Annotated in this window: 180 protein-coding genes, 4 pseudogenes and 5 riboswitches; of the genes and pseudogenes, 137 read left to right on the forward strand and 47 right to left on the reverse strand. The window is 48.2% G+C overall.

Going from position 1 to position 196,534, the window contains the following annotated elements; genetic code table 11:
* Positions 1 to 471 precede the first annotated feature (471 nt).
* Positions 472 to 2,202: a biosynthetic-type acetolactate synthase large subunit gene (gene ilvB, locus HI950_RS24460; RefSeq protein ID WP_169086751.1), complete on the forward strand. Its 1,731-nt coding sequence runs from the start codon at positions 472 to 474 to the stop codon at positions 2,200 to 2,202.
* A complete protein-coding gene (gene ilvN, locus HI950_RS24465) occupies positions 2,199 to 2,690 on the forward strand; it encodes an acetolactate synthase small subunit (RefSeq protein ID WP_169086753.1) in 492 nt (163 codons plus the stop codon). The genes ilvB and ilvN overlap by 4 nt, the downstream gene beginning before the upstream one ends.
* A gap of 375 nt (positions 2,691 to 3,065) precedes the next feature.
* Here ilvN and HI950_RS24470 read toward each other — a convergent pair whose 3' ends face one another.
* Entirely contained in the window at positions 3,066 to 3,692 is a 627-nt protein-coding gene (locus HI950_RS24470; RefSeq protein WP_169086755.1) for a complement C1q domain-containing protein, read from the reverse strand.
* Positions 3,693 to 4,220: 528 nt separating this feature from the next.
* Between HI950_RS24470 and HI950_RS24475 the strand changes: the two genes are divergently transcribed.
* From HI950_RS24475 to HI950_RS24495, 5 genes are all read left to right on the forward strand, one after another.
* Positions 4,221 to 4,679 (forward strand): RidA family protein, encoded by a 459-nt coding sequence (locus HI950_RS24475; RefSeq protein ID WP_169086757.1) that lies wholly within the window; start codon positions 4,221 to 4,223, stop codon positions 4,677 to 4,679.
* 256 nt (positions 4,680 to 4,935) lie between these two features.
* Positions 4,936 to 5,268: a winged helix-turn-helix transcriptional regulator gene (locus HI950_RS24480; protein ID WP_169086759.1), complete on the forward strand. Its 333-nt coding sequence runs from the start codon at positions 4,936 to 4,938 to the stop codon at positions 5,266 to 5,268.
* 269 nt (positions 5,269 to 5,537) lie between these two features.
* Positions 5,538 to 6,266 carry an NAD(P)-dependent oxidoreductase gene (locus tag HI950_RS24485; protein WP_169086762.1) on the forward strand — a complete coding sequence of 243 codons (729 nt, stop codon included), beginning with the start codon at positions 5,538 to 5,540 and terminating at the stop codon, positions 6,264 to 6,266.
* 15 nt (positions 6,267 to 6,281) lie between these two features.
* On the forward strand, positions 6,282 to 6,743 hold the full coding sequence (locus HI950_RS24490) for a DUF2269 family protein (protein ID WP_169086764.1): 462 nt from the start codon (positions 6,282 to 6,284) through the stop codon (positions 6,741 to 6,743).
* Between the two features lie 260 nt (positions 6,744 to 7,003).
* Positions 7,004 to 7,471, forward strand: coding sequence for a nuclear transport factor 2 family protein (locus HI950_RS24495; protein WP_169086766.1), 468 nt, complete (start codon positions 7,004 to 7,006; stop codon positions 7,469 to 7,471).
* Between the two features lie 190 nt (positions 7,472 to 7,661).
* Here HI950_RS24495 and HI950_RS36055 read toward each other — a convergent pair.
* Positions 7,662 to 7,832, reverse strand: a pseudogene (locus HI950_RS36055) (IS110 family transposase); the annotation flags it as partial.
* Here HI950_RS36055 and HI950_RS24500 point away from each other — a divergent pair.
* Positions 7,796 to 8,224 carry an ester cyclase gene (locus HI950_RS24500; protein ID WP_169086768.1) on the forward strand — a complete coding sequence of 143 codons (429 nt, stop codon included), beginning with the start codon at positions 7,796 to 7,798 and terminating at the stop codon, positions 8,222 to 8,224. The pseudogene HI950_RS36055 and the gene HI950_RS24500 overlap by 37 nt on opposite strands.
* 707 nt (positions 8,225 to 8,931) lie before the next feature.
* On the opposite strand, the gene HI950_RS24505 is transcribed toward HI950_RS24500, so the two are convergent.
* Positions 8,932 to 9,483, reverse strand: a complete 552-nt coding sequence (locus tag HI950_RS24505; protein ID WP_169086770.1) for a TetR/AcrR family transcriptional regulator — start codon at positions 9,481 to 9,483, stop codon at positions 8,932 to 8,934.
* A 105-nt stretch (positions 9,484 to 9,588) separates the two neighbouring features.
* On the opposite strand from HI950_RS24505, the gene HI950_RS24510 reads away from it, so the two are divergent.
* The 10 genes from HI950_RS24510 to HI950_RS24555 all read left to right on the forward strand — a co-directional run bounded on the left by HI950_RS24510 (position 9,589) and on the right by HI950_RS24555 (position 20,783).
* Positions 9,589 to 10,578: an SDR family NAD(P)-dependent oxidoreductase gene (locus tag HI950_RS24510; RefSeq protein ID WP_169086772.1), complete on the forward strand. Its 990-nt coding sequence runs from the start codon at positions 9,589 to 9,591 to the stop codon at positions 10,576 to 10,578.
* 718 nt (positions 10,579 to 11,296) lie between these two features.
* Complete coding sequence (locus tag HI950_RS24515) at positions 11,297 to 11,764, forward strand: hypothetical protein (RefSeq protein WP_223285486.1); 468 nt, start codon at positions 11,297 to 11,299, stop codon at positions 11,762 to 11,764.
* A 298-nt stretch (positions 11,765 to 12,062) separates the two neighbouring features.
* The gene (locus HI950_RS24520) at positions 12,063 to 12,776 is read left to right on the forward strand and encodes a DUF5694 domain-containing protein (protein WP_169086774.1); all 714 of its coding nucleotides are present in this window, start codon (positions 12,063 to 12,065) and stop codon (positions 12,774 to 12,776) included.
* A gap of 58 nt (positions 12,777 to 12,834) precedes the next feature.
* Complete coding sequence (locus HI950_RS24525) at positions 12,835 to 13,680, forward strand: phosphotransferase family protein (protein WP_169086777.1); 846 nt, start codon at positions 12,835 to 12,837, stop codon at positions 13,678 to 13,680.
* A gap of 294 nt (positions 13,681 to 13,974) precedes the next feature.
* Positions 13,975 to 14,583, forward strand: a complete 609-nt coding sequence (locus tag HI950_RS24530; protein WP_169086779.1) for a TVP38/TMEM64 family protein — start codon at positions 13,975 to 13,977, stop codon at positions 14,581 to 14,583.
* Positions 14,584 to 14,802: 219 nt separating this feature from the next.
* Positions 14,803 to 15,633 carry a 5-dehydro-4-deoxy-D-glucuronate isomerase gene (gene kduI / locus HI950_RS24535; RefSeq protein ID WP_169086781.1) on the forward strand — a complete coding sequence of 277 codons (831 nt, stop codon included), beginning with the start codon at positions 14,803 to 14,805 and terminating at the stop codon, positions 15,631 to 15,633.
* Positions 15,634 to 15,658: 25 nt separating this feature from the next.
* Positions 15,659 to 16,453, forward strand: a complete 795-nt coding sequence (locus HI950_RS24540) for a DeoR/GlpR family DNA-binding transcription regulator (RefSeq protein ID WP_169086783.1) — start codon at positions 15,659 to 15,661, stop codon at positions 16,451 to 16,453.
* A 4-nt stretch (positions 16,454 to 16,457) separates the two neighbouring features.
* Positions 16,458 to 17,213 (forward strand): 2-dehydro-3-deoxy-D-gluconate 5-dehydrogenase KduD, encoded by a 756-nt coding sequence (gene kduD, locus HI950_RS24545; RefSeq protein ID WP_169086785.1) that lies wholly within the window; start codon positions 16,458 to 16,460, stop codon positions 17,211 to 17,213.
* A 227-nt stretch (positions 17,214 to 17,440) separates the two neighbouring features.
* Positions 17,441 to 17,635: riboswitch (cobalamin riboswitch) on the forward strand.
* A 149-nt stretch (positions 17,636 to 17,784) separates the two neighbouring features.
* Complete coding sequence (metE, locus tag HI950_RS24550; RefSeq protein ID WP_169086787.1) at positions 17,785 to 20,091, forward strand: 5-methyltetrahydropteroyltriglutamate--homocysteine S-methyltransferase; 2,307 nt, start codon at positions 17,785 to 17,787, stop codon at positions 20,089 to 20,091.
* A gap of 125 nt (positions 20,092 to 20,216) precedes the next feature.
* Positions 20,217 to 20,783 carry a uridine kinase family protein gene (locus HI950_RS24555; RefSeq protein WP_169086789.1) on the forward strand — a complete coding sequence of 189 codons (567 nt, stop codon included), beginning with the start codon at positions 20,217 to 20,219 and terminating at the stop codon, positions 20,781 to 20,783.
* A gap of 70 nt (positions 20,784 to 20,853) precedes the next feature.
* On the opposite strand, the gene HI950_RS24560 is transcribed toward HI950_RS24555, so the two are convergent.
* Together HI950_RS24560 and HI950_RS24565 are read right to left on the reverse strand one after the other, a co-directional pair.
* Entirely contained in the window at positions 20,854 to 21,279 is a 426-nt protein-coding gene (locus HI950_RS24560; protein WP_169086791.1) for a hypothetical protein, read from the reverse strand.
* Positions 21,280 to 21,284: 5 nt separating this feature from the next.
* A riboswitch (cyclic di-AMP (ydaO/yuaA leader) is annotated at positions 21,285 to 21,445 on the reverse strand.
* 45 nt (positions 21,446 to 21,490) lie between these two features.
* A complete protein-coding gene (locus tag HI950_RS24565) occupies positions 21,491 to 21,919 on the reverse strand; it encodes a hypothetical protein (protein ID WP_169086793.1) in 429 nt (142 codons plus the stop codon).
* 434 nt (positions 21,920 to 22,353) lie between these two features.
* A riboswitch (cyclic di-AMP (ydaO/yuaA leader) is annotated at positions 22,354 to 22,552 on the forward strand.
* A gap of 93 nt (positions 22,553 to 22,645) precedes the next feature.
* A riboswitch (cyclic di-AMP (ydaO/yuaA leader) is annotated at positions 22,646 to 22,817 on the forward strand.
* A gap of 120 nt (positions 22,818 to 22,937) precedes the next feature.
* Between HI950_RS24565 and HI950_RS24570 the strand changes: the two genes are divergently transcribed.
* The 6 genes from HI950_RS24570 to HI950_RS24595 all read left to right on the forward strand — a co-directional run bounded on the left by HI950_RS24570 (position 22,938) and on the right by HI950_RS24595 (position 30,269).
* Positions 22,938 to 23,336, forward strand: coding sequence for a hypothetical protein (locus tag HI950_RS24570; protein ID WP_169086797.1), 399 nt, complete (start codon positions 22,938 to 22,940; stop codon positions 23,334 to 23,336).
* 137 nt (positions 23,337 to 23,473) lie between these two features.
* Positions 23,474 to 23,539 (forward strand): K(+)-transporting ATPase subunit F, encoded by a 66-nt coding sequence (kdpF, locus tag HI950_RS37095; protein WP_411268141.1) that lies wholly within the window; start codon positions 23,474 to 23,476, stop codon positions 23,537 to 23,539.
* Positions 23,540 to 23,558: 19 nt separating this feature from the next.
* Positions 23,559 to 25,238, forward strand: coding sequence for a potassium-transporting ATPase subunit KdpA (gene kdpA, locus HI950_RS24580; protein WP_169086801.1), 1,680 nt, complete (start codon positions 23,559 to 23,561; stop codon positions 25,236 to 25,238).
* 18 nt (positions 25,239 to 25,256) lie between these two features.
* Entirely contained in the window at positions 25,257 to 27,290 is a 2,034-nt protein-coding gene (kdpB, locus tag HI950_RS24585) for a potassium-transporting ATPase subunit KdpB (RefSeq protein WP_169086803.1), read from the forward strand.
* A gap of 29 nt (positions 27,291 to 27,319) precedes the next feature.
* Positions 27,320 to 27,928 carry a potassium-transporting ATPase subunit KdpC gene (gene kdpC, locus HI950_RS24590; RefSeq protein WP_169086805.1) on the forward strand — a complete coding sequence of 203 codons (609 nt, stop codon included), beginning with the start codon at positions 27,320 to 27,322 and terminating at the stop codon, positions 27,926 to 27,928.
* A 4-nt stretch (positions 27,929 to 27,932) separates the two neighbouring features.
* Positions 27,933 to 30,269 carry a histidine kinase gene (locus HI950_RS24595; RefSeq protein ID WP_169086807.1) on the forward strand — a complete coding sequence of 779 codons (2,337 nt, stop codon included), beginning with the start codon at positions 27,933 to 27,935 and terminating at the stop codon, positions 30,267 to 30,269.
* A 68-nt stretch (positions 30,270 to 30,337) separates the two neighbouring features.
* Here HI950_RS24595 and HI950_RS24600 read toward each other — a convergent pair whose 3' ends face one another.
* On the reverse strand, positions 30,338 to 30,661 hold the full coding sequence (locus HI950_RS24600; protein WP_169086809.1) for a winged helix-turn-helix transcriptional regulator: 324 nt from the start codon (positions 30,659 to 30,661) through the stop codon (positions 30,338 to 30,340).
* Between the two features lie 154 nt (positions 30,662 to 30,815).
* Between HI950_RS24600 and HI950_RS24605 the strand changes: the two genes are divergently transcribed.
* From HI950_RS24605 to HI950_RS24620, 4 genes are all read left to right on the forward strand, one after another.
* On the forward strand, positions 30,816 to 31,580 hold the full coding sequence (locus HI950_RS24605) for a DODA-type extradiol aromatic ring-opening family dioxygenase (RefSeq protein WP_169086811.1): 765 nt from the start codon (positions 30,816 to 30,818) through the stop codon (positions 31,578 to 31,580).
* Positions 31,581 to 31,611: 31 nt separating this feature from the next.
* Positions 31,612 to 32,358: a GTP cyclohydrolase II gene (locus HI950_RS24610; protein ID WP_169086813.1), complete on the forward strand. Its 747-nt coding sequence runs from the start codon at positions 31,612 to 31,614 to the stop codon at positions 32,356 to 32,358.
* Between the two features lie 141 nt (positions 32,359 to 32,499).
* Positions 32,500 to 33,513, forward strand: coding sequence for a hypothetical protein (locus HI950_RS24615; protein ID WP_169086815.1), 1,014 nt, complete (start codon positions 32,500 to 32,502; stop codon positions 33,511 to 33,513).
* 87 nt (positions 33,514 to 33,600) lie between these two features.
* Positions 33,601 to 34,563, forward strand: coding sequence for an aldolase catalytic domain-containing protein (locus HI950_RS24620; protein WP_169086817.1), 963 nt, complete (start codon positions 33,601 to 33,603; stop codon positions 34,561 to 34,563).
* Between the two features lie 68 nt (positions 34,564 to 34,631).
* Here HI950_RS24620 and HI950_RS24625 read toward each other — a convergent pair whose 3' ends face one another.
* Positions 34,632 to 34,934 (reverse strand): hypothetical protein, encoded by a 303-nt coding sequence (locus HI950_RS24625; protein WP_169086819.1) that lies wholly within the window; start codon positions 34,932 to 34,934, stop codon positions 34,632 to 34,634.
* Between the two features lie 151 nt (positions 34,935 to 35,085).
* On the opposite strand from HI950_RS24625, the gene HI950_RS24630 reads away from it, so the two are divergent.
* Positions 35,086 to 36,402, forward strand: coding sequence for a VWA domain-containing protein (locus tag HI950_RS24630; protein ID WP_169086821.1), 1,317 nt, complete (start codon positions 35,086 to 35,088; stop codon positions 36,400 to 36,402).
* Between the two features lie 78 nt (positions 36,403 to 36,480).
* Here the strand turns inward: HI950_RS24630 and HI950_RS24635 are convergent, their stop codons facing one another.
* Positions 36,481 to 37,860 (reverse strand): Glu/Leu/Phe/Val family dehydrogenase, encoded by a 1,380-nt coding sequence (locus HI950_RS24635; protein ID WP_169086823.1) that lies wholly within the window; start codon positions 37,858 to 37,860, stop codon positions 36,481 to 36,483.
* A 349-nt stretch (positions 37,861 to 38,209) separates the two neighbouring features.
* Between HI950_RS24635 and HI950_RS36065 the strand changes: the two are divergent.
* Positions 38,210 to 38,452 (forward strand): annotated as a pseudogene (locus HI950_RS36065) (transposase); the annotation flags it as partial.
* A 135-nt stretch (positions 38,453 to 38,587) separates the two neighbouring features.
* On the opposite strand, the gene HI950_RS24640 reads toward HI950_RS36065, so the two are convergent.
* Positions 38,588 to 39,703, reverse strand: a complete 1,116-nt coding sequence (locus HI950_RS24640; RefSeq protein WP_169086825.1) for a glycoside hydrolase family 88 protein — start codon at positions 39,701 to 39,703, stop codon at positions 38,588 to 38,590.
* Between the two features lie 141 nt (positions 39,704 to 39,844).
* Between HI950_RS24640 and HI950_RS24645 the strand changes: the two genes are divergently transcribed.
* On the forward strand, positions 39,845 to 40,708 hold the full coding sequence (locus HI950_RS24645; protein WP_169086827.1) for a helix-turn-helix domain-containing protein: 864 nt from the start codon (positions 39,845 to 39,847) through the stop codon (positions 40,706 to 40,708).
* A gap of 38 nt (positions 40,709 to 40,746) precedes the next feature.
* Here HI950_RS24645 and HI950_RS24650 read toward each other — a convergent pair whose 3' ends face one another.
* On the reverse strand, positions 40,747 to 41,589 hold the full coding sequence (locus HI950_RS24650; RefSeq protein ID WP_169086829.1) for a helix-turn-helix domain-containing protein: 843 nt from the start codon (positions 41,587 to 41,589) through the stop codon (positions 40,747 to 40,749).
* A 140-nt stretch (positions 41,590 to 41,729) separates the two neighbouring features.
* Between HI950_RS24650 and HI950_RS24655 the strand changes: the two genes are divergently transcribed.
* On the forward strand, positions 41,730 to 42,515 hold the full coding sequence (locus HI950_RS24655) for a sugar phosphate isomerase/epimerase family protein (protein ID WP_223285487.1): 786 nt from the start codon (positions 41,730 to 41,732) through the stop codon (positions 42,513 to 42,515).
* Between the two features lie 120 nt (positions 42,516 to 42,635).
* On the opposite strand, the gene HI950_RS24660 is transcribed toward HI950_RS24655, so the two are convergent.
* Positions 42,636 to 43,664, reverse strand: a complete 1,029-nt coding sequence (locus tag HI950_RS24660) for a LacI family DNA-binding transcriptional regulator (protein WP_169086831.1) — start codon at positions 43,662 to 43,664, stop codon at positions 42,636 to 42,638.
* Between the two features lie 155 nt (positions 43,665 to 43,819).
* Between HI950_RS24660 and HI950_RS24665 the strand changes: the two are divergent.
* Positions 43,820 to 45,154, forward strand: a pseudogene (locus HI950_RS24665) (FAD-dependent oxidoreductase); the annotation flags it as partial.
* Here the strand turns inward: HI950_RS24665 and HI950_RS37100 are convergent.
* Positions 45,091 to 45,246, reverse strand: a pseudogene (locus tag HI950_RS37100) (hypothetical protein); the annotation flags it as partial. The pseudogenes HI950_RS24665 and HI950_RS37100 sit on opposite strands and share 64 nt — an antisense overlap.
* Positions 45,247 to 45,348: 102 nt before the next feature.
* Here HI950_RS37100 and HI950_RS24670 point away from each other — a divergent pair.
* The 6 genes from HI950_RS24670 (at position 45,349) to HI950_RS24695 (ending at position 54,986) form a co-directional block, all read left to right on the forward strand.
* On the forward strand, positions 45,349 to 47,127 hold the full coding sequence (locus tag HI950_RS24670) for a cache domain-containing sensor histidine kinase (RefSeq protein WP_169086836.1): 1,779 nt from the start codon (positions 45,349 to 45,351) through the stop codon (positions 47,125 to 47,127).
* Positions 47,115 to 47,846: a response regulator transcription factor gene (locus HI950_RS24675; protein WP_169086838.1), complete on the forward strand. Its 732-nt coding sequence runs from the start codon at positions 47,115 to 47,117 to the stop codon at positions 47,844 to 47,846. Before HI950_RS24670 ends, HI950_RS24675 begins: the two co-directional genes overlap by 13 nt.
* Before the next feature lie 287 nt (positions 47,847 to 48,133).
* The gene (locus tag HI950_RS24680; protein ID WP_169086840.1) at positions 48,134 to 51,634 is read left to right on the forward strand and encodes a discoidin domain-containing protein; all 3,501 of its coding nucleotides are present in this window, start codon (positions 48,134 to 48,136) and stop codon (positions 51,632 to 51,634) included.
* Between the two features lie 180 nt (positions 51,635 to 51,814).
* Positions 51,815 to 53,149 (forward strand): ABC transporter substrate-binding protein, encoded by a 1,335-nt coding sequence (locus tag HI950_RS24685; protein ID WP_169086842.1) that lies wholly within the window; start codon positions 51,815 to 51,817, stop codon positions 53,147 to 53,149.
* 105 nt (positions 53,150 to 53,254) lie between these two features.
* Positions 53,255 to 54,163, forward strand: a complete 909-nt coding sequence (locus HI950_RS24690; RefSeq protein ID WP_223285488.1) for a carbohydrate ABC transporter permease — start codon at positions 53,255 to 53,257, stop codon at positions 54,161 to 54,163.
* Complete coding sequence (locus HI950_RS24695) at positions 54,153 to 54,986, forward strand: carbohydrate ABC transporter permease (protein ID WP_169086844.1); 834 nt, start codon at positions 54,153 to 54,155, stop codon at positions 54,984 to 54,986. Before HI950_RS24690 ends, HI950_RS24695 begins: the two co-directional genes overlap by 11 nt.
* 318 nt (positions 54,987 to 55,304) lie before the next feature.
* Here HI950_RS24695 and HI950_RS24700 read toward each other — a convergent pair whose 3' ends face one another.
* The 3 genes from HI950_RS24700 to HI950_RS24710 all read right to left on the reverse strand — a co-directional run bounded on the left by HI950_RS24700 (position 55,305) and on the right by HI950_RS24710 (position 58,290).
* Complete coding sequence (locus tag HI950_RS24700) at positions 55,305 to 55,577, reverse strand: carboxymuconolactone decarboxylase family protein (protein WP_169087066.1); 273 nt, start codon at positions 55,575 to 55,577, stop codon at positions 55,305 to 55,307.
* A gap of 417 nt (positions 55,578 to 55,994) precedes the next feature.
* Positions 55,995 to 57,296 (reverse strand): glycoside hydrolase family 27 protein, encoded by a 1,302-nt coding sequence (locus HI950_RS24705; RefSeq protein WP_169086846.1) that lies wholly within the window; start codon positions 57,294 to 57,296, stop codon positions 55,995 to 55,997.
* 109 nt (positions 57,297 to 57,405) lie between these two features.
* Positions 57,406 to 58,290, reverse strand: coding sequence for an AraC family transcriptional regulator (locus tag HI950_RS24710; protein ID WP_169086848.1), 885 nt, complete (start codon positions 58,288 to 58,290; stop codon positions 57,406 to 57,408).
* Positions 58,291 to 58,350: 60 nt separating this feature from the next.
* Here HI950_RS24710 and HI950_RS24715 point away from each other — a divergent pair, with 60 nt between their 5' ends.
* A complete protein-coding gene (locus HI950_RS24715; RefSeq protein WP_169086850.1) occupies positions 58,351 to 58,761 on the forward strand; it encodes a gamma-glutamylcyclotransferase family protein in 411 nt (136 codons plus the stop codon).
* Positions 58,762 to 58,831: 70 nt separating this feature from the next.
* Here HI950_RS24715 and HI950_RS24720 read toward each other — a convergent pair whose 3' ends face one another.
* Positions 58,832 to 58,984: a hypothetical protein gene (locus tag HI950_RS24720; RefSeq protein ID WP_169086852.1), complete on the reverse strand. Its 153-nt coding sequence runs from the start codon at positions 58,982 to 58,984 to the stop codon at positions 58,832 to 58,834.
* Positions 58,985 to 59,154: 170 nt separating this feature from the next.
* On the opposite strand from HI950_RS24720, the gene HI950_RS24725 reads away from it, so the two are divergent.
* The 8 genes from HI950_RS24725 (at position 59,155) to zapA (ending at position 73,662) form a co-directional block, all read left to right on the forward strand.
* Positions 59,155 to 60,570, forward strand: a complete 1,416-nt coding sequence (locus tag HI950_RS24725) for a copper resistance D family protein (protein WP_169086854.1) — start codon at positions 59,155 to 59,157, stop codon at positions 60,568 to 60,570.
* A gap of 22 nt (positions 60,571 to 60,592) precedes the next feature.
* Entirely contained in the window at positions 60,593 to 61,450 is an 858-nt protein-coding gene (locus tag HI950_RS24730; protein ID WP_169086856.1) for a sensor histidine kinase, read from the forward strand.
* Entirely contained in the window at positions 61,447 to 62,151 is a 705-nt protein-coding gene (locus HI950_RS24735) for a response regulator (protein ID WP_169086858.1), read from the forward strand. Before HI950_RS24730 ends, HI950_RS24735 begins: the two co-directional genes overlap by 4 nt.
* A gap of 296 nt (positions 62,152 to 62,447) precedes the next feature.
* Positions 62,448 to 64,106: an alpha/beta fold hydrolase gene (locus HI950_RS24740; RefSeq protein WP_169086860.1), complete on the forward strand. Its 1,659-nt coding sequence runs from the start codon at positions 62,448 to 62,450 to the stop codon at positions 64,104 to 64,106.
* A 413-nt stretch (positions 64,107 to 64,519) separates the two neighbouring features.
* The gene (locus tag HI950_RS24745; protein WP_169086862.1) at positions 64,520 to 66,013 is read left to right on the forward strand and encodes a hypothetical protein; all 1,494 of its coding nucleotides are present in this window, start codon (positions 64,520 to 64,522) and stop codon (positions 66,011 to 66,013) included.
* 706 nt (positions 66,014 to 66,719) lie between these two features.
* Positions 66,720 to 67,754 carry a phenylalanine--tRNA ligase subunit alpha gene (pheS, locus tag HI950_RS24750; RefSeq protein ID WP_169086864.1) on the forward strand — a complete coding sequence of 345 codons (1,035 nt, stop codon included), beginning with the start codon at positions 66,720 to 66,722 and terminating at the stop codon, positions 67,752 to 67,754.
* 24 nt (positions 67,755 to 67,778) lie between these two features.
* Complete coding sequence (gene pheT, locus HI950_RS24755) at positions 67,779 to 70,220, forward strand: phenylalanine--tRNA ligase subunit beta (protein WP_169086866.1); 2,442 nt, start codon at positions 67,779 to 67,781, stop codon at positions 70,218 to 70,220.
* A gap of 196 nt (positions 70,221 to 70,416) precedes the next feature.
* On the forward strand, positions 70,417 to 73,662 hold the full coding sequence (zapA, locus tag HI950_RS24760; protein ID WP_169086868.1) for a cell division protein ZapA: 3,246 nt from the start codon (positions 70,417 to 70,419) through the stop codon (positions 73,660 to 73,662).
* A gap of 83 nt (positions 73,663 to 73,745) precedes the next feature.
* Here zapA and HI950_RS24765 read toward each other — a convergent pair whose 3' ends face one another.
* The 3 genes from HI950_RS24765 to HI950_RS24775 all read right to left on the reverse strand — a co-directional run bounded on the left by HI950_RS24765 (position 73,746) and on the right by HI950_RS24775 (position 75,613).
* Entirely contained in the window at positions 73,746 to 74,426 is a 681-nt protein-coding gene (locus tag HI950_RS24765) for an SDR family NAD(P)-dependent oxidoreductase (RefSeq protein WP_169086870.1), read from the reverse strand.
* A gap of 216 nt (positions 74,427 to 74,642) precedes the next feature.
* Complete coding sequence (locus HI950_RS24770) at positions 74,643 to 75,029, reverse strand: cupredoxin domain-containing protein (protein WP_169086872.1); 387 nt, start codon at positions 75,027 to 75,029, stop codon at positions 74,643 to 74,645.
* Positions 75,030 to 75,253: 224 nt separating this feature from the next.
* Entirely contained in the window at positions 75,254 to 75,613 is a 360-nt protein-coding gene (locus HI950_RS24775; RefSeq protein WP_169086874.1) for a phage holin family protein, read from the reverse strand.
* 256 nt (positions 75,614 to 75,869) lie between these two features.
* Between HI950_RS24775 and HI950_RS24780 the strand changes: the two genes are divergently transcribed.
* The 5 genes from HI950_RS24780 (at position 75,870) to cysK (ending at position 81,712) form a co-directional block, all read left to right on the forward strand.
* The gene (locus tag HI950_RS24780; protein ID WP_169086876.1) at positions 75,870 to 78,236 is read left to right on the forward strand and encodes an endonuclease MutS2; all 2,367 of its coding nucleotides are present in this window, start codon (positions 75,870 to 75,872) and stop codon (positions 78,234 to 78,236) included.
* Between the two features lie 36 nt (positions 78,237 to 78,272).
* On the forward strand, positions 78,273 to 78,695 hold the full coding sequence (locus HI950_RS24785; protein WP_169086878.1) for a DUF350 domain-containing protein: 423 nt from the start codon (positions 78,273 to 78,275) through the stop codon (positions 78,693 to 78,695).
* Positions 78,696 to 78,805: 110 nt separating this feature from the next.
* Positions 78,806 to 79,426 carry a hypothetical protein gene (locus HI950_RS24790; protein ID WP_169086880.1) on the forward strand — a complete coding sequence of 207 codons (621 nt, stop codon included), beginning with the start codon at positions 78,806 to 78,808 and terminating at the stop codon, positions 79,424 to 79,426.
* Between the two features lie 127 nt (positions 79,427 to 79,553).
* The gene (locus tag HI950_RS24795) at positions 79,554 to 80,768 is read left to right on the forward strand and encodes an MFS transporter (RefSeq protein ID WP_223285489.1); all 1,215 of its coding nucleotides are present in this window, start codon (positions 79,554 to 79,556) and stop codon (positions 80,766 to 80,768) included.
* A gap of 26 nt (positions 80,769 to 80,794) precedes the next feature.
* On the forward strand, positions 80,795 to 81,712 hold the full coding sequence (gene cysK, locus HI950_RS24800) for a cysteine synthase A (RefSeq protein ID WP_169086882.1): 918 nt from the start codon (positions 80,795 to 80,797) through the stop codon (positions 81,710 to 81,712).
* 23 nt (positions 81,713 to 81,735) lie between these two features.
* Here the strand turns inward: cysK and HI950_RS24805 are convergent, their stop codons facing one another.
* Complete coding sequence (locus HI950_RS24805) at positions 81,736 to 82,806, reverse strand: CotH kinase family protein (protein ID WP_169086884.1); 1,071 nt, start codon at positions 82,804 to 82,806, stop codon at positions 81,736 to 81,738.
* A gap of 102 nt (positions 82,807 to 82,908) precedes the next feature.
* Positions 82,909 to 83,256: a hypothetical protein gene (locus HI950_RS24810; RefSeq protein WP_169086886.1), complete on the reverse strand. Its 348-nt coding sequence runs from the start codon at positions 83,254 to 83,256 to the stop codon at positions 82,909 to 82,911.
* A 283-nt stretch (positions 83,257 to 83,539) separates the two neighbouring features.
* Between HI950_RS24810 and HI950_RS24815 the strand changes: the two genes are divergently transcribed.
* The 28 genes from HI950_RS24815 (at position 83,540) to HI950_RS24950 (ending at position 109,488) form a co-directional block, all read left to right on the forward strand.
* Positions 83,540 to 84,277 (forward strand): DUF2642 domain-containing protein, encoded by a 738-nt coding sequence (locus tag HI950_RS24815; RefSeq protein ID WP_169086888.1) that lies wholly within the window; start codon positions 83,540 to 83,542, stop codon positions 84,275 to 84,277.
* Positions 84,278 to 84,356: 79 nt separating this feature from the next.
* A complete protein-coding gene (locus tag HI950_RS24820; protein WP_169086890.1) occupies positions 84,357 to 85,025 on the forward strand; it encodes a DUF2642 domain-containing protein in 669 nt (222 codons plus the stop codon).
* A 137-nt stretch (positions 85,026 to 85,162) separates the two neighbouring features.
* The gene (locus HI950_RS24825; RefSeq protein ID WP_169086892.1) at positions 85,163 to 86,290 is read left to right on the forward strand and encodes a GerAB/ArcD/ProY family transporter; all 1,128 of its coding nucleotides are present in this window, start codon (positions 85,163 to 85,165) and stop codon (positions 86,288 to 86,290) included.
* Positions 86,287 to 87,741, forward strand: coding sequence for a spore germination protein (locus HI950_RS24830; protein WP_169086894.1), 1,455 nt, complete (start codon positions 86,287 to 86,289; stop codon positions 87,739 to 87,741). Before HI950_RS24825 ends, HI950_RS24830 begins: the two co-directional genes overlap by 4 nt.
* Positions 87,738 to 88,916: a Ger(x)C family spore germination protein gene (locus tag HI950_RS24835; protein WP_169086896.1), complete on the forward strand. Its 1,179-nt coding sequence runs from the start codon at positions 87,738 to 87,740 to the stop codon at positions 88,914 to 88,916. Before HI950_RS24830 ends, HI950_RS24835 begins: the two co-directional genes overlap by 4 nt.
* 83 nt (positions 88,917 to 88,999) lie before the next feature.
* Positions 89,000 to 89,224: a hypothetical protein gene (locus HI950_RS24840; protein WP_187768163.1), complete on the forward strand. Its 225-nt coding sequence runs from the start codon at positions 89,000 to 89,002 to the stop codon at positions 89,222 to 89,224.
* Between the two features lie 41 nt (positions 89,225 to 89,265).
* A complete protein-coding gene (locus HI950_RS24845) occupies positions 89,266 to 89,667 on the forward strand; it encodes a spore coat protein (RefSeq protein WP_169086898.1) in 402 nt (133 codons plus the stop codon).
* A 125-nt stretch (positions 89,668 to 89,792) separates the two neighbouring features.
* Positions 89,793 to 90,284, forward strand: a complete 492-nt coding sequence (locus tag HI950_RS24850; protein WP_169086901.1) for an Lrp/AsnC family transcriptional regulator — start codon at positions 89,793 to 89,795, stop codon at positions 90,282 to 90,284.
* A gap of 16 nt (positions 90,285 to 90,300) precedes the next feature.
* On the forward strand, positions 90,301 to 91,518 hold the full coding sequence (locus tag HI950_RS24855; protein ID WP_169086903.1) for an aminotransferase class I/II-fold pyridoxal phosphate-dependent enzyme: 1,218 nt from the start codon (positions 90,301 to 90,303) through the stop codon (positions 91,516 to 91,518).
* A 93-nt stretch (positions 91,519 to 91,611) separates the two neighbouring features.
* Entirely contained in the window at positions 91,612 to 92,184 is a 573-nt protein-coding gene (locus tag HI950_RS24860; protein WP_169086905.1) for a cob(I)yrinic acid a,c-diamide adenosyltransferase, read from the forward strand.
* The gene (locus HI950_RS24865; protein WP_223285490.1) at positions 92,181 to 93,155 is read left to right on the forward strand and encodes an RluA family pseudouridine synthase; all 975 of its coding nucleotides are present in this window, start codon (positions 92,181 to 92,183) and stop codon (positions 93,153 to 93,155) included. The genes HI950_RS24860 and HI950_RS24865 overlap by 4 nt, the downstream gene beginning before the upstream one ends.
* A 22-nt stretch (positions 93,156 to 93,177) precedes the next feature.
* The gene (locus HI950_RS24870; protein ID WP_169086907.1) at positions 93,178 to 93,549 is read left to right on the forward strand and encodes an arsenate reductase family protein; all 372 of its coding nucleotides are present in this window, start codon (positions 93,178 to 93,180) and stop codon (positions 93,547 to 93,549) included.
* 18 nt (positions 93,550 to 93,567) lie between these two features.
* Complete coding sequence (locus HI950_RS24875) at positions 93,568 to 94,773, forward strand: aminotransferase class I/II-fold pyridoxal phosphate-dependent enzyme (RefSeq protein ID WP_169086909.1); 1,206 nt, start codon at positions 93,568 to 93,570, stop codon at positions 94,771 to 94,773.
* Between the two features lie 39 nt (positions 94,774 to 94,812).
* The gene (locus HI950_RS24880; protein WP_169086911.1) at positions 94,813 to 95,679 is read left to right on the forward strand and encodes a 5'-3' exonuclease; all 867 of its coding nucleotides are present in this window, start codon (positions 94,813 to 94,815) and stop codon (positions 95,677 to 95,679) included.
* A 139-nt stretch (positions 95,680 to 95,818) separates the two neighbouring features.
* The gene (locus HI950_RS24885) at positions 95,819 to 96,169 is read left to right on the forward strand and encodes an ArsR/SmtB family transcription factor (protein ID WP_169086913.1); all 351 of its coding nucleotides are present in this window, start codon (positions 95,819 to 95,821) and stop codon (positions 96,167 to 96,169) included.
* 268 nt (positions 96,170 to 96,437) lie between these two features.
* Complete coding sequence (locus HI950_RS24890; protein WP_169086915.1) at positions 96,438 to 96,848, forward strand: helix-turn-helix domain-containing protein; 411 nt, start codon at positions 96,438 to 96,440, stop codon at positions 96,846 to 96,848.
* A gap of 102 nt (positions 96,849 to 96,950) precedes the next feature.
* A complete protein-coding gene (locus HI950_RS24895) occupies positions 96,951 to 97,700 on the forward strand; it encodes a YveK family protein (RefSeq protein ID WP_169086917.1) in 750 nt (249 codons plus the stop codon).
* Positions 97,690 to 98,355 (forward strand): CpsD/CapB family tyrosine-protein kinase, encoded by a 666-nt coding sequence (locus HI950_RS24900; protein ID WP_169086919.1) that lies wholly within the window; start codon positions 97,690 to 97,692, stop codon positions 98,353 to 98,355. Before HI950_RS24895 ends, HI950_RS24900 begins: the two co-directional genes overlap by 11 nt.
* A gap of 356 nt (positions 98,356 to 98,711) precedes the next feature.
* A complete protein-coding gene (locus tag HI950_RS24905) occupies positions 98,712 to 100,538 on the forward strand; it encodes a polysaccharide biosynthesis protein (protein WP_169086921.1) in 1,827 nt (608 codons plus the stop codon).
* Between the two features lie 25 nt (positions 100,539 to 100,563).
* Positions 100,564 to 101,445: a UTP--glucose-1-phosphate uridylyltransferase GalU gene (galU, locus tag HI950_RS24910; protein ID WP_169086923.1), complete on the forward strand. Its 882-nt coding sequence runs from the start codon at positions 100,564 to 100,566 to the stop codon at positions 101,443 to 101,445.
* A 23-nt stretch (positions 101,446 to 101,468) separates the two neighbouring features.
* Positions 101,469 to 102,635: a glycosyltransferase family 4 protein gene (locus HI950_RS24915; protein WP_169086926.1), complete on the forward strand. Its 1,167-nt coding sequence runs from the start codon at positions 101,469 to 101,471 to the stop codon at positions 102,633 to 102,635.
* Complete coding sequence (locus HI950_RS24920; RefSeq protein WP_169086928.1) at positions 102,598 to 103,785, forward strand: glycosyltransferase; 1,188 nt, start codon at positions 102,598 to 102,600, stop codon at positions 103,783 to 103,785. The genes HI950_RS24915 and HI950_RS24920 overlap by 38 nt, the downstream gene beginning before the upstream one ends.
* The gene (locus HI950_RS24925) at positions 103,676 to 104,797 is read left to right on the forward strand and encodes a glycosyltransferase family 1 protein (protein ID WP_169086930.1); all 1,122 of its coding nucleotides are present in this window, start codon (positions 103,676 to 103,678) and stop codon (positions 104,795 to 104,797) included. The genes HI950_RS24920 and HI950_RS24925 overlap by 110 nt, the downstream gene beginning before the upstream one ends.
* 14 nt (positions 104,798 to 104,811) lie before the next feature.
* Positions 104,812 to 105,717, forward strand: a complete 906-nt coding sequence (locus tag HI950_RS24930; protein ID WP_169086932.1) for a glycosyltransferase family 2 protein — start codon at positions 104,812 to 104,814, stop codon at positions 105,715 to 105,717.
* Between the two features lie 42 nt (positions 105,718 to 105,759).
* Positions 105,760 to 106,833, forward strand: a complete 1,074-nt coding sequence (locus HI950_RS24935; protein ID WP_169086934.1) for an EpsG family protein — start codon at positions 105,760 to 105,762, stop codon at positions 106,831 to 106,833.
* A gap of 11 nt (positions 106,834 to 106,844) precedes the next feature.
* Positions 106,845 to 107,588, forward strand: coding sequence for a glycosyltransferase (locus tag HI950_RS24940; RefSeq protein ID WP_169086935.1), 744 nt, complete (start codon positions 106,845 to 106,847; stop codon positions 107,586 to 107,588).
* 35 nt (positions 107,589 to 107,623) lie between these two features.
* Positions 107,624 to 108,229 carry a sugar transferase gene (locus tag HI950_RS24945; protein WP_317618443.1) on the forward strand — a complete coding sequence of 202 codons (606 nt, stop codon included), beginning with the start codon at positions 107,624 to 107,626 and terminating at the stop codon, positions 108,227 to 108,229.
* Between the two features lie 77 nt (positions 108,230 to 108,306).
* Positions 108,307 to 109,488, forward strand: coding sequence for an aminotransferase class I/II-fold pyridoxal phosphate-dependent enzyme (locus HI950_RS24950; protein ID WP_411268139.1), 1,182 nt, complete (start codon positions 108,307 to 108,309; stop codon positions 109,486 to 109,488).
* Between the two features lie 10 nt (positions 109,489 to 109,498).
* Here HI950_RS24950 and HI950_RS24955 read toward each other — a convergent pair whose 3' ends face one another.
* Positions 109,499 to 110,155, reverse strand: a complete 657-nt coding sequence (locus tag HI950_RS24955) for an acetyltransferase (protein WP_169086937.1) — start codon at positions 110,153 to 110,155, stop codon at positions 109,499 to 109,501.
* Positions 110,156 to 110,361: 206 nt separating this feature from the next.
* Here HI950_RS24955 and HI950_RS24960 point away from each other — a divergent pair, with 206 nt between their 5' ends.
* The 11 genes from HI950_RS24960 (at position 110,362) to HI950_RS25010 (ending at position 124,234) form a co-directional block, all read left to right on the forward strand.
* A complete protein-coding gene (locus tag HI950_RS24960) occupies positions 110,362 to 111,558 on the forward strand; it encodes a nucleotidyltransferase domain-containing protein (RefSeq protein WP_169086938.1) in 1,197 nt (398 codons plus the stop codon).
* A gap of 22 nt (positions 111,559 to 111,580) precedes the next feature.
* A complete protein-coding gene (locus HI950_RS24965; RefSeq protein WP_169086939.1) occupies positions 111,581 to 112,801 on the forward strand; it encodes a glycosyltransferase in 1,221 nt (406 codons plus the stop codon).
* Between the two features lie 2 nt (positions 112,802 to 112,803).
* Positions 112,804 to 113,850: a glycosyltransferase gene (locus HI950_RS24970; RefSeq protein WP_191297047.1), complete on the forward strand. Its 1,047-nt coding sequence runs from the start codon at positions 112,804 to 112,806 to the stop codon at positions 113,848 to 113,850.
* A complete protein-coding gene (locus HI950_RS24975) occupies positions 113,847 to 115,004 on the forward strand; it encodes a polysaccharide pyruvyl transferase family protein (protein WP_169086941.1) in 1,158 nt (385 codons plus the stop codon). Before HI950_RS24970 ends, HI950_RS24975 begins: the two co-directional genes overlap by 4 nt.
* A 7-nt stretch (positions 115,005 to 115,011) precedes the next feature.
* On the forward strand, positions 115,012 to 116,205 hold the full coding sequence (locus tag HI950_RS24980) for a glycosyltransferase (RefSeq protein WP_169086942.1): 1,194 nt from the start codon (positions 115,012 to 115,014) through the stop codon (positions 116,203 to 116,205).
* Between the two features lie 11 nt (positions 116,206 to 116,216).
* The gene (locus tag HI950_RS24985) at positions 116,217 to 117,398 is read left to right on the forward strand and encodes a glycosyltransferase (RefSeq protein ID WP_169086943.1); all 1,182 of its coding nucleotides are present in this window, start codon (positions 116,217 to 116,219) and stop codon (positions 117,396 to 117,398) included.
* Between the two features lie 23 nt (positions 117,399 to 117,421).
* Positions 117,422 to 118,603, forward strand: a complete 1,182-nt coding sequence (locus tag HI950_RS24990; RefSeq protein WP_223285491.1) for a glycoside hydrolase family 88 protein — start codon at positions 117,422 to 117,424, stop codon at positions 118,601 to 118,603.
* A gap of 55 nt (positions 118,604 to 118,658) precedes the next feature.
* Complete coding sequence (locus tag HI950_RS24995) at positions 118,659 to 120,239, forward strand: oligosaccharide flippase family protein (RefSeq protein WP_169086944.1); 1,581 nt, start codon at positions 118,659 to 118,661, stop codon at positions 120,237 to 120,239.
* A 49-nt stretch (positions 120,240 to 120,288) separates the two neighbouring features.
* The gene (locus HI950_RS25000) at positions 120,289 to 122,595 is read left to right on the forward strand and encodes a right-handed parallel beta-helix repeat-containing protein (RefSeq protein ID WP_169086945.1); all 2,307 of its coding nucleotides are present in this window, start codon (positions 120,289 to 120,291) and stop codon (positions 122,593 to 122,595) included.
* Positions 122,596 to 122,723: 128 nt separating this feature from the next.
* Positions 122,724 to 123,791: a UDP-glucose 4-epimerase GalE gene (gene galE / locus HI950_RS25005; RefSeq protein ID WP_169086946.1), complete on the forward strand. Its 1,068-nt coding sequence runs from the start codon at positions 122,724 to 122,726 to the stop codon at positions 123,789 to 123,791.
* A 183-nt stretch (positions 123,792 to 123,974) separates the two neighbouring features.
* Positions 123,975 to 124,056, forward strand: a riboswitch (cyclic di-GMP riboswitch).
* Between the two features lie 55 nt (positions 124,057 to 124,111).
* A complete protein-coding gene (locus tag HI950_RS25010; RefSeq protein ID WP_223285499.1) occupies positions 124,112 to 124,234 on the forward strand; it encodes an anti-repressor SinI family protein in 123 nt (40 codons plus the stop codon).
* A 14-nt stretch (positions 124,235 to 124,248) separates the two neighbouring features.
* Here the strand turns inward: HI950_RS25010 and HI950_RS25015 are convergent, their stop codons facing one another.
* Positions 124,249 to 124,581 (reverse strand): helix-turn-helix domain-containing protein, encoded by a 333-nt coding sequence (locus tag HI950_RS25015; RefSeq protein ID WP_169086948.1) that lies wholly within the window; start codon positions 124,579 to 124,581, stop codon positions 124,249 to 124,251.
* 411 nt (positions 124,582 to 124,992) lie between these two features.
* Between HI950_RS25015 and HI950_RS25020 the strand changes: the two genes are divergently transcribed.
* From HI950_RS25020 to HI950_RS25050, 7 genes are all read left to right on the forward strand, one after another.
* The gene (locus HI950_RS25020) at positions 124,993 to 126,933 is read left to right on the forward strand and encodes an asparagine synthase-related protein (protein WP_169086949.1); all 1,941 of its coding nucleotides are present in this window, start codon (positions 124,993 to 124,995) and stop codon (positions 126,931 to 126,933) included.
* 16 nt (positions 126,934 to 126,949) lie between these two features.
* Positions 126,950 to 127,093, forward strand: coding sequence for a paeninodin family lasso peptide (locus HI950_RS25025; RefSeq protein WP_169086950.1), 144 nt, complete (start codon positions 126,950 to 126,952; stop codon positions 127,091 to 127,093).
* Positions 127,094 to 127,177: 84 nt separating this feature from the next.
* Positions 127,178 to 128,116 (forward strand): phosphoenolpyruvate carboxykinase (ATP), encoded by a 939-nt coding sequence (locus tag HI950_RS25030; RefSeq protein ID WP_411268140.1) that lies wholly within the window; start codon positions 127,178 to 127,180, stop codon positions 128,114 to 128,116.
* A 3-nt stretch (positions 128,117 to 128,119) separates the two neighbouring features.
* Positions 128,120 to 128,428 (forward strand): lasso peptide biosynthesis PqqD family chaperone, encoded by a 309-nt coding sequence (locus HI950_RS25035; protein WP_169086951.1) that lies wholly within the window; start codon positions 128,120 to 128,122, stop codon positions 128,426 to 128,428.
* A gap of 15 nt (positions 128,429 to 128,443) precedes the next feature.
* Positions 128,444 to 128,902, forward strand: coding sequence for a lasso peptide biosynthesis B2 protein (locus HI950_RS25040; RefSeq protein WP_169086953.1), 459 nt, complete (start codon positions 128,444 to 128,446; stop codon positions 128,900 to 128,902).
* Positions 128,903 to 128,922: 20 nt separating this feature from the next.
* A complete protein-coding gene (locus HI950_RS25045) occupies positions 128,923 to 130,728 on the forward strand; it encodes an ABC transporter ATP-binding protein (protein ID WP_169086955.1) in 1,806 nt (601 codons plus the stop codon).
* Positions 130,729 to 130,802: 74 nt separating this feature from the next.
* Positions 130,803 to 131,567, forward strand: a complete 765-nt coding sequence (locus HI950_RS25050) for a metallophosphoesterase (RefSeq protein ID WP_223285492.1) — start codon at positions 130,803 to 130,805, stop codon at positions 131,565 to 131,567.
* A gap of 14 nt (positions 131,568 to 131,581) precedes the next feature.
* On the opposite strand, the gene HI950_RS25055 is transcribed toward HI950_RS25050, so the two are convergent.
* Positions 131,582 to 132,469 carry an AraC family transcriptional regulator gene (locus HI950_RS25055; protein ID WP_169086957.1) on the reverse strand — a complete coding sequence of 296 codons (888 nt, stop codon included), beginning with the start codon at positions 132,467 to 132,469 and terminating at the stop codon, positions 131,582 to 131,584.
* A gap of 125 nt (positions 132,470 to 132,594) precedes the next feature.
* Here HI950_RS25055 and HI950_RS25060 point away from each other — a divergent pair, with 125 nt between their 5' ends.
* Both HI950_RS25060 and HI950_RS25065 read left to right on the forward strand, forming a co-directional pair.
* Positions 132,595 to 133,374: a phytanoyl-CoA dioxygenase family protein gene (locus HI950_RS25060; protein WP_169086959.1), complete on the forward strand. Its 780-nt coding sequence runs from the start codon at positions 132,595 to 132,597 to the stop codon at positions 133,372 to 133,374.
* Between the two features lie 370 nt (positions 133,375 to 133,744).
* A complete protein-coding gene (locus tag HI950_RS25065) occupies positions 133,745 to 135,100 on the forward strand; it encodes a dicarboxylate/amino acid:cation symporter (protein WP_169086961.1) in 1,356 nt (451 codons plus the stop codon).
* 130 nt (positions 135,101 to 135,230) lie between these two features.
* On the opposite strand, the gene HI950_RS25070 is transcribed toward HI950_RS25065, so the two are convergent.
* Both HI950_RS25070 and HI950_RS25075 read right to left on the reverse strand, forming a co-directional pair.
* A complete protein-coding gene (locus HI950_RS25070; RefSeq protein WP_169086963.1) occupies positions 135,231 to 135,509 on the reverse strand; it encodes a hypothetical protein in 279 nt (92 codons plus the stop codon).
* Between the two features lie 51 nt (positions 135,510 to 135,560).
* Complete coding sequence (locus HI950_RS25075) at positions 135,561 to 135,857, reverse strand: DUF3055 domain-containing protein (RefSeq protein WP_187768164.1); 297 nt, start codon at positions 135,855 to 135,857, stop codon at positions 135,561 to 135,563.
* A gap of 221 nt (positions 135,858 to 136,078) precedes the next feature.
* On the opposite strand from HI950_RS25075, the gene HI950_RS25080 reads away from it, so the two are divergent.
* The gene (locus HI950_RS25080; RefSeq protein WP_169086966.1) at positions 136,079 to 137,077 is read left to right on the forward strand and encodes an HRDC domain-containing protein; all 999 of its coding nucleotides are present in this window, start codon (positions 136,079 to 136,081) and stop codon (positions 137,075 to 137,077) included.
* Between the two features lie 46 nt (positions 137,078 to 137,123).
* Here HI950_RS25080 and HI950_RS25085 read toward each other — a convergent pair whose 3' ends face one another.
* A complete protein-coding gene (locus HI950_RS25085; protein ID WP_169086968.1) occupies positions 137,124 to 138,134 on the reverse strand; it encodes a zinc dependent phospholipase C family protein in 1,011 nt (336 codons plus the stop codon).
* Between the two features lie 168 nt (positions 138,135 to 138,302).
* On the opposite strand from HI950_RS25085, the gene HI950_RS25090 reads away from it, so the two are divergent.
* From HI950_RS25090 to HI950_RS25115, 6 genes are all read left to right on the forward strand, one after another.
* Positions 138,303 to 138,764, forward strand: coding sequence for a chemotaxis protein CheX (locus tag HI950_RS25090; protein ID WP_169086970.1), 462 nt, complete (start codon positions 138,303 to 138,305; stop codon positions 138,762 to 138,764).
* Between the two features lie 77 nt (positions 138,765 to 138,841).
* On the forward strand, positions 138,842 to 139,615 hold the full coding sequence (locus HI950_RS25095) for an SDR family NAD(P)-dependent oxidoreductase (protein WP_169086972.1): 774 nt from the start codon (positions 138,842 to 138,844) through the stop codon (positions 139,613 to 139,615).
* 26 nt (positions 139,616 to 139,641) lie between these two features.
* A complete protein-coding gene (locus HI950_RS25100; RefSeq protein ID WP_169086974.1) occupies positions 139,642 to 141,060 on the forward strand; it encodes a DEAD/DEAH box helicase in 1,419 nt (472 codons plus the stop codon).
* 110 nt (positions 141,061 to 141,170) lie between these two features.
* On the forward strand, positions 141,171 to 142,415 hold the full coding sequence (locus HI950_RS25105) for an S-layer homology domain-containing protein (protein ID WP_169087084.1): 1,245 nt from the start codon (positions 141,171 to 141,173) through the stop codon (positions 142,413 to 142,415).
* 116 nt (positions 142,416 to 142,531) lie between these two features.
* On the forward strand, positions 142,532 to 143,281 hold the full coding sequence (locus tag HI950_RS25110; protein WP_169086976.1) for an ABC transporter ATP-binding protein: 750 nt from the start codon (positions 142,532 to 142,534) through the stop codon (positions 143,279 to 143,281).
* Entirely contained in the window at positions 143,281 to 144,528 is a 1,248-nt protein-coding gene (locus HI950_RS25115; RefSeq protein WP_169086978.1) for an ABC transporter permease, read from the forward strand. The genes HI950_RS25110 and HI950_RS25115 overlap by 1 nt, the downstream gene beginning before the upstream one ends.
* Before the next feature lie 108 nt (positions 144,529 to 144,636).
* On the opposite strand, the gene HI950_RS25120 is transcribed toward HI950_RS25115, so the two are convergent.
* Positions 144,637 to 145,941, reverse strand: a complete 1,305-nt coding sequence (locus HI950_RS25120) for an aminotransferase class I/II-fold pyridoxal phosphate-dependent enzyme (protein WP_169086980.1) — start codon at positions 145,939 to 145,941, stop codon at positions 144,637 to 144,639.
* Between the two features lie 207 nt (positions 145,942 to 146,148).
* Between HI950_RS25120 and HI950_RS25125 the strand changes: the two genes are divergently transcribed.
* Positions 146,149 to 146,934 carry a helix-turn-helix domain-containing protein gene (locus HI950_RS25125; protein ID WP_169086982.1) on the forward strand — a complete coding sequence of 262 codons (786 nt, stop codon included), beginning with the start codon at positions 146,149 to 146,151 and terminating at the stop codon, positions 146,932 to 146,934.
* Positions 146,935 to 147,671: 737 nt separating this feature from the next.
* Here HI950_RS25125 and asd read toward each other — a convergent pair.
* The 3 genes from asd to HI950_RS25140 all read right to left on the reverse strand — a co-directional run bounded on the left by asd (position 147,672) and on the right by HI950_RS25140 (position 149,315).
* On the reverse strand, positions 147,672 to 148,460 hold the full coding sequence (gene asd, locus HI950_RS25130; protein ID WP_169086984.1) for an archaetidylserine decarboxylase: 789 nt from the start codon (positions 148,458 to 148,460) through the stop codon (positions 147,672 to 147,674).
* 82 nt (positions 148,461 to 148,542) lie between these two features.
* Positions 148,543 to 148,836: a hypothetical protein gene (locus HI950_RS25135; protein WP_169086986.1), complete on the reverse strand. Its 294-nt coding sequence runs from the start codon at positions 148,834 to 148,836 to the stop codon at positions 148,543 to 148,545.
* Positions 148,833 to 149,315: a tryptophan-rich sensory protein gene (locus HI950_RS25140; protein WP_169086988.1), complete on the reverse strand. Its 483-nt coding sequence runs from the start codon at positions 149,313 to 149,315 to the stop codon at positions 148,833 to 148,835. Before HI950_RS25140 ends, HI950_RS25135 begins: the two co-directional genes overlap by 4 nt.
* A 156-nt stretch (positions 149,316 to 149,471) precedes the next feature.
* Between HI950_RS25140 and HI950_RS25145 the strand changes: the two genes are divergently transcribed.
* The gene (locus HI950_RS25145) at positions 149,472 to 149,768 is read left to right on the forward strand and encodes a hypothetical protein (protein ID WP_169086990.1); all 297 of its coding nucleotides are present in this window, start codon (positions 149,472 to 149,474) and stop codon (positions 149,766 to 149,768) included.
* Between the two features lie 53 nt (positions 149,769 to 149,821).
* Here HI950_RS25145 and HI950_RS25150 read toward each other — a convergent pair whose 3' ends face one another.
* A complete protein-coding gene (locus tag HI950_RS25150; protein WP_169086992.1) occupies positions 149,822 to 151,090 on the reverse strand; it encodes a saccharopine dehydrogenase NADP-binding domain-containing protein in 1,269 nt (422 codons plus the stop codon).
* Positions 151,091 to 151,318: 228 nt separating this feature from the next.
* On the opposite strand from HI950_RS25150, the gene HI950_RS25155 reads away from it, so the two are divergent.
* From HI950_RS25155 to HI950_RS36080, 3 genes are all read left to right on the forward strand, one after another.
* Positions 151,319 to 151,999, forward strand: coding sequence for an HAD family hydrolase (locus HI950_RS25155; RefSeq protein ID WP_169086994.1), 681 nt, complete (start codon positions 151,319 to 151,321; stop codon positions 151,997 to 151,999).
* 90 nt (positions 152,000 to 152,089) lie between these two features.
* Positions 152,090 to 152,389 (forward strand): PNPOx family protein, encoded by a 300-nt coding sequence (locus HI950_RS36075; RefSeq protein WP_223285493.1) that lies wholly within the window; start codon positions 152,090 to 152,092, stop codon positions 152,387 to 152,389.
* A 15-nt stretch (positions 152,390 to 152,404) separates the two neighbouring features.
* Positions 152,405 to 152,683, forward strand: a complete 279-nt coding sequence (locus HI950_RS36080) for a PNPOx family protein (RefSeq protein ID WP_223285494.1) — start codon at positions 152,405 to 152,407, stop codon at positions 152,681 to 152,683.
* A gap of 111 nt (positions 152,684 to 152,794) precedes the next feature.
* Here HI950_RS36080 and HI950_RS25165 read toward each other — a convergent pair whose 3' ends face one another.
* Genes HI950_RS25165 through HI950_RS25185 form a run of 5 tightly spaced genes read right to left on the reverse strand, consistent with a single transcriptional unit; the run spans position 152,795 to position 158,462 of the window.
* Positions 152,795 to 153,325 (reverse strand): GNAT family N-acetyltransferase, encoded by a 531-nt coding sequence (locus HI950_RS25165; RefSeq protein ID WP_169086996.1) that lies wholly within the window; start codon positions 153,323 to 153,325, stop codon positions 152,795 to 152,797.
* A 1-nt stretch (position 153,326) separates the two neighbouring features.
* Entirely contained in the window at positions 153,327 to 154,481 is a 1,155-nt protein-coding gene (locus tag HI950_RS25170) for a YheC/YheD family endospore coat-associated protein (protein ID WP_169086998.1), read from the reverse strand.
* Positions 154,481 to 155,860: a YheC/YheD family endospore coat-associated protein gene (locus HI950_RS25175; protein WP_169087000.1), complete on the reverse strand. Its 1,380-nt coding sequence runs from the start codon at positions 155,858 to 155,860 to the stop codon at positions 154,481 to 154,483. Before HI950_RS25175 ends, HI950_RS25170 begins: the two co-directional genes overlap by 1 nt.
* On the reverse strand, positions 155,857 to 157,080 hold the full coding sequence (locus tag HI950_RS25180) for a YheC/YheD family endospore coat-associated protein (RefSeq protein WP_169087002.1): 1,224 nt from the start codon (positions 157,078 to 157,080) through the stop codon (positions 155,857 to 155,859). The genes HI950_RS25175 and HI950_RS25180 overlap by 4 nt, the downstream gene beginning before the upstream one ends.
* Before the next feature lie 11 nt (positions 157,081 to 157,091).
* Positions 157,092 to 158,462 (reverse strand): YheC/YheD family endospore coat-associated protein, encoded by a 1,371-nt coding sequence (locus HI950_RS25185; protein WP_169087086.1) that lies wholly within the window; start codon positions 158,460 to 158,462, stop codon positions 157,092 to 157,094.
* A gap of 229 nt (positions 158,463 to 158,691) precedes the next feature.
* Between HI950_RS25185 and HI950_RS25190 the strand changes: the two genes are divergently transcribed.
* Together HI950_RS25190 and HI950_RS25195 are read left to right on the forward strand one after the other, a co-directional pair.
* Positions 158,692 to 159,027, forward strand: coding sequence for a YlbF family regulator (locus HI950_RS25190; RefSeq protein WP_169087004.1), 336 nt, complete (start codon positions 158,692 to 158,694; stop codon positions 159,025 to 159,027).
* A 90-nt stretch (positions 159,028 to 159,117) separates the two neighbouring features.
* Positions 159,118 to 159,396, forward strand: a complete 279-nt coding sequence (locus HI950_RS25195; RefSeq protein ID WP_169087006.1) for a hypothetical protein — start codon at positions 159,118 to 159,120, stop codon at positions 159,394 to 159,396.
* A gap of 94 nt (positions 159,397 to 159,490) precedes the next feature.
* Here the strand turns inward: HI950_RS25195 and HI950_RS25200 are convergent, their stop codons facing one another.
* Positions 159,491 to 159,841, reverse strand: coding sequence for a helix-turn-helix domain-containing protein (locus HI950_RS25200; protein WP_169087008.1), 351 nt, complete (start codon positions 159,839 to 159,841; stop codon positions 159,491 to 159,493).
* 229 nt (positions 159,842 to 160,070) lie between these two features.
* On the opposite strand from HI950_RS25200, the gene HI950_RS25205 reads away from it, so the two are divergent.
* A complete protein-coding gene (locus tag HI950_RS25205) occupies positions 160,071 to 160,544 on the forward strand; it encodes a hypothetical protein (protein WP_169087010.1) in 474 nt (157 codons plus the stop codon).
* 89 nt (positions 160,545 to 160,633) lie between these two features.
* Positions 160,634 to 161,995 (forward strand): DRTGG domain-containing protein, encoded by a 1,362-nt coding sequence (locus HI950_RS25210; protein ID WP_317618442.1) that lies wholly within the window; start codon positions 160,634 to 160,636, stop codon positions 161,993 to 161,995.
* Between the two features lie 8 nt (positions 161,996 to 162,003).
* Here the strand turns inward: HI950_RS25210 and HI950_RS25215 are convergent, their stop codons facing one another.
* The 3 genes from HI950_RS25215 to HI950_RS25225 form a co-directional block, all read right to left on the reverse strand.
* Positions 162,004 to 162,300, reverse strand: coding sequence for a YtpI family protein (locus HI950_RS25215; RefSeq protein ID WP_169087014.1), 297 nt, complete (start codon positions 162,298 to 162,300; stop codon positions 162,004 to 162,006).
* 88 nt (positions 162,301 to 162,388) lie between these two features.
* Entirely contained in the window at positions 162,389 to 162,904 is a 516-nt protein-coding gene (locus tag HI950_RS25220) for a sporulation membrane protein YtrI (protein WP_169087016.1), read from the reverse strand.
* Between the two features lie 3 nt (positions 162,905 to 162,907).
* Complete coding sequence (locus tag HI950_RS25225) at positions 162,908 to 163,234, reverse strand: YtrH family sporulation protein (RefSeq protein WP_169087018.1); 327 nt, start codon at positions 163,232 to 163,234, stop codon at positions 162,908 to 162,910.
* Between the two features lie 181 nt (positions 163,235 to 163,415).
* On the opposite strand from HI950_RS25225, the gene HI950_RS25230 reads away from it, so the two are divergent.
* From HI950_RS25230 to ppk1, 9 genes are all read left to right on the forward strand, one after another.
* Complete coding sequence (locus HI950_RS25230) at positions 163,416 to 167,105, forward strand: DNA polymerase III subunit alpha (RefSeq protein ID WP_169087019.1); 3,690 nt, start codon at positions 163,416 to 163,418, stop codon at positions 167,103 to 167,105.
* 376 nt (positions 167,106 to 167,481) lie between these two features.
* Positions 167,482 to 167,973 carry a phosphatidylglycerophosphatase A family protein gene (locus HI950_RS25235; protein WP_169087020.1) on the forward strand — a complete coding sequence of 164 codons (492 nt, stop codon included), beginning with the start codon at positions 167,482 to 167,484 and terminating at the stop codon, positions 167,971 to 167,973.
* Between the two features lie 95 nt (positions 167,974 to 168,068).
* Complete coding sequence (locus HI950_RS25240; RefSeq protein WP_053374720.1) at positions 168,069 to 168,260, forward strand: hypothetical protein; 192 nt, start codon at positions 168,069 to 168,071, stop codon at positions 168,258 to 168,260.
* 40 nt (positions 168,261 to 168,300) lie between these two features.
* A complete protein-coding gene (gene accD, locus HI950_RS25245) occupies positions 168,301 to 169,170 on the forward strand; it encodes an acetyl-CoA carboxylase, carboxyltransferase subunit beta (protein WP_169087021.1) in 870 nt (289 codons plus the stop codon).
* Positions 169,160 to 170,227 (forward strand): acetyl-CoA carboxylase carboxyltransferase subunit alpha, encoded by a 1,068-nt coding sequence (locus tag HI950_RS25250; protein WP_169087022.1) that lies wholly within the window; start codon positions 169,160 to 169,162, stop codon positions 170,225 to 170,227. Before accD ends, HI950_RS25250 begins: the two co-directional genes overlap by 11 nt.
* A 93-nt stretch (positions 170,228 to 170,320) precedes the next feature.
* Complete coding sequence (gene pyk, locus HI950_RS25255) at positions 170,321 to 172,075, forward strand: pyruvate kinase (protein ID WP_169087023.1); 1,755 nt, start codon at positions 170,321 to 170,323, stop codon at positions 172,073 to 172,075.
* A 128-nt stretch (positions 172,076 to 172,203) separates the two neighbouring features.
* The gene (locus HI950_RS25260) at positions 172,204 to 172,671 is read left to right on the forward strand and encodes an acyl-CoA thioesterase (RefSeq protein WP_169087024.1); all 468 of its coding nucleotides are present in this window, start codon (positions 172,204 to 172,206) and stop codon (positions 172,669 to 172,671) included.
* 34 nt (positions 172,672 to 172,705) lie between these two features.
* Positions 172,706 to 173,098, forward strand: a complete 393-nt coding sequence (locus tag HI950_RS25265; RefSeq protein WP_169087025.1) for an FxsA family protein — start codon at positions 172,706 to 172,708, stop codon at positions 173,096 to 173,098.
* Between the two features lie 201 nt (positions 173,099 to 173,299).
* Positions 173,300 to 175,366: a polyphosphate kinase 1 gene (ppk1, locus tag HI950_RS25270; protein ID WP_169087027.1), complete on the forward strand. Its 2,067-nt coding sequence runs from the start codon at positions 173,300 to 173,302 to the stop codon at positions 175,364 to 175,366.
* Here ppk1 and HI950_RS25275 read toward each other — a convergent pair.
* Positions 175,338 to 176,885, reverse strand: coding sequence for a Ppx/GppA phosphatase family protein (locus tag HI950_RS25275; protein WP_169087029.1), 1,548 nt, complete (start codon positions 176,883 to 176,885; stop codon positions 175,338 to 175,340). The genes ppk1 and HI950_RS25275 overlap by 29 nt on opposite strands.
* A 311-nt stretch (positions 176,886 to 177,196) precedes the next feature.
* Here HI950_RS25275 and citZ point away from each other — a divergent pair, with 311 nt between their 5' ends.
* The 7 genes from citZ to HI950_RS25310 all read left to right on the forward strand — a co-directional run bounded on the left by citZ (position 177,197) and on the right by HI950_RS25310 (position 185,738).
* Positions 177,197 to 178,309, forward strand: coding sequence for a citrate synthase (gene citZ / locus HI950_RS25280; protein WP_169087031.1), 1,113 nt, complete (start codon positions 177,197 to 177,199; stop codon positions 178,307 to 178,309).
* A gap of 130 nt (positions 178,310 to 178,439) precedes the next feature.
* Complete coding sequence (gene icd, locus HI950_RS25285) at positions 178,440 to 179,735, forward strand: NADP-dependent isocitrate dehydrogenase (RefSeq protein ID WP_169087033.1); 1,296 nt, start codon at positions 178,440 to 178,442, stop codon at positions 179,733 to 179,735.
* Between the two features lie 363 nt (positions 179,736 to 180,098).
* Positions 180,099 to 181,040, forward strand: a complete 942-nt coding sequence (gene mdh, locus HI950_RS25290) for a malate dehydrogenase (RefSeq protein WP_169087034.1) — start codon at positions 180,099 to 180,101, stop codon at positions 181,038 to 181,040.
* A 103-nt stretch (positions 181,041 to 181,143) separates the two neighbouring features.
* Entirely contained in the window at positions 181,144 to 183,309 is a 2,166-nt protein-coding gene (gene recQ / locus HI950_RS25295) for a DNA helicase RecQ (RefSeq protein WP_169087035.1), read from the forward strand.
* Positions 183,310 to 183,523: 214 nt separating this feature from the next.
* On the forward strand, positions 183,524 to 183,955 hold the full coding sequence (locus HI950_RS25300; RefSeq protein ID WP_169087036.1) for a hypothetical protein: 432 nt from the start codon (positions 183,524 to 183,526) through the stop codon (positions 183,953 to 183,955).
* Positions 183,956 to 183,996: 41 nt separating this feature from the next.
* Positions 183,997 to 184,953, forward strand: coding sequence for a sugar kinase (locus HI950_RS25305; RefSeq protein ID WP_169087037.1), 957 nt, complete (start codon positions 183,997 to 183,999; stop codon positions 184,951 to 184,953).
* Between the two features lie 2 nt (positions 184,954 to 184,955).
* On the forward strand, positions 184,956 to 185,738 hold the full coding sequence (locus HI950_RS25310) for a DeoR/GlpR family DNA-binding transcription regulator (RefSeq protein WP_169087038.1): 783 nt from the start codon (positions 184,956 to 184,958) through the stop codon (positions 185,736 to 185,738).
* 158 nt (positions 185,739 to 185,896) lie between these two features.
* Here HI950_RS25310 and nagA read toward each other — a convergent pair whose 3' ends face one another.
* A complete protein-coding gene (gene nagA / locus HI950_RS25315) occupies positions 185,897 to 187,087 on the reverse strand; it encodes an N-acetylglucosamine-6-phosphate deacetylase (protein WP_169087039.1) in 1,191 nt (396 codons plus the stop codon).
* Position 187,088: 1 nt separating this feature from the next.
* Entirely contained in the window at positions 187,089 to 187,814 is a 726-nt protein-coding gene (nagB, locus tag HI950_RS25320) for a glucosamine-6-phosphate deaminase (protein ID WP_169087040.1), read from the reverse strand.
* A 558-nt stretch (positions 187,815 to 188,372) separates the two neighbouring features.
* Between nagB and fni the strand changes: the two genes are divergently transcribed.
* On the forward strand, positions 188,373 to 189,428 hold the full coding sequence (fni, locus tag HI950_RS25325; protein ID WP_169087042.1) for a type 2 isopentenyl-diphosphate Delta-isomerase: 1,056 nt from the start codon (positions 188,373 to 188,375) through the stop codon (positions 189,426 to 189,428).
* Between the two features lie 79 nt (positions 189,429 to 189,507).
* Here fni and HI950_RS25330 read toward each other — a convergent pair whose 3' ends face one another.
* From HI950_RS25330 to HI950_RS25340, 3 genes are read right to left on the reverse strand one after another with little or no spacing between them, the layout of a single operon-like run.
* Positions 189,508 to 190,602: a Ger(x)C family spore germination protein gene (locus HI950_RS25330; protein WP_169087044.1), complete on the reverse strand. Its 1,095-nt coding sequence runs from the start codon at positions 190,600 to 190,602 to the stop codon at positions 189,508 to 189,510.
* Complete coding sequence (locus HI950_RS25335) at positions 190,599 to 191,699, reverse strand: GerAB/ArcD/ProY family transporter (RefSeq protein WP_169087046.1); 1,101 nt, start codon at positions 191,697 to 191,699, stop codon at positions 190,599 to 190,601. Before HI950_RS25335 ends, HI950_RS25330 begins: the two co-directional genes overlap by 4 nt.
* Positions 191,696 to 193,027: a spore germination protein gene (locus tag HI950_RS25340; RefSeq protein ID WP_169087048.1), complete on the reverse strand. Its 1,332-nt coding sequence runs from the start codon at positions 193,025 to 193,027 to the stop codon at positions 191,696 to 191,698. The genes HI950_RS25335 and HI950_RS25340 overlap by 4 nt, the downstream gene beginning before the upstream one ends.
* Positions 193,028 to 193,213: 186 nt before the next feature.
* Between HI950_RS25340 and HI950_RS25345 the strand changes: the two genes are divergently transcribed.
* From HI950_RS25345 to glpX, 3 genes are all read left to right on the forward strand, one after another.
* On the forward strand, positions 193,214 to 193,960 hold the full coding sequence (locus HI950_RS25345; protein ID WP_169087050.1) for a class I SAM-dependent methyltransferase: 747 nt from the start codon (positions 193,214 to 193,216) through the stop codon (positions 193,958 to 193,960).
* Positions 193,961 to 193,962: 2 nt separating this feature from the next.
* Entirely contained in the window at positions 193,963 to 194,994 is a 1,032-nt protein-coding gene (locus HI950_RS25350; RefSeq protein ID WP_169087088.1) for an MBL fold metallo-hydrolase, read from the forward strand.
* Between the two features lie 309 nt (positions 194,995 to 195,303).
* A complete protein-coding gene (gene glpX / locus HI950_RS25355) occupies positions 195,304 to 196,275 on the forward strand; it encodes a class II fructose-bisphosphatase (RefSeq protein ID WP_169087052.1) in 972 nt (323 codons plus the stop codon).
* Positions 196,276 to 196,534: the final 259 nt, after the last annotated feature.

The raw sequence follows: 196,534 nt of genomic DNA on the forward strand, positions 1-196,534 counted from the left end.
CCTCATGAGGCTGGAATCGTAAGGTTCTTGGCAAATCAGGGTGGTACCACGAAAATCTTCCCCTTTCGTCCCTTCAGTTACGACAGCTGTTTTCTGTCGACTGAGGATGAGAGGGGTTATTTATTTTAAAAATATAAAAGCGATGAAGAGAATAAAATACGGAGGCTCTTATGTCCAGAGAGCAAAGGAAACGCTGAAACCTTTGCCATAATCCCTTTGTATGATGTCGTCTCGGAGCTTTTGATCGAAAGTTGAATCGAGATTTGGTTCGATGAGTAGGCTCAAACGGAATGGCACACGTTATCGTGCTGTAGGTAAGGGAAACCTTACCTCATGAGGCTGGAATCGTAAGGTTCTTGGCAAATCAGGGTGGTACCACGAAAATCTTCCCCTTTCGTCCCTTCAGGCACGACAGCTGTTTTCTGTCGACTGAGGATGAGAGGGGTTATTTATATTTAAGGAGGAAATCAAATGGAAGAAGTATCTACGTTCACGAACAAGACAGATCAAACTTCTCAGGATTTGTTAACGGGATCGGAGGTCCTTTTACGCTGCTTGCTAATGGAAGGTACAGAATGTGTATTTGGGTACCCAGGAGGAAATGTCCTTTACATCTATGATGCAATGGTAAGTAATCCGGATTTCAAACACATTTTGACTCGTCACGAACAAGGTGCTATCCACGCGGCGGACGGATACGCTCGATCAACAGGAAAGACAGGAGTATGCATCGCCACATCCGGACCAGGAGCGACCAACTTAGTTACTGGAATTGCGACTGCCTATATGGATTCTGTACCGCTTGTGGTTATTACTGGTAACGTTCCAACAACAGTCATTGGTACGGATGCATTTCAGGAAGCTGATATTATTAGTATTACAATGCCAATAACCAAACACAGCTACTCAGTACGTGACGTTCATGACCTGCCGCGCATTATCCATGAAGCATTTTATATTGCAAGTACTGGAAGGAAAGGTCCGGTATTGATCGACATTCCTAAAGACGTGTCAAATCATAAAATGTATTATCATCCATCAAACAAACTAAATTTACGGGGTTACAGTGCAACTCCAAGTCTTGATCCAACGGAGATAGATAAGTTGATTCGGGCTATTTCAGAGTCAGAAAAGCCGGTCATTATAGCTGGTGGTGGGGTGGTTTATTCTAATGCATCAAATGAGCTGCTGAAATTCGTGAATAAAACAAAAATTCCGGTGACAACAACATTGCTCGGTTTGGGCGGTTTTCCAAGTGCCCACGATTTGTGGTTAGGAATGTTAGGTCATCATGGTACGTATACGGCGAATATGGCAATCCAAAACGCTGATCTTATCATTTCAATTGGTTCACGATTTGATGACCGGGTCACAATGAAAGTTGATGGCTTTGCTCCAAATGCCAAATGGATTGCCCACATCGATATTGATCCGGCTGAAATTGGCAAGATCATCAAAACAGATATTGCATGTGTCGGAGATATAAAAGCTGTACTAGGATATGCAAATACAAAAGCTAAGCCCTCTAAATCAAGTAGTTGGATCAGTTATATTCAAGAAAACAAGTCCCAGTATCCATTACGGTATAAAGATTCCGAAACGGAGCTTAAACCGCAATTTGTTCTTGAAATGATCAATTCGACAACACGAGGGAATGCGATTATAACCACTGACGTAGGTCAGCACCAAATGTGGGTTGCACAATTTTATAAATTTAATCATTCACGTTCATTGGTAACTTCCGGGGGTTCTGGAACAATGGGATTCGGTTTCCCCTCTGCTATAGGTGCTCAGGTAGGAAATCCAAACCGTCTCGTTATTTCTATAAACGGTGACGGGGGTATACAGATGTGCGCACAAGAGATGGCGATTTGTTCCATTAATAATATTCCTGTCAAAATTGTCGTAATTAACAATCAAGTGTTAGGCATGGTCAGACAACAGCAGGAAATCATTTACGAAAGTCGTTATAGTCAAATTGATCTTGCTGGTAGTCCCGATTTCGTAAAACTAGCTGAAGCTTACGGAGTTAAGGGATTAAGAGCAAGCACTAAAGCAGAGGCATACCATATTTGGCAAGAGGCTCTGGAGACACCTGGACCTGTGCTTGTTGAGTTTATTGTGCCAAGAGAAGAAAATGTATATCCAATGGTTCTCGGTGGGACGACATTAGATCAGTTGATAATGGGGGATTTCGAATGATTAAGAAACATACAATTTCTGTCCTGGTTAATGATCAGCCTGGTGTTCTACAGCGAGTATCAAGTTTGTTCGGTCGCCGTGGTTTTAATATCGATAGTATCACGGTTGGGGGCAGTCAAGTGAATGGATTATCACGGATGATTATTGTGACTTCTTGTAACGAACGAACGATTGAACAAGTAGAAAAACAACTTAACAAACTAATCGATGTTACTCTGGTGTCCCATTTAAGTTCTAATCCGTTAGTAGTGAGAGAACTCGCCTTTATCAAAGTGAAGGCGGAGCCATCCATACGTCCAGAAATCTTTGGAGTTGTTGACACTTTCCGTGCTTCGGTGATTGATATAGGACCAAATAACCTAATCATTCAAATCGTTGGGGAAATAAGGAAAATTGAAGCTATGGTTGAACTCTTAGAACCATACGGAATATTGGAATTATCTCGAACGGGTACAACTGCAATGATACGCGGAGATAACTATCAATAAACACGAATCAAATCAAAAAGACTTAGCTCGTTACGCTAACTTGCAGGATAGTAGCAAATATGGATCTTCATAATAATGAAAAAGGAAGGGATTCCTGGAACTTCTGGAATAGTATCATATGGACATCAGATCAAACCTTGCAAAATCGGGTTACAGCGAAAGTCCAAGCTGGAGAGATGATTGTTCTAAGATGATACTATAAAATTAATATTTTCTTATATAAGGGGTAAGGGAGGAACTGTGATCCACAAGAAGGACACTTTAAAAAAGTGACCCTCTTGTGGGTCATTTGTGTTTTTATCAGAGAGAAGAGAACATGAACGACATTGTGAACGACTGTAGCGGCAAGCGTTAAACATTGAATGACGTAAGAAGTTAACCGACCCTTGCTCCTTCAAAACGGGTTTCTATTCCGGCAGCAAGACTGCCTGTGATAAGGGAAGAAAAGAAAACTTGAACATCATCGCCCGCATTTAAACGAACGATGCCGGATGCATCAATAGATCCACTGCCAACAATAGGTGAAGTCTCGGTATCAGTAATTCTATTTCTGCCATTTACACGAATAAATAAACCCAAAAAGTTAGACACGTTCTCATTAGCAACGAACGTTGCACTCGCGAATAAAGTATAAATGCCGCTTTTCTTTGGGCGGAATATCGACGTTGCCGGATTATATTCCCTGTTCGAGTCGAATTCTTCCAAGCTATATTGAACCTGAGTTACAATTGCAGTAATTGGCTGATCTGTACCGGCGGCCGCCCCAAACGCAGATCTACAACCGCATTTGTTGGTTTTGCAAGAGCAAAACTTTTTCACAGAGCGTCTAAAGCATCTCTTTTTCCGCTTTTTGGACCCGCAAATGAGTGCGTTTTTTATTTTAGTCGAACTCTTGATAACTGCTCGTTTCTTAGGCGCACTTTTGAGTACCCGTTTGTTGGAAATAGAAGCCTTTACTCTTTTTTTTAGGTCAAACTTCTTCGGGCGTTTCTTTAACCCCATTTTGCCACCATCCTCTATTAATCTAGCATTCCTTGTGATAGATTATTCTTCTGGCGTTCAGAGTGATTGGACAAGAGACGAATCATTTGAAATTAATCAGAGGCATCTTGGACGTTTATTCGTTTCATCAGCATTTTAATGCTTTATTAGCCTCTTGCTGCGAGAGCTATTATAACGAGGTAGTACCAGCTTCGCTGGTATTACCTCGTTAAGGACTAATTTGGCTGAGCGGCTGGGCTTTTTTTCTGCTCTAAGAAAATGAAAAAAAGGACCGATCGCAAACGATGCGAACACGGTCCTTTTTTTACGATTGTTCCACGGAAGGGAAATCAGCGCTCACGGCCTAATTTGGGGAAATATCAAGCTTGAAAAAATGCTAAATAGCCGCTCTACTACTAGATCGTTAAGCTAACGGGCAGGTTTGCATGGTATTTGAAAGATTTGGCAATATATTTGAAATATTCTTATTGATTAAATCAAAAGTTAACAGTACGATATAGGGAATTTAACCATATTGGGGGAGCGACCATGTCTGAACAACCGTTAGTGGATAGGTTGGAATCGTTAGGGATTATTTTACCAAATGCTAGTGAGCCAGCGGCGAAATACGCAAACTACGTTAAGGTAAATGGACTTTTGTTTGTTTCAGGGAAGGGCCCTGCTGGAAACCCGAAAGGTAAACTTGGAAAGGATTTTACAACCGAAGAAGGGTATCAGTTCGCTAGACAGGTTGGGATTGAGATCTTGGCAGTACTAAAATCGGCTTTAGGTTCTTTGAATAATGTTAAAAGAGTAGTTAAGATTCAAGGTTTCGTTAATGCAGACTCTAATTTCGAAGAACACCACAAGGTGTTAAATGGGTGTTCCGATCTAATGCTAGATGTTTTCGGCGAAAAGGGTGTTCATGCTCGTTCAGTCTTTGGAGCCGTTTCAGTAAGAGATAATCTTCCGATTATTGTTGATTCCATTTTTGAAGTCGAGGATTAAACTAAACAGGTAACGACAGCTGAACAAATATGGAGCAGTTTGCTGCGGCAGCTGCTCCTTTCTTCGTTAAGCTAACGGGCAGTTATAGAGGAGAATACCCCATTTCATTAGCCTCGTTTAATCTTCGCAACCGATTTTGGGTCCGAAAACGAATTAATTTTATTTGGTTGACCGGATTGCAAACATCCTGTAAAATTTTGTTAAGTGCATATTTTAGGGTAATGAGCTTACTTAAAGGTAAGGGGATGATTTATCAATGATTCATCAGCTTGAATGTCCAGTGGAGACAATCATTCATGTTCTAGGCGGCAAATGGAAACCAATGATTTTATGGCATTTGATACAATCCAATAGGCGATTCAACGATCTGGAAAAGCTTATACCTGATGTTTCTCAAAAAATGCTTTCACAACATCTACGGGACTTGGAACGAGAGGGCATAATCGATAGAACGGTCTACCCCACCGTCCCTCCAAAAGTAGAATATTCCCTTAGTGAATATGGTAAAACATTGATTCCTGTAGCAGAAGTCATGTGTGCTTGGGGAGAAAACCATAATAAGCGGAAATATGAAGAATCTGCTTCTTAAAGCTGGTTCAATTCATTTGCACACTAATTCAAGGACTCATAACAAAAGCTGCCACGGGATTTTCCCTGGCAGCTTTTGCTATTTACAGTCAATCTTCCTTTAAGATTTTCGCCGTGGACCAACATGGATAACCCGTTCTGCTTATTGCTTACTTTTAAGTAAGGACCCTACATTAAAGTGGGTTCTTATCAAGATTTTTAAACGATGCTAAGCTTGAGTCAATCCAGAGATGAAATATCGGGAGTCAATTATAAAAGGAGGAAAAAACGATGAAAATTATTGTTTTCGGAGCAACGGGAAATACGGGGAGAAGAGCGCTGGAGCAAGGGTGTAAAATGGGACATGAAATGACCGCATTCGTGCGAAACTCCGAGAAGTTTTATGGACAGCAAGGAGAGCGTTCCGCCGAACATGTGAAGGTGATCGTGGACGATATCATAAACCCAGTAAGCGTCGGCGAGGCGCTCTCGCATCAAGACGCCGCTATTATTGCTGCCGGCCATGCAGGCCAAGGAGATGAGTTCGTTCGTCTCGTTGATAACATTATAAGCCAATGTGAAATCCACCCTAGTTTTTCCGGGAGGGTATGGGTAATGGGAGGTGCCGGCCTGCTGGATATTCCATATACTGATCTCATTGGCAACAATCTGCCCGGATTCCCGCCTGCGTATAAAAATCACAACCGGAATTTTGAACGACTGCTGCAGTCTGAGCTTGATTGGTCAATTATGTGTCCGGGAACTATGATTGATTCGATAGAACCTCCGGCGCCGGTTCATCTGCATGTAACAACGGAAACCTTGCCCATATCAATTCCGAAGACGATCAAGGAATTATCCGAGACCGATATAGCCGGTTACTTGTTCAGTCGGCTTCAAGAGCTGGATGTTGCTTATGATGATGTCGTGAAATGCATGCTGGACCATATCGAGCTCGGAGGGTCTTTTAAGAGGAAAAGGGTCGGTCTCGCCTATCAAAGAGAGATTCCGGTGTGCTAAGGAGCAAAAAGGGAGATGGTGAGTTTGTTTGGATGGATTCTCGTTTTGCACATATTGGCTTCTATCGCGGTAATCGGTCCCGCTTTAGTGGTACCCGTCATTCGAAGGTCCGCTAGAACCGTCGGCCAGTTGCGCTTTGCTTTTGATGTAACGAACAAGCTTGCCATCCTGCCTAAAATTGGCGGAGCCGTACTTATTATTACCGGGGTTTGGCTTATGATCATAACGAAGATGGGGTTGTCCCAAATGTGGCTAAATATATCGATCCTTTTATCGCTGCTCATGGTCGCCACGATCGAGGGATTGATCGGGCCGCGCATGAAAAAGATCATGGAGATTGTATCTATAAGTCAAAGCAAAGGGGATGAAGTACCCTCCGAGCTCGGTCGATTGATGAAAAAGATCGTACCAATCGAGACGGCGTCACAGCTGCTTATGATTGCCATAACCGTACTTATGATCCTTAAACCATTCTAAAGAAGCCGTCAACCCTTTAACAATCGTCCCTGGGTAGCCTTAGGAAGGGAAGAAACAATATCGAAAAGGTGGCCGTGCGCAGCCCTTTGTTCCACTAATGAGGAATGATGTTCAATAACGAAAGGGCTGCCGCGTGGCAGCCTTTTGTTCCGTATATAAACTTCCGCATCAATGCCGTAGCGAATGTATTAGCAACAAATCGAAGTTCCCATGTTCTATTATTAAAACGTAGCGGTCAAAATGAAGGGTGGTTTTTATGAATGAATGATTCATTAAGCGACAACAGCACTAAGGCAACGGAAATATTAAATCGAATGTTTGAAGCTGAAATGGAATTTATGCGTTCGGATGGAAGTGACTTTAGCGGTATTAAATCTGCCTTCCACCCCGGCATCGTGGTTCATGAACCTGCATCGCTTCCTTATCCTGGCGATTGGTGCGGTTATGAAGAGCTCGGAAGACTCTTTAAAACTATGCATAACACATGGAGTTCCATGAATATTGAGAACATGCTTGCTACTCTTGATGGGGACACCCTTTTTATGGGGTGTACTCTAGTGGCTACGGCAAGACTATCTGAAAAGGAAGTCCGATTACCTTTCGCCCAAATCTTAAAAATGAAGGACAATTTAGTTATAGAAGCATTTCCATATTATTTCGATACTGCATTGATTAAAGCGGTACTTGGTTATTCAGAACATGGTAAAAAAGACATAGCTTTGAGCTAACGGGGAACGATAGCTCAATAAAAGACAAAAAGGCAGCCGGCATTGCGATCGGCTGCTTTATTACGCTATTCTAGCTAATAGCTTGTCAATATTTAAATCTTAATGCATAAAGCTCATGATGTTATACTGAAAAAAGAGCATGTCAAATAACCATCCATAGGTGGATGCCTAAGCAGGATGGTTTTTCCTGCTAGGTCGGACGAAATGTTTCTTTATGGGTAAGAATCGCGAAAATCCAATGAATGAGCTTATTTACACAGGCAATAACAGCCGCTTTAAACGGCTTGCCCTCGGCACGCTTTTAGGCTCGGAGTTTTTGGTTGCGTGAGCTGCGCAGACCGCATCGCACGGCCAGATATAAGGTTGGAGTTCTGGGCCAAAGTCTACAACCTTCCGCAGGACCTCGACGCGATCGACCGTCTATGCACCGATGACTTCATCCTCTCGAACCCAGATGGTGACGTCGTGGGTCGCGCTGCCTTCAAGGAGTGGGCAAGCACCTTCACCTCGAAGATCCGCGACATGAGGCTGAAGAGCCTCGACATGTTCAGCGGCGCCGACGGCACGCGCGTCGTGTCGCGCTGGGTAGTCACGGGGTACAACCAAGGTGTACTCGGTTCCCCGCCCGACGATCGCCCGATTCAGCTCTCCGGCATCGCGGTATGGGAGGTCCGTGATGGTAAGCTCGCCCACAACTGGGTAGAGCGAAGCGCATATGAGCTCTCGCAGCAGCTCGCTAAGCCCGTGAAGTAGCAAGGCTGCGGACGCGGCCATATTGTAGGTTGTCCTACTCACATTTGATAAATTAGCCGATGATATTGCGGAGGAATGGGTACAACGGTTCCGCAGCGAGCGGCATAAAAGCTCGTTGAGTAATAATTGTAGTACCATTCGTGGTTGGTATTCTTTTTGTTCCCGTGCTCAACTAACTGGGCACGATAGTGGAGGAGCTTGCTTCGGGCAGCTCTTCTTTCGTTTTCGTTTCCCCATAGAGAAAGGATTCTTATTTCGGGAAGACCTCGACTTACTTCATCTGGTTGGATGCTCCTCATGTCAAAAGAAAAACACCATTTATCATTGTTTCTCCCTTTGAACTAGACGGCATTGAATTTCCCCAATTATTTAATCAGTATTAGACTGGTGATCGGTCATTGAAATAAATTTCGTATTGCCATTCTGCCAACAACTTTTCGAGCTGCCCACCCATTCTCACCTAATTGATAAATGGTGACCTTTTGTAAGGATTCGGAAAGTGACGCCGGTCGCAGCATGGCCAGTTGTTCACGGTGCGGAAGCTGTGGCTAAAACCCGACATGATTGCCGATAAAGCGCGCGTTCGCCAGCTCGACTTAGCAGAAATGAAGGATTGTTGGGTCAGCTTCAAAGAGCAGTTATAATTCGGTTTTCAAACGCATCTCGGCACGCCATCGGCTGTACAGCGTGGCGCTCATGTTGGATCCTTATTGACCGGCAGAGACGATTCGGAGCAAGTCCTGAATCAGATGGCGAAGCTCGTCCGAGCTCTTGGCAACAGTTTTAAAGCCACGCAATGCACCTGTTACCAGTTGTGCCAATCTCATTGGAGGGATGCCTTCTGCCGCGATAGGGTATATTTCCAGTAAGGATGCCAGCAAGGTTTCCAATTTTCCGTAGCTCGTGTCGAGCGCCACCCGCGCAAACTGGTATGAGCTGTCCGTTATTTCTTTATATTCCGGCGAGTGTAGCGAATCGTCGAAATTACGTATCGCCCATACTTCGAGGGCATAAAAAATTTTATCTTCCGTTGTTTTATGGTACAGCAGCCCTTTTTTAATCTCCTCTATGAGGATGTCGCCGTAGTGAATAATCGCGGCGTTAAAAATTTCCTCCTTACTCTTAAAGTACAAATAGAGACCTGCGCGCGAAATCCCTGCAGCCTCTGCAATTTCGTTCATCGATACCCTCTTGTAACCGTACTTGAAAAACACCTCTAACGCCGTCGCAACAATATCCAGTTTCTTTTTATTGTCCATATCTCCATTTTATACACTTTACAAACTTTGTCCACTTGTATAGAGTGGTCATATAGACACTTTATGTTTTTTTGTCTAACTTCATTTCAAAGGAGCCAACATCATATGACGACTGAACAAAAACCGCTGCAGTCGGGATTCGGACCCGAAACGACCGCTAAAGAGGTGCTAGCTGGACAAGATCTCAGTGGAAAGGTGGCAATCGTCACAGGCGGACATGGAGGCATCGGGCTGGAAACAACGCGGGCGCTTGCCGGAGCAGGCGCAACCGTAATTGTCGGCGCACGTGATGTCAATAAAGCGCAAGAAGTACTCGCTCCGCTGAAAAATATTGAGGTGATTCGGCTCGATCTTGCGGATTCCTCCTCGATCGACGAGTTCGCCGCCGTCTTCCTGAGTTCCAATCGTGCGCTCGACTTTTTGATTTTGAACGCTGGTGTTAGCTTCCCTCCGACGATTAAAGACGAGCGGGGATTCGATACCCATTTCGCGACGAATTACCTTGGGCATTTTCAACTGACAGTAGGCTTATGGAAAGCGCTGAAGCGATCGGGGAACGCTCGGGTCGTCGCTCTTTCGTCGATCGGCCATATGACGGGACCGATCGATTTTGATGATCTGCATTTCAGCAGGAGGCCGTACGATAAGGTTGTCTCCTATGGCGAGTCGAAGACCGCGTGCTCGTTGTTTGCCGTTGAGCTCGATAAACGAGGACGAGAGAACGGAGTGCGCGCTTTTGCAGTTCATCCCGGCGCCATTCTCTCGGGTTTGGCCCGACACTTGAGCGATGAGGAACTGGCTGGTTGGGGCGTAAGACGGAACGAAGACGGCACCTATACGTCTTCCGGAGGCTTCAAAACCGCTGAGCAAGGCGCCGCGACATCCGTATGGTGCGCAGTCAGTCCGATGCTGAACGGCAAAGGAGGCGTCTATTGCGAAGACGGCGACATCGCGGAGGCCGTACCGGCTGACAGCCCGCTGCAGCGTGGAGTCCGTTCGTGGGCCATCGATCCGGTGTTGGCCGAAAAGCTTTGGACGATCAGTGAAGATCTTCTGCACATTCCTCATGGAACAATCAATTCCTTGGAGTCGTGATTGACTCCCGTTGTTGCAAAATGATCTATTAATTTTAAGAAATGTATGGAGACTAAAAATGAAAACAGTAGAATTGGGAACACTAAAGTGAGTATAGAAGGTTTGGGCTGCATGGGCATGAGTACAACCTATGGCCCGAGTAACGACGAGGAGAGCTTGGCTACGCTTCGTCGAGCCATGGAGCTCGGTATCACTTCGACACAGCAGATGTCTCGGACAGACCGATGTGGCCAATCTACCGTCCCTGACCAGTTTGCTCATCGCCGTAATTGTGTGCTTGGTGTCGGCAGTCTGATCAGCCAACCGGCAGGATAGCTGAAGGAACGGTGTTTTGTGAATATTCTTTATAGTATATTTAACGAATTGATCACAGCAGTTAGGGGGATCTAAATGTATAAAAGGATTCATTGGCATGCGTTTCGATATTTCTCATGCCGTTTTCTCAACCCTAGTAATTGCTCACAAATTACCTGTAACTTTTGTTTTAGTGGTTAGATCGAATGGGTTCAATTTAGGATAGAAACCGAACCATTATTAAAATAACGGGAAACGATAGTTGAACAAAAAAGGAGCCAGTTTGCCGGCGGCAGCTGCTCCTTTTTGTCATATTGAATTTGTATTAAAAGTTATTTTTTATTGAGGCTGTAGACCGAGCTATGATCAGGCTCGGGATGGTTTTGGAATACACCCTTCCCAAGTAAACTGGAGTTATAATCAGATGGAAGGGAATGTTACTATGATTAAGAAGAGGATTCCGCAGGAAGTAAAAAAGTCTTATTGGTTTTGGCTTGTTGCAGTTGCAGCGGGAGTGTTTGAAATGATTATCGCTGTTACTCAAATGCTATCTAAAGACTCTGAAGCCGGAAGCAGTATTCTTATCGCGGTTGGGCTCAGAACCATCATATTTGCCGCCCTTGTCTTCGTGATTATAAGAATGTACCGCGGAAAAAACTGGGCCCGTTTAGCTCTAACAATACTTCTCGGTGGGATTGGAACTTTTTCCTTGCTAATTGATCCAATCAATTGGTTGTTAGAAGGAAATTCGCTTGATAAAGCGTTTACCGGTATGACATTATACTCCAGTTTGTTTGGGTTAAGTCGAATTGTTCATTTGTCTTCAGTAATTACTGCATTAATTCTAATGTATCGGCCCGCTGCAAATACATACTTTCGAGCAGTTGCATAAGAGATAGATCGCTAAGCTAACGTTGTTGTGATATTACTCATCTAACTCTCATGGAATGGGATATTTCGGAATTTTTGATATTCTCATTATGATAACGGAGGTCGATTTATTATATGAAAATAGCTGCGCTTTACGATATCCATGGAAATTTGCCTGCGCTCAATGCGGTGAGGCCTTTTCCACGCTACTCGGGTAGGTTAACGCAGCGAATCATACTTCTTCGCTGAAAGGGAATTAATTGTTAAATGCGAATTTAATCACTTGTTAGCGGTATTCGAAACCAGGGGGGATGGTGGATATGAGCAACAAACCGGCTGTGTTGGTGCTTGGTGTTTTTCATTTTCGTTATGTAGAAGACATCCTTGAGCCATATCGTCAAAAAGAAATTCAAGATTTGGTTAAGCGGATCAAGGAGTTTCGCCCTACGAAGGTGTGCGTGGAGGAAGTTGCAGATCGGAACGATGAGCTAAATGCAGAATATCAAAAATTTCTTTCGGGGGCGTTAGAGCTATCGGCAAACGAATGTCAACAACTGGGATTTCGTATTGCCTGTGCTATAGGACACGAGAAAATTTATGCGACTGATTGGATGCATCTGGACCAAACAGATATAGACTTGTTGGAACTTGGCTTTGAAGAAGCAGAAAAAAAACAACCTGAGCTAGTCAAAGAGTCAAAAGAATGGTCGGAACGACTACATAAGATGTTCAAACCCGGAACTGTGCTAGAAATGATTCGAACGAATAACAATGAAGAGCTAAATGCCTTAGAGCATCAATACTATATTCGATACAGAGCACGCTTGGGTGAGTATCCGGATTATATCGGACCTTTCTGGTTGCGTTGGTGGTACCGGAGAAACTTAATCATTTATTCTAACATTGCTAGATTGGCTGCGGGAGATGATCGGATTCTAGTCATTTATGGAAGCGGTCATAATTATTTACTTAAGCAATTCATCCGTGAGAGTGGGTTGTTTGAGTTGGAACACATTGATACATATCTGAAATGAATTTTAAAAATCGCAAAGTCTGAGAATGAGCGAGAGTTTCAAGGAGGCCTTTCAGTTGATGATGCTTGGCAAATGTATAGGTATGGGCTCAAGTTGCGAGGTATACGAATGGGGTGGCGACGACAAAGTCGTCAAACTGTTTCATTCAAACACACCGCCGGAAGCCGTTCAGCTCGAATATCGGAACTGCTCCGCTGCTTGGGAAAGCGGACTTCCATCCGCCCGCCCGTTTGAACAAGTGATATGGGAAGGACGCCACGGAATTATTTACGGGAAGATAGTCGGGGAAACGTTCTTGAAACGAATATTTGAACAATTGTACTCTTTTCGAGAGATAGACTTTAGCGAAGCAGACAGCGATCTACGAAAATTCGCGAGAGTGCTGAATGACATTCATAAGGGAAAAGTCTTAGGCATTATTACCGAGCAAATAGAGCATTTAAAAGCGATTATCGGTCGACCTGCAGAGTTTACCGATGACGAAATATCCTCCATCCATGCGTATATGGACCATTTGCCTGTTAAACGACAGCTGTGCCACGGCGATACCAATCCAGGCAATCTGTTATTGAGAAACGGTACACCGGTCATGGTAGACTGGATGCATGCTTCTCTTGGAAACCCAGCTGCGGACGTCGCGGAAGTTTGTGTGATGATTGAATATGCCGTCTTGTCGCCTCAAACTCCATCTGACGTAATAGAGTTTTTTGAAGCTTGGCGAAAAGTTGCCTACAACATTTTTGTCGACGAGTACTGTAAGCTATCTGGGGTAACTGAGGAAGAGATACGGGCTTGGTACATTCCGGCCGCTGCACGTTCAATCGCATCGGGCGCATTATCGGGCGAACAAATTGCAAAACTAGTTTCTATGATTCGAGATCATCTATGCAATGCCCAAAACTAAAGATTACTGAGAAGCATCATCGTCTCACTAAGCTCCTTCGGAAATTCTGTTTTGATGGAGCCATCCAATATGCCTTGTTCAATGATAGGCTGGATATAAGATGGGCACAGCATCCTCAATGATATTTTGCATTCAGTTATCATGCCCGTCGTAACTTCAATAATCAAGAGCAGTAAGCGTTCAGAATATACTTCATTTTCCTAGAGCAGCTATCTTCAATTCGACACAACTATTTTGACGATTATACGCTCAAAAATGGTACGCTAAAGCCATCTATTACTCGGGAGTGCAACTATGGTCAAAAAATTGGTTTTAGCTATGTTGTATGTTGGTATTGCGCTTCTTATTTATCGATATGGGGATGCTATTTTGAAATGGTTCCAGCAATCCGCTAATGTTCCGCTTGTCGTCGTTATGGCAACGCTAATGGCATTATTTCCGATCATTCCTTACCCCGTTATAGGTGGCTTGATTGGCGCTGCCCTCGGTCCTGTGTTAGGCGCAGCTGTAACATGGACAGGCTCAGCGTCGGCTTCGATTCTTATGTTTCTGCTTATCCGGTATGGCTATCAGGAGTGGGGCATGAAGGTTCTGCACCGCTATCAAAGTATCGGGAAGCTAACTCTGCTGTTTGAGAGGAATGCTTTTCTAACGATTATGTTCGCTAGACTTGTTCCGTTTATTCCCTCGATTGTTGTCAATCTGTATTCGGCTTTGAGCCGTGTGTCCTTTGCCACGTACGCGGTCGCCTCGTCTATTGGTAAAATTCCGGCGATGCTGCTGTTCGCAACGATTGGCGATTCGCTAATGACGGAACCTAAGAACCTAATGGTCACGGTCGGTGTATATGGCATATTTATGATTATGTCGCTTTATGCCTATCGAAGCTGGAAGCGCAATTAGATAGTCAATCCTATGAGGCCTCTTCGCAACTGATGCGAGCAGAGGTCTTTTTTTGTGCTTGTATCTAGTGGAATGGTGGGACAGAGCGTAGGTGGTTTGTTTAAAATGTTCTTTTTATGTTCGTAAATGTGTGATATTATAAAAACGAACAATAACAAACCAAAGTGCTGGCTTGCGAAGCAAGCCTTGCGCAATAAACCTTTAGGAGGCTTTTATCCAATGGAAATACGCCATACTACTAATCCTACTGATGTGAAGCAATATGATACAGAACGTCTGCGCAGCGAGTTTTTGATCGAGAGCCTGTTCGAGCAGGATCAGCTTAAAATGACCTATACGCATTATGACCGGATGATTGTAGGCGGGGCGCTGCCGGTGAACGAAGCGCTTGAGCTGGAGGATGCGGCTACGCTGAAAACCGAATATTTCTTGGAGCGCCGCGAGATTGGCTTCTTAAATATTGGAGGGCCGGCTTCAATCTCCGTCGATGGAGAAGTATACGAGCTGAACAAGCTTGATGTTCTTTATGTAGGCAAGGGGAAACGCCAAGTGCTGCTCTCAAGCGTCGACAAAACGAACCCAGCGAAGCTTTACTTCTGTTCTGCGCTCGCGCATGCAGAAATTGCGACCCGCAAGATGACGATGGAGGAAGCGAATCCGACTCATCTTGGCTCGCAAGAGACTTCTAATGAACGGATTCTCTACAAATACATCCATGCAGACGGCATTCAAAGCTGCCAGCTTATGCTTGGCGTAACTAGCCTCAAAACAGGAAGCGTCTGGAACACAATGCCTTCGCATGTTCATGACCGCCGCATGGAAGCCTACTTGTATTTTGATATGAACGCCGATGCTCGCGTGTTTCATATGATGGGCGAGCCTTCGCAGACGAGACATCTTGTCGTTGCAAGCGAGCAAGCGATTATCTCGCCGCCTTGGTCGATCCACTCCGGCGTTGGCACGAGCAACTATACGTTCTGCTGGTCGATGGCTGGCGAGAACTATACATTTACAGACATGGACGCCGTACCTGCAAGCGAGCTAAAATAGAAACATTCGCTACAGGGGGTGCACTATGCTGGCAGCTGAACGGCATCGTAAAATTATAGAAAAATTAGAGCAGCTTGGCGCGGTTAAGGTTTCCGAGCTAAGCGAGCAGTTCGGCGTTACAGAAAAGACGGTTCGCGAGGACCTGGAGAAGCTGGAGGAGAAGGGGCTTCTCAAGCGAACGCACGGCGGAGCTGTGCTGGAGCAGGAGGGCGAAGATAGCCTTTATCCCTTGCAGTTCCCGAACAGCAAGCATCAACAGGAGAAGTCAGCCATTGCCGCGCTTGCGCTCTCCTGCATTGAGCCTAACGATATTATTGCGCTTGATGCGGGCAGCACGACGCTAGAGATGGCGAAGCGGCTCCCGAATATGCCTGTAACCGTCCTTACAAATGATCTGCTTATTATTCGAGAGCTGACGCTGAAGGATCAGGTAAGGCTCGTCATTCCGGGCGGGTACCGCCACAACAATTTGCTCATTGGCGCGGAATCGCAGGAGTGGATTAAGCGGCTGAATGTCCATAAGCTGTTTCTATCTACGACGGGCATTCATATGGATTACGGGCTTACGATCTTTACAGAGGAATTGTCGAAGCTGAAGAGGCTCTATATAGAAAATGCCAAGACCGTCTATTGTCTGGCTGACCACAATAAGTTCGACAAAGGCGCCTTAATTACTTTTGCTGAGCTGAGCGAGATTGACTATATCATTACCGATGATGGCATTCCGCCCGATGTTGCTGCGAAGTACGAGGCGCTTCACATACAAATGATGAAGGCAGAGCTTCCAGAGAGCGGGAAGCGTACGAGAGGGAGGACGTAAACCGATGGGTTTGTTTGATTTAACGGGAAAGACAGCGATCGTAACAGGTGCAGGCCGTGGACTTGGGGCAGCGATAGCACTAGGATTAGCTGAAGCGGGCGCTGATGTGGCGCTTGTCACGAACAGCACGCCTGCTGAAAAAGCAGCGGATGCTGTACGTTCGCTGGGTCGCAAGGCGATTACGATTCAAGCCGATATCTCGGATCGCACCAAGCTTGCGGGCATTATCGAACGTACGGTTTCTGAGCTTGGACGCATCGATATCTTGGTCAATAACGCTGGCATTATTCGCCGGACTCCTGCTGCGGAGCATAGCTATGAGGATTGGCAGGATGTGCTCGACGTTAACTTGAATTCGGTATTTGTCCTCTCCCAGCTTGCGGGCAAGCATATGATCGAGCAAGGCTCCGGCAAAATTATTAATATCGCGTCGATGCTCTCCTTCCAAGGAGGCATTAACGTTCCCGGCTATACTTCCAGCAAGCATGCGGTTGCCGGTCTTACGAAAGCGCTGGCTAGCGAGTGGGCCGGCAAAGGCCTGCAGGTGAATGCCATTGCACCTGGATATATGAGCACGGACAACACGGAAGCGCTTCGCGAAGATCCCATTCGCAGCGCCCAAATCCTGCAGCGCATCCCAGCGGGACGGTGGGGAACATCTGAGGATTTGATCGGACCGGCGGTGTTTTTGGCATCCGCTGCCTCTGATTATATGAATGGTCATATATTGGCCGTCGATGGCGGTTGGTTAGTTAGATAGAGCGAGCGATATCAATAGGACTTTCCCGACGCAGTGCAGTCTGCTAGTGGGAAGGTCCTTTTTTATTGCTTCTATTTAAAACCTTGGGGTAGATTTGCAGGCAGTTGCTATGTATAATACAGTTTAAACATGCGTATAGTGCGAATTATCGAAAAATGTGAATTCCATTATATGATTATTAGTTCGAGTGTATAGTTATTCGTATTGTAGCTGATAGCAATCAATAACTGAAATAAGTGGAAATAGGTGCTCATGCGTAAGAGGCTTGAGCTTAAAAGGGAAGTCCGGTGCAATGCCGGCGCGGTCCCGCCACTGTAACAGAGGAGTCTAAGCGTTTATGCCACTGATCCTAACCGGTTGGGAAGGCAAGCTGAAGATGATGATCCTGGAGCCAGGAGACCTGCCTATTTGAACGACACTGCTTTTACCTACGGGAGATAGGGAGGTGTTAACACAGGACCGCTGTTTAATTAAACGACGGGCGTCTTTACCTTTGTTTCTTTTAAGGTAACGACGCCCTTTTTGCGTTCTTATTTTAATTTTATTACATTTATTAGGAGGGAATATGAGCATGAGTCAACTAAAAAGCAGTGTGCTTGGATATCCGCGTATTGGAGAAAATCGGGAATGGAAAAAAGCGCTCGAAGCGTTCTGGAAGGGCGATTTGGAGGAAGGCGAATTTCTTAAGACGCTTGAAGGCATTCGCTTGAACAATCTGAAGCTGCAGAAGGAGAGAGGCATTTCGATTATTCCGGTCAATGACTTCACGTTATATGATCAAATGCTCGATACTTCGGCGATGTTCGGCCTTGTACCAGAGCGGTTCGGCTATGAAGGCGGGCCGGTTCCCGTTAAAACATATTATGCAATGGCAAGAGGCACGCAGCAGGCGCAGGCATGCGAAATGACCAAATGGTTCAACACCAACTACCACTATATCGTCCCTGAGCTTGCCGGCGCTAACCCGGTATTAACAGAAAACCGTCCATTGCTGGCATACCGCGAAGCGAAGCAAAAGCTGGGTATTGAGGGCAAGCCGGCTATTATTGGCCCTTACACATTCCTGAAGCTCTCCAAAGGTTATGAAGCAAATCGGCTTCCCCAATTGGTTGAGCAGTTTGTACCGCTTTATGCGCAATTGCTTAAGGAGCTTGAGCGTGAAGGCGTACAATGGGTTCAAATCGACGAGCCGATCCTTGTCACTTCGGTATCGGTGGAAGAAATTAATCTCGTTCAATCCATTTATGCGCAGCTGAATGCGGCGGCGCCGGCGCTTAACCTTTTGCTGCAGACGTATTTCGAAGCAGTTGAGCATTATGAAGAGGTGGTTGCACTTCCAGTGCAAGCGATCGGCTTGGATTTTGTCCATGGCCTAGAGAAAAACCTGCAATCGCTTGAGAAGTTCGGCTTCCCGCAGGACAAGCTGGCAGGGGTCGGCGTTGTGGACGGACGCAACATTTGGCGCTCGGATTACAAGCAAAAGCTTGCGCTGCTTGAGAAAATTTCGGCCGTTATTCCAGCAGAACGCATGATCATTCAATCGTCGAGCAGCCTGCTGCATGTGCCTGTAACGGCAAAGAACGAAACGAAGCTGCCATCCGAATTGCGCGAGGCGCTCGCTTTTGCAGAAGAGAAGCTCGACGAAATCGTTTGGCTAAGCGAAGCTGCGTTTGCTGTTGATGTTGAAACCGCAGGCCTTCGTGCCGAAGAGATCAAGCGCAACGGAGAGCGGATTCACAACCTTACTGTATCGCCTGCACGCAATCGTCAAGCAGCAGATGCGGCAGCCGTTGCCGCACATCCGTCCGCTAGACAAAAGCCATTTGCGGAGAGACAGAAGCTGCAGCAGCAAAAATGGAATTTGCCGCTCCTGCCGACGACAACAATCGGAAGCTTCCCGCAAACGCTGGATGTGCGTCAAGCTAGGCAGAAATGGAGAAAGAACGAGCTTAGCTCGCAAGACTACGCTTCCTTCATTAATGAAAAAATTAAAAATTGGATCGAAATCCAAGAAGAGCTTAACCTTGATGTGCTCGTTCACGGTGAATTCGAGCGTACGGACATGGTTGAATTTTTCGGTGAGAAATTGGAGGGGTTCGCCTTTACGCAGAGCGGCTGGGTCCAATCGTATGGCTCCCGCTGCGTGAAGCCGCCGGTTATTTATGGAGATGTCGTATTTACCGAGCCAATGACCGTAACGGAAAGCGTATATGCGCAATCGCTGACGAATCGTCCGGTGAAGGGGATGCTGACTGGCCCAATCACGATTCTGAACTGGTCCTTTGCCCGCAACGATATTACGCGTGAGCAAGTGGCTTATCAAATTGCGCTTGCTTTGTCTGAGGAAGTAAAAGCGCTGGAGACAGCTGGCATCGAAATGATCCAAGTAGACGAGCCGGCACTGCGCGAAGGCTTGCCGCTTAAGCGCAGCGACTGGGATGCTTATTTGAAATGGGGCGTGCATGCATTCCGGCTCTCCACATCAGATGTTCGCGATACGACGCAAATTCATACCCATATGTGCTATTGCGAGTTCCACGACATTATCGATTCGATCCTTGCGCTTGATGCTGACGTTATATCGATCGAAACGTCACGCAGCCACGGCGAGCTGATTCATAGCTTCGAGGAGAATACGTACGATCAAGGCATCGGCCTTGGCGTATACGACATCCATAGTCCGCGTGTACCGTCCGTTGAGGAAATGGTCAGCATGATCGAGCGTGCGATTAAAGTGCTTGATCCTACTCTCTTCTGGATCAACCCTGACTGCGGCTTGAAGACGCGCGGCATGGAAGAGACCGTAGCTTCGCTGCGCAACATGATGCTGGCGACTTACCAGGTTAGAGAGCAGCGCGCTGCATTAGCGTCGGTCTAAGCTTATGTCGGTTGCAAGAAGCCCGCGCCTCCTCCAGGAGTGAGCGGGCTTCTTGCAGGTAAGAGGACAATCGATCCAGCTTGTATTAAAATAGAAGTAAATTCGATAAGTTGGAGAGGGTTGTCATGCGCTCTACGATTGCAATCGGCATTGCTGGCGGGTCTGGCAGCGGGAAGACTACTTTAAGCAAATTTCTTGCCCACGGCCTTAGCCATTATAAAGTAAAAGTCATACATATGGACAAATATTATAAGAAGGAAAGACCGATAACGGTTGCTGCTTTTTCTGGCAAAGCGTACGAAGATTTTAACGATCCGGCTGCTGTTGATCTGGATAAGGTAGTAGAGGATTTCAATCAATCTTTATCCGATAAGGATGATGTAATCATTATCGAAGGTTTTTTGCTGTTCCATTTTTCGCAGCTAAGAGAATGTCTTGATTATAAGGTGTTTGTGGACTGCCAATCTGATGAAAGGCTCGCAAGGCGGTTAGGGAAATTTTCGAATGAGCGCTACTCAATGGAAGAAGCGATAAGCGAATATTTGGATTTGGTGAGACATACCCATGATCGTTATGTAGAGCCGACGCGTTGGCATGCGGATTTTATCGTAAATGGTTCGCTTAGATCGGAGAAGGGAAGTCAGATGCTGCTTGATTGGATATTGCAGAGGCTAAAGGAATCCCGGGAATAGTGGGCAAAAAATAGACAGTCCAGAACCTAATTGCGTGTTCTGGACTGTCTATTTTCGTTCAAGAAATCATTTAATCCAAAGAAATATAGGAGACAGAACGTTGACGCAAAACAGATTCTTCAAGATCGCTGTTGTACGGAGACGAATCGGCGGATTGTGCCAGAACATGATTGACAGCAGAGGCGAATAGGTCGAGAATACGTCCGTCCTCATCCGTTTTGTCGTATTGAAAATGATGAAGAGGCGGAAGAGGGACGCTGCCTATAAAGCTTTGAAGCAGGTCGCTCCATCGTTCCAAGTCAATCGAATCTTCGGTATCGCTCGCAAATAGCTCGCTCCAGCCGAATCCTTGATTGCTTGTTAAACGGAGACAAATGCGGTGGCCTGCAGAATCGACTGCGAGAGCAGGAATGACGAATAGCTCGATTCGTGTGACGGATAAAGAAGGGGTCTGTTCCGTGAAAAGGTGCAGATGGTTTGCACAATTAGTCAACATAAATAAATCTCTCCTTTGCTCGCTTACGAGGTTAGCTGTCGGATTCGGGCTAGAGAGAATGCCCTACCAGGGTTACAAATCCCTGGATTCACCCCTTGCAAACGTTAGAAAACGTCCGCGATGGTTCCCCCGTTTTTTCATTCGAAAAATTCAGCGTTAATATTGTACTCTTTATTATAATCCCTAATTGCTTACCTGTAAATCTTTTGAATTAAAACAATGATATGTACGAGGTTGCTTGTTTGAATAAAACTGCCTCATTCCAGTCATATTTGCTGGTTAGACAAGATGAACGAGTATCCGTCAAGCTCAAGGTGGCGGCTGCAAATAAATAAAAAACGCGCACGTCTTTAATCATCGAAACGGGCTTGAATAGTACGGGAGTTCCCACATAGAAGGTGCCGATGAAACGAAGCAGCACACTGCTCCACATAATCCAGTCTCTCGGTTTCTCGGATTTGTCTATAAATAGCTCGCTCCAGCCGATTCCTTGATCGGTTGTCAGCCTTAGACAAAGCCTGTAGTCGGAAGGCTCGTGCAATGCGGATGGAAGAACAAACAATTCGATTCTATTGACTGTAATAAAGTCTGCTGGCTGCTCTACTGGATCCACTAAAATGGCTTCTGATTGCATGGTCATTCGTAATCTCTCCCCATGTTCACTTACGAGGTTAGCTGCCGGAATTCAGGCTTGCCGTCTATAGTAAACCCGAATGCGAGTATTGTAAAACAGTGGTATTTCGAGATATGGCATCCTTTAGCCATTTTACAAGAAATACGATCATTATCTCAACAAAAAAAGCTTAATTCGCCGGAAAACTCGTTCATGCTCTTCTATTCTCCTCTTTAGAGAAATCTGATTATTTGCGCGGAACAATGGGGAATGGGTGAACATCATTATTTTCGTAAAGGGTAGTAAAACAGAGAAATAGTGAGATATATCGAGTTTGGAATCTATGTAAGCGCTGCGAAACGTTCTGTGGGGCTGAAATTAGCTAAATTCGCCAGCGGCCTCTCTTTACAGTGCAGATAGCGAGGAGTAAGATTCGATACAGGATTTACGAATAAGTATCGATTTGCTGATCGCTGAGTTTCCGCGAATGCGGAAAACGGGGGAACCAATAAATAAGCTTTGCGCATGCTCGATGTGAGAGTCGAACGGCCGCAAGGCAGGGGTGAATCTTTGAACGGTGCCATGGATACCGGTCAAGGTAGGGCGACTCTCACCGCCCGAATCCGACAGCTAACCTCGTAAGCGTGGATAGGAGAGGAATGATGAAGCTTGTGATCGATTAATGTCGACCACAGAGTGTCATAGGCCTCTGTGGTTTTTTGCTGCCCAAAAACGGAGCGGCTGCTAGAAAATGGAATTAACTTGCTGAATCCTGCACAAGCAGGAACGGGGGAACCAACGAAGCGAAAAGGCGTGCAAGCACGCCAAGCTTCATGGGGTGAATCACTTGGCAGCAGCCAGGCGTAGGGCAACTCTCAAGGCCCGAATCCGACAGCTAACCTCGTAAGTGTACTCGAGAGAGGCAACAGCCAACGCGCTTCCCGCGGCTTTTTTTAGCTGCGGGCATAAGAAGCCGCGGGATTGGTTCCTCTTATCCCAAGGCTTCTTTTTTGTTGCCGTTTTTACCAAATGGAGGATAAGTGTATTGATAGACGAGCATATTATCGTTGCGGGATTTAATGAATTTGGCAAATCATTTATTAAGAGCGTAGTGTTTCATCAAATGAAGTTTATCGTACTGACAAATAGCAAGCAGGAGGAGAAGCAGCTCCGCAAGCAGGGGATCATAAATGTTCATTATATCCATACCAATGATCGCCAAAGCTGGCACCCTCCGCTTTATCCGATTCGCAAGGTATTCATATTCGAAAGCAGCTTCGCGCTTAGCTGCCGCTACGTCCATTGCTGCAGGACTTGGACGACCAAGCCGATCTACGTGATCACGCAGCAGTGGAATCCGCGAGCCGTTTACAAAGGTCTCGGCGCAGACCATATCGTATACTCGCAAACCGGCGAAGTCGGATTTCTTTTAAGCCATAAATAATGCAGGAGGGAATTCCACATGATGGATGTTTATATGATCGTCGCTTTGCTGGCCTGCTTCAGTTTATTTTACGGATTTTTGAATTGGTGCGGCAGCGTTATCGACCAAACGGGAGGCGAGCGCGAATGATTATCGTGATGGTAATGGCCTTATTTATTTTCGTTTACCTTATTTATGCCTTAATTCATCCGGAAAAGTTTTAGTGGAGGAGGTTTGCCTACGATGGATATTTTACAATTGCTGATCGTCATTGCGATATTGTTGCTGCTGGTTAAGCCTTTAGGCACTTATGTCTATCATGTCTTTTCAAATGAACATAATCGGTTAGACAAGGTGTTCGGGGGCTCTGAGCGGCTTATTTATAAAATGATTGGTTTGAAGCGGAGAGAGGGCATGAGCTGGAAAATATACGCCCTTAGCTTTATCGCAACCAATATCATATTGGTAGCTTTCAGTTATTTGATTCTGCGTTTGCAAAACGCGCTTCCGTTTAATCCGAATGGGATGGGCAGCATGGAGCCGACGCTTACGTTTAATACGGTCATCAGCTTTATGACGAATACGAACCTGCAGCATTACAGCGGGGAAAGCGCCTTATCCTATTTCTCGCAAATGGCGGTCATTATGATGATGATGTTTACGTCAGCGGCAACGGGTTTCTCGGTTGCGATCGCATTCGTCCGCGGCATTACGAGCAAAGGGCAAACGATCGGCAATTTCTTCGAGGATTTCGTCAAAGCGCATACGCGGATCTTTCTTCCGATTGCCTTCATTATTACGCTTGTGCTCGTTGCGCTTCAAGTGCCTCAGACACTTGATCCTACGCTGACAGTCAAAACGCTAGAGGGAGCGGTGCAGCAAATTGCGATCGGTCCTGTCGCTTCATTGGAGTCGATTAAGCATTTGGGGACGAACGGCGGCGGATTTTTTGGCGTCAACTCGGCGCATCCCTTTGAGAATCCGAATCCGCTGACGAACGTCATTCAAATTTTATCGATGTGGGCGCTGTCGGCTGCACTGCCTTACACATTCGGATTATTCGCCAAAAACAAAAAGCAAGGCTGGGTTGTTTTCACAGCAATGATGTGTCTGTTCCTCGTGTTCCTGAGCCTCGCGTACACGTCGGAGAAAACAGGCAATCCAGCGATGAGCGCGCTTGGCATCGATGCTTCGCAAGGCAGCATGGAAGGCAAGGAAGTGCGGTTCGGCATCGCGCAGTCCGCATTGTTCACAACGGTGACAGCGGCAGCGACGACGGGTACCGTTAACAATATGCATGATACGCTTACGCCGCTGGGTGGCTTGGTGCCGCTTGGCGAAATGATGCTGAATGTCGTCTTTGGCGGCAAAGGCGTCGGTCTCATCAACATGCTGATGTATGCAATACTTGCCGTGTTCATTTGCGGGCTGATGGTCGGACGAACGCCGGAATTTTTGGGACGCAAAATAGAGCCGCGAGAAATGAAGCTTATTGCGGTCGCTATTCTCACGCATCCTTTCATAATATTAGTGCCAACAGCAATCGCCTTTATGACGGATTTGGGCAAAGGAGCCATCACAAATCCGGGCTTTCATGGCATAAGCCAAGTGCTGTATGAATTTACATCCTCAGCAGCGAACAATGGCTCCGGGTTTGAGGGACTAGGCGACAACACGCCATTTTGGAACATTAGTACAGGGCTTGTCATGCTGATGGGCCGCTATATTTCGATGATCGCGATGCTCGCAGTTGCGGGTTCGCTCGTACGCAAGCAGCCTGTGCCGGAGACGATTGGTACGTTCCGCACGGATAATGGACTATTTACCGGATTATTAATCGGCACTGTGCTTTTAATCGGTGCGCTAACCTTTTTGCCGGTCATCGTGCTTGGGCCGGTCGCAGAATATTTGACACTCCGCTAACGGATGAGGTGAATGATAATGAATAGTAATCAGAAGAAGAAGCTGCTGTCCGCAGATGCGGTAAAACGCGCTGTGCTTGATAGCTTTATCAAATTAAATCCAGCACTTATGATGAAAAACCCGGTTATGTTTGTCGTTGAGGCCGGTACGTTTATCGTGCTGCTTATGGCGTTGTTCCCCGCTTACTTTGATTCGCAGGAGCGAATCGGCTTTAATGTAACAGTATTTTTCATTTTGCTGTTCACGCTGCTGTTCGCCAATTTCGCTGAAGCAATTGCGGAGGGCAGGGGCAAGGCTCAAGCGAATTCACTTAAAAAATCCAAGCAGGAGATGAGCGCGAACAAGGTGATCGGCGACTCAGTAAAGGTCATATCCTCAACGGAGCTGCGCAAGGGTGATATCGTCATCGTCTCCCAAGGCGAGATGATTCCCGGCGACGGTGAAGTCATTGAAGGCTTGGCTTCGGTAGATGAATCCGCCATTACGGGGGAATCGGCTCCTGTTATTAAAGAAGCGGGTGGCGATTTCAGCTCTGTAACGGGTGGAACACGGGTAGTCAGCGACCGGATTAAGGTACGGATGACGAGCGATCCCGGCGAGTCATTTATCGATCGGATGATCGCGCTAGTTGAAGGCGCTAAGCGGCAAAAGACGCCTAACGAAATCGCGCTAAATACGCTGCTGACTAGCTTGACGATCATCTTTTTAATCGTCGTCGTGACCTTGCAGCCAATCGCTAAATATTTGGATATTCAATTAGAAATACCCGTATTAATCGCGCTGCTTGTATGTCTCATTCCGACGACGATTGGCGGTCTGTTATCGGCGATTGGGATTGCGGGTATGGACCGGGTTACCCAGTTCAACGTGCTGGCGATGTCAGGAAAAGCCGTTGAAGCCGCTGGCGATATTAATACGATGATTTTGGATAAGACAGGTACGATTACATTCGGGAACCGGATGGCAAGCGAGCTTGTTCCCGTCGCAGGCAGCAATATTCAGACGCTTTCGGAATGGGCAGCGATCAGCTCGCTTAAGGATGAAACGCCTGAAGGCAGATCCGTCCTCGAATGGATGAAGAAACAGGGCATGAGCTATGACGCATCCCTTGGAGAAGGCGGTGAATTTGTAGAGTTTAAGGCGGAAACACGGATGAGCGGCATCGATTTGACGGATGGCAGGCATGTCCGAAAAGGGTCAGTTGACGCCGTTCGCAAGTGGGTGTTGGCACAAGGGGGCAGCATTCCGTCCGATCTGGAGCAAATTTCGAATACGATCGCAACTTTAGGCGGAACGCCGCTCGCTGTAGCGGTTGACAGTCAAATATTTGGCGTTATTTATTTGAAGGACACCGTGAAGCCGGGGATGAAGGAAAGATTCGAGCAGCTCCGCGAGATGGGCATCAAAACGATTATGTGTACGGGCGACAATCCGCTAACGGCAGCTACAATTGCCCGAGAAGCGGGAGTTGATGATTTTATTGCCGAGAGCAAGCCGGAGGACAAAATTGCCGTCATTAAGCGCGAGCAAGCGGACGGCAAGATGGTTGCGATGACGGGCGACGGCACGAACGATGCGCCTGCGCTGGCGCAAGCGGACGTTGGCCTAGCGATGAACAGCGGAACGATTGCCGCGAAGGAAGCAGCCAATATGGTGGATCTGGATTCCGACCCATCCAAAATCATCGAGGTTGTTGCCATCGGCAAGCAATTGCTAATGACGAGAGGCGCTCTTACAACCTTTAGTATCGCGAATGACGTTGCCAAATATTTTGCAATCATTCCTGCGATGTTTATGCTGGCGATTCCGGAGATGGGCGTGCTTAATATTATGAAGCTGGGCTCTCCGCTCTCTGCGATCCTATCGGCGCTTATTTTTAACGCCATTATTATTCCGCTGCTTATCCCTCTTGCTATTAGAGGTGTAGCCTATAAACCGATGAGCGGTGCTAGACTGCTTAGCCGCAACGTATTCATTTATGGACTAGGCGGCGTCATCGTTCCCTTCATAGGGATTAAGCTTATCGATTTTGCTGTACATTTATGGATTTAATAAGTCGAGATGAAAGAAGGCATGAGACGATGAACGAAAAAACAAAAAGTTATCCGCGCTTTCAGCTGTCCGCTCTTTTGATACCCTTACGAATTAGTGTATTGTTTATGATCCTTTGCGGTATTATTTATCCGCTAGTCAGCACGGGGGCAGCTCAGCTGCTGTTCCCGAAGCAAGCAAACGGCAGCCTTATTGAGGACGGCTCCGGGCAAGTGGTAGGCTCTGAGCTGATCGGTCAAAATTTCACTGATCCAAAGTGGTTCCAAGGACGGGTATCGAGCATTGACCATAATGCGGCGAGCTCCGGCTCGAACAACTTTGGTCCATCCAATCCAGCTTTGCTGGAGAGAACGAAAGCCTCAATCGAGGCTTGGAAGGCGCAAAATCCCGATGTGCCGGTTAGTCAGCTGCCGATTGCGCTCGTTACAAACTCAGGCTCCGGGCTTGATCCGCACATCACGCCGCAATCCGCTGCTGTACAGATCGCCAGAATCAGCAAGCTAACAGGTGTGTCCATTTCCGAGCTTGAGCAGCTGGTCAAAGCGAATACGGATGGACGCGACTTAGGCGTGTTCGGTGATGAAAGGGTAAATGTGCTGAAGCTGAATTTAGCATTGTCTGCATTGCTGGGAGGATAGCCGTATGGCTCCGCTAAAGAGGAAGACGCCTGAGGAGCTGCTGCTCTCCATAGCGAAGCTGCATCAGGGAAGATTGAAAATATTAATAGGCGCAGTGAGCGGCTCAGGAAAAACGTACCATATGCTGCGTGAAGGATACCAGCTGAAGCAGGACGGGATCGACGTGGTTCTCTGCGCAGTGACTACTCTCCTGCACGCGGAAACGCTAGAGCAGGCAGAGTCGTTCGAGCGGGTGCCCAGCATCCGCTGGTCCAAGGATGGAGCCGAGCAGGAGGATTTGGATCTGGATGCGCTTCTAATGCGCAATGCCGAGGTCGTGCTTGTTGACGGGCTCGCTCACCGCAACCGCGAAGGCGCGCCGTTCAAGACGAGGCTGGAGGATGTGCTGCATCTTCTTAGCAAAGGAATAAGCGTCATTACGACGATCAACGTGTACGAGCTGGAGGGTGTCGATGAGATTGCGCTCAAATGGACCGGCATTCGCACGCCATGTACCGTGCCTGCCCACACGCTTGAGCTGGCTGACGAGGTCAGGCTGATCGACGTCTCGCCCGAAACGATGCTTAGACGTTTTGAGGAGGGGGAGCTGGGCTTACAGCCTGATCCGGCCATTGCCCTGCGTGGAAATTTGGCTGTGCTGCGGGAGCTGGCGCTTCGCCTTGTGGCAGAGGGAGTAAACGAATCGCTGGAGAAGCATCGCGAGGAGCTGGGACTTACGGGTCCCTCAGGCGCATCTGAGCGCATTCTGGTTACGGCGCAGTATCATTGGAACGGCTCTTTATATGTACGCAGAGGACAGCAAATTGCAAGAAGGCTCAACGGGGATATCCTTGTAGTCTCCTTTATCCATCCGCATAAGAAGTGGTCCAAGGAGGAGCGGGCTTTTAGAGCATCTATAAAGAAGCTGACAGCTCAGGTAGGCGGCAGCTTCGAGGAGCAGCCGCTGCATAGCAGGCGGCGCCTGCCGCTTGCTCTTGTCAGGTATGCGGAGAAGCATCAGGTTACGCGCATCGTAATGGGACATTCCAAGCAGAGCAGATGGCAGCAGCTCTGGCAGGGCTCGATTGTGGACAGCATGCTGCGCAGGCTTAAGCAGATCGATTTGTTTCTAATGGCTGACCGCGCAGAGCATGAAGGCGAGCGGATATTGCCGGTCAAGCAAAGGAGCGATTCGCGGAAAGCATTATTCCATAGGTTCAGTCCGCAAGAGCGCGAGGAACAAATGGAATCGCTGCGCAGGGGACATTTTACCCTTTACATCGGGGCTGCGCCAGGCGTTGGGAAAACCTATCGCATGCTGGCTGAGGCGAACATTTTGCTGCGCAAAGGAGTGGATGTCGTCGTCGGCATCGTGGAGACGCATGGACGCGAGGAGACAGCCGTGCAGATTGCCGAGCTGCCGGTTATCGAGCGCCAAACGATTCATTACCGCGAGACAACGCTAGAGGAGATGGACGTAGAGGCGATCATTCGCAGAAATCCGGATGTCGTCTTAGTTGATGAGCTAGCCCATACGAATGTGCCGGGCAGCTTGCGAAAGAAGCGTTATGAGGATGTTATTCATTTGCTTGAGAAGGGCATATCCGTCGTATCGACGATGAATGTGCAGCATATTGAAAGCTTGAACGATGCGATTGAGCAGGTGACGGGCGTCAGGGTTAGAGAGACGGTGCCGGACGCAATTATTCGGCTGGCTGATCAGGTCGAGCTGATTGACGTAACGCCGCAGATGCTGCAGCAGCGCATGAGAGAGGGCAAAATCTATGCGAAGGAAAAAGTCGAGCAAGCGCTTGGCGCCTTTTTTACGACGGGCAATTTGATCGCGCTGCGTGAGCTTGCGCTGCGCGAGCTTGCTGATGATGTCGACGAGCGGCTTGAGGCTTGGGACCGCTATCAGACGCTGCGCGGCACATTGCGCAGAAGAGAGGTTATATTCGTTGGCGTCGATATTCATGCTGATGCGGAGCGGCTTATCCGCCGCGGATTTCGCATCGCATATCGCTTGAAAGCGCAGTGGCATGTTCATTATGTGGAAGACGGAGCTCCTTGGACGAGCGAGGCCATAAACAAACGCGATGCCTTAATGAAGCTGACAGAGCGGCTGGGCGGCGTGTTCGAAATGTCCAAGGCAGTGAGCAGGAAGCATATTGCTGGCACGCTGCTCACTGCTGCGAGCCGTGCGAAGGCGACGCAGCTTATCGTCGGTCAGTCAGGGCGCAGGGCATGGTATTCGATGCTTAGTGGGAATATCGTCCGAGAGCTGCTGCAAGCAGGACGCCATATGGATGTGCTTATCGTAGCGAATCGGATGGCGGATAAGGGGCATAAGAAGCACAGATAAACAAAGGGAATATTCCGTAAGCAGCATTGGCAGCTTGCGGGATATTCCCTTTGTTCGAGCGGAACCGATCAGGCTTCTGTAATAGGTTCTATCCAGTCCTGTGACCACACTTGTATCTCGCGGATAATGGGCTCGAGTGCACGGCCCTTCTCCGTTAATGAATATTCTATGCGAACAGGAATTTCAGGATAGACTTGCCTGTCGACAATTCCTTCATTCTCTAAATCCTTGAATCGTTCCGAAAGCAGCCTTCCGCTGATCGGCAGAGCGGACTGTACGCCGCAGAAACGCTGCGGGCCTGACAAAAGCTGAAATATGATTAGGCCGGTCCAACGTTTGCTAATGATGTCCATTCCCTTCTGGAAACGGGGACAAAGGCTAGATTGCTCCATGCGTATCACCTCTTTTTACTTCCATTAAGTATAACCTCAATATCTTATTTATACAAGCACACCTGAATAATGTTAATTACTTGACTATCTTTAGTTATAAAATTATAATTAGTTACAAATAGTAAGTGCACATCTCAAGGAGGCACAACAAAACATGAATCCGTTATTTCTCGCACATGGATCACCGATGCTCGCTGTCGAGCAAAATGAATATAGTCAGTTTCTAAAACAAACCGGAGCAGGCCTTGCGCCGGATGCCATCGTTATTTTCACGGCTCATTGGGAGACCGAGGCGGTTACGATATCATCGAAGGATGACGAATACGAGACGATTTACGACTTTTACGGCTTTCCGGATGAGCTGTACCAGGTTAAATATCCAGCTAAAGGCTCTACTAAGGTAGCTGCCCTTGTTGGCCAATTGCTTAGCGAAAGCGGCATTCCCGTTGCATATGATACAGAGCGCGGACTAGATCATGGCTCGTGGACGATGCTGAAGCATATGTTTCCGAAGGCGGACATTCCAATCGTTCAAGTTTCCGTCAATCCCTATCGCTCCGCGGAGGAGCAATACCGAATTGGCGAAGCGCTGCGCAGCTTAAATGTCCAAAATATTTTGCTGATTGGCAGCGGTGTAACCGTTCATAATTTGAGGGCGGTAAAATGGGGACAGAAGGAGCCCGAGAGCTGGGCTGTTGAATTTGACGAGTGGCTTATAGAAAAAATGAATAAGCATGATATAAATTCCCTATTCCAGTATGAACAGCTTGCCCCGCATGCTAAAATGGCAGTACCGCGCGCAGAGCATTTTGTTCCATTATATATAGCGCTTGGAAGCGGCAATGCGGAGGAAGCGCCAAAAGTCATTTATCGAAGCTATGAGTTCGGCACACTGAGCTACTTATCGATGCAGTTTTAATCGTATATACTTTATGAGAAGGTGAACAAATATGATCAAACCCAATATTGCAGCCATTATTAAAGATAAATTAAAACGAACACAAAGCGGAAACGACGACATTTATGTTATTGGACCGGTTAAGCTGCCGCTTGAGCTGGATGGAGAAACGAAGATGTTCCATTGGTATAGCTGGCTGAGCAAGGAAGCTGGCGAGGAAAAGTCTCCCGAGCAGCTTGTCGAGGATTTGAATCGCTTCTCCTATGCGGATCTTCAGCAGTCGAGCGTTCTCGTATACGGCGATTTTGAAAATAACGAGGATGCGCTCATTCGGATGCACAGCATCTGCCATACGGGCGATATTTTCGGAAGCGCAAGATGTGATTGCGGCTTCCAACTGAAGCAATCGATGCGCATGATAACCGAGCATGGGACGGGAGCTTTATTTTACTTAGCGAATCATGAGGGCCGTGGGATCGGCTTGTTCAGCAAAGCGATCGCTTATTTGCTGCAGGAGGATGGTCTCGATACGGTTGACGCCAATTTAGAGCTGGGCTTTGCCGACGATTCACGTGATTACACCGATGCGATCGCCGTGCTGAAGCTGCTGCGGTTATTGCCGGTGTCGATCATTACGAATAATCCGCGCAAAGTGGATGCGCTGCGCAAAGCAGGCATGAACGTGGCGGGCAGAGTGCCGCTATGGGGCAATTCCTCCGTCTATAACGAGAAATATATTCAAACGAAGAAGAGTCGATCGGGTCATTTTGAACAAGAAGCACGAACGCTTGCTAAATAATCAATGACGATCATAGATAAAGAGAAGCCGTTTCTTGCGCTAGTGCGTTTGAGCGGCTTTTTTTGTTGGGGAACATTTGAAGCTTACGTTTCGTCTAATACATAACCGATCATAATTCATAAGTGTGGAAGGGACGGATGAGTGATGCAAATGAATGGCCATACTAAACGAAACGGTTGGAAAATAAAGCTGGCATTACTGGCGGCTGCAGCACTATTAGGAGCGACAGGCTGCAGTGTCTCAAAGGATTCAGATACAGTTAAGCCTGATATTCAAGTGGTGGACGACGGCTCTCGTAATGAAGAGAAGGTCGACCAGAAAGAGCTCCTTCAGGAATTCCAGTCCATTGTGACGAGTGCTGAGGACGCGACCGGTATCGTTTCTTTTTTAGATGCGAATATAGAGAAAGCGGATCAGGCAACGGCTGATTCGATGCTGCGGAGTCTGCATGACTACTATGATGTCCATTTGGAAGCGGCTCAGAACGCTTTTTTTACATCGAATGTGCAAGAGGTCCTGCTGAAGGAAGCTTGGCCTTTAACGGAGGAAACTGCTTTAGCGATTAAAGATGAGACGGTGCGTACGCTCGTGCAGAACGCATACAAAGGCGGTTATAAGCTTGAAGCGGTAGAGGGGTCTATTTATCCCGTCGTTGATTACAGCGTACAGTCTCATTATGGGAAATACGTGTCGGAGCAGATGAATGCGTACATCGGGTTGATGGCAGCGGAATCGGATAAAGCTGCGGCCAAGGATGGCGGACTGGTAATCTCATGGGATGAGCTGGCCGCAAGGGCGCTGCTCGCTGAAGCATTCGTAGCGAAGTACAAGGACTCGCCAGAGCGGGAAGCCGTCGAAAATGAATATGTGAACAAATATATGTCCATGTATATAAACGGTCTGGTCAATACGCCGATTTATGATACTGACAGCTTTAAACTGCTTGATGAAGTGAAGGCGAGCTATAAAAAAACGATAGCGGAAGCTCCGGATTCCGTGACGGGCCGCCTAGTTGCGCAGTTCTTGGATGTGCTCGCTGAATCAGGCGATCAAGTCATCGAGGTGAAGGACGGAGAACAGGCGGAATTACAGCCAATAAAACAGTTCCGCGAGGGCCTGCGGGCAGAAGCGGAAAAGCTTTTAAAACAGCCATAAAACGACAAAATTATTTTGCGTTCCGGTTCCTTTTCAAGTATGATGAGAAAAAATGAACTCATGTTCACATTAAAGGAGTATCAAAGCATGCAATCTAAAACGAGCCACTGTAAAATTGTTGACTGCACGATCCGCGATGGCGGACTCGTAAATAATTGGGATTTTAGTGTCGAGTTCGTTCAGCATTTGTACGAAAGCCTGAATGAAGCCGGCGTCGATTATATGGAAATCGGCTACAAAAACTCGCCAAAGCTGCTTAAAGGCGCAGAGAGCGCAGGCCCTTGGCGCTTCCTGAACGATGATTTCTTGAAAAAAGTGATTCCGAACAAAGGAAATACGAAGCTTTCTGCACTTGTTGATATCGGCCGCGTTGATGAAAACGACATTTTGCCGCGCAGCGAGAGCATGCTCGATCTGATTCGCGTAGCTTGCTACATCCAGGATGTAGACAAAGCGCTGGAACTTGTTCAAGTATTCCATGATCGCGGCTACGAAACGACGCTGAACATTATGGCTCTCTCGAACGTGATGGAAAACCAGCTCGTTGAAGCATTTGAGCTAATCAACGCAAGCGTTGTTGATGTCGTATACGTGGTTGACTCCTACGGCAGCTTAAAGCCGAACGATATGAGCTACCTCGTCGACAAGTTCCGTCAGTATCTGCCTAACAAGCGTCTTGGCGTTCATGCGCATAACAACCTGCAGCTTGCATTCGCAAATACATTGCTTGCAGCAGAAAGAGGCGTTGAGCTTCTTGATGCTTCCGTTTACGGCATGGGCCGCGCAGCAGGCAACTGCAACACAGAGCTGCTTGTAGCAGAGCTTCAAAATACGAAATACAACATCCGTCCTGTACTCGACATGATCGAGAAATATATGGTTCCGCTTCGCGAGAAAGAAGAATGGGGCTACATCATCCCTTACATGATCACAGGCATCCTAGATGAGCACCCACGCTCCGCGATGGCGCTTCGTGATTCCGAAGACAAAGACAAAGGCGTTGAGTTCTACGACCGCCTTACAACGCCTGAGATCGCTCACGGCAAATAATTACAAAAACAAGAAGCACCGTTAAGTCTCGATTGAGACCTAACGGTGCTTTTTTTGCTTGCCGCAAGCTATCGCTCAAGCAGCTCGCCATCGCCGCGGACGGCTGCCGCTTGATGCGGCTCGTTTGGGTGGAAATAGCCTTTACCTTGAAAGGTTTGGCCACTGCTTGCGACAGCCGTAAGCTCGATGCCAATATCCTCGCTTCTGCCAAACCTCGCGAGCAGCTCCCGGTCGCCTACGCCGTTAATATCTACGTACCACAGACGATCGCCATATTCGGTAACCCGGACAAGCTCGGCGGAAGTGAAGGATAACTGTATCGTCTCCTGCTGATAGGTGAATTCAAATGCGATCAGTTCAAATGTTTCCAAAGTTGATGACCTCCTGTATGAAGCTTAATGCAGTCGATTCTCGTGCTCGAAGCATGTCTGTTAACGATTGTAATGTTACTGGCCTATTTGTGCAACATTCCAAAACCAAAATTCGTCAGATTAGGAAATACAAACATAAGGGGCTGAACGAATGAAAGTGGGTCATTTTATCAAAAAGCCAAATAGACATAGAAGGAGCTTTAACTGGATCGTCGCGGTCATGCTTGCGATGCTGCTCATGCTCAGCGCTTGCTCATCCTCTTCGAACGATGCAACGAACAGCGGCAACAGAGATACATCGGACCGTGGAGAATCCTCCAGCGACGAGTCGCCGAAATCAGAAGCGAGCTCCAACACTGAAAATCGATCAATAAGCGAGGAGCCGGTAAAAGAGAAGGAAGGAGGCAAGCGGATTTATCAAAATCCGGACAAAGACGTGCAGGCGGGGCAATTGACAGCTGGCGAATGGGATGATCTTGCGGCGTGGGAGCGGTTCGGCAATTTGCTTAATGCTGAGGAAGGGGACAGCAGCAAGCGAGCGTGGCAGTTCTGGAATTTTGATCGGCTGGAGGTTGTCGTAACGGCAAATGGCAAGGCGGTATCGGATGCGAGCGTGGAGCTGCTTGCCGGCAAAAAGACGATATGGAAGGCGCGCACGAATACGGAGGGCAGAGCCTTCGTCTATGCGGGGCTTTTTGAGCGGGACACAGCTAATTTAGGCAGTTATACAGTAAAAGTGCAATCTGGCCAGGAAAGCAAAACGACGCAGCAGCTGGAAATTCCAGAACAGGGCAGCATTAAAGTCGATTTGGGCAAGGCTGATCAGCTATCGGATCAGGTAGACATCATGTTCGTGGTTGACACGACCGGTTCCATGGAGGATGAGCTGAACTATTTGGAGGCAGAGCTTAAGGATGTTGTGAGACGCGTAGCCGACGAGCATGCGAATCAGCTCGGCATTCGCATCAGTGCGAACTTTTATAAAGATAAGCATGATGATTATATCGTAAAGCCGTATCCTTTTACGACGGACATTGATAAAGTGACCGATCAGTTCAGCAAGCAAAAGGCAGAGGGTGGCGGTGACTTCCCCGAGGCAGTTGATCAGGCTCTGCGGGATGCCATTCATGAGCATGAGTGGAGCGAAGAGGCGCGGGCGCGCTTGCTGTTCCTCGTACTGGATGCGCCGCCGCATGATGATGGGCAAATTATTGACGAGATACAGAAGCTAACGGAGGATGCGGCGGAGCAAGGGGTGCGGATTATTCCGGTCGCTTCGAGCGGCGTAAACGTGGAAACCGAATATTTGATGCGCTTCATGGCTTCAGCGACAGGCGGCACCTATTTATTTTTGACTGATGACAGCGGCATCGGAGGGGATCATCTAGAGCCGGCTGCCGGCGAATTTGAAGTAAAGCTGCTCAATGATTTGCTCGTTGAGGTCATTAATCGTTACGTGCAGGAGTAGGGTGGATATAGGAAAGAGCAAGGGCAATCCTTCAAGCAGCTTCGCGGCTGCCCGGGGGATTGCCCTTTTTTGACCGTATTAATAGAGCTTGCCTTGGCGATACAGCATGGTGGATAGCTTCATAACGGCGTGATTGTAGCAATTTTGTCGAAGCGGGAGCGGGTCGCCAAAATAGGCTGGCAGAATGCTGTTTAACGTTTTTTGCATTTTATCATAGAGCATCTTATAGACTTGATCCTCGCTGAAAAACTGCGTTTCCCGGCCCTGCAGCCATTCAAAATAGGAGACGATCACACCGCCGGCGTTAGCCAATATATCGGGGATAATTATCGTTCCTTTAGCAGTGAGCACCACGTCCGCTTCACCGGTAACCGGTGCATTCGCGCCTTCGACAATGATAGGCGCCTTAACCCGCTCGACATTGTCTTTATGAATTTGCTCCTCCAGCGCAGCAAGAATGAGCACATCAACGTCCAGATAGAGCACTTCCTCGCGGCCAAGAATTTGGGCCTTTATGTCAAGCGCGACTAATGCAGCCTCAGTTGCTGGCAAATCTCCCTGATGCAGTGCGGCATACTCAAGCAAGGCTGGAACCGATAGTCCATCCGGGTTGTATAGCGTTACGTTCCGATCGCTTACAGCGACTACTTTATTATGCAAATACGTGCATTTGTAGGCTTCCAGCGCAGCGACTGAGCCTACGTTGCCGAAGCCCTGCACCGCGATCGAGAGCGGCCTGTCCGCATGGGCAAGCGCGGTTTGCACGAACGGGTTCGTGCTTCCGGCAAGCCAGCTTCTTTGCTCCTTCAGGAAATCATGCAGCATATAGCGGAAGGCGAAATAGACGCCCTTGCCGGTCGCTTCTCTTCGGCCAAGGGAGCCGCCGTTGATGACGCTTTTGCCGGTAAAGCTGCCGAGGTAAGGCTGACCGGGATGAATACTCTTGTATTCAGCCATCATCCAGTCCATCTCGCGCTCGCCGGTGCCCATGTCAGGAGCTGGTATATCCTTGTCAGGACCAAGCACGTCGCTGAAATATTGTACATATTTTTTGCAAATGAGATAGAGCTCTTTCGCAGAATAGGTACGGGGGTTAATGACGACGCCACCCTTGCCGCCGCCGAATGGAACCTCATGCAGGGCGTTTTTGAGCGTCATTAGCGCTGCCAGATTCGTTACTTCGTCTTCACTTACCGATTCGTGAAATCGGATACCGCCCTTATAGGGGCCAAGTGTATCGTTATGCTGAATGCGATAGGCCGGGATACGTACGACGTTGCCGTTATCGATCGTTATACGCAAAAAGGCTTTATGTACTTTGTTAGGTGTAGATAGAATGGCGGCAAGTGAAAGAAAGGCTTGCTCGCGTGCCTGCTCCTGCAAATTCGGTAAAAAAGTGCTGTCTCCCATTAAAGCATTTAAGGATTGCTGTACGATGGCTCCTGTTTGGCTTGCCATAACTAAACGACCTCCTCTGTGTTCTGGAATGAGATGCTCTCCAAGCGGGACGACCTTCTGCCGTTAAACATTAGACGGACGCTTGCGCTTGAACACTAACTGTAACATATTGGAACGTGTAAACCAAAACATGGTGGGGGATGAGCGGTTGTGGGGGTTACGTGTAAACGCGAAAACTGCTGAAGTAGCTATTTCTCCTCCATCGTTGGGAAGAATCAGTTCAAAAGTTGCTACATAAAAGAGATTGTCTTTACCTAACAAACGTGCTATCCCTAATATAAAAAAAGCCATGAAGTAAATACTCATCTAGAAGTGTTGTCCAGACCATTCCAGAGGAGAGTATTTATACATGGCTCAATATCAGGTTACACTAGATCGCTTATTAAACCAGTCGTTTATCGGAGAATCTCGTGACGCAGGTGCAGCTGCCTTGCTCGAGACGGTCTTGAATCAAGTGTTGAAGGCGCAAGCGACTGAACAATTACCAGCTTCGGAGTATGAGCGTACGCCTGACAGACAAGGACAACGAAATGGAAGCTACTCCCGAAACCTAACGACGCGTGTGGGCAGGATTACTTTGCAAATCCCACGTGTACTAGTGATACAACCGACGCCATGCTTGTTGAAAAAAGCACCCCAGCCTGCCTTTGATCCTGTATCGCCTACCGCATGCGTTCGGTGCTTCAAAGATGGAGCGAACCATACCTTTGATACTTGCTTGAAGGGATTAAAAGATCCGATGGCTCCAGCCGTTAAGCTTGGCGAATGCCTCCACGAAGTAGTAGTCTCCGTATATAAGAGATACGTTGATGTTGGCGTTCTCAGGCTTATGTCCGGTGCCTTGGAGAAGAATCGCTTCATGGTCCGGATTGTCCCAGGTCGCATAATTCTCGCTAAGTGAATACAGGATTCTCTCGGCAGCCGCGTTATACATCCGGCGTTCCGCGGATGGAACCAGCTCAGCAAGTTCGAGCAGACCGGATGCTGCGATGGCGGCAGCAGAAGTATCGCGCGGCTCGTTTTCTATGTTTTCTACGCGGAAATCCCAATACGGCACATAGTCTTCCGGCAGGGCGGCGACAAAGTAATGCGCTACCTGCTTCGCCGCGTGCAAATAACGCTCAAGTCCGGTGCATCGGTAAGCAATCGCGAGGCCATGAAGCGCCCAGGCATTGCCTCGGCTCCACGCCGAGGAGCCGGAAAAGCCTTGACCGCCCAGCGGTTCTATAAACGCGCCCGTCTCCGGATCAAAAGATAAAATATGACATACCGAGCCGTCCTCGCGAATGGCGTAACGGAGGAAGGTGTCCGCGTGACGTATCGCGATATGCTTGTAACGCGGGTCGCCGGTCGTGCGGCTTGCCCAGAACAACAGGGGGATATTCATCATGCAATCAACAATGGCCCAGCCGAGCGCCCCATGCCCGTTCCATGCACGAATAAACTCGCCATTCACGTTGAAGCGGCCCGCGAGAAAGTTTGCCGCCTCCAAGCCGATTCGCAGACCTTCCTGATCGCCCGTTAATTCGTATTTGATGACAGCAGTCGGCAGAAACTGAAAGCCGACATCGTGATGCAATTGTACGGGATGCTCGCAGAAGCAGCGCTCCAGCTTGGCGTCCCATTCCCAGGCGGCTGCCCGGAAGGACTCTTCCCCTGTTGCATCATGCATAACCCAGAGCAGGCCTGGCCAGAAGCCGGACGTCCACCAGTTATCGTCTGTGCTGTCATAGATGCCGTTGGCTTTTGCCACATGGGGCGTTTTATCTCCAATTTGGTTTATCATGCGCTCTACCTTTTCGGTTAATTGCGCCAATATTTTTTCTTTGTATGCCTGATTCATTTTGTAGTAAGCCTCCTCGTTGACCCATGATTGTGGTTAAGCTGCTTGCTATCATTATAGTCTCTGACAAATGGGCAAAGTTACGCTACAATGGTTAAAAATGTTGTTCTGTTGACTTGTTGAAATGAAGGGGTGCAGTCAGTGAAGGGGACGCTGTTTCAGGAAATGGACTACGGGGGACTGTCTTTTCTTTGGTCATACCGCAATTGGTCGCAGCAAGATTTCGAGGGGTATTACCATTGGCATCGGGGCTTCGAGGTGCTGGCTGTGCATCAGGGACACGGCTCGGTTACCGTCAATCAGAAGACGTATGAGCTTAAGCCAGGCATGCTGTTTTATTTCCAACCCTATCAGCTGCATAATGTTTATGCGGAAGTGGATGAAAGCCGGCCGTATGAACGCAGCGTCTTTCATTTCGACCCTGTATTTATGAAGGGCTACTTAAGGACGTTTCCGGCTCTTTATGACGTCTATAAACGAATGCTTCAAGGGCTTATCGCTTTGCAGGGCATAGATATGATCGACTGCAACGAAGAATTGAATGCCGCTTGCTCCGCATTCCAGAATAGCCTGCTCGCTTCCTCCGCCAGCAGCAAGGACGAGCAGAGCGCGCTTTATTTGTTAAAGGTGTTGTCGTTAATTAAGCGAAAGGTTATTCCGGGGCCCGAGCAGGAGGAGCATACGAAGCCGATTCGCCAATCGGAACGTGTTATGGCATGGATTGAAAATCATTACGGGGAGCCCTTTCAGCTGGAGCTGCTTGCGGACGAGCTCCATATGTCAAAATCTTATTTGTCCCGGCTGTTCCGGCAAGAGACGGGTAGCAGCATTACGGGCTATTTGACAGCCCGCAGAATGCAGCAGGCTTGCAGTCTGCTTCAAACGACGAACAAATCCGTAGAAGTGATCGGCGAGCAGGTAGGGTTTACGAGTACCTCTTATTTTATTAGCCTGTTCAAACGGATTATGGGCGTGTCTCCGCATCAATACCGCCTGAGGCTGTAGCGGGGAGCAGCGGTAATATAATAGATGCTTCGTTCTAATTAAGGATTCTCTACCTTGCGAAGCTGGTTCCGAACGCGGTATTTGCTGGGACTGGCGTGAAAATGAGCCCGGAAGGCGCGGCTGAAATAAGGATAGCTGCGGAACCCGGAGGCTTCGGCGATATCTTCCAGTTTCATGTCACTGTACAGAATTCTCTCCGAGGCAATGGACAGCCTGATCTCGATGACATAACGCATTGGAGATTGCCCGAACGCTTGCTTGAACAAGTGGGAGGCTGTCGATACGCTGATGCCATAACGTTCGGCGATATGGGTCAGCGTCAGCGGCTCGGTAGCATGCTTCTCCAAATACTGCTTCATTTTGTAAGGAATGTTGAGCTCCGGCCTGGAGGCCGCCGCCGTCTGCTTCCGTACATACCTCTCGATAGTTAGACATAAAACTTTGATCAAAGCGTCCATCATTTCCGCATTATCCCCATGAATATTCCGCTTCTCATAGATCAGTTTTCTCCATAATGCCAAGAAGTCTTCCGCCGTATCCAGATGAACCTTGCTTGGAAAATCGTTCCGGCTGCACCATTGCTGCGCCCATGCTCCGCTGCAGGATAAGTAGTAATCGGCGCTCTCAATTGGCTGAGAGGCGTCAGCGTCTTTATCGGCATCAACCACTAACCGGTAGTATTCCCCTGGCTTGCGGATGATCAGATCACCGGGCTGTACAACATGTGTCTCATCGTTAATCTCGACACGGCATGTCCCTTTTACCTGGAAGCGCAGGAGCAAGCGATTGTCGGCTGTGCCCTTTTGCAAGGAGCCGGTGAATGGAGAAGTATGATGAGAATAACCGATCAATAGGCAATCGATCCACGATGTATCCAACATTTGCTGCCACCTCCAAGTGAGTAAACTATTTCTACTATCATAATTGTTGCAAAATAAGTCAACAAGCAGAGAATCGGATATTCACTTCTAAATCAGTTGTCACTATACTGGGGATTAATGAAGTGAAGGGAGATGGTAGTTTGTTGAAGGATAAGATTGCGGTTCAATTGTATACGCTTCGCGAGGAATGCCATGCAGATTTCCCGGGAGTTCTTCGTCAAATAAGTCAAATTGGCTATGGCGGCGTACAGTTTGCGGGCTTTCAAGGCTATGACCCGCAGGAACTCAAAGCGGTTTTGGACGAAGTTGGATTGAAGACCGCGGGGATGCATGTTGGTTTCCATGACATTGTCGAAAACACAGGTAAAGTGGTCGCGGACGCCAGGCTGTTCGGCACACGGGATATTATTTGCCCGAGTATTCCCGCTGAGCTGCGAAATGAAGGCGGATACAAACAACTGAAGAAAGAGTTGAACGGTATTGCGAAGCATCTGAAGGGTGAAGGCTTCCGAATCAGCTATCACAATCATGCTTTTGAATTTGAAACGGTGATAGAGGGGCAGGATGCGCTTTCGTACTTGCTTGAGCCTGCTGTAGACAATGAAATCCTCGCAGAGCTGGATGTATACTGGCTTCAGAAGGGCGGTTTTGAGCCCGCATCATTCTTCAAGACCTATGCGGGCAGGATGCCGATTGTCCATATGAAGGATATGACCGCAGACGGTGAGCAGGCATTTGCGGAAATCGGTACAGGATCGATTGAATTCGAACCGATTATTCGCTGGGGAGAGGAGAACGGAGTCGAGTGGTACGTAGTAGAACAGGATGTTTGCAGAACAGCACCGATGGGCTGCGTGCAAACTAGCTTTACCAATCTATATCATTTAATGTCAAATCTGCAACCGAATCTGTTCGGTGAAGCCTGAGAACGCGATTGCCGAAAAGGCGGACCTCAGTGAGCTGCGAATCGAACAACCGGAATAGCTTTGCTGGCTTTTTTGTAGAGAGAGGACAACTCGTCCGAACATCAAACCATCCGGCGCTTCTTAGCTGAAGCGCCGGATGGTTTGCCCGTTATGGAAAGGGCCTGCAATACGGATATGTTCGCATGGCTCGCCCTGGTTGGCGAGGCGCCACAGCATTTTGTCAGCCGCTTTATATCCGGTCTCCCTGATCAGAAGCTGGGGGCGGCTTAAATGCGGCAGCGCCGCCACCGGTCCGTTGGCCAAGCCGATTAGGGAGATGTCCTCCGGGATGCGATACCCGAGGGAGGTAAGGCTGTCGTACAGCCTTACGATATCTTCATCGATGCCGGCAATGATTGCTGTTGGTTGGCTGCTGCGCAGCTTGTCGATCAGCGTGCACTCGTCCCAAACGTCCGTTATTTGCAGTTCTGCGTCATGATCCAACTGAAGCTCACCCATCATTTCCTCAAACGCCTGCCATCTTCTTGTATATCCCCGCTGGCTGTGAATATCTCCTACGTACATAATACGGGTATGGCCAAGCTGCGCGAGCCGGTCCACGGCCATGCAGACGGCTTCGAACACATCCCAGATTACGCTATCGATTCGGGATAGCGGTCTCGGATAATTAATCAGCACCTTGGGTAAAGGCAGCTCGAACAGCTTGCGCTCCGTGGAGTCCGAGAGCAGCCGGGGCGCGATGAACAGACCGTCCGCCGTCGGCAAATTGCGCTGCTCCATCCAGTCCGAAAATGCGTGATCCGGCACATCTTCATCCAGCACATAGCTTTCCAGTCGATGCTCTAATTGATCGAGCCTCTCTCTTAACCCCTCTGTCAACAATACGTTGTAATTCATAGATTGCCGGGATTGTATCAATACAAATCGAAATTGGAAGGTAGGATAGGGCGCGATGCCGCGGCTGACCATCTCACGTGCCTGAGATACGGTCAAATAGCCGCGTACGAAGGCTGTTCGGATAATGCGGCTCCGCGTTTCCTCGGACATGCCGGCTCGTCCGCTCAGCGCCTTGGATATGGTCTGAATCGAAAGACCAAGTTCTTTGGAAAGATCGTGCAAAGTAATCGATTTACGAGTTCCCAATTTCAATACCGCCTTCCTCTTTTTTCCGTGTGGTTAGGGGATGCGAACATAAAGCTATCGTCCACGCTAACGCTTGACAGCTCTATTTTAAACTAAAGTTAAACTACTTTAGAAGTCCCCCGGCTCCTATAATGAAAGTACTTTCAGAGGAGGGGTTAAGCATGAGAAAAATAGAGACGGATATTGTGGTATGCGGCGGAGGGCCGGCGGGGATCAATGCGGCGCTGGCAGCTGGAAGGAGCGGGGCGCGAACGCTGCTGATTGAACGATACGGTTTTCTTGGCGGCATGTCGACTGCAGCTCTGGTCTATCCATGGATGACCTTTCACACGATGGATGGGAAGCAGGTCATTGCCGGAACGGCCCAGGAAATTGTAGACCGCTTGATGGCCGAGGGAGCTTCGCCCGGTCACGTTCGCGATACGGTAGGCTTTGTAAAGACGATCACCCCTTATGATCCTGAAGTGTATAAGGTGTTAATTATCGATATGCTGCGCGAGGCGGGCGTGAAGGTGCTTCTGCACAGCTTCATGGACGAAGTGCAGACCAGGGACGGCCTCATTGAAACGGTACGATTGGCTACCAAGTCCGGGAAGTACGAAATTTCGGCGAAGCAGTTCATCGATGCGACAGGGGACGCCGATCTGGCCTATCTGTCAGGCGCGCCGTGCTTGCAGGGACGCGACAGCGACAATTTGACGCAGCCGATGACGATGAAGTTCCGAATGAGAGGCGTTGATCTGGCGAAGGTGAAACGGTATATGATCGAGCATCCGGACGAGTTTTACAAGAAGACGCCTTTCGATGAGCTCGAGGAGCTGCCCTTGTCCGGCGTATTGGGTTTCTTCAAGCATTGGAAGGAGGCTGACTTGCCCATTAACAGAGACCAGGTCCTGTTCTTCACAGGTCCGGGACCGGACGAGGTGCTTGTCAATACGACTCGTGTTCAAGGGCTGGACGGAACTGAACTGGAGGATTTGACGGAAGGAGAGGTGCAGGGCAGGAAGCAGGTGCGCATGGTCGCGGATTTCATGACCCGCTGCTTGCCAGGCTTCGAGAACGCTTCCATCTCTTCGGTCGGAGCGCAAATCGGCATACGCGAGAGCCGCAGAATAGACGGCTGCTATTCACTCCAGGTACAGGATGTTGTGGATGGACGCGCGTTCGACGATTGCATTGCACGAAGCGGCTATCCCATCGACATTCACGATCCATCCGGCAAGGGCGTGCAGGCCGCATGGGTCCAGGGAGACGGGGCATACGATATTCCTTACCGCTGTTTGCTGCCGAAGCGGATTGACAATCTGCTCGTGGCAGGCCGCTGCATCTCGACGACGCATGAGGCGCTGGCAACGACGCGTCTGACACCTAGCTGCATGGCGACGGGACAGGCTGCGGGTACGGCGGCAGCAATGGCATGGGAGCAGGGTATATCACCGGGAAAAATCGACATTGGACAGCTGCAGGAGCGGCTAATTGATAACGGCGCGCTGCTGCGCAGCGGGCAGACTGTATAGCGCGTATCCGCCAGCGAGATATCGGTCAAATTCAATTGAAGAAATAATTGGAACATGGTAGACTTTTTCATAAGGTCGCCTCGTATCGGAAGTTTGTTGGAAAACAAACATTCTACCGGATGAGCGGCCTTTTTAATGTCTGCGTTTACAATCTGTCAGGAGGAATCGGTGAAATGAAGCGGTATATTTCGATACGAGCCAAATTTATAACCATGTTCGTTCTGCTTATCACCATTCCATTCCTGATAAGCGGAATCAGCACTTACAATAAATTTGCGGAGGAAACCGAAAAAAACTCCAGGGCGTACTCCATGCAAATTGTGAATCAAGTGAAAATTAATTTGGAAAATACGATAAAAGACGCGGACAGAATAACTGTGGCTCCCTTGTATAACGAGGACGTGCTGCGGATTTTGGAGAAGCACAGTTATGAAGAACCAGGCGAAGAGAAGCTTATTCCGTCGGCGGAAATTACCAAAATGGCAAGAGTAGCGGCTTCGCTCACATTGGATCAGCCCGGAATTGAACGAATGATCTTTTTCACCCGCGACGGCATTATGTACAGCGTCCAAGAAAAACTGACGCAGCGTTATTGGAACGTGAAAGGGAATAGCTGGATGCAGGAGGTGCTGGATGCGGAAGGAAGGCTTGTCATTATCGAACCTCACGAGACGACTTATTACAAACGATCGGAACGGGTTATTTCCGCTGCCAGAGCATTGATTCACCCTGCAACGGGCCAAAGCATCGGGGTCGTCAAAATTGATTTTAACATGAAAGAGCTCGAAGCGTTATTGTCAGAAGTATGGCTCAGCGACAACAGCCAGTTTTACTTGACAAAGGATAACGGCGAGCTTTTATTTCCCGATGAACCGGTTAATTTCCCGGATACCGGTCCGGGAGACGGAACGATAGATTGGAACGGCCAGACTTATCTGTACACAACCATGCACTCCAAATCAACGAAAGTGAATATTCACGGACTTATCCCGATGGCCGATTTGCAACGGGGCGGCAAGGAAATCGTCGGATTTACGATCCTCATTTCAGTCATATCGCTTATCATTGCCTATTTGCTTGCGATCTTTACGTCAGAGCGGCTGGTTAGGCCGATCCGTTATCTTCAGTCGCGCATGCGGCGGATAATGGACGGGGCTTTCAGCGAACGGGCAGATTTGAGCTTGATGAATCGCGATGAAATCGGGCAATTGGCCCAAAGTTTCAATCTGATGGTGACGGAAGTGGAGCGGCTGGTCAAGGAGGTATATGAAACGAAACTGCGCGAACGCGAAGCCGAGCTGTCGGCTCTACAAAGCCAGATTAATCCGCATTTTCTGTACAACACGTTGGAATTGGTAAGCATGCAGGCGCTGAAGGTGAGAAATCTCGAAATCAGCGACATTGTTGCCAGCTTGGGAAAAATGCTGAGATACACGGTTGACAAGCAGGAACGACCGGTGCAATTGAAGGAGGAGATACGGTTCGTTAACGCTTATTTGCAAATTCAGTTATCCAGGCATGGCGAGAAGCTGAGTTCGGAAATGTATGTGGATCCGTCCCTCGAATCTTGTCTTGTACCAAAGCTGCTGCTTCAGCCGCTGGTTGAGAATGCATTGGAGCACGGAATGGGGAATAGCGGATTAACAATAACGATCAGGGCATCCGTGCTGGATCAGGATTTGCTCCTGACTGTACAGGATAATGGGGTGGGGATGCCGCTGCAACGTCTATTGGTGGTTCGAGAGCAGATGTTGTGCAAGCCGGAGCGGGACGGCAGCCGTCCAAAGTTTGGAGATACGCTTAAAGGCTACGCCATCAAAAATATTCACCATCGCATTCAACTGCTTTATGGCGTGGAATACGGCTTAAGCGTGGAGAGCGATGAGGCTTCCGGAACACTATGGAGAATCCGGCTGCCATTACGATGGGGGGAATTGGAATGTACAACGTGATGCTGGTAGAAGACGAGAAGAAAATTCAGGAAGGGTTAAAGATCATGATCGAGGAAGTGATCGGCAGTTACAGGGTAACCGCGGAAGCGGAGCACGGTGTCGCTGCGCTGGAGCTTCTCAGAATGCAATCAGTAGATTTGCTGATTACGGATATCCGTATGCCCCAGATGAACGGAATCGAGTTATTGCGGCATGTCCGGGGGCTGTATCCCGACCTTCCCGTATTAATCATCAGCGGGCATGAAGATTTCACTTATGCCAAGGCGGCGATGCGTCACAATGCGTCGGATTACATCCTGAAGCCGGTGGACCGGATTGAGCTTTCCCATTTTCTATTGAATTTGAAAGCGCGGCTGGACCGCGAGCGGGCGGTAGAGACGCCTAACGCCGAAGCGGCCCATGAAGATCTGACGATTCGAAGAGTGAAGGAACTGGTCGTCTCTTGTCTGGATCAGGATGTTTCACTTCCATTCATCGCGGAGCAGGTGCATTTGAACCATCAATATTTATCCACGTTGTTTAAAGTGAAGACCGGACAAAATTATTCTGATTATGTGACGGGATGCCGGATGAGTAAAGCCAGGGAGCTGTTGACCCATACACATCTGAAAATATACGAGATCGCCAACCTTTGCGGCTATGCCAGCGCCAATCACTTTATGGCCGTGTTCCGGCAGCATTGCGGAGTGAAGCCTACCGAATATAGAAATAGGCGCTGAGTTAAGGCCGGTCAGATCATTGAGCACAAAACAAAACAGATGCTATGAATATCGTAGTTTTTCTCGAAAATGCATTGTTTTTCACTGACAGGCCGACTTGTATACTTATTGTTAAGCGCTTTCAATTTATGCAGCGACTTCATGTATTGCGACAGAATGATTACATTCGGATGTTCGGGAGGTGTAAGTGAAAGCTTGGGTTAGGTTAGGTTGTGTTGGTAGCGCTTACAAATAAACGGCAAGTGAAGAGCAAATGAAATGACATGAAAGAAAGGATGTGATGGATAATGACTAGACTCACACAAAGATCTACAGCGTTATTATTAATCCTGAGTATGCTGTTCACGGGTTTGATGGGCTCGAGCCGCGTGCAGGCCGAAGCCGATGCGGAGTTTGCCAATCGAATCGTATTCGGGGATTTCGAGAACGGCGCTCCGGACGATTACAGTGTTGCGCCGGAACCGCCATTCGTTGTTCAGGTCATGGAGACGACGAGCACAACTGTCAAGCTGCAGTGGAATCCGTTGCCAAGCTCGGATGTGAGCCAATATGTGATCTATAACGGCGACAGCCCTGCGGTTTCCGTAAGTTCTTCCACTTATGATGCGAATGGCGGTCTATATAGCTCGCTTGTGTTCAATCTGGAGCCAAGCACCGAATATGACTTTACCATAAGAGCGCATACGACGACTGAGCTTGCCTCTGTGCTGAGCAATGAGGTGACCGTATCCACACCGGCACTTAGCGGAGATTCAGCAACCCCGCTGACGATCGCGGGTTATCGGGCCAGCGGCAGCGATTCCAATATTCCGGCATATGTCATTGACGGTGATATTCAGACAAGGTGGTCGGCGTATGATGACGGGCAATGGGTCGAACTGGATCTGGGCTCGGAATTGCTGGTTTCTTATCTGGGAGTCGCTTTCTACCGGGGAGACAATCGCAGCAAGACCATTGATATCGAGGTTTCGAACGACCAGACCAACTGGACCCGCGTATTCAGCGGCGATAGCAGCGGCACTACGATCCAGGTTGAAGCCTTTGGTTTTGAAGCCGTCACCGCCCGTTATGTACGGGTTGTCGGGCGCGGAGCAAGCGAATGGACAAGCATTTCAGAAATTCAGGTTTACCCTCCCCATGTGGACGGGTTTATATTAAGGGATGTGGAGATTCCGCCAACGGGACCGGATCCGGATTCCCCAATTCCGACAAAAGCTGGTCTCTATTATGCGGATGGCACACCGCATGTGCCGCATGAGGCTCAGACAGTGACCGGCTCTACGTATAATGTCCTGGACTTCGGCGCCGATCCTGCCGACAACGGAATAGATGACGCTCAAGCTATCCGGGCTGCACTGGCTGCAGCGGCGCTTGGGGACGAAGTGTATCTTCCGAACGGACACTATCAATTAACGAGCACAGATATGGACGGAGTTACCCATTTCATTATGAAATCCGGCGTGCAGATGCGCGGCGAGAGCCAGGATGGCGTTCTGCTGGTCTCCGACCATGCTAATGAACAGGAAGAATATGCCACGGTTGAAGGCATCGTATTCCGCATGGCCGGACAAAACAATATTAAGATCAGCAACATGACAATTACGTCCAGCTGGGACTTGAGTTATTCAACGAATACGTCGGTTGCGAATCCGGATCGGGGCGGACCTAAGCAGGTGATCATGATTACCGCCGCTTCCGGCAAACCGTCCTATAACATTACGCTGGACGGACTGACGATCGAGAAGTTTCAACGGATCGGCGTTGTCATTACGAACAGTCATGATGTTATTGTGGAAAATTCGCTTTTTCGCAACGCGACGAACTTAGCCGAGGGCGGAAACGGATATGGCGTTTCCATCGAAGGCAAGTCCAAGGAAAGCCGGCTCGGCAGAGAGGACGACTCTCGTTTCAATGTCGTTCGCAACAACGAGTTTATCGGTCCCTATCTGCGCCACGGAACGATGGCGCATTCTTACACGCATAACAATCTCATTGAAAACAACTACTACTTGAACTCGGCATTAGACGCTATCGATTTCCACGGAGAAGACGAGTATATGAATGAAGTAAGCTACAATCATATCGTTGGCGGCGGCGAAGCTGCTGTCGGCGTCGGCAATCCGGGCGCTACGCATGATGCCGCTGGACCAGGCAATTACATTCATAACAATTTAATCGAGAATGTGAAACGGTATGGGGTACAGGTGTATTTGGGATCTCCCGATACGATTATCGAGAATAATACCATTACCGGATTTACGAACGCGGGGAGCCAGGGAATACGTCTGAAAAATGCGCCCGGAACGATTGTGAAGGGCAATCAGATCGTGAACAATACGGCTTCCGACTTTTGGGGTATAATTGCCATGAAAGACGACGGAGATCCGACCAACGCCGGGAACGGCGCAGGCATACCCGAGAATATTATCATTCAGGACAATCATGTTACGGGGAATACGAATGGCGTTATGATCTCACACGGCACGAATATTCGTCTCTTCGGCAATGAGATCAGTGGAAATACCGGGACGGATTATGAGAATCAAGTGGCGGTTTCCGAACTGATACCGGCAACCAGGGCGGCAAGCGTACAGCAAAATGCTCAGAACGCCCCGGTTGCGAATCTCTTACAGATTAAAGGCGGAAAAGATGGCGAATCGGTGAGAAGCTATCAGCAATTCGATCTGAATTCCATTGAGGGCAAGCTGGCTACCGCATGGCTCTACGTGTATGGACAAGCGCTGGAGAGTCCTGCTGGAGAGACGGGAGCTGCAACTTCTCTCTATGCAGTGGATAGCAATGACTGGGACAGCGATTCAATGCAATGGAATACGTACCAGTCTCCGCCAGAGCTTGGTCAGAAGCTCTCGACTGTGCAGCTGAATAATAACGGCGAGTACGCCTGGTATGTATTCGATGCGACTGTGCTCGTGCAAGAACGTCTGGATGGCGATCGGACGATATCGCTTGCTTATGCCCAGAATGCCAATCAAACCGGTTACTTGACGCATTTATACAATGGATCCGACTCCAGCTATAGGCCTTACCTGCGGGTTGAAACTTACCCACCCGTCGAACTTGCGGCCGTAGCGGTAACGGCGGATCGTTCGCAGCTGGTGCCGGGCATGACTACCCAACTGCATGTGACCGGCACATACAATACAGGATCGGACGTTTCGTTGGAAAATGCGGACATATCTTTCATAAGTCTGACGCCGGATCTAGTGACTGTTGATCATACGGGCGTGGTTACCGCGCTTCAAGCTGGAGAAGCAACATTGCAGGCAACTGTCGTCTTGGATGGCGTTGCTCGCACTGGAGAGTTCGTTCTTAATGTAACCAATAATCTGGCGATTACTGCGCAGTTGTCGGTCGACTCCACGCTGGGTACAAATACAAAAGATAGAGTACTTGACGGAAGCTTGGAAACCCGGTGGATATCAAACGGCTCCCAAACGCCTTATCTGATGCTGGGCTGGACAACGGAGCAAACGATCAACCAAGTGAAGCTGTGGAGCGGACATGTGCCGGTTATAGGCTCGGCCAACTGGCATGTCAGAGATTTTGATCTGCAGATCTTGGAAGACGGAGAGTGGAAGACGATAGCCGAAGTCCGAGATAATGATCAGGACGCTTTTTTGGGTCAGTATACGACGTTGAATTTGGATAGCCCCGTCGTGACGACTGCATTGCGCTTCCATTTTGTCCGTCCGTCATGGGGCAACGGCAATTTGAACGATATGATGGCCAGAATCAATGAGGTGTTTGTCGGCTTCGTCAACGATTAGGAACCATCTCGGCCTAAGTCCTTGTTACGTGGGCTTAGGCCGAAGTTCTGTTATTCCGCTGGTTCTATTAAAGTACTCGAATTTACATAGTTTTTCTCGATTTCGTGTTATTTTTTCTGGAAGCCATCAGATTTATACTAGTGATAGAAAGCGATTACAAACGTAGAGAGGGGCATAAAAATGAAGAAATACGGGTTTGTCTTGCTGTCTGTTGTATTGCTGCTCGGATTGCTGAGCGCATGCGGAGGAAAAGGAAATAACAATAATGGTGCCGCAATGGCAAACAAGGAAAAAGCGAACAATGCGCCGAGTGCGGAAGTGGCTGCTGAGTCAAAAGATCCTATAGAGCTTGAGATGTCCGTTTGGGGCAGCGATGCCCAGGTGGCGTTGTATGACGAGCTTGCTGAGGAATACAAGAAGCTCCATCCGAATGTGACAGTCAAAACTTCCGTGATTCCGTGGGCGGACTACCAGCAGAAACTGGCGATCATGGCAGCGACCAAAACCTCGCCTGATATCGTATGGATCTCAGAGCGTATGATTCCGCAATTTATGAATGGGGGCCAGCTGCTGGATATTTCGTCCGTGAAAGAGGACGCGGCTTATGCGTTCGATGATATTATACCATCCACGCTCACTGCATTTGAAAAGGACGGCAAACTCTACGGCATTCCATTCTCTACGCCGCCTCAGGTTGTTTTCTACAATAAAAAACTGTTTGAAGCGAATGGATTGAAGTCGCCAATGCAGCTTTATGAAGAGGGCAACTGGACTTACGATGAGATGGTCAAAGCGTCCGAAGCGATCTCCAAACCGCAAGAAGGGGTATACGGCGTGAAGTTCATACAAAGTTCCTCCAACTGGTCCGACAACCTGATTCCATTGATTTGGGCGATGGGCGGCGAAATCTTCAACGAAGACACAACGCAATTCGCTATGAACACGCCGGAGACGGCCAAAGCGATCAATCTCTTTAAAGGGCTGCTCGATAAGAAAGCGCATCCAAGCATCGGCGAGCAGTTAACTTTCGATACAGGTAAGCTTGGTATGGCGTTTGAGAACGTTACCCGTACAAGCGCTTACCGTGACAAAGTCGATTTCGAATGGGATATTGCTCCGCTTCCGAAAGGCGACCATGGCGTCACGGTGCCTATCGGCTTTGGAGGCTATTCGATTTTCAAAGACGCAGAGTATCCGGAAGAAGCATTGGAATATTTAAAATTTATTAGTAATAAGGAAAATGCAGCTAAAGTAGCCCAGTTTTTTGTACCGCAGAGAGAGTCTGTCCTGTACTCCGATGAGTATCTGAATAAGTTCCCGTTCCCGACTGTTGAAACGATGAAAGTGGCTGCGTACGATCGGTTGGCCGAAGGTGTAATCCGGCCTTCCCATCCGAACTGGGTCAAGATTGACGAGCAGGTGACATTAAACATGGACGCAATTTTGCTCGGTTCCACGACAACCGAGCAAGCGTTGAAAATTATGGAAGAAAGCATTAATCCTCTATTGAAATAACCCTCCAGAACGATGGAGCATTGCGAGATCGCCATATGAACTATAGGGCGATCTCGTAAATTATAGGGAGGGTTGCGTCATATTGACAACAGGAGGTAGGCGCGAATGGCCGGAGGTAAGTCAGCAGGTTTAGCAACTATGAAATCAAAAGAAATGTGGATGGGATATTTGTTTATACTGCCTATTGTGGCGGGATATATAATCTTTCTGTTTGGCCCGATCGTTTACGCTTTCGTGATGAGCTTTACGAATTGGTCGTTATTTGGAAATACAGCGTATATTGGTTTGGATAACTATATTTACGCCATGCGCGATGATCCCGTCTTCTGGGATACGGTCGTGAATACCGTGTATTTTTCTGCGGGCTTGGTCCCGCTGAACATTGTTTTATCGCTTTTGCTGGCCATGCTGTTGAAACGGAAAATATGGGGCATCGGCTTGTTTCGGACCGCGATCTTTACGCCGGTAGTCGTTTCCCTCGTGGTTTGGGGGATCGTATGGAAGTTTATTTTCTCTACGGACGGCGGATTAGTCAATCTGCTGATCCGAACGTTTGGCGGAACGGAGATTGCCTGGCTTTTCTCGGAAACTTGGACGATGCCTACCGTTATAGTGGTCAGTGCGCTAAAAGGCGTGGGCATGAACATGGTCATCTTCCTGGCCGCTCTGCACGATGTGCCGAAGGATTATTACGAGGCTTCCAAAATTGACGGCGCTTCGCGCTGGGAAACCTTTAAATCCATTACACTGCCAATGATTACGCCAGCCGTATTCATGATAACGATAATAACCGTTATCGGTTCTCTTAAAGTGTTCGGACAAATCTATGTGATGACAGGCGGAGGGCCGGGAACAAGCACGTACGTGATGGTCTTCTACATTTTCAAACAAGCGTTCCGCTCCTACGAATTCGGTTATGCATCGGCACTGGCATTTATTTTGTTCAGCATTATCCTGGTTCTGACTTTGATACAGTGGAAACTGAGAAAGAGATGGGTACATCATGAACAATAAAAAGATAACATCGAGCCTTGCATCCTACCTGGTTCTAACAATCGTTTCCTTCATCGTGTTGTTCCCTTTTTTTTGGATGGTCAGCACATCATTGAAGACGGAATCCGAGGTGTTTCTATTTCCGCCCCAGTGGATACCCGAAGCTTGGGAATGGATCAATTATATTCGCGTGTTTACGGATATGCCATTCCATCTCTACTTTTTTAATAGTATGTATATCGCGGTGCTCGTCACGGCAGGCACTTGTTTCTTGTCCGCATTGGCAGGCTATGCGTTTGCCAGATTGCACTTTCCATTCAAAAACGCGATCTTTCTGTTCCTGCTCAGCGGGATGATGATTCCTACGGAAGTTACGGCCATTCCTTTATTCAGCTGGATGTCAAAGCTCGGATTCATCGATACGCATATTCCTCTGATTTTTCCGCCAATGCTTGGAGCGGGAGGGATGTTCGGCGTATTTCTCGTACGTCAGTTTCTAATTACAGTTCCTATTGAACTGGATGAAGCAGCCAAAGTGGACGGGTGTTCACCGTGGCGCACGTTCAGGTCGATTATGCTCCCGATCGCCACGCCCGCATTGGCAACCGTAAGCATCTTTACATTCATGAATAGCTGGAACGAGTTTTTTGAACCGCTTATTTATTTAAATACGAAGGAATTGTTCACGCTGCCGATCGGCTTATCGCTGCTGACTACGGATGCCGGCGTGGACTGGCCGCTGCTGCTTGCCGCTTCGACCATAGCAACAGTCCCGATTCTGGTCGTTTTCTTCCTGGCTCAAAACAAGTTTATTGAAGGCATTGCCAATACGGGCTTGAAATAATGCGTTTTCTCCAAAAAGGACTGCCAAGGGTCAGGACAAGATCAATGGATCTTTAGGGAAAGCGAGGAATAACGCTTAAAAAGTTTGGATCAATAGGAAATTGGCTCGCTGTAAGAAAAAGAAATGATAACTAATATAAATGCAGTAATTTTCACATGCAAACGTCAGCCCAATAATGGACTGACGTTTGTATTTTGCAGCTACTTCGAAACGAAAAAAAGGCATATGTTAACAGTCTGTAGGTTAAAGAGGCTTTTGCTCCGTTAAGATTGAAATTAGATTTAAAAAAATTCCAGTTAAATCAATCTTTGAATAATCTCACTTATTCAGTTTACTTAACACTTCTTTAGCGACTTGAATCGCAGATGCATCGCGTGGCCAACCTACATAAAAAGCAAGATGGGTTATAACCTCGACCAGTTCATCTTCGGTCAGGCCTTTCTCCCTTGCAAGGTTTAGATGATACTGGAGCTTTTTGGTATGTTCACCCGCAATAAGAGCGGAAACCGTAATTAGACTCCTCTCCCGTAGCAATAACTCTTCTCTTCTCCATACATCGCCGAAAAGAACATCTTCTGATGTACAGGATATAACCGGCGAAGTTTGTTCTTAATAGGCTATAGTTGCTGAGCTGCTGTTAGTTTGTCGTATTGACTGGAAAACCTCCAGCTCATTTCGCCGATTTAAGCCCATCCGTCTATATAGCTGGAAAATCTCCTGTTAATTTTTCGTTTTACGCCCAAATCGAGATTAAGACGAGGAATTAGCAGGAGGAATTCCATATAAATGCTGAAAATGCCTATTCACAGAGCTATTTAGCGGGAGGAATTCCCGTTAAATGTTACGTCTCAAGCGTCCACGCAGCCCCTCTCCCCTACACGTATGTGCTGCTCCGCGAGAGCAAGCAACATAAAACAACCAGCTCCAGCACGATGGTCAAATCGTACTAGAGCTGGTTGTTTTCTTCTTATGATTAAACATTAACTCGGCAGTTAATGCTCGCTCAGCCTATAGGGTTAGTTTAAGCAGCATAGAGCTATGGGGAGGCAGCGAGAAGGACAGCTCATTCATAGCTCCCAAATTCTCGCGTGCCCAAAGGCTGCGAACTTGCGGAGCCTCGGTTAAGTCCAGCTGTGAAAGTGTGACGGTAATGGTATCGTCTTGCTCCCCGGCATTAAACAAGGCTACATACAGCGCGCCTTCTTCGTCCCGGGACGTCCATGCAATACGCTCCTGTTCTCGAAAAAGCTGGCTGGCGCCGCGTCCGTTGCGATGCAGAGCGAGCACTTCTTCGTTAGTCAGCAGCGACAATGTCCACTCGTCGTTATCCCGCATTTCGCCGCCAAACATAAGCGGTGAGCGGAAAATCGCCCACAGCGACATCATCGTCACCTGCTCATCCCGCGTAAATCTTGTCCAGCGATCGCTTCCTCCGCCATCGACGGAGCGAATGCCAAGATGACCGAGCGGAAGCATATCGCAATCCGGCCATGCGCCTTCTGCAACATGCGGAGCCCACTTCTCGCAGCGCTCGAACATCTCGTGCAGCAAATGCCAAAGATCCCAGTAATCGTCGGTCATCCGCCACATATTCGCATGTGCCGCGAGCGCCTCGGCATGCTCAAGAGGAGCCGGTCCGGGCGAGAGGCTGAGCACCATCGGCCTGCCGCAATGCTCGATGGCGTTATGGATCAATTTGATCTCATCCAAATGTATGCCGTAAATTCTTGAAGCGGCGATATCATCCACTTTGACAAAATCAACGCCCCAAGAAGCGTACAGCTCGAACAAGGAATTGTAATATTGCTGTGCGCCATCCTTGGATGCATCAACCCCGTACATGTCCGTATTCCAAGGGCAGATCGAGTTCGGATGCGCAATTGAGCGGGCTGTCGCCTTCGTTCCGAGTACCTTGGTGTCAGCATGTACCGCTTGGCGCGGTATGCCCCGCATAATATGGATGCCGAATTTTAGCCCCAGCGAATGCACATAATCCGCAAGCGGCTTAAAGCCATGTCCGCCGGCAGCGGATGGGAAACGATTGGCCGCGGGCTGCAAGCGAGAATACTCATCCATTTCGAGCGGTACAAAGGGGCGGTATTGCGATGAGTTTGCGCCAGGCTCATACCACTGGATGTCTACCACGACATAATCCCAGCCAAAAGCTTTCAAATGCTCGGCCATATATGCCGCGTTGCCGCGCACCTCGTCCTCTCTAACGCTTGCGCCGTAGCAATCCCAGCTATTCCAGCCCATTGGCGGGGTTACGGCATATGGATGGTGTTTGTAAGCTTTGTAAGCATTAGTCATATTATTTCGTCCTCTCATATCGTAATATTGCTTTATACGATAATCGTAAAACGAAACGCTAGTCAGTGAATAGCACAATTTATTGCGTATATATGTAAAATATTGCTCTCTAATCAAATTGCAAGCGATCGATCGATGGAAGCTCCTTCGCTAAGCGGAAATCAGCTGGCGGAAACCCGACGCGGCTGCGAAACACCTTGCTAAAGTAGCTGCCGCTGGCATAGCCAACAGCAAATGCGATCTCTTCCACGGAGAGCGAGCTGCTTCTAAGCAGCTCTACAGCCTTTTCAATTCTAAGCTTGGTTACATAATCCATTGGCGAGATGCCGGTCGTTTGAGTGAACATTCTCGTAAAATAGTACTTGGATAGCTCTGCTGCCCGAGCGACATCATCCAAGCTCTGCAGCCGATGAAACTCGGCTTCCATAAAAGCGGCAGCCTGCTTGATTGGCTGCGGCCAATTGGCCTTCTCCTGCTGCTGCGCCGTGCTCGATTGGAGAAGCTCCATCATGAAGCGATAAATTAGCGACGAAGCTTGATAGCTGCTTTTTATCCGATTGCTGCGAGCCTCCGCATACAAGCTCTGAAGCGTGTGAACGACTGCGCTAGATGGCTCAAATGACGGAGTGGCGCCAACGGTTTGCAGGAGCTCTTTCCAAAGGTTCTGCAAATGCTGCTGGCGAAACAATACAAAATAAAAGGACCAATGGTCGCTTAAGCGAGGCAAGCAATAATGGTGATCACCCGGAATTTCAGCAAGAAAGGCGGTTCCGGCATGAATTTCATGCGTTTGATCGCCGAGTCTGAAGTGCCCGAAGCCGGAAACGGTATACTGGAACAAATAGAGCGGACCGTCAATCCGTTTCATTCCATCCCAATAGTAATCAGGCTCAGTCACTTCCTGATAGCCGGTAGCAAACAGCTGATAAATCGGAAGATGGGGCGGGTCTTGAAAACGGTAGCCGTACACGCCGTAAGGCTTCTGCAATGCCATGCGAAATAAGCACCTCCATGAGAGCGGATATATAGTGGGAAATCAAGAAAGGGTGAGAGTATGACAGAGCTGATATCTGTGTTTATATATGGCTCTTTACTTCCCGGCCATAGCAATCACCATGTCGTTTCAGCCTTTATACAATCGTATAGAGCCGGTCAAATTGCCGGAAGGATGGTTGATTGCGGCGCCTATCCAGCAGCCGTTCGGGATTCAATTGCAAAGCAGCGCAATAGTATTATACGCGGTCAGTGGATTACCGTCGATAGAAAGGGAATGGCATCGATGGATGAGCTTGAGGACTTTTTCGGAATCGAGGAGCAAAATGATTATGAACGAATTTGGGTAACGGATGTCAAAAATCGTGATGTTTCGGGCTGGGCTTACGTATGGGATACGAGCAGGGGCTGCCCATCGATAGAAGAAGAGTATTGGCCGGACTTTTTCGCTCGCAAAATTTCAAAAGCATAATCATTAAAGGCATGCTCCCTTCTCCTTTTTAATCTACACACCGAGAGCATGCCTTTTCCTTCAAATCATTCTATTCTTTGTCTTCTTCATTGTCTGCGGCATAAGCGATAAGCGCGACATCTGAGCCGTATGATTCAGTCAATTGCTGCTCCAGCTTGCGAATAGCATCGAGCGCATCATTTTGACTATTCAGCTCGGCGATCCGATAATCTTTGTCCTTCATTTGTATTCACATCCTTCTTGCAACGTTTTAATAGTAGAATGGGCTTTCGTGCTTTTTGTTATACGCATCAGCTCAATTGACCATGCTGTATTTGCTCGCTTTAAGGTAATTGTTCTTTTCGCAGCGGTCGAGTACACTAGAGCAGAATGACTTAGAGGGATGTGACATCATTGAGTAATATTGTGCTTCAAACTAACGCCAATCTATCTTCGTCGCTCAAGCGGACGAGCCATATAGCAGTCAGCATACTGGTTCTAATCCTCACTGCATTCGTTTCCATATTGTTTCCTCCGGAGCTTGCATTTGCACAGCCGGCTGCCAATCTGGAAGCGGCATCCTTTGACCCGCATGAGCAGGTTGGTCACAATCATTCGGAAGCATCAAGCGCTGAAGAAGGCATCACGGTTCAGCAGGTGTTATTTTTTGCGGTAAGAGCCATTTATTATTTCGCGTTTATGCTGGCGGCCGGCTTTATGCTTTGGTCCGTCTCCTTTGCGGAGGATGCAAGCGACATCTCGCGCAAGCTGGTGAATAAATGGGGAATTTACATATTAAGGGGGCTGCTGCTTGCTGTCCTTGTATTTGTATTCGTCCATGTCAGCTATTTGCTGAAGGGGTATGAAGGAAGCAGTTCAAGCGAGTGGGTTCGATTGCTTACGGAAACGTCGACGGGTCGATCATGGCTTGCGATAATCGCACTTTCTCTTCTGGGATTTGTCGTTTTAAAATTATCTGATCCATTCAAAATCATATGGGCGCTGCTTCTCGCTGCCGCAGAAAGCTATAACGGACATGTTAATGCGCTCACGAACAATACGCTCGCAATCGTGCTCGACTTTGTACATACGGCAAGCTCCGCCCTTTGGGCGGGGGGCTTGATGCTGCTCCTGCTATTTTGGCGGGCAGACCGCAAGGAAGCGGGAAGGTTCGCGGAGCGCTTTACGAAGGCAGCGTGGCTGAGTGTATTGCTGCTGGCGGTGAGCGGAGCGCTGATGACTGTTCTTCTGCTGCCATCTTGGCGTTATTTGTATTATACGAGCTGGGGCCTCATGCTGCTTGCCAAAACAGCCTTGGTTCTGTTCATCGCTTGCACTGGTTTCCTGCTTCATAGGCGCGCCAAGCAGGGGAAGCTGCCAAACGGCAAGCTGCTGAAACTTGATGGGCTATTAATGAGCATAGTGCTTATAATTGCAAGTATTTTCACCTATATTAGTCCCGTACCCGACACGGAACCGCTGACCTATCATCGAATGGGCGAGAACCTGCATTACACCATTAATATTACGCCAAATGGTCCCGGACCGAACCGCGTAGAGGTGAAAATTTGGCTGCCTGAGCAGCTTGGCGCACCAACATCCGTACGAATGCTGCTTTGGGCCGTGGATCATCCGCAGCGCCCAGCCATCGAGGTGCCTCTATTAGGCGACAGCGGCGAGGATTTTTTATCCTTCCCAGGCTTTATTGAAACGGACTACGAATCGGACAAAATCGTGCTGCCTACGCGCGGCGCATGGACGGCGGAGCTATTTATTACGGATCAGACCGGTACGGAAACGAAGCAGATCATCCCATTTCACAACGATTAGAGCAGCGGAAGGAGAAGCGGACATGTCCTATAAATGGTTAAAATGGCTCATCCTTTGGATTCCAACCGTAGCCATTGGTCTATGGGAGTATTTGCGCCATACGCTTCTGCTTCCGTTCATTTCGATGGAGCTCGGCAATGTTCTTGCGCCGATATTCGTGTTCCTTATCACACTGACGCTGCTTCGGTCTCTGTTCACGAGACTGGAGCTCATGCAGGAGACGCTGCAGCGGGAGCGAATCGTAAAAGCTGCCTTCGAGGAGCGGGAGCAGCTTGCTCGCGAGCTTCATGACGGCATCTCGCAATCGTTGTTTATGCTCTCGGTTAAGCTGGATAAGCTGGAGCGGGTGCAAACCGATACGGACGCGAAGCAAACGACGGATCAGATTAGAAGAACCGTTCGCCATGTCTATGACGATGTGAGGCAGTCTATTGCCAGTTTGCAGCATTCCCCCTTGCCGATGGATATGTCCTGGATGCAGAGCATTCATCATTTAACGGAAGAAATGGAGCAAACCGGAGGCATTCAGACGGCCGTAAAATGGCAAGTGCAGGAAGGACTGCTGACCCATAAGCAAAAGGTCGAGCTGCTTGCTATCATGCGCGAAGCGCTAATGAATGTACAGAAGCATGCGAATGCGAGGCATATCGTGATACGAGGCGAAGGCAAGATCAGTACGGATGGAAAGAGAAGCGACTTTCGCTGCTCGATTCATGATGACGGCATAGGAGCAGCGGAGGAGAAGCTTTATGGGAAAGGGAAATACGGCGTCAGAATGATGCTGGATCGAGCGGAGGCCATGGGCTGGAGCGTGACGGTGCAGCAGACGAAGCCGCAAGGCACGCTAGTAGAAATCATCGGAGGGAGCGAATCGAAATGACGGAGCAAACAGCGCAGGTACGCGTTTTTTTGGTAGACGATCATCCCCACGGACGGGAAGGCATGCGCGATATCGTCATGAGCGACTGCTCCTTTGGCGTTGTTGGGGAGGCGGATAGCGGCGAGTCGGCGATAGCCGCCATTCAGCAATTGAAGCCGGATTTGGTGCTGATGGATATCAATATGCCGGGCATGGGCGGTCTTGAAGCGACTCAGCGGCTCAAGCTTCTGATGCCGTCCTTGAAAATTGTCATGGTAACGGTATCCGATGACATTACGAATTTGTTTGAGGCGATCAAGCGAGGGGCGCAGGGCTATCTGCTCAAAAATCTAGCTCCATCCTCATGGATAGAATATCTGCGCGCGATTTCGCTGGATGAGGCGCCGATGTCGAAGGAGCTTGCCTTCCGCTTGCTACAAGAGTTCTCGGCAAGCAAGCCGCAGGCGGCTAAGCGGACGCCAAGTAGATTGCAATCGCTTGACAAGGATGCTGATGTGATAACGACTCCGCTGACGGAACGGGAGAAAGAGGTGCTCGAGCGGGTTGCAACGGGGGCTTCCAACCGCGAGATTGCAGGCGAGCTAGGCTTGTCTGAGCATACGGTCAAAAATCACCTCAAAAACATTTTGCAAAAGCTTCATCTCGACAATCGGGTGCAGCTGACGCGATACGCCTTTGAGCAAGGCATAGTCGAAACGTAGCGGAAGCTGTAGATGCCGCATTTGAATGTATTCGACAGGAGGAGAAGATCCGTAAAAATTCATGTCGATTATAAGCTGTTCAGAAGATCGAAAAAAAACGATGATCTTGCTGGGCAGCTATTTTTTATTCCAAAATGGATTTGAAATAGAGCAGGGCTATATCGTCTTATTGACTTTCGATTTATCGAATACTGACTGTGGGCAGCCATTTATTAGCGTGGCTATTTAGACTTTAAAGGGCTGCCAGACGCGATGAATCGATATGGGGTTCGAATAATAACTGGGAGGGCACTAGTATGAAGCCGTTGTACGGGAAGGATTCAGCTATTCCGAGTAACAAAAAAATCGTTTTTCTCGGGGACAGCATAACGGATGAGGGGACATTCATTGCCTTTATGGATGCCTATTTCCTACAGCATTTGCAGGGACATCACTTAACGCTCGTTAATCTAGGCGTAAGCAGTGAGACGGCATCCGGACTAAGCGAGCCGGAGCATCCCTTTCCGCGCCCCTGCGTGCATGAGAGAATCGACAGGGCTCTATCGGAGTGCAAACCGGATTGGGTCGTTCTTTGCTACGGGATGAATGACGGCATCTATTATCCTTTCTCCGAAGATAGATTTGAAGCGTATCAGAAGGGAATTTTAAGCGCCATCGCTAAGATTAAGCAAGCGGGAGCCAAGGCGATTCTCATGACGCCGCCTCCATTTGATGCGAAATCGTTCGAAGCAGGAAGCTTGATGCCTATTGGACAATCGTCGTACAGCTACGCATCTCCCTTCGCCCAGTATGAGGATGTATTGAAGCGGTATGCGGACTGGGTGCTGACATTGGAAGGGTCTGCAGATGCGATTGTCCCCATTCATGATCAGATGCTCCGCCTTTGGGAGAAGAAGCGCGAGACGGACCCTCACTATGCTACGGGGGATGGCATTCACCCAAATGCTGAGGGACACTGGCTTATCGCATCCTCCCTGCTTCGCGTACTGTTCAATATTACGCTTGAGCAAATCCCCGAATACGTGCTTCAGCCAAGCAGCTCAGCTCTATTTAGAGCGGTTCAGCAGCGCCATCGCTTGCTTAGCTCCGCTTGGAAGGAGCATGTGGGCCATACGAATCCTAGTAAAGCTGAAGCGCTGCCGATTGAGCTGGCTTTGCAAAAAGGCGCCATCATGGCAAGTGAGATACGGGAACGAGCAGCAGTGCCTGGGAACAAGAATAAAATCAAAACCTCGGTTTGGAAGGGGTATGAGCGAGTCGATTTTATGCTGGATGGAAGAGAAGGGCTTCTCATTTTTCCTAAGCAGTTTGCGAGCGGCAAGCCATGGGTTTGGCGCGCTGAGTTTTTTGATGCCTTCGCATATGCGGATATGGCATTGCTGGAGCAAGGGTGGGTGATAGCCTATTATAGACTAAGCAATATGTATGGCTGCCCTGGTGCGGTGGATCGAATGCATTCGTTTCAAAGCTATGTGACAAATGCCTTTGGGCTCGCGCCAAAAACCGTTCTCTTCGGCTTTAGCCGCGGCGGGCTATATGCCTTTAACTATGCCGCTAAATACCCGGAGCATGTAAAGCTGCTGTATTTGGATGCCCCTGTTTTGAATATGCTAAGCTGGCCAGGCGGAAAAGGGGAAGGCACGGGAGCGGCGATAGAGTGGGAGGAATGCCTATCCGTTTACGGAATGACAGAGGAGTCGTTCAACCTAGCGGGCTGTTCCCCTCTTGATCGAGTAGACGAGCTTGCGGCTGCGAGCATCCCCGTGCTGATCGTTGCAGGAGATGCGGACGTTCCAGTGCCAATAGCTGAAAATGCCATTCCGTTCGAGCAGCGCTATCGTCAGTTGGGCGGGACCATTAAGCTGATCGTGAAGCCGGGAGTCGGCCATCATCCGCATAGCTTGGAGCAGCCCGAGCCGATATTAGCTTTTATACATGCGCATGCTCAGCACTAAGTTGCGATTTTTATGTAATAGTAAAAAAATGCAGCTTAAGGAGATGTTAAGCCAGTATCCGCGCGAACTAATTGGGATTGTCATCGGAGTAGATTAACTGGAGTTTGGAACAAGCTCGAGTTTTCCAATTCATCTTTGATGGATTAGACCATTTATTGATTTTTGTCTTATCGTCAGGATACAGTCCTGCTTCGTCGTTGGTATCGGTATAAGTTATGTTGTATGACATTGTTTGTTGCTGAAAATATAGTTGTTTAAGGGCAAGTGAAGATTGAGACTTCTGCAGGTTGCTCAAATTACCTAACACTGAGGGATATCATTTAAAGCAGAGAAATATAAAGTAAAAGTAATTATCTTTAAATATAAAGAGAAAGCTGGTATAATTCCAGAAGAAAACGCAACTAGGAGAATTTATGAAAAACAAGACTTTAGTCAGTTTCTTACTTATTTTTTTCACAGCATCGCTATCAATATTTTACTATTTTACTTCGTGGAATGTGCCAATAAACTCTGATAGCGCAACTGCTGTTCTTCAAGCCTATTCGATGATAAAGTCTAATGCGCTTCTTGAAGGCTGGTTCATGTCCACTGGAACGTACTACACGACTGATCTTATTTTTTACGCAATTGCAGCATTAGTAATTGGACTTTCATCAAAAATTATCTACGTCATAACAGCAATACAATTCGCAGTGCTGGTTGTAATCGCTTCTATAATCGCTAGTAAGAACAAAGAGCAAGGATATTCTAAATTTAAATTCGTGCTTACTTTTTTTATACTAGTTATTCCCTCATACATGATGGCAATGATGGTGTTTAGCGGACCCATGCATATTGGTGGTATGATATACGCATTAATTGCACTTTATGGGCTCGTCTATATAAGAAACAATAATTACAAATGGGCTGTTTATACATCATTACTTACCATAGCCTTAATAGGTGACCAGTTTATTTTATGGATATTTGTTTTGCCGGTTGTTATGGTAAGTATTGTACGTATTCTCATTAATAAAAACCGGAAAAAGGAATCACTGATAATTGGCTTTTCAGTTTTTTCTTATATAATTCAATTTCTTATTCAGAAAATTTTTAGATTTAATGAAGTAAATGCTGGAAACATGTTGTTTACAACATATGAGCAATTGCAGAAAAATGTAAGGCTAACTATTGAAGGGCTCTTGGAAATTTATGGCGCTAATTTTTTTGGTAAACCATTTACAACATTAGATAGTCTGGTGATTCTCATTCACCTAGCAATCCTGTTTGTCATAATCTACGTAATCTATATAAACATTAAGACAGATCTTATAAAAAAAGATCGAATGGCACAGATACTAGTGGCTGGAATAGTCTTGAACATCTTAGAATATTTGTTTAGTAATATGGCAATTGATATCAACACAACACGATATTTAATCCCGATGTTTGTTTACTCAGCGATTTTGTTTGCGAAAACTGTTGGAGAAATTAATTGGCCTTATCGCAATAAAATTATTGCTGTTTCAGCTCTAGCTGTTATATTACTCCTTTCTATTCCGACGCTGAAATTCGATAGAGTCGAAACAAATCATGATCGTTTGATCATGTTTCTAGAAAGTAAAGAGTTAACACACGGATACGGTTCATATTGGAATGCATCTATCGTTACGCTTAAATCCAAAGAGGAAATTAGTATTAGACCAGTTGTTTCTAATGGGGTTAGCATTTCAAGGTTTGATTGGCTGAGCCACGTTGATTGGTATAATGAGTACACGAATTTTCTAGTTTTTGATAACTCAAATTGGGGCAACATTAATCTTGAAAATGCGAAAGTTGCTTTCGGTGAGCCTATTGCGAATTATATATTTGAAGATCTTCAGATATTAGTATGGGATAAAGATTTGTCGAAAATAATAGTGAAATAATTTCCTTTTTTAAGAGATAAAAGAGCATCCTTAGGGTGTTCTTTTTTATATTTCGAAGAAGGTAAAATTATGATAGGTCAATATGATTTGGCTGCTCTCCACATATCATTACATTCTAGTTTTTTGTATGGTTCTGTCGCTAAATAACACCGTCGTTTTGATTAATGTCAATTTATGTGCCAATATTTTCTCTTATTGGTAGTAAGTCATCGCTAGTATATCTGTGTTGCATTAACACTCGTTGAAACAACATTTTAAAGTTGAAGCAAGCATCGATTCATAACAAAAAGCAGGTTTTGCAGTTGCATCGCTTCTTCTGATTGCATATAATAAAGATTAATGTTTCATATCCGAAGTAAAGCAATGATGGAGAAAAGTAAGCAGTGCATTCGCACAGGGAGAAGACGCCGTAGATTGAGAGCGTCTTTGTGAAATCAGGCTGCCGAAGTTCACTCCGGAGCAGACACCTGAAACGTCAAGGCGGCATGCCGCACGGCGCGAGTAGGGAAGGTCCGGTTCCCGCCGTTATGGGGCTAAGGGATTGCAATCCGCTGTTTATAAGCAAGCGACAACCATATTTGGTTATTGCGTACAGGCTGGAGAGTAATCCGAATTAGGGTGGTACCACGGTTCTTTCGTCCCTTTAGGGAGAGAGGGCCTTTTTTTGTGTCATGATTTAGGGATGATGATATGGAGGCGAAGAGGAATGAAGGAAAGATTGGAAGGACTGCGCGGCGAAGCGCTGCAGGAGCTGCAGCATGTTGATACCCCTCAGCAGTTAAATGATTTGCGCGTCAAATATCTTGGCAAAAAAGGCGCTTTGACCGAAATTTTGCGTGGAATGGGCGGACTAAGCGCTGAAGAGCGCCCGGTAATCGGCCAGGTTGCGAACGATGTTCGCGCCGCAATTGAGTCGGTTATTGACGAGAAGCAGGAAGCATTCCAGCAAGCCGAGACGAATAACCGTCTTTTGGCGGAGACGCTTGACGTCACGCTTCCAGGTAAGCAGCTTCCGACTGGCTCCGTGCATCCTTTGAACAAGGTCGCTCAGGAAATCGAGGACGTATTTATCGGCCTTGGCTATACGATTGCCGAGGGGCCAGAGGTGGAAACGGATTATTACAACTTCGAGGCGCTAAATCTGCCCAAAAACCACCCCGCGCGCGATATGCAGGATTCGTTCTACGTAACGGATGATATTCTCATGCGTACACATACGTCGCCTGTACAAGTGCGGACGATGAAGGCGATGAACGGCCAAACGCCGGTTAAAGTTATTTGCCCGGGCAAGGTATATCGCCGCGATGATGACGATGCGACGCATTCGTTCCAGTTCAATCAGATCGAAGGCCTTGTCATCGGCAAAAACATTCGAATGAGCGATTTGAAAGGCACGCTGCTGCAATTCGTGCAGCAAATGTTCGGCGCGCAAGCGCAAATCAGACTCCGCCCGAGCTTCTTTCCTTTCACGGAGCCAAGCGCAGAGGTTGACGTAACCTGCGTGCAATGCGGCGGCAAAGGCTGCCGGATGTGCAAGCACACGGGCTGGCTCGAAATATTGGGCTGCGGCATGGTGCACCCGCGCGTTCTCGAAATGGGCGGCTATGACCCTGAAGAGGTTGGCGGCTTTGCTTTCGGCATGGGCGTTGAACGTATCGCGTTGTTGAAATACGGCATTGACGATATTCGTCATTTCTATACGAACGATCTGCGTTTCTTAAGCCAATTCGCAAGAATGTAGCAATGAGAGAAGGGAAGAAGAGAGATGAATGTATCCTATAAATGGTTAAATGAATATATCGACCTATCCGGATTCAGCGGGGAAGAGCTTGCGGAGAAAATGACGCGCGGCGGCATAGAAATCGACGTTGTGGAATCTCGCAACAAGGGCGTAACCGGTGTCGTGGTCGGTTATGTGAAGTCGAAGGAAAAGCATCCGGATGCGGATAAGCTGAACGTGTGCAAGGTGGACGTGGGCACGGGCGAAGAGCTTCAAATCGTATGCGGCGCGAAAAACGTCGATGCGGGCCAGCTTGTTCCGGTTGCCGTAATTGGCGCCTTGCTCCCCGGCGATTTCAAAATTAAGCGCGCGAAGCTGCGCGGCGTAGAATCCCAAGGGATGATCTGCTCCGCGAAGGAGCTTGGCCTGAACGAAAAGCTGCTTCCGAAGGAGCAGCAGGAGGGCATTCTTGTCCTTCCGGCCGCAACGAAAATTGGCGCGTCAATTAATGATGTGCTTGCTATTGACGATGAAGTGCTTGAGCTGGATCTGACGCCGAACCGTTCGGATTGCCTTAGCATGCTCGGCGTAGCGTATGAAATCGGAGCTTTGACTGGCCGCGAGGTGCGTTTGCCAAGCGCCAACATCAATCATACAACGGAGCGCACGGACGCTCTTGTAAAAGTCAGCATCAGCGCGCCAGAGCAATGCTCGCATTATTCGGCACGTTATATTAAAGGCTTAAAAGTCGGCGCATCCCCATTGTGGCTGCAAAACCGGCTGATTGCTGCCGGCGTTCGCCCCATCAACAACGTCGTTGACGTTACCAACTTCGTTATGCTTGAGTACGGCCAGCCGCTGCATGCCTTTGATGCAGACCGCCTTCCGGGCGGTCGCATCGATGTGCGTCTAGCGAAAGCTGGCGAAACGCTTGTAACCTTGGATGACCAAGAGCGCAAGCTTGAGCCGCATATGCTAGTTATTACCGATGGCAAGGAGCCAATTGCGCTTGCTGGCGTTATGGGCGGTGCGAGCACCGAGGTAACGGGCGAGACGGTTAACATATTGCTTGAATCGGCAAAATTCGATGGCGGCACCGTAAGAAAAACGTCGCGTCAGCTTGGGCTTCGTTCGGAATCGAGCATACGCTTCGAGAAAGAGGTTGATCCGGCGAGAGTAATCCCTGCGCTGGACCGCGCTGCATCCCTTATCGCAGAGCTTGCAGAAGGTTTGGTCGCGGAAGGTATCGTAGAGGTAACTGCAGGAGAGGCGAAGCCAGCCAAAGTGGCGGTTTCCTTGGACAAAATTAACGGGTATCTCGGCACAGAGCTTTCAAGACTAGAGGTTCAGACGATTTTTGGCCGATTGCATTTTGAATATGAGCTGTCGGACAGCAATGTGTTTACCGTAAATGTACCAACACGCCGCGGCGACATTACGCGCGCTGTTGATCTGATTGAGGAAGTTGCACGCCTTCACGGCTACGATGAAATTCCTACCACGCTTATCCATGGCGATGTCGTGCCAGGCTCCTTGACGAAGCCGCAGGCCATTCGCCGAGAGCTGCGCAAGCGTCTGTCGGATGCGGGTCTGCATGAGGTGGTAAGCTATTCCTTCACGGGACCTGAGCGCACAAAGCTGTTCCCGTCGCTTGCAGAGCATACGAATCCGGTTCGCCTTGCAATGCCGATGAGCGAAGACCGCAGCGTTTTGCGCACGACGCTTGTCGCCCAGCTGCTGGAAACTGCGGCTTATAACCGCAATCGTAAAAATGAATCTGCGGCGCTGTTTGAAATCGGCAGCGTATTCCACACCGACGAAGAACAGCTGACGCGTTTGCCTCATGAGAAGCATCGCTTTGCTGCGCTACTAACCGGCAATCGCACAGAGTCACAGTGGAATGCGAAGGCATCACAAGTCGACTTCTACGATGCAAAGGGCATTTTGGAAACGATATTCGCAGTGCTTGGCTTAACCGCAAGCGTTACGTATGAAGCGGCTCAGCCTGAGCATTTCCACCCTGGCAGAACGGCTGCAGTTCGCCTTCACACGCCAAAAGGCGATGAAGTGATCGGCTATGTCGGACAGCTGCACCCTGCGCTGCAGATTGAAGCGGATCTTGCTGATACGTATGTGCTCGAGATCGGTCTTGATTTGATCTATGAGCTGGCTGATTCGGAGATCGAATACAAGGTGCTTCCTCGTTACCCGGCTATGCAGCGCGACATCGCCGTAGTCGTTGACCAAGAGGTTGCGGCCGCTAAGCTAACCGGCGTTGCATGGGAAATTGCAGGAGAACTGCTCGAGTCCGTTCGCGTCTTTGACGTATACACCGGAGAGAAGCTTGGAGCAGGCAAAAAGAGCGTTGCGCTGTCGCTAGTTTACCGCCACGGCGAGCGTACTTTGACTGATGAAGAGGTAACGGAACTGCATGGGAAGGTTGTTTTACAATTAGAACAATCTTTTGCAGCGGAATTACGCAAGTAGGCAGGAAACTTTCAAAGCCGCATCGAAATAGTTCCTAGTGAGCTATTGATGCGGCTTTTTCCTTGTAAATACAAGGCATAATTGTTATTTCAACGATTATTATGCGGTATTTCAAAGCGAAACAAGCTTTTGAAGCCAAATGCTGCGTACAGCCGTTTACGCTTGCTCGACTTGGACAATAGGAGGATTCGCCTTAATGGATGCTGAACAAACAGTTGTTACGGTTGATATATATGGAGTTCAATATAAATTAAAAGGTCATTCCAACGTGGAATATATGAAGAGGGTTGCTGCTGCAATCGACGAAAGCATGAAAAAGCTGGCCAAGGGCTACCCGCGTCTTGATATGCCAAAGCTTGCGGTGCTCTCGGCCGTTCAAATAACGGAGGAAGTTTTCCGGCTGCGGCGCGATAATACAAGGCTTCTGGAGGAGGAAGCGAAGCTTAACCTCATGATTCAGGAGCTGGAGAAAATAAGCGAGCAGGCAGTTTCGCTGCAAGCTGAACTAGCTGAGACCAAACGAATGGCGGGCGAGCAGCTGCAAAAGGCGAAGGAGGCTGCCGAAGCGGAGCTAGCCGAGCTGCTTGCGCTTGCGGCAGAGCAGTCAAACGCCCAGCAAGCGGCCGCGGCAGAGGCGATCAAGCTGCAGGAGGAAACGATTCTGCGGCTTACACAAGAAAATGTGGAGCGGATCGCAGCGCTTAGGACGAAGAAGGATGAACAGCTAGCGCGTATTCAAGCGGAGAAGCAAGCTGAGCTGGACGAGCTGAAACGCGTTAAGGAAACCGAGCTGACTGAGCTCCGGAATAGATTGGATACAGAGCTTGCAGAGCTTCAGAACAGAATGGATAGCGAGCTGTCAGCGCTGCAAATTCAGAAGGAATTGGAGCAGCGGGAGCTGAACGAGGAAAAAGATGTACAGCTGTTGGAGCTTGCACGCGCGAAGGAAAATGAGCTGACTGAGCTTCGAAGCAGAATGGAATCGGAGCTGTCAGAGCTGCTCCAAGCGAAAGAAAGCCAGCTGATGGAGCTGGAGCTGGATAAGGAAATACAAATCAATGAGCTCGAAAGAGTGAGAGCGGAAGCGTTAGAGGCGCTAAGAAACGAGAAGGATGAGCAGCTAGCCGCTTTAATCTCAGAGCATGAAGCATCGCTGCTGGAGGCAGCGGAGGAGAAAGAGACGCTGTTGAACCAGCTTGAAGAGAGCTGGCAGGGCAAATGGGATGAGCGCGAGCTGAGCTGGCTGGCACATGCCGAATCCTCGCAGCTTGCCCTTGCCCGCCAGAGCGAGGAGCGTGAGCAGGCATGGAAGGCGGAAGCCGCACAGGCCGAGCAAGCGTTCCGCGCAGATCTGGAGCGCCGCAGAAACGGCTGGCTGGAGGAGCGAAGCAGGCTGCAAGCACAGGTGGCCGAGCTTCAGCAAGGCTGGAAGGCTGATAAGGAGGCGCTGGAGCAGCGCATATCGGCCGCGGATGATCAGCTCGTGCAAGCGATGGAGCAGGAGGAAACATTCCGAACGTCCTATGCGCAGCTGGAGCAGGATGTTCGCGATCGCGAGAGCGAATTGCAGCTTATCCAAAGCGAACTGAATGATACGCGCAGCCAGCTTGAAGAGCTGCAAGAGCACAATAGCCAAGCGAGCGCTCAGGTGCAAGAGCTGGAGCAGAAGCTAACGCATGAACGGAGCCACGTCTCTGCTGCTGATAAGCGCGCAACAGATTTGCAGCTGCGCCTGAAAGAGGCGCAGGAGCGAGAGCAGCAGCAAGGCACGCAGCAGCTTCAACTCGAGGAGCAGCTGCTTAAGCTGCAGCTAGAGCAGGAAGAGAATGAGCTGATTCACCAAGCCCATATCGAGGAGCAGCAACATATGCTGCGCGCTGAGCTTGAAAAGCAGCGGGATTTGCTGAATGAAGAGCATGAGCAGCAGCTGCGGACGCTTGAGGAAGAGAAGCGCGAGCTTGTAAGCTCGCTGCGCCAAGAGCAGGAGGATCGGCTCCGGGTCGTGGAAGCTGAAAATGACGAGCTGTTTAAACAGCTTGCCGCAGAGAGCAATGAACGGTATGAGCGCCTCGCAGCCGAGCGGGATGCACGGGAGAAAGAGCTTGCCGCGATGCATGAGGAGCAGATTCAGAAGCTGATTAATCAATATGAAGAGTCGCTGCAAGGTCAAGCTGTTCAATTCGATGAGCAAAGCAATCAGCTCGCTCATGAATTTGAGGAGAAATCCAAGCAGCTTGCTCAAGAATACGAGGAGCGTGCCAAGCAGCAGGCAGCCGAGCGTGAAGCGCAGGTTAAGAAGCTTGTTGATCAATATGAGGAGCAGCTGCTTGATCAAGCCATTCAGCATGAGGAAAGCAACAAGAAGCTTTCTCGAGAATACGATGAACGGGCAAGGCAGCAGGCAGCCGAGCAGGATGAGCGATATAAACAGCTTGCTCGCGAGTATGATGAGCTAGCAAAGCAGAAGGATGCAGAGCTTGATGAGCAATCCAAGCAGCTCACGGATCAATATGAAGAACAGCTGCTTGAGCAGGCCATTCAATTTGAAAGTCAAAATAAGCAGCTGGCTAGCGATTTTGAAGAGCAATCGAAGGCGATCGCCGCTAAGGAAGCAGCACGTTCCGAACAGCTGGTGGATGAATATGAGGAGCGCTACAATGAGCTTGCCGCGAAGCAGGAAGAGGAGCGCAAGCAGCTGGCAGACGAGCGTGAGGAACGGTTGCAGCAAATGGCCGCTTCCTATGACGAGCAGATAAAGCAGCTTACAGCAAACCAAGAGGAGCTGCTGCTGCAGCAGCAGCATGATTATGAGAACACGATTCAAAAGCTGCAGGCACAGCTCGATAGAATCGAGAAAATAGCCGCTTCCGCAGCGGACGGCGAGCAAACCTACAAGGCCGAGCTTGAGAAGCTGGAGGCGAGGGAGCAGGAGCTGACCGAGCAGCTTGAATTTACGGCAGCGCGCGAGCGTATTGCATCGCAGCAGCTGGAGGCAGCAGCAGCGCGCGAGCGGGAGCTGAGCGATCGCCTGCAAGCACAGCAGCAATATGCGGAGCAGACAGCAGCCGAGGCGAAGCGGCTTGAGCTTGAGAAGCAATCGCGTGAGGCGGGGGAAGAGGCACTTCGCGAACAGCTGGAGAAAGCGAGGCAGGAAGCTGCTTCAGCATCCGAGCTGAAGGAAGAGCTGAGCGAGCATACGTCCAAGCTTTCGCAAGAGCGTGACGAGGCTGCGCGCAAAGCCGAGAAGCTGGCCTACGAGCGTGATGAGGCAGCGAGCGCATTAGAGTCGCTCTCGTATGAGCGCGATGAAGCGACGCGCTCCGCGGAGAAGCTTGCCGAAGATCATGCCGATTTGCTCGAGCAGCATCATAAGCTGAAAAATGAATACTCGAAGCTGCAAACCGAATATAACGAGTGGATTGAGCTTATCGAGCACAGCTAGTCCTTATAAACACAAAAACCGCAGCAACAAGCTTTGGCAATGGCCGGCGCGAGTTGCTGCGGTTTTTTTATTTGAAGAGCAGATTAACCATACGAGACGATCGTTCCGGTAGGGCCGAGCGCGGATAAGCTGGCTAGCCGTATCAGATCGGGGGTCACAATAGCGGGATCTTTGCCTGTTGCGTGCATTTCGGTACGGAGCGTGCCTGGATTGTATAGGTTAACGAGAATACCGTGCTCATGCTCTTCATCAGCCAGCGTACGCGTTAACGATTCCAGACCTGCTTTAGCAGCGCTGTATGCGGCATAGCCGCCTGCTCCGTTCCAAGAAAGGCCGGATGTTATATTGATAATTCGACCGTATTTTGCTTCGCGCATAGCCGGCAGTACAGCCTTGGTCAGCAGAAACGGTCCCGTTAGGTTGATAGCGATTTGATTTTGCCACTCACTGGACGACAATTCATGTACGGTTCCTTGCTCTAAAACGGCTGCATTGTTCAAAATAATATCGATGCGGCCAAAGTGCAAGAGGGCGGCAGAAATCGATTCCCGCACCTGCTGCTCATCGGACACGTCTGTTTGCAGCACAAGCGCTGCTTTGCCCGTCTTCTCTTTCACAGCCAATGCGGTTTCTTCCAATTTAGGAAGGCGTCTTCCCAGCAGGACGACTTCCGCGCCCTCCGCTGCAAAAGAAATGGCTGCTGCGCGGCCTAAACCCGTTCCAGCTCCGCTAATAATGGCGACTCGATTTTGCAGTGCTCCCATCACCATTCCTCCATTCGCTGTTCGTATTGTGAATATCTTATCAGAGGGAGAGCGGGAGGGGAAGAGGGGAAGTTATTAGACTTTTTTTGATGATTGTTAAATAAAGATTATATATACGTATAAGAAATTTGTCCTGAATGCGAATAAAAATAGACCATCAAATTAAAAAAAACTTCTCCAAAGGTTGTCTAAACCATTGGAGAAGCCTTGAATTGTTTATTCAACGACTAGCGTCGTTTTCATTTCCCTGTGGCCAGCGCCGCAAGGAATATTGCACACCATTTCATAAGTACCCGGCTCGCTGATGTTTACAGCAACGGTTTTGCCTTGTTTAATTTCATAATCGGTTTTTTTGATTAGCGCGCTGTGCATGCCATCAACGGAATCGAGCTTGAGATTAACGGTTTCTCCAGCTTTGATTTTATATTCCGTTTGGTCAAACTTCCAGTTGGATGCAGTTATAACAAGGTCAGACGATGCTGCGCCGCTGTCTGCAACAGTTGTATTTGCTTCCTTATTCTCTTCATTGGAGCTGTTCGCGCCGCATGCTGCGATAACGAATACAAGACACATTGCGCTTGCAAATAGTAACCATTTTTTCATTTGTTTGCTACCCCTTTCGATTGTACAGCTTTGTTATTTCGCTTGATCATATCTATTGTACTTCAATTTTTGCCAAAATGCAGTGACAGCGATATGACAAACTAATGAAGAACATGTGAAAAGCGAGCAAAAAAAAGATGCTGTACAAGCGCACAAGCCCTTGACCGCCGTTGCCGGGCAATCAAGGGCTTGTGCGCTTGTGCTGCTAAATTAAGAAAGCTGAGCTAGTCGTGATTCCGTCTGCCAGCTTCATAAGGGGTGCTGACTGGGATGAACAGATCGATAATCCCAATAACCAGCGCAGCGAGAATGGCGCCGAGCAGCGTAACGGTAACGCCTCCGACGATAAATTGGGCAATCCATATTACGGCCGCGCTTGCGATAAAGCCGACAATTCCGCGTCCGAAGGGCGTAACCCTTTTGCCAAAAATGCCTTCAATGATCCAGCCGAGGGCAGCGATGACAAGAGCAAGGAATAATGCGCTCCAAAACCCGCCCACGCTAAATTGAGGAACAATAAACCCGACAAGCATAAGTACCAGCGCGGCTACGATAAACCGAACAACATGGCCCAAAAATGTCATAGTATAAACCCTCCTAAAGTTTTACGAATCGAAACCGCCCGATCATGCAGCTTCTTTTCTTTTTTGCGGCAGCAAGCCGCTTCAAAGCTAATCTGAAGCACTTACCTTGGTGGTACAATGCAAAAGTTACATCGTAAAACAGCACTTTCGTTAATATTGTGACCAATTGAGCATCATTTATGTATGAAACGATTGTTCAGCCGTGCATGAAGGACGCGGTTCGGCTATAATAGGAAGGCGAGAGGAGTGTTATTTGTTGGACACTAAAATTTTGAATACACTTGAATATCCTAAAATCATACATAGATTATCACAGCATGCGGCAACATCGCTTGGCAAATCGGCCGCGGAATCGTTACAGCCTGTTTCCGATTTGGAAGCGGTTAAGCGAATTTTGCAGGCGACGGATGAAGCCTATACAGCTGACCGTCTGAAGGGCAGCGCCCCATTTGGCGGCGTTGTGGATATATCGGCTCCCCTTCACCGTGCGCGGATCGGCGGTACGCTGAATCCGGCCGAGCTGCTGGACATTGCGGCTACCGCACGCGGCGGCCGCCGTGTGAAGAAGCATATCAGCCTGCTGCATGAAGATAATCCGATCCCGATGCTGCATGCGATTGCGGATCAAATCAGCGAGCATAAGCCGCTTGAGGATGCGATTTTTGAATGCATCGACGATCAGGCGGAGGTCATGGACAGCGCCAGCACAGAGTTAGCATCGATTAGACGGGAGCTCCGGAACGGGGAATCACGCGTCCGCGAGAAGATGGATCAAATGATCCGCTCCTCTTCGGTCCAGAAGATGCTTCAGGATTCGATCGTCACGCTGCGCAATGATCGGTACGTCATTCCTGTTAAGCAGGAATACCGTTCGCACTTTGGCGGAATCGTGCATGACCAATCGGGATCTGGCGCTACGCTGTTCATCGAACCGGAAGCTATTGTCGCCATGAACAATAAGCTTCGGGAGCTGAAGGCAGGCGAGCTGCGGGAAATCGAGAAAATATTGCAGAAGCTCACTGCGCTGACATCGGATTATGTTGAGGATCTTATTTTCAACCTGGATTTGCTTGGACAAATCGACTTTGCATATGCCAAGGCGCGACTTGCCCATGGCATGAAGGCGACGCTGCCGCGAATGAATGACAGAGGGTTTTTGAAGCTGAAGCGTGGCCGTCATCCGCTAATTGCGGCGGAGCAGGTAGTGCCTATTGATGTGGAGCTGGGCAACCAGTATACGGCAATCATTGTAACGGGACCGAATACGGGCGGCAAGACCGTCTCCTTAAAAACAATCGGGCTGCTGAGCCTAATGGCGATGTCTGGCTTATTTGTGCCTGCCGAGGACGGCAGCCAGCTTTGCGTATTCGATGCGATCTATGCCGATATCGGCGATGAGCAAAGCATTGAGCAAAGTTTAAGTACATTTTCCAGCCATCTCAAAAACATCATTCGCATTTTAAGCTCCATGACCTCAAAGAGCTTAGTGCTGCTCGATGAGCTGGGCGCTGGAACCGATCCGGCTGAAGGATCTGCGCTTGCCATTGCAATATTGGAGCATGTCCATGCGATGGACAGCCGGATTGTAGCGACGACACATTACAGCGAGCTTAAAGCTTATGCTTATAATCGCAAGGGTGTCATTAATGCGAGCATGGAGTTCGACGTTGCCACTTTAAGTCCAACCTATCGATTGCTAGTTGGCGTTCCGGGGCGAAGTAACGCCTTCGCCATCGCTGAAAGGTTAGGCCTTGCACGTTCCATTATCGATCATGCAAGAGGCGAAGTCAGCGAAGAGGACCAACGGGTTGAAAATATGATTGCCTCGCTCGAGGAAAATCGTCTGGGCGCGGAAACCGAGCGTCAGACAGCAGAATCGCTCCGCCGTGAGATGGAGACGCTTCGAGCGCGCCATGAAGCAGAGCGTCAGCGATTTGAGGAGCAGAAGGATAAGCTGCTGCTTAAAGCGCAGGAGGAAGCGCGCGAGGCTGTTGCGAAGGCAAAGCGCGAAGCGGAACAAATCATCGCCGACTTGCGCAAGCTCGCGATGGAGGAAGGTGCCTCGGTTAAGGAGCATAAGCTTATCGAAGCCCGCCGCAAGCTGGATGAAGCAGCCCCCGAGCAGCAAAAATCGAAGCGGGGAGCAGCTAAATCCGCTGCAAAGCCGGCCAAGATCGAAGCAGGCGACGAAGTGACGGTGTACAGCTTGAATCAGAAGGGCACAGTCGTAGAGGTTCATGGCTCCGATGCCACCGTACAGCTTGGCATCATGAAAATGAAGGTAGCGCTGGATGATTTGGAGCTGCTGAAATCGAATGCGAGTGCAAAGGTGCAGCAGCCCAAGCTTGCTGCAAGCTTGAAGCGCTCGAAAGATGATAATTTCAAGATGGAGCTTGACCTGCGCGGCGAAAATTTGGAAGAGGCGATTCTAGAGGTTGACCGTTTCCTTGACGAGGCATTTCTATCTGGCCTTGCTCAAGTGGCGATCATTCACGGCAAAGGTACCGGTGTGCTGCGGACAGGAATACAGCAATATTTGCGCAGGCATAGCCATGTGAAGAGCTATCGGCTTGGCAATTACGGCGAAGGCGGCGTTGGCGTAACCGTAGCTGAGCTGAAATAGAGCGCAGCGAAGGACTCATGGGGGAGGGAGCTTTGAATGAATAATGAAGTTGATAACCTGCTAAGCAATCCTTACGCGGCTTCGCTTGTTTATGTATCGGTTACGGTACTGTCTCTCATTGTGTTCTTGTCCTGCTTTGAGCTTGTGACCAGATACAAATGCTGGAGCGAGATCAAGAAGGGAAACTTAGCCGTGGCTATGGCAACCAGCGGCAAAATTTTCGGCATATGCAATATTTTTCGCTTCTCGATCGAGTCGAATGACTCGGTTTACCAGAGTCTCATTTGGGGAGCCTTCGGGTTTGTCATATTGATGGCCGCATACTTTTTGTTCGAGTTTCTAACGCCTGTATTCCGGATAGATGATGAAATCGCCCGCGATAACCGTGCGGTAGGGCTTATCGCGATGATCATTTCGGTGTCGCTCTCTTACGTCATCGGAGCAACGGTCATTATATAACGGAGGGACCCATTTTGAAATATTTGTGGAGAGTTTTAATCATTGTCGCTATTTTATTTTTTGCGTTTGGCATCGTTTATATCATGAATCATTAGAGGGGAAGACAAACAATGGAAGAGCATTTGATCTGTCCGTGGTGTTTAACGGAAATTGTATGGGACGAAGAGATTGGGCCGGAAACGCATTGTCCGCATTGCGATAATGAACTGAGCGCTTATCGGACGATTGAGCTTGGCTACGATGAAGATGAAGTCGAGGCTGACGAGCATGAACGATCTGTTCAAGCGCTCAAAATCAACGATGCCCGCAGAGCCGCCTCGCAAAATGGCGAACTTGAACAGGATGAATGGTCGGAGGATGAAGCTTCAGAGGTAGAGGAAGACGACTATTCGGATGACCCGAACCATAAGCGGTGGCTGGAGCAGGGCGATGGATATCGCAAGGCAGACAGCGCGCGGTTTGCGGTTGAGGAAACCATTCAGCGCGTGCTTGACGATCAAGACGAAGTGCCGGAATGTCCGGTATGCCGCTCTTACATGATAGAAGCGGGCATTCAGACGTTAGGGGATCAGCAATTTGAAGCGAGGATTGCGCCGTCCCTTGGAGGGCCTGTATTAACGACTCCTTTCAAGCTCAGCCTCTATGTTTGTCCGGCCTGCTACCACACTTCATCCTTGCTGAGCTTAGGCGATCGCGAGCAAATGATTAAGCGGTTAACTCCGGACGAGTAATTAATCTGCTTGGAATAAAGGGCGCATGGACAGCTGCCAAAGAGGGAACCTTACAAAACGAAATTCTGATTTGTGATCGGCTAAGTCATAGGAAGCTATGGTTTGCCCTCAGGCAGGAGGAATCGTTTTGGCTAAAGCTTTGGCAAAAAACTTGAACGGACAAGCAGCTCTTTTACTCATTGTTCAGGCGCTTTACGGGGTGGCAAATGCGCTATCCGGAACATTTGTGCCCGTATACCTATGGAAAGCAAGCCAATCGTATGCGCTGATCGGGTGGTTCACTTTAGGCCAATATGTCATGAGCGGCTTAACGTTTTGGATCGCTGGCAAATGGGTGAAAGAGCATAACAAAATGAACAGCTTGCGTGTCGGAATTGTTCTGTCCGGCGTCTTTTATTGCACAGTACTGCTGCTGGGGCAGCAAGCAAAAGCGTATTACATACCGCTCGGCATTTTGAACGGGATGGCAATGGGCTTTTTTTGGATCGCATATAATGTTGTTTATTTCGAAGTGACGGACCCGGATAACCGCGACCGTTTTAATGGGTGGGCAGGTCTGCTCGGATCAGCGGCTGGCATTGTGGCGCCGTGGGTATCGGGTTTGCTTATTACGTCGATGCAAGGGGAAAAGGGCTATAGGCTTATTTTTACCATATCGCTTGTCATATTTTCGGTTGGCGTCGTACTCAGCTTTTGGCTTAAGAAGCGGAAGGTTCAGGGCACCTATAATTGGAAGCATGGATTGCAGCAGCTTAAGCAAAAAGGGAATCCGTGGCGTCGGATGCTTCCGGCGATAGCAGCACAGGGAGTGCGTGAGGGCGTGTTTATGTTTCTCGTCGGTCTTACCGTATATGTAGCAACACAAAACGAGAGCAAGCTGGGTACCTATTCGCTCATAACGTCCCTTGTCGCTCTAATCAGCTTTTGGATCGTTGGCAAAAGGCTTAAAAAAAGCAATCGGAAGCTTTCGATGCTCATTGGCGCTATTATGATTGCTGTCGTTATTTTGCCATTATTTTGGAAGATTTCGTACATGACCCTGCTGATGTTTGGCATTGGCACATCTCTATTTATGCCGCTTTACATTATACCGATGACCTCGAGAGTTTTTGACCTTATTGGCCAATCCGAGGAAAGCGCACGGGAGCGGGAGGAGTTTATCGTCCTTCGCGAGGCGGGACTCGTCTTTGGCAGAGTTATCGGCTTAACGTCGTATTTAATTGTACTGCCGCACAACCATTCGGCTATTGCAATCACATGGCTGTTATTCGCGGTTGGCGTAGTACCGATAGCAGGCTGGTGGTTTATGAAGCCTTTCTTGGAGGAGCAGCAGCATGCATAAGCAGAAAAGATAGGAGAGAACGACAGATGCCGAGAATCGTTTCGGATATAACGCAGTTAATTGGAAATACTCCGGTCGTTCGCCTAAATCGTCTACCGGGGGAGGACAGCGCGGAGGTATGCGTCAAGCTGGAGCGCTTTAATCCAAGCGGAAGCGTAAAGGATCGGGCTGCTTTCTCGCTTATTAATGATGCGGAGAAGCGTGGTTTGATCAAGCCGGGAGACACGATTATTGAGCCGACGAGCGGCAACACGGGTATTGGGCTAGCGATGAACGCAGCAGCAAGAGGATATAAGATGATTTTGGTTATGCCCGACAACATGACGTCAGAGAGGATAAAGCTGCTCCAGGCGTATGGAGCCGAGGTCGTACTGACGCCTGCTGCGGAGAGAATGCCTGGAGCGATCCGCAAGGCAGAGGAGCTTCAATTGCAGCATCCAGGCAGCTTTATTCCTAATCAGTTTGAGAATCAAGCCAATCCGCTTATACACAGAATGACGACAGCCTTAGAAATTATGGAGCAAACCGGCGGCAGGCTGGACGCATTCGTGGCCACAGCTGGCACCGGCGGGACGATAACCGGAACAGGCGAGAAGCTGAAGGAGCTGCTGCCGGATTTATATGTTGCCGTAGTAGAACCACAAGGCTCTCCCGTGCTGTCTGGCGGCAAGCCAGGCCCGCATAAGCTGGTCGGTACAAGTCCGGGTTTTGTTCCCGCTATTCTTAACACTTCCATTTACGATGAAATCATTCAAGCATCGGATGAGAACGCATTGACTACGATGAGAGCGCTGGCGACCAAAGAAGGCCTGCTGCTCGGTCCGTCATCCGGCGCATCCGTATGGGCAGCCATGCAAATTGCGAAGCGGCTTGGCGCTGGCAAGCGCGTGCTTTGTATTGCGCCGGACTCCGGTGAGCGCTATTTGAGCATGGATATTTTTTAAAGCGTCGCTCGGGAGCGGCTTGCTCATTCCCACTCCCGCAGCGAAAGCTGCAGTATTTCTCTTCTTTCTTGAATGTAATTATGAATGAAGGAAGGCTCCGACAAAAAGGTGTCGTAGCTGGCTTTTCTCGTGTAGTCGCTGCGAATGGCAGGCGAAAGATGGCCATGCATCTGTGAGATAACAGGGCCCAGCTTCTCGACCGTGAAGGCGTTCTTGAGCAGCTTCCTGACAATAGAACGGTATTTGCGGCGACATGCCGGAAAAGTAAATAGCTTCTCAGTCAGCTTGTTGTAGCCCTGCAAACGAACGAGATCGCTGCCGCATGGCTTCCCATAGCAATTTCTCCCCCAAGTCCCCTCATAGTCCCATGGAATAATTCGATATTTGCCGCTCGTACGATGCTCATACAGCGCATAGTTCTGATCAAACCCATCATAATTTCCTGTTAGCACGGCACCGGCCAGCCACATTAAATATTGAGTCACGTCAAGCCGCCTCGCGGTGTGGACGCCGAGATTTTTCCCTGACATCCGATTCAAATTCCGTACAAAGGATACGAGCCTGCTCTTCGTCCCCGTCTTTCCCTTCATCAATTCATAACCGTCGAACAGCGATGGCTTCTTATCTTTAGAGATGGGGTCGGTTAAGCTAAAATCGGCGCTGTCGTTGACTGCATACAGAAGCGATCGGTAGCCGATGCGTCTTTTCTCAAAAAAAAGCTGATCGACTGCTTCGATTTCTAAATAAACGCCTTCCGGAACACCATTTATAATGAGCCAGAAGTGATTGGTTTCAGGCGAGGGAACGCCGATTTCATTGAAAAAGTAAAACGAGAGCGCGTTGCGCATCATGGATGGATCGTCATATTCGGCGTTCCAATGCAGCGTTCTGCCGTCTTCGAGCCGCACTTCGTATGATTTTTTAGAGTAATTGCGCGTATGGCCGCCCCGCAAGCCGAATTCCGCTTTATAGGTTTGTCCGTCCATTTCCAGCTCTGCCGGCTTGAAGGCGCGGCCCCATGCGTTGCTCTTTATTTCTTGAAGATCTGAAGCATTAATGCGTATGGTGCGTGCAGGCAAGGATTCAGTAGCCATCTAACCATCTCCCGAGGCAAAAGATAAAGCCTACCGTTAGACGATAGGCTTTTAATCTTATTTACCGTATTCAGCTGCTGCCTAGATGGTCACATTTATTTATTAAATATTGATTTCCCAAACGAAGCTCGGCGTTAGCTCGCTTCCTTCAAATTGCAGGAGCGGGAAGCCTCGATAGCTGCGGTTCCCCTCCGTAAGATTGCCGCTTGACCGGCTGCCTTCGGTAAGATTGCTGCTTGACCGGTTGCCTCCGGTAAGATTGCCCCCTGTTTGACTGCCGCCCGAGCGGTTACCGCCTGTCAGATTTCCTTCGCTGCGATTGCCTCGAGTACGAACTCCCGCCGTGCGATTGCCGTCGGTCAGCCCGCCTATCATTTGGCTGGCAGCTGTTGATTCAGCTACCCTGTAGCTTGTTTTCTTGTTTTGCTTGCTGTTCTTATTTTTGGCCAAATCAAATTCCTCCTATTAATGAAGATTCTATAATCTATGGCTGGAGTCTATTATTCGTAACGGTTATGCGCTCATTCTTTAATAAATAGATAGTAATCTAGTACCACTTCCATACGGTATACATATAAATATATTACATAACGTATCTCATGATAGATGCTATGAAAGAAAGCTAGGAGGGATGAGCAGCAATACAAATATGATGCTGGTGACAAGGTCAACACGTCGTTTTTGAAGTAATGCTTGAAACTACTAATAATGAAATTATCGGAGGGATTTTTTTATGAGTTATTGCTGTAACTATCAATACGTTGCTGGTCAATCTTTAGCGGGAAACAACAACAATCGCCACAGAAGCAACAAAAGCGGTCATAATTTTCTTCAAAGCTTGGTAGGTAAAAACGTAAAAATTAACCGTGGCGGCCCGGATTCGCTTCAAGGCAAGCTTTTAGCGGTAAAAAGCGACTATCTCGTATTAAGCACGGATCAAGGCGTCGTCTATATTGCATCCAGCCATGTTAAGAGCATTACTGAAATGGGAGGCAACAAAAGCGGAAACAAAAGCGGAAACAAAAGCGGCAATGCTAGCGGAGGCAACAAAAGCGGCCGTCGTGATCCGGAAATTATCAACGCTAACGACTTCAACGGAGTCATTAGAGCGTTCAATCAACAATTCGTGCAAATCAACTGGGGCGGACCAGAGAAGGTAGAAGGTTTTATCGCTCAAGCAGGAAGAGATTCCATTTTGTTGGTATCCGGTAAAGAAGCTATGCAAATTCAAAACGATCATATTAAAACGATCAAAGCAGCTGGCAATAAGTCTGGCGGCAACAAAAACGACAACAAAAACGACAACAAAAACGACAACAAAAACGACAACAAAAACAATAATAAAAGTGGCAACAACAATAACAATAGAACTCAAGGCAACCGCAGCGGCGGTAGAAACCAAGGCAACCGCACCGGCGGCAAAAACCGTGCAAATGCAGCTTCCGTAAAAACAGCTCGTCGTTCCGTTTAATAAGTCTGCTGATTTGCCAGGCAAAGGTCTAGACCTTTGCCTGGTTCCACTATCTACCGGATGAAAGGAGGTTGATCGCATGAAAAACCGTCATCCGCTGCTGGATCGGCAGGTCGAATTAGAGATTTCAGGAAAAGTGGCACCCATACGAGGGAAGTTGATCGAGTTTGGTCAAGACATTTTAGTGCTGCACAACGGAACTCAATTTTTGTATATACCGCTTATCCACCTACAGCAGCTTCGCGTCTCTACGCGGGAAGAAGAAGAAGCTATTGAAATACCTGAACTGCCATTTGAGCCTTATAATGAGGCGATTTCTTATCGAAAAATACTAATGAATGCCAAGGGCATGTTCTCTGAGATTTATATTACGGGAAATCAGTCTATTCACGGCTATTTGACTACCATTATGAATGACTTTTTTGTCTTCTATTCACCTGTCTATCATACCGTCATCGTATCTCTCCACCATATGAAGTATTTGATTCCCTACAATCCGAACGTAACGCCATATACCTTAACGCCAGAGCAATTCCCCCTTAGACCCTCCCCGATTACATTGGCAAGAACCCTCGATCAACAGCTGCGTAAACTAGTCGGTGAATTCGTCGTGCTTGATTTAGGCGAAAATTCAAACAAAATCGGTGTACTAAAAAGCGTCGATCAAAGCATGATCGAGCTTGCGAATGCAAGCGGCAACGCTGTTTTTTTACACTTTGACCATGTGAAAACCGTTCATATCCCCTAGTTCGCTCAAACTGTGCTCTCAGCCCATAGATGGCTTGAGCATAGTTTTTTTTTGCAATTTTTGTCGAAAAAGAGATTCTTCCATGCATTTTGATAAACAGTTCTGGAAATATTAAATTGCAAGGAAGTGATTGGTAAATGAAAGTGAAGCCTTTTGGTATATTGGCATCCATTATGATGATTGTTTTGTCAGTCGGACTTGTAAATCATGTCCTTATTGTCCCCATGCTGTTTTCCGCGGCAGAACGCGATGCATGGATTTGTGTGCTTATCGGGCTTGTAATTGTGCTGCCTTGGGCATTAATCCCGCTATTTGGAATATTAAAGCGATTGAATGGCATGCCCCTTGATAAGTGGCTGATGGAGCGATTGCCACGATTTTTGTCATGGTTTCTCATGGGCGTTTTTTTGCTTATGCAGTTAGCCCTTGCTTTTGAAACGCTGATTATGACGGCCTCTTGGACGGCAACGACCTATTTGCCAAACACCCCTTCGTTTGTGGTTTGTTTCGTCTTTCTTGGATTATGTTTGTTCGCATCCATATCTGGCCTCCGAACGATAGCCTACGTGAGCTGCATCCTGCTGCCGATTGTTGTGCTGTTAGGGGACTTCGTCATGTCTGCGAACATGCCGCATAAAGACTATCATTATTTATTGCCGATGCTCGAGAATGGGCCGACCCCATTGATTAAAGGTGTGCTATATACGCTGACTTCTTCTTCAGAGTTGTTCGTATTTATGCTTATTCAGCATCATATAAGCGGAAAATTTAAACGATGGCCTCTTTTCTGGCTTGTATTGTTTTTGTCACTTCTGACACTAGGGCCGGTTTTGGGATCGATAGCAGAATTCGGGCCTGCTGAAGCAGAGAAGATGCGATATCCGGCATTTTCGCAATGGCGACTTGTTTCGATCGGAAAATATTTCGAGCATGTTGACTTTTTTGCGATTTACCAATGGATGTCTGGGGCGCTTATCCGACTTGCGCTTTGCATACACGTTTTATCTGAATTTGGACCGTTGCGGCAATTGAAAAGAAAATGGATCTCACCGGCTATGATTAGCGTGATCATTTTCGTTGTTTCTTACATTGGCATCAACCATATGCTTGAATTTAGAGTTATTCTGGAAATGTTTTTTCGATATACAGGAATAATCATAATGGCTCTCACCAGCGTGATTTGGATCGTGACTCTTTTCCCGAGAAAGCAAGGAAATAAAAATAGATCGGCAATTATCGGCTCCGAGGAGGCAGAGCAGTTATGACTCACCACGATCGTAATGAACAGAATGAAAGGGACGAGATGACATTAGAGCAGTTCAGGCACAATTTGCAGGAGTGTCATGACGTTATTGAATACAAGCTTACCCTTGATGTTCATGGACCATTGGAAGTTATTATGTTCTATTGCGAAGGGCTGATTGACAATCAACAAATGCAGATCGGCTTGCTGCCGCAGCTCGAGAAATGGGCGGAGCAGCTTCGCTCATTTTCAAGTGCTAAGGTAGGTGACATACATAAGCCAAGCATGTTATTCAGCAGAGTGAAGTCCGGACATAATGGGAGCAATTTGTATGCTAGACTGTTTGCGGGCAGCGTGATTTTATCGTTTGAAAACCTCGAAGGCTTATTTGAATTCGATATTTCCAGCCAGCCGGGAAGGACTCCGGAGGAGTCGACGATGGAGGTTTCGATCAGAGGTCCGCGTGACGGATTTGTCGAGCAGCTTTCAACCAATGTGGCATTAGTTCGCAAGCGGCTCAGAACGCCTGATATGCATGTGGAATATTTAAGGCTTGGCAGAGAATCGTTGACGGAAATCGCTCTTATATATATGGAAGGCATAGCAAAGAGCGAGCTCGTAATCGAAGCAAGAAGACGTCTTCATAGTATTGATGTTCCTTCTATCATCGGAGGAAGCCAATTGGAGGAGCTCTTATCCGACCGTCACTTTTCTTTGTTTCCGCTTGTTGAATATGTCGGGCGGCCTGATTATGTCGTTCAATCGCTGATGCAAGGAAAGGTTGCGATATTGCTTGATGATTCTCCGTCAGCTATTGTGGCTCCAGGCAATTTATTGCTGCTGATCAAGTCGCCGGAGGATGCTCATTTACCCTATTATTATGTATCGCTGGAACGTTTGTTAAGGCTGATCGGACTCGTTATGTCTATGAGCCTGCCAGGATTTTGGATTGCGTTGTCGGCCTTCAATACGGATCAAATTCCGTTTACGCTGCTCGCAACGGTAACTATTTCTCGAATCGGCTTGCCGCTGTCGGCTACGATGGAGATGTTTATTATGCTGACGATGTTCGAGCTCTTCCGCGAAGCGGGCGTAAGGCTCCCAAGGGCAGTAGGCCAAACCGTATCGGTAGTAGGCGGATTAATCGTAGGGGATGCTGCTATTCGTGCAGGCTTAACATCTCCGACTATGCTCGTCGTTGCTGCGGTTACAGCGGTGTCCACCTTTACTCTGGTCAATCAGTCATTAAGCGGCTCGGTTAGCGTCATACGCTACCTGATTCTTATTTTATCATCGATTCTAGGCATCTTCGGTTTCTTTGTCGGATCGTTTGCCGTAATCATCTACATGTGTACATTAGAATCATTCGGACGCCCTTATTTAGAGCCGCTGGCCCCGCTGCGCTTCAAGCAGCTGGTACCAGCGCTTATGCAAAAGCCATGGAAGATTAAAAGCAACAGGGGGAACAAATGAGATATAAAGCTGTACAATCTCGAATAGTTAGCTTTTGGAAAAAATGGGCTGCACTGATTAGTATTCTATTCGGGTCAATGCTGCTTCAAGGCTGCTGGGATGAAGTCAATTTACAGGATACGAGCTACGTATCCGCGCTCGGTATCGACTATAAAGAAGGAAAATATGAAATCTATGCGCAAACGATGAAATTTGGGCTCATTGCGAAAACAGAAGCGGTTCAGCCTGATCCAAATCCAGTATGGATCGGTAGAGGCAAGGGTGATTCCATTTTGCTGGCGATGAATAATCTCGCGAAATCCGGCCAATCGATTTTAAGCTTGGAGCACTTAAAAACGGTTGTTGTCCAGGACAGAGCGTTGGACAGGATGGAAGACATCATGGATGGTCTGAATCGTCAGCGGGCATCGCGGTATACGTCGTTGATTTACGGGACAAAAGCACCGATCGAAAAGATTTTTACGACGGATACCTTTTATGACCAATCTCCTCTAAATAGCGTCATGTATATGCCGCAGCCACTTGAGAGCCAAAGGAGCTTCATTCGCCCGTCCTCCCTACAGCTGGCCGTGCAGTCATTGAAGGAGCCTGCAATGGTGACTACGATCGCGGCATTAACAGCCAACGACCATTTTTGGACGCGGAAGAAAATCAAGCTGGAAATTCAGATGATTGAGGGATTATTCGCATTCAAGGAGCTAAAATATGCCGGCTATCTCTCGGAAAACGAAGCTGCCGGCTTGCGATGGATCAATCCCGAATTCGAGCATTACATGATGAAAGCCGAAGGTAAACAGGGGAGTGCGGCGCTTTTCATTAGCTCCGCAAAAAGCAAACTATATACCAGCTTTAATGGCGGCACGCCAAGCTTTGTTTTAAAGGTGCGGTTGTCAGGGGCTGTGGCAGAAATAGTAAAACGTATGAATGAGGAGGAAATTATTGCATCTGTTGAAGCAAACGTCAAGATTGAGCTTGAGAATACGTATCGTAATGGACTGATGAAGGGGATGGATCTATTTCGGCTTGAGCACGAATTGTATCGATACCATAACGCGTATTGGAAGGAAGCCTGCAAGGATAAAGAATGGCTGCCGAAGCCCGGGCAGTTGAAGGTGGAAGTGAAATTTAATGTCATTCATTCCGGAAATTTTGACTTGAATGAGACACATAAATAAAGGAAATTTAGCTCATAATACGTTTGGCACGGAAAAAATGGAATGGAAAGTGCTCGAGAACCTAGTTTAGAGGAGGAAGACCTATGATGCAGCCCATTACGGCGAAAGAGCTTGAGTACATCGCTGACTCAATGTCTAACGAGGATCTATTGATTAAGCAGTGCGCGGCAGTAATTGCTACAGGCACTACACCGGGGATTATTAACCTATGCACGCAAATGCTGCATACCCACCAACAGCATTACGATTCTTTATTGCATGCCATTTCACACCATCAGCAAATAGCTCCAACTCAACCGCAGCAATAAAAAGCAAAAAAGTAGAAAAAATGTATAGGAGGTAAGTCGCTATGTATCAGCAACAGCAACAGCAATCGATTTTGACAGAGGAAGATTTGGCAGGTACGATTCTAAGCGATTTAAAGAGAGTCGTGCGCGAGTATGCGACAGCGGCAACGGAGTCAACCTGTCCGGACATCCGCCAATTGTTTACGAAATTAACGGATAGCACTTTGGCTCTTCAAGGGCAGCTGTTCCAAGCGATGAAGCAAGCGAATATGTACAATACATCGTCGCCAGCGCTTCGCCAGGAGCTTGATAAGCAAATGAAGCAGTATCAGCAAACGAAGCAAAAGACGGCTCAGTTTTTGCAGCAAACGCTCGGCCAGCAGCAATCCCAATCGATGTATACGCCGAATGCGCATCAGCAATCCGGCCAACATCAGCAAAGCAATCAACAATATTACATGTAAGACCCTTCGGGGTCTTTTTTTTATAGGAAATTGGAGGATTTGCCTTTTAGGCTTTGATTGCACGGGATTCAAAAAAGTTGTAAAATATTCTTTATAATCGCAGTCGTACTGGAAGGAGTTATACAATGACCGAATTACAGTTGAAAGTGCTGGAGCTGCTGAAGGAAGACGCGCGAAGGGATGCGGAGCTGATCGCTACCATGCTTGCCGCACCAATTGAGGATGTAAAGCAAGCGATAACCAGGCTTGAAAGTGACCACATTATCGTAAAGTATGCGACAGTCGTGAACTCGAGCAAGCTTGACGAGGAGAAGGTTACGGCACTTATAGAGGTACAAATTACACCAGAGCGCGGTCGCGGATTCGAAGGAATCGCCGAGCGCATTTATTTATATCCAGAAGTAAAATCCGTCTACTTAATGTCCGGAGCATATGATCTCTTAGTCGAGGTTGAAGGCAAAAACTTAAAAGAGGTTGCCTCTTTTGTATCGAACACCTTATCGCCGATCGACAAGGTATTATCGACCAAAACCAATTTTATTTTGAAAAAATACAAACAAGACGGCATTATCTTCGAGGAGCATGAAGGTGATCATCGGTTGATGGTTTCGCCGTGAAAAAAGGGTGACGGCAATGATTAAAGACGAACATAAACAACCCTCCACAGCTGTGAAGCATCAATCGATGGCTGATTATTTGTCCCCGCTCGTGCGAGGCATTAAACCGTCGGGAATCCGTCGGTTTTTTGATTTGGTCAGCACGCGCAAGGATGTGATTACGCTTGGCGTAGGCGAGCCCGACTTCGTTACGCCATGGCATGTTCGGGAAGCAGCGGTACACGCGATAGAGATGGGGAAGACGCAGTATACATCCAATGCCGGCATGCCGGAGCTGCGCGAGGCAATTGGCCAATATTTGAATGACCAATTTGCTGTGCAGTATGATCCCGCGAATGAAATTTTGGTAACGGTCGGCGGAAGCGAGGCGATCGACCTTGCGCTTCGCGCATTGATTGCGCCAGGGGATGAAATATTGATTCCGGAGCCTTGTTATATTTCATATTCTCCGATTACAGCACTTACTGGCGGCAAGCCGGTTGGCGTCGAAACCTATGCGAAGGATGCTTTCAAGCTGAAAGCAGAGTCGCTACAAGCCGTCCTCACGCCGAGGTCTAAAGTACTTATTCTATGTTATCCAAGCAATCCGACTGGCGGTACGATGAGCTATGAGGATTGGCTGCCTATTACGAAGCTTGTGGAAGAAAATGACCTCATCGTCATTTCTGATGAAATTTATGCAGAGCTTTCTTACGGCGAGAAGCATGTCAGCTTTGCGGCAATGCCCGGCATGAAGGATCGAACGATACTCGTTAGCGGCTTCTCGAAGGCATTCGCAATGACCGGATGGCGGATGGGATATGCCTGCGGTCATCCTGATCTTATGGCAGCGATGCTGAAAATTCATCAATATACAGTCATGTGCGCGCCGATTATGGCGCAGTATGCGGCTCTCGAAGCGCTTCAGCACGGATTGGAAGAGAAAGACCGTATGGTTGAGGCATACAATCAGCGGCGCCGCTTGGTCGTGAAGGGCTTCCGGGACATCGGTCTCGATTGCCATGAGCCGCAGGGTGCATTCTATGCTTTCCCATCAATCGTATCGACAGGCCTTTCGAGCGAGCAATTCGCGCAACGGCTGCTGGATGAAGCGAATGTTGCGGCAGTGCCAGGCGATGTATTTGGTCTTGGAGGCGAAGGACATCTTCGCTGCTCTTATGCGACCTCCGTTACGAACCTAACCGAAGCGTTAGATCGAATCGGAAATTTTGTCCACCGTTTGAAGCAAGGGTAAGTTCGTTCACTTTAATGATCAGCAGGTCAGGAGCATATCCGGCCTGCTGTTTGCATGAATAAGAGCATGAGATGAAAGAGGAGGCTTAGGAAGATGAAGCTATATACGAGAACAGGTGATAGCGGCCAGACGTCCTTGATAGGCGGACGCGTGCGGAAGGATGACGTTCGGGTTGAAGCGTATGGGACGATTGATGAATTAAACTGCTTTGTTGGGCAAGCGGCGGCAGAGGCGGACAAACAGGAGGAGCTGGCGGAAATGGCCGGTTGGCTGATCGACATCCAGCAGGAGCTGTTTGATTGCGGCTCAGATTTAGCCTATGCCGTAGAGGGGGCGCCGCTCAAAATAGGAGCGGAGCCTGCTGTCAGGCTGGAAGGCTGGATCGATCGATATACGGCGGAGGCTCCGGAAATCACGAGATTTATTTTGCCGGGGGGCAGCTCCGTATCCGCGCTTTTGCATGTATGCAGAACGGTATGCCGCCGTGCGGAACGCCGCGTCGTCACACTGGCTGCCGAGCATGCCATTAATGCCGAAGTACAAACCTATTTAAACCGCCTTTCAGACTTCTTCTTCGCTGCTGCTAGAGTGGCAAATGCGAAACTTGGTGTGCCGGATACCGAATATGTACGAAGCGCGGAAGTGTTTCGAAAGCCCAAAAAATGATGGAAACGCTAGATACGCTCTATTACCCGCCATTAGTAGCAATCGTTAGTGAAGCGGAGCAAGGAAAGCAGGTACGAACGGTACTCGAGCGGCAGCTCGGCGTATCACGCAAGCTGCTGTCGCAAGTAAAGCTGACGGAGCACGGGCTTACCGTTAACGGGATCCGTGCGTATACGACCGCACCGGTCGCGGCAGGCGATATTATACGCGTACGGATGGAGCGGGAAATATCCGAGGACATTTTGCCGCAGCCTATCCCGATACAAATCGTATTTGAGGATGATGATCTGCTAATTATCAACAAACCGGCAGGGATGATCGTCCATCCGACGCATGGCCATTATACGGGTACGCTTGCCAATGGCGTCGTTTATCACTGGCAGCAGAAGGGAGAACGTGTGCGCTTTCGGCCCGTTCACCGCCTGGATGAAGAAACATCGGGCTTAGTCGCCATTGCCAAAACGTCTTACGTTCATCAACAGCTGTCCGAGCAAATGCAGGCGAACGGCTTCCTAAAGCTATATCGCGCTTATGTATACGGGAGCCCGGCACCAGCCAAAGGAACGGTTGACGCGCCGATTGACCGAAATCCGGAACAGCCCCATATCCGAATCGTAACGCCGGAGGGGTATCCGTCCGTTACGCATTATGAGACGATATCGAGCTTCAGTTCGGATGAGGGCAGCATACTTGCAGCTGCCGTGCGCCTGAAGCTGGAAACGGGAAGGACGCATCAAATTCGCGTTCATATGAAGCATATCGGCTGCCCTTTAATCGGGGATAAAATGTATGGGCAAGGGCATGGCGCCGTGGAGGATTGGGAGAACGCGGCTGGCCGTCAAGCACTGCATGCCGAAATACTTGGCTTTACTCACCCGATCACGAAGCAGTGGATGGAATGGCAGGCAGCTTTGCCTCCTGAGCTTTTGCTCTTAGAGCAGTCGCTCCCGAATAAACAAGAAATGGCATAAGCATAATGGAGGATTTCGTGGTATGGTGAAACAAAACGAATTAACGATTATTCAATATCCCAAATGCAGCACCTGCAAAGCAGCGGTTAAATCGTTGAAAAGCAAAGGGAATGACGTTCAAACCCGTGATATTGTTGAGCAAACGCCTACAGCTGAGGAGCTGAAGGTGCTTGTTGCGAACAGCGGCCTAGAGCTGAAGAAGTTTTTTAACACATCAGGCGATGTATATAGAGAGCTTGGCCTGAAGGACAAGCTGGCGGGCATGACTGAGGATGAGAAATATGCGCTGCTAGCTTCGAACGGAATGCTGATCAAGCGTCCGATCGTAACGGATGGCAAGAAGGTAACGGTAGGCTATAAGGAAGAGCAGTACGCAGATTCGTGGAACAACTAAAAAAGGGTGAATGGACTTATGTCGCAAACCAAATGGAGATCAGATAGGCTTTCGCAGCTTGGCTCTTCCATCTTCGCTGAAGTGGCGGCATGGAAACTGGCCGCGGTGGAAAGCGGTCTCGATATTATTGATCTTGGCATCGGCAGTCCGGATCAGCCGCCGACGCCTGCCGTACGCCTTGCGCTTAGCGATGCAGCGCTTCGCTCCGATATGTATGCTTATCCAGCAACGAGAAGCGGACTGCCGTTTCGTCAGCATGCCGCGGCTTGGATGAAGCATCGCTTTAACGTGGAGCTGGATGCGGCGAGCGAGATCGTGACGCTGCTAGGGTCACAGGATGGGCTCGCTCATCTTGCAATGGCGCTTTGTGATCCAGGCGACATGGCCTTGCTGCCTAATCCCGGGTATCCGATATATGCCGCATCATTAGCGCTTGCGGGCGTGGAATGTAAGCTTATGCCGCTACGTGAAGAAAATGGATATATGCCTGACCTCGATGCTATACCGGATGAGGATTGGGATAAAGCAACGTTTATTTTACTGAATTATCCTAATAATCCGATTTCAACCGTTGCTGATCTAGCATTTTTCGAGCGGCTGCTGGATAAGGCGCGCCAACACGGCGTATTGGTCGTACATGATTTGGCGTATTCCGAAATGGGCTTTGACGGCTGCGAGCCGCCAAGCATTTTGGAGGTGCCGGGCGCAATCGAGCAAGCCGTTGAATTCCACTCCTTATCCAAAAGCTTTAATATGGCTGGCTGCAGAATCGGCTTTTTGGCCGGGAATAAGGCGGCGGTTGGCGCTCTCCGCGAGCTGAAGGCTAACATCGACTATGGCGTATTTGATCCTATTCAAGAGGCGGGCATAGTAGCGCTGCAAGAGGCGATTTCTAATACGGAGCTGCCTAAAGCAGGCAAGCTTTATGAGCAGCGTAGGAACATATTTTTAGACGCGCTGCGGACAGAGGGCTGGGACGTAGCAGCTCCGAAGGCGACTATGTTCGTATGGGCGCAGCTACCTCCCATGCAGTGGACGATGGACGTGCCTTGGACTTCAAGGCGAATTTCCCAGGAAATGCTTAAAGCGACCGGTGTGGTCGTCGTTCCGGGTGAAGCGTTCGGTTCCGAGGGAGAGGGTTATGTGCGAATCGCTCTTGTGGAAAGCGAAGAGCGATTGCAGGAAGCGGCACAGCGTATTGGAAGGTTCATTCGCGGGCAATAACTAGAAATGAGATTAATAGTTTAGAGAGGGGTATCATTGATGAGTGAACAACGCTTGCTATTGGTAGACGGTATGGCGATATTGTTTCGGGCTTATTTTGCTACTTCGTTCGGAGGCAGCGTACGGAAAACGAGTGCTGGCGTACCCGTAAATGCCGTGCATGGCTTTGTACGCTATTTTATGGATGCGATCAATACGTTTAATCCGACGCATGTTGCCTGCTGCTGGGATATGGGCAGCACGACTTTTCGCACGGAGCAGTATGATGGCTACAAATCGAATCGTCCTTCCGCGCCGGAGGATTTGATTCCGCAGTTCGATCTGGTGAAGGAGGTTGTCGCCAGCTTCGATGTGCCGAATATTGGCATCGCGGGCTACGAGGCGGACGACTGCATCGGAACGCTTGCTGCTGCGCTTAAGGATCAAGCGCAAATTTTTGTCGTGACGGGCGATCATGACATGCTCCAGCTGGTGGACGACCGGGTTTCGGTTGCCATCATGAAGAAGGGGATCGGGAACTATATGGTGTATACGCCAGAGACATTGATGGAGGAGCGCCAGCTTACTCCCGTTCAAATTATTGACATCAAAGGTCTGATGGGCGATACAGCGGACAATTACCCAGGCGTTAAAGGAATAGGCGAGAAAACGGCTCACAAGCTCATTTTGGAGCATGGCTCCATCGATGGCTTGCTTGCTAATTTAGAAGCGGTGTCCAAAACGATAAGGGTCAAAATCGAAGCGGATCTTGATATGCTTCATCTCTCCCGCGATTTGGCGACTATTCGCTGCGATGTGCCGGTATCGGCTGAGCTAGATGGCTGCTGCTGGGCGTATAAGCGCGAAAGCGTATTGCTGAAGTTTGAAGAGCTGGAATTTAAAAGCTTGATATCGCTTATTGGATAAGCGGGAGAGTTCTCCTTATACGGTAAAATACCGGTATGGGGAGATCTTTTATTGATTACAATGAATATCATATGAGCGTATAGCTCACGGTCATTTGTGTTTTCGTTTACAATAATTGGTTTTGAAGTAGGTTTTGGAAATGAAGGAAACGGTATTTAGTGCACTTGCCGAGCCAAACCGGCTGCATATTGTCGAGCTTTTGCGCAGCGGCCCTCTCACTGTAGGGGAAATTGCCGAGCGGCTTAGGCTTAATCAGCCGCAAACGTCCAAGCATCTTCGCGTCCTGCATGATTCTGGGCTCGTCGAGGTGCAGCCGGACGCCAATCGGCGTTTTTACAAGCTGCGGCACCAGCCGCTCATTGAAATGGATGACTGGCTCGAATCGTTCCGCCGTATTTGGAACGAGCGATTCGATAATCTGGACGATTATTTGCGAAAGCTGCAAGGTCAGGATAAGGAGCAGGACGATAAAAAGAATGACGCAGAGTAACAACCTTGTGAATTTGAAGCAGCTGGTTGATAGCTTGGCGCAGGTGCAGTTTAATTAATATGTGTTAAAAAGTACCCTCAAGAAAACACCGATTATCGGTGTTTTTTGTTTTTTTCTGCAGGAGACTTTTAAGGAAAATAAAAGGAAATGTATTGACCTGTTCTTTTTAAAGAACTACAATAGCTATATTGTCTGTTATAACGTCTTACATTTTGGTTGAAAGTTCTAAGCTTATCGTTAGGATCTAAACTGGCCGAAGGAGAATCTTATGATTGGGGAACGGATTAAAAGTCTACGGGAAAAAAAGGGCTACTCGATAACGAAGCTTGCCGACCTAGCAGGCGTATCCAAGTCCTACTTAAGCTACATTGAACGCAATATGCAGAATAACCCATCTCTTCAGGTAATGGCAAAAATAGCAGCTCCTTTGGATTCTAACATTGAATATTTGCTTGGAGAAGAGCATTTACCAAAAATTCATGAGGATGAATTGCTGGATGAGGAATGGCGTTCCATTATTAAAGACGCGGTTGATGAGGGCATGAGCAAAGGTGATTTCCAAGCTTTGAAGGATTTGATCCGATCGAACATGTGGAAGGAAAGCATTGCGGAAACGAGCGTATACTCGAGCGAGAAAAAGAAAACATCAAATATTATCATTCTTCATATCGATAACTGAAGGCTACCCGAAAAAAAGAAAAACGTGTATTGACATGTTCTATATAAAGAACTAATATTGTGTTATCGTTCTTTATAACAAACATATTAAGCAGGTGTGCGAATGGATGGAAAACGGTTAGAGGATCAACCAGCTTTGCGTAACGAGAATGACAGAGTAAAGGTCAAAGAGATCAATCTCAAAGCTTTATACTCTACGGTTAGAAAGCGTTTATGGATGGTTGTACTGATCACGGTGATCGTTACCGTACTCGCAGCGCTTTATAACTCTAGACCAGAAACGCCCATGTATGCTGCATCCGCAAGAGTTATTGTTTCTGCTTCGTCAGAAATGATGGGTACGGCAAAGGTGATGTTTCGCGAGCCTATCGTCCTGAACAAGGTCATAGAGAAGCTGGAGCTTAATCGTTCTGTCTCGCAATTAAGAAGTCAAATCAGAGTGGATAGTGTGGAAGGCTCGCTTTTAACGCTTATAACGGTTATGGACAGCGACTCAAAGCTTGCGGCTGAAATTGCCAATACTAGCGTTGAAGCTTACCGGCAAGTAGCAGCAGGTACGCTGGGCATATCGAGCATTCAGCTACTAACGATGGCGGAAGAAAATCCTAACTCTATTAATGTGAAGAGCAACACGATGCTGATTGCAGGATTTATGCTAGGTCTTATATTCAGCATCGGTTTAGTCTTTCTGCTTGATTCGCTTGACGATTCTATCAAGTCGGAACGAGAGATCGAAGAGCTGCTCGGCTTAACGATGCTAGGTCAAGTAACCAAAATGAAGCGAAAAGATTATGCCAGACATTTGAAGAAACAAAAAAGCATTATAGCGCGAGGTGAGACGATTGGTTCGTGAACGGCAAAAGGCGTCAAAGACCTATGTAAATAGAAGCTTACTTGCTTATATTAATCCTCATGGCTCTATTTCAGAGCAGTACCGAACCATTCGGAACAATATTCACTATGCTTCAAACGGGAGCAAGATTCAATCGCTGCTTGTCACCTCCCCCTCGGAGGGCGAAGGCAAATCGACTACGACCGTAAACCTCGCCGTATGTATGGCGCAGCGCGGCGACCGCGTACTCATTATCGACGCAAATTTCAGAAATCCGATCATCAACAAAATTTTTCAAGTACAAACTTCTCCAGGCCTGTCGAATGTCTTAGGCCAGCAGCTCGAAATTCGCGAGGCCATCTATAATACCGAGGTCGAAGGATTGGATATTTTGCCGAGCGGCCAGCGCCTTTATAATTCGACAGAGCTGCTGGATTCTCAGCTTATGATTGATGTGATGCAGTACGCATCCGAGCAATACGATATGGTGCTGCTCGATTGTCCGCCTGTCCTCGGTGTACCGGATACGAACGCGCTTGTAGGCAAATGCGATGGGGTGCTCTTGCTGCTTCAAAGCGGTAAAACACAGCAAGAGCAAGCCATTGAAGCAAAACGTGCTTTGATGTTCGCAAAAGCGAATATTCTAGGCGTCATACTTAACCAAAAGAGCGTTTGATGATCGTAAATCGGATAGCGCTTTTTTTACGGGGCGACTGTTCTTTATAAAGCACAACGTTGTTTTCATAAAGACAGTCACGCTCGGTAATGTCTCCTCACCGTTATCAATGGAGGCACTCGGCCATGCTGTGGGTTACGAAAACCTTAGACGCGAGTCGTCAAGAGTGTGGTGTGAGGCGGGGTTGAATGCCCTGGATTCTGCATTAGAGTATTCAACTAAATGGTTTTGTATAAAGCCTTTTAGTTAAACACTCTAAAGGGGTGTCACATCAAACCTTCTCGAATAATGGCGAAGGCTACCGCTTCTTTAGCAACCACTTTATTTGATGTATGACTGGAAAGGGTGAAATGGCTTTGACGTATCGACAAAGATTGTCATTATTGATTTTAATCGACTCCATGATCGTATTTACCGCTATCTTTTTTAGCCGATTTTTACTTAGCGCTTCGCTTGATGTGGTAACGGCACCGATTGTGATCAGCTCGATTACGCTCTTATTGAGCCATCATTTCTTCTCCTTCTATTACAAGCTGTATAAGAAGGCGTGGGAATATGCAAGCGTCGGGGAGTTGCTGATTATTTCGAAGTCAGTCTCCTTCTCCATTCTTGCCGCGGCTGTCATTCAGCAGCTGGTGATGGGGGATGTGTTTATGCGTCTGCTCGCTGTCACTTGGATGATTCATATGATGCTGATCGGAGGCTCGAGGCTTTGCTGGCGAATTTTCCGAGGCAGCTACAATAAGCATGCCGGCCTGCGCAAGCGCACATTGATCGTTGGAGCCGGCTCTGCGGGTACGATGCTTGCTCGGCAGCTGCTAAGCAACAGCGACACGGAGCTTATCCCGATGGGTTTCATAGACGACGATGTCAACAAGCATAATCTCGATATTATGGGATTGCCTGTGCTAGGCGGCGTTGCGAGCATCGCCAAGGTTGCGACCTTGCATGACATCAACAATATTGTAATCGCGATTCCGTCATTGAGCAAAAAACAGCTCAACACGATCTTTAGCGAATGCGCGAAAACGAAAGCAAAGACGCAGATTATACCGATGCTTGAGGATTTGGCTACGGGGAGAATCTCGGTCAGCCAATTTCGTGATGTGCAGGTTGAGGATTTATTAGGCCGTGAGCCTGTAGAGCTGGATATCGAGAGCATCTCAGGTTATGTCACCCAGAAGGTCGTGATGGTAACGGGAGCGGGCGGCTCGATTGGCTCGGAGGTATGCAGGCAGGTTTCTAGGTTTTTACCGGAGAAGCTTATTTTGCTTGGACACGGGGAGAACAGCATCTACTCCATTGAGATGGAGCTGAGGGAGCTCTATGGGCATACCAACATCGAATTTGTGACCGAAATCGCAGACCTGCAGGATGCGAATAAAATGATGGCGGTTATGCAGGCTCATCGTCCTCAAGTCGTTTATCATGCGGCTGCGCATAAGCATGTGCCGTTAATGGAGAGAAATCCAGAGGAAGCGTTCAAAAACAACGTGATGGGCACATTGAACGCGGCAAGAGCGGCCAGCCAGGCCCGCGTCGATACCTTTGTCATGATTTCAACCGATAAGGCGGTCAACCCGACAAGCGTTATGGGAGCAACGAAAAGAATTGCGGAAATGGTCATACAGCATATGGATCGGTTCAGCACGACCAAATTTGTAGCGGTTCGATTCGGCAACGTTTTGGGCAGTCGAGGCAGCGTTATTCCGCTGTTCAAGAAGCAAATTGAAAAGGGCGGACCCGTAACGGTCACGCATCCTGACATGGTTCGCTATTTTATGACGATACCGGAGGCATCCCGACTGGTTATCCAAGCTGGGGCGCTGGCTAGGGGCGGCGAAATATTCGTTCTCGACATGGGAGATCCGGTCAAAATAACCGATCTTGCGCAAAATGTCATTCGAATGTCAGGCTACACGGTCGAGGAGATCGGCATTCAGTACACGGGCATTAGGCCTGGAGAGAAGCTCTTTGAGGAAATGCTCAAGGACAATGAAATGAACGAGAAGCAGGTATATCCGAAAATTTATATAGGCAAATCGTTTGAGATTTATTTTGAGCAAATTGAAGAAATGATTGCCATCCATGACAGCATGAGCAAAGCGGAACTACGGATTAGACTGCTGGATCTTGCGAACAACATCGTGGAGCTTCCGGAATTTGCATCAGTAACAGGCTAAAATGACGAAGGAGTTGCTAAACGCTATGAAAGTTAGAAAAGCCATTATTCCAGCTGCGGGACTTGGAACCAGGTTTCTTCCCGCAACAAAAGCAATGCCAAAGGAAATGCTGCCGATTGTCGATAAGCCTACCATTCAGTACATTGTCGAGGAAGCGATCGAATCGGGCATTGAAGATATTATTATCGTGACGGGCAAAGGAAAACGCGCGATTGAGGACCATTTTGACAATTCGATTGAGCTTGAGCAAATTTTAGAGGCTAAGCATAAATACGATTTGCTAAGCGAGGTTCGCAAGTCGGCTGATATGGTGGATATTCACTATATCCGTCAGAAGGAGCCAAAGGGTCTAGGGCATGCCATCTGGTGCGCTCGCAAGTTCATCGGAGATGAGCCGTTTGCCGTGCTGCTGGGCGATGATATCATCTCCGCGGAGAAGCCTTGCATCAAGCAGATGATTGAGAAATATGAGCAATATCACACCTCGATCATCGGCGTTCAGCGCGTAGCGGATGAGGCGGTTTCCCGTTACGGCATCGTTGATGGAGCAAAGATGGAGGAGTCCTTCCACCGGGTTAGGCATCTGGTAGAGAAGCCTGCCAGAGAAGCGGCGCCATCGAATATGGCCATAATGGGGCGATACATTTTAAACCCTGCGATTTTTGACATTTTGGGCAATCAAACCCCTGGCGCTGGCGGCGAAATACAGCTGACTGATGCAATTGCGGCTTTGAATTTGTCCGAAGCGGTTTATGCGTACGAATTCGAAGGCAAGCGTTATGATGTTGGCGAGAAAATGGGCTTTATCCAGACGACGATTGAATTCGCGCTTCAGCGTGAGGATCTGCGCTACGAGCTGTTAAACTATCTGTCACTAATGGTTGAAAAGGAAGCTGCTAGAAAATAATTCTAGTATAGGATGGTAAACTTATGCCGGATAAAATATTATTTTGCGCTACAGTTGATTATCATTTCAAGGCTTTTCATCTGCCTATTATGGAATGGTTCAAGCAGCAGGGCTGGGAGGTTCACGTCGCCGCGAAAGGCGAGCTGAACCTCCCTTTTGTTGACAAGAAGTTTAATTTGGCGATTGAACGATCTCCCTTGCGATTGAACAATATCAAGGCTCATCAAGAGCTGAAGGCCATTATTAAAGAGCAGAATTATAAAATCATTCATTGCCATACGCCGATGGGCGGCGTGCTTGCAAGGCTTGCAGCGTCGAGTGTTAGAAAACAAGGCACAAAGGTCATTTATACGGCGCATGGCTTCCATTTCTGCAAAGGCGCCTCGCTCCTGAACTGGATGCTCTATTATCCGATTGAGAAGAGTCTGTCGCGCTTAACCGACTGTCTCATTACGATTAATGAAGAGGATTACGCGCTTGCCGTCTCCAAAGGCTTCAAAGCGAAGCAAATCGCGCAGGTTCATGGCGTCGGCGTAAATATGTTGCGTTATAAGCCTATTCAAAAAATCGATAAATGGCGGCTAAGGCAGGAGCTTGATTTTCGGACGGATGATTTTCTCCTCTTCTACGCGGCTGAATTCAACAAAAATAAAAACCATCAGCTGTTGATCCATGCGCTTGCTGCGATCAAAGAGCAGGCACCTCATACGAGGCTGCTGCTTGCAGGAACCGGACCGCTGCTTGAAGCGTGCAAAGAGCTGGCGCATCAGCTCGGCGTTGGCTCCATGGTACATTTTCTTGGCTATCGGAGCGATATCGACAGTCTGCTGCCGATGTGCGATGCCGCTGTTGCATCCAGCCTGCGCGAAGGGCTGCCAGTCAATATCATGGAGGCGATGGCTTGCGGGCTGCCCATTGTCGCGACGGTGAATAGAGGCCATTCAGAACTTGTTCACGACGAAGTGAACGGGTATGTCGTTGCGCCTCAAGACACGGAGCTATTTGCAAAAAGGTTGAAGCAGCTAAGCGAGTCGATTGAGCTAAGGCAGTTAATGGGCATGCAGAGCATGCATCTCGTGCAGAAATACAGCTTAATACAGGTCAAGCAGGAGCTAAGCGAAATTTACAAGTCGTTTATGGTGGGGGAACAAAATGAATCCCAAAGTCAGTATCGTCGTGCCTATATATAATATGGAAGACTATTTGGACCGCTGCCTTCAAAGCTTGCTCGGACAAAGTCTGAGAGAGATCGAGATTATAGCGGTTAATGACGGTTCTCGCGATTTCAGCTTGGAGCTATTGCAGAAATACGCCCGTCAAGATTCGCGAATTACGATCATTGATAAAGCGAACGGCGGTGTATCCGCTGCCAGAAACGACGGTGTTTTGGCGGCAAGAGGACAATACATCGGCTTTGTTGATCCTGACGATTGGGTTCATGAGAGCATGTATGAGCAGTTGTACCATGCGGCTGCCGAGGAAGACAGCGATATCGCGATGTGCACATATGTCCGTGAGTTTGAGACGCATTCGAAGGAAAAACGATTCGATATGCCAGACAAACAAACGTATCGTGCTGATGAGTTACAAGCGAAGATGCTCAGGCGTCTAGTTGGTCCACTGAAAGAAGAATTAGCTAAGCCGGAAAACTTGGATGCATGGGGGACGGTCTGGTCCAAGCTTTACCGGGCCGAACTGATTAAGGATCATGGACTGAAGTTTATGGATCTTGCTGTCATCGGCAGCAATGAGGATACGTTGTTTAACATTCATGCCTTTTATTATGCCAAATCGTTTGTTTTCCTTAATCGGCCGCTCTACCATTATTGGCGTTCGAATACAGAGTCGATTACATCGACCTACAATCCTGCGCTGCAATATAAATTTGACCGGCTCTATGCCGCTATTCAATCCTTCATTTCAGAGAAGCAGTTGAACGATGAGTATAGAACGGCATTCAATAATCGGATTTCCATGAATGTGTTAGGGCTCGGCCTTAATATTATGAGCGAGGGCAGGGCGGCTTCCTTTGGGAAGAAGCTGAAGGCGCTGCATAAGCTGCTGCATGGCGACAAGGTCAAGCAGTCTTTTAAACAGTTCGATACAAGCTACAGCCCTCTCATATGGAAGGCTTTTTTTGTATGCGCAAAAATAAAATTTTCGCTCGCCATATACGTCATGCTGATTGGTATCAATTGGATGCGAAAAAGGAATACGGGGAGGATTGCAGTTGAAACCGGTTCGAATCTTGCAAGTGGCAACGGTCATGAATCGCGGCGGATTAGAAACCATGCTGATGAATTACTATCGTCAAATGGATCGAAGCAAAATTCAGTTTGATTTCATCGTTCATCGCGATGAGGAAGGCCATTATGATCAAGAAATTATTGCGTTAGGCGGAAAAATTTATCGCATGCCGCAAATCAAGCCAGGGAATTACTCGCCCTATTTTAAACGATTGGACTTATTTTTTAAGGAGCATCCTTATTATCAGGTTGTGCATGCCCATATTAACGAGAATAGCAGCTTTATCCTAAAGGCTGCCAAGAAAGCAGGCGTTCCTTGCCGAATTATGCATAGCCATTTAAGTGATCTGGGGCTCGACATCAAGCTGCCTTTCCGCATGTATGCAAGGCTGGCGATAAAGGATAATCCGAGCAGCTACTTTGCATGTTCGAAAAGCGCAGGAAAATGGCTGTTCGGCAAACGGCTAGCAGATTCCGGCAAAGTGGTTGTGCTAAATAATGCGGTTGATGTAAAGCAGTTCTCTTTTAATTCGAGCACTCGCGATGCCATAAGAGCCGAGCTTGCTGCGGGAGATCGCTTGGTCATCGGCCACATTGGACGATTTAATGAGCAGAAAAACCATGATTTTTTGATCGACATATTTAAAGCCGTTCATGACAAGGAGCCGAACTCTATGCTAGTCCTTGCAGGCGAGGGACATCTTCGGCCAATGATCGAGAAGAAAATAGAAAGACTAGGGTTATCTGAGCATGTAAAGCTGCTGGGCGTTCGAGCCGATGTATCGGATCTGCTGCAAGGAATCGATATTTTTCTGTTTCCTTCCTTATTTGAAGGGCTGCCGGTTGTGCTTATTGAAGCTCAAGCGGCTGGCTTAAGCTGCGTCATTTCCGATACGATTACGGCGGAGACCGACGTTACTGGCAGGCTTCAGTTCATTGGCTTAAAGCAACCTGCTGAGTATTGGGCCGAGCAAATGTTGAGTGCGTCCCGCGAGCATGCCGATACAGCGGAATTATTAAGAAAGAACGGATATGATACGTCTACTATGGCGAAATGGCTGTCTGACTATTATATGGATCACGTGTCCGAATCCGCTTTCGGGTAAAGGGGGGAATAAGATTGAAGCCGATGTTGACTGTGTTTACGCCTACCTATAACCGTGCGTATACGCTTCACCTTTGCTACGAGAGCCTAAAACGCCAAAGCAACAAAAGCTTTGTATGGCTCATCATTGATGATGGCTCTACGGATCAAACGAGGGAGCTTGTAGCAGGCTGGATAGCGGAGAATCTCATAGCGATCCGCTATCATTATCAAGAGAATCAGGGGATGCATGGCGCGCATAATGCAGCTTATGAACGAATTGAAACGGAGCTTAATGTTTGCATTGATTCGGATGATTATATGGCAGATGACGCCGTAGAGAAAATAACGAAGTTTTGGCTAGCGGCAGGAAATGATCGCTTTGCAGGCATTGTCGGGCTGGATGTGAACCAAAATTATGAGGTTATCGGCACCAGAATGCCTGAGCAATTGGAGTCTTCAACGCTGACGGATCTATACGCCCTTCATCATGTGAAAGGCGACAAAAAGCTCGTTTACCGTTCAGAAATAACGAGGAAATATCCGCCATACCCGATATTTTCCGGTGAGAAGTACTGTCCGTTATCCTACAAATACATCCTTATCGATCAGGATTATCCGCTGCTTATTATGAATGAGGTGCTGTGCGTCGTTGAATATCGGCAGGATGGATCAAGCTTGAATATGATTAATCAGTACAAAAAAAATCCGCGCGGCTTCTCCTTCTTTCGCAAAGCGGCGATGGCTTACGCGCCGTCATGGAAAGGCAGAATCCGCGAGGCCATTCATTATGTGTCCAGCAGCTTGATCATTCGCAATAAACGCTTTTTGAGGGAATCGCCTCGCAAATGGGTTACGCTGCTGGCCATTCCGTTTGGCGTTATGCTTTACTTTTACATCCAAAATACGAATAAAGCGACAGTCGTGAAGCAAAATCATTGAAACAGCAGGTCAAATTGATCTTATTAGGAAGGGACGAATAAAATGTCGATACTGTGGTTTACGCTGGCTTTCGTATTCTCAGTCTCTCTAGCGGCCAGATACTTTTCAGTACCAGCAGGGATCGCCCCTTCGCCGATCATACCGAACAGATTTCTCGCTATAGTAGCTGCACTGGCACTCGCTTTAGTATCCGGCCTGCGATCGAATATTGGAGATACCTATCTGTATATGCACAGCTATACACTAGAAGATTTCTCATGGGAGTCTATCAAGGGCAGCAACGATATCGGTTTTAATATTTTGCAGATGCTGTTGAAGCAGATTTCGAATGATCCGCAAATTCTCATATTGACGACTGGAATTGTGACCAATCTGCTTATCGTTATGGTGCTGTTTAAGTATACGAGATTGTTCGAGCTTAGCGTCTTCTTATACATAACAACGGGTACGTACACCATTTCAATGAACGGCATGAGACAGTTTCTGGCCGCCGCAATCGTAATGACTGCGACAAAGTTTCTATTAGAGGGCAAATGGAAACCATACATACTCATCGTTGTACTCGCTTCCTTCATTCATCAAAGCTCGTTGATTATGATTCCTATTTACTTTATCGTGCGCAGAAAAGCATGGACGAGATCGACCGCTATGCTCCTTGGGCTTGCCGTTCTCATTGTCGTTGGCTTCAATGAATTTTCTGAGCTGCTATTCACAGCGATTAAAGACACCCAGTACAGCAATTATGCATCGTTTGATGAAGGCGGAGCGAACATCCTTAGAGCAATCGTCTGGATTATACCGATTGTGATTGCCTATTTTGGCAGAGAAAAATTGAGAAGCCTATTTCCGAAGTCCGATATTATCGTGAATGTCTCGCTGGTAGGCGTCGTGTTAATGATTATCGCTACGCAAAATTGGATTTTTGCAAGAATGGCTATTTATTTCAATTTGTATCAGCTTATTTTAATCGCTTGGTTAATCAAGGTGTTTCGCGAGAAGGATCAGAAGCTTATCTATATCGTGATTTTAGTGTTTTATTTCTTATTTTATTTCTATGAAAGCGTCATTGCACTGGGATTGGATTACAAAAGTGATTACATAAAATGGCCGTTTTAGGAGTGGTGTAAATGAATGCTTCAAGCAAAATACCTCGTATCGTTCATTACTGCTGGTTCGGACGGGGCGAGAAGCCAAGGAAGATTGAAAAGTGCATGCGCAGCTGGCAAAAGCATTTAGGCGATTACGAACTGATGGAGTGGAACGAGGACAGCTTCGATATTTCGTCCAACCGCTACGTAAAGGAAGCTTATGAGGCGCGGAAATACGCATTCGTCAGCGATTATGTTCGTCTATATGCGCTTTACAAGCATGGCGGCATTTATTTGGATACGGATGTTGAGGTTATTAAGCCTTTGAATCCGCTCCATCAGCATGAAGCGTTCTCCGGCTTTGAGGATCAGACCTTTCTGCAATCCGGAACGATGGGAGCGGAGAAGGGGCATCCATGGATTAAAGAGCTGCTTGATCATTACGGCAGCCGCAGCTTCCTGCTTCCGGACGGCTCGCTTGATATGACGACCAACACGGCCGTCATTACCGAAATTTGCAGCCGGCATGGCCTCAAGCTGAACGGCGAATATCAAGTGCTGCGTAATGGCGTGACCTTCTATCCGCGAACGTATTTCAGCCCTTATGACTATATTAACGGAGGAAATTACATCACGAATGACAGCTATACGATTCATCATTTTGCCCAGTCATGGCTTCCTGCCCATGTTCGCCTTAGAGGAGACGTGAAGCGAGTTGTAAGCCGGGTTGTCGGCCCCAAGATGATTTCAAGGATGAGACAGCTGCTCTCATCGAACGAATAAGCTCATAGTTTGCATTTTAGGAGTCCATACTGATGATAAAGCGATTGTTTGATCTTATTGTTTCTAGTATTTTGCTGCTGGCGCTGTCTCCTGTCATTGCTGTGACCGCGATATTGGTTCGGATTAAGCTTGGCTCGCCCATCGTATTTAAGCAGCAGCGTCCTGGCAAGCACGGCGTTCCCTTCTATGTCTATAAATTTCGAACGATGACCTCGGAGAAGGATAGCCTCGGTCAGCTCCTGCCGGATCACTTAAGGCTTACTGCCTTCGGAAGCCTCATGCGCAAATTCAGCTTGGATGAGCTTCTTCAGCTCATTAACGTCGTCAAAGGCGAGCTTAGCCTTATTGGACCACGACCGCTGCTTATGGAATATTTGCCGCTTTACAATGAAGAGCAAGCGAAGCGGCATCTGGTCAAGCCAGGCATAACGGGCTGGGCACAGATTCACGGCAGAAACGATGTCTCGTGGGAAGAACGATTTGAGCGCGACGTATGGTATGTGGAGAATCAAAGCTTGGCGCTGGATTTAAAGATCTTGCTGCTGACGGTGAAGAAGGTCATTCGGTCCGAGGGCGTATCGAATGCGAATCATGTGACGATGCCGATGTTTCAAGGAACGACAAGCCATAGTGAAGGATAAAGCCATTTCTCAAGCAGCGGTTCAGCTTGGGGGATGGCTTTTTAATGTGAAAAATATGAAAAAGGATGTGTAGTTAAGTGTCGGCAAATGAAATGAAAAAAATATATTTATCCCCTCCTCATATGAGCGGGAAGGAGAGAAATTATATCGATGAAGCGTTTGAAACCAACTGGATAGCGCCGCTTGGTCCGAATATAGACGCCTTCGAGAAGCAGCTCGCTGCTTACGCAGGCACTGCGGATGCGGTTGCGGTCAGCTCGGGTACGGCAGCTATCCATCTATCGCTGCAGCTGCTTGGCGCAGGTGCAGGGGACACGGTATTTTGCTCAAGCTTTACGTTTGTGGCGAGCGCCAATCCGATCCGTTATTGCGGGGCTGAGCCCGTCTTCATAGATTCTGAGCCGGATACGTGGAATATGTCGCCAGAGGCGCTGCAGCAAGCTTTTGAGGATGCGGATCGTCAAGGAAAGCTGCCGAAGGCGGTTATCGTCGTTCATCTGTACGGGCAAGTATCGAAAATGGATGAAATTATGAGGCTATGCGAGCAATATGAGGTACCCGTCATCGAGGATGCTGCGGAATCGCTCGGCTCCACTTATAAAGGCAAGCAAAGCGGCTCCTTTGGCAAATTTGGCATCTACTCGTTTAACGGGAATAAAATCATTACGACCTCGGGCGGCGGGATGCTCGTATCAGAGGATGTAGAGCTGCTGCAAAGAGCACGTTTTCTTGCGACGCAAGCGAGGGATGCAGCCGCCCATTATCAGCACAGCAGCATGGGCTTCAATTATCGAATGAGCAATCTGTTAGCTGGTGTTGGCAGAGCGCAATTAGAGGTTTTGGATGAACGAGTAGCTGCAAGAAGAGCGGTATATGAGAACTATGTAGAAGCGTTCGCGAATCGCGCGGGCATCAGCTTTATGCCTGAGTTAACCGGTACAAACTCCAATCGATGGTTGACTGCGATCGTCATTGATGAGCAGGAGATGAATACGACGATCGGGGAGCTGCTGGATGCCTTGACGGCTGCCAACATTGAGGCGCGTCCGCTGTGGAAGCCTCTGCATTTGCAGCCGCTCTTTGAAGGCTGCCAGTTCTACGCGCACGAAGGCGGCGAGTCCGTCTGCGAGCGGTTATTCCAAAGCGGAATTTGTTTGCCGTCCGGTTCTAGCATGAGCAGCGTGGATCAGGTAAGAGTCGTCGATTGCATGAATAGCGTCTTCGATCGAACAGTAGTTAAAACCGTACAATCGGCATAGTCGCTCTAGTCTATAGGTAACGTTCACCCTTCTCACGTGCTCGAATGACTTTCGCCGGCGTGCCGTAAGCGACCTTATAAGATGGAATATCGGTTAAGACCGTAGAGCCTGCGCCAATAACGGTATGTTCGCCGATCGTTTTGCCGTGAATGATATTCGCGCCAATCGAAACAACGGAATAGTCGCCAATACTGACGCTGCCGCCTGTGGCTGCCTTTGGAGCGAGCGTAACGAAGCTGCCGAGCGAGGAATCGTGATCGACCGATGTTTGGGAATAGAGTACGCAGTGCTCGCCAATCGTTGTATCGCTATTGACGACGCTGCCTGCCATAATGACGGACCCCGCTCCGATCTGAGCGCCTCTTGCAATAGAAGCTGCCGGGTGGATGGCCGTAATAAAGGAAAAGCGCGGAAGGATGTCAGTGATTTTTGCTGCTACTTTTGAACGTAACCAGGTGTCTCCGATTGCAACGATGCCGCCGCTGATGGAATCGAGGTTAGCTGCAAGCCAGCTTTTATCGCCTAAAACCTCATAGCCATAAATGGTAGTGCCAGACGGTTTATTGTCGTCCAGCAAGCCCGCGATTCGATACAAGCCCGTTTTCTCTATCGTATCAATGACGGCCTTCGCATGACCGCTAGCACCATATACAATAATGTTTTGCATCAGCTTCATCCTCCTAATTCATTTAATCATGCCTATGGACTCTTCCATTCTAGCAGAAACAAGCCCTTTTTTGTAAAAGAATAGTGAACATAAGCAATGATGATTGACAGAAATTAGGTAAGGTGATAATCTGTACTTGTGTTCGTTTTATAGAACAAAATAAACATTTTGTTCGTTATTGGCTAATTAGTATGAAGGAGATATTCATGAATAACAACGTCACTCTCCATAAGGAAGATCTCTCTGGCGAATTGCGATTAATGCTTGCCTTTCTCTCGTCAGACGATGAGGCCGATCAGTCCTTTGATTATCAGGAGCTGCTGCAAAACGCAGATTGGGACCGATTTATCGAGCTGGCAAGGCATCATCGGGTATTCCCTACTGTCAATCGCAAGCTTCAGGAGCTGAAATCAGCGGAGGTCCCGATATTTGTCACCCAAATGTTTCAACGTGACTATTATCGCAATACGCTGCTGATGCTTACGCTCAGCGGCGAGATGGAGCAGCTTGCCAAGGAATTTTCCGAGCGTGGGCTGCGTTCGCTGTTTTTGAAGGGGCCGGTCATTGCTGCCGATTTATATGGAGATGTATCGCTGCGCACCTCTTGTGACCTCGATCTCCTTATTCCGCTCAAGGAGCTGGACCATGCAGAAGCGCTTCTAGTATCCCTTGGGTACGAGAAGGATGAATATATTGTTTCGGTGCTGAATGATTGGAAGTGGAGACATCATCATACGACCTTTGTGCATCCGAAAAAGGGAATTAAGGTCGAGCTTCATTGGCGTTTAAATCCTGCTCCGTCTAAGGAGCCAAGTTTTAATGATCTTTGGAGCCGCAAGCGCAAAAGCGCATTGATCAACCGTCCGATTTATTATCTCGGAAGAGAAGATTTGTTTATGTTCCTTGTATCGCACGGAGCTCGGCACGGCTGGTCAAGGCTTCGATGGCTGCTGGACATCAAGCAGCTCGTGAATCAGAAGATGGATTGGCCAAAGCTTACGAAGCTGCTGAGGAAGCATAACTATTCCCATATTGGCGGGCAGGCACTGCTTCTGGCGGCACGCCTGCTGTCGCTGCCGCTCCGCAATGAGATGAAGCCGCTGCTTGCGGGAAGGAAAGCGCATTGGCTCGCGGAGGATGCGATGTTCTATATTTATCGGCTGGTCAATTTGCATTCCCCGCCGATAGCGGAAGAAATAAGACGCTACCATAAACGGTATCTTTTTACCCTGCTGACGATACCGCAAAAAATACAGTTTATTGCAAGCTTTATGTTTCCTTATGCGGAGGATGCGGAAACTCTTCCTCTCCCTAAGGCGCTGCATTTCTTGTATTTTCCGCTCCGTCCGTTTTTGTGGGGATGGAGGAAAATGAAAACCAATGCTGCAGCCTCCAAAGATTGATTTTTTAAGTAAGGAGAAAACAATGAAAAAATGGCTTATTGCTTCCTATGATATGGAGGTCGGGGGTGTCGAGCGAAGCCTCGCGGGCATGCTGGATGAGTTTCAATATGATTCCTTTCATGTCGAATTAATGCTGTATCGGCATAAAGGAGATTTCATGACCCTCCTAAATGATAAAGCGAAGCTTCTTGATGAGATTCCGCAATATGCTACTTTCAGAAAGGGCATTGGGAGCCTATTGCTATCGAAGCAGCTGCATTTAGGCATTGCTCGCCTTTTATCTAAATTTCATGCCCGGCTCATTGGCCGAATGAAGGAAGTACCCGAATCGGGTTATATTCAGCAGCAGCTCATGTGGAAGTATGCCCTGCCTTTCCTTCCTAAGCTATCGGCTGAATATGATGTAGCGATCAGCTACTTGTGGCCGCACTATTTTGTAGCGGACAAAGTTAAAGCAAATAAGAAATGTGCGTGGATACATACTGACTTTTCTACCGTCCATACCCTTCGCGAGATGGATTTGAAGATGTGGAATAAATTCGACCATATTATCGCGGTTTCCGATGCATGCAGAGAATCATTTTTAGACAAGTACCCTACTTTGAGAAATAAGACGATTGTGATCGAGAACATGATGTCGCCCGAGTTCATTAGGAGCATGGCGTCCGAGAAGCTGGCTGTTAATCCGATGGTGTCGGATAAGCGGTTCAAGCTGCTCACAGTAGGCAGATTGTCCCATGCGAAAGGAATCGATAATGCCGTTAAAGCACTCAAGCTGCTTGCCGATCAAGGCTATGATGATATCGTCTGGTACGTTGTTGGCTACGGTGGCGACGAACCGATGATTCAAAGCCTGATTGCGGAATATAACCTGCAGGACCGTTTTATTCTGCTTGGCAAGCAAATTAATCCGTATCCCTATATTGAAGCTTGCGATGTATACGTGCAGCCATCCAGATACGAAGGGAAAGCAGTGACGGTTACGGAAGCGAAAATATTAGGAAAGCCCATTGTCATAACGAATTACTCGACTGCCAGCAGCCAGGTCAGCAATGAGATTGACGGCGTTATTTCCGAATTATCCGTCGAGGGGATCGCGGATGGGATAGCAAGGCTCTATCAGGATCCGGAGCTAAGGGAGCGGCTTTCCAAAAATTGCGCAGACGTCGATTATGGTAATCGCCATGAGCTCGATAAGCTTTATAGCCTGTTTCAACCCTTTGAGAGGAGCATTGCGAAGTGAGTATGAAGCTAAGTGTGATTATTCCGGTCTACAACGCTGAGCCTTATATTAAACGTTGCATAGACTCTCTCTTGAAGCAGACTATAGAAGATTACGAGCTTATTTTTGTAAACGACGGCTCTACTGACAATAGCAAGGAAATCATTGAACATTATCAGAAAAATAACGCTCAGATCCTATTAATTAACCAAGGCAACAAGGGAGTCAGCCTGGCGAGGAATGCTGGCTTGGCTGCCGCTTCGGGAGAATATGTCGGCTTCGTTGACGCAGACGATGACATTGAGCCGGATATGTATGAAAAGCTCTACGCTGCTGCTAAATCAGGAGATTGCGATGTTGTGGTCTCAAACTTCGAAAGTGAGCTTAATGGGCATTATCTGATTACGAGATATCCATTCCCCGTTGATGTCGTTCTAAGCGCTGCTGATATCCAAAAACAAATATTGCCCTTCTTCTTAAAGAGCGAGCAATTAAATACAGCTTGCAACAAAATATACCGGAACGCACTCATTCAAGAGCATGAGATTGTATTTCCTGCAAAGGTAGCGCTTGGCGAGGATGGGATATTTAATATTTATTTCTTTAGCCATGCAAGGAAGCTTAAATATGTGGATTACACCGGTTACCATTACCGCGAGACGGCCGAGAGCGCGACTAGAAATGTCGCCGTGAAAGATTATTTTGGGCGTGCCGTCGAGGTGTATGCAGCAGAGCTTCCTTCATGCTATTTGAACGCCATGAGCGGAGCAAGCATCCAGCAATTGAAAGCCGTCAAGCTGATTCACAGCGTAATGGCCTACATTCATATTTATCTGGAGCCTTCATCAAATATGCGATTCGCAGACAAGATTCATTATGTGAAACGAATGATCCTGCATCCGGATGTAAGGAAGGCTTTGCCTGTCTACGTTAACGAAATGAATGGGGAATTAGGCCATTATCAAAAAGCACTATTGTATCTGATTAATCAAAAATCATTGCTTGGCATTTATTTCATAACAGCATACAGCAGATTCAGAAATAGAAAAGCGCGGGGGATAATCATATGAAAATAATGATGTTTGCTCATAATGGCAGTTTGAATAGAGGCTGTGAAGCGATCGTTCGCTCTTCCACAGCGATTTTGAAGGAGCGGATAAAGGACGCCAAAGTGTATTTAGCCTCAGATCAACCGGAAACCGATCAAATAATAGCTAAGCTGGACGGCATTTACGATGGCTCTAAATTAGAAATAAAAAAATATTCCTATGACTGGTTCCTTTCTTCATTAAAGGTAAAGCTGTACCAGGATGAATCCTATGCGCTTGGGAAGATTCATCATAATATTATAAAAAATATTAAAGATATGGATGTTTGCTTATCGATCGGCGGAGACAACTATTGCTATGGCGAGCAGCCAGGCTGGTATGAAATTGATAGGCGGGTAAAGGAGCAAGGCAAAAAGCTAGTACTGTGGGGCTGCTCCATCGGGGAAGAAGACATGTCGGAGAGAAAGCTGGAGGATTTAAAGCTCTTTGATCTTATTTTATCCCGTGAATCACTGACCTACAATATGCTTGTAGGCAAGGGGTTAAAGAACGTAAAGCTATGTGCCGACCCTGCATTCACGATGGAGAAAGAAGAGCTGGCTCTGCCAACGGGCTGGCAGGAAGGAAATACAGTGGGCCTAAACTTCAGCCCGCTTGTATGGAAACGAAATAAACAATCACAGGCTGCGATTGATGAATTGATTCGGCATATTTTGGAGAAAACCGATATGACGATTGCTTTAACTCCTCACGTTATTATTGATGGAAACAATGATTATGAGGTATTGAAAAGCTATTACGAGACTTACAAGCATACGGGAAGAGTCATCCTCTTGCCGGATCATTTAACAGCGATTCAGTATAAAGGCTATATCGCGAGGATGAGGTTCTTTATTGGCGCGCGTACGCACGCTACTATTGCCGCATACTCGAACTACGTGCCGACTATGGTACTAGGGTACAGCGTGAAGTCCAAAGGAATAGCAAAAGATATTTTTGGAGAAGAAAAGCTGGTGCTTGGTATCGAGCAAATATCGAACAGCGTCCTCTTGATCCAGAAATTCGACGAAATGGTTCGAGAAGAGGAAGCGCTCATAAAGAAGCTCAAGCAGGAAATTCCAGGCATTCAGAAGATGTCTTATAAAGCGGTCGATTATTTATCCGGTCTGGCATGAGGTGAGCATGAAAAAAAACTTATTGTTTGTTATTCCAAGCCTTTCAGCTGGCGGTGCCGAGCGAAGCTTGATCAATCTGATTACTCAAATTGACTTTAATCACTACAATGTTGATTTGTTCATGTTTAGCCACAAAGGCATATTTATGGACTTGGTGCCTGATCATGTTCAGATTTTGCCGCTGCCCGATAGCTATCATCGTTTTATTAAGCCTCTTTTGCCGTCGGTATCACAGTTTCTGCGCAGGCGAAATACAAGATTGGCTTATAGCCGAATCATGTTCAGCTACAAAAGCAGGTTGTCAAAAAGCGTCAGCGTCAATGAGCAAGAAGGATGGAAGTATATTGCCCGTTCCATTGACGCCATTGATAAGAAATACGACGTAGCTATCGGTTTTTTGGAAAAAACATCGATTTACTTTTGCGCGGAGAAGGTCAATGCCGTCAAAAAAATAGGATGGGTACATAACGATTATGACAAGCTGGGCATGAATCCTTATTTCGATCAGGCGTATTTCGCGAAGATGGACCATATCGTAACGGTCTCTGAGGAATGCGGTCAAATTTTAAAACAAAGATTCCCCGAGCAGCAAACTAAAGTAGAAGTTATCCATAATATTGTTTCGCCAAAGCTAATCAACCAGCTCGCAGATTTGGTTCAAGAGGATGTTTATGACCGCAAGAGCGGTGAAATCGTTATATTGTCTATTGGGCGTTTGCATACTCAGAAAGGATTTGAGCTGTCGATAAAAGCGTGCAGAATTTTGCTGGATAGAGGCTTCCGCTTTCAGTGGAATATTATTGGCGAAGGGGAAGAAAGGGAGAAGCTGACACAGCTGATTGCAATGGAGGGTCTGGAGCAAAATATTAAGCTGCTTGGGTTGAAGTCAAATCCGTACCCTTATCTTAAACAGGCGGACATCTATGTGCAAACCTCATGGTTTGAAGGAAAAGCGATTGCGATTGATGAGGCCAAAATTTTATCTAAGCCTATTGTCATTACCAATTTCAGCACTGCTAAAGACCAGATTAAGGACGGAGTCGAGGGTCTTATCGTTGATTTGAATGTCGATGCGATTGCAGAAGGCATCTCTAAGCTGATAGAGAACGAGGAAGCTCGTACAAATTTGACGCAGTATTTATCCAGTCTTCATTTAGGAACGGAAGAAGAAATTCATAAAGTGTATAAAATTTTTGGATAGGTGGAAATGCCTTGAAAATGAAACTGCTGTTTGTCATGAATAATTTAAACTGCGGCGGTGCCGAGAAGTCGCTGCTCTCGCTACTGCAAACGATCGATTACGCTAGGTTTGATGTGGATCTCTATTTGTTCAAGCACGAAGGAATTTTTTTGAGTAAAATACCGAGGGCTGTAAACTTGTTGGAAGAGCCCGTTCATTACCGCTATTTCGATATGTCTATGAAGTTGGCGATTATGGATTGCTTGAAAAAGGGCAGAATCGATTTAGCGTTTGCTAGGCTGAGAGCGGGATACATCTTTTTTACAGAAAAGAATCCAGCCAGATGCGAGCAAAGAGTGTGGAAATATTTATCTAAAACCTTGCCTGCGCTTCATAAAAGATATGATGCGGCAATTGGGTTTCTGGAGAAGAATCCGGTCTATTTCAGCATCGAGAAGGCAAACGCAGCTAAAAAAATCGGGTTTATCCACAATGATTACGACAAGCTGCGGATGGATCCGTTCCTGGATGCACCTTACTTTGCGCAGCTGGACCATCTCGTCACAGTCTCGGATGGATGCGGAGAAGTGCTCATTCAGCGCTTTCCACAGCATAGCCAAAAGGTTAAAGTCATCCACAACATTGTTTCGCCTTCCATGATTCATGAAATGTCAGAAGAGGAAACGGGATTTGCCCCGAATAATGGGATTAAGATTGTTTCTATCGGGCGTTTGAATTATCAGAAAGGCTTTGAGATGGCAATAGAAGCGTGTAAGGTTTTGGTGGATAAAGGCTATAACGTGAAATGGTATGTAATCGGCGAAGGGGAAGACCGGAGCAAGCTGGAGCAGCTCATTTTACAGCATCAGCTCGATCGTCATTTTCATTTGTTAGGACTCAAGGAAAATCCATACCCCTATATGAAAGAGGCGGATATTTATGTCCAATCCTCGCGCTTTGAGGGGAAATCCATCGCTATAGATGAAGCGAAAATTTTGAATAAACCGATTATCGTTACGAATTTCAGTACGGCTAAGGATCAAATCGTACATAACCAAAATGGATTAATCGTTGACATGAACGCGGAAGCACTGGCTGACGGAATAAAGCTGTTGATCGATGACGAGAAGCTGAGAGATTCTTTGGTAGGACAGCTCTCCAAGGAACACTATGGAACCGAGATGGAAATTGAGAAGCTGTATGCGTTGATCTAAAGGTTTATGAAGGAGTGAATACGTTGTTAGAGATTGTAGCTGCTATTTTTTTGGCGATAACCGTTATTATTATTTGTATTGATATTATGCCGATCAGCAGAGATTGGGTGAGTAGAATTCACATCGGCAGATACAGAAACAAACAAGAATGGAATCAATCCATTACGCAAATCGGCGCTAATTGGCTTAATCATACACCCAAAGTTAAAGTAACGGATAATGTGAGATTGGTAGCAATCGATATGCTGAAAGGCAATTATTCGAAAAGCGTTATTCAGCATTGGCAGGAAGCTTCCCTTTTACTCGGACTGAGCGAATGTTTGAAGAACGGCACGGATAAAGGAATGAAAAGCAAGATTGAACAGTTCCTCCATACAAAATTTGATGCAAATGGTCAATGGAGGGAGCAGCCTGCTTATATTGATTCCGGCATACTCGCCTACGGCGTTATGAAGCTGGAAGGGATAGACACCGAGAAATATAAACCGGCCCTCGACAGCACATGGGCGCTCATTCAGGCGCATATTGGAGAGGATGGAACGGTTCAGTATCGCAAATTCATGAAAAATTACCGCTATGTCGATACGATTGGCTTTATATGTCCATTCCTCGTTGCTTATGGATTAAAGTATAACAAGCCGGAATGCGTGCAGTTAGCCGTCAAGCAGCTGGAGCAATATGAGAAGCACGGCATGCTCGATGAGCATTGCATACCAAGCCATGCTTATCACATGGAAAATACATTGCCGTTAGGCTTATTCGGCTGGGGGCGCGGGCTGGGCTGGCTGGCAATCGGGCTTAGCGATGCTTGGCGCGAGCTGCCCGATTCTCATGAATCGAAGCCAAAGCTGGAGCGATTTGTGAAAAAGTTCGCACGAGCGATTCTGCACTTTCAAAGGCCGGAAGGCAATTGGAACTGGACGGTAACTCGAAATGAGACTAGAGCGGATTCTTCTACTACAGCTACGTTAGGCTGGTTTTTGCTGCAAGCCTCCCAGATCGAGGAGCTGGCTGAAGAATGCTCCCAAGGGGCGGACCTTGCCGTCCAATATCTCATGAAGGTGACAAGAAGAAACGGTGCAGTCGATTTCTCGCAAGGGGATACCAAGGATATAGGCGTATATTCCATGTTATTTAATATTCTGCCTTTTACGCAAGGCTTCTGTATTCGTATTGCCAATCATTCGAAGGTAGTAGGAAGGTAATAGGATGTTCAAAGATTTGTTTGGAACAATGGGATTTGTCAGATAGGGGATTCGCATGAGGGTAAAAAGTTCACTATTGAATATTACTGTCGGACTAGGGAATCAGCTCGTTATTACCATTTTAAGCTTCATATCCAGAACCGTATTTATAAATAGCTTAGGTATGGAATATCTAGGTATTAATGGGCTGTTCACTAGCATTCTTGCGATGCTTACGTTAGCAGAGGCCGGAATTGGCTCTAGCATCATATATAACCTCTATAAGCCTGTCGCTGATAATGATCGGCCAAAAATATTAGCTTTAATGGAGCTGTACAAAAAAGCTTATCTGGTCATAGCAGGAGTCGTGCTTCTTCTCGGCTTGGGACTTATGCCTTTCTTGCATTTCTTCATTAAGGAAACGAGTATTGAAAACCTGAATTTGATATACATGCTTTTTCTTATCAACACAGCAGCTCCTTATTTGTTTGTGTATAAGCATTCCTTTTTGAATGTAAACCAGAAAAATTACATCGTAACCGCCGTATTTTCCATATCTGCCGTTGTCTCTACCTGCATGAAAATAGCGATTTTATATTACACGGAAAATTATATTTTATATCTTACGGTAGAGAGCGCGCTCTCCATCCTAACCTCCGTCATTTTAGTCTTAATTGTAGATAAGCTGTATCCGTACTTAAAGCAGAAGGTTAAAACCAAGCTGGACCCCGAAACCAAAGCCAATTTTATTAAAAATATGAAAGCGATCATTCTTCAAAATGTCGGTAATTACTTTATTTTTGGTGTGGACAGCATTCTTATCTCTTCATTTGTAAGCATCACGGCCGTAGGCCTCTATTCGAATTACAAAATGCTAATCGATATATGCCGAACGCTACTGAACCAGGTGTTTACGAATATGTATCACAGCTTAGGGAATTTGGTGGCCAAGGAAAGCTCTGATGCCGTTTATCGTATATTCAAAGTGACGTACCTAATGAACTTTTGGTTATATTCACTCCTCTCTATTGGCCTTTATTTATTGATCGAGCCGCTCATAACGATTTGGATTGGCCCAGAGTTTATGATGACCAATGCCGTGCTGCTGGTGCTAGTTCTTTGCTTCTATGAAAGAGGAATGCGGAATTCATTAAGCGCGGTGAAAACGACTGCCGGGATCTTTCACGAGGATCGTTATGCTCCTTTATTCCAAGCTGTCGTCAATATCGGAATATCACTGATCCTTGTCCACTATATGGGTATAGCCGGTATATTCATTGGCACATTCGTTAGCGCCTTAGCGGTTCCTTTCTGGTATACGCCACTGCTTGTTTATCGTAAAGTGTTTCATCAGCCTTTATGGCATTATTATTCGGCTTACCTATTCTATACCGCTCTTGCCATAGCCGCTTGCAGTATTGTGGCCGCTGTTAACCATTTCCTGCCTTCATCCCATTTAGTATGGCTTTTGCTTAAAGGCATCATTTGTCTCGTACTTGTAAATGGGATCTATATTTTGGTTTTCCATAGAACGGAGCAATTCAAATATTTGCTAGGCATTGTCCTGAATCTATTAAATAAATTGCCTAGCGCGGGTTCAATTCTCAAGAAGACTATTAAACGCCGCCATAGCCTGGAGGCCGGCCGCAACGAGTAACCTTTTACTGACAAGCTACATACGATGGTGTAAAAGGAAGGTGAAGGCTATGAATCAGCATGGGTCTTACCGAATAGAACTAGATCGTTTTAATATTAGCAGCACGGGCATGAATCCAGCAGAGACGACTAAAGGAATTAATGATGCTATCCTATGGGCAAAATCCGAAGGCTTTATCCATGTCATTCTACCAGCGGGAAGCTATACGGTCGGACTCGATCCCAGTTCTCTCGTAGCTATCAACATGAAGAGCGGCATTCATTTTGAGCTGGAGCAGGGCTGCACAATAAAGCTGGAGGGCAATTCCTCCCCGAATTACACCATTATTGAGATGAGAGGGATCAATAATGCAAAAATATCAGGAGGCAAGCTAGTAGGCGACAAGAAGGAGCATATATACGAGATTGCGGTGAAGTTCGTCAGAGGCGGCGTAAATGCTGATGGTACGCTTAATAATGACCCGAACTGGATACGCAGCGAGGCCATTGACCGTTATGCAAACCCTGGCCTTCTTGCTAGCTTCAGACTGTGGAGCATACCGGGTGTGGCCGCAACAGGCTATCAATTCTATCAATATAAAGATACCATTTCGAAAAACACGCTTGTTGGATCTCGGACGAACGGTGTTTTTGCACCTGCCAGCTCAGGAGGAAGAGGATGGTTCCTTAATGAAAATAAAGATTTGAGCAAAAACAATAAAATGATATTTGCTATACCGCTTACATCGCCCTTAACCGATAGTCAAATTGCTGATATTCGGGCCAAGGTCGATAATTCATTTTATACGCATGAAAGCGGTTATGGAATTGGCTCTTTTGGTTCCAATCATATCGAAATCGGACATATGGAAATTTCGGATTGTACAGGAGATGGAATCTTAACCGGTTATGAGCAGTATCAGCTTGATCCCGCTTTATATACACAGGAGCAAATGGGTCAGGATGTTCTTATTCATGACTGTCATATCCATCATTGCAGAAGACAAGGAATTTCCATCTGCGCGTCAAACGATACTCATATTTTCAGAAATAAGATTCATCATATCGGATTTGCCGACGACGGAGTAACGACAAATTTTAGAAACGGTACGCCACCTATGTTCGGCATCGATCTCGAATCCATGTATAGCGAGACCAATATTCCTTACAAAAGAGCTGATCGTCCTAACGGGCTGGAGCTGAACTACCGCATTCATATCGAAGATAATTATATTTATAATAACGTGCGCGGCCATTTTGTTAATGCAGACGGCACCAATGTCTTATTGGACGGAAATACCTTTGAAGGCGCTAATGTTGGCGGAGTGAGCTCGAATCCGAATTTTCCGAATGTCAAATATGTCAATAATTCATTTAATGGGTGCGAGCTATGGGTACAAGGCGATAACTTCGTGAACGGGGCCGTTATTCAAAATGGGAATTTAAAGCTGCTGGATGTAAGGGGAGCAGTCGTTCGGGATTGTCAGGTCAAGGATGGCTCGGTGTATGGCTCAAGCTTATATGGCTATTTTGGATCGCCAACCGTAAATGCTGCTGCAGGCACCTTCACGTTTAAAACGGCGCATGGCGTGGGCAATGGAGCACAAGTATCGTTTGAGCAATGGATCGGTAAGGTTCCGACTGGAATCAGCGTCGATAAGATGTATTACACCGTTAACGTTACTTCACTCGGCTTTCAGGTTTCCGAGTCGCTGGGAGGCGCGCCGGTCGTCCTTACGGATGCAGGGACACCAGGATTTAATGTCAGCCGATATAATTACGGAAGATGCTATTTAGCCGATATAACGGTGGAGCGGGATTGGCGCCCGAATAACACGCTTGCACCGAACTTTAATCTGCTTGCTGCGGGTGCTGTACTCGAGAATATAACCGTAAAAAACTACGATCTGTCGATATTGGTTCCACAAGATTATGCGGGTCGCCCGAACATCGTAAATGGACTGACGCTCATTGAAGGCTCCGCTAGGTTTGAAGGCAGTCATGTAAGCAATAGTGAGTTTATTCGGGCTAAGACTCCGCTTTTAGGCAATACCGATATTCAGCTTGGCTCAAATGATGCGAAGTATACGAGGCAGGTTACTCTCCGCAACGGGCTGTTTCAAAATCTAGGAATCGTAATGGACGGAAATTCGCTTGTGACGGGATCTACTTTTGTAAATGCCTCTGTTGGAAAAGCTGACAATGCGAAAAAGGCAATTATCTCGAGCTCCTACTTTGATAATACCAAACTCAACTTCAACTGGCTGCGTCAAAATCAGTCGGCAATCGTCGCGAAGTCTGTATTTAAAGGGGTAACCGTAACCGGCACAGCACCATATGTCCGTTTAGAGGATAATACGGATCTAGGCAGCGCCTAACTTTAGAAGCGGATTCAGAAAATACTTCCCTGCAGCTTGTAAGTCATGCAGGGAATTTATTTGATAGCATGTTCTTAATTAAGAATTATTATGTTTCTTATAATGAATATTTGAGAGGGGATAATGAAATGGCGATTTTAATTACTGGCGGTGCAGGTTATATCGGAAGTCATACATGCGTGGAGCTTCTTGAAGCGGGATATGAGGTCGTTATCGTCGATAATTTGTCCAACAGCAGCCATATCTCATTAAACAGAGTCGCAGAAATTACGAACAAAACCTTTACGTTTTACAAAATGGACCTCATGGATCGCGGCGGGCTTGAGGGCGTATTTGCTAGGCATTCGATTGATGCGGTCATTCACTTTGCAGGCCTTAAGGCAGTTGGCGAATCGGTTCAAATGCCATTGTCCTATTACCATACAAATATTACGAGCACCTTAATCCTATGTGAGGTCATGAAAAAATTTGGCGTGCATAAACTAGTGTTTAGCTCCTCTGCTACGGTGTACGGCTTGTCGGAGCAGGTTCCTATTGCAGAAGGCTCGCCGCTAGGCGCGACGAATCCTTACGGCAGGACGAAGCTTATGCTGGAGCAAATTTTGCAAGATTTAGCCGTATCGAATGAGGAATGGGGCATTTCGATCCTGCGGTACTTTAATCCGGTAGGCGCCCACATTAGCGGAAGGATTGGTGAGAATCCGAATGGCACTCCAAACAATTTAATGCCTTACATCACGCAGGTAGCAGTTGGAAAGCTTGCTCAGGTGAACGTTTTTGGCAGTGACTACCCTACGGTAGATGGCACTGGCGTAAGGGATTATATCCATGTCGTCGATTTGGCGCTGGGACATGTGCAGGCGTTGAAGAAGATCATGACTAAATCGGGCGTAGATACTTACAATCTTGGTACTGGCCGCGGCTATAGCGTGCTGGAGATGATCGCTGCATTCGAGAAGGTATCCGGGCGCAGCATTCCGTATGCAATTGTTGACCGCAGGCCGGGCGATATTGCGATTTGCTATGCGGATACGCATAAGGCGAATGAAGAGCTGAATTGGGCTGCTGTCCGAGGCATTGAAGAGATGTGCAGAGACTCGTGGCGGTGGCAATATGCGAATCCGAACGGCTTTGAAGAAGAGCCTTATTTGATGGCTGAGCTGGCGGCGGCGGCTTACATAGAAGCGGCGCAGTAGGGGGAATGCCATATTCAAAGCTAGCTGATCAGACCTAACGAAGTATAGTACATAAATTCTATTTCCTTTAACAATGCTTGAAAGCATTCGACAAAAAATGTATTTATCTATCATTTTTGTAAGACATGAAGCGACAGCATGCGCAATATTGGTGATTTATAATACAGCTATAAGTGAATGACAAGCATAGGGAGACGTTGAAATGCGTTTAGTATCTGGGCACCTTAAACGCATGGAGTCAGTGGTGCAACCGTCCCAAAATGAATGGGGGACATGGGCAAATGGTACTTATAAATTCAAATGACAATCAGGACTTGGATATGGAGTGGGTAGCATTAATCATGAATGCACGTTCTTTGGGGTTTAGTAAGGAAGATGTGCGGAAGGTACTGCTATGCCTAGAGGAAAGCAAGAAGGATGATATCCAGGAAACTGCTGTATAAAAGCGGAAAAAGCGCTATTCGCGCTTAATTTTCCATTTATTAAATTCTAAAAACTCTTTAAACTGATCCTTGCTTACGCCAGAGGCCATTGCCTCTCTAACTAAGTCAGCCCATTCATTGTCAAGGTGATCGGGGGTGCGATCAGTTTTTTCGTCATTATTGAGAAATTCTTCAACGGTTACGTTTAAAACCGCGCCTACCTTTTCGAGAAATTGAATCGAAGGATTTTGCTGGAGCCCTCGTTCAATGGAGCTTAAGTAAGATTTTGCGACGCCTGCCCGCTGAGATAACTCGGTTAGGGAAAGGCCTTTTCTCTTGCGCAGCATCTGAATACGTTCTCCGATCATAAGAAACTCCTCCGTTATCACATCGTTGTAGACAACTACTATTATAACGAAAAATTGTTAATTGCGAAAGCTAGTAAACTTTATCATCATTTATTTTTTATTTCCTCTAATAGTATCCACTTATTATCGTGAATAAGTGGATATTTTTGGTTGAAAATCAGCTTGATTTTGTTCTATGGCAAGTCGGTTTTGGAGCAAAAGGATAGGGGAGTGAGAAATCGACAAGTTGTTTTTAATAAAGAACAAAAGCTTGCGATTATTTGCAATATATCGTTGAAAAATTGATTGACAAAGGTAAATATCAGGTGTAATATGCAAATATGTTCTTTATAAAGAACTACAAATTCATTAATTGATTTTCGAAAACTGTTCTTCATATCGAACAATTTCGATGTCCAGCCGGAGGAATCGATGAGCGCCATTGCAGCCGTTTTTCTAACCGATCAAGGAAGTCATGCATGGAAGCAAGGCGGCTCCTTAATGGAGGCATTATCTCAGTATCCTTGTGATGCGGCTCAGGCCTGGCATGAGGATCATATTTTTCTAGGCTGCCATAATCAGTGGATTACTCCTGAATCAGTAGGCGAGCGCAATCCCTATGTGGATACAGAAAGAGGGCTGGTCATAACCGCGGATGCGATCATTGACAATCGTGAAGAGCTGTTTGGCCTGCTGCAGGTGGAACAGCATCGGCGGAGAGGGATGCCGGATAATGAGCTGGTTTTGCTTGCATACGAGAAATGGGGCGAACAAGCGCCTGCATATTTGGTTGGCGACTTTGCATTTATAATCTGGGATCGCCGAAATCGCAAGCTGTTTGGCGCTAGGGATTTCTCGGGCGGCCGCACGTTGTATTATCACCGGAATGCGGAACGGTTTGCCTTTTGCACAACGATTGAGCCGCTGCTCGCGCTGCCTGGAACGGGGCGCATGCTGAATGAGCAATGGCTTGCCGAGTTTCTAGCAATCGCTGGCATGGTGGACGTAGCGGATGCCTCGACAACGGTCTACCGCAATATCGAGCAGCTGCCGCCTTCTCATAGTATTACGATCAAGGATGATCGGATAGTCGTAGCAAGATATTATCAGTTTAGATCGGGTGAACGCGTTCGATTCAAAACGGATGGTCAATATGTAGAGGCGTTCCAAGAGGTGTTCGACCAAGCCGTTTCTTCCAGGCTGCGGACACATCGCCACGTTGGAGCACAGCTCAGCGGAGGATTGGATTCCGGTTCGATCGTAAGTTTCGCCTCAAGGGCGCTGCGCCAGCAAAATAAAAGGCTGCATACGTTCAGCTATGTACCGACATCCGACTTTATCGACTACACAGCGAAATATATGATGCCGAATGAAAGACCGCTTATTGAATCGACTGTCGAGCATATCGGGGGGATAGAGGATCATTATCTCGATTTTCAAGGGAGAGACTCCTACTCCGAAATCGACGGATTTCTAAATATTATGGAAATGCCTTATAAGTTTTTTGAGAATTCCTTCTGGATGAGAGGCATGTTCGAGAAGGCGGAGGAGCAGGGAGTTGGCGTGCTTCTTAATGGAGGTAGAGGCAATCTATCGATCTCTTGGGGAGCTGCCATTCCTTACTACGCAACGCTGCTCAAAAAAATGAAATGGGTTAGGCTGCTTCGGGAAATGCGTCAGTACAGCCTTAATATCGGCTCTGGCCGAGCGCATGTGTTCTCTAACGTCAGCCGGGCAGCATTTCCGCTTATTGATCAGCTTAGGCCTTCCCACGATTCATACCATTATCCGATGATTATCCATCCCGAATTCGCGAGGAAGACCGATGTGTTTAATCGGCTCGGCGAGCATGGCATCGATGAATCAGGATGGTTTGCGGCAAAGAATGTGTACGAGGAAAGAAAAAGCCATTTCGATGAAGTATTTCACTGGAACGCAGGCAATACGCTCTCGACGAAGCTGTCGCTTAGACATGGTCTTTGGAAGCGCGACCCGACTAATGATGCAAGAGTCATTCGGTTTTGCTTGTCGCTGCCGGAGAGCCAATACGTCCAGAATGGGATGGATCGCGCTCTAATCAGGCGTGCTACCGATAAGCTGCTGCCCGATCAGGTGAGGCTTAATCAGCGCACGCATGGAGTACAAGGAGCAGATTGGGTTCATCGCATGCTTCCCAGATGGCAAGCATTTAAGGATGAGCTGCGGCAAATGAGTGAAGATCGCTTATTTATGGAGTTTGTTGATGGCAAGGTAATCCGATCGGCGTTGTCGAGGCTAGAGGAAGGCGCTCAGCCGAGGCATGCGGTTGATCCGAATTATAGATTGTTAATGCGCAGCCTTATCGTATTTCGCTTTCTGAAAAAATTCAATTGAAGGGAGGTGACAAGATATGCAAACGAAAAAACAATGGATTAAACCTGAGCTAGAGGTCCTTCATGTACATATGACTGCGGCTTCCACGACAAACGGTCCGTTCACAGATGAGGCTTATGTACCTGGCCAAAATTCTGATAAGCCACGTTTTACTAGCTAAGGCATTATGGATTCGATTGGTGAAGGAAGCCCTTATACATAAGGTGTATAAGGGCTTTCTAGCTTTTATCAAGAGATTGATGGAGTGAGGACATTGACGGCAACGAAGACGAAGATGGCGTACAGCGCATTTGGACTTGCGATTGAAAGCGAGCTGCCATTGCCTGAGCTAGCCCCTATCGATACCATCGGTGAGCGATTCGATTTGGAGATCATTATCGATCGCGATTTGAAAGATACCGTTTTGCTGGAGCCTTATGACTTTGTTGTGGAGGATCGCAACGTTACGGTAAATATGCCGGAAGCAGCGTTATTTCGAATCGAAGACGGCAATCGGATCACCATTTCTCCTGCTGAGGGAGCCGATGAGGATCTGATCCGGTTATACGTGCTTGGCACCTGTATCGGTGCTGTGCTTCTGCAGCGCGGCATTTATCCTCTGCACGGGAGTGCGATCGCGATTAATGGCAAAGCCTATGCGTTTGTAGGTCATTCAGGCGCGGGCAAATCAACGTTAGCGTCGGCGCTCATGAACCAAGGCTACCCGCTGCTCAGCGATGATGTCATTGCGGTGTCACCATTCTCAGCGGAGCAAGCGCCGCTCGTAATACCGGCATACCCGCAGCAGAAGCTCTGGCAGCAAAGCCTGGATGCCTTCGGCGTAAATAATGAGGAGCTTCGTGCGATTTACGGCAGGGAAAATAAATATTGCATCCCGGTCGAGGCCAACTTCTGCAACAGCGCAATGCCGCTCGGAGCCGTGTTCGAGCTTGTGAAATCGGAATCAGATACAGCCGAAGCTCTCATTCATCCGATTCAGAAGCTAGAGCGTCTGGATATTTTGTTCCAGCATACCTATCGGCAGTTTTTGGTGCAAAAGATGGATCTCACGCGGTGGCATTTTACACTCTCAGCCTCGCTCGCATCTCAGCTGCCAGTCTATCGTTTGGTAAGACCGGCTGATGGCTTTACGGCACCACAGCTCGTAGAACTCATATTAAATACGATATCCGCGGAGGAATAACCTATGACAAAAAGCCAAGCCATTACGATTCAAGCATTATTGATGGAGCAGCTCATCGTGCAAGACCAGAACAATATTGTAAGCGATATGGGGGGCGAGAAGGTCATCTTGAGCATTGAGAATGGAAAATATTACAATCTTGGCGTTATGGGAAGCCAAATTTGGGATTTGATTAAGCAGCCTGTTACGATATCGCAAGTGGTAGAGGGTCTGCTGCAGCAATTTGATGTGGCAAAAGAAATGTGCGAGGAGCAGGTGCTGTCCTTTCTTACCCACCTGTTAGAAGAGCGACTTATTCATATTAAAGAATAGATAGGCGGTGAGCCTATGGGAAAAATGATGAGATTGCGAGCTTTGCTTTCTTTGGATTTCAAGACCGTCCTCCTGCTAATTGAAGCAACCCTGCTCCTCGGCTGGGCCAGAATTCGGATTATCTACCAGCCATTCTCGAAGATTGCGCCAACGCTGGGTCAATATATGAAAGAAACGGAGAGCGAGACATCGGCTGATCACAGACAATCGCTTGTCCATATACGCCACGCCATTCAGATTGCAAGCAGCCATACGCCCTGGGACAGCAAATGCTTGGCTCGTGCGCTAGCCGGCATGAAGATGCTGGAGAGACGAGGCATCAGCAGCACGTTATATCTCGGAACGGCGAAGGACGAGGCGGGGAAGCTGATTGCGCACGCCTGGCTGCGAAGCGGCTCCCTGTACGTTACAGGCGCGGAAGAGATGGATCGCTTTGCTGTGACTGGCATTTTTGCCAAGGTAGTCCATTATTAAATACGGAAAGTGATGAAGCGATGAATCATCTATTATATTTCTTCAGAAAGCTGCATGCCTACGGCGGCAAGGTGCTCTACATAAATCTCTTCGGGATGATGCTCGTTGGTCTTCTGGACGGCGCAGGCATTCTATTGTTAGCTCCGCTGCTTAGTGTGATTGGCATTGTAGATATTCCACTGGCTTCAATCCCCGGTCTTCATTTGTTAACAACGCTGCAAGAGCTTCCTAAAGAAAGAGCGCTATTCATTATTTTAGCCCTATTCATACTGCTTGTTGCCGCGCAAGGCATAATTGGACGCAATTTAAGCTTAAGGGAAATTAGAATCCATACGGGCTTTGTGAATCAAATACGATTAGAAATTTATAAGGCGCTGCTGCAAGTGAATTGGGGCTTCTTTATGAAGAGAAGGAAGACGGATCTCATTAATTCGTTAACCGGCGAGCTTGCTCGCGTCACGAACGGAGCCTTTCTTTTTTTACAGATGATCGCCTCCGTTGCCTTTACGATTATTCAAATCGGATTAGCTTTATTTTTATCGGTCAAAATGACCTTGTTCGTTTTATGCTGCGGACTCGCTGTAGCGTTTCTCTCAAGAAGATTTATTAAGCAATCCAGAGTAATAGGCGCCGTCACGACAGAGCTGGCGCAAAACTATTTATCTGGCATTTCCGATCACTTTAACGGCATGAAGGATATAAAAAGCAATCTGCTTGAATCGTCCCGCTATCGCTGGCTGCTGGATTGGTCCGAGAAGATCGCGCATGAACGGTATGAAAATTCGAAGGTGCGAAGTAATTCGCAGCTCCTTTACAAGCTGTTTTCAGCTATAATGATTGCTGCTTTTGTTTTTGGATCAGTACTGCTCTTTCAGAACCAAGGCGGCTATTTGCTGCTTATTATGGTAATATTCTCGCGGCTCTGGCCTCGTTTTACAGGAATACAAGCGAATATGGAGCAAATTGCATCATCGTTGCCTGCCTTCAAAGCGTTAATGGAGCTCCAGGAGGATTGCAACGCGGCTAAGGAATTGATGGATGTGGATGAGCTAGGCGGAGAGCATATTTTACCGCTTAAGCTTGAGCAGCAGCTGGAATGTCGGCAGGTATATTTCCGTTATGATCAGCAGCAGCACGGTTTCACACTCGAAGCGATAAATTTGCGGATTGCTGCGGGTAGCATGACCGCAATCGTAGGCCAATCAGGCGCAGGCAAAAGCACGCTAATCGATCTGATGATGGGACTAATGAAGCCGGAGCTCGGCCAAGTACTCTTTGACGGCAAGGCGCTGTCGGGTGCGGAGCTATTGTCGCTTAGAAGATCAATCAGCTATGTTCCGCAGGAGCCGTTTCTCTTTCATGGAACGATTAGAGATAATTTGCTGATGATCGATCCGCTTGCAAGCGAAGAGCAAATGTGGGAAGCGATGGAGTTCTCCTCTGCCGCTGAATTTACGCGCAAGCTCCCGCAAGGCTTAAACACGGTCATCGGTGATCGTGGCATACGATTATCCGGCGGTGAGCGGCAGCGGCTCGTTTTGGCTAGAGCGATATTAAGAAAGCCGTCTATTCTTATTCTCGATGAAGCGACCAGCGCGCTGGACAGCTTAAACGAGACCAAGATACAAGAAGCGATTGAGCGGCTGAAGGGAAGAATGACGGTCATTGTCATTGCCCACCGGCTGACGACTATTCGGAATGCGGATCAGGTTATCGTTCTGGACAATGGGAAAATCGTGCAGGCAGGCCATTTCCTCATGCTCGCCGAGGATAAGAAGGGGCTGTTCAGCAGCTTGCTGGGCAATCAGCTGCAAGTAGCTTTATAGCTGCATCTTTTATATACTTAGAATTGCAGCGCAAAACAACGACTAAAGTAGAATGACCGATTAGGAGGGCGTATTTGGCTATTATACTAACACTGGCAGCATTAGTGCTTCTCGTATACCTGCTCTTTATTTTCCCAACCCAGTGGCTCAAAATCGAAAAGATCAGCCATTCCATCGGCATCAACAAACGCATATTGCAAATTAGCGATTTGCATGTAGACCGGCTGCGCATAAGCGCGAAGCGCATTCGGGAGGAGATCGAGGCGGCTAAGCCGGACTATATTTTTCTCACTGGCGATTACACCTACAAGGAACGTTACCTCCCGCGCGTGGGCTATTATCTTAAGGTGATTGCGGGTTGCGGCATTCCCGTGTTTGCGGTGCTAGGCAATCATGATTACGAGCTCCCGCGCCTGAAGCGACTGCTTGATCTGTTTGAGGCGCATGGCATTCCATTACTCCGGAATGAAAACATTGTGCTTGATGATTTTCAGCTTGTCGGCATTGATGATGATTGCACGCATCACAGCCGCATCCGTCCTTCCTTTAAGGGGATCGACAGCAGCAAGCCAACGATAGTCATCACTCATGACCCGAATGTGCTTCTTATTATTAAGCGCCCGTACGATTATTTGATGGCCGGTCATCTGCATGGCAAGCAGCTGAACGTGCCGTTCTTTTTTGCGTTTAAGCCCAAAGGCCCGCTTTCCGCTAAAGGGATCTACAAAGGGCTGCATACCGATCAGAACGGAGCCTTTTATATTTCAAAAGGTATCGGTCAAGCAGGCGTTAATGCCCGCTTTATGGTTCGAAGCGAAATTACGATTCATGATCTGTGAGCGGTCAATACTAGCTATTCATGGCGGCTGCTTCGGCGGCTTGCCACCCGGAAGGCGGCCGGAGGAATGCCCTTGGCTTCGGCAAACGTTCTAGAGAAATAATGAACCGACGAGAAGCCGCATTGCTCTGCAATTGTCTTGATCGGAATAGCCGTTTGCGAAAGCAGCTGCTCAGCCGCGCGTATTCGTTCATGCCTAACGAGCATGGAGAACGATTCATGCACGCTTTGGGAGAACAGCCTAGACAAATGCCGCTCCGACACGTTGATATAGCGGGCAACCTCGGAGAGGGTAATAGCGCCTCCTAGATTATCGCGTATATACAGCTTGGCTCTGCTTATGAGAATAGCCGCATTGGAAGCGGGTAAAATGGTTTCCGAGCTTCGGTTCTTTCCGCCTACGATAGTAGGAAACGTCAAAATTAATGCGTGCGCGAGCTGCTGCAGCACCGCAATCGGCACGGCGAAGCATTCGTCGCTTGGAATGAGCAAGGAGCGCCAAATTTCTGCTGTCGGGGAATGCTGCTGGTTCTCCATCCATATGGGCCCGGTGTTTAAGGCGTGATTATAAAAGTCGAATTCATCCGGCTTCGATAGCTTCTCATCGAGCTCAAAAGCCGCATACAATAAATCCAATTGGTCGACATTCCGAATTTGATGGCGTATATTAGGACGCGAGCAAAAAAGAACACCCTCATGCAATGGATAAGCGACTCCCCCCTCCTCATAAAATCCCGTTCCGCCAGCTACGTAACAAACCTCAAAAAAGGAATGCTTATGTACAGCATTTGTGGCAAGATTCTGCACCGTCCCCCAGTAATAGACATGAATGGTTAAGCTCTCGCCTTGCAGTAAGCGAGCGTATCGATTTAGTCGTTCTTCGCTTTTAGGCCAATTGTACATATAAACGATCAGCTCCCATGGCGTAATTGTGCAAAAAGTTGTCCTCGGCAGGCAAATACGAAATCACTATATCCTATCTATAATTAAACCATATTCAAACTAATTATATGATAAGGAGAATGAACATGATCGTCAACGAGGACGTGCAATTTTACAAAGAAAATGGTTACCTGCTGGTAAGAGGCGTATTTAACGAGCAGGAGGTGCTGGAAATGAGAGCCGCGGTCGAGCGTATCATCCAGCGAGCGGCAGCAGCCCAGGGCGAACAAAACCATGCGTGGCAAGGTGATTTCCTGCCGCCTGATCAGCTCAAGAAGCTTGTGCTGAAAGGATTCCATGATGTGCATTACCATGATGCTGCCTTCACACGCGCCGTCATACATCCGAATATGGTAGCAGCGCTAAATGGAATCATCGGCCCCAATGTACAGCTTCACCATTCCAAAATGCTTGTAAAACCGCCAGCGAACGGTGCAGCATTCCCGATGCATCAGGATTACCCTTACTTTCCGCATCGCGATCACTCTATGCTGGCCGCCAGCGTTCATCTTGATGATGCCGATGAGGAGAATGGGTGTTTAGCTGTCATCCCGGGATCGCATCTGCAGGGTCCGCTCCCGCATGTGGGCAAGCATTACCTTAATCATAAGGAGCATCCGATCTCTTCCGGAACACCATGTCCGGCTAAGGCGGGGGATGTGTTGTTCTTCAACTACTTGACCATTCATGGCTCGGATGTGAACCGCAGCGAAAGAACGCGCAGAAATATTCTATTCCAATATCGTGATGCTGCGGATGTTCCAACGGAGAATACCCATTTCGATTGGGGCATGGGCTTGATGGTAAGCGGGGAGAACAAAGATTTCAACAACGTAAAACCGAATTATAAAATTGTGGAAGCCTAATGGTAACCTGAATTAGCAGCTATAAAGCCTTATAAGATATGAAGTTGTTACTAGAAAGTTAAAATGGAAGAGAGACGCATATCAACCGGCTATCGCCGGGATGGTAGGGCGTCTTTTTTTTGATGTGCTGGCTAAAGTTACGAATAGATCAACGTTGTCGGAGTATATTATAGAATCTCGAAAGAACTCAAGTAGAACAAATATTCCAAAGATTGGAATGAAAAAATCATATTGACACCCATTAATTAACGATGATATATTGTTTCAAGTAAAGCGTAGTAATTCTATCGGAATTATGATTTTATTAATTTCAAAGTTCATATGTGCTATACAATTATATGGATTATACAGAGAGGATGGTAGTTTTATTATGGAAAATAATTTATTAACAGCGTTTGAAACAAACTGGATTACATTGCTTGTTTCGGCCGTGCTGCTTGGCGGACTTTACTTCTTGGCGAAGAAACGGGTAGGGTTCGGAACAAGGGTGCTAATCGCGCTTGGGCTTGGCCTTGTAGCTGGTATGATTTTTAACAATTTCAAGCTGGATACTGAAGGCGTAGGCACAATCGGTTCCATTTATATCAATCTTATTCGCATGATCGTCATACCACTCGTTTTTGTTCTCGTTATCAACAGCATTATCTCGATTACGAACATTGAGTTTTTGCGCAAGCTCAGTGTAAAGACGATCGGCTGGTTTTTAGCGACAACCGGGGTAGCGGCCATTATCGGACTTCTTGTGGCATCCGTTATTAACCCAGGTGCAGGATTTGAATTAACGAAGCCTGAAAATTTCGAGGCTCGCGAGGTTCCTAGCTTCTTCAAAGTTATTTTAGATCAAGTGCCTTCCAATCCAATTAGCGATGCTGCGGACGGGAAAGTAGTGCCAATCCTTATTTTCGCCCTATTTATTGCTATTGCCATCGTTAAGGTTGGAGCAAAAAATCCGGATTCGGTGCAGCCGTTTAAAGCATTCATTCAATCGGCGACAGTCATTATGCACCAAGTTGTTAAATTTGTTCTTCGCTTCACGCCATATGGCGTATACGCGTTGATTGCGGTTATGGCAGCAAGATACGGCTGGGAAACGCTTGAGCCGCTTGCGATGCTGATTGCAGTAAGCTATATTGCGCTAATCATTCATTTTGTATTCGTATTCGGCGGTCTGGTGTCGTTCGTTGCGAAGGTAAATCCATTGAAATTTTTTAGAAAGGCTTATCCAACCGTAGCGGTAGCCTTTACGACGCGAAGCAGCTTTGCTACGCTTCCAATCAATCTCGAGGTTATTACGAAACGACTTCGCGTATCGCCAAAAATCGCCAGCTTCGTAGCACCGTTAGGCGCGACGATGAACTTTAACGGCTGCGGCGGTGTGTGGCCGGCTGTCGTATCGGTATTTGTATCTCAAGTTTATGGCATTTCTCTCTCTGCAACGGATTATGTCCTAATCGTTCTTGTAAGTGTAATTTCTTCGATCGGTGTCGCAGGCGTGCCTGGTCCGGCGTCGATCTCGACGACAGTTGTTCTGACGGCGGTAGGACTTCCGCTTGAAGGTATTGCGCTGGTTGTAGCTGTGGAATCCTTGATCGACATGGGCCGTACAGCAGTCAACGCAACGGGCACTACGGTAACGGCGCTGCTTGTAGCGAACTCCGAAGGTGAATTCGATCGTGAAGCGTTTAATCGCGACGAAGAGGATGACCTGGAGCTTAACCCAGCATAATGAATGAATGATACATGGGATGGAGAGCAGTGTGCGATAATCGCTTATCCGGATCAAGCTTTGCAATGAAAAAAAGAGCCCTTGGCTTTGCTTGCATCCTGCGTGCAAAGCCAAGGGCTTAACTTGTCGTTTATGGTTCGTCAAGTACCTCCGGAAAAGTATGGCCGTACTCGTCCTCTCCAGGATACTCGCGCGGCAAATCCGCATGAAGGGATCGATTCTCGTAGTCGAAGCGGTTCGGCGACCGCTGGTCAATACGCCATGGGGTGCTCTTGCCTAAAGATTCCATCCGCAGGTCAGAGCCATAAGGACCATCCGGGAACTCCTCCGGTATTAGATCGTTACGCTGCGATTCTACTGTCGATACATCTGTATACGGCTGGCGATTCTCATGAATAAACCGATCCATCAGTAAACTCCTCCTGAAATGGTATTGTATTACCATTTCAGTGTACCCTGATTAATCGGTAAAATGCACAGTTCCGACAACAAAGTATAAGAATTGAGCGAGCTCGGCGGCTTCTTCCTCCGTCAGCTTAAACGTATATTCAAGGTAGCCCTCTTCTTCCAAGTCATCGGGGCCGATAATGGCTGTTTTGCCGAATTGCAAATCGGTTATCAGCTTCTTGCCATAAAAACGGCTGGTAGACGTGATGGCAAGGTCAAAGCGCTTCAAGCTTGGGCCGATAAATGTTACATATCTTGTAGATGTTTCTTCGGTTGAATCGGACATAAAATCAAAATCTGGCAACAGCATATTGTATAGCCTCCACTCCATTATTACAATCATTATACAACAACAAAATACTTGTAATAAAGAAATCATTATGATAGCATGAAAGCAATCGAATCATTGAACGTGAGAGGAAAGCACCTCCTATGCCCTAGGCATAGGAGGTGCTTTTTTTGTTTTCTGGCACTCCTCAGCCGTTCAATACATTCGCAATTATATCTACTTATTGGAGGATTGAGGCAAACATGCAAATCGTTTTTATGAACACGTTCGAGAAGCCTGGCGATGATCATCATATCGTGAGTGCGCAGCTTTCTATATGCGAGCGTCAGGGCATATGGGCAGTTCTATGGGTAGAGGGAGAAGAGGCCAGCGGCAACCCGCAAACCTGGTTTGAAGGCACATCGTGGGAGGAAATGATCATAGCCTTTCGGCATGGCATAGCAAGGGTGATGGGTGAAGGCTATACACCGCTTATAGACGGCATGCTGGATGATCGCCGCACTTCGTCAGGAAGCTTCGGAATGATGCTGCAATGCTATGGAGAGCTGCATGCCAATCAAGAGCTCTTTCAAGCGCTTCGCGAATGGCGCCGTTCCAAAGCGGTGGCAGAGAAACGTTCGGCTTATCTTATCGCAACCAATCGCATTTTGTGGATGATCAGCGCTTTTGTACCGAAGACGGCAGAAGAGCTCGCACAAATACCTGGCTGGGGAAGCTCCAAGCATGCCTCCTATGGGCTTGAAGTGCTTGAGATCACGAATGAGGCAAACCGCGAAACGGACTTCCCGCTGCAATGGGTGGAAGAGAAGCTGGATTACTCGGCGTACACCCAGTGGCTGTACAAACAGAAGGAAACCAAATATAAAGCACAGATGGACCGACAGCAAGCCAAAAAACATATACTGACAACGGCGCAGGATGGCGGGACGCTTGAGCAGATAGGTGCGGAGTTAGAGCTGTCAAGGCGCGAGCTGATGGACCGGATCGAGCAGCTCGAGCTGGAGGGCTATAATCTCGACTCGCTAATTACGAGGGCGCTTATTGAGGTTCCGGAAGATGAGCAGCAGCTTGTTTGGGAGGCGCTTACGCAAGTAGGCGATAAGTATTTGAAGCCAGTATTGCAGCAGGTATACGGTTCATCGGAAGCTTCTCAGCTCAATAGGCCTGTCGATGTTTTGTATGAGCGACTGCGGTTGATCAGGCTTCGCTATCGAAGAAGCCTGACAATTAAAGCAGTTTAGTCCCGCTTCATTCATATAGATAAGGGAAGGAGGCTCCTTAAACCAACTAAGGAGCCTTCGTAATGCCGGGCTGATCAGCCCAAACCGTATCCGCAAAGCCAATCGCGGCACCTGAATCGCAATCAAGGCCAGTCTCGTAGGAGCGGTTGCCGATTAAAGCGATGGCTTCCTCACGCAGCTGCCGGACATGGATGCGATCCTCCTTCGTATGCTGAGGCCTCTCATGAGCCCTTAACCATATAAGGACTGCGCTTATCACTTCAAGAGCGTCGGACATGGCATTATCCCATAGCGACCATACGCTCATATGGTGATAGGTGCTGCCATCTACCGGATCAAGCCAAGGCTGCTCCGCTTCGTTCAATACATCAAAGGGCTGCGCGCCTCTTTTGTACACGAATGGCTCAATTTGACCGAAGGTCAATTTTTGTCGAATGCCTGTCGGATCATGGAACAAGCGCTGCGCCGCCGTGAAATCGCGGTTGGCTTGGTTCCAATCCTCGCGGCGAATTTGCAGGGCCAGCTCCGCATAATAGGCTGCAGCTACAGATTCGAAAGCGTCTACTATCGGAGGGGGAAAAGCCCCCTTCGTATCGATATGCTTCCATACTGCATTTTTCCACGTATCGATGCCCCACAGCTTCTTAGCGATTACAGTATCCATCATAATTTCAAACCGTTGATGATCCCATTTGCGAAAGCCTGATTTGCTGAAGACGTATGGATGCAGGTTCCGGTCAAGAATGTGATGCAAGGTAAAGCCGAGCATATATAGAATGGAGGAATCAGGGCGTTTAGGGCAGGCTGTTCGGCCATTGACACAATCCAGCATTTCGACGAGCACAGGACCGCAATTTCGATTATGCATTTCTGTGCCGAGGCGATTAAGAGCTAAGCTGCGCTGCCACGGAAAAAAACGATGGTAAAATAAAAAATCAGGACCTTGGCAGCCCATATTAAATATGTTTTTTTGCTCATCGGTTTGCAGAAGCTCACTTTCGCCAAGCTTTTCTAGTACTTGCTGTCCAAATATAAAATGAGCCCATACGTTAGGCATAGAAGAGCCACCTCCATTCCTATCATCATTCTACAATTTTCAATAAAAAAATATAGTTCTTTAGATGTATATTATTTATTTATAGTATACTTGTCCTAGTGAATTAAGTATAATAAAAATTAAACAAGACAAATCGCGAATTTTGTCGAAAAGGAGCGTATCTTCATTATGAAGGCAGAATACATTAACCCGTTTCTTGAATCCGCAAAAATCGTGATTGAGCAAGTCGTTCAAATACGTCCTGCGACTGGAGAACTAGGTCTTAAGGATATCAAGTTTGTAGAGAACTATATTTGGATTCAAATTGGACTCAATGGACAAATGAACGGTGACATTGTATTCGGGCTTAGCGAGGAAGTAGCTATGAAAATGGTTTCTGCAATGATGGGAGGATACGTTATCTCTGAAATCGACGAAATCGTAAAGAGTGCTATTTCTGAGCTTGGCAACATGATCAGCGGAAATGCAAGCACGATGCTGTTTAATCAAGGGGTAAGAGTAGATATTACGCCGCCGAAGGTAATTCAGTCTGCTCAATCAGCAGGCTTTGCCGCACAGAAGGCGCTAACGATTCCGCTCATTATGGAAGGTATCGGAGAGCTTGACATCCAAGTTTTAATCGCATCTTAGCACAGGAATGGCTCCTTAGGGAGCTTTTTTTGCGTCTGTAGTACCAATCAAGTAAACTTGTAAATGGGTGATGTTGGATGTTAAAAGACAAAGTTATATTTATTTCCGGCGCATCAAGCGGAATCGGAGCGCTAACGGCAATAAGGCTGGCTGAGCGAGGGGCGATCCCGGTGCTGACGGGACGCAACGCCCGGAAGCTTGAAGAGATTTCCGGCGCAATAAAAGGCAAGCATTCATACTATCAGATGGATGTGACCGATAACGAGCAGGTCAAGCAGACGGTAGAAGCCGTTATTGCGAAATACGGAAAAATAGATGTATTGCTGAACAACGCAGGCTATGGCCAATTCGAGTATTTTATGAGCATGAATGTGGAAAGCTTTGAGCAAATGATGGATACGAACTATATGGGAATCGTTCGCTGTACGAAGGCGGTCATCCCGCATATGGTGAAGCAAGGCAGCGGACAAATTGTGAACATCGCTTCCTTGGCTGGAAAGATAGGCACCGCAAAGTCGACCAGCTATACCGCTACGAAGCATGCCGTGCTTGGCTTTACGAACTCGCTGCGAATGGAGCTCCGCGAGCATGGGATACAAGTGTCTGCGGTTAATCCAGGGCCGATCGATACCCCTTTTTTCTCGCTGGCTGATCCTTCTGGCTCTTACGTGAAAAATGTGAATTGGTTTATGATGAAGCCAGAATATGTCGTCAAACGAATTGTTCGTTTGATTGAACGAAGGAAGGCTGAGCTGGACCTGCCGGGCACAGCAGCAATCGGAATAAAGCTTTATCAATTGCTGCCGCGAACGATCGACATGTTATTCGGCGGTTTGATCAATCGAAAATAAAGGCTTGAATGAGAGAGGATTAAAGAATGAGCAAGTATACTTGGAATGAGATAGGCATTAATGAGCTGCTGGCGAATAAGCTTGCGGCAAACGGAATAGTTGAGCCAACTGATGTGCAGGCGGAGACGATACCGATTCTGCTTGGAGGCAGCAATGTGTCTGCAAGATCGCAGACGGGCACCGGCAAGACGCTTGCTTATTTGCTGCCGCTGCTTCAAAAGCTGAATTCGCATTCGAATGCGATACAAGCAATTATTTTGGCGCCAACGCAAGAGCTGGCCATGCAAATCGTCCGCGTTGCGGAAGCGTATGCTGAGCCAATCAACATTCGTGTTCAGCAGTTGATTGGGGGGGCGGCGCTGAAGCGTCAAGTGGAGAAGCTGAAGCTTCGTCCGCAGCTTGTTATCGGAACGCCGGGGCGCATTCATGAGCTGCTTAAGCTGCGCAAGCTTCGACTGAATGACGTCAATAACGTCGTGATTGATGAAGCGGATCAGGTATTCCAGCTCGGCTCGACGAAAGAGGTAGAAATTATTTTGCACAGCGTGGGCCGAGATCGGCAAATTGCATTTTTCTCCGCGACGTACCCGGAGCAGATGGCACGCTTTGAAGGGCGCTGGATGAAAAACCCGGAGCGCATCCAAATTACGCCGGAGCACCGCGTTTCGCAGACGATCGACAATTATTATATCGTCAGCGATAAACGGGACAAGACTGATACGGCTAGGCGACTCATACGTTTGCTGAACCCGGCATCCGCACTTCTATTTCTCAACGATACTGACAACATTTCGAACTGGGAATCGAAGCTTAGCTACGAAGGCTTCACCGTTGAAGCGTTGTATGGCGATGCCGATAAGCAGCGCCGAGCAGCAACGTTGGCACGCTTTCGGGATGGTCGCTGTCAGCTTCTGCTTGCGACGGATGTTGCGGCCCGCGGCCTTGATATTGAAGGGCTGACGCTCGTTATTCATCTAGATCCAGCGGCAGATGCAGACCATTATGTGCACCGAGCGGGACGTACCGGACGGATGGGTCGAGCGGGTACGGTTGTGTCAATCGTGACGCCGCAGGAGCTGTTTATTATGGAGAAATTCCGGAAGCAGCTCGGCATTGATCTGTCGGAACGGACGATGTTTAGAGGCAAGCTGCTGACAGAGGAAGAACTGAGAGAGGCTACGCGCCCATTTGCGGCTCGTCATGAAGCGAAGCTTGCCGAGCGTTCGGATGTACAGCAGGCGAAACGATCGATTGAGCGCAAGGAGGCTCCTTCTGCAGTGAAGGAAGCAAAGCCAGAGGCAGCAATCAAAGGCATCGCTGCCGCCCCAAAGCCAAAGCCAGCGGCTAAGCCCGCTCCGAAGAAGGTGGAGCGCAAGCGCGAAGGCAAAAACAAAGGCGCGCCAAAATGGTTGAAAGCAAAACGCGAAGCAGAGAAGGAACAATAAATTATTTTTTGACAGCCACCCTCTTAAATCGATCAGCCTCACCCGAACCATATGGGCGAAGGTAAAAATGCGGCAAAACCCGCAATCGAAAAAGGAGTGTGGCTTTCTTGATGAAACAAACAATGTGGAAAAAGACAGCAATTTCCTCGCTTGCGCTGCTAATGCTTGCAGGCGGAGCAACGTCAGCTTTTGCAGATGGTGGCAACGGTAAGGGGAATGGCGGAGATCGTGATGATGATAAAGGCCGTCAAGAGGACAAGCAGGATAAGAATGATAACAAAGATAAAGATGATGATATTAAAGTAACATGGAAATTCGAAGATGAAGATGACCTGAAATGGGCAATGGAATACATTATGCGACTAGCGTCGAAGGGTGTATTCACAGGATACCAGGATGGCACGTTTAAACCGAATCAAAAAATTAGCCGCATTGAAACATTGACTGCAGCTGTCAGATTGATGGGTCTTCGTGCACAAGCCGAATCGGCAGAGGAAATGAATACGGATCTGCAATTCAAAGACGCTGACAAAATTGAAAAAAAATATCCTTGGGCAGTCGGTTACGTAGCTGTCGCTTTGGAGAACGACTTGTTCTCGGAGACGGAAACGGAAGTTAAACCGGAGGTTAATGCAACAAGATTGTGGTCGACAATCCTTCTAGTTAAAGCGCTTAAATTGGAGGATGAGGCAAAGGCTCTCAATAATACGAAGCTGGACTTTAAGGATGCGAAAGAAATTCCTGCCGGTTCCGTCGGTTATGTAGCCCTCGCTCTTAAGAAAGGGATCATTACTGGCTATGAAGATAAGCATGGCAAAACATTCCGTCCAAACCAGCCGGTAACTCGCGCAGAGCTGGCAGCACTACTGGATCGTACGGATACGGAAATGCCGGATCATGACGCGAAGGCGATTACGGGCAAGCTGAAAGCAGATCCTGCAAATGGCAGCCTGACAATCGTGAAAGCGGATAATACCGAAACGGCTCTTGCAATTGATTCCAATGTATTCATTTTCCGCGATGACAAGAAGGCGCCTTTGAGCGCATTGCGCGCAGGCGATGAAGTGCTGGTACGCACGTACCTTAATAAAGTGGTCTTCATCGAGGTTACGAAATCGGCTCCTGTCGTTACGTCCTTCTCGGAGCTTGGCCATATTAATACACTTACGTTCAACTCGCAAGCGAAGCTTTCGACGATCTCGATCTCCCGTGTCGAAAATTCACAAACCGTTGTCTTCATTTATAATGTTGATCCAAACGTTGCGATTTCCGGTGATGCATCGCTGCTAAAAGCTGGTCAGTATGTACAGGTGAAGGGCGATAATAACACGGCTAAGTCGATTGAAATTAAATAATCAATAGATAAAGGAGGCATCACCACTTATGGTGATGTCTTTTTTTTGATATTAAGCGGATTATTCGGTATGCTGTTTACTAGCAAAAACTAAATTGTAATGTTGAAGGTGATAGGATGGAACCTATTTTACAGGTAAATGGTTTAACCGGCGGCTATAGCCCCAAAAGACCTGTGCTGCACGATATCTCCTTTGAGGTGAAGGCTGGAGAAATGGTAGGTCTTATCGGTTTGAACGGCGCAGGCAAGAGTACTACGATCAAGCATATCCTTGGCTTAATGAAGCCGCAGATTGGCGAGGTAAAGGTCGATGGCGTTACGTTGGAGGAAGAAACGGACCGCTATCGCGGCGCATTTGCTTACGTGCCGGAGACGCCGGTGCTGTTCGATGAATTGACGGTAGAGGAGCATCTGCGCTTAACCGGCATGGCATACAGTGTACAGGACAATCAGTTTGAAGCACGGGAAGACGAGCTGCTGAAGCAGTTTCAAATGATGCCCAAGCGCAAAGCATTTGCTTCGCACTTATCCAAAGGCATGAAGCAGAAGGTTATGATTATGAATGCTTTGCTGGCAGAGCCGCCTTTGTACATCATTGATGAGCCGTTTCTGGGGCTTGATCCGCTTGGCATTCGCTCCCTTCTTGAGCGGCTCGTCGAGGTAAAGCGAAAGGGCGCTGCCATTCTTATGAGCTCGCATATTTTGTCCACAGTCGAAACCTATTGCGATCGGTTCATCGTCATGCATCACGGTAAAATAGTTGCTTTAGGCACGCTCGAGGACGTCAGGCAAGCTGCTGGGATGGATCTGCGCGGCGGTTCCTTGGAGGATGCCTTCTACAAGCTTGTTACTGGAGGCCAAGCCTAATGACCTCAGATCCTAAGCTTGAGAAGATGTGGCATCAAAGGGCAAAAGCGTTCCGCGAGGAAACGCTGCCTTATTTTCGCTATATGGGGCAGAGCGGCTTTCCGGCTTTTATGTCCTTGATCATCATCTCATCTGCTATCGGCTACATAAACTTGATTCGCCATATGCCGGCGAACTTTCCTTTTGCCGCTGTCGGCGTTATTGCCTTAACGCTTGTATTATGCTGGAGTCCGCTTCGCACATGGCTTGCACTAGGCGATACCGTATTTCTGATGCCGCGAGAAGCGAAGATGTCAGGCTATTTGCGCCTCTCCTTCCGCTATACGACGAGAGCATGCTTCATTTTGGCTGCACTGGTGTTTCTGCTCTACATGCCGATTTATAATCAAGGTCCAGCCATAAGCGGAGGCTGGCTGCTTGCCGTTATTGCAGCAGCGCTTAAGTCAGGCAATGTGTGGGGGGCATGGAAAGAACGGCAAATGACTTGGCCAAGCATGAGACGGCTTATGCGTGCGTTGCGCTGGATTGCGACAGCCATACTGCTTACGGCGTGGCTCACTTGTCCCGTATGGCAAGCCGCGATATTTTCTTTGCTCGTAGTTGCCCTGTACAGCTTGCTTTATCGTCTTCCCAGCAAACATCGTTTTCCTTGGGAGAGGCTGATCGATGAGGAAGCAAGGACGCGCAAGCGCTATTATGTTTTTTTTGGACTATTCATTGACGTACCGACTCTTCCTTCGAGCATTTCAAAAAGATCCTATTTGACATGGGTACTTCGCCTAATTCGTTATTCGAACCGAAATACGTTTGTTTATCTCTATGCGGCATCCATGTTTCGAACGGAGATGGGCGGCATCATCCTGCGTCTGCTTTTTCTCGGCTGCTTGATCACGTATTGGTTTGCCGATGCTGTGTCGCTTTCCGGTTACGGCAGCGTCATTACTTTTATTATTTTTATGGGCTTGATTGCCGTTCAACTAGGCGGCCTGCGCCACATCCATCGTCATACGGTTTGGAAGCATGTATATCCACTGCCGGAGACGCAGCGAACCCAGCAATATTTGAAGGTTGACCGGACGGCTATGCTGTTTTGTACGGCGCTGCTTTGGCTATTTGTTGCTTTGCCGCTACTCTTCTCGGGAGTGTACGTACCAGCTTTGGTTGCGGCGGGTTTGGCGCTCGTGTACTTGGCCATTCGACCTTCCCGCCTTCGCAAGAAGCTCAGCATGGATGAAGATGAGGATTAAAGATAGAAAAAACCCCCTAAGGAAGCATCGTCTGAGAGACATGCTGCTTTAGGGGGGTTTGCGTTTGGGACAAGCCTGAAATGGCAGCCGTAGAACGGCGCCAGCCTGTTATACCTTTTGAGCGATTACTTCATTAACGGCTTTGAAAATCGTATCGAACAGCTCTTCGAGGTTTTCTTCCTCGATGCAGGAGAAAGCAACGCGCAGGTCGGTTTCTCCTAATGCGATCGTACCGATGCCATATTGGTTCAGCAAATGAACGCGTACCGACTCAGCCGTTACAACGCTCAGCTTCAGGCACATAAAGTAGCCGGAATTGAACGGATAGTAGCCCCATACATCGCCATAACGGCCGCTGTCGAGCAATGATTTGACGCGGTTAGCGCGACGCTTCATAATATCGTATTTCTCTGCTTTTTGAGCTTCGAACTCAGGCGATGTCAACGCGCGCAATACGAATGTTTGCGACGGATGAGGACCGCTGGAAATGGTCGCGCGAATAATGCCGGTCGTTTTTTGCTCAAGCGCGGTCAAAACGGATGCCGATGCTGAAGCGTATGTGATAAAGCCAACGCGGAAGCCCCATACGTACTCTTCCTTCGTAGCGCCGTCCACCTTTATGGCAAGAACGCGCGGGTGAAGGTCGGCAAGCTTGGAGAACAAAGATTCCTGCAAGGAATCCTCGAAGAACAAGCCAAAGTAAGCGTCGTCGGTTACAACAACCACATTGATTCCTGCTTCAGCCGCATCGCGGATCGCTGCGATAATCTCTTCGCCCTCTTGCGGTCCTGGCGTATAGCCTGTTGGGTTGTTCGGGAAGTTCAGTACGACGATTGCTTTCCCTTTCTCCTTCTGAGCGAGCAACGCTTCGCGCAAGCCGGCGCTGTTGAAGCGGGTTTGATCATTATAGAGCGGGTATTCTACAATTTCGGCTCCGCGGCGGATACCGAATGTAAGCTCGTAGTTTTCCCAGTTTTTATTTGGAATAATAACCGCATCGCCAGCATCTGCGAACAAATCGGCTACGATGCTAAGGCCGTGCGTCAATGCGTTAGTAACAACGGGATTGCCGAAGCCCTTGGAAGCAAGGGAAGGGTTATCCTTAATCATCTTCGTACGCCAAGCGGCACGAAGCTCGGGCTTTCCGCCAGGCGGAGCATATTCATATATATCTTTCGGATTGTAGGCAGAGAGCGTGTCCTGGATGACCTTAAGGTGCATCGGCTGTCCGCCTTCTGTTGCAATACCGATAGTAGCGTTAAATTTGGTTGCTTTTGTTTTCGCTTCGGCGGACTGACTGAGTATGCCCTCTTTTGGGAAATAAATCGCTTTGCCTAAGGCTGACAACATCGCATAGACGTTCGGACTCTCCGATTTCAACGTCTCGTTTAACTGCTGAGCAAGTGGGTTCATGGACTTTATTCCATCCTTCCGAAATCATTCATTTGAAATGAGTATAATCAGGCGTTAGCCGTTTACGCTTGTCGGGTGCTATTATAACATTTTTTTAAAGCTGCAAACCATTCTCAAAGCAAATTTTTTCGTAATTTTAGGGCAGCTTGTACAAAAGTTTGGTGCTGTTGTATGATAACGGCATAGATTCGCACAGGAGGTTGCCCTATGCTGCACATTTCGCCTGATTCGTTCATCCTGTTACCTGCGTTTGCCAAAATCGTATGCGAGCCGGGCTGGAGATGGGCGAGACGAGAGAAGCCGATGGCCAATTTTGATTTATTTTACGTATGGAGCGGTGAGGGGGAGGTTGAGGTCAATGGCACCCCTTATCAGGTTGGACCGGGAAGCTGCTTCCTGTTCCGTCCAAACGATTACACAAGCGCTACACATAACCCGCAGAAGCCGCTCGTATTATCCTATATTCATTTTGCCATCAACGAAGCGATCGATGCGGTACCGAATCGGTATAGACAATTGAGCGATACGGTCGATTTTGAATATATGCTATCGCGCTATGTGAGGCTGTTTCTTGTACAGACTTATGCGGCGGAGGAGGAAGCGCAGCTTGTTCTTAAGCAGCTGATGATTCATCTTCTGAGAGAGGATAAGCAGCTGCCGGTGGAGAAGAAGGCAAGCAATCAGCTGACCGAGGCCATTCACGAGGTAGCCAACTTTGTACGGCAAAACCCAAGTATTGCGCATCGGGTAGAGGATTTGGCAATGCGAGCACAGCTCTCGCCCCGTTATTTTTCGATGAAGTTCAAGGAGCTGATCGGGATGTCGGTGCAGACGTACATGATTCGTACGAGAATTGAGCGAGCGCAGCATTTGCTCATGCATGCAGGCATGAACGTAACGGAAGTAGCTGACGCACTCGGCTATCGCGATATTTTTTTCTTCAGCCGGCAATTCAAGCAGTATACGGGCCGCAGCCCGTCAGAGATTCGATAGGCAATGGCGTTGCAGGAGAATGCACCTGTAACGCCATTTTTTTGATTGAAGATAAGTCTACTTTCTAGATCTATTTCTGTGGAAGGAGCTATTTTAGCGGGAATAGGTCTAGATTTTAGATCTATTTTCGGCGGCACCGTGTGCAAGCGAGCATTTTCGGGGGGATGCGTCTGCAATAAGTCTACTTTCTAGATCTATTTCAGTGAAAGGAGCTATTTTGGCGGGAATAGGTCTAGATTGTAGATCTATTTCCGGCGGCAGCGTGTGCAAGTGAGCAATTTAGGGGAAAGCGTCTGCAATAAGTCTACTTTCTAGATCTATTTCTGTGGATGGAGCTATTTTGGCGGGAATAGGTCTAGATTTTAGATCTATTTTCGGCGGCAGCGTGTGCAAGCGAGCATTTTCGGGGGGATGCGTCTGCAATAAGTCTACTTTCTAGATCTATTTCTGTGGAAGGAGCTATTTTGGCGGGAATAGGTCTAGATTTTAGATCTATTTTCGGCGGCACCGTGTGCAAGCGAGCATTTTCGGGGGGATGCGTCTGCAATAAGTCTACTTTCTAGATCTATTTCAGTGAAAGGAGCTATTTTGGCGGGAATAGGTCTAGATTTTAGATCTATTTTCGGCGGCGTAGCGGTTATGCGTAAAAAAGAAGCTGTCTTACAAGATCAATGATCTTATGAGACAGCTTCTTATTTTGCTCAGATCAAATCAGGATCCATGCTTGCTGATTTGATCTAATCGCCTTGAAGGGAGCCAAGACGCTCACCCATTCGAACCTTCATGCCAAGCAGGCCATTTTCGCGCGGAGTAAACGTGCCATCCTCCAGCAGCAGCACGACGGTCGAGCCAAATTCAAAGTAAGCGAGCTCCTCGCCTTTTGCCATTTCGGGCTTTATCGGCTGTACGTATTGAATGCTGCTCACATTCATCGCACCGACTTTAACGACAGCTGTTTCCCCGGCGGAATGCTGCATATAAGTAATCAGCCGCTCGTTGCGGCTAAGCACTCTGCGCATATGGCGCAGGCCAAAATCGTTTACGGGATAAACTCTGCCTGGAACATGCTCGCGTTCCACAATCCGACCGCCGATTGGCGTATGTATGCGATGATAGTCCGTTGGGCTTAAATATAGGACGATGTAATAACCGTTCATATAATTAGCCGTTCGCGGAGAACGGTTGAGCAGCTCGTCAATCGTGTAGTCCTGTCCCTTTACGTTGACGATCGTGCCGCTGCTTATTGGTCCAGCACCGGTTATGAGCGCATCTACGGGACTTATGAGAGAATCTGTGCCAGCGTGAACCTCCCGAAGCCCGGGCTTCAGCCGACGTGTGAAAAATTCATTTAATGTCATATATTGGGAAAGAGGCAGCTCTGCTTCCTCGATCTTAATGCCATATGTTTTGGCGAAACGGGAAATAAAAGGGCGGCTGGCAGCCGATTGCGCGAATTTTCCGGTTATGCTGGATATCCATTTGCGCGAGCTTAATTCTGTCATCGAACGAAGCAGCCATTTTGTCATACGTGAACCGTCACGTCCTTTCCTGCAAGGGGCAATTAGTCCTGATACCCACCACACAGTGTGACATATTCGGTTCTAATTTTCAATATGCAGCTTTATTCCTTTTGTATGCTTGTATCCAAATGACGACGGCAGCCACTGCCAAAATGGCAGCGCCGGTCAGTGCAGCGAGCGCAACCTCAGATTGCTGTCCCTGCTTTACGGCAATCGCAATAAACGACCATATAAATACGAGGATGATCGCAGCATCTCGATACTTAAAGCCGATAGCGAGGGCAAGCAAGCTAGCAACCGCCAGCAAGACAATAGTCCAAACGATGTCGGAAAACGAGAAGCTGCTCCAATTAATGGCAAATAAGGCAACGGAAATATTCACAAGAGTTGCCGTGCAGATCCAGCCAAGGTATATGCTGAACGGAAGCCGGACAAGAAAGCGCTCGCCGCAAGTTGGTATCTGTGTTCCTGCTTAGTTCTCCTAACTGCGGTATATATGGCAATCAGCGATAGGAGCAGGCCAAGCATGACGAACACGCTTGCCGTCAGCTTCTCATAGTGCCAGACGAGAATCCAAGCGACATTAAGAAGACAGCTGATTGGAAACCATGGACCTATACTTTGCAATGCTTTGCTGTTAGCTGCCTGCGGCCTGAGCTGATAGGCGACGAAACCGATGAGGAGCAAATAAATAATCGACCAAATAGAAAACGCATAAGGCGCAGGCGTGATCAGCAAGGGGTACTTAGCTGATAGCTCTCCGGTCGTTTTGCCGTTAATAGGGAGCCACTGTGCAAGTCCGTTTACTGCAAGCACGGCGGCGAGACCGATGACGTTCAACCATCGCAAGCTATTTTTCATGGCAAACCTCTCCATTCTTTCATTTAATTGATGCCAATTTTCTATTCATATGTAAACAAGCTTCTCGCTATTTATTCACATCTGCTGTATTTCTATGCCACGTTTAGGTTTAAGCCGCCTGAAAATGACCGAACCTGACACTAGAGGTGAAGGTGTATGATGTTGATGATTGGAGCAGCGCTAGCGATAGGAGCAGCCCTAATCGCAGGGGTCAGCCGATTGAGCGGTGCAGCCAGCCGGATTTTTGATGGTATAGCGGTCGTCGCCGCTTTTTTATTTTTTGTTATTGCAGCAGATGCCGTGATGGAGACGCTTGCGCGTAACACCGTATTTATGACAGAGGTGCACCGCGTGCTTGAGAATCCAGCATTTCTGGCAAGCGGCGCGTATCTCGGTCCTTATGCGATCGGGAGGATTGCAATGCTGCCAGCTTATCTATTCAGCCGGAAATAAGCCATGGACTTACGCCTGTAAGAAAAAAGGCTTGCAGCCGCAAGCCTTGAAAGTTAGTTTTTCCATTCACGCAAACGCTGCAGCAGCAAGCCATCGGAGCTGGCATTCGTACCTCGGACGAGTGGCTTCATGAAATAAGAGATATAGTCGCCATATGCTTTAATTCCTTTTTCCGAAAGCTCATCTACCCAGTTGGCGCCTTTTGGCACATCTCCGAGCAGCAAGGAACAAATGCCGCCATAGAGTCCGCACGCAACTTGAAAATACGTAGCGTTCGTTCCATATGCCTCGAAAATCTCTTTATTTTCCATAACATTAAATAAATAGCGCTCATGATCGTCGTAAACAAGAAGCACGCCGACCAAGTCGGAGCCTTCAAGCTCCGCGTCCCTTGGATCAAGCAGCTGATGCTTCCAATTCCATAGCTCATCCGCGTCATTCAAGTGACTATGCAAAATGTCGGTCGTCACTTCATTGACCTTGTAAATGAATCCAAGCTCGAACGGGAAGCGCTCGCCAAGCGACAGCACCTCCTCATGCGGCATAAGGCAGCCCTCAAAGGACGTGAGACCGAGTTTGACTAGGAATGTTTGCTCGTAGACGTGCCTGTACAGAAATAAAGGCATGTGGTTACTGACATACATCGGATAGTTTAAAATCGCTTCATCCAAATAACATTCGGGAGACCAGGTGCTGTATACCGTATTAGGCTGATGCATCGTCCGATCGGCATAAAAGCTGCTGTCTGTTTCTACGATGTAGCAAGCGAGCGGGAGCTTGTCTGGCTGCTCCTGCATGAGCGAGAGCGCAAACCACTGAACGACCCCCGGATTCATGCCTGACCCGATGATCGCCTTGAGGCCGGTGAAGCTGCTTTTGCATTCTTTGAACCTGGCATAACGCTCGATGAGCGTAAATCCCTCCAGCTCATTGCGATTATCCACCTCTGTGCTCTCGAGTGCGGTGTTTACGTATGAAACAGCAAGCTCATTGCAGCATTCGAGCATCGCTAACGTATCCGCCCAAGAAGCGTCAATGACGAGCACAGAAGCTGTATCCGTCAAATGCTGTTTGAATCTTGCCGTATCCTGCAAATCAAATTGATGAAGCACGAGATGACTGGCTAGCTGGGGACAGTAGGTGGCGTAATCGGCTTCCAGTTGCTGAGGCTTTACGTCGATACAATGGATCGTGCAGCTCGCTAGAGCAGCATGAAGCGGAGCCTTCGTATCTTGAAGCACCTGCTCTAAAAGAGCCAGTACTGCTTTGCCAACCCCTCCGCCGCTTCCGAGCAGAGTCATAACCAAACGCTCATCTGTCATTTATCGATCAACTCCTTTCCGTTGCTGTCAGCATACGCAGAGCAGAGCTTGTTTGCTTGTAGCATTTATTCCGTGCGAAACGTCCAAGCTTAATGCCACGCCGCAGGGAAAGCAGTCTATAAGCGAATGTCTAGAGAGATGCGCATAGAGGCAGATTGCCAGTCTTCAAGCTTGCGATGTTTTCCCTTATTCCAGTATGATAAGAGCAGACTTTGAAGGGGGATTGCAATGATGAGCAAGCTAAAGCTTCAAGTGCCTGAGGCTGTAATATTTGATATGGATGGAACGTTGTTTGAAACGGATACGCTGCTTGTACCCGTTCACAACCGCGTGTTTGAGACGCTACGGGAGGAACGGCTTTATGAGAATGAGACGCCGCCCGTCGAGCGCTTGCTAAGCTGCCTAGGCATGCTGCTGGAGGACATTTGGCGCCAGGTTATGCCAGATAGCACGGAGGCTGCGCGGAAGCGTGCTGATGAACTGCTGCTTCAATACGAGCTTGAAGGCTTGGAGCGTGGAGAAGGCGAGCTTTACCCATACGTCGAGCAGACGCTGCGCGAGCTGAAGGGTCGCGGGGTGAAGCTGTTCGTGGCGAGCAATGGACTTGAGGATTATGTGAAGGGTGTTGCGCGTTACAGAGGTATTGCCGAGCTGTTTGACGGTTTGTACAGCGCGGGAGAATTTGCAACGGCAAGCAAGGTTGATCTAGTAGCGCGTCTGCTGAAGGATCACAGCGTTAAAACGGCTTGGATGGTCGGCGACCGCTCATCGGATGTCGAGGCTGGAAAGGGCAACGGGCTGCAAACGATCGGCTGCGCATATGCGACATACGGGCGCAAGGCAGAGCTTGACGGAGCTGACGTGCTGATTACCGATTTCCGTGAGCTCACTCGCTTGCTGGATCAATAGAGGAAGGGGCTTCCGTATTCACAGCAATCTGATTGAGCCAGAAAAATCGGGATTTGCTGTATAGATACGGAAGACAAAGGAGAATTATTCGTGAATCAAACATTGTGGAAAACCGATCTTATTGTATCTGCCGACCAATTGCAGGCGCTAGTGGGAGAGCCTCACGAAGCGGTTGTCAAAAAATCCGTTTCACAAATGGAGGAGCATGTCCGTCACTTCTTGTCCTTATCCCCCTTGTTTTTCTTATCCTCGTCGAATGCCGCTGGTCGCTGTGATACGTCGCCGCGAGGCGACGATGCCGGATTTGTGAAGCCGCTTGACGATTTTCGACTTGTTTATCCAGAGCGGCCGGGCAATCGGAGAATCGACTCCTTGCTGAATTTGCTGTAAAATCCGCAAGTTGGCATGCTCTTTGTCATTCCCGGCATGCAGGAGGTGCTGCGCATCAATGGGCGCGCAGCGCTTACGACAAATGCAGAGCTTATCGAGCAGATGGATTGGAGCGGCAAAACGCCTGCACTCGCGGTCGTTGTAGAAGTACAGGAATGCTTCATCCATTGTCCGCGGGCTCTCAAGCAGTCTGGCGTATGGGACACCGAAAAATGGCCCAAACCGGAAGAGCTGCCTTCAACAAGCGACATGTTCAAGGCTCATTTACGGATGAATGGCTATGAAGCAAAGTAACGGGCCTTAAGCCGCTTGCAACTGGAATGTATAGCTATGACAGAAAGACAAAAAAACACCTGCAAGGCTAGGCGGCGCGAGTGCGCTGCTCCTTTGCATGTGAAGGCAAGCTTATCTTTGTTTTTCCTTAGCTCCATCTTGCTTTGCTGTAATTGCAAGGAATGGACGAGATGCGGCAGATGTATCCTGCGCGTTATTTCTCTCGAATCGGAGCGTCGGTTTTCCTGTAGGTCCTCTGTGCATAGATACCGCAGTCATGCCAAGGCGGAAGCAGAGCGCCATGCTGGCTGTATTGTCAGTTGCTACGTTGCAGGTGAGCTTGCCTAGGCGCGCAATCATCGCTTGTACGATAGCGCTGCCGATTCCAAGGCTCCTTGCTTCGGGATGAACGACGACCATGCAGGCTCCCTCGCCGCCGTTTTCTGCAAAGCCAAAGCCGGCGATGCGGCTGCTGTGCTTAGCGATCACAGCAACTGCACCGAATGTCCCATCGTGAGCTTCTTTAAGCAGGGAACTGTCCAGCTTGCGAAGCGCATGAATAGTAGAGACAGCTAGCCGCTTATCCCCGAAACGGATGGCAAAGCCGATAAGTCGTTTTTGCTCCAATAACCAAACGTCTGGTGTAAGCAGCTCCAGCTCCAATTTACGCGCCTCCCGCTTTTTCCGCTTTCATTTTAGCCAAATAAGCTCCGTAATGAAAAATGCGCTCCAACGATTTTTGACGAATATGAGGCTCATCAAATTTCATTGGTTTTGAATTCGCTTCAAAAAACCACATATTTCCTACGCTGTCTATGCCCAAATCCATCGACATCTCACCCAAGAGCTGCCCCGAGGCGCGCTCAATTTGTTTGGCAATGAGAACTGCCGTGTTTTTTGCTTTTATTAACAGCTTACGCGCCTGCTCCTCATTAAATGAATTGACGAGCAGCTTCTCCGGATCCTCGATCATGCCGCCCCTTGGCACATGGGTTGTTATGCTCGAAGCGCCGGCTATCCGTGCGCCAATTCCTGTAATGTCCCACTGTCCACGCTGGTTTTTTTGCACGAGCGCGCGAAGGTCAAATCTGCGTTCGTTGAAGGAAGCCAAATCAATGCCCTGCTGGGCAATGTAGGCCTCCCCTCCGCTTTGCTTTTGGATGCGGCTCCACAGCTTATTGATCGATGAGCATTGATAGGTGGCGCTTTTTTTATTTTCTTGTATTTTTAAATGATAGGGCTGCTGGGTTTCGGTTTCAACCTTAATCGTCATGATGCCCTTGCCGGCTTTTCCGCTTTCAGGCTTTAAATAAAGGTAAGAATGCTTGCGCATCATTCGTCCAAGACCCGTTACCGTGATCAGCTTGCGGGTCGTCGGAATATAGGGTTTGGTTGATTTAGAGAGACGCAGCCATTCGAAGAGATCCCATTTGTTGAAGAAAAACGGATTAAAGAGCTTCACATGCGGATGCTTATGGCATGCTTCGATCTTTTGCTTAACAGCAGGCAGCTCTTCATCCTCCCTCTGCGGGATTCGATTATAAATAATGTCGGGGAAAGGAAGAAGGCGCTGCTGCCAGCTGTCGTTCTCTGCATTGTATACGAAGCCTTTTAAGCTGTTCCGTGTCAGCAGCAGGTTTTTTACCGTCACTACATAGACAATAAACCCCATGGATTGACCGGTTCGTATCAAATCGGCGAAGTTGCTGCGGTTTCCTCGGAAGAGCTGAACATCATCATCTATCGTTAAAATAGCCAATACTGTCCTGCCAGCTCGCATTCCTCTTATTTCATAATCTTCTGAATGCTTGCTGTCCATCAGCTATTACCTCCTTGGCCTTGAAAACGGCTAAGGTACATACAGTGCTCAAAAATGTAAGATATCGACGCCCGACCCTCCGAACGAAGCGCAGGATGCTTGAAAATCGAACGGCCTGGCTTAGCATTGGCTTCAAACATCCATATTTCCCCATCTTTATCGATGCCAATATCCAAGCCCAGCTCGCCTAATCGATGCGGATAATTCCGTTCGATGGCCTCCGCTAGCTTGATGGCTGTTTTTTTCGCTTTTTCAAGCACGATACTCGACTGATCGCCGAATGTTTTCTCAAGCGCCTGCTCCGGCGTCATTAGCGATCCGCCGTTTTTCACATGCGTCGTTACACTGCCGCGACCTGCTTTCTTTGCTCCGATGCCGGCAGGTACCCATTCGTTTTTGCCGTTCTTATGCATATGAAAGCGGAAGTCGAGCGGACAGCCATCGATTTCCACAAGCCGGATCCCCTGTTGGACGACGTATTGGCTTAAATTATGGCCATGCTTCGTTTGCAGCATCCGCATCATGCTGTTGAAGTTTGAGAAACGAAGCAGCACGTTTTGGCGGCCTTTGCGGTAACGTGCAAAATAACCGCGCTTTGGATGATAGGTCAGTCTATATATCCCTATACCAAGGCTGCCTGCGGTTGGCTTGAAATAAAGAAAATGATGTTTTTCAAGCATTTCCTTTATTTGTTCCATAGTTGGACCGGAAGCGGAATCGGGCAGATGAACCAACGCTTCAGGATCTTTATCCAGAAGCTTGTAAACGTCGGCCTTATTGAAGAAGCTCCAGTTGAAAAAAGGAATTTTCCGGCGAACGAAGCGCTCGCGGAGCGCATTAATAGATGCGGATGTCTCCGTCTTGCGGTTCGGAAGCCGGTTGTATACGACGTCCGGAAGCGGCACGATCTTCCGATACCAGCTGCCCTGCGTATCAAGAAAATAGCCGTTGACGGTTTCCTGCTGCCAATTGATATCATGCGGAGTGAAGCCGAATAGGTAAGCCTTGTGCTCCCCTGTGCGAATAATCTGCTTAATGAAATTGGTTCGCCCGCCAAACGGGTTGCTCTCCGAGCGTACGCCATTATCGCTTAGTATGCCGACAAGCGGTCCAAGTTGCACCTCATTATCGCCGTTGTTAAGCACATATACGTTTCCGGATTTCGGCACCTTAATCGATTGCCGTATTCCTGTCGACAAGTACAAATGATTGCCTGGCCGGTTCAACTGCTTGATTTCAGCTGTAATTACTTCTTTGCCCAGCTTGAGGTGAACCGACTTTTTGCCTGAGAGCTTCAGATGCTTTAGCAGAGGGCTGGACAAATATACGATATTATTAGACTGCTGTGAGAAATGTACGTTACAAGTTGTCAAACTCATCGATGAACCTCCTGAACGTTGAAAGGCCGTATTTGGTTGTCTGATCTTTTTAACCGGTGACGGCCGTTTGTTGATTCATTGGCTGCAAAGTACGGAGACAAGCGCCTAGACAGCAAGCGTGCATATAAAAGCGGTCTTTCGATGGATAGCCGCGCGGCCTCTAGGTCATTGGCGATTCGAAAGGAAGATCGGCCTGGCTTCGAGTTTGCTTCAATCAGCCAAATGCGGCCGCTTGGCTCAATGCCGTAATCTAATCCAAGCTCGGCAAATCTGCCAAATTTGCTTTCAAGACGTTCTGCTGTTTGCTTGCTTATTGTATGGATCTGCTCTAGCAAACGTTCGGCATTTTGCTGGCCAAATTTGGCAGCAAGCATTGGAGCAGCCGGGAGGGCGTCGCCGCCGCCGTGCAGGTTGGATGTCAGAGATCCCGCTTGCCCGGTACGAACGACGACTCCGGTCAGCGACCATTTTCCTGCGTGATCCTTCTGCATGAGTGTTCTTACGTCAAAAGGCTTGCCGTCCTCACCGCTAAGCGCAAGATAAGGCTGGATTAAATAGGGTGAGCGGTTAATAAAGCTGGTTATCCATTGCTCTAATTCGTTATCGTTTGTAAAAGTCATTGAAAAAGATCCGTTTTGGCGGGTTCTCCCTTTTACCTTCGTTGCTTGCCTGTATGGGCTGCGCCTAATATGCAATATACCTCTGCCCTGCATGCCAGCCGATGGCTTTAGCACAATGCCGCCTAGATGGCGATCCGTCATCTTTTTAACCTGCTCCGCGGATCGATAGGGGGTAGTTGCAGGCAAGTGCTTCGCCAGCAAAGGATCATCTCTAAGCGCGTCATGGACGTCAAGCTTTGCCGGGAGGTTCCCGTTAAGCAACAGATAGGGCTTCTTCTCTGATAAGAAATGCAACATTCTTTGGCAGCGGGTTCGCTGGTTAGCTTCGGTGAAGAAGCATCGATCATAGATGATGTCCGGTAATGGTACCAGCTGCCTCACCCACCGATTTTGCTCATAGCCATAGCCATAAAGCAGCTTCGATTCCGGCTGCAGGCCTTCTTCCGAGAACACATAGACATAAATGCCATGCGGCTTGCCGGCAATGCTGAGCGCTCGGTAGAAGCGGGGCTCCGGCAGTACCGGCTCCGATTCTTCATCCAAGGGTTGACGGGTTATCGATGCGACGACGATTCCGAGTGTAACCATTCGAGCCTGCATAGGCGCCTCCGTTAAAAGCCCGACAAAAATCGGGAATATTGGATCATCATACGGACGGATGGACGGATTTTGTTTTCATGGAGTGGCGTGTTGTCGTTTTTGGACGGCTTTGAATTCACCTCTAGAAGCCATACGCGGCCGCTCGTATCAAGCGCCAAATCAATGCCAAGCTCGCCGAAATGCGCAGGAATTTGTGCATCTACACCTCGCGCGATATTAAGCGCCGCCTGCTGCAGCCGGTGCACGGCTTCATTTCTGCTCATGCCGGATTGTAAATTCGATTTTGTAACGGCCTCCAGCGCCGTGCTGAGCGTTCCGCCGCGCGCAAGGTTGGAAACAAAATGATCGCTGCCGGCTGTACGGGCGACAATGGATGTAAGGGTCCATTTGCCGCTTGCATTTTTTTGGACGAGGGCGCGAAAGTCAACGGGCCGCTTCTGGATTTCAATAAGCTGCAGCCCCTGCTGCACTTGGTATTTAATGGTTTTCATTTTTGCGGAAATGCTCGAGAAGAGCTTAACCAAGCTCGTGTGCTGCTGCCTGCGCGTACCGCCTGCGGTTGCGAACATCGCTTGATAATTGTTCGAGTCGAGGCGGGTTATGCGGATGATCCCTTTGCCCAAGCTGCCGCGCACCGGTTTTAGAAAAACGTTGCTGTAGCGTGAGCACATGGACTTCAGCATCGTATAGTTGCGCAGCAAATGCGATTCGGGCAAATACCGCGCGAGCGATTCATCATTTTTCAGCGCATCAAAAACCTCGACCTTATCCAAAAACTTTTCGTTGAAGACAGTCGTATCGTGCTGCAGTTTTACTTCTTTCATAAAATGTTGTACGCTGGGTCTGTTCTCCAGCTTTCTAGACGTCAAGCGGTTATTGACGACGTCGGGGATGGGCATTTTGACCCGCTGCCAGCCATCTGAATAGACCCAGCCGTCAACGGTATCAAGACTTGTGCCGATCTGGCTAGGGGTGAAGAAATAAACGAATACGCCTTGCGCCGTACTGGCTTCAACGAGCTCCTTGCAAAACATGGTAATGGACCCAAAGGGCTTATCGGGTGTATGCGGATAATCGCGGCTGACAAGCACACCGATCAACGGCCCGAGCACAAGCGTGGAGGTGCCGACCTTGTATTGCAGCCTGATGGGCGTCCCATTTGCAAATCCCATTTGTCTTGCTAAGCTTTGGCTGATCCTCATGCCATCGTATTTTGCGACAGGAATAACCTTCACATGACGCCGGAAGGCACCGAATTTTAATAGGATGTGCTGGCCTTGTGGAATTTTCCATTGCTTTACATAGGCTTCGCCAAGCATGAGCGTATCTTCCGGAAGCATGCCGGAGCTGATCACCTGTACGGCTACTTTTGATTTGAGCATCATAAATCTCCTTCCAAGCAGGAGGATGACCGTAAAAGGTCGGCAACTAGGATTTTTACACGAATTACTTCATCATATGAGGACATATATCCCTTTGTGAATCAGAAAATGATATGTGACTTGTGTAGTTTTCATGAGCTTTTCCATTAGGGGCTTGGCTCACGCATTAATTAAGCGTTATGATTAGTCAAAACCTACACCATCACAATTAATGAATGGAGAGAGATTGATGAATATTTATGACAAGGCATATGAATTAGCGAAGGCGCTGAAGGAAAGTGAGGAAGCGAAGCTGCTGAAGGCTGCGAAGGAGGTCGCAGAAGCGGATCCTGCCGCGAAAGAGATGCTTGATGATTTTCGCGAGCGTCAAAACTTTTTGCAGCAAAAAATGATGGCTGGCGAAGAACCGTCCGCTGAGGATATGGAGAAAATGAACAAGCTCTACGAGGTGATCACGCTAAACCCGTTTATTGGCAAGCTGCTAGATGCGGAGCGCCGCTTTGCGGTTGTGTTCGAGGATGTCAATCGGATCATGTCCGATGTGCTGAAGTCTATCGTAGATTAATAAGAGACATATCCCCTGTCCACTTCTCATAGAATGGTAATGCGGACAAGATAGCGAGCCGCTTACGACCCTATGGAGGAGCTGAAGGAAATGTTTTCCGGAAAAGGCCGTCATGTGTTGTATTTGCTTATAGCGCTTGCAATGCTCGTATATGCGCTTCCGCGTCTTGAGCTGAGCGCGCCGTGGAGCTTGATGAGTGTATTTGGTCTCGTATGGATTTTGTTTGCGTTAGTCATCGTAACGGCGCATGTCAATGCGCTGGTGATGAATGACGAGAAACGCAGGGAGCTTGCCCGCATTAAAAAGGCGAAGGCGCTGCTGTGGGAGCAGAAGCTGCTGCAGAAGGCAACAAGAAAAGCGCGAGGTTAGCTTTTGGGCAGTCAATAGCCCAGCTCTCTAGATAAAGAAGATCCGCCGATATGGATATCGGCGGATCTTCTTTGTGTATTTAAATAATCGCTAATTAAAGCTCCTTAAATTGTACAAGCTGCTTGACGAACTTATATACAGCTTCCTGCTCCTTTAAGGTGAGGCCGTTTATTTGATGGACAATTTTGGTCGCGTAGCCTTCATCAGCAGGCTCTTCCGCGGCATCTGGAATAGAAATGACATTCACAATTTTCTCAAGCGGCGTTTGCAGCGCAAGCGCGATTTTGCTGAGCACGTCAATTGTCGGATTTTTTTCCCCGCGTTCAACTTGTCCCATATAGGAAGCATTAATATCAGCGCGGAAAGCAAGCTGCTCTTGGCTTAGCCCTCTTTTTTTGCGCAGCAGACGAATATTTTCTCCTACTAGCCCTGCAATCTTACTCATACCGTCACCTCAGCCTAACGATAAAACTTTACTTGCCTATCAACAACTCTCTATAGAGCATATTAAAAATAGTGACTATAATCATTGACGAATAGATGGGCTCTTTACTATAATTGTGTAAAAAAGTATCATTCTATTGACATGATTACCTATTAAGGATCGATTTACCAATTACGTCGAAAGTGATAGGATATAAATGGGGAGAAACGTTATGCGAGGAGGTTTGCAAGTGGTTGATGAATTCGAGTTTTTCAGAAAAGTTCGCGCTTATTATAATAACGTTCCCTTCCTAGTTCGATTCACTTATCGCTTGTCTCAACGCGTAAATAAGGCAATAACTGCCCGCGGATCATTCAGCTGTCGCGTAAATCCGCATACCCAGATCGTTGAATATGTGCTTGAGCTAAAATCAGATTCAATTTCTAGACCATACAGCGAGCATAGCTCGTTTTTGTTTTCTAGTATTTATGAAGAGATTCCAGCGCAAGTTATTGAGCTCAATCAATTCCTCATTTTGGCGCTGCGCTATCCGATTCCGATTGATTATGATTGGCAGGCTTTCATTATGTCTGGCGCCGAGGATGCCATCAACTTGCAGACGATACAGCAGCTATTCAAGAAGTGGAAGCTGAAGGGCAAGATGGGACAGTTCATAGACGCCAAGCTGAAGGTAGAGCAGGTGCTGCTGCAATGGCAGCTATGAGGGCGAAGTGAATCGGGACGGACATGACTTGTCCTTCACTTTCTCCTATAATAGGGAGAAAGGATTGCAAGTTGGACGGAGGTTGCAAAGTGGCTCCAATCGGACCGGGTAATGAAACAAGCACGAAGCATGAACAGATTCTGAGTTATATTCAGAGCCTTAAGATTGGAACGAAAATTTCAGTACGCGCTATTGCGAAGTCGCTTGGCGTCAGCGAAGGTACGGCCTACAAAGCATTTAAGGAAGCGGAAAGCTCTGGGCTTGTCAGCACGAAGGAGCGGATCGGAACGGTTCGGATTGACCGCAAGCGCAGGGAGGCGCTTGATCAGCTCACCTTCGGCGAGGTTGCCGAAATCGTCGAGGGAAAGCTGTTCGGAGGGGCGGCAGGTCTTGACAAATCGCTGCATAAGTTCGTCATTGGCGCGATGGAGCTCGATGCGATGCTTCGTTATATCGACGAGGGAAGCCTGTTGATCGTAGGCAACCGAATCGACGCGCATCGCTGTGCGCTTGAGGAGGGAGCCGGCGTTCTTATTACCGGCGGCTTCGAGCCGGGCGCGGAAGTGATCAGGCTCGCTGATGAGCGTGTTCTTCCGATTATTACATCCAGGCATGATACGTTTACGGTAGCCTCGATGATCAACCGTGCCATGTACGATCGGCTGATTAAGCGGAAAATTATGCTGATCGAAGATATCGTCACATTCAGTCGTCCGGCCGATGTGCTTCGAATCGGCCATACCATTTCTGATTTCCTTAAGCTGTCTCTCGAAACCGGCTATTCACGCTTTCCCGTTGTGGATGAGAGAAGCAAGGTTGTCGGCATGATGACGGCGAAGGATGCGGTCGGAACGCCAGAGGATAGCGCAGTCGATAAAGTAATGACTAAGCAGCCGATTACGGCGGCTCCGAACATAACGGTCACCTCTGCTGCACATACGATGGCTGCGGAAGGCATTGATTTGCTGCCTATCGTGGATAGGCACCGCAAGCTGCTTGGTGTCGTCACGAGACAGGAAGTGCTTGATGCGATGCGATTTGCAGGCAAGCAGCCGGAATCGGGAGAAACGTTTGAGGACTTGATGTGGACGGGCTTTATGGCCACGGCAACCGTAAATGCGGCTGGCTTTGATGAGCTGGGCATAGCTTACAAGGGGACGATAACGCCGCAAATGTCGGGTGCGCTCGGGATGGTATCTGAGGGACTTCTTGCCACGCTAATGACACAAGCAGCACGAAAAATGATTCGAGAGACAGCTAAGCGCGATTACTTGCTGGAGAGCATGACGACTTATTATGTTCGGCCCGTTCAAATCGATAGCGAGATTACGATCATACCGAAGGCGCTTGAGATGAGCCGGAAGTTTACGAAGCTGGAAATCGAGGTTAAGGATACGAAAGGATTGGCCGCCAAGGCGATGCTGACGGCCCAGATGATTGACCCGTATTAACGGTTGAATTAGCTTCTTGGCGAGTTGTAGATGCTGAGATTGCGAAGGCCGGCGAATAGATTAAAGACGCCAAGCACTAGGAATATGGCGCCAATGACGATGCGAAGCGTGGATTCGCCGGATAAAAACAGCTGAACCAAAGCGATGAACAGCAGCATAATGCCCATGCTAATATTCATTCTAGCAGAGAAGATAGCTCGTGTTCTCGCATCGGAGGATCGGCGAGATTTAAAGCTGAACACTACCGAGAACACAAGTGATATAAGGATGCCCGGCATGAGCAGCCATTGCAGAAGTTGATCCATAAGCATGTAGCTCCTTTAAGTTATGTAGTTGCAGCATCGATTTCGCAAATAGACAGGCTCTATTGTACCACGAAATGAGGCAACGTGCTTAGGAAGGAGGCTTCGTGTAGTTGCGAACCTTAATCCATACCTGCAGGACATTGTCGACTACGAGGATCGTCTTGACCTCAATGGTGTAGTCTTTGTTGTAAACATCCATATACACTTTTTTCTCAAGGAGCTTGCGAGCGAATTTGGCATCGGAATCAATTGTATAAATGCTTTGGCCGAGGAAGCTTTGGAGATCCTCTTTTATGCGCTTAATCAGCTCGGCTTCCGTCACATGGTCGAAATCAGGCCTGCCGGAGTTTTGGCCGGCTTCTTTTTCGATTCGAGGCAGAATGCTTTTAATGACGGTATGTTGATTTTTGAATTGCTTTAAACTTTGAATATCCTGCTCATACTGCTCCAGCTTCACCTCAAGCTCGCTCTTCAAGATAATTAAAGCCTGAAACTCTGCCAAATAAAAAGAATTATAGACGATAGCTCCGATAATCATCCCGAGAATTAACACCCCAACCATTTGCATGCCTCTCACAAAACGCCCAAACGGCGGTACGCGCATCGCTTATACGGCTCCCTTGCATATGAGACGGACCAGCTCCGTACCTATGTGGGCGCCAAGAAAAGCAATGATGATAAAGCTGATTTGCTGCGCCGCCGGATTCAAGTAACCTTCCATAATGTTGCTTTCTATGACGCGAACGGGATCGATCGATCCGCCGACAGCGGCTACGATTGCCCATATTTTCAGCCTTGCGGCCGTATCAAGCATCGTCGTCGCCGGTGGCAGAAGCATAAATACCGATCCGACCCCCGCGAGCGTCGAGCCTCCAAGGACGACGCCAAATGCGATGAAGAAATCAAGTCCCGCTTTGGACAAATAATAGCTCATAGGTTTACCTCCTAAAAAGATAGTGAAGCGAACCAGCACCTGGAGAAGGAAATAAAGGTTAACGGGTGCAGGGCTGGTTATGCACGCTTGTACGCTCTGCTACCATTCTATGGGCGTGTCCTGCGCTATTATGATAAAATAGACATAACTTATTTGGTCTACGCGGAAAGGAACGGTTGCGATGAGCGGACATAACGAACAATCTTTCGTGCATTTGCACGTCCACAGCGAATATAGCCTGCTTGACGGCGCCGCTAGAATCCGTGACCTTACGGCAAGAGCCTCCGAGCTAGGCATGAAGGCGCTCGCGCTGACCGATCATGGCGTCATGTACGGAGCTATCCCTTTTTACCGGGCATGCAAGGCCCAAGGCATTAAGCCGATTATCGGCTGCGAGCTTTATATGACGAGCGGATCTCGATTTGAGAAAGGTACGCGCAAGGAAAACCCGATTTATCATTTGATTGTGCTCGCCAAAAACGAGACCGGATATCGAAATCTGATGAAGCTTAGCTCCATCGCCCACTTGGAAGGCTTTCATTACAAGCCGCGGGTTGATATGGAGGTGCTGAGCGAGCATTCTGAAGGTTTAATCTGCTTGAGCGCTTGCCTTGGAGGCGAAGTGTCTCAGCATTTGCTTCACGATAGATTCGATAATGCGGAGGCTAGCGCTTTGCGCTACAAAGCCATTTTCGGAGACGACTTTTATTTGGAGCTGCAGGACCACGGTTTGCTAGACCAGAAGAAGGTAGCAGCCGAAATGATAAAGCTCGCCGGCAAGACGGGCATAAAGCTGGCGGCAACAAATGACGTCCATTACCTTCACGCGGAGGATGCCGCCGTTCAGGACGTGCTGCTTTGCATCGGAACGGGCAAAACGACTGAGGATACCGATCGGCTGCGCATGCTGACGGATCAGATGTACATGAAGAGCGCAGACGAGATGGCGCTTTTGTATAGGCATGTACCCGAAGCGCTGGCGAATACGGTTGAAATTGCTGACAAATGCGACCTGGAGCTGACGCTTGGCCGCGCCGCACTGCCCGTTTTCAGGCCGGTACCGGCTGAAATGAGCTCTTCTGATTATTTAATGACGCTGTGCCGTGACGGCCTGACTGCAAGATACGCCGGACTTCCCGAATGGGCTACCGATGCCGAATACAAGCAGAAGGCAGAGCAGCGGCTGGAGTATGAGCTTTCCGTTATCGATAAAATGGGCTTCAGCGATTACTTTCTGATCGTTTGGGATTTTGTACGCTTTGCCCATGAGCGTGGCATACGTACAGGTCCCGGTAGGGGCTCGTCCGCAGGAAGCTTGGTTGCGTACACGCTTCGAATAACGGATGTTGATCCGCTTAAATATAAGCTTTTGTTCGAGCGCTTCCTTAACCCGGAGAGGATATCGATGCCCGATATCGATATTGACTTTAATGACGAGCGCCGCGATGAGGTTATCGCTTACGTTGCCGCCAAATACGGCGATGAGCATGTCGCGCAAATTATTACGTTCGGGACGATGGCAGCTAAAGCGGCTGTACGGGATGTCGGGCGGGCGATGAACGTTCCGTTTCAAGAGGTAGACCGGGCGGCGAAGTTCATTCCGAATCAGCTGGGCATTACGCTTGAGGAAGCGCTTCGCATCAGCAGCGAGCTGCGCGAGGCAAGCGATCGCCAGCCGAAGACGGCGGAAATGCTGAAGATGGCATTGAAGGTAGAAGGAATGCCGCGGCATGCTTCTACGCATGCTGCAGGTGTCGTGATCTCGCAAGAGCCGCTGACGCACTATACGCCTATACAGGTCGGCAGCGAACGAATTCCGCTCACGCAATATTCCATGGAGCATTTAGAAGCGATCGGGCTGCTCAAAATGGATTTTCTCGGCCTGCGGACGCTTTCGATATTAGAGAGGGCGCTTAAGGCTGTGAAGGAGCAGCATGGCAAAACGATCGACTTTCATACGATTAGCGACGATGACCCGGCCACCTACGCGATGCTCAGCCGGGGCGATACGACAGGCATATTCCAGCTGGAATCCGCCGGCGTGCGGCGCGTGCTGAAGGATATGAAGCCAACGGAGTTCGAGGATATCATCTCGGTGTTGGCCTTATATCGTCCAGGCCCGATGGAATTTATTCCCAAATATATTCAAGGCAAGCATGGGCTCGTGACCGTCGATTACCCGCATCCCTCGCTGGAGCCTATATTGTCGGATACGTACGGCATAATCGTTTATCAGGAGCAAATTATGCAAATCGCTTCGCTTATGGCGGGCTTCTCGCTTGGCGAAGCGGATCTGCTGCGGCGCGCCGTCTCGAAGAAGAAGCGCGAGGTGCTTGATGAGGAGCGGGCGCATTTTGTGAAGGGGAGCCTTGCGCAGGGTTATTCCGATACAGATGCGAATCATGTATATGATATGATCGTTCGGTTTGCCGATTATGGCTTCCCGCGGGCGCATGCGGCTGCCTATGGGGTGCTTGCGTTCCAGACGGCATGGCTGAAAGCAAACTATCCGGTAGAGTTTATGGCTTCGATGCTCGCATCTGTGACCGGCAACCAGCGGAAGACGGCTGAATATGTGGATGAATGCCGCCGCATGGGCATTGCGGTGCTGCCGCCTGACGTGAATGAAAGCAGCGTGTCCTTCACGCCGGTTGGAAATGCCGTTCGCTTCGGGCTTGCGGCGATCAAAAACGTCGGCACGCAGGCCATTGAAGCGATCCAGAAGGAGCGCGGGGAGCAGCCGTTTGAGAGTCTGCTCGATCTATGCAGGCGCGTAGATTTGCGAGTCGTGAACAAGCGGGTTTTGGAGTCGCTTATACAAGCGGGAGCTTTGGACTCCTTGCCCGGTCATCGCGCTCAGCTGCTTGGCGCCCTTGAGGAAACCGTTGAGGCTGCTGTCAAATGGCGCAAGGAGCGCGAGGAGCTGCAAATCGAAATGTTTGGCCTCGACGAGGTGCAAAACTGGGATGTCGAGCTTCCGGATATTCGTCCCTACACGACGAGTCAATTGCTGGATTTTGAACGTGATCTGCTGGGACTTTATTTATCTGGACATCCGCTCGATGCAGTTGACCAGCAGCTTGAAACGCTCGGGCTGGACCGCTTGGTTGAGCTGAGCGATGCAAAGGATGGGACGATCGCTATAGTAGGCGTCATGATCGTGTCGCTTAAGCCTTTCACGAATAAGAAGGGGCTATCGATGGGTTTCTTGGAGCTTGAGGATCGTATTATGCGCGTGGAAGCCGTAGTGTTTCCGACGATATGGAAGCGAATCGGGAGCAAGCTTGAGAAGGGCGGCTTAGCGATCATACAGGCGACCGTTCAACAGCAGGATGATGATTATAAGCTGCTTGTCGAGGACTTCGTGCCGATAGGAGATGCGGACATGGATCTCGCGGAGCAGGTAAAGCGGCTGCAAAAACAAGCGCAAGCTCGCGCAGCGCGAACGAATGGCGGCAGCGCGGCTGCAGGCGGGGGAGCTGCCCAAAATCGCACTCAGATAGGCCAAGGAGATAAGACCCAGCGGCCGACTGCGGCTGCAAGCCGGCAAGCCTATCAGAATGCGCCTTCAGAAAAAATCGCGGTAAGCACGGATGGACCTCGCGGAAATGACGAGGCTCGTTCGGTGCCAGCCGACCGCAAGCCGCAGCGCGTTTATATCAAAATCGTATCAGAAAATGAAGAGCCTGCTGTGCTTGAACAGCTCAAAGGGCTGCTTGCGGGGCATTCCGGTCAGCTCGCAACCGTCCTGTTCTATGTGCAAGGCCAGAAATCAATCGCGCTGAGCGACAGCTATCGCGTAAAGCCTTCGCCACAGCTCATAGCATCTGTCGAGCAGCTGCTCGGGGAAGGCGCGATCGTGGTGAAATAGCGAATAATGGATTCAGAAAAATAGACGGCTGCTCTATGCTTGCAAACATGCAACAGATGAAAGCCATATGAGCGTTTTTGATAGGGATCATAAAGATTGATGCAGTGAGATTGTGCAAAATTTTTATAGAAAATATGCTGTTTCTTGCTCTTAATAAAACAGCTTCATAACTTGGCGCTCCTCTCCTCCCGTAAAATCTCGCAAACAAATGTATTTCGTATGCACGTCAAGGCTTGTACGCGCATATGTTTAGAGATACAAGTGACGATGGCAAAGAAGCTCGCGGTTTAGCGGGTTTTGCCCTGGGACAATGTCATCTGCTCACGCTAATGTTTCCAAGATTAACGTACAAGCAGTTACGGGAGGGATGGGTCCTATGACAGGAATTGAGAATTGGCTCTTGAAACGCGGGGTATCGATCGACGACGTAACCGAAATCGTATATACGCTGCAGCGTCCCTATAACGGTGATTTGACGATGGAAGAATGCGAGGAAAGCGTAAGAGCGGTGCTCGCTAAACGCGAGGTGCAGTATGTCATGTATACAGGCATTGCCCTTGATGAATTAGCCGAGCGCAGATTGCTTCCGGAACCGCTGCAATCGATCATGGAAACCGATGAGTCGCTCTACGGCGTGGACGAGACGCTGGCGCTCGGCATAACGAATGTTTACGGCATGATTGGATTGACGAGCTTCGGATATTTAGATAAAGTAAAACCCGGCATTATTCGTCAATTGAATTTAAAAGGCGAACGCATTCATGTGTTTCTGGATGACTTGGTAGCTGGTTTGGCCGCCGCAGCATCGGCACGAATTGCGCATCAGGACCCGAAAGCGATCCGATATGATTTGCCGGATTCCCCATGACTATGGTATCATTGTGACATCATATGGCCTGTTACCGGGATAGCTATGCTTAGTAAGTGAACTTTGCGGTAGCAAAGTTTTCAGGAGGTACCATGATGTGGACGGTCATTTATATCGCACCAACAGCAAAAATTGCAGATAACATCAAGAAGCGGCTAACGGAGGAAGGATTTTTGGTGAAGATCCGCTCTGTCAATCTGTCCAAACAGCAATACGAGATACTAGTTCCGTCTGGCGAGTTGGAGGAAGTTCAAGAAGTATTCAACTCCATTATGCGGCCATTATGATGGACTGCTCTATACTATTGCGCCTTGAGAGGTGTCACACGTGCAAATAAAGGACTTATTTACGAAGAAGAAATATGCGACGATACCTTCGGAACCCCGCAAGCGGGAAGTTCCGGAGGGCTTGATGAATAAGTGCTCAAAATGCGGCACAATTCAGTACAGCAAAGAGCTCGAAAAGAATTTGAAAGTATGCTCTTCCTGCGGCCATCATCATCGGCTAAGCGCATGGGAGCGTATAGCATTGACGCTAGACGAAGGACATTTGTTAGAATACGATGCGAATATGGAATCCGTCGATCCGCTAACCTTCCCTGGTTATGCCAGCAAGCTTGAGCAGCAGAGGAGCAAGTCGAACCTTCGCGAAGCTGTTGTAACGGGAGAAGGAACGATCGGCGGTTTTCCGGTTGTCGTTGCGGTGATGAGCTTTGATTTCTTCACCGGCAGTATGGGATCCGTTGTTGGAGAGAAGATTACTAGAGCGATCGAAGCGGCTCATGCGAAGCAGCTACCGCTTCTTATTTTCTCTACTTCTGGCGGCGCCCGGATGCAGGAAAGTATTTTGAGCTTGATGCAAATGGCCAAAACGAGCGCTGCGCTTTCGAAATTTCAAGGCGCGGGCGGTTTGTTTATTTCGATTTTTACCGATCCTACTACAGGCGGGGTTTCGGCAAGCTTTGCGAGCTTAGGCGATTACAATTTGGCCGAGCCTGGCGCTTTGATCGGCTTTGCTGGCCGGATTGTCATCGAACAAACGATTCGCCAGAAGCTGCCGGATGACTTCCAGACTGCCGAGTTTAATTTGCAGCACGGCCAATTGGATAAAGTCGTACACCGCAAAGATATGAAGCCTACGTTAGCAAAGCTGCTCGATATGCATTGCGTAAGGGAGGAAACATCCTATGGCGGGTGAGCTGCCTTTTGAAAAACCGCTGAACGATTTGCGGCAGAAGGTTACCGAGCTGAAGACCTTGAGCGTGGAGAAGGGAATTGACTTCTCCGAGGAGATTTTGGGCCTGGAGCAAAAATGCAAGCAGCTTGAAGAAGAGCTGTACAGCGAGCTGTCTCCGGCTCAAAAAATGCATATGGCGCGCCACCATCAGCGTCCGACTTCGCTTGACTACATTCAAACCGTATTTACAGATTATATGGAGCTTCACGGGGATCGTCTGTTTGCGGACGATCTCGCCATTGTTGGCGGACTTGCCAAGCTTAACGGCGTTCCGGTTACTGTAATCGGGCATCAACGGGGCAAGGATACGCGCGAGAACATCGCCCGCTTCTTTGGAAGCCCTCACCCCGAGGGCTTCCGCAAAGCTTTGCGGCTTATGGAGCAAGCAAATAAGTTCAAGCGGCCAATTATTACCTTTATTGATACGAAGGGTGCTTATCCGGGCAAAACTGCTGAGGAGCGTGGACAATCGGAAGCGATTGCGCGCAACCTGCGGGAAATGGCCGGCTTCGGCGTGCCTATCATTTGTATCGTTATCGGTGAAGGCGGAAGCGGCGGCGCATTGGCATTAGGCGTCGGCAACCGTGTACTTATGTTGGAAAATGCGATTTACAGCGCCATTTCGCCAAACGGAGCAGCATCGATATTGTGGAAGGATGCCTCTAGGGCGGATCAAGCTGCTGAAGCCATGAAAATTACGGCCAAAGATTTGCTGGAATTTGGCGTAATCGAGGACATCGTTGCGGAACCGCAAGGGGGCGCCCATAAGGATTTGGCGTTCCAAGCGGAGCAAATTAAGGAAAAACTATGGCTGCATCTACAAGAGCTTATGCAAATGAGCGCCGAGCAGCTGATTGAGGATCGCTATAAAAAATTCCGTAAGGTCGGCCAGTTCAAAATGGTTGAGGAGCCGCTCGCAGCGCCTAGCGCGCCAGCAGACTCCAATCTTGGAGAAGCAGCCGATGCGGCGGATCAATCCCGCGAGCAAACGCCGGAAGCGACTTCGACGATTCAGTAAATAATATGTAAAATTGATTATTTCACTGTACAAGCAGTGGGATGTCATGTCAGTATAGTAAAGAATTCAGGCAATATACGGAGGAAACTTAACATGCGTAAAACTAAAATCGTTTGTACTATCGGTCCATCCAGCGAATCGTTGGAAAACACAAAGAAACTAATTAAAGCAGGCATGAACGTTGCCCGTCTTAACTTCTCCCACGGAGATTTCGAAGAGCATGGCAATCGTATCAAAAATATCCGCATTGCGAATGCCGAGCTCGGCACTTCGGTAGCGGTTCTGCTTGATACGAAAGGTCCTGAGATTCGTCTTGGCAAGCTAAAGGAAGAGCCTATTGAATTGAACCAAGGCGAAACCGTTACGCTTACAACGGAAGAAATTTTGGGTGATCGCAACCGTGTTCCAATTACGTACAACAACCTTCCAAACGATGTAACAATCGGTTCGACTATTTTGATCGATGATGGCTTGATCGGATTGACGGTAGAAGAGGTTCATGGAACTGAAATCGTATGCCGTATCGTAAATAGCGGTCCAATTAAAAGCAAAAAAGGCGTTAACGTACCGGGCGTAAAAATTTCGCTACCTGGTATTACTGAGAAGGATGCGAATGATATCGTATTCGGTATCGAGATGGGCGTAGATTTCATTGCAGCTTCTTTCGTGCGTAAAGCGAGCGACGTGCTTGAAATCCGCGAGCTTCTTGAGCGCCACAATGCGGGTCATATCCAAATCATCTCTAAAATTGAAAACCAAGAGGGCGTAGACAATCTCGATGAAATTCTTGAGGTTTCTGACGGCCTAATGGTAGCGCGTGGCGATCTCGGCGTTGAAATTCCAGCTGAAGAGGTTCCGCTCGTACAAAAAAACATGATCAAAAAAGGTAACCGCGTCGGTAAGCCAGTTATCACGGCCACACAAATGTTGGATTCCATGCAGCGCAACCCGCGTCCGACTCGCGCAGAAGCGAGTGACGTTGCAAATGCGATTTTCGACGGTACAGATGCAATCATGCTATCCGGCGAAACAGCTGCAGGAAGATACCCAACAGAATCCGTACAAACGATGGCACGTATCGCAGAGCGCGCGGAAGCGGCTTTGGAATACCGTGAAATTTTCACGAAGCAAGCCAACGCTCAGCAAACTTCCGTAACCGAAGCGATCAGCCAAGCTGTTGCTAACTCGGCTCTTGATCTTGGCGCGAAAGCGATCATTACTTCCACGCAAAGCGGCTTCACAGCTCGCATGGTTTCGAAGTACAAGCCTAAGGCTCCGATCATCGCGGTAACGACAGATGAGAAGGTATTGCGTCGTCTATCTCTTATTTGGGGCGTATTCGCAGTGCTTGGTCCTGATGCGGACACAACGGATGAAATGTTCGAAAATGCGGTTAAAGGCGGCATGAGCACAGGCTTCCTAAGCCTTGGCGATACAGTTGTCATTACAGCAGGCGTTCCTGTTGGCCGCGCCGGCACTACAAACTTGATCAAAATTCACCATATCGGTGAGCTTTTGGCACAAGGACAAGGCATCGGCAGCCAAACAGCTATCGGCAAAATCGTTGTTGCTCGCACACCAGAGGAAGCCATCGCAAAAACGACTAAAGGCTCTATCTTGGTTACGATCTCGACCGACAAAGAATATATGCCAGCATTTGAGAAGGCTGCTGCCGTTATTACGGAGCAGGGCGGCATTACCAGCCATGCTGCAGTAGTAGGCCTTAACCTTGGGATTCCAGTTATTCTCGGCATTACAAATGCAACAGATCTCCTTAAAGATGGCATGGAAGTAACCATCTATGGCGAAACTGGCGTTATCTATCACGGCCAATCGAAAGTACTGTAATTAGGGCAGCTGCTTTCTCAATAACTATAGGGTACGAAAGCTGAAGCGAGGGTGTTTGCACCCTCGCTTTTTGCTAATTACATATGTTTTATGTAAGCTTATTGTAAATAGGCTAGGGAGGTTCACTTATGCTTTCAGCTTCCGGTTGGTTTATGCATCCCATTCGCGTTCGCTATCAGGAAACCGATCAAATGGGTGTCGTTTTTCACGGGAATTATGTAACTTGGTTTGAAATTGGACGTACGGAATGGATAAGAAATGCTGGCTACAGCTACAAAGCGATAGAAGAAAGAGGTCTGCTGCTGCCTGTTGTAGATTTGCAATGCCGCTATGTGCTGCCAGCTCGTTACGATGATATGGTTCTCGTTTGTACACGAGTGGCTGACTACTCGCCTGTACGCCTTTCCTTTGAGTCGCAAATTAGAAGGGTAGCGGCTTCAGACTTTCATGCCTTTGAATATGAAGCAGGCAAGCCGTTGCCTGGAGAGTTATTAGTCGAAGGCGGCACCAAGCATGTATGGGTCAATGCCCAGTGGCAGCCGGCACGCGTAAACAAGGTGATGCCAGAGCTCTACGAGCTGCTGATTACGAAATAAGTTTGCTTCGCAAACTTTTGAGGAGGTCAAAATCATGTATAAATGGCTATTGGCTGTCTTTATCATCGTACCGATCGTTGAGCTTCTTGGCATTTTTCAAGTAGGCAGCTGGATTGGCGGTTGGAATACCTTTTTTATTCTCGTTCTTATGGGACTGGCAGGCGCTTATTTAGCTCGCGCGGAAGGCCGCAAAGTATGGGGAGAGGCTCAGCGCCAAATGCAGGCGGGGCAAATTCCCGGCCAGTCTCTCCTTGACGGTTTGTGTGTGCTGGCAGGGGGACTATTGCTCCTAATGCCAGGATTTGTTTCTGATATCATAGGCATTACGCTGCTCATTCCGACAACACGCTCCTTTTACAGGCAAATTATGCTGCACTGGATTGAAAAAAGATTAAGAAACGGCAATTTTAAGATCGGAAAATTCTAATATTTACGTTACCTTTACAAAAGTCTAACATGGCAATAATAGTCATGCTTCATAATTAAATAGATAATTGTCGTTTCTTGTCACTTTTTTTATTGCGATCAGCATGCCTCTTATTAGACACAAAGCAGAATTGATCAGCAAACAGAAGCGTACACATTAGAAGCATGATTATTTCGCATAATTACTCAGGAGGCGTGAGAAATGACCAAGCTTTTGTCCAACTATGTAAACCGTGACTTAAGTTGGATCGAATTCAACCGAAGAGTTCTTCAAGAGGCCCAGGATCTCAACAATCCATTGCTTGAGAGGGCTAAATTCTTAGCAATTGTTTCCAGCAATCTGGATGAATTCATGAGTGTACGGGTTGCGGGCATACAAATGCAGATGAGAGCCGGCTTATCGAAAACCGATTTTACCGGATATACGCCATCCGGATTGTGGAAAAGGCTGATAAAGCGAGCAACGCAAATGGTTCATGATCAGTACCGTACCTACAGGGAGGTCTTTCGCTCCTTAAGCCGTGAAGGAATCTTTATTCGTTCGATCGATGAGCTGAATGCTACACAGACCAAGGCAGTCTCGGACTATTTTCATGAAATTGTATTTCCTGTACTTACGCCTATGGCAGTCGATCAGAGCAGACCATTCCCGCTCGTGCACACGAAAGAACTGTATTTGGCCGTGCTGCTCAGAAAAGAAGAGGATCCTTCTGAGGAGGAGCCCTTTTTTGCAATCGTGCAGGTGCCGTCCATATTGCCAAGATTTGTTCCCGTTCCTGGGAGAATTAACAGCAAGAAGACGGAGTTCGTCCTCCTAGAGGATTTGATTGAACAATTCATTGATACATTATTTAATGGTTATATCCCTTTCTCTGTAAATCCGTTCCGGTTGACACGCGATGCCGATATAACGCTAAACGAGGAGGATGCAGAGGATCTGCTCGAGGAAATCGAGAAGGAGCTGCGCCGCCGTCGATGGGGCATTCCCGTTCGTCTTGAGGTAGCAAAGGGCATGCATCCTTATGCGCTCGAAATGCTAACCGAAGAGCTGGAGATTGAAGATAATTTATTCGAAATTGACGGTCCGCTTGACCTGAGCTTTCTAATGAAATTTGCAGGTGCCGTACCTGGCAATGACAATTTGCGATATGAAAAGCTAGAGCCTATTTACCCGAGAGAATTCGATGAAACAGATGATATGTTCGAGGTAATCCGTCAACGCGATGTGTTGATGTACCATCCATACGAATCGTTTGATGCCGTAAATGATTTTGTTTTGCAGGCGGCATACGATCCAGACGTTCTAGCAATCAAAATGACGCTATACCGCGTCAGCGGCCAATCTGCGCTCGTTCAAGCTCTTGCTAAGGCAGGAGAAGCGGGCAAGCAGGTGACGGTCGTTGTGGAGCTTAAGGCACGGTTTGATGAGGAGAGGAATATCGCTTGGGCGCGCCAGCTGGAGAAGGCGGGCTGCCATGTCGTTTACGGCTTAGTCGGTTTGAAGACGCATGCGAAAATTTTGCTTGTCGTTCGTCGAGAGCAAGGCACGCTTCGCCGCTACGTACATGTCGGTACGGGCAACTACAACGACAGTACAGCCACTTTGTATACGGATATTGGACTATTCACATCACATCCTATTATCGGTGGGGATGCTTCGGCACTGTTCAACGAAGTAACAGGGTATTCAACACCTTATGAGTGGAAGGCCTTTGGCGTTGCTCCATCGGATTTGAAGGAGAAGCTGTATAGGCTGATTGACCGGGAGAGAGAGAATGCGTTAGCAGGAAAGCCGGCGCGCATTATCGCCAAAATGAATTCCTTATCGAATCAGGAAATGATCGATAAGCTTTACGATGCATCTCAAGCTGGCGTGAAGATTGTGCTTATCGTCCGCGGCGTATGCTGCTTGCGTCCAGGCGTTCCGGGAAGAAGTGAAAATATTCAGGTCATCAGCATCGTCGACCGCTTCCTCGAGCATGCGAGAATCATGTATTTTTATAACGGAGGGGAAGAGGAGGTTTACTTGTCTAGTGCTGACTGGATGACTCGCAACTTAACGCGGCGGATCGAGCTGATATGTCCTGTATTTGATGAGACGCTCAGACAAATTCTTATTAAGATGCTCGAGCTTAATATCAATGATAATGTAAAGGCCCGCGAACTGCAGCCGAACGGTACTTATGAACACATTTCCAGTGAAAATAAGCAGCCGTTCCGCAGTCAATTTGAGGCAAAAGTTATATCGTTGTGGAAGGGGCATGCATAGCTGTATAGTCAAGTACCGGGGTTGCATTCCACAGCTTCTTGAATTCAGAGCTCAGCTCCTCGACCTCGCGGCGCTCGACAACTAGCGTACCGCGAGGTTGAATAGGCCGCAGCAACAGCTGATTGCCGGATAATTGGACATTCAGCTGCGCGATGGCTTGCGTCTCCGTTCGATCGAGCGCTGCAGAAAGCTGAAGCAGAGAGCCAAGCTTATATATAACATCGAGGTCGGTCTCGTTAAGCAGCTCTCTATATTCGGATACGTGCTGGCGAGCCCGGCCCTTGCTTTTGTAAGAAGCGATAGCTGCTGTCATAATCATCTCCCGGTGGCTAAGTCCATTCAGCTGGGAGTTGATGATGAGGTAGAAGGAATGCCTCGCATATTCGTAATAATCGATGGAGGCACCGATACGAAACAGCTGCGACGCCGTATCAAGCAGCACCCTCGTTTGCGGCGGCAAAGGATGTACATAGTTCAGCACATCGAAGAGCTCAAGCGCAATCCGGTTGACCTGCAGCACATGCTGCTTCGGTGCTGCCGGATGCAGAGCACTCAAATTTTTAAGGCTAAAATGAAGCACATCGTCTTGCTTTGGATGATTCGGGAAACGTGTCGCATGGAATAGGCCATCACGCAGACCTGCTCCGCAAATTCGGTAATATGCCGCCTTGGTTGCCCGAAACAGAACGCGCAAAATAGCAACGCCAGGTACTACGACATCAGCGCGGTCTTTGGACAAGCCAGGCAGCTTGCGCCTCTTCTCGAGCGGCAGCTTGCGCATTTGATGAAACAGCTCATCGACCTGTTCGCTTGTTGCGGGATAGTTATGCGTTTGCGGGAACGGGTATTTATAAGCGGCTTGATGCATTTTGCCGAGTGCGCGCACGGTGCCGCCTACTCCGACGAGAGGCAGTCCGGGCGATTCGAAGGTCCATGGCTCGTTCCGAACGGCTTCCAATACAAGCTGTTCAAGCGCCTTCAATTCATCATCCTGAAGCAGGCCCTTAGTGCCAAATCGCTTGTTAAGGCTTACGCAGCCAAAAGGAAAGGAAATGGAACGAACGAGCGCGCGATTGCGAAACAAAGAAAGCTCCGTGCTTCCGCCGCCGATATCGATTAAAAAGCCATCCCGAATATTGATCGAGTTGATCATGCCGAGAAAGCCATAGGAAGCCTCGTCCTCGCCGGTGAGCAATTCGATGGTTAAGCCCGTTTCTTTTTTTATGCGATCAAGTATTACTGTGCGGTTTTTGGCGTTTCGAATAGCAGCTGTTGCGACCGCACGAATATGGCTTGTATGATTATGTGTGCAAATCATGGTAAAATGATTAAGTGTGTCGATTAGCTCCTCGATTGCTGTCCCCGGCAGCTCGCCGTTTTCATCAATTCGTTCGCTTAGCCTAGCAGGCCGTTTACTGCTATCAGCAACTCGATGAGCACCATTTGCAGTCCTCTCGTATACGACGAGCCGGACGGAGTTGGAGCCTATGTCAATAATTCCGATGCGTTGTTCAGTCATGTAGCGCCTCCAATGCGGCAAATTTTGCTCAAAAAGTTCTCTTTGTGACATTTTACCACTATATTCGATTCTGTAAAAATAGTTTATGCTGCGGCTAAAAATAGAGCGAATAGGGAAAAATGCAGCTGGAGCATACGATACGATGCGGTGAGAGACTAATCGAAAAAAATATTAATGATGTCGATAAAGCATTTTTATGTCTCTATTTGTTCACTTCACTGCCGAAATCATTTATGATTAAAGGCGATGGTACAAATAACGAACCCTTTTTATTGTTAACACACGATATCCAAGTTAAAGGAGAGAGAACGATGACAGCAACTAAAGGTCTGGAAGGAATTGTTGCAGCGGCGTCGTCCATCAGCTCAATCATTGATGGCGTACTGACATACCGTGGTATCGATATTGACGATCTCGCAGAAAACGCTACTTTTGAAGAGGTCGCATATCTGCTATGGTACGGTAAATTACCTAATCGTTCCGAGCTTGATGGACTGCAAAAGCAATTGGATCAATATGCAGCAGTTCCACAAGGCGTGCTTGATCAAATTAAACTATATCCAAAAGACACAAACTCGATGGCTGCGCTGCGCACAGCTGTTTCAAGCTTGGCATTGTACGACAGCTCCGCTAACGATATGACTCCTGAAGCGAATCAACTGAAAGCAATTAAATTACAGGCTCAGTTGCCTACGATTATTGCTGCTTTTGCTCGCATTCGTCAAGGGAAAGAACCGGTAGCACCAAAGCAAGGCGTATCAATTGCTTATAATTTCCTATATATGCTAACAGGCAACGAGCCGGCTGAAGTGGCTGTTAAGGCACTTGATCAAGCGCTCGTTCTTCATGCTGACCACGAATTGAACGCATCGACATTTGCAGCTCGCGTTACGGTAGCGACATTGTCGGATATTTATTCGGGTGTAACTTCCGCGATCGGGGCTTTGAAAGGTCCTCTTCACGGCGGCGCTAATGAAGCGGTTATGGTCATGCTTGAAGAAATCGGTACAGCGGCAAACGTTGAGAGCTTTATCAACAACGCGCTTGCGAACAAAGTTAAAATTATGGGCTTTGGTCACCGCGTTTACAAAAACGGCGATCCACGCGCGAAGCATTTGCAAAAAATGTCCCGCGAGCTTGGCAAGCTGACAGGCAATATGGAGCTTTATGAAATGTCTGTCAAAATCGAAGAATTGGTAACGGGACAAAAGGGCTTGAAGCCAAACGTTGACTTCTACTCTGCATCCGTATACACAACGCTTGAAATTCCACGCGACCTGTTTACGCCTATCTTTGCGATCAGCCGTGTATCCGGTTGGAGCGCGCATATCCTTGAGCAATACCAAGATAACCGCTTGATTCGCCCGCGTGCTGATTATGTAGGTCCAGTTAACGCGAAATACATTCCAATTGAACAGCGTTAATCGTTAAAATAAGTTACAATGGAAGGAGAGGGCAGACGCGAACGGGCTGTTCGCTCTTCTCCTTCATTGTGAAATAAAACTAATACATACCTGCACATCGGTAGGTACCATTCTAAGGAGGATTTTATTCATGGCTCAGTTCGAAAAATTCGCGCTTCCAACAGAAGGCGAGAAAATCACAATAGACAACGGTGTACTTAACGTACCTAACAACCCTATCATTCCTTTCATCGAAGGCGACGGCACAGGCCGCGACATCTGGAAAGCTTCGAAGCGCGCACTTGATGCAGCGGTAGAAAAAGCTTACAACGGCGAGAAAAAAATTGCTTGGTATGAAGTATTTGCCGGCGAAAAAGCATTCAACGAATACGGCGAGTGGCTGCCTGCTGATACACTTACAGCAATTCGTGAATATATCGTTGCGATTAAAGGTCCCTTGACGACGCCTATCGGCGGCGGTATCCGTTCTTTGAACGTTGCTCTTCGTCAAGAGCTTGATCTATACACATGCCTTCGTCCAGTACGTTACTTCACTGGCGTTCCATCCCCAGTAAAACGTCCTGAGCTTGTTGACATGGTTATTTTCCGTGAAAACACTGAGGATATCTATGCGGGTATCGAGTACCAAGAAGGTTCCCCAGAAGTGAAAAAAGTGATCGAGTTCCTTCAAAAAGAAATGGGAGCAAACAAAATCCGCTTCCCTGAAACTTCCGGTATCGGCATCAAGCCAGTATCCAAAGAAGGCTCGCAACGTCTTGTTCGCGCAGCGATTGAGTATGCAATTAAGCACGGCAAGAAATCCGTTACGCTTGTACACAAAGGCAATATCATGAAATATACAGAAGGCGCGTTCAAAAACTGGGGCTACGAAGTGGCTGAGCATGAGTTCGCTAACGAGACTTTCACATGGGGCGAATACGACCGCATTAAAGAAGCTCAAGGCACTGAAGCTGCTAACCAAGCACAAAAAGATGCAGAAGCTGCTGGCAAGCTGATCGTTAAAGACGCAATTGCTGACATCGCTTTGCAACAAGTACTAACTCGTCCAACTGATTTCGATGTTATCGCAACATTGAATTTGAACGGTGACTACCTGTCCGATGCACTAGCTGCACAAGTTGGCGGTATCGGTATCGCTCCAGGCGCGAACATCAACTACTTGACTGGACATGCGATCTTCGAAGCAACACACGGTACAGCTCCTAAATACGCCGACCTTGACGTTGTAAACCCAGGTTCCGTAATCCTTTCCGGCGTAATGCTTCTTGAGCACCTAGGCTGGCAAGAAGCGGCTGACCTTATCTATAAAGGTATGGAAGCTTCTATCAACAACAAAACCGTAACTTATGACTTCGCACGCTTGATGGAAGGCGCAACAGAAGTAAAATGTTCCGCTTTCGCAGACGAAATCATCAAAAACATGTAGTCTGATCTTCCATTGAATAAGGGAACCGTTTGATCCCCATAATCTTAATAGGGTATGCATATGGTTTGTGAATAGGTTTAGGTAGAATCACGTCCCGCGGGACAAATTCCTGTCCGCGCACAAACGGAAAGCGTGTCCCAAAGGGACGTAAGCGATCCATGCTCCAAAGTCGCACAGAAAACCTGTTGTCCTCCTATGTTAGTCCAATTAGCGGGTATCCAGAGGGCGCAGCGCCTTGGGGTCCTCCCTTGGAAGGGAGGATTTAGGCGGGTTCGAAAACGCACTTAGAGGGATTAATGCAGCAAATAAGACGGGGGTCAAAGGGGTCTCCCCTTAAAAAATGTTACAGGAGGGTTATACAAGATGGCTATTAAACGCAAAAAAATTACAGTCGTTGGAGCGGGTTTCACAGGGGCTACTACAGCGCTTATGCTTGCTCAGAAAGAACTAGGCGATATTGTTCTTGTTGATATCGCACCGCTTGAAAACCCAACTAAAGGTAAAGCGCTAGATATGCTTGAAGCAACTCCTGTACTTGGAGTGGACGCTAACATTAGCGGAACTTCCAACTATGAAGATACAAAAGATTCCGATGTTGTCATCATCACAGCTGGTATCGCTCGTAAGCCGGGCATGAGCCGTGACGATCTTGTCAGCACAAACGCTGGCATCGTAAAATCCGTTTGTGAAAACATTAAAGCGACTAGCCCTAACGCTTATGTCATCATCTTAAGCAACCCGGTCGATGCTATGACTTATGCGGCATTCCAGACGCTTGGTTTTCCTAAAAACCGCGTAATCGGCCAATCCGGCGTCCTTGATACAGCTCGCTACTGCACATTTATTGCGCAAGAGCTTAACGTATCCGTTGAAGACGTTCGCGGCTTCGTGCTTGGCGGACATGGCGACGATATGGTTCCGCTCGTTCGCTACTCGAACGTTGGCGGCATTCCAATCGAAAAGCTTATCTCTGCAGAACGCATTGAAGCAATCGTACAACGCGCTCGCGTTGGCGGCGGCGAAATCGTTAACCTGCTTGGCAATGGCAGCGCGTATTATGCGCCTGCAGCTTCGCTCGTGCAAATGACGGAAGCGATTCTTAAAGACAAAAAACGGATTATTCCGGTTATCGCATTGCTTGAGGGCGAATACGGCTATGACAACCTGTTCATGGGCGTTCCAACGATCATTGGCGGCGACGGCATCGAGAAGGTGCTTGAGCTTGATTTGACTGCTGAAGAGAAAGCAGCTCTTGATAAATCCGCCCAATCCGTACGGAACGTCATACAAGTAGTAACAGGCTAATTAGCGGATATACTCGCTGTTTATAAAAGAATGCGTTTGGGAGGACCCTGACAGAATGCTGCCAGGGTCCTCCCTGTTTATTTTTACAAAGGAGGGATGAAGGTTGATCGAACAAGCTAGACAAGCTTTGAAACGGGTATACGGCTATGACTCTTTCCGCAAGGGACAGGAAGATATTATAGCAGGCATATTGGACGGACGAGATACGCTGGCTATTTTGCCGACCGGTGGAGGGAAGTCGATCTGTTATCAAATTCCATCGATGCTGCTGCCGGGCACATCGCTTGTAATATCGCCGCTCATATCGCTCATGAAGGATCAGGTTGATGCGCTTAGGCGGGTAGGGGTGTCAGCTGCGTTTCTGAACAGCTCGCTTGGTGCCGCCGAATACCGCGAGGTGATGCGGAGCGCGATGCAGGGAGAATACAAGCTGCTCTACGTTGCGCCTGAGCGACTTGATGCACCGATGTTCCAATCGCTTTCCGAGCAGCTGTCAATTCCGCTGATCGCTATAGACGAAGCGCACTGCGTATCCCAATGGGGGCATGATTTCAGGCCAAGCTATCGCCAGCTTGCCGGCTGGATAGCAAGAATGAAGGATCGGCCGCTTGTTGCAGCCTTTACGGCTACGGCAACGAACGAGGTAGCGCTCGACATTTCAGAAATGCTCAAGCTTCGAGATCCTAGCGTTTTTGTAACAGGCTTTGCACGGCCAAATCTATCGCTTTCCGTCGTTACCGGCGTGGATAAGAAAAAGTTTCTTGAGAGCTATGTGGCAGAGCGCAAGGAGCAATCGGGCATTATATATGCAGCTACCAGAAAAGAAGTTGAGAACGTATATGAGCAGCTTACGCGCAGAGGCATTTTGGCTGGTAAATATCATGGCGGGCTCTCCGATGCGGAGCGAGCTGATACGCAAGAGAAGTTTAGATTTGATGAGATTCGCGTCATGGTCGCGACGAACGCTTTTGGCATGGGCATCGATAAGCCAAACGTTCGCTTCGTCCTGCACTGGCAAATGACGAGCGATATTGAATCGTATTACCAAGAGGCAGGGCGTGCGGGAAGGGATGGGGAGGAAAGTGAATGCATCCTCTTGTTCGAGCCAGCTGACATGCAGGTTCAGCGCTTCCTGATTGAGCAGGGCACTGGCAATACGGACCGCAAATCGATTCAGCTGTCCAAGCTGCATACAATGATGAATTATAGCCGAACGCAGCGCTGCTTGCAGCAGTTTATCGTCGATTATTTCGGAGAAACCGGCGTAGAGGCCTGCGGCAAATGCAGCAGTTGTCTCGATAAGAGTGAGCCGGTTAACCGGACGGAGGAAGCGAAGATGGCGCTCTCCTGCGTCGGCCGAATGAAAGGCCGCTTCGGCGTAACGATGGCAGCCAAGGTGCTGAAAGGCTCGCGCGACAAGCGCTTGCTTGAATTTGGACTGGACCGCTTGTCGACATACGGACTTATGCGCCATTTACCCGAGAAGGAAATTGCGGATTGGCTTTATTGGCTCGTATCGGAAGGCTATTTGAAGCTTAGCGAGGGGCAATATCCAGTCGTTTCTTTAACGGCGAGCGCGCTGCCTGTTCTGGAAGGCCGCGAATCGATTATGCAAAGAGTTCGAGCGACTGTCCGGCAAACGGCGTCAGCCGATTACGCGAATGCTTCTCCGCTGTTCGATGCGCTTAAACAATGGCGCAAAGAGAAAGCAGCCGTGGAAGGCGTGCCGCCGTTCATGCTATTTTTTGATGCGACGCTTCGGGAAATTGCGAATGTACAGCCGCAGACGGTGGATCAGCTGCTAGGCGTGAAGGGGATAGGATCTGCGAAGGCTGAGAAATACGGAGAGGGATTGCTCTCCATTATACAATCGTTTGGAGGCGAGGGTGTCTCGTCAGAAACGGGCACTGCAGCTCCTAAAGCTTCTCTTAAAGTAAACACTTCTTCTAATAAAAGAGCTGCGGGTGACGAGGAGCCGAGCTATTTAACTACGCTTGCGCGGTTTCAAGCCGGCATTGAGCCGGATGATATTGCGAAAGAGCGCGGATTAAGCAGAGTAACGGTTGAGGGGCATTTAATTCGCTGCGCTGACGAAGGCGAGGAGATCGATTGGAGCCGCATCATACCGGCTGAATACGAGCAATTGATTGTTGAAGCGATCGGAGAGCTTGGGAATGAGAAGCTTCGGCCGATCAAAGAGGCTTTGCCTGAGGAAGTCACTTATTTTGCGATTCATGGCGTTATGAGCAAGTATGGTTTTAAAGCATAAAGCGGCTTGCTATTGAGGAATAAGCAATGGATAACGCAAAGTGTGAAAACTTATGTAACGATTCTTAATTAATTCGGCAAAAAAGGCTATAAACCAACGTATTGGTAGCGTAGTCATTTGAAAAAAATCTCGTTTCTGATAAACTATTTGTTAGATACGATTTTGGCAATAGCGGATCGTTGATTACGCTTTACCAAAACAGGAGGAGTTAATAATGTTTAAAGTAATGTTGTTTTTGCATGTGCTAGGGGCAGTAGGGATGGGATTCTATATCGTGCTCCCAATCATGGTTGGAAGAGCATCCAAACTTGCTGGAGTTGGACAAGGCGGTCTAGCGGACGGTTTGCTCTCAGCTAATCGCATTGCCCAGTACTTCCTGGTGCTGCAGCTGCTGACAGGCGGTTACTTGATGTCTCAGGCGGATTACACTGTAGCATGGATGGTTATTATTATCTTGCTATTCCTTGGCATTGCCGCGCTCGGCGGAATCATTTCCAAACCGCTTAAGCTCGTCGTTGCTTCCATTAATGACGGCAAAAGCGCTACAGCGCATATTAACAAAGCACGCGTTTTGAGCATCATCGTGTTGGTGCTTTATATCGTTATCATTTACTTCATGAAATTTCCGATGCTTCAAGGCCAATAATAAAAATCGTAGATTATATAACGCTGTAGGGGGATTGCAACGTGCATGAATCATCGCCGCAAATTGTAACGTTTGGCGAATCAATGGCTCTGTTTATGCCGCAGGAGCATAAGTCCATCGAACGCGCTGCGACACTTGAGCAGAGCTTCGGCGGAGCAGAAAGCAATGTCGCAATCGGACTTGCGCGTCTCGGTTCCTCTGTAGGCTGGTTTGGAGCACTCGGTGACGATCCGTTCGGCAAAATAATTTTGAAAACGCTGCGCGGCGAAGGCGTGGACGTATCCCGAGCTCAGATTAGCGCAGATGCGCCAACGGGCATGATGTTCCGCGAGCACGTAGCAGGCAGACTAGCCGTCCATTACTTCAGAAAGCATTCGGCTGCCAGCCGCATGCGTCCCGAGGAGCTTGACGAAAATTATATTCGCGGAGCAAAGCTGCTTCATGTCACTGGCATTACCGCAGCGCTCAGCGAGGATTGCCGCAAGACGCTTCGCCGTGCGGTCGACATCGCAAAAGAGGCCGGCGTGCTGGTCAGCTTTGACCCGAATTTGCGCCTTAAGCTGTGGTCCATCGAGGAAGCACGCGAGACGCTATTGCCGCTTGCCGCGGATGCGGATTATTTTTTGCCGGGCTGGGACGAGCTTAAGCTATTGTACGATACAGATGACTATGAGCAGGTCAAAGGCGAGCTGTCGAAATTGAAGGCAATCTCCATTATTAAAGGCAGAGGCGATACGACAGTTGTATTGAACAACGGCCAAGAGGAAAGCTTGCCCTTCTATCCAGCTGAGCAGGTTGTAGATACGGTAGGTGCGGGAGACGGTTTCTGTGCGGGCTTCTTGGCCGGCATCATGAAAGGCTTGTCTCCCGTTGAAGCAGTGCGTCTTGCCAGCATCAACGGATCGTTGGTTGTACAAATGCGCGGCGACTGGGAAGCATTGCCGGAGTGGGAAGTCGTCCAGCAGCGGATGTCCGCTAAGGCTTGGGTGGAGCGCTGATAATGGCTGATGTGAACGGGTCCAAAGGGCAGCGCCGCCGAGAGGCTGTACTGCAGCTGCTGAAGCAGCAGGGACGAGTAACGATAGCGGAGATGGTCGAGCGCTTTGGCTGCTCTGAAGCGACTGCGCGTCGCGATTTGGAGCAAATGGAGGCCGATTATCCGGTAATCCGCACCATTGGCGGAGCGATGTACGATGGGATGAATTCCGTTCGAGACCTGCCTTTTGCCGAAAAGGAAGGGCTGTCGATTTTGGAGAAAGAGCGAATCGCCGAGCTAGCTGCTTCATTAATCTACGAAGGCGATGTCATCGCGCTCTCCGGTGGTACAACCAACTTCTTAATTGCGAAGATTTTAAAATCCCGCAAAGGCATAACGGTCGTAACCAATGCGGTTAACATTGCGATGGAGCTGGCGGGAAGCGACATTCAGGTTGTCGTAACCGGAGGCATAATGCGCCATAATAGCTTCGAGCTATGCGGACCGTTAGGCGAGGGCATGGTTGCCCATTTGCATATTGGGAAAATGTTCATCGGCGTTGACGGCATCTCTGCCTCAGGCGGCATTACAACCTACTCGGAGCAAGAAGCGCAAATCGCCAAAGCACTCATAAAGCGTTCGCAGGCGGCGTATGCCGTATTCGATCATACGAAAACCGGGCGTACCTCGCTCTTCTCTATCGCTTCCTTAACGGAGCTTCGCGGCGTCATTACCGATGTTCCGCTTACGGATGAGCTTGAGGCTGCGGTGGAGCTGCATGGCATTTCCGTTCATGTGACGGGGTAGCGTAAAATTAATAGAAAGCAATACTTCATAAAAGCTACGTTTTATGGCGAGTCCTGAATAACGTGCGAAAAAGCCTCCAAAGCCACTACATAAGTGGGGATGGAGGCTTTTTTTTGTAGGATGATTCATGCTTTCATGGTATACGTTAGTTTACTATATTACTGCGCTACATAAACGGAGCGGCCCTGCACCCAAGTCTGCTGGACGTTCAAATTTGAATCGGTCCATACAAGGTCGGCTTGCTTGCCGTTTGCAATGGAGCCGGTACGGTCGCTTATGCCGAGCTGCTTCGCTGCATTGCCGCTAGCAAGTCGGCTGACCTCATCGATCGTTAAGCTGGAATTTTCAAGAATAAAGCGAATGGCGCCGATCATCGTCAAGCAGCTCCCTGCGAGGGCGTTGCCTTCAAGCAAACGCGCTTCGCCGTCCTTCACGATAACGGCTAAGCCGCCCAGACTGTATTCGCCGTCCGGCATGCCGGCTGCAGCCATCGCATCGGTGATGAGGATGACCTTGTCTTGTGGTTTCGCTGCAAGCACGAGCCGGATCGCCGCCGGATGCACATGAATGCCGTCAGCGATGAGCTCGGCTGCAATCCGGTCATCGGTAAGTACCGCGCCAAGCGTTCCAGGCTCGCGATGATGAAGGCCGCGCATCGCATTAAACGTATGAACCGCCTGCGACAGACCTGCATTCGCTGCGGCAATTACTTCATCATAGACGGCATCGGTATGACCGCATGCTATATTGATGCCTTGCTCAGCAAGCCAAGCTATCGTCTCGATAGCGCCGTTTTTTTCTGGAGCTAGCGTAAGCTGACGGATGAGCTCGGGCCATTTTGCATGCCACTGCTTCATCCATTCAAGCTGAGGGTCTTTAATGAAAATTGGATTTTGCGCACCAGGCCATTTTTCACTAATGAAGGGGCCTTCCAAATGAACGCCGTACAAGGCTGCATAAGGCATTTCGCTGCTGCGGTAGTCCGCTACCGCTTGCAATACATCTTCTATTGCATCCTTTGCTGCGGTCATCGTGGTAGCCAGCATGCCCGTCGTTCCTTGCGAGGCATGAAATTTAGTAATCGCATCAAAGCTTTCGCGGCTCGCGTCCATAAAATCAGCGCCGAAACCGCCATGTACGTGAACGTCAATAAAGCCTGGCAGCAGAAAGCCGCCTTGACCATCTATTGTAGGAAGCTCTTTCGTCACTGCTCCTGCCGATTCCTTGTCGTCCTCCGAAATGACCTGAGCGATTTTACCATCTTGAACGACGACACTTCCGGTAACAACTCGGTTCTCCAGTACGATATTTACATTGCGAATGAGCCAGTTAGCAGGGTTTGCTGTCATTTTAATCCAACATCCTTCCTGCCTCGCGATCGAGCAATACGATTACGCGTGCATGTGTTTGCAGCAATGAGGCTGGCACGTTTGTAGTGATCGGTCCAGTCAATGCTTCTTTAACAATACTGGCTTTGTCCGCCCCGCGAACGACCAATACGATTGTGTTTGCTTTCAAGATCGAGCCTACGCCCATTGTAATTGCATATTTAGGCACTTCGTCCATAGAGGCGAAGAAACGCGCATTTGCTTCGAGAGTTTCCTGCTTCAGCTTTACAGCGTGAGTGCCGCCCGATAGATTGGCATCAGGCTCGTTAAAGCCGATATGACCGTTATGGCCTAGACCAAGCAATTGGATATCAACCGGCTGTGCGTCAAGCATAGCATCGTACCGAGTGGATTCCTCATGGATGTTCTCTGCCATGCCGTTAGGCAAATGGGTTTGATCCGAAGGGATATCGATATGAGCAAATAAATGCTTATTCATATAGTAAGCGTAGCTTTGATCGTTATCAGCCGTTAGGCCGACATACTCGTCCAGATTGAACGTCGTTACATCCTTGAAGCTAACCTTTTTTTGATTGTAGGACTCTACTATTTTGTCATAAATTCCGATAGGTGTCGATCCTGTTGCTAGTCCAAGCACCGCGTTTGGTTTCTCGTTTACGAGGTTGATGAACAGAGCTGCTGCATAAGCGTCCAATTCCTGCTGCGTATCAAACTTAATAATTTCCATTTGTGTGCCTCCTTGATGGATTCGTTACTTTTATTTTATATGAGTTTCGAGCGATTAACAATATAAAATGATTGTAAAAATCAAATTTATGATTGCAAAAATCATTAATTTGATGGATGGTGTATGGTTGCGTCGCCAAAAGATCAGTAGAAAAAAATTCACCTTCCTTATGATGCCACACTTGCAAGAGGGACTATTCTTTCCGATGTCTATGAGAAGCCATGCTGCGTTAAGGAGGCAGCGAAAGCTATTCTAGGCGTATATTTATGCACGTTATGTGTCAAAGTCGTGGAGCAAGGAGCATGAAGCAGAAAAATATGCTATGCTAGTAGGTAGTCGTTTTGCCGGATTTGGTATGGATCGCATGGAACGAGCAGACATATTCATTGCGTATTCGCCGGAGGAGCTGAAGCGGAAAATATCATCTCAATCCGGAGCCATATAAGGCATATTATTGCACGGAGCTAAAGCACATAATAACTGAAGAAGATAGAGAAGCGGAACGTGAGCTGCGCTGCCATAAAAGGCGCTAGCCGTTTGCGCTTGGGAGGAACAAGCATGACAGTAGATCAGCAAGCCGCAACCGCGAAGCGCAAAGGGGAGCATATTCGCATTTGCTTGCAGGAGCAAGTAAACAGCGTCGGCATCGAAACGGGCTTGGAGCATTATCGCTTTAAGCATAATGCGCTGCCTGAGGTTTCCTTCCGCGAGGTGAGGCTGGATACAGAATGGTTTGGCAAAAAACTCGGTGCTCCGCTGCTCGTCAGCTCAATGACGGGGGGAACGGATGAAGCGGGCGCTATCAATCGAAGGTTGGCTGTGGTAGCAGAGGCACGGGGCTGGGCGATCGGTCTTGGCTCGATGCGCGCCGCCATTGAAAATGAACAGCTTGCTGCTTCTTTCTCCATTCGCAAGGATGCTCCTACCGTGCCTGTCATCGCCAATATTGGCGCTGTTCAGCTTAATTATGGGTTCGGCGTGGACTCCTGCCGCAAAGCGGTAGAGATTGCGGAAGCAGACGCCCTCGTCCTGCATCTTAACAGCATGCAGGAGGTATTCCAGCCAGAGGGAGATACCGATTTTCGCAATCTGCTTCAAGCGATTGAGCAGGTTTGCAAGTCTTTGCAAGTGCCGGTTGGCGTAAAAGAGGTCGGCTGGGGGATCGATGCCGATACGGCAGAAGCGCTTGCCCAGGCCGGGGTTGCGTTCATTGATGCAGCTGGAGCCGGGGGCACCTCCTGGAGTCAGGTCGAGAAGTTTCGCTCGAAAGACGAGCTGAGAAGGCAAGCGGCTGAGGCATTTGCAGATTGGGGCATACCGACAGCCGAGAGTGTCAAGGAGATACGTGCGCGGCTGCCGCAAGCGAACATTATTGCTAGCGGAGGCCTTCGGACCGGTGTTGACGCTGCAAAGGCGATTGCGCTTGGCGCCGATCTGGCGGGATTTGGACGAGTGCTTCTGCCGCAAGCGGCAAACGGCACGAATCAGGTGTCGCAGGAGCAGCTGCTTCAGCAATTCGAGCGGATCGAATTTGAACTCCGGACGGCGATGTTCGGCATTGGTGCAGGCTCGATCAGCGAGCTGCGCCAAACAAATCGGCTGCTTCTCAAATAAAAGCAAAAAAGGGGTATCTTCGAAGTCCTTTGGGACCGCGAAGATACCCCTTTGTTATTTGCCAGCCTTCCACGAAGCTTTATTTGATAAGCCCGGTGCCTTCTATTTTGATATTCGCGCGGACGACAAATTTAACGTTCGGATAAATCGATTTCCATTCCTTCCAGGCACCCCTTCCGGGATGGGTGGCGCGGTAATGGAGTCCAAAACCCATTGGATCAACGCCAGCCTTTTGGATTTTTCGCAAGAGGGTTACGCAGGTTTTGGCATATTCCTGACTTAATTTCTTTTCGATTGGCGCCCATTGTTCTTCATAGAGTCCTTTGGGTGCTTCCTCGAAAACAACCTTCATTTTGACATCCATCGTAATGGTGTCTTCGCCATCGTGGTTGCCAATATGAAACTTAGAATGAATTTCAGTGAGGGCAACAACAAGATCCATTCCTTCAAACATGCCATGCATGGAGGATTTGGTGAAATTGCTGGCGAGCTGATTGTAAAGCTGGGACTCCCTGGGTGACAGTATTAGCTTAACCTTTTTCTTATTAAGAAGAGCCGTTCGATTGATAACAAAGTTTTCTCTGTTATCTTTGGCGATAACAGGCATCAGCGGGTCAAGACCTTCCTCTGAGGCACGTCTAGAGAAGTCCGATAATGATTCAACATATGTGTAGGATGATTCTGTTCCGTCGGCGCCGAAGCTAAGAAATAACGTATTTCCGGGATAGCGCTCTGAGAGCGGCTCCACATTAAGCATGCTCTCAGCATCCGGCTTGCCGATGGCGACATCGGCAACACTTTGTATATCTCTCCTTCTCGTCATCCACTCCAGCAGGTTTTGATAGTCTTTGCGTGCCAGCTTCTCGCCGATTAGAAACACTTTGCAGTGCCCGAAATCAAGCTCCTTGTCGACATAGGCTTTCAGCATCCGCACGCCTTCTGCAATACTTTCAGTATTAATCGTTTCGATTTGCGTTTTGGATGCGCCAGGCTCGATTTTTGGAGAGGGAACAGCCAACTGAAGCGTAAGGCGATAAGGCTTTTTTTCATTGTCGGACAGGTCGATGCCGAGCGCGACGACAAAGAATCGTTTGTCGATGTCCTTGAAGCCGCAGCCGCTGAAGAGCATGCCAAATATAACAATCATCAGGAAGGTTCGTAGCGATCTGTTCATGCTGCTTTAGACCTCCTCCTGCTTAGCACGAATATCCATAGAACAACCAGGATTTCAGCAATCATGCGGATCACGAGCCAATAGGTGGTAAAGAGCAGATTCATTTTTTCGTTCGTCAAAACAAGATAGAGGATAGAGAGCATCGCGAAAATGCTCACAATAACATAGTTGGATGTTGGTGTTTTGGGACTGTCGATTTCAGGCTTGTAGTTTTTGAAGCAGCATTTAATAAATTCCATCGCTTGATGCCAGCCGCTCATCGTATATACGAGCGACAAATTCAAAAAAACAATAAGAAACAGAAACAATACGCGCTCGATAAACCCATACTGCATGAGCATGGAATCAGCCGTAACGCTCCAGATATAAATATATTGGTTTACGGCTTCCGTACCATGAAAGCCGATCGGGACAAAAAAAGTAATAAGCAAAATCAAAGTACCGAAGAGCGGATACACCCAGCGGAATTTAAAGCGGAAATTTGGCGGAAAGAGCCTATTAAATAAGGAAAGATTGATATATCCGGTGAAAATAAAAGTTGCTGCCGCAACGGACATCAAAGTGGGCATTTCGGTTACATAATTGGCCACGACCCGAATCGAATCCCAGTTTAATTGAGGGCTCCTCACCGCTTTGAACAAAATAAATATAATAATCGGCGCATTGACGATTAAAGCGATCTCTAGCACAAATATGACGGAGAGCGTCGATCGGGTAGCCGCATAGCCGCATGCTATAATCAGCATTACCAATATGACAATCGTGTTCGCATCCGGGTTGAAAAAACGATTGATAAGGATAGCGTATTCGACGATAACAATAGTCGTCCCTATCCACCACATCATCGCAAAAAAAACCATGGAGATGACGACTAGCCAATGCGGACAATGCAGCTTTAATATTTCGGACAAGCCTAGGCCAGGATATCTTGCCAAGGCGCTCGTGTACATATAGACCAACACCGTCCCAATGACGATACCTACAAGAATAGATGATACGGCACCGTTATAACGGGCCTTAATTAAAATATGCGGAACGAACAGCATCAAGTTGATGAAGCTGACGAGAATGAAGTTGTAAAAGACGTACCGATTCACTTTAGCTTCACCTGCCCGACATCGCCTTCTAACGGCCTTAATTTTCCGAATATACGCATATACGGCTTTCCGAAGCTTCTAAGATTGCAAAGATAAGTGAGATAAACAAACATACCGACAGCAACGCCTGAAATGCCAAAAAAAATGGAGACGAGAATAAGCGGATATTTCAGGAAACGGACGGCAAACGAAAGCGAGTTAACCGGAATGACGAAATTGGATATCGCAACTACCGAGGTTACGATGATCATGATGCTGCTTACAAGTCCGGCTTGCTGCGCAGCTTGGCCGAGAATAAGCCCTCCAACGGTCGTAGCCGTAGACCCGATGTAACGCGGCAAGCGGATGCTGGCTTCAATGAGCGTCTCGATCATGAAGAGCATAATAAACACTTCAACAAACGAGGGGTATGGGACGGCAGAGCGGCTGCCCGCAATCGAGAAGGCAAGCTGCACGCGAAACAGCTCCGGATTGTAGGATACGACGGAAATATAGAGAGCGGGCAGCGTGATCGTAAGTACAATGGACGCGTACCTTAGAAATATAAGAAAACGAGTCATCCAATAAGCATCGTAATCATCCTCCATCGCATGCATGAAATCGAAGAAGGTAGCGGGCAAAATGATCGCAAACATATTTCCTTTTAGGAGAATAACGATTTTGCCTTTGGATAACGCTTTTGTTATACGGTCAGGCCGTTCTGTGATTAGAAGAGTCGGAAATAAATGCTTGCGTTTGCCGACGAGCAGCTTCTCCAAATCCCCGGCAGCTTGAAGCATTTCTACATTAATGGTCGTTAATTTCGAACGGACGTTTTCAAGCACGGAAGGATCGACCCGGCGCTGATCATAGAGGGCGAACACGGGCGTTTTGGACAATGAGCCGATCGTATGCTCCTCCACCGACAGTTCCGGAGAAGGATACATGCTGCGCACAAGGTTTAGAGATATATTTATATTTTCGCTGAGCGCGAGCTGCGGTCCTTGAATGGCGCTCTCTACCTGTGTTTGCGGGTTTTCAATGCTGATGATGCGGGTGACTTCTAATGAGTAAATGGCTCGATTTGCCTCGATCAAAACGTTGCCGCGCAGCAGAAGATCCTGCCATTTGGCGACATCCTCGACACGCACATAATCGGGGTTCGTGTCCAGCTGTTTCTGGAAGGGGTATGCCTCTCTCGTAAAAGGAACGATTATAAAATCGCTAATTTTCTTTTCTTCGCATAAAGGGGCAATATAAGCGATTTCGATGGTCATTTCGCTATTGTGCAACGTTTCCAACTTCATATCGACGGCTTCGGCAAACAATAAGCGAATACGTTCAAGCATGCTGATTCCCCCTTCGTTAAACTGATAATAAATAGACCGAGCAGCTGGATGATCTTCCATAGTTTGTGCTAAAACCCAAAAACTATGCTTGGTTGAAACTGTTTTGCGGGCAGGATGGAATTCAAGTACAATTAAGCCATCATAAGCATGGGATAGGCGCGTGCTCATTACGAAGGAGAGCAGGACATGAAACCATGGTACGAACAGAGCTTTGGCTCTGATTATATGCTCGTTTATAAACATCGAAACTACGAAAATGCGAATCAAGAGGTTCGTAAAATGATCGCATGGCTGAAGCTGCCAGCGGGTGCTCACGTGCTGGATATTGGCTGTGGAATGGGCCGGCATGCACTAGCTCTAGCAGACTTCGGTTATACGGTAACAGGCATGGATCTATCTCCTACTTTGCTGGAAGAGGCCGGTCGCCATGATGAAAATGGCATGGTCAAGTGGGTGCAGGGAGATATGCGCAAGCTGCCTTTCAAGGAGAGCTGCTTTGATGCCACGGTCAATTTATTTACTTCCTTCGGTTATTTCAGTGCTGAAGAAGACAATATCAATGTTCTTAGGCATATTCGGAGAGTGCTGCGACAGGATGGCTCGTTTCTAATTGACTTTCTCAATCCTACTTATGTGGAGCAAACGTTAGTGCCCCGATCAGAACGGATAGATGAGGAGTGCGGGTTGCTCATTGAGGAGCTTCGATCCATTCGCGATGGGTGGGTGCAGAAAGAAATATCGGTATCCAAGCCGCAATCAAAGGAGGAGCCGCGTCAGTATTTGGAGAGAGTAAGGCTGTACGATCTCAGTTGGTTCGATCAGCATCTTGCGGCTAGCGGCCTTGCGCTTGAACAGCTTTACGGGAATTACAATGGCTCGACCTACGATCAGGCGACCTCACCGCGCATGATTATGGCAGGAAGGGCGAGATGACGATGACAGAGCAAAATAGGAAGATAAGCGTGACGGATCTATCCGTACATTCGGCAACAATGTGGCAGAGCGGCTGGCTGCAGGTTAAGGTGCCAGTCCCTTTTTCGCTGAAATGGGTGAATAGCTATCTGATTCCTGAAGAACAAGGCTACACGCTTGTTGACCCTGGCCTGCGAACGGATGAAGCCATCGAGGTGTGGACGGACGTCATGGAGCAGTATGGCTTGCAGTGGCAAAATATTACGCGTATCGTGCTGACGCATCAGCATCCCGATCATTACGGGTTGGCTGGTTATGTGCAAGAAAGAAGCGGGGCGCCCGTATTCATGACGCGCGAGGCACATCGCTATGCGAAAAGGCTGTGGGGAGAAAATAGCGATTTTTCCGAGCAACTGCTTACGTTATACGAGGAGCACGGAATGCCAATTGAGCTAAGGGAGGCAATTGCAGAAAATCTTGCTACGTTTGTAGGCATGGTATCTCCGCAGCCAAAGGTTACTTATTTCGAGGCTGGAAGCCAGATGATGATCGGCGGCCTGAGCTGGCTGTTAATTGATGCGCCTGGACATGCGAGGGGGCAGGTCTGCTTCTATCAGAAGGAACGGCAATGGATGCTGTGCGGCGATCAGGTGCTGCCGCATATTACGCCGAATGTTAGCGTTGTGCCCGGAGAGGAAGGGGATCCGTTAGCTGAATTTTTGGGCAGCCTGCAAGAGCTGGGGACATATGGGGTAAAACTCGCTTTTCCCGGGCATCGTGATCCTTTTACAGATTTTGAAGGTAGAATTGCGGAATTGCAGCAGCATCACATACGCAGGCTGGACAAGATGGCGGCAATGCTGGAAGAAGAGCCCCGCACCGCCTATGGGATGTGCGAGGCTCTATTCGGCAGCCGTCTCAGCGGCAATGCTCATCAACTGCGGTTCGCGATGTCGGAGACGCTTGCTCATTTGGTTTATTTGGAGCGAAAGGATAGAATCGCTTCAACAATCACCGATGGCGTCTATCGCTATTCTGCGCTCACGACGGAATGATTGCGGAATTATGGGGGCGAAGTCGAGATTTATGAATAGCGGAATCCTTCTCTAATGTTTGATAAATATTGCTAAGAAGAGCGTACCCTTACAGGACAAACCTGTGAAGGTGCGCTCTTTTCTTGCTCTATTAAGTACATTGGGTAAACATAATGGTATATGTCATCACATTAATGATGATTTAATGAAGATGGTGAAATATATATTGCGACATATATAAATATATGTTACATATTAAATAACGGAAATGACTTGAACAGGTATGCTAATGAACTATTCCGTCATATGAGACCAAAGGGAGACTGGATAATGGAGAGAGAATTGGCATTAGAGCTTGTGAGGGTAACGGAATTGGCGGCACTGGCCTCTGCACCGTGGATGGGGAGAGGCGACAAAAACAGCGCTGATGGAGCTGCAACTTCGGCGATGCGCTATATGTTTGATTCTGTATCCATTCGGGGCACGGTCGTCATTGGCGAAGGCGAAATGGATGAAGCGCCAATGCTCTACATCGGAGAAGAGGTAGGCAGCTTGAACGGTCCGGAGGTTGACGTTGCGGTTGATCCGCTTGAGGGAACAGAAATTGTAGCAAAAGGATTAAACAATGCGATGTCTGTACTCGCGGTCGCTGGGAAAGGACAACTGCTGCATGCCCCGGATATGTACATGGAGAAGCTGGCATTTGGTCCTGCATTAGTTGGCAAGCTGTCGATTACGGATCCTATGGATGTGACGCTTCGCAAGGCAGCTGATGCCTTAAACAAGAAGGTGTCGGATTTAACCGTTATGATTTTGGATCGAACACGCCATGAGACTATCGTGAAGGTGCTGCGCAAGGTGGGCGTTCGTATCAAGTTTTTGTCGGATGGAGACGTTGCGGGCGCGATGGCGCCAGCTTTTCCCGAAGCGGGCATCGATCTATACGTAGGCTCGGGCGGTGCGCCGGAGGGCGTGATAGCTGCGGCTGCATTAAAATGTCTAGGCGGAGAGCTGCAGGCACGGTTGATGCCGGCAGACGGCAACGAATACAATCGCTGTGTCCAAATGGGAATAGACGATCCGTACCGCGTGCTGACGATGGAGGATATGATCGGAACCGGCGATGTTTATTTTGCGGCAACAGGCGTAACGCCAGGCGAGTTTTTGGGCGGGGTGCAGTATTTTCCGGATCAAAGGGCCGAGACGCATTCCATCGTCATGCGGGCAAAAACCAAAACCATACGCTTCGTCCGCGCACTGCATTATTTGCCGAACAAGACGTTTCTGAATACTACAAAATAAAGGGAGAGCTGCTCCATGAGGTCGAAACGATCAATATGGAGCAGCCTCCTATGTTTATATGCTCAACATGATGATTGCTAGCTCCTGATGTCATTTGCAAGTGCGAGTATTGCCTGGGGATAACAGGAATTTCTCCCGCTAATTTCTTTAAAATGGTGCTAATTTGCTATTTAACAGGAAAATTGGACCTCCGTCAAGAAAGTGGACACAAATTATCCTGCTTTTCTCTTATTGAATTGTGCAGCAAAGCGGACCGGTG

It is taken from the genome of Paenibacillus sp. PL91, assembly GCF_012935325.2.
Taxonomy (GTDB): Bacteria; Bacillota; Bacilli; order Paenibacillales; family Paenibacillaceae; genus Pristimantibacillus.

Excerpts from the sequence above, each read along its gene's own strand:
- HI950_RS24830 (WP_169086894.1), top strand. The coding sequence starts at position 86,287 with ATGACTCACCACGATCGTAATGAACAGAATGAAAGGGACGAGATGACA.
- HI950_RS24490 (WP_169086764.1), top strand. The coding sequence starts at position 6,282 with ATGGTGAGTTTGTTTGGATGGATTCTCGTTTTGCACATATTGGCTTCT.
- HI950_RS25120 (WP_169086980.1), bottom strand. The coding sequence starts at position 145,941 with ATGAACCCACTTGCTCAGCAGTTAAACGAGACGTTGAAATCGGAGAGT.
- HI950_RS24895 (WP_169086917.1), top strand. The coding sequence starts at position 96,951 with ATGGATGGAAAACGGTTAGAGGATCAACCAGCTTTGCGTAACGAGAAT.
- HI950_RS24840 (WP_187768163.1), top strand. The coding sequence starts at position 89,000 with ATGATGCAGCCCATTACGGCGAAAGAGCTTGAGTACATCGCTGACTCA.
- citZ (WP_169087031.1), top strand. The coding sequence starts at position 177,197 with ATGACAGCAACTAAAGGTCTGGAAGGAATTGTTGCAGCGGCGTCGTCC.
- HI950_RS25225 (WP_169087018.1), bottom strand. The coding sequence starts at position 163,234 with ATGAGCTATTATTTGTCCAAAGCGGGACTTGATTTCTTCATCGCATTT.
- HI950_RS24860 (WP_169086905.1), top strand. The coding sequence starts at position 91,612 with ATGAAGCTATATACGAGAACAGGTGATAGCGGCCAGACGTCCTTGATA.
- icd (WP_169087033.1), top strand. The coding sequence starts at position 178,440 with ATGGCTCAGTTCGAAAAATTCGCGCTTCCAACAGAAGGCGAGAAAATC.
- HI950_RS24620 (WP_169086817.1), top strand. The coding sequence starts at position 33,601 with ATGCAATCTAAAACGAGCCACTGTAAAATTGTTGACTGCACGATCCGC.
- HI950_RS25105 (WP_169087084.1), top strand. The coding sequence starts at position 141,171 with ATGAAACAAACAATGTGGAAAAAGACAGCAATTTCCTCGCTTGCGCTG.
- HI950_RS24935 (WP_169086934.1), top strand. The coding sequence starts at position 105,760 with ATGTCGATACTGTGGTTTACGCTGGCTTTCGTATTCTCAGTCTCTCTA.
- HI950_RS24825 (WP_169086892.1), top strand. The coding sequence starts at position 85,163 with ATGAAAGTGAAGCCTTTTGGTATATTGGCATCCATTATGATGATTGTT.
- ilvN (WP_169086753.1), top strand. The coding sequence starts at position 2,199 with ATGATTAAGAAACATACAATTTCTGTCCTGGTTAATGATCAGCCTGGT.
- HI950_RS25035 (WP_169086951.1), top strand. The coding sequence starts at position 128,120 with ATGACAAAAAGCCAAGCCATTACGATTCAAGCATTATTGATGGAGCAG.
- HI950_RS24690 (WP_223285488.1), top strand. The coding sequence starts at position 53,255 with ATGGCCGGAGGTAAGTCAGCAGGTTTAGCAACTATGAAATCAAAAGAA.
- HI950_RS24685 (WP_169086842.1), top strand. The coding sequence starts at position 51,815 with ATGAAGAAATACGGGTTTGTCTTGCTGTCTGTTGTATTGCTGCTCGGA.
- HI950_RS24855 (WP_169086903.1), top strand. The coding sequence starts at position 90,301 with ATGATTAAAGACGAACATAAACAACCCTCCACAGCTGTGAAGCATCAA.
- HI950_RS25020 (WP_169086949.1), top strand. The coding sequence starts at position 124,993 with ATGAGCGCCATTGCAGCCGTTTTTCTAACCGATCAAGGAAGTCATGCA.
- HI950_RS24845 (WP_169086898.1), top strand. The coding sequence starts at position 89,266 with ATGTATCAGCAACAGCAACAGCAATCGATTTTGACAGAGGAAGATTTG.
- HI950_RS24715 (WP_169086850.1), top strand. The coding sequence starts at position 58,351 with ATGACAGAGCTGATATCTGTGTTTATATATGGCTCTTTACTTCCCGGC.
- HI950_RS24740 (WP_169086860.1), top strand. The coding sequence starts at position 62,448 with ATGAAGCCGTTGTACGGGAAGGATTCAGCTATTCCGAGTAACAAAAAA.
- HI950_RS24775 (WP_169086874.1), bottom strand. The coding sequence starts at position 75,613 with ATGACATTTTTGGGCCATGTTGTTCGGTTTATCGTAGCCGCGCTGGTA.
- HI950_RS24495 (WP_169086766.1), top strand. The coding sequence starts at position 7,004 with ATGAATGATTCATTAAGCGACAACAGCACTAAGGCAACGGAAATATTA.
- HI950_RS24515 (WP_223285486.1), top strand. The coding sequence starts at position 11,297 with ATGGAAGGGAATGTTACTATGATTAAGAAGAGGATTCCGCAGGAAGTA.
- HI950_RS25095 (WP_169086972.1), top strand. The coding sequence starts at position 138,842 with ATGTTAAAAGACAAAGTTATATTTATTTCCGGCGCATCAAGCGGAATC.
- HI950_RS25015 (WP_169086948.1), bottom strand. The coding sequence starts at position 124,581 with ATGATCGGAGAACGTATTCAGATGCTGCGCAAGAGAAAAGGCCTTTCC.
- HI950_RS25090 (WP_169086970.1), top strand. The coding sequence starts at position 138,303 with ATGAAGGCAGAATACATTAACCCGTTTCTTGAATCCGCAAAAATCGTG.
- HI950_RS24785 (WP_169086878.1), top strand. The coding sequence starts at position 78,273 with ATGAATAATGAAGTTGATAACCTGCTAAGCAATCCTTACGCGGCTTCG.
- fni (WP_169087042.1), top strand. The coding sequence starts at position 188,373 with ATGACAGTAGATCAGCAAGCCGCAACCGCGAAGCGCAAAGGGGAGCAT.
- HI950_RS25195 (WP_169087006.1), top strand. The coding sequence starts at position 159,118 with ATGTTTTCCGGAAAAGGCCGTCATGTGTTGTATTTGCTTATAGCGCTT.
- HI950_RS24835 (WP_169086896.1), top strand. The coding sequence starts at position 87,738 with ATGAGATATAAAGCTGTACAATCTCGAATAGTTAGCTTTTGGAAAAAA.
- HI950_RS24770 (WP_169086872.1), bottom strand. The coding sequence starts at position 75,029 with ATGAAAAAATGGTTACTATTTGCAAGCGCAATGTGTCTTGTATTCGTT.
- HI950_RS24975 (WP_169086941.1), top strand. The coding sequence starts at position 113,847 with ATGAAAATAATGATGTTTGCTCATAATGGCAGTTTGAATAGAGGCTGT.
- pheT (WP_169086866.1), top strand. The coding sequence starts at position 67,779 with ATGAATGTATCCTATAAATGGTTAAATGAATATATCGACCTATCCGGA.
- HI950_RS24510 (WP_169086772.1), top strand. The coding sequence starts at position 9,589 with ATGACGACTGAACAAAAACCGCTGCAGTCGGGATTCGGACCCGAAACG.
- HI950_RS24560 (WP_169086791.1), bottom strand. The coding sequence starts at position 21,279 with ATGTTGACTAATTGTGCAAACCATCTGCACCTTTTCACGGAACAGACC.
- HI950_RS24675 (WP_169086838.1), top strand. The coding sequence starts at position 47,115 with ATGTACAACGTGATGCTGGTAGAAGACGAGAAGAAAATTCAGGAAGGG.
- HI950_RS25170 (WP_169086998.1), bottom strand. The coding sequence starts at position 154,481 with ATGGACAGCAAGCATTCAGAAGATTATGAAATAAGAGGAATGCGAGCT.
- mdh (WP_169087034.1), top strand. The coding sequence starts at position 180,099 with ATGGCTATTAAACGCAAAAAAATTACAGTCGTTGGAGCGGGTTTCACA.
- asd (WP_169086984.1), bottom strand. The coding sequence starts at position 148,460 with ATGACAAAATGGCTGCTTCGTTCGATGACAGAATTAAGCTCGCGCAAA.
- pheS (WP_169086864.1), top strand. The coding sequence starts at position 66,720 with ATGAAGGAAAGATTGGAAGGACTGCGCGGCGAAGCGCTGCAGGAGCTG.
- ppk1 (WP_169087027.1), top strand. The coding sequence starts at position 173,300 with ATGACCAAGCTTTTGTCCAACTATGTAAACCGTGACTTAAGTTGGATC.
- HI950_RS24765 (WP_169086870.1), bottom strand. The coding sequence starts at position 74,426 with ATGGGAGCACTGCAAAATCGAGTCGCCATTATTAGCGGAGCTGGAACG.
- HI950_RS24595 (WP_169086807.1), top strand. The coding sequence starts at position 27,933 with ATGGCTCCGCTAAAGAGGAAGACGCCTGAGGAGCTGCTGCTCTCCATA.
- HI950_RS25215 (WP_169087014.1), bottom strand. The coding sequence starts at position 162,300 with ATGGATCAACTTCTGCAATGGCTGCTCATGCCGGGCATCCTTATATCA.
- HI950_RS24745 (WP_169086862.1), top strand. The coding sequence starts at position 64,520 with ATGAAAAACAAGACTTTAGTCAGTTTCTTACTTATTTTTTTCACAGCA.
- HI950_RS24720 (WP_169086852.1), bottom strand. The coding sequence starts at position 58,984 with ATGAAGGACAAAGATTATCGGATCGCCGAGCTGAATAGTCAAAATGAT.
- HI950_RS25235 (WP_169087020.1), top strand. The coding sequence starts at position 167,482 with ATGACAGGAATTGAGAATTGGCTCTTGAAACGCGGGGTATCGATCGAC.
- HI950_RS25340 (WP_169087048.1), bottom strand. The coding sequence starts at position 193,027 with ATGCTTGAACGTATTCGCTTATTGTTTGCCGAAGCCGTCGATATGAAG.
- HI950_RS24670 (WP_169086836.1), top strand. The coding sequence starts at position 45,349 with ATGAAGCGGTATATTTCGATACGAGCCAAATTTATAACCATGTTCGTT.
- HI950_RS25080 (WP_169086966.1), top strand. The coding sequence starts at position 136,079 with ATGCAAATCGTTTTTATGAACACGTTCGAGAAGCCTGGCGATGATCAT.
- HI950_RS24680 (WP_169086840.1), top strand. The coding sequence starts at position 48,134 with ATGACTAGACTCACACAAAGATCTACAGCGTTATTATTAATCCTGAGT.
- HI950_RS24635 (WP_169086823.1), bottom strand. The coding sequence starts at position 37,860 with ATGGCAAGCCAAACAGGAGCCATCGTACAGCAATCCTTAAATGCTTTA.
- HI950_RS24485 (WP_169086762.1), top strand. The coding sequence starts at position 5,538 with ATGAAAATTATTGTTTTCGGAGCAACGGGAAATACGGGGAGAAGAGCG.
- HI950_RS24480 (WP_169086759.1), top strand. The coding sequence starts at position 4,936 with ATGATTCATCAGCTTGAATGTCCAGTGGAGACAATCATTCATGTTCTA.
- kduD (WP_169086785.1), top strand. The coding sequence starts at position 16,458 with ATGGGTTTGTTTGATTTAACGGGAAAGACAGCGATCGTAACAGGTGCA.
- HI950_RS25115 (WP_169086978.1), top strand. The coding sequence starts at position 143,281 with ATGACCTCAGATCCTAAGCTTGAGAAGATGTGGCATCAAAGGGCAAAA.
- kdpB (WP_169086803.1), top strand. The coding sequence starts at position 25,257 with ATGAATAGTAATCAGAAGAAGAAGCTGCTGTCCGCAGATGCGGTAAAA.
- HI950_RS24600 (WP_169086809.1), bottom strand. The coding sequence starts at position 30,661 with ATGGAGCAATCTAGCCTTTGTCCCCGTTTCCAGAAGGGAATGGACATC.
- HI950_RS25350 (WP_169087088.1), top strand. The coding sequence starts at position 193,963 with ATGACAGAGCAAAATAGGAAGATAAGCGTGACGGATCTATCCGTACAT.
- HI950_RS24555 (WP_169086789.1), top strand. The coding sequence starts at position 20,217 with ATGCGCTCTACGATTGCAATCGGCATTGCTGGCGGGTCTGGCAGCGGG.
- HI950_RS25110 (WP_169086976.1), top strand. The coding sequence starts at position 142,532 with ATGGAACCTATTTTACAGGTAAATGGTTTAACCGGCGGCTATAGCCCC.
- HI950_RS24805 (WP_169086884.1), bottom strand. The coding sequence starts at position 82,806 with ATGGCTACTGAATCCTTGCCTGCACGCACCATACGCATTAATGCTTCA.
- HI950_RS24630 (WP_169086821.1), top strand. The coding sequence starts at position 35,086 with ATGAAAGTGGGTCATTTTATCAAAAAGCCAAATAGACATAGAAGGAGC.
- HI950_RS24735 (WP_169086858.1), top strand. The coding sequence starts at position 61,447 with ATGACGGAGCAAACAGCGCAGGTACGCGTTTTTTTGGTAGACGATCAT.
- HI950_RS25060 (WP_169086959.1), top strand. The coding sequence starts at position 132,595 with ATGATCGTCAACGAGGACGTGCAATTTTACAAAGAAAATGGTTACCTG.
- HI950_RS24960 (WP_169086938.1), top strand. The coding sequence starts at position 110,362 with ATGAATAACAACGTCACTCTCCATAAGGAAGATCTCTCTGGCGAATTG.
- HI950_RS24940 (WP_169086935.1), top strand. The coding sequence starts at position 106,845 with ATGAATGCTTCAAGCAAAATACCTCGTATCGTTCATTACTGCTGGTTC.
- HI950_RS25075 (WP_187768164.1), bottom strand. The coding sequence starts at position 135,857 with ATGCTGTTGCCAGATTTTGATTTTATGTCCGATTCAACCGAAGAAACA.
- HI950_RS25265 (WP_169087025.1), top strand. The coding sequence starts at position 172,706 with ATGTATAAATGGCTATTGGCTGTCTTTATCATCGTACCGATCGTTGAG.
- HI950_RS24705 (WP_169086846.1), bottom strand. The coding sequence starts at position 57,296 with ATGACTAATGCTTACAAAGCTTACAAACACCATCCATATGCCGTAACC.
- HI950_RS25300 (WP_169087036.1), top strand. The coding sequence starts at position 183,524 with ATGTTTAAAGTAATGTTGTTTTTGCATGTGCTAGGGGCAGTAGGGATG.
- HI950_RS24865 (WP_223285490.1), top strand. The coding sequence starts at position 92,181 with ATGATGGAAACGCTAGATACGCTCTATTACCCGCCATTAGTAGCAATC.
- HI950_RS24695 (WP_169086844.1), top strand. The coding sequence starts at position 54,153 with ATGAACAATAAAAAGATAACATCGAGCCTTGCATCCTACCTGGTTCTA.
- HI950_RS24650 (WP_169086829.1), bottom strand. The coding sequence starts at position 41,589 with ATGTTGGATACATCGTGGATCGATTGCCTATTGATCGGTTATTCTCAT.
- HI950_RS25045 (WP_169086955.1), top strand. The coding sequence starts at position 128,923 with ATGAATCATCTATTATATTTCTTCAGAAAGCTGCATGCCTACGGCGGC.
- HI950_RS24475 (WP_169086757.1), top strand. The coding sequence starts at position 4,221 with ATGTCTGAACAACCGTTAGTGGATAGGTTGGAATCGTTAGGGATTATT.
- HI950_RS24815 (WP_169086888.1), top strand. The coding sequence starts at position 83,540 with ATGAGTTATTGCTGTAACTATCAATACGTTGCTGGTCAATCTTTAGCG.
- galE (WP_169086946.1), top strand. The coding sequence starts at position 122,724 with ATGGCGATTTTAATTACTGGCGGTGCAGGTTATATCGGAAGTCATACA.
- HI950_RS25175 (WP_169087000.1), bottom strand. The coding sequence starts at position 155,860 with ATGAGTTTGACAACTTGTAACGTACATTTCTCACAGCAGTCTAATAAT.
- HI950_RS25085 (WP_169086968.1), bottom strand. The coding sequence starts at position 138,134 with ATGCCTAACGTATGGGCTCATTTTATATTTGGACAGCAAGTACTAGAA.
- HI950_RS24730 (WP_169086856.1), top strand. The coding sequence starts at position 60,593 with ATGTCCTATAAATGGTTAAAATGGCTCATCCTTTGGATTCCAACCGTA.
- HI950_RS24970 (WP_191297047.1), top strand. The coding sequence starts at position 112,804 with ATGAAGCTAAGTGTGATTATTCCGGTCTACAACGCTGAGCCTTATATT.
- HI950_RS24605 (WP_169086811.1), top strand. The coding sequence starts at position 30,816 with ATGAATCCGTTATTTCTCGCACATGGATCACCGATGCTCGCTGTCGAG.
- HI950_RS24980 (WP_169086942.1), top strand. The coding sequence starts at position 115,012 with ATGAAAAAAAACTTATTGTTTGTTATTCCAAGCCTTTCAGCTGGCGGT.
- HI950_RS25200 (WP_169087008.1), bottom strand. The coding sequence starts at position 159,841 with ATGAGTAAGATTGCAGGGCTAGTAGGAGAAAATATTCGTCTGCTGCGC.
- HI950_RS25025 (WP_169086950.1), top strand. The coding sequence starts at position 126,950 with ATGCAAACGAAAAAACAATGGATTAAACCTGAGCTAGAGGTCCTTCAT.
- HI950_RS25180 (WP_169087002.1), bottom strand. The coding sequence starts at position 157,080 with ATGCAGGCTCGAATGGTTACACTCGGAATCGTCGTCGCATCGATAACC.
- kdpA (WP_169086801.1), top strand. The coding sequence starts at position 23,559 with ATGGATATTTTACAATTGCTGATCGTCATTGCGATATTGTTGCTGCTG.
- nagB (WP_169087040.1), bottom strand. The coding sequence starts at position 187,814 with ATGGAAATTATTAAGTTTGATACGCAGCAGGAATTGGACGCTTATGCA.
- HI950_RS24505 (WP_169086770.1), bottom strand. The coding sequence starts at position 9,483 with ATGGACAATAAAAAGAAACTGGATATTGTTGCGACGGCGTTAGAGGTG.
- HI950_RS24890 (WP_169086915.1), top strand. The coding sequence starts at position 96,438 with ATGATTGGGGAACGGATTAAAAGTCTACGGGAAAAAAAGGGCTACTCG.
- HI950_RS24610 (WP_169086813.1), top strand. The coding sequence starts at position 31,612 with ATGATCAAACCCAATATTGCAGCCATTATTAAAGATAAATTAAAACGA.
- HI950_RS24520 (WP_169086774.1), top strand. The coding sequence starts at position 12,063 with ATGAGCAACAAACCGGCTGTGTTGGTGCTTGGTGTTTTTCATTTTCGT.
- HI950_RS24875 (WP_169086909.1), top strand. The coding sequence starts at position 93,568 with ATGTCGCAAACCAAATGGAGATCAGATAGGCTTTCGCAGCTTGGCTCT.
- HI950_RS25310 (WP_169087038.1), top strand. The coding sequence starts at position 184,956 with ATGGCTGATGTGAACGGGTCCAAAGGGCAGCGCCGCCGAGAGGCTGTA.
- HI950_RS25040 (WP_169086953.1), top strand. The coding sequence starts at position 128,444 with ATGGGAAAAATGATGAGATTGCGAGCTTTGCTTTCTTTGGATTTCAAG.
- HI950_RS24995 (WP_169086944.1), top strand. The coding sequence starts at position 118,659 with ATGAGGGTAAAAAGTTCACTATTGAATATTACTGTCGGACTAGGGAAT.
- HI950_RS36080 (WP_223285494.1), top strand. The coding sequence starts at position 152,405 with ATGCTCTTTGTCATTCCCGGCATGCAGGAGGTGCTGCGCATCAATGGG.
- HI950_RS24565 (WP_169086793.1), bottom strand. The coding sequence starts at position 21,919 with ATGACCATGCAATCAGAAGCCATTTTAGTGGATCCAGTAGAGCAGCCA.
- pyk (WP_169087023.1), top strand. The coding sequence starts at position 170,321 with ATGCGTAAAACTAAAATCGTTTGTACTATCGGTCCATCCAGCGAATCG.
- nagA (WP_169087039.1), bottom strand. The coding sequence starts at position 187,087 with ATGACAGCAAACCCTGCTAACTGGCTCATTCGCAATGTAAATATCGTA.
- HI950_RS24540 (WP_169086783.1), top strand. The coding sequence starts at position 15,659 with ATGCTGGCAGCTGAACGGCATCGTAAAATTATAGAAAAATTAGAGCAG.
- HI950_RS24880 (WP_169086911.1), top strand. The coding sequence starts at position 94,813 with ATGAGTGAACAACGCTTGCTATTGGTAGACGGTATGGCGATATTGTTT.
- HI950_RS25220 (WP_169087016.1), bottom strand. The coding sequence starts at position 162,904 with ATGCGCGTACCGCCGTTTGGGCGTTTTGTGAGAGGCATGCAAATGGTT.
- galU (WP_169086923.1), top strand. The coding sequence starts at position 100,564 with ATGAAAGTTAGAAAAGCCATTATTCCAGCTGCGGGACTTGGAACCAGG.
- HI950_RS24710 (WP_169086848.1), bottom strand. The coding sequence starts at position 58,290 with ATGGCATTGCAGAAGCCTTACGGCGTGTACGGCTACCGTTTTCAAGAC.
- HI950_RS25145 (WP_169086990.1), top strand. The coding sequence starts at position 149,472 with ATGATGTTGATGATTGGAGCAGCGCTAGCGATAGGAGCAGCCCTAATC.
- zapA (WP_169086868.1), top strand. The coding sequence starts at position 70,417 with ATGGATGCTGAACAAACAGTTGTTACGGTTGATATATATGGAGTTCAA.
- HI950_RS24915 (WP_169086926.1), top strand. The coding sequence starts at position 101,469 with ATGCCGGATAAAATATTATTTTGCGCTACAGTTGATTATCATTTCAAG.
- HI950_RS25010 (WP_223285499.1), top strand. The coding sequence starts at position 124,112 with ATGGAGTGGGTAGCATTAATCATGAATGCACGTTCTTTGGGGTTTAGT.
- HI950_RS25250 (WP_169087022.1), top strand. The coding sequence starts at position 169,160 with ATGGCGGGTGAGCTGCCTTTTGAAAAACCGCTGAACGATTTGCGGCAG.
- HI950_RS25070 (WP_169086963.1), bottom strand. The coding sequence starts at position 135,509 with ATGGATCGGTTTATTCATGAGAATCGCCAGCCGTATACAGATGTATCG.
- kduI (WP_169086781.1), top strand. The coding sequence starts at position 14,803 with ATGGAAATACGCCATACTACTAATCCTACTGATGTGAAGCAATATGAT.
- HI950_RS24965 (WP_169086939.1), top strand. The coding sequence starts at position 111,581 with ATGAAAAAATGGCTTATTGCTTCCTATGATATGGAGGTCGGGGGTGTC.
- HI950_RS24470 (WP_169086755.1), bottom strand. The coding sequence starts at position 3,692 with ATGGGGTTAAAGAAACGCCCGAAGAAGTTTGACCTAAAAAAAAGAGTA.
- HI950_RS24525 (WP_169086777.1), top strand. The coding sequence starts at position 12,835 with ATGATGCTTGGCAAATGTATAGGTATGGGCTCAAGTTGCGAGGTATAC.
- glpX (WP_169087052.1), top strand. The coding sequence starts at position 195,304 with ATGGAGAGAGAATTGGCATTAGAGCTTGTGAGGGTAACGGAATTGGCG.
- HI950_RS25065 (WP_169086961.1), top strand. The coding sequence starts at position 133,745 with ATGGAAAATAATTTATTAACAGCGTTTGAAACAAACTGGATTACATTG.
- HI950_RS25140 (WP_169086988.1), bottom strand. The coding sequence starts at position 149,315 with ATGAAAAATAGCTTGCGATGGTTGAACGTCATCGGTCTCGCCGCCGTG.
- HI950_RS24870 (WP_169086907.1), top strand. The coding sequence starts at position 93,178 with ATGGTGAAACAAAACGAATTAACGATTATTCAATATCCCAAATGCAGC.
- HI950_RS25000 (WP_169086945.1), top strand. The coding sequence starts at position 120,289 with ATGAATCAGCATGGGTCTTACCGAATAGAACTAGATCGTTTTAATATT.
- HI950_RS24920 (WP_169086928.1), top strand. The coding sequence starts at position 102,598 with ATGAATCCCAAAGTCAGTATCGTCGTGCCTATATATAATATGGAAGAC.
- HI950_RS24640 (WP_169086825.1), bottom strand. The coding sequence starts at position 39,703 with ATGAATCAGGCATACAAAGAAAAAATATTGGCGCAATTAACCGAAAAG.
- HI950_RS25230 (WP_169087019.1), top strand. The coding sequence starts at position 163,416 with ATGAGCGGACATAACGAACAATCTTTCGTGCATTTGCACGTCCACAGC.
- HI950_RS25155 (WP_169086994.1), top strand. The coding sequence starts at position 151,319 with ATGATGAGCAAGCTAAAGCTTCAAGTGCCTGAGGCTGTAATATTTGAT.
- HI950_RS24530 (WP_169086779.1), top strand. The coding sequence starts at position 13,975 with ATGGTCAAAAAATTGGTTTTAGCTATGTTGTATGTTGGTATTGCGCTT.
- HI950_RS25150 (WP_169086992.1), bottom strand. The coding sequence starts at position 151,090 with ATGACAGATGAGCGTTTGGTTATGACTCTGCTCGGAAGCGGCGGAGGG.
- ilvB (WP_169086751.1), top strand. The coding sequence starts at position 472 with ATGGAAGAAGTATCTACGTTCACGAACAAGACAGATCAAACTTCTCAG.
- HI950_RS24790 (WP_169086880.1), top strand. The coding sequence starts at position 78,806 with ATGGAAGAGCATTTGATCTGTCCGTGGTGTTTAACGGAAATTGTATGG.
- HI950_RS25185 (WP_169087086.1), bottom strand. The coding sequence starts at position 158,462 with ATGCTCAAATCAAAAGTAGCCGTACAGGTGATCAGCTCCGGCATGCTT.
- HI950_RS25345 (WP_169087050.1), top strand. The coding sequence starts at position 193,214 with ATGAAACCATGGTACGAACAGAGCTTTGGCTCTGATTATATGCTCGTT.
- HI950_RS25100 (WP_169086974.1), top strand. The coding sequence starts at position 139,642 with ATGAGCAAGTATACTTGGAATGAGATAGGCATTAATGAGCTGCTGGCG.
- HI950_RS25330 (WP_169087044.1), bottom strand. The coding sequence starts at position 190,602 with ATGAACAGATCGCTACGAACCTTCCTGATGATTGTTATATTTGGCATG.
- HI950_RS25275 (WP_169087029.1), bottom strand. The coding sequence starts at position 176,885 with ATGACTGAACAACGCATCGGAATTATTGACATAGGCTCCAACTCCGTC.
- HI950_RS25240 (WP_053374720.1), top strand. The coding sequence starts at position 168,069 with ATGTGGACGGTCATTTATATCGCACCAACAGCAAAAATTGCAGATAAC.
- HI950_RS25125 (WP_169086982.1), top strand. The coding sequence starts at position 146,149 with ATGCTGCACATTTCGCCTGATTCGTTCATCCTGTTACCTGCGTTTGCC.
- HI950_RS24955 (WP_169086937.1), bottom strand. The coding sequence starts at position 110,155 with ATGCAAAACATTATTGTATATGGTGCTAGCGGTCATGCGAAGGCCGTC.
- cysK (WP_169086882.1), top strand. The coding sequence starts at position 80,795 with ATGCCGAGAATCGTTTCGGATATAACGCAGTTAATTGGAAATACTCCG.
- HI950_RS25190 (WP_169087004.1), top strand. The coding sequence starts at position 158,692 with ATGAATATTTATGACAAGGCATATGAATTAGCGAAGGCGCTGAAGGAA.
- HI950_RS24820 (WP_169086890.1), top strand. The coding sequence starts at position 84,357 with ATGAAAAACCGTCATCCGCTGCTGGATCGGCAGGTCGAATTAGAGATT.
- HI950_RS24885 (WP_169086913.1), top strand. The coding sequence starts at position 95,819 with ATGAAGGAAACGGTATTTAGTGCACTTGCCGAGCCAAACCGGCTGCAT.
- HI950_RS24850 (WP_169086901.1), top strand. The coding sequence starts at position 89,793 with ATGACCGAATTACAGTTGAAAGTGCTGGAGCTGCTGAAGGAAGACGCG.
- kdpC (WP_169086805.1), top strand. The coding sequence starts at position 27,320 with ATGAACGAAAAAACAAAAAGTTATCCGCGCTTTCAGCTGTCCGCTCTT.
- metE (WP_169086787.1), top strand. The coding sequence starts at position 17,785 with ATGAGTCAACTAAAAAGCAGTGTGCTTGGATATCCGCGTATTGGAGAA.
- HI950_RS25055 (WP_169086957.1), bottom strand. The coding sequence starts at position 132,469 with ATGTACAATTGGCCTAAAAGCGAAGAACGACTAAATCGATACGCTCGC.
- HI950_RS25260 (WP_169087024.1), top strand. The coding sequence starts at position 172,204 with ATGCTTTCAGCTTCCGGTTGGTTTATGCATCCCATTCGCGTTCGCTAT.